The sequence below is a fragment of the Variovorax ureilyticus genome, from assembly GCF_037889935.1.
GTDB classification, from domain to species: Bacteria; Pseudomonadota; Gammaproteobacteria; order Burkholderiales; family Burkholderiaceae_C; genus Variovorax; species Variovorax ureilyticus.
This window is the reverse complement of the sequence record NZ_JBBKZU010000011.1, coordinates 57,672-254,233: the sequence shown is the minus strand read 5'-3', so window position 1 is coordinate 254,233 and position 196,562 is coordinate 57,672. Positions and strand designations below refer to the sequence as shown.

General features: G+C 67.4%; 192 protein-coding genes and 1 pseudogene (1 of these 193 only partly in view). 109 read left to right on the top strand and 84 right to left on the bottom strand.

The window, feature by feature from the left end:
• Positions 1-355 (top strand): NAD(P)(+) transhydrogenase (Re/Si-specific) subunit beta (locus tag WKW77_RS24205; protein ID WP_340359434.1); only part of this gene is annotated, 355 nt, incomplete at its 5' end.
• Positions 356-415: 60 nt separating this feature from the next.
• Here WKW77_RS24205 and WKW77_RS24200 read toward each other — a convergent pair.
• On the bottom strand, positions 416-1,339 hold the full coding sequence (locus WKW77_RS24200) for a LysR family transcriptional regulator (RefSeq protein ID WP_340359433.1): 924 nt from the start codon (positions 1,337-1,339) through the stop codon (positions 416-418).
• An 83-nt stretch (positions 1,340-1,422) separates the two neighbouring features.
• Here WKW77_RS24200 and WKW77_RS24195 point away from each other — a divergent pair, with 83 nt between their 5' ends.
• The 4 genes from WKW77_RS24195 to WKW77_RS24180 are packed head-to-tail and all read left to right on the top strand — an operon-like array spanning position 1,423 to position 6,190.
• Positions 1,423-2,439: a Bug family tripartite tricarboxylate transporter substrate binding protein gene (locus WKW77_RS24195; RefSeq protein ID WP_340359432.1), complete on the top strand. Its 1,017-nt coding sequence runs from the start codon at positions 1,423-1,425 to the stop codon at positions 2,437-2,439.
• Between the two features lie 19 nt (positions 2,440-2,458).
• Positions 2,459-3,691: a Rieske 2Fe-2S domain-containing protein gene (locus WKW77_RS24190; RefSeq protein WP_340359431.1), complete on the top strand. Its 1,233-nt coding sequence runs from the start codon at positions 2,459-2,461 to the stop codon at positions 3,689-3,691.
• 28 nt (positions 3,692-3,719) lie between these two features.
• Positions 3,720-5,561 (top strand): putative nucleotidyltransferase substrate binding domain-containing protein, encoded by a 1,842-nt coding sequence (locus WKW77_RS24185; RefSeq protein ID WP_340359430.1) that lies wholly within the window; start codon positions 3,720-3,722, stop codon positions 5,559-5,561.
• Positions 5,558-6,190 (top strand): 3'-5' exonuclease, encoded by a 633-nt coding sequence (locus WKW77_RS24180; protein WP_340359429.1) that lies wholly within the window; start codon positions 5,558-5,560, stop codon positions 6,188-6,190. The genes WKW77_RS24185 and WKW77_RS24180 overlap by 4 nt, the downstream gene beginning before the upstream one ends.
• Here the strand turns inward: WKW77_RS24180 and WKW77_RS24175 are convergent, their stop codons facing one another.
• Together WKW77_RS24175 and WKW77_RS24170 are read right to left on the bottom strand one after the other, a co-directional pair.
• Positions 6,191-7,924 carry a cation acetate symporter gene (locus WKW77_RS24175; RefSeq protein WP_340359428.1) on the bottom strand — a complete coding sequence of 578 codons (1,734 nt, stop codon included), beginning with the start codon at positions 7,922-7,924 and terminating at the stop codon, positions 6,191-6,193.
• Complete coding sequence (locus WKW77_RS24170) at positions 7,921-8,229, bottom strand: DUF485 domain-containing protein (protein WP_340359427.1); 309 nt, start codon at positions 8,227-8,229, stop codon at positions 7,921-7,923. Before WKW77_RS24170 ends, WKW77_RS24175 begins: the two co-directional genes overlap by 4 nt.
• 147 nt (positions 8,230-8,376) lie before the next feature.
• Here WKW77_RS24170 and WKW77_RS24165 point away from each other — a divergent pair, with 147 nt between their 5' ends.
• Positions 8,377-8,859 carry a Crp/Fnr family transcriptional regulator gene (locus WKW77_RS24165; protein WP_340359426.1) on the top strand — a complete coding sequence of 161 codons (483 nt, stop codon included), beginning with the start codon at positions 8,377-8,379 and terminating at the stop codon, positions 8,857-8,859.
• A 13-nt stretch (positions 8,860-8,872) separates the two neighbouring features.
• On the opposite strand, the gene WKW77_RS24160 is transcribed toward WKW77_RS24165, so the two are convergent.
• The 5 genes from WKW77_RS24160 to WKW77_RS24140 are packed head-to-tail and all read right to left on the bottom strand — an operon-like array spanning position 8,873 to position 14,030.
• The gene (locus WKW77_RS24160) at positions 8,873-9,622 is read right to left on the bottom strand and encodes a metallophosphoesterase family protein (protein ID WP_340359425.1); all 750 of its coding nucleotides are present in this window, start codon (positions 9,620-9,622) and stop codon (positions 8,873-8,875) included.
• Positions 9,623-9,657: 35 nt separating this feature from the next.
• On the bottom strand, positions 9,658-10,899 hold the full coding sequence (locus tag WKW77_RS24155; RefSeq protein ID WP_340359424.1) for a type II toxin-antitoxin system HipA family toxin: 1,242 nt from the start codon (positions 10,897-10,899) through the stop codon (positions 9,658-9,660).
• The gene (locus tag WKW77_RS24150) at positions 10,892-11,224 is read right to left on the bottom strand and encodes a RodZ family helix-turn-helix domain-containing protein (RefSeq protein WP_340359423.1); all 333 of its coding nucleotides are present in this window, start codon (positions 11,222-11,224) and stop codon (positions 10,892-10,894) included. Before WKW77_RS24150 ends, WKW77_RS24155 begins: the two co-directional genes overlap by 8 nt.
• Positions 11,225-11,277: 53 nt before the next feature.
• Positions 11,278-12,048 (bottom strand): response regulator transcription factor, encoded by a 771-nt coding sequence (locus tag WKW77_RS24145; protein ID WP_340359422.1) that lies wholly within the window; start codon positions 12,046-12,048, stop codon positions 11,278-11,280.
• On the bottom strand, positions 12,045-14,030 hold the full coding sequence (locus tag WKW77_RS24140) for a hybrid sensor histidine kinase/response regulator (protein WP_340359421.1): 1,986 nt from the start codon (positions 14,028-14,030) through the stop codon (positions 12,045-12,047). The genes WKW77_RS24145 and WKW77_RS24140 overlap by 4 nt, the downstream gene beginning before the upstream one ends.
• Positions 14,031-14,213: 183 nt before the next feature.
• Between WKW77_RS24140 and acs the strand changes: the two genes are divergently transcribed.
• Positions 14,214-16,205, top strand: coding sequence for an acetate--CoA ligase (acs, locus tag WKW77_RS24135; RefSeq protein WP_340359420.1), 1,992 nt, complete (start codon positions 14,214-14,216; stop codon positions 16,203-16,205).
• Here the strand turns inward: acs and WKW77_RS24130 are convergent.
• Positions 16,141-16,644, bottom strand: a complete 504-nt coding sequence (locus WKW77_RS24130; RefSeq protein WP_340359419.1) for a PPC domain-containing DNA-binding protein — start codon at positions 16,642-16,644, stop codon at positions 16,141-16,143. The two genes, acs and WKW77_RS24130, sit on opposite strands and share 65 nt — an antisense overlap.
• A 125-nt stretch (positions 16,645-16,769) precedes the next feature.
• Here WKW77_RS24130 and WKW77_RS24125 point away from each other — a divergent pair, with 125 nt between their 5' ends.
• From WKW77_RS24125 to dmpG, 9 genes are all read left to right on the top strand, one after another.
• Positions 16,770-17,087: a hypothetical protein gene (locus WKW77_RS24125; protein ID WP_340359418.1), complete on the top strand. Its 318-nt coding sequence runs from the start codon at positions 16,770-16,772 to the stop codon at positions 17,085-17,087.
• Positions 17,088-17,115: 28 nt separating this feature from the next.
• The gene (locus WKW77_RS24120; protein WP_340359417.1) at positions 17,116-17,448 is read left to right on the top strand and encodes a hypothetical protein; all 333 of its coding nucleotides are present in this window, start codon (positions 17,116-17,118) and stop codon (positions 17,446-17,448) included.
• Between the two features lie 38 nt (positions 17,449-17,486).
• The gene (locus WKW77_RS24115; protein WP_340359416.1) at positions 17,487-18,524 is read left to right on the top strand and encodes a TRAP transporter substrate-binding protein; all 1,038 of its coding nucleotides are present in this window, start codon (positions 17,487-17,489) and stop codon (positions 18,522-18,524) included.
• Between the two features lie 90 nt (positions 18,525-18,614).
• On the top strand, positions 18,615-19,133 hold the full coding sequence (locus WKW77_RS24110) for a PPC domain-containing DNA-binding protein (protein ID WP_422823254.1): 519 nt from the start codon (positions 18,615-18,617) through the stop codon (positions 19,131-19,133).
• A 33-nt stretch (positions 19,134-19,166) separates the two neighbouring features.
• Entirely contained in the window at positions 19,167-21,050 is a 1,884-nt protein-coding gene (locus tag WKW77_RS24105; protein WP_340359444.1) for a TRAP transporter large permease, read from the top strand.
• Between the two features lie 7 nt (positions 21,051-21,057).
• On the top strand, positions 21,058-21,351 hold the full coding sequence (locus tag WKW77_RS24100; protein WP_340359415.1) for a YciI family protein: 294 nt from the start codon (positions 21,058-21,060) through the stop codon (positions 21,349-21,351).
• A gap of 7 nt (positions 21,352-21,358) precedes the next feature.
• On the top strand, positions 21,359-22,147 hold the full coding sequence (gene mhpD, locus WKW77_RS24095) for a 2-keto-4-pentenoate hydratase (protein ID WP_340359414.1): 789 nt from the start codon (positions 21,359-21,361) through the stop codon (positions 22,145-22,147).
• Between the two features lie 16 nt (positions 22,148-22,163).
• Entirely contained in the window at positions 22,164-23,111 is a 948-nt protein-coding gene (locus tag WKW77_RS24090) for an acetaldehyde dehydrogenase (acetylating) (RefSeq protein ID WP_340359413.1), read from the top strand.
• A gap of 11 nt (positions 23,112-23,122) precedes the next feature.
• A complete protein-coding gene (gene dmpG, locus WKW77_RS24085; RefSeq protein ID WP_340359412.1) occupies positions 23,123-24,157 on the top strand; it encodes a 4-hydroxy-2-oxovalerate aldolase in 1,035 nt (344 codons plus the stop codon).
• Here dmpG and WKW77_RS24080 read toward each other — a convergent pair.
• Together WKW77_RS24080 and dkgB are read right to left on the bottom strand one after the other, a co-directional pair.
• The gene (locus WKW77_RS24080) at positions 24,120-25,019 is read right to left on the bottom strand and encodes a LysR family transcriptional regulator (RefSeq protein WP_340359411.1); all 900 of its coding nucleotides are present in this window, start codon (positions 25,017-25,019) and stop codon (positions 24,120-24,122) included. The two genes, dmpG and WKW77_RS24080, sit on opposite strands and share 38 nt — an antisense overlap.
• Positions 25,020-25,076: 57 nt before the next feature.
• Positions 25,077-25,880, bottom strand: coding sequence for a 2,5-didehydrogluconate reductase DkgB (gene dkgB, locus WKW77_RS24075; protein WP_340359410.1), 804 nt, complete (start codon positions 25,878-25,880; stop codon positions 25,077-25,079).
• 91 nt (positions 25,881-25,971) lie between these two features.
• Here dkgB and WKW77_RS24070 point away from each other — a divergent pair, with 91 nt between their 5' ends.
• From WKW77_RS24070 to WKW77_RS24060, 3 genes are all read left to right on the top strand, one after another.
• Positions 25,972-26,904 carry a LysR substrate-binding domain-containing protein gene (locus tag WKW77_RS24070; protein ID WP_340359409.1) on the top strand — a complete coding sequence of 311 codons (933 nt, stop codon included), beginning with the start codon at positions 25,972-25,974 and terminating at the stop codon, positions 26,902-26,904.
• Between the two features lie 109 nt (positions 26,905-27,013).
• Positions 27,014-28,537: a DASS family sodium-coupled anion symporter gene (locus WKW77_RS24065; RefSeq protein WP_340359408.1), complete on the top strand. Its 1,524-nt coding sequence runs from the start codon at positions 27,014-27,016 to the stop codon at positions 28,535-28,537.
• A 230-nt stretch (positions 28,538-28,767) separates the two neighbouring features.
• Entirely contained in the window at positions 28,768-29,820 is a 1,053-nt protein-coding gene (locus WKW77_RS24060) for an Ldh family oxidoreductase (protein WP_340359407.1), read from the top strand.
• Positions 29,821-29,825: 5 nt separating this feature from the next.
• On the opposite strand, the gene WKW77_RS24055 is transcribed toward WKW77_RS24060, so the two are convergent.
• From WKW77_RS24055 to WKW77_RS24030, 6 genes are all read right to left on the bottom strand, one after another.
• Positions 29,826-30,803 carry an MBL fold metallo-hydrolase gene (locus WKW77_RS24055; protein WP_340359406.1) on the bottom strand — a complete coding sequence of 326 codons (978 nt, stop codon included), beginning with the start codon at positions 30,801-30,803 and terminating at the stop codon, positions 29,826-29,828.
• 133 nt (positions 30,804-30,936) lie between these two features.
• On the bottom strand, positions 30,937-31,692 hold the full coding sequence (locus WKW77_RS24050) for an ABC transporter substrate-binding protein (RefSeq protein WP_340359443.1): 756 nt from the start codon (positions 31,690-31,692) through the stop codon (positions 30,937-30,939).
• Positions 31,693-31,782: 90 nt separating this feature from the next.
• Positions 31,783-32,760 (bottom strand): zinc-binding dehydrogenase, encoded by a 978-nt coding sequence (locus WKW77_RS24045; RefSeq protein ID WP_340359405.1) that lies wholly within the window; start codon positions 32,758-32,760, stop codon positions 31,783-31,785.
• Between the two features lie 8 nt (positions 32,761-32,768).
• Entirely contained in the window at positions 32,769-33,848 is a 1,080-nt protein-coding gene (locus WKW77_RS24040) for an isocitrate/isopropylmalate dehydrogenase family protein (protein WP_340359404.1), read from the bottom strand.
• A gap of 25 nt (positions 33,849-33,873) precedes the next feature.
• Positions 33,874-35,244 (bottom strand): MmgE/PrpD family protein, encoded by a 1,371-nt coding sequence (locus WKW77_RS24035; RefSeq protein ID WP_340359403.1) that lies wholly within the window; start codon positions 35,242-35,244, stop codon positions 33,874-33,876.
• A 51-nt stretch (positions 35,245-35,295) separates the two neighbouring features.
• On the bottom strand, positions 35,296-36,264 hold the full coding sequence (locus WKW77_RS24030; RefSeq protein ID WP_340359402.1) for a Bug family tripartite tricarboxylate transporter substrate binding protein: 969 nt from the start codon (positions 36,262-36,264) through the stop codon (positions 35,296-35,298).
• Positions 36,265-36,367: 103 nt separating this feature from the next.
• Between WKW77_RS24030 and WKW77_RS24025 the strand changes: the two genes are divergently transcribed.
• The 3 genes from WKW77_RS24025 (at position 36,368) to WKW77_RS24015 (ending at position 39,241) form a co-directional block, all read left to right on the top strand.
• On the top strand, positions 36,368-37,282 hold the full coding sequence (locus WKW77_RS24025; RefSeq protein WP_340359401.1) for a LysR family transcriptional regulator: 915 nt from the start codon (positions 36,368-36,370) through the stop codon (positions 37,280-37,282).
• A gap of 109 nt (positions 37,283-37,391) precedes the next feature.
• Positions 37,392-38,471 (top strand): carboxymuconolactone decarboxylase family protein, encoded by a 1,080-nt coding sequence (locus tag WKW77_RS24020; RefSeq protein ID WP_340359400.1) that lies wholly within the window; start codon positions 37,392-37,394, stop codon positions 38,469-38,471.
• Positions 38,471-39,241: an adenylate/guanylate cyclase domain-containing protein gene (locus WKW77_RS24015; protein WP_340359399.1), complete on the top strand. Its 771-nt coding sequence runs from the start codon at positions 38,471-38,473 to the stop codon at positions 39,239-39,241. The genes WKW77_RS24020 and WKW77_RS24015 overlap by 1 nt, the downstream gene beginning before the upstream one ends.
• Here WKW77_RS24015 and WKW77_RS24010 read toward each other — a convergent pair.
• Positions 39,229-39,972, bottom strand: a complete 744-nt coding sequence (locus WKW77_RS24010) for a DUF899 domain-containing protein (RefSeq protein ID WP_422823256.1) — start codon at positions 39,970-39,972, stop codon at positions 39,229-39,231. The two genes, WKW77_RS24015 and WKW77_RS24010, sit on opposite strands and share 13 nt — an antisense overlap.
• 179 nt (positions 39,973-40,151) lie before the next feature.
• On the opposite strand from WKW77_RS24010, the gene WKW77_RS24005 reads away from it, so the two are divergent.
• The 5 genes from WKW77_RS24005 to WKW77_RS23985 are packed head-to-tail and all read left to right on the top strand — an operon-like array spanning position 40,152 to position 42,966.
• Positions 40,152-40,550 carry a hypothetical protein gene (locus tag WKW77_RS24005; RefSeq protein ID WP_340359397.1) on the top strand — a complete coding sequence of 133 codons (399 nt, stop codon included), beginning with the start codon at positions 40,152-40,154 and terminating at the stop codon, positions 40,548-40,550.
• Complete coding sequence (locus tag WKW77_RS24000; RefSeq protein WP_340359396.1) at positions 40,519-41,115, top strand: cytochrome b; 597 nt, start codon at positions 40,519-40,521, stop codon at positions 41,113-41,115. Before WKW77_RS24005 ends, WKW77_RS24000 begins: the two co-directional genes overlap by 32 nt.
• Complete coding sequence (locus WKW77_RS23995; RefSeq protein WP_340359395.1) at positions 41,112-41,678, top strand: YceI family protein; 567 nt, start codon at positions 41,112-41,114, stop codon at positions 41,676-41,678. The genes WKW77_RS24000 and WKW77_RS23995 overlap by 4 nt, the downstream gene beginning before the upstream one ends.
• A complete protein-coding gene (locus WKW77_RS23990; protein ID WP_340359394.1) occupies positions 41,675-42,406 on the top strand; it encodes a YceI family protein in 732 nt (243 codons plus the stop codon). Before WKW77_RS23995 ends, WKW77_RS23990 begins: the two co-directional genes overlap by 4 nt.
• Positions 42,403-42,966 carry an SRPBCC family protein gene (locus WKW77_RS23985; RefSeq protein ID WP_340359393.1) on the top strand — a complete coding sequence of 188 codons (564 nt, stop codon included), beginning with the start codon at positions 42,403-42,405 and terminating at the stop codon, positions 42,964-42,966. Before WKW77_RS23990 ends, WKW77_RS23985 begins: the two co-directional genes overlap by 4 nt.
• Before the next feature lie 31 nt (positions 42,967-42,997).
• Here WKW77_RS23985 and WKW77_RS23980 read toward each other — a convergent pair whose 3' ends face one another.
• Positions 42,998-44,314, bottom strand: coding sequence for an amidohydrolase (locus WKW77_RS23980; protein WP_340359392.1), 1,317 nt, complete (start codon positions 44,312-44,314; stop codon positions 42,998-43,000).
• A gap of 123 nt (positions 44,315-44,437) precedes the next feature.
• Here WKW77_RS23980 and WKW77_RS23975 point away from each other — a divergent pair, with 123 nt between their 5' ends.
• The gene (locus WKW77_RS23975) at positions 44,438-45,322 is read left to right on the top strand and encodes a LysR family transcriptional regulator (RefSeq protein ID WP_340359391.1); all 885 of its coding nucleotides are present in this window, start codon (positions 44,438-44,440) and stop codon (positions 45,320-45,322) included.
• 15 nt (positions 45,323-45,337) lie between these two features.
• Here WKW77_RS23975 and WKW77_RS23970 read toward each other — a convergent pair whose 3' ends face one another.
• Positions 45,338-46,090 (bottom strand): GntR family transcriptional regulator, encoded by a 753-nt coding sequence (locus tag WKW77_RS23970; protein ID WP_340359390.1) that lies wholly within the window; start codon positions 46,088-46,090, stop codon positions 45,338-45,340.
• Between the two features lie 156 nt (positions 46,091-46,246).
• Here WKW77_RS23970 and WKW77_RS23965 point away from each other — a divergent pair, with 156 nt between their 5' ends.
• The 9 genes from WKW77_RS23965 to WKW77_RS23925 all read left to right on the top strand — a co-directional run bounded on the left by WKW77_RS23965 (position 46,247) and on the right by WKW77_RS23925 (position 56,029).
• The gene (locus tag WKW77_RS23965; protein ID WP_340359389.1) at positions 46,247-47,140 is read left to right on the top strand and encodes a dihydrodipicolinate synthase family protein; all 894 of its coding nucleotides are present in this window, start codon (positions 46,247-46,249) and stop codon (positions 47,138-47,140) included.
• Positions 47,141-47,196: 56 nt separating this feature from the next.
• A complete protein-coding gene (locus WKW77_RS23960) occupies positions 47,197-48,180 on the top strand; it encodes a Bug family tripartite tricarboxylate transporter substrate binding protein (protein ID WP_340359388.1) in 984 nt (327 codons plus the stop codon).
• 130 nt (positions 48,181-48,310) lie between these two features.
• The gene (locus tag WKW77_RS23955) at positions 48,311-49,309 is read left to right on the top strand and encodes a dihydroxyacetone kinase subunit DhaK (protein ID WP_340359387.1); all 999 of its coding nucleotides are present in this window, start codon (positions 48,311-48,313) and stop codon (positions 49,307-49,309) included.
• Positions 49,285-49,905 carry a DAK2 domain-containing protein gene (locus tag WKW77_RS23950; protein WP_340359386.1) on the top strand — a complete coding sequence of 207 codons (621 nt, stop codon included), beginning with the start codon at positions 49,285-49,287 and terminating at the stop codon, positions 49,903-49,905. The genes WKW77_RS23955 and WKW77_RS23950 overlap by 25 nt, the downstream gene beginning before the upstream one ends.
• Before the next feature lie 43 nt (positions 49,906-49,948).
• On the top strand, positions 49,949-50,821 hold the full coding sequence (locus WKW77_RS23945) for a branched-chain amino acid ABC transporter permease (RefSeq protein ID WP_340359385.1): 873 nt from the start codon (positions 49,949-49,951) through the stop codon (positions 50,819-50,821).
• 11 nt (positions 50,822-50,832) lie between these two features.
• Positions 50,833-52,659 (top strand): branched-chain amino acid ABC transporter ATP-binding protein/permease, encoded by a 1,827-nt coding sequence (locus WKW77_RS23940; protein WP_340359384.1) that lies wholly within the window; start codon positions 50,833-50,835, stop codon positions 52,657-52,659.
• A 47-nt stretch (positions 52,660-52,706) separates the two neighbouring features.
• The gene (locus WKW77_RS23935; protein WP_340359383.1) at positions 52,707-53,840 is read left to right on the top strand and encodes an ABC transporter substrate-binding protein; all 1,134 of its coding nucleotides are present in this window, start codon (positions 52,707-52,709) and stop codon (positions 53,838-53,840) included.
• Positions 53,841-53,851: 11 nt separating this feature from the next.
• Positions 53,852-54,604 carry an ABC transporter ATP-binding protein gene (locus tag WKW77_RS23930; RefSeq protein WP_340359382.1) on the top strand — a complete coding sequence of 251 codons (753 nt, stop codon included), beginning with the start codon at positions 53,852-53,854 and terminating at the stop codon, positions 54,602-54,604.
• 18 nt (positions 54,605-54,622) lie between these two features.
• A complete protein-coding gene (locus tag WKW77_RS23925) occupies positions 54,623-56,029 on the top strand; it encodes an FAD-binding oxidoreductase (RefSeq protein WP_340359381.1) in 1,407 nt (468 codons plus the stop codon).
• A 31-nt stretch (positions 56,030-56,060) separates the two neighbouring features.
• Here the strand turns inward: WKW77_RS23925 and WKW77_RS23920 are convergent, their stop codons facing one another.
• The 5 genes from WKW77_RS23920 to WKW77_RS23900 all read right to left on the bottom strand — a co-directional run bounded on the left by WKW77_RS23920 (position 56,061) and on the right by WKW77_RS23900 (position 59,793).
• Positions 56,061-56,345, bottom strand: coding sequence for a hypothetical protein (locus WKW77_RS23920; protein WP_340359380.1), 285 nt, complete (start codon positions 56,343-56,345; stop codon positions 56,061-56,063).
• 67 nt (positions 56,346-56,412) lie between these two features.
• A complete protein-coding gene (locus tag WKW77_RS23915) occupies positions 56,413-56,967 on the bottom strand; it encodes a nucleoside 2-deoxyribosyltransferase (protein ID WP_340359379.1) in 555 nt (184 codons plus the stop codon).
• A 31-nt stretch (positions 56,968-56,998) separates the two neighbouring features.
• Positions 56,999-57,436, bottom strand: a complete 438-nt coding sequence (gene trxC / locus WKW77_RS23910) for a thioredoxin TrxC (RefSeq protein ID WP_340359378.1) — start codon at positions 57,434-57,436, stop codon at positions 56,999-57,001.
• Between the two features lie 79 nt (positions 57,437-57,515).
• Entirely contained in the window at positions 57,516-57,875 is a 360-nt protein-coding gene (locus WKW77_RS23905; RefSeq protein WP_340359377.1) for a putative quinol monooxygenase, read from the bottom strand.
• Between the two features lie 280 nt (positions 57,876-58,155).
• A complete protein-coding gene (locus tag WKW77_RS23900) occupies positions 58,156-59,793 on the bottom strand; it encodes a long-chain-fatty-acid--CoA ligase (protein WP_340359376.1) in 1,638 nt (545 codons plus the stop codon).
• A 187-nt stretch (positions 59,794-59,980) separates the two neighbouring features.
• Between WKW77_RS23900 and WKW77_RS23895 the strand changes: the two genes are divergently transcribed.
• From WKW77_RS23895 to WKW77_RS23870, 6 genes are all read left to right on the top strand, one after another.
• Positions 59,981-61,513, top strand: a complete 1,533-nt coding sequence (locus WKW77_RS23895) for a DUF3300 domain-containing protein (protein WP_340359375.1) — start codon at positions 59,981-59,983, stop codon at positions 61,511-61,513.
• 39 nt (positions 61,514-61,552) lie between these two features.
• Complete coding sequence (locus WKW77_RS23890; protein ID WP_340359374.1) at positions 61,553-62,446, top strand: DUF2950 domain-containing protein; 894 nt, start codon at positions 61,553-61,555, stop codon at positions 62,444-62,446.
• Between the two features lie 23 nt (positions 62,447-62,469).
• On the top strand, positions 62,470-63,342 hold the full coding sequence (ppk2, locus tag WKW77_RS23885) for a polyphosphate kinase 2 (protein WP_422823253.1): 873 nt from the start codon (positions 62,470-62,472) through the stop codon (positions 63,340-63,342).
• 81 nt (positions 63,343-63,423) lie between these two features.
• A complete protein-coding gene (locus tag WKW77_RS23880) occupies positions 63,424-65,124 on the top strand; it encodes a SulP family inorganic anion transporter (RefSeq protein ID WP_340359373.1) in 1,701 nt (566 codons plus the stop codon).
• A 73-nt stretch (positions 65,125-65,197) separates the two neighbouring features.
• Positions 65,198-66,430 (top strand): CaiB/BaiF CoA transferase family protein, encoded by a 1,233-nt coding sequence (locus WKW77_RS23875; RefSeq protein WP_340359372.1) that lies wholly within the window; start codon positions 65,198-65,200, stop codon positions 66,428-66,430.
• Positions 66,427-67,101: a TetR/AcrR family transcriptional regulator gene (locus WKW77_RS23870; protein ID WP_340359371.1), complete on the top strand. Its 675-nt coding sequence runs from the start codon at positions 66,427-66,429 to the stop codon at positions 67,099-67,101. The genes WKW77_RS23875 and WKW77_RS23870 overlap by 4 nt, the downstream gene beginning before the upstream one ends.
• A gap of 114 nt (positions 67,102-67,215) precedes the next feature.
• On the opposite strand, the gene WKW77_RS23865 is transcribed toward WKW77_RS23870, so the two are convergent.
• Positions 67,216-68,373 (bottom strand): acyl-CoA dehydrogenase family protein, encoded by a 1,158-nt coding sequence (locus WKW77_RS23865; RefSeq protein ID WP_340359370.1) that lies wholly within the window; start codon positions 68,371-68,373, stop codon positions 67,216-67,218.
• A gap of 151 nt (positions 68,374-68,524) precedes the next feature.
• Here WKW77_RS23865 and WKW77_RS23860 point away from each other — a divergent pair, with 151 nt between their 5' ends.
• Genes WKW77_RS23860 through WKW77_RS23845 form a run of 4 tightly spaced genes read left to right on the top strand, consistent with a single transcriptional unit; the run spans position 68,525 to position 73,337 of the window.
• A complete protein-coding gene (locus WKW77_RS23860) occupies positions 68,525-69,982 on the top strand; it encodes a benzaldehyde dehydrogenase (protein ID WP_340359369.1) in 1,458 nt (485 codons plus the stop codon).
• Positions 69,983-70,007: 25 nt separating this feature from the next.
• Complete coding sequence (locus tag WKW77_RS23855; protein WP_340359368.1) at positions 70,008-70,985, top strand: tripartite tricarboxylate transporter substrate-binding protein; 978 nt, start codon at positions 70,008-70,010, stop codon at positions 70,983-70,985.
• Positions 70,986-70,991: 6 nt separating this feature from the next.
• The gene (locus WKW77_RS23850) at positions 70,992-72,167 is read left to right on the top strand and encodes a mandelate racemase/muconate lactonizing enzyme family protein (RefSeq protein ID WP_340359367.1); all 1,176 of its coding nucleotides are present in this window, start codon (positions 70,992-70,994) and stop codon (positions 72,165-72,167) included.
• 3 nt (positions 72,168-72,170) lie between these two features.
• Positions 72,171-73,337: a CaiB/BaiF CoA transferase family protein gene (locus WKW77_RS23845; RefSeq protein ID WP_340359366.1), complete on the top strand. Its 1,167-nt coding sequence runs from the start codon at positions 72,171-72,173 to the stop codon at positions 73,335-73,337.
• Here WKW77_RS23845 and WKW77_RS23840 read toward each other — a convergent pair.
• The gene (locus tag WKW77_RS23840; RefSeq protein ID WP_340359365.1) at positions 73,334-76,255 is read right to left on the bottom strand and encodes an autotransporter family protein; all 2,922 of its coding nucleotides are present in this window, start codon (positions 76,253-76,255) and stop codon (positions 73,334-73,336) included. The two genes, WKW77_RS23845 and WKW77_RS23840, sit on opposite strands and share 4 nt — an antisense overlap.
• 192 nt (positions 76,256-76,447) lie before the next feature.
• Between WKW77_RS23840 and serC the strand changes: the two genes are divergently transcribed.
• Both serC and WKW77_RS23830 read left to right on the top strand, forming a co-directional pair.
• Complete coding sequence (gene serC, locus WKW77_RS23835; protein ID WP_340359364.1) at positions 76,448-77,530, top strand: 3-phosphoserine/phosphohydroxythreonine transaminase; 1,083 nt, start codon at positions 76,448-76,450, stop codon at positions 77,528-77,530.
• The gene (locus tag WKW77_RS23830; protein WP_340359363.1) at positions 77,523-78,719 is read left to right on the top strand and encodes a phosphoglycerate dehydrogenase; all 1,197 of its coding nucleotides are present in this window, start codon (positions 77,523-77,525) and stop codon (positions 78,717-78,719) included. Before serC ends, WKW77_RS23830 begins: the two co-directional genes overlap by 8 nt.
• Positions 78,720-78,732: 13 nt before the next feature.
• On the opposite strand, the gene WKW77_RS23825 is transcribed toward WKW77_RS23830, so the two are convergent.
• The gene (locus WKW77_RS23825; protein WP_340359362.1) at positions 78,733-79,944 is read right to left on the bottom strand and encodes an ROK family protein; all 1,212 of its coding nucleotides are present in this window, start codon (positions 79,942-79,944) and stop codon (positions 78,733-78,735) included.
• Positions 79,945-80,195: 251 nt separating this feature from the next.
• On the opposite strand from WKW77_RS23825, the gene WKW77_RS23820 reads away from it, so the two are divergent.
• The 17 genes from WKW77_RS23820 to WKW77_RS23740 all read left to right on the top strand — a co-directional run bounded on the left by WKW77_RS23820 (position 80,196) and on the right by WKW77_RS23740 (position 99,743).
• Positions 80,196-81,476: an ABC transporter substrate-binding protein gene (locus WKW77_RS23820; RefSeq protein WP_340359361.1), complete on the top strand. Its 1,281-nt coding sequence runs from the start codon at positions 80,196-80,198 to the stop codon at positions 81,474-81,476.
• A gap of 42 nt (positions 81,477-81,518) precedes the next feature.
• A complete protein-coding gene (locus tag WKW77_RS23815; protein ID WP_340359360.1) occupies positions 81,519-82,466 on the top strand; it encodes a carbohydrate ABC transporter permease in 948 nt (315 codons plus the stop codon).
• Positions 82,467-82,497: 31 nt separating this feature from the next.
• Complete coding sequence (locus tag WKW77_RS23810; protein WP_340359359.1) at positions 82,498-83,310, top strand: carbohydrate ABC transporter permease; 813 nt, start codon at positions 82,498-82,500, stop codon at positions 83,308-83,310.
• A 9-nt stretch (positions 83,311-83,319) separates the two neighbouring features.
• Positions 83,320-84,381 (top strand): ABC transporter ATP-binding protein, encoded by a 1,062-nt coding sequence (locus WKW77_RS23805; protein WP_340359358.1) that lies wholly within the window; start codon positions 83,320-83,322, stop codon positions 84,379-84,381.
• Between the two features lie 19 nt (positions 84,382-84,400).
• The gene (locus WKW77_RS23800) at positions 84,401-85,879 is read left to right on the top strand and encodes a glycoside hydrolase family 5 protein (RefSeq protein ID WP_340359357.1); all 1,479 of its coding nucleotides are present in this window, start codon (positions 84,401-84,403) and stop codon (positions 85,877-85,879) included.
• Entirely contained in the window at positions 85,879-86,976 is a 1,098-nt protein-coding gene (locus WKW77_RS23795) for a Gfo/Idh/MocA family protein (protein ID WP_340359356.1), read from the top strand. Before WKW77_RS23800 ends, WKW77_RS23795 begins: the two co-directional genes overlap by 1 nt.
• 31 nt (positions 86,977-87,007) lie before the next feature.
• Positions 87,008-87,649 (top strand): ThuA domain-containing protein, encoded by a 642-nt coding sequence (locus tag WKW77_RS23790; RefSeq protein WP_340359355.1) that lies wholly within the window; start codon positions 87,008-87,010, stop codon positions 87,647-87,649.
• 3 nt (positions 87,650-87,652) lie between these two features.
• Positions 87,653-90,067, top strand: coding sequence for a glycoside hydrolase family 3 N-terminal domain-containing protein (locus WKW77_RS23785; protein ID WP_340359354.1), 2,415 nt, complete (start codon positions 87,653-87,655; stop codon positions 90,065-90,067).
• An 8-nt stretch (positions 90,068-90,075) separates the two neighbouring features.
• Entirely contained in the window at positions 90,076-91,260 is a 1,185-nt protein-coding gene (locus WKW77_RS23780) for a fumarylacetoacetate hydrolase family protein (protein WP_340359353.1), read from the top strand.
• Between the two features lie 30 nt (positions 91,261-91,290).
• Complete coding sequence (gene xylB, locus WKW77_RS23775; protein ID WP_340359352.1) at positions 91,291-92,055, top strand: D-xylose 1-dehydrogenase; 765 nt, start codon at positions 91,291-91,293, stop codon at positions 92,053-92,055.
• Complete coding sequence (locus tag WKW77_RS23770) at positions 92,052-93,836, top strand: IlvD/Edd family dehydratase (protein WP_340359351.1); 1,785 nt, start codon at positions 92,052-92,054, stop codon at positions 93,834-93,836. The genes xylB and WKW77_RS23770 overlap by 4 nt, the downstream gene beginning before the upstream one ends.
• Positions 93,837-93,880: 44 nt before the next feature.
• Complete coding sequence (locus tag WKW77_RS23765; protein ID WP_340359350.1) at positions 93,881-95,059, top strand: amylo-alpha-1,6-glucosidase; 1,179 nt, start codon at positions 93,881-93,883, stop codon at positions 95,057-95,059.
• Between the two features lie 72 nt (positions 95,060-95,131).
• Positions 95,132-95,566 carry a hypothetical protein gene (locus WKW77_RS23760; RefSeq protein ID WP_340359349.1) on the top strand — a complete coding sequence of 145 codons (435 nt, stop codon included), beginning with the start codon at positions 95,132-95,134 and terminating at the stop codon, positions 95,564-95,566.
• 93 nt (positions 95,567-95,659) lie between these two features.
• On the top strand, positions 95,660-96,367 hold the full coding sequence (locus tag WKW77_RS23755; protein WP_340359348.1) for a DUF3348 domain-containing protein: 708 nt from the start codon (positions 95,660-95,662) through the stop codon (positions 96,365-96,367).
• Positions 96,368-96,380: 13 nt separating this feature from the next.
• Positions 96,381-98,471 carry a DUF802 domain-containing protein gene (locus tag WKW77_RS23750; protein ID WP_340359347.1) on the top strand — a complete coding sequence of 697 codons (2,091 nt, stop codon included), beginning with the start codon at positions 96,381-96,383 and terminating at the stop codon, positions 98,469-98,471.
• Positions 98,471-99,118: an OmpA family protein gene (locus tag WKW77_RS23745; RefSeq protein ID WP_093165865.1), complete on the top strand. Its 648-nt coding sequence runs from the start codon at positions 98,471-98,473 to the stop codon at positions 99,116-99,118. Before WKW77_RS23750 ends, WKW77_RS23745 begins: the two co-directional genes overlap by 1 nt.
• Complete coding sequence (locus WKW77_RS23740; RefSeq protein WP_340359346.1) at positions 99,111-99,743, top strand: DUF2894 domain-containing protein; 633 nt, start codon at positions 99,111-99,113, stop codon at positions 99,741-99,743. The genes WKW77_RS23745 and WKW77_RS23740 overlap by 8 nt, the downstream gene beginning before the upstream one ends.
• 6 nt (positions 99,744-99,749) lie before the next feature.
• On the opposite strand, the gene WKW77_RS23735 is transcribed toward WKW77_RS23740, so the two are convergent.
• Positions 99,750-101,201 carry a metal-dependent hydrolase family protein gene (locus WKW77_RS23735; RefSeq protein ID WP_340359345.1) on the bottom strand — a complete coding sequence of 484 codons (1,452 nt, stop codon included), beginning with the start codon at positions 101,199-101,201 and terminating at the stop codon, positions 99,750-99,752.
• Between the two features lie 115 nt (positions 101,202-101,316).
• Between WKW77_RS23735 and WKW77_RS23730 the strand changes: the two genes are divergently transcribed.
• The 7 genes from WKW77_RS23730 to WKW77_RS23700 all read left to right on the top strand — a co-directional run bounded on the left by WKW77_RS23730 (position 101,317) and on the right by WKW77_RS23700 (position 107,219).
• A complete protein-coding gene (locus tag WKW77_RS23730) occupies positions 101,317-101,970 on the top strand; it encodes a dihydrofolate reductase family protein (RefSeq protein ID WP_340359344.1) in 654 nt (217 codons plus the stop codon).
• Positions 101,971-102,049: 79 nt separating this feature from the next.
• Positions 102,050-103,657, top strand: a complete 1,608-nt coding sequence (locus tag WKW77_RS23725) for an MFS transporter (RefSeq protein WP_340359343.1) — start codon at positions 102,050-102,052, stop codon at positions 103,655-103,657.
• Positions 103,658-103,757: 100 nt separating this feature from the next.
• Positions 103,758-105,179 carry an aspartate ammonia-lyase gene (aspA, locus tag WKW77_RS23720; RefSeq protein WP_340359342.1) on the top strand — a complete coding sequence of 474 codons (1,422 nt, stop codon included), beginning with the start codon at positions 103,758-103,760 and terminating at the stop codon, positions 105,177-105,179.
• A 7-nt stretch (positions 105,180-105,186) separates the two neighbouring features.
• Positions 105,187-105,465 (top strand): hypothetical protein, encoded by a 279-nt coding sequence (locus WKW77_RS23715; RefSeq protein ID WP_340359341.1) that lies wholly within the window; start codon positions 105,187-105,189, stop codon positions 105,463-105,465.
• Positions 105,462-106,073 (top strand): LysE family translocator, encoded by a 612-nt coding sequence (locus WKW77_RS23710; protein ID WP_340359340.1) that lies wholly within the window; start codon positions 105,462-105,464, stop codon positions 106,071-106,073. The genes WKW77_RS23715 and WKW77_RS23710 overlap by 4 nt, the downstream gene beginning before the upstream one ends.
• Before the next feature lie 107 nt (positions 106,074-106,180).
• Positions 106,181-106,552, top strand: coding sequence for a hypothetical protein (locus tag WKW77_RS23705; RefSeq protein WP_340359339.1), 372 nt, complete (start codon positions 106,181-106,183; stop codon positions 106,550-106,552).
• A 10-nt stretch (positions 106,553-106,562) separates the two neighbouring features.
• Positions 106,563-107,219 carry an ATPase gene (locus WKW77_RS23700; RefSeq protein WP_340359338.1) on the top strand — a complete coding sequence of 219 codons (657 nt, stop codon included), beginning with the start codon at positions 106,563-106,565 and terminating at the stop codon, positions 107,217-107,219.
• A gap of 15 nt (positions 107,220-107,234) precedes the next feature.
• Here the strand turns inward: WKW77_RS23700 and WKW77_RS23695 are convergent, their stop codons facing one another.
• Genes WKW77_RS23695 through WKW77_RS23655 form a run of 9 tightly spaced genes read right to left on the bottom strand, consistent with a single transcriptional unit; the run spans position 107,235 to position 115,402 of the window.
• Positions 107,235-107,996: an SDR family NAD(P)-dependent oxidoreductase gene (locus WKW77_RS23695; RefSeq protein ID WP_340359337.1), complete on the bottom strand. Its 762-nt coding sequence runs from the start codon at positions 107,994-107,996 to the stop codon at positions 107,235-107,237.
• A gap of 49 nt (positions 107,997-108,045) precedes the next feature.
• On the bottom strand, positions 108,046-108,960 hold the full coding sequence (locus tag WKW77_RS23690) for a LysR family transcriptional regulator (protein ID WP_340359336.1): 915 nt from the start codon (positions 108,958-108,960) through the stop codon (positions 108,046-108,048).
• Positions 108,961-108,987: 27 nt separating this feature from the next.
• Positions 108,988-109,326: a 4Fe-4S dicluster domain-containing protein gene (locus WKW77_RS23685; protein WP_340359335.1), complete on the bottom strand. Its 339-nt coding sequence runs from the start codon at positions 109,324-109,326 to the stop codon at positions 108,988-108,990.
• Between the two features lie 25 nt (positions 109,327-109,351).
• Positions 109,352-110,128, bottom strand: a complete 777-nt coding sequence (locus WKW77_RS23680; RefSeq protein WP_340359334.1) for an enoyl-CoA hydratase-related protein — start codon at positions 110,126-110,128, stop codon at positions 109,352-109,354.
• A complete protein-coding gene (locus tag WKW77_RS23675) occupies positions 110,125-111,291 on the bottom strand; it encodes a CaiB/BaiF CoA transferase family protein (protein WP_340359332.1) in 1,167 nt (388 codons plus the stop codon). The genes WKW77_RS23680 and WKW77_RS23675 overlap by 4 nt, the downstream gene beginning before the upstream one ends.
• Positions 111,288-112,667 carry an FAD-dependent oxidoreductase gene (locus tag WKW77_RS23670; protein WP_340359331.1) on the bottom strand — a complete coding sequence of 460 codons (1,380 nt, stop codon included), beginning with the start codon at positions 112,665-112,667 and terminating at the stop codon, positions 111,288-111,290. Before WKW77_RS23670 ends, WKW77_RS23675 begins: the two co-directional genes overlap by 4 nt.
• A gap of 60 nt (positions 112,668-112,727) precedes the next feature.
• Positions 112,728-113,576 carry an ABC transporter permease gene (locus WKW77_RS23665; RefSeq protein ID WP_340359330.1) on the bottom strand — a complete coding sequence of 283 codons (849 nt, stop codon included), beginning with the start codon at positions 113,574-113,576 and terminating at the stop codon, positions 112,728-112,730.
• Positions 113,577-113,587: 11 nt separating this feature from the next.
• Entirely contained in the window at positions 113,588-114,370 is a 783-nt protein-coding gene (locus WKW77_RS23660; RefSeq protein ID WP_340359329.1) for an ABC transporter ATP-binding protein, read from the bottom strand.
• A gap of 3 nt (positions 114,371-114,373) precedes the next feature.
• The gene (locus WKW77_RS23655; RefSeq protein WP_340359328.1) at positions 114,374-115,402 is read right to left on the bottom strand and encodes an ABC transporter substrate-binding protein; all 1,029 of its coding nucleotides are present in this window, start codon (positions 115,400-115,402) and stop codon (positions 114,374-114,376) included.
• Between the two features lie 396 nt (positions 115,403-115,798).
• Here WKW77_RS23655 and WKW77_RS23650 point away from each other — a divergent pair, with 396 nt between their 5' ends.
• Genes WKW77_RS23650 through WKW77_RS23640 form a run of 3 tightly spaced genes read left to right on the top strand, consistent with a single transcriptional unit; the run spans position 115,799 to position 117,334 of the window.
• Complete coding sequence (locus WKW77_RS23650) at positions 115,799-116,281, top strand: Hcp family type VI secretion system effector (protein ID WP_340359327.1); 483 nt, start codon at positions 115,799-115,801, stop codon at positions 116,279-116,281.
• Between the two features lie 10 nt (positions 116,282-116,291).
• Positions 116,292-116,912: a peptidoglycan recognition protein family protein gene (locus WKW77_RS23645; protein ID WP_340359326.1), complete on the top strand. Its 621-nt coding sequence runs from the start codon at positions 116,292-116,294 to the stop codon at positions 116,910-116,912.
• Between the two features lie 5 nt (positions 116,913-116,917).
• Positions 116,918-117,334 (top strand): hypothetical protein, encoded by a 417-nt coding sequence (locus WKW77_RS23640; protein WP_340359325.1) that lies wholly within the window; start codon positions 116,918-116,920, stop codon positions 117,332-117,334.
• A 117-nt stretch (positions 117,335-117,451) separates the two neighbouring features.
• Here the strand turns inward: WKW77_RS23640 and WKW77_RS23635 are convergent, their stop codons facing one another.
• From WKW77_RS23635 to araD, 14 genes are all read right to left on the bottom strand, one after another.
• Entirely contained in the window at positions 117,452-117,889 is a 438-nt protein-coding gene (locus tag WKW77_RS23635; protein WP_340359324.1) for a CBS domain-containing protein, read from the bottom strand.
• Positions 117,890-117,936: 47 nt separating this feature from the next.
• On the bottom strand, positions 117,937-118,992 hold the full coding sequence (locus tag WKW77_RS23630) for a 2-oxoacid:ferredoxin oxidoreductase subunit beta (protein ID WP_340359323.1): 1,056 nt from the start codon (positions 118,990-118,992) through the stop codon (positions 117,937-117,939).
• Positions 118,989-120,836 carry a 2-oxoacid:acceptor oxidoreductase subunit alpha gene (locus tag WKW77_RS23625; RefSeq protein ID WP_340359322.1) on the bottom strand — a complete coding sequence of 616 codons (1,848 nt, stop codon included), beginning with the start codon at positions 120,834-120,836 and terminating at the stop codon, positions 118,989-118,991. The genes WKW77_RS23630 and WKW77_RS23625 overlap by 4 nt, the downstream gene beginning before the upstream one ends.
• On the bottom strand, positions 120,833-122,662 hold the full coding sequence (locus WKW77_RS23620; protein ID WP_340359441.1) for an FAD-dependent oxidoreductase: 1,830 nt from the start codon (positions 122,660-122,662) through the stop codon (positions 120,833-120,835). Before WKW77_RS23620 ends, WKW77_RS23625 begins: the two co-directional genes overlap by 4 nt.
• A gap of 180 nt (positions 122,663-122,842) precedes the next feature.
• Positions 122,843-123,658 carry a class I SAM-dependent methyltransferase gene (locus tag WKW77_RS23615; protein WP_340359321.1) on the bottom strand — a complete coding sequence of 272 codons (816 nt, stop codon included), beginning with the start codon at positions 123,656-123,658 and terminating at the stop codon, positions 122,843-122,845.
• Positions 123,659-123,730: 72 nt separating this feature from the next.
• Positions 123,731-124,498 (bottom strand): META domain-containing protein, encoded by a 768-nt coding sequence (locus tag WKW77_RS23610; RefSeq protein ID WP_340359320.1) that lies wholly within the window; start codon positions 124,496-124,498, stop codon positions 123,731-123,733.
• A gap of 53 nt (positions 124,499-124,551) precedes the next feature.
• Positions 124,552-125,247, bottom strand: a complete 696-nt coding sequence (locus WKW77_RS23605) for a DUF2628 domain-containing protein (RefSeq protein WP_340359319.1) — start codon at positions 125,245-125,247, stop codon at positions 124,552-124,554.
• A gap of 161 nt (positions 125,248-125,408) precedes the next feature.
• Positions 125,409-126,521, bottom strand: a complete 1,113-nt coding sequence (locus WKW77_RS23600) for an S-(hydroxymethyl)glutathione dehydrogenase/class III alcohol dehydrogenase (protein ID WP_340359318.1) — start codon at positions 126,519-126,521, stop codon at positions 125,409-125,411.
• Positions 126,522-126,588: 67 nt separating this feature from the next.
• On the bottom strand, positions 126,589-127,530 hold the full coding sequence (locus WKW77_RS23595; RefSeq protein WP_340359317.1) for a 2-hydroxyacid dehydrogenase: 942 nt from the start codon (positions 127,528-127,530) through the stop codon (positions 126,589-126,591).
• A gap of 26 nt (positions 127,531-127,556) precedes the next feature.
• Positions 127,557-128,540, bottom strand: a complete 984-nt coding sequence (locus tag WKW77_RS23590) for a Bug family tripartite tricarboxylate transporter substrate binding protein (protein ID WP_340359316.1) — start codon at positions 128,538-128,540, stop codon at positions 127,557-127,559.
• A 13-nt stretch (positions 128,541-128,553) separates the two neighbouring features.
• Positions 128,554-129,549 (bottom strand): Bug family tripartite tricarboxylate transporter substrate binding protein, encoded by a 996-nt coding sequence (locus WKW77_RS23585; RefSeq protein WP_340359315.1) that lies wholly within the window; start codon positions 129,547-129,549, stop codon positions 128,554-128,556.
• A 33-nt stretch (positions 129,550-129,582) separates the two neighbouring features.
• Positions 129,583-130,566, bottom strand: coding sequence for a Bug family tripartite tricarboxylate transporter substrate binding protein (locus WKW77_RS23580; RefSeq protein WP_340359314.1), 984 nt, complete (start codon positions 130,564-130,566; stop codon positions 129,583-129,585).
• Between the two features lie 39 nt (positions 130,567-130,605).
• Positions 130,606-131,316 carry a ribonuclease activity regulator RraA gene (locus tag WKW77_RS23575; RefSeq protein WP_340359313.1) on the bottom strand — a complete coding sequence of 237 codons (711 nt, stop codon included), beginning with the start codon at positions 131,314-131,316 and terminating at the stop codon, positions 130,606-130,608.
• A 25-nt stretch (positions 131,317-131,341) separates the two neighbouring features.
• A complete protein-coding gene (gene araD / locus WKW77_RS23570; RefSeq protein WP_340359312.1) occupies positions 131,342-133,069 on the bottom strand; it encodes an L-arabinonate dehydratase in 1,728 nt (575 codons plus the stop codon).
• A gap of 93 nt (positions 133,070-133,162) precedes the next feature.
• On the opposite strand from araD, the gene WKW77_RS23565 reads away from it, so the two are divergent.
• Positions 133,163-133,870, top strand: coding sequence for a GntR family transcriptional regulator (locus tag WKW77_RS23565; RefSeq protein ID WP_340359311.1), 708 nt, complete (start codon positions 133,163-133,165; stop codon positions 133,868-133,870).
• A gap of 21 nt (positions 133,871-133,891) precedes the next feature.
• Here WKW77_RS23565 and WKW77_RS23560 read toward each other — a convergent pair whose 3' ends face one another.
• Positions 133,892-135,304, bottom strand: coding sequence for a short-chain fatty acyl-CoA regulator family protein (locus WKW77_RS23560; RefSeq protein ID WP_340359310.1), 1,413 nt, complete (start codon positions 135,302-135,304; stop codon positions 133,892-133,894).
• A 132-nt stretch (positions 135,305-135,436) separates the two neighbouring features.
• Here WKW77_RS23560 and prpC point away from each other — a divergent pair, with 132 nt between their 5' ends.
• From prpC to WKW77_RS23525, 7 genes are all read left to right on the top strand, one after another.
• Entirely contained in the window at positions 135,437-136,585 is a 1,149-nt protein-coding gene (prpC, locus tag WKW77_RS23555) for a bifunctional 2-methylcitrate synthase/citrate synthase (RefSeq protein ID WP_340359309.1), read from the top strand.
• A gap of 119 nt (positions 136,586-136,704) precedes the next feature.
• Positions 136,705-137,682 carry a tripartite tricarboxylate transporter substrate binding protein gene (locus WKW77_RS23550; RefSeq protein ID WP_340359308.1) on the top strand — a complete coding sequence of 326 codons (978 nt, stop codon included), beginning with the start codon at positions 136,705-136,707 and terminating at the stop codon, positions 137,680-137,682.
• Positions 137,683-137,713: 31 nt separating this feature from the next.
• Positions 137,714-140,347, top strand: a complete 2,634-nt coding sequence (acnD, locus tag WKW77_RS23545; protein WP_340359307.1) for a Fe/S-dependent 2-methylisocitrate dehydratase AcnD — start codon at positions 137,714-137,716, stop codon at positions 140,345-140,347.
• A 15-nt stretch (positions 140,348-140,362) separates the two neighbouring features.
• Positions 140,363-141,541 (top strand): 2-methylaconitate cis-trans isomerase PrpF, encoded by a 1,179-nt coding sequence (gene prpF / locus WKW77_RS23540; protein ID WP_340359306.1) that lies wholly within the window; start codon positions 140,363-140,365, stop codon positions 141,539-141,541.
• Positions 141,542-141,619: 78 nt separating this feature from the next.
• Positions 141,620-142,591, top strand: coding sequence for a Bug family tripartite tricarboxylate transporter substrate binding protein (locus tag WKW77_RS23535; RefSeq protein ID WP_340359305.1), 972 nt, complete (start codon positions 141,620-141,622; stop codon positions 142,589-142,591).
• 320 nt (positions 142,592-142,911) lie between these two features.
• The gene (locus WKW77_RS23530; protein ID WP_422823252.1) at positions 142,912-143,781 is read left to right on the top strand and encodes an isocitrate lyase/PEP mutase family protein; all 870 of its coding nucleotides are present in this window, start codon (positions 142,912-142,914) and stop codon (positions 143,779-143,781) included.
• 8 nt (positions 143,782-143,789) lie between these two features.
• Positions 143,790-144,191, top strand: a complete 402-nt coding sequence (locus WKW77_RS23525) for a hypothetical protein (RefSeq protein WP_340359304.1) — start codon at positions 143,790-143,792, stop codon at positions 144,189-144,191.
• A 13-nt stretch (positions 144,192-144,204) separates the two neighbouring features.
• Here WKW77_RS23525 and WKW77_RS23520 read toward each other — a convergent pair whose 3' ends face one another.
• The gene (locus WKW77_RS23520; RefSeq protein WP_340359303.1) at positions 144,205-145,110 is read right to left on the bottom strand and encodes a LysR family transcriptional regulator; all 906 of its coding nucleotides are present in this window, start codon (positions 145,108-145,110) and stop codon (positions 144,205-144,207) included.
• Between the two features lie 77 nt (positions 145,111-145,187).
• Here WKW77_RS23520 and WKW77_RS23515 point away from each other — a divergent pair, with 77 nt between their 5' ends.
• Both WKW77_RS23515 and WKW77_RS23510 read left to right on the top strand, forming a co-directional pair.
• Positions 145,188-145,529, top strand: a complete 342-nt coding sequence (locus WKW77_RS23515; protein WP_340359302.1) for a protocatechuate 4,5-dioxygenase subunit alpha — start codon at positions 145,188-145,190, stop codon at positions 145,527-145,529.
• Between the two features lie 26 nt (positions 145,530-145,555).
• Positions 145,556-146,404, top strand: coding sequence for a class III extradiol dioxygenase family protein (locus WKW77_RS23510; RefSeq protein ID WP_340359301.1), 849 nt, complete (start codon positions 145,556-145,558; stop codon positions 146,402-146,404).
• Between the two features lie 7 nt (positions 146,405-146,411).
• On the opposite strand, the gene WKW77_RS23505 is transcribed toward WKW77_RS23510, so the two are convergent.
• The 10 genes from WKW77_RS23505 to WKW77_RS23460 form a co-directional block, all read right to left on the bottom strand.
• Positions 146,412-147,122, bottom strand: a complete 711-nt coding sequence (locus tag WKW77_RS23505) for an alpha/beta fold hydrolase (protein WP_340359300.1) — start codon at positions 147,120-147,122, stop codon at positions 146,412-146,414.
• 3 nt (positions 147,123-147,125) lie between these two features.
• The gene (locus WKW77_RS23500) at positions 147,126-148,127 is read right to left on the bottom strand and encodes an aldo/keto reductase (RefSeq protein ID WP_340359299.1); all 1,002 of its coding nucleotides are present in this window, start codon (positions 148,125-148,127) and stop codon (positions 147,126-147,128) included.
• Between the two features lie 5 nt (positions 148,128-148,132).
• Positions 148,133-149,092 carry a Gfo/Idh/MocA family oxidoreductase gene (locus tag WKW77_RS23495; RefSeq protein WP_340359298.1) on the bottom strand — a complete coding sequence of 320 codons (960 nt, stop codon included), beginning with the start codon at positions 149,090-149,092 and terminating at the stop codon, positions 148,133-148,135.
• 1 nt (position 149,093) lies between these two features.
• Positions 149,094-149,960, bottom strand: coding sequence for a class III extradiol dioxygenase subunit beta (locus WKW77_RS23490; RefSeq protein ID WP_340359297.1), 867 nt, complete (start codon positions 149,958-149,960; stop codon positions 149,094-149,096).
• The gene (gene ligA / locus WKW77_RS23485) at positions 149,961-150,407 is read right to left on the bottom strand and encodes a protocatechuate 4,5-dioxygenase subunit alpha (RefSeq protein ID WP_340359296.1); all 447 of its coding nucleotides are present in this window, start codon (positions 150,405-150,407) and stop codon (positions 149,961-149,963) included. It abuts the gene before it with no gap.
• Positions 150,408-150,575: 168 nt separating this feature from the next.
• A complete protein-coding gene (locus WKW77_RS23480) occupies positions 150,576-151,508 on the bottom strand; it encodes an amidohydrolase family protein (RefSeq protein WP_340359295.1) in 933 nt (310 codons plus the stop codon).
• A gap of 11 nt (positions 151,509-151,519) precedes the next feature.
• The gene (ligK, locus tag WKW77_RS23475; RefSeq protein WP_093165801.1) at positions 151,520-152,203 is read right to left on the bottom strand and encodes a 4-carboxy-4-hydroxy-2-oxoadipate aldolase/oxaloacetate decarboxylase; all 684 of its coding nucleotides are present in this window, start codon (positions 152,201-152,203) and stop codon (positions 151,520-151,522) included.
• 23 nt (positions 152,204-152,226) lie between these two features.
• Positions 152,227-153,255: an amidohydrolase family protein gene (locus tag WKW77_RS23470; RefSeq protein ID WP_340359294.1), complete on the bottom strand. Its 1,029-nt coding sequence runs from the start codon at positions 153,253-153,255 to the stop codon at positions 152,227-152,229.
• Between the two features lie 55 nt (positions 153,256-153,310).
• Positions 153,311-154,693 carry an MFS transporter gene (locus WKW77_RS23465; RefSeq protein WP_340359293.1) on the bottom strand — a complete coding sequence of 461 codons (1,383 nt, stop codon included), beginning with the start codon at positions 154,691-154,693 and terminating at the stop codon, positions 153,311-153,313.
• 42 nt (positions 154,694-154,735) lie between these two features.
• The gene (locus WKW77_RS23460; protein WP_340359292.1) at positions 154,736-155,428 is read right to left on the bottom strand and encodes a substrate-binding domain-containing protein; all 693 of its coding nucleotides are present in this window, start codon (positions 155,426-155,428) and stop codon (positions 154,736-154,738) included.
• Between the two features lie 184 nt (positions 155,429-155,612).
• Between WKW77_RS23460 and WKW77_RS23455 the strand changes: the two genes are divergently transcribed.
• The 6 genes and pseudogenes from WKW77_RS23455 to WKW77_RS35005 all read left to right on the top strand — a co-directional run.
• Entirely contained in the window at positions 155,613-156,512 is a 900-nt protein-coding gene (locus WKW77_RS23455; protein ID WP_340359439.1) for a LysR substrate-binding domain-containing protein, read from the top strand.
• Between the two features lie 729 nt (positions 156,513-157,241).
• Positions 157,242-158,642 carry a TolC family protein gene (locus WKW77_RS23450; protein ID WP_340359291.1) on the top strand — a complete coding sequence of 467 codons (1,401 nt, stop codon included), beginning with the start codon at positions 157,242-157,244 and terminating at the stop codon, positions 158,640-158,642.
• Positions 158,643-158,657: 15 nt separating this feature from the next.
• Positions 158,658-160,025: a multicopper oxidase family protein gene (locus WKW77_RS23445; protein ID WP_340359290.1), complete on the top strand. Its 1,368-nt coding sequence runs from the start codon at positions 158,658-158,660 to the stop codon at positions 160,023-160,025.
• 21 nt (positions 160,026-160,046) lie between these two features.
• The gene (locus WKW77_RS23440) at positions 160,047-160,547 is read left to right on the top strand and encodes a cupredoxin domain-containing protein (protein WP_340359289.1); all 501 of its coding nucleotides are present in this window, start codon (positions 160,047-160,049) and stop codon (positions 160,545-160,547) included.
• Positions 160,544-160,906 carry a copper-binding protein gene (locus WKW77_RS23435; protein ID WP_340359288.1) on the top strand — a complete coding sequence of 121 codons (363 nt, stop codon included), beginning with the start codon at positions 160,544-160,546 and terminating at the stop codon, positions 160,904-160,906. Before WKW77_RS23440 ends, WKW77_RS23435 begins: the two co-directional genes overlap by 4 nt.
• Before the next feature lie 118 nt (positions 160,907-161,024).
• Positions 161,025-161,774, top strand: a pseudogene (locus WKW77_RS35005) (methyltransferase, TIGR04325 family); the annotation flags it as partial.
• A gap of 121 nt (positions 161,775-161,895) precedes the next feature.
• Here the strand turns inward: WKW77_RS35005 and WKW77_RS23425 are convergent.
• The 4 genes from WKW77_RS23425 to WKW77_RS23410 form a co-directional block, all read right to left on the bottom strand.
• Positions 161,896-162,837 (bottom strand): 3-hydroxyacyl-CoA dehydrogenase NAD-binding domain-containing protein, encoded by a 942-nt coding sequence (locus tag WKW77_RS23425; RefSeq protein WP_340359286.1) that lies wholly within the window; start codon positions 162,835-162,837, stop codon positions 161,896-161,898.
• Positions 162,838-162,850: 13 nt separating this feature from the next.
• Positions 162,851-163,741, bottom strand: coding sequence for a beta-keto acid cleavage family enzyme (locus WKW77_RS23420; RefSeq protein WP_340359285.1), 891 nt, complete (start codon positions 163,739-163,741; stop codon positions 162,851-162,853).
• A gap of 39 nt (positions 163,742-163,780) precedes the next feature.
• Entirely contained in the window at positions 163,781-165,133 is a 1,353-nt protein-coding gene (locus WKW77_RS23415) for an MFS transporter (RefSeq protein ID WP_340359284.1), read from the bottom strand.
• Between the two features lie 132 nt (positions 165,134-165,265).
• A complete protein-coding gene (locus WKW77_RS23410) occupies positions 165,266-165,970 on the bottom strand; it encodes a Crp/Fnr family transcriptional regulator (protein WP_340359283.1) in 705 nt (234 codons plus the stop codon).
• Between the two features lie 126 nt (positions 165,971-166,096).
• Here WKW77_RS23410 and WKW77_RS23405 point away from each other — a divergent pair, with 126 nt between their 5' ends.
• Both WKW77_RS23405 and WKW77_RS23400 read left to right on the top strand, forming a co-directional pair.
• A complete protein-coding gene (locus WKW77_RS23405; RefSeq protein ID WP_340359282.1) occupies positions 166,097-166,510 on the top strand; it encodes an acyl-CoA thioesterase in 414 nt (137 codons plus the stop codon).
• A gap of 40 nt (positions 166,511-166,550) precedes the next feature.
• Positions 166,551-167,324, top strand: a complete 774-nt coding sequence (locus tag WKW77_RS23400) for an SDR family oxidoreductase (protein ID WP_340359281.1) — start codon at positions 166,551-166,553, stop codon at positions 167,322-167,324.
• 99 nt (positions 167,325-167,423) lie between these two features.
• Here WKW77_RS23400 and WKW77_RS23395 read toward each other — a convergent pair whose 3' ends face one another.
• Positions 167,424-168,314 (bottom strand): helix-turn-helix domain-containing protein, encoded by an 891-nt coding sequence (locus WKW77_RS23395; protein WP_340359280.1) that lies wholly within the window; start codon positions 168,312-168,314, stop codon positions 167,424-167,426.
• A gap of 112 nt (positions 168,315-168,426) precedes the next feature.
• Here WKW77_RS23395 and WKW77_RS23390 point away from each other — a divergent pair, with 112 nt between their 5' ends.
• The 3 genes from WKW77_RS23390 to WKW77_RS23380 are packed head-to-tail and all read left to right on the top strand — an operon-like array spanning position 168,427 to position 171,375.
• Positions 168,427-169,257, top strand: a complete 831-nt coding sequence (locus tag WKW77_RS23390) for an SDR family NAD(P)-dependent oxidoreductase (protein ID WP_340359279.1) — start codon at positions 168,427-168,429, stop codon at positions 169,255-169,257.
• Positions 169,258-169,279: 22 nt separating this feature from the next.
• Entirely contained in the window at positions 169,280-171,028 is a 1,749-nt protein-coding gene (locus tag WKW77_RS23385; protein ID WP_340359278.1) for an FAD-dependent oxidoreductase, read from the top strand.
• Positions 171,025-171,375, top strand: a complete 351-nt coding sequence (locus tag WKW77_RS23380; protein ID WP_340359277.1) for an NIPSNAP family protein — start codon at positions 171,025-171,027, stop codon at positions 171,373-171,375. The genes WKW77_RS23385 and WKW77_RS23380 overlap by 4 nt, the downstream gene beginning before the upstream one ends.
• On the opposite strand, the gene WKW77_RS23375 is transcribed toward WKW77_RS23380, so the two are convergent.
• Genes WKW77_RS23375 through WKW77_RS23345 form a run of 7 tightly spaced genes read right to left on the bottom strand, consistent with a single transcriptional unit; the run spans position 171,359 to position 179,359 of the window.
• The gene (locus WKW77_RS23375; RefSeq protein WP_340359276.1) at positions 171,359-172,951 is read right to left on the bottom strand and encodes an acyl CoA:acetate/3-ketoacid CoA transferase; all 1,593 of its coding nucleotides are present in this window, start codon (positions 172,949-172,951) and stop codon (positions 171,359-171,361) included. The two genes, WKW77_RS23380 and WKW77_RS23375, sit on opposite strands and share 17 nt — an antisense overlap.
• A 10-nt stretch (positions 172,952-172,961) precedes the next feature.
• Positions 172,962-174,122 carry an acyl-CoA dehydrogenase family protein gene (locus WKW77_RS23370; RefSeq protein ID WP_340359275.1) on the bottom strand — a complete coding sequence of 387 codons (1,161 nt, stop codon included), beginning with the start codon at positions 174,120-174,122 and terminating at the stop codon, positions 172,962-172,964.
• Positions 174,123-174,160: 38 nt separating this feature from the next.
• Entirely contained in the window at positions 174,161-174,979 is an 819-nt protein-coding gene (locus tag WKW77_RS23365) for a sugar phosphate isomerase/epimerase family protein (RefSeq protein WP_340359274.1), read from the bottom strand.
• Positions 174,980-174,989: 10 nt separating this feature from the next.
• Entirely contained in the window at positions 174,990-175,616 is a 627-nt protein-coding gene (locus tag WKW77_RS23360) for an NIPSNAP family protein (protein ID WP_340359273.1), read from the bottom strand.
• Positions 175,601-177,436, bottom strand: a complete 1,836-nt coding sequence (locus WKW77_RS23355) for an FAD-dependent oxidoreductase (RefSeq protein ID WP_340359272.1) — start codon at positions 177,434-177,436, stop codon at positions 175,601-175,603. Before WKW77_RS23355 ends, WKW77_RS23360 begins: the two co-directional genes overlap by 16 nt.
• A gap of 16 nt (positions 177,437-177,452) precedes the next feature.
• Positions 177,453-178,283: an IclR family transcriptional regulator gene (locus WKW77_RS23350; protein WP_340359271.1), complete on the bottom strand. Its 831-nt coding sequence runs from the start codon at positions 178,281-178,283 to the stop codon at positions 177,453-177,455.
• Positions 178,280-179,359 carry a Gfo/Idh/MocA family oxidoreductase gene (locus WKW77_RS23345; protein WP_340359270.1) on the bottom strand — a complete coding sequence of 360 codons (1,080 nt, stop codon included), beginning with the start codon at positions 179,357-179,359 and terminating at the stop codon, positions 178,280-178,282. The genes WKW77_RS23350 and WKW77_RS23345 overlap by 4 nt, the downstream gene beginning before the upstream one ends.
• A 135-nt stretch (positions 179,360-179,494) precedes the next feature.
• Between WKW77_RS23345 and WKW77_RS23340 the strand changes: the two genes are divergently transcribed.
• The 10 genes from WKW77_RS23340 (at position 179,495) to WKW77_RS23295 (ending at position 189,805) form a co-directional block, all read left to right on the top strand.
• The gene (locus WKW77_RS23340; protein WP_340359269.1) at positions 179,495-180,295 is read left to right on the top strand and encodes a shikimate dehydrogenase family protein; all 801 of its coding nucleotides are present in this window, start codon (positions 179,495-179,497) and stop codon (positions 180,293-180,295) included.
• Position 180,296: 1 nt separating this feature from the next.
• Positions 180,297-182,069 carry an FAD-dependent oxidoreductase gene (locus WKW77_RS23335; RefSeq protein ID WP_340359268.1) on the top strand — a complete coding sequence of 591 codons (1,773 nt, stop codon included), beginning with the start codon at positions 180,297-180,299 and terminating at the stop codon, positions 182,067-182,069.
• 260 nt (positions 182,070-182,329) lie between these two features.
• Entirely contained in the window at positions 182,330-183,133 is an 804-nt protein-coding gene (locus WKW77_RS23330) for an SDR family NAD(P)-dependent oxidoreductase (RefSeq protein ID WP_340359267.1), read from the top strand.
• 19 nt (positions 183,134-183,152) lie between these two features.
• Positions 183,153-184,004: a branched-chain amino acid ABC transporter permease gene (locus tag WKW77_RS23325; RefSeq protein ID WP_340359266.1), complete on the top strand. Its 852-nt coding sequence runs from the start codon at positions 183,153-183,155 to the stop codon at positions 184,002-184,004.
• Positions 184,005-184,139: 135 nt separating this feature from the next.
• Positions 184,140-185,228: a branched-chain amino acid ABC transporter permease gene (locus WKW77_RS23320; protein ID WP_340359265.1), complete on the top strand. Its 1,089-nt coding sequence runs from the start codon at positions 184,140-184,142 to the stop codon at positions 185,226-185,228.
• Positions 185,229-185,245: 17 nt separating this feature from the next.
• Positions 185,246-185,965 (top strand): ABC transporter ATP-binding protein, encoded by a 720-nt coding sequence (locus WKW77_RS23315; RefSeq protein ID WP_340359264.1) that lies wholly within the window; start codon positions 185,246-185,248, stop codon positions 185,963-185,965.
• On the top strand, positions 185,965-186,669 hold the full coding sequence (locus WKW77_RS23310; protein ID WP_340359263.1) for an ABC transporter ATP-binding protein: 705 nt from the start codon (positions 185,965-185,967) through the stop codon (positions 186,667-186,669). Before WKW77_RS23315 ends, WKW77_RS23310 begins: the two co-directional genes overlap by 1 nt.
• A gap of 190 nt (positions 186,670-186,859) precedes the next feature.
• Positions 186,860-188,062, top strand: coding sequence for an ABC transporter substrate-binding protein (locus tag WKW77_RS23305; RefSeq protein ID WP_340359262.1), 1,203 nt, complete (start codon positions 186,860-186,862; stop codon positions 188,060-188,062).
• 13 nt (positions 188,063-188,075) lie between these two features.
• On the top strand, positions 188,076-188,984 hold the full coding sequence (locus tag WKW77_RS23300; RefSeq protein ID WP_340359261.1) for an NAD-dependent epimerase/dehydratase family protein: 909 nt from the start codon (positions 188,076-188,078) through the stop codon (positions 188,982-188,984).
• Positions 188,981-189,805, top strand: a complete 825-nt coding sequence (locus WKW77_RS23295; protein WP_340359260.1) for an SDR family NAD(P)-dependent oxidoreductase — start codon at positions 188,981-188,983, stop codon at positions 189,803-189,805. Before WKW77_RS23300 ends, WKW77_RS23295 begins: the two co-directional genes overlap by 4 nt.
• A 71-nt stretch (positions 189,806-189,876) precedes the next feature.
• Here the strand turns inward: WKW77_RS23295 and WKW77_RS23290 are convergent, their stop codons facing one another.
• From WKW77_RS23290 to WKW77_RS23280, 3 genes are all read right to left on the bottom strand, one after another.
• On the bottom strand, positions 189,877-190,236 hold the full coding sequence (locus WKW77_RS23290; RefSeq protein ID WP_340359259.1) for a hypothetical protein: 360 nt from the start codon (positions 190,234-190,236) through the stop codon (positions 189,877-189,879).
• A 116-nt stretch (positions 190,237-190,352) separates the two neighbouring features.
• A complete protein-coding gene (locus tag WKW77_RS23285) occupies positions 190,353-191,207 on the bottom strand; it encodes a hypothetical protein (protein ID WP_340359258.1) in 855 nt (284 codons plus the stop codon).
• Positions 191,208-191,468: 261 nt separating this feature from the next.
• Positions 191,469-191,969, bottom strand: coding sequence for a hypothetical protein (locus WKW77_RS23280; protein ID WP_340359257.1), 501 nt, complete (start codon positions 191,967-191,969; stop codon positions 191,469-191,471).
• Between the two features lie 358 nt (positions 191,970-192,327).
• Between WKW77_RS23280 and WKW77_RS23275 the strand changes: the two genes are divergently transcribed.
• The gene (locus WKW77_RS23275; protein ID WP_340359256.1) at positions 192,328-192,951 is read left to right on the top strand and encodes a response regulator transcription factor; all 624 of its coding nucleotides are present in this window, start codon (positions 192,328-192,330) and stop codon (positions 192,949-192,951) included.
• 20 nt (positions 192,952-192,971) lie between these two features.
• On the opposite strand, the gene WKW77_RS23270 is transcribed toward WKW77_RS23275, so the two are convergent.
• The 5 genes from WKW77_RS23270 to WKW77_RS23250 form a co-directional block, all read right to left on the bottom strand.
• Entirely contained in the window at positions 192,972-193,604 is a 633-nt protein-coding gene (locus tag WKW77_RS23270) for a peptidoglycan DD-metalloendopeptidase family protein (RefSeq protein ID WP_340359255.1), read from the bottom strand.
• Between the two features lie 159 nt (positions 193,605-193,763).
• Entirely contained in the window at positions 193,764-193,967 is a 204-nt protein-coding gene (locus WKW77_RS23265) for a hypothetical protein (RefSeq protein WP_340359254.1), read from the bottom strand.
• A 103-nt stretch (positions 193,968-194,070) separates the two neighbouring features.
• The gene (locus WKW77_RS23260; RefSeq protein ID WP_340359253.1) at positions 194,071-194,709 is read right to left on the bottom strand and encodes a hypothetical protein; all 639 of its coding nucleotides are present in this window, start codon (positions 194,707-194,709) and stop codon (positions 194,071-194,073) included.
• Positions 194,710-194,905: 196 nt separating this feature from the next.
• A complete protein-coding gene (locus WKW77_RS23255) occupies positions 194,906-195,142 on the bottom strand; it encodes a hypothetical protein (RefSeq protein WP_340359252.1) in 237 nt (78 codons plus the stop codon).
• A gap of 161 nt (positions 195,143-195,303) precedes the next feature.
• The gene (locus WKW77_RS23250) at positions 195,304-195,750 is read right to left on the bottom strand and encodes a GAF domain-containing protein (protein WP_340359251.1); all 447 of its coding nucleotides are present in this window, start codon (positions 195,748-195,750) and stop codon (positions 195,304-195,306) included.
• Positions 195,751-196,032: 282 nt separating this feature from the next.
• Here WKW77_RS23250 and WKW77_RS23245 point away from each other — a divergent pair, with 282 nt between their 5' ends.
• Positions 196,033-196,562, top strand: the beginning of a protein-coding gene (locus tag WKW77_RS23245) for a site-specific integrase (protein WP_340359250.1). The gene runs 592 nt beyond the window's last position; 530 of the gene's 1,122 nt are visible here — the first part of the coding sequence; it begins with the start codon at positions 196,033-196,035; its stop codon lies beyond the right edge, outside the window.

The window sequence follows — 196,562 nt, the reverse complement described above, 5'->3', positions numbered from 1 at the left end:
CCCGGTGGCCGGGCGCATGCCGGGGCACATGAACGTGCTGCTGGCCGAAGCCGAGGTGCCCTACGACCAGGTCTTCGAGATGGAAGACATCAACGGCGAGTTCGGCCAGGCGGACGTGGCGATCATCCTGGGGGCCAACGACGTGGTGAACCCGGCGGCGCTGCAGAAGGGCACGCCGATCTACGGCATGCCGATCCTGGAGGCCTACAAGGCCAAGACGGTGATCGTGAACAAGCGCAGCATGGCCGCGGGCTATGCGGGGCTGGACAACGAGCTGTTCTACATGGACAAGACCATGATGGTCTTCGGGGATGCCAAGAAGGTCGTGGAGGACATGGCCAAGGCGATCGAATAGTCCCGGGAGTACTCGGCTCGCCGCCGCGATCCAGGCCAGCCCCGAGACGGCCCTTGTCGTTCATTCCGTGAGCCCTTGTGCGCGCCCCATGCGCACCAGTGCCTCCTTGAGCCACATGACCGCCTCGTCCGCATTCGAGCGGGCGTCCCAGCACACATAGAGGCTGTAGCTCGGCAGCTCGAACGGCAGCGGCATCGATTCGAGCTCTGCCGCGTAGCGCTCGGCCACGCGCTTCGGAAAGACGGCCATCGCGTCGGTGCTGGCCAGCAGGTCCGCCATCTGGCCGAAGGTCGTGACCGCGGCCTGCACATGGCGTGCGCGTCCCTGCCGGGCGAGGATCTGGTCCATCGTGTCGTCGAGCACCGAGCGGCTTTGCCCCAGCACCACATGCGGCGCGGCGCAGAAGGCATCGATGCTCATGCCGTCCGCGAAGCCCGGGTGGCCACGCCGCACCACCGCGATATAGGCGTCTTCGTAGAGCAGTTCCGTCTCCACTCCGGCGGCCGGCGCCATCTTCGGCAGCAGGCCGATGTCGATGTCGCCCTTGCGCAGTTGCTCGGGCATGCGGCTGTAGTCGGCCAGTTCCCACGCGAGGCGGATGCGCGAGCCGCGGGCATGCAGGTCGCGGCAGAGCCCGGGCAGCATCGTGTGGCTGCTGTGGTCGCTGCCGCCGATGCGCAGGATGCGGTCCGAGGTCGCCGGGTCGAACGCGCGGTCCGCATGCAGCAGTTGCTGTAGTTCCTGCAGCACCGCTTCGACGCGCGGCGCGAGCGCGAGCGCACGCGGGGTCGGCACCACGCCGTGCGCGGTCCGGGTGAAAAGCGGGTCGTCGAAGGTCTCGCGCAACCGCTTGAGGGATGCGCTCACCGCCGGCTGGCTCAAAAAGAGTCGCGAGGCTGCGCGCGACACGCTGCGCTCCCTCAGCAAGGCATCGAAGGTCCGCAGCATCGCGAGATCGACGCCGCGGATATCAGGGCGGCCCATATCAGTTATCCAAATGTTCGAATTGCTTCTCGTGGCGCGGACTTCTATCGTACGCGGACCTTACAAGAACCCAGGAGACAAGCATGTCCGCTCGCCCCCACGATGGCGGCTTCTGCGCGCGCCGGCGCAACTGCATCACCGGCCTGGCGACGCTCGCCCTCGCCGGCGCGATGCCCGCCGCATTTGCCCAGCAGGCTTCGACGAATTTCCCCAACCGGGTCGTGCGCATCATCCCGTTCGGCACCGCCGGCGGGCCGATCGACGTGATCGCGCGGGTCTACGCCGACAAGCTCCAGCAGCGCTGGGGCCAGAGCGTGATCGTCGAACCCAAGCCCGGCGCGAGCGGCATCATCGCGAGCGATGCGGTCGCGAAAGCGCCGCCGGACGGGCACACCGTGCTCTTCACGCTGCCGCTCACGCACATCAACAACGCGATCCTCCAGCCGAAGCTGCCCTACGACCCGGTGAAGGACTTCGAGCCGATCTCGCAGCTCGCGAGCGGCGGCCCGATGCTGGTGGCGCGCGCCGACGCACCCTATTCCAATCTCAAGGAATTCGTCGCCTATGCCAAGGCGCACCCCGGTCTCACCTACGGCACCTGGGGCAACGGCTCGCAGGCGCACCTGATGGGAGAGTTGCTCAAGCGACAGTCCGGCCTCTCGCTCACGCATGTGGCCTACAAGTCCGAATCCGCGGCGCACAACGACATGATCGGCGGCATGCTCGACTTCGCCTGGGCGAATCCGTCCACCGCGCGCGTGCAGTCGCAGGCCGGGAAGATGAAGGTGATCGGCATCGCGGGCAGCCGCCGCGTCTCGACGCTGCCGAACGTGCCGACCTTCGCCGACCAGGGTTTCGCGGGCTTCGACCTCGACAGCTGGATCGGCGTCTATGCGCCCGCGAAGACCCCGCCGGCAGTCATCGAGCAATGGAACCAGGCGCTGCGCGAAATCACGCGCATGCCCGAGGTGCAGAGCCGCCTCGTCGCCTTCGGCTTCGAGCCGCTGGGCAATACACCGGCGCAGTTCCGGGCCAGCTACCAGGCGGACTTCCCGCGGGTGGCCGAGCTGATCAAGGCTGCCGGCGTCACCGCCGAATGAACCACCAGGAACCCCGATGATGAATCCCTCGACCGCAGAGACCGCCGAAAAGAAGGTCATCCCGATCACCGTCGACACCGGCACCGCCTACGGCCGCAAGCCCGGCGTGCACAACCCGCTGCTGACCGAAGTCGGCGCCGGCACGCCCATGGGCGAACTGCTGCGCCGCTACTGGCACCCGGTCGGCCTCAGCGCCGACGCCGGCGACCCGCCGCGGCAAGTGCGCGTGCTGGGCGAAGACCTGATCCTCTTCCGCGACGGCACCGGGCGCCCGGGCCTCGTGCATCCGAACTGCGCGCACCGCGGTGCGTCGCTCTACTACGGCAAGGTGGAAGAACGCGGCATCCGCTGCTGCTATCACGGCTGGCTTTTCGACGTCGAAGGCCATTGCGTCGAGCAACCCTGCGAAGCCGAGATGGGCAAGTCGCGCGGCCGGGTGCGCCAGCCCTGGTATCCGGTGCAGGAGCTCTATGGCCTCATCTGGGCCTACATGGGCCCGCCCGAGAAGAAACCGGTGCTGCCGCGCTACGACGCGCTGGAGCGGCTCGGCGAAGGCGAGTTCCTCGAAACCAACGACGCGAGCATCGGCGGCGGCGGCCCGCAGATCGTTCCTTGCAACTGGCTGCAGCACTACGAGAACCTGGTCGATCCCTTTCACGTGGTCGTGCTGCACTCCACCTTCAGCGGCACGCAGTTCGTCGAGCAGATGGCGACCATGCCCGAGGTGACCTGGGACACCGTCGAACTCGGCGTGCGCACCACCTCGATCCGCCATCTTCCGGACGGCAAGGTCTTCCGCCGCGTCAGCCAGGCCGGCGTGCCGACCTTGCGCGTGATCCCCAGCCCGCGCGTGGGCAAGTACGGCCGGCTCGAATCGCTCGGCTGGGTGCTGCCGATCGACGATCACAGCTTCCGCATCCACGTGGTCGGCCGCGTGAGTTCGGAAGGCGAACTCACCCGCATGCGCTCGCGCATGAACGGCCGGCTGTGGGAGGAACTCACCGAGGCCGAGCACCAGCGCATGCCCGGCGACTACGAGGCGATGGTGAGCCAGGGCGCGATCGCGAAGCACTCGGAGGAGCACCTCGCGACCTCCGACCGCGGCATCGTCATGCTGCGGCGCTACCTCAAGGCGCAACTGGAGCGCATCGAGCGCGGGGAAGACCCGGCGGGCGTGTCCTTCGATCCGGACGCGCCGCCGGTGGAATTCGACGCGGGCAACTGGCTCGAGGAACCCGCGAAGGGTTCCTGATCCGGGCATCCCGCGCTATCGTGCGCGGATGCCCAACGCCTTCAACTTCCAGGCGTCGCCCTTCGATTGCCTCGCCGCCGAAGAGCAGCAGATCGTCCGCGCCGGGGTCGACATCGCCTACTTCCGCGAGGGCGATGCGATCCTCGATGCGGGCATCCCACCGACGCACCTCTTCGTGGTCATCAAGGGCTTCGTGCGCCAGTACGAACTGGGTGGCGCCGAGCCGGTCGCGGGCTTCGGGCCCAATGACACCTTCGATGGACGCAGCCTGCTGACCGGGCAGGTCGCGGGCCGCTTCGTGGCGGCGGAAGAGGTGCTGGCCTACCAGCTCTCGCGCGAAGTGGTGAACGGGCTGATCGCGCGCAATGCGACCTTCGGCGCGCGGCTTTTCTCCGATCTTTCGAACAAGCTGGCGGCGATCGCGGGCCAGCGCGGCCGGCATGAGCTGCAGTCGCTGGAGCTTGCGCGCGTCGATGCGATCGCGGTTCGCGCGCCTCATTTCGTCGCCGCAGACTGCGACGTGCTCTCGGTCGTGCGGCTCTTCCAGTCGGAGCGTGCGACCAACGTGCTGGTGCGCGACGAGCGTGCCGATCCGCCGCGCCTCGGCATCTTCACCGTGACCGCCTTGCAGCGCGCCGTGCTGCACGGCACGCCGCTCGACCGGCTGCCGGTCGGCGAAGTCGCGAGCTTCGGCCTGGTCAGCGTGCGCGCGGGCGACCCGGTGGGCGACGCGCTCACGGTCATGGTGCGGCACAAGGTGCATCGCGTGGTGGTGATGGCGGACGAGGGCGGCGAGCGGGTGATCGGCGTGCTGGAGGCGATGGACCTCTTCAGCTTCCTCGCGAACCACTCGTACCTCATCAACCGCGAGATCGCCGAGGCGCGCGACCTTGCGGCGCTCGGACAGGCCTGCGAACACATCACGCGGCTCATCGACCTGCTGCACCGGGGCGGCACGCGGGTCGGGCAGATCGCCACGCTGGTGCAGGCACTCAACGCCAAGCTGTTCGAGCGCACGTGGCAACTCGTCGCACCGGCGGAGCTGGTGGCCAACAGCTGCCTCATCGTGATGGGCAGCGAAGGCCGTGGCGAGCAGCTGCTCAAGACCGACCAGGACAACGGCCTGCTGCTGCGCGACGGCTACACACCGCCCGGCGACCTCGATGCGATCTGCGCGCGCATGACGCAGGCGCTGGTGGACTTCGGCTATCCGCCCTGCCCCGGCGGAGTGATGCTGTCGAACCCGCTCTGGCGCGGCAGCGTACGCGAGTTCGCGCAACGCGCGCAAGACTGGCTGCTGCAGCCCGACGGCGACAAGCTCATGTCGCTCGCGATCTTCCTCGATGCGCATGCGGTCTGCGGCGATGCCGCGCTGCTCGCGGGCGTGCGCGAACGCCTGTTCGCGATCGCCACCGACAACCAGCCCATGCTCGCGCGCTTCGCCTCGGCGGTCGATGCCTTCGCGGCCGACACGGGCTGGTGGTCTCGCATCCTCGACTTCGGCGACGACGTGGAGCGCAGTCTCGACATCAAGAAGCAGGGCCTGTTCCCGCTGGTGCACGGGGTGCGAAGCCTCGCGCTGGCGGCGCACCTGCCGGATACGTCGACCGCCGCACGCCTGCAGGCGCTGGCCGCACGCGGGCAGATCGAACGCACGCTGGCCGACGAGGTGCTGCAGAGCCTGCACTTCTTCATGAACCTGCGTCTCGCCGCGGGACTGGAAGAGCTCGAAGCGGGCAAGACGGTGAGCGGCCGGGTCGATCCCGCCAAGCTCAACAGTCTCGACCGCGATCTGCTCAAGGACACGCTGCAGGTCGTCAAGCGCTTCCGCCGCACGCTGCGGCAGCGATTTCACCTGGACGCGGTGTGAGTGGCCCGTTCGCGGAGATCAAGCGCCGGTGGCTGCTCTACCACCTGGGCGACCCGCGCTTCGGCTTCATGTGGGATGCGCCGCCGCCCGATGAATGGGTGGCCCTCGACTGCGAGACCACCGGGCTCGACGTGCGCCGCGACGAGATCGTCGCCATCGCGGCCGTGCGAATCCGCGGCAACCGCGTGCTGTGCAGCGAGCGGCTGGAACTGCTGGTCAGGCCCGAACGCCGCGCCCTGTCGGCCGACAGCGTTCGCGTGCATGGACTGCGCGAGCGCGACGTGGCGAAGGGCATCGCGATGGACGATGCGCTGAAGCAGTTGATGACCTTCATCGGCAGCCGGCCGCTGGTCGGCTACTACCTCGAATTCGACGTCGCGATGATCGACCGCGCCCTCTTCCCGATGCTCGGCATGGGCCTGCCGCAGCCGAAGATCGAGGTCTCGGCCCTCTACTACGAATACAAGAACCGCCAGCGCCCGGTGCACGAGCGTGGCGGTGACATGGACCTGCGCTTCGCGACCATCATGGCCGACCTGGCACTGCCGCAGCGGCCGGCGCACGATGCGCTCAACGATGCGGTGATGGCTGCGCTGGCTTTTCTCAAGCTGCGCAGCCTCGCCGCCTGATCAGTGCGCGGAAGCCGCCGACGCTCCCAGCCCGGTCTCCGATCGCACCTGCTGCGCCGGGAACGCCGCCCTCTCCTTCTGCGCCTGCTTGCTGCGGTCCATCAGCGAGAAGATCCAGATGCCGGCGAAGGCAATGACCATCGAGAAGAGGGCCGGCGATGCGTACGGGAACAGTGCCGAGCCCTTCGGATTGCCCAGCGTCGCTTCCCACACCGAGGGCGACACGATGGTCAGCGCCACCGACGAGATCAGGCCGAGCGATCCGCCGATCACCGCGCCGCGCGTGGTGCAGTCCTTCCAGAGCACCGACATGAACAGCACCGGGAAGTTGGCCGACGCCGCGATCGCGAAAGCCAGCGACACCATGAAGGCGATGTTCTGCTTCTCGAAGGCGATGCCCAGCAGCACCGCGACGACGCCGAGCGCGAGCGTGGTGATGCGCGAGACCTTCAGCTCCGCGCGGCTGTCGGCCTGGCCCTTCTTGATCAACGTGGCGTACACGTCGTGCGACACGGCCGAGGCGCCCGAGAGCGTGAGGCCCGCCACCACCGCGAGGATGGTCGCGAAGGCCACCGCCGAGATGAAGCCGTAGAACACGTTGCCGCCCACCGACTTGGCGACCAGCACCGCCGCCATGTTGGCCGCGCCGGCGCCGCCCTTGATGTTGCCGGTCGCGACATCGGCGAATTCGGGGTTGGTCAGCACCAGCGTGATCGCGCCGAAGCCGATGATGAAGATCAGAAGGTAGAAGTAGCCGATCCAGGTGGTGGCCCAGAACACCGACTTGCGCGCTTCCTTGGCATCGGGCACGGTGAAGAAGCGCATCAGGATGTGCGGCAGGCCGGCGGTGCCGAACATCAGCGCCATGCCGAACGAGATGGCCGAGATCGGGTCCTTCACGAAGCCGCCGGGGCCCATGATCGACAGGCCGATCGCCGACGCCTCCGCCGGGCTCTTGCCGCCGTTGGCCGCGATCTGCGTGCGCACTTCCACCGACTTGGCGAACAGCGCCTCGGGGCTGAAGCCGAAGGCCGCGAGCACCATGATCGCCATGAAGGTCACGCCCGCGAGCAACAACACCGCCTTGATGATCTGCACCCAGGTGGTGGCCGTCATGCCGCCGAAGAGCACGTAGATCATCATCAGCGCGCCGACGATGACGACTGCGACCCAGTAGTCCAGCCCGAAGAGCAGCTTGATGAGCTGCCCCGCGCCCACCATCTGCGCGATGAGGTAGAAGGCCACCACCACCAGCGTGCCCGAGGCGGCGAAGCCGCGGATCGGTCCCTGCTTGAATCGGTAGCCCGCAACGTCCGCGAAGGTGAACTTGCCGAGGTTGCGCAGCCGTTCCGCCATCAGGAAGGTGATGATCGGCCAGCCCACCAGGAAGCCGATCGAATAGATCAGGCCGTCGTAGCCGGTCGCCATCACCGCGGCGGAAATGCCGAGGAAGGACGCCGCCGACATGTAGTCGCCGGCGATCGCGAGACCGTTCTGGAAGCCGGTGATGCCACCGCCCGCCGTGTAGAAATCGGCGGCGGACTTGGTACGCGACGCGGCCCACTTGGTGATCCACAGCGTGAGCAGCACGAAGCCGGAGAACATGCCGATCGCGATCCAGTTGGTCGGCTGCTTGGCGACCTGGCCGACATCGCCGCCCGCGGCGAACGCCAGACCGGCCACACCCGCAAGGGCGACCGCTACCGCTGCGCGTGAAAGTGCGTGGTGTTTCATCGCGTCGCCTCCTGGAGGATCTCGCGCGTCAGCCGATCGAACTCGCCGTTGGCGCGGCGGATGTAGAAGGCCGTGATCGCGATGGTGAAGACGATCACGCCGAGCCCGATCGGAATGCCGATGGTCGTCACGCCGCTGCCCACGGGCTGGGCGAGAAAGGGTTTGTTGAAGGCAATCAGCGCGATGTAGCCGTAGTACACGATCAACATCAGCACGGTCAGCCACACGCCGAAGCGGTTGCGCTTGCTGCGCAGTTCGCGGTACTTGGCGCTGGCCTGGATCTTTTCCACCACGGGTTCGCTCATCGTCGGTCTCCTGATTGGGGTTCGAAACGATTCTGCGAGGCACTCATCCGGCGCGGTGGGCGGTGCAATCATTCGTCACATTGGGTCGCACCGGTGCAGCATTGCGGCGCACTTGCGGGCGGCACGGCCCTTGCCTGTCACTCGCACATGGACGAACTGCTGCACCACACCGCCGGGCTGCCGGAGATCACGCTCACGCCGGGCGACACGGTCGTGCGGGAGGGCGAAGCGGGCGGAGCGCTGTGGGTGCTCGTCTCGGGTGTGCTCGAAGTCAGCAAGGCCGGCACGGCAATCAATTCCATCAGCAAGCCGGGCGCCGCGATCGGCGAGATTTCGCTGTTGCTGGATTCGCCCATCAGCGCCACCGTGGTGGCGGGCACGACGTGCATCCTCCGCCATGCGAGCGATGGCCGCGCCTTTCTCATGAGCGATCCGGCCGTGATGCGCGCGGTCGCACGCGGCCTGGCCGAGCGACTGCACTTCGTCACGACCTATCTCGCGGACCTGAAGAACCAGTACGGGGATTCGCCGGGCCTCGCGATGGTCTCGCACGTGCTCGGCCAGCTCGCGCATCGGCAGGGGCCGGCGGCGCAGCCCGGCTCGGCGCGGGAGCCGCATCCGGACTATTGAACCCCGAGGATCGTCAGAAAACCGACCGTGCCGGTGCGCATTCCGCACCAAGCTGGAGCGCTTCCTCGCCCATCAATGAATGCCACGACGCGGTGCCTTCGTCGAGATCGATCACGATGTGCGCCGGCACCGGCCCGATCTGCCGGCCGGGATTGAAGACCCAGGTGGTGCCGATGCGGTCTGCCCACGCGCCTGTGGGCTTGAACGGCGGCTCGTGCACATGGCCGGTGAGCACAAAGTCGGGCTGATATTGCGCGATCCAGCCAGCCACGTCGGCATCGCCGTAGTGGCGCTTGCCGGTCCAGCAGGTGGGCGAGCCCATGGGCGGCCAGTGATAGATCCACACCCAGCGCGCAGGACGGCGTTGCGCGTCGGCCGCCAGTTGCGCTTCGAGCGTGGCACGGCCGGCAGGGCCGTCCCACCACGGGCAGACGGTGACGAGCGTGTCGCCCAGCATCAGCGAATCGCCGTCGATCGCGATGCCGGCGCGGCGGCTCTCCGGCAGCCAGAGGGCGGCGCGCTCCCCGTGCGGGTCGGCACCGGTGAGGTCGTGATTTCCCGAAGCCACCACCAGCGACCTGCCCGGATTCGCGAGGGAGAAGTACCGCAGGAGCACCAGCGATTGCGTGTCGAGCGACACCGGCGAACTCACATCCATGTGGTCACCCGCGAGCACCACCAGGTCGTAGTCCGGCGCCGCGCTCACCACCCAGTCGAGCTGGCGCAGCGCGTAATGAAGATCTGAGACGAGCAGGATTCGCAAGGCGTTTCAGTGCTGCGGCGGCGGAGTGCGCATTGTCAGCGCTGGAAGCCCATGGCGGTCGATTTCTGCGCGCCGGTCCTCTCGTTGTCGAGATACTGAGAGAGCATGTCCGTGTCGGTCGCAGTGACGCCGCAAGCCTTGAACTCGCGATGCCAGCCGCCGACCACCATGGCGATCTCGCGCGCGATGGCCTTCGCCTCGCGCAACTTGAGCCCGAAAGCGCCGACGTTCGAGAGCGCGTTGTCGAGGGTCGATAAAGTGCCTTCGCGGCCGATCGCCATGGCTTGGTAGCCGAGCCCGCTCATGCTGGGAACGATGTCGAATGCGGGAGACAGCGACCAGCTTCCGTCGGGCTCGCGCAGCAGCGCATGGTTCTTCTCGTGGTCGTCGGTGTTGTCCATGAAGACATTGAAGACCATGCGTCGAAACAACTGCGCCTGCTGGCGCGCGATGTCGTCGGGCCGCGCCATGCGGCGCATCTGCTGCGCCAGTTGCGGATAGCCGTATTCCTCGCCCACGGCGCGCAATACCACGTGGGCCGAGATCGCATGGCGGCGTATGCCAGGGGCGCGATCGAAGCGGCGCACCGCGATCGCATGCCGATCACCCACCCGCAGCGCCCGTGTCGGCGCGACCTCGATGCCGCAGCGGGCGGCCAGCGACATGCAGGCGTGCTCGATGAGTGGCGTGTCTTCGGGCTCGCCCTCTCCAAACTTGACCAGCCAGGGATGTCCATCGATTTCGACAACGGACTTCGGTCGTGCGCCACCGAGCGAGACACCAGGACGCAAGAATCGCTCCTCGATCTTTCCGACGGGTTCATTGGCGATGATCTTGCGAATCACCTCCTGCATCGCCGGAAGGTCGCCAAGCGTGGGCATCGGCGATGCGGGCCAAGGCTCGTAGCTGTGCGCCTGCTGGCTCACCCCGAGCGCGCCATAGCGGTCGTCACCGGCGAACAGCAGGTATTCGAGCAGCGACATCCGCGACGAGCGCTCGAATTTGCGGATGACGCGCTCGCCCCATCGATCCGGGCGGGCGTCATCGACGGCGCCGACGGCCTCCTGCTTCTGCGACGGCATGAAGAGTTCATCGACAAGCGGAAGGTCCTCGCTGAGCGCAAAGCCGCGAGTACGCCACGGCTCCGAATATCTGAGCGCCACGCCTTGCCCGCCAAGGACGAGCGAAATCTCGCCCACGAGAACAGGGTGCCGCGGGTCGGCGAGCATCCAGAGGCTCAGGGCCTCCTTCGGCACATAGGGTGATCGCTCAGACATGGCCCACCTTCCTTGCTCCGCGACGGGACGCCGCCTGAACCTCGTTCTCCAGCGCCGCGAGGTCCTGCCTTGGCTCCGCAAGGGCGGCGAGTGCCTCGTGTCGCTGGATCATCCAGAGTGCTGTCGCATAGACGCCGGCGGAGACGGCGGGGTCGCCTTTTTCGAGCTTGACCAGCGTGGGCACCGAGACGTTCAACCGGAGTGCCCAGTTTCGGAGCGATTGCTTGCGCCGCTTGCGCGCCAGCGCGAGATCCGCGCCGAGGCGGCTCAGGGCGGCCGTCGCGGCCGATGGAAGGTTGTCGAGCGCATCCGAACGTCGTGGCATGAAACTATTTTTTCACACAATCCTCAAATTCAGAAAAAATAGTTTCATCCTTGTCACTCCCAACTCACATCCGCCGCAAACAGGTACCCCGCCCCATACACCGTCTTGATCACCGCCGGATCGTGCGGATCGGCCTCGATCTTCCGCCGCAGCCGCGAAATCCGCACATCGATGCTGCGGTCGGTCGGCGCGAGGTCGCGCGAGCCGGTGAGCTGTTCGCGGGTGAGGATCTGGTGCGGCCGCTCGATGAACGCGCGCAGCACCTGCATCTCGGCCGTTCCGACCTGGTGTTCGGCGCCGTCGGGCGCGCGCAGCAGATTGGCCCCGCAATCGACGCGCCATCCCAGGAAGCTCGCGTAGCGCCGCTTGCCCGGCGGCTGCCCCGGCGCGAGGCCGCGCCGGCGCAGGATGCTGCGCACGCGCGCCACCAGTTCGCGCGCCTCGAAGGGCTTCACCACGTAGTCGTCGCCGCCCATCTCCAGACCCATCACCCGGTCGGCCGGATGGCCGCGCCCGGTGAGAATCAGCACGCCCGAATTCGACGCGGCGGTGATGCGCCGCATGAGGTCGAAGCCATCCATGTCGGGCAGGCCCAGATCGATGATGCACAGGTCGGGCTTCTCGATTTGAAGCCTTCGCAGCGCCGCGGCACCGCTGCCGAAGGTCTCGCAGTTGAAGCCGTATTCCTGCAAGGCCGAGAGCACCAGGCGCGCGACGCCGGTGTCGTCCTCGATGACGAAGACCAGCGCGCGCGTGCCCGCTTCCTCGCCCCCGGCACGATGCACCGTGCCGGTGCCGGCGTGCTGCTGCTCTTTTTCGCTCATGACGGTGTTCCCTCTTCGATGGCGCGGCCGAGTTGTTCCGAGGTGAAGGGCTTGGTCAAGAGTGGAATGCCCGCAAGCCTCGGCAGGTCGCCGGGCGCATTGCCGCTCATGAGGACCACGGCGCCGGCCTTCCCCTGCGTGCGCGCCGCCTGCGCGACCGCGCTTCCGTCGATCTCGCCGCCCAGCACCACGTCCGACAGCAGGAGCGTGATGCCCGGCGTGTTGGCCAGGAGCTTCAGGGCTTCGGCGCCGCTGTCCGCTTCGAGCACCACGTAGCCGAGTTCGAGCAGGCTGCGCCGGATCGCGCGGCGTACCTGCGCGTCGTCGTCCACCAGCAGCGCGAGTCCCCGGTCGGCCGCGCGCGGCACGCCTGTGCCGGCTTCGTCGGGCCCCGCATCGGGCGCAGGCGGCTCCGCGGCGGGCAGCCAGACGGTCACCGTGGTGCCGCGCCCCGGCGCGCTGCGCACGTCGATCGCGCCGCCCGACTGCTTGATGAAGCCGTACACCACGGCCATGCCGAGTCCGGTGCCGCGGCCCGGCGCCTTGGTGGTGAAGAAAGGTTCGAACAGATGCGCGAGCGTGTACTCGTCCATGCCGCTGCCGGTGTCCTCGACTTCGATTCGCACGCAGTCGCCTGCCGACAGTTGCAGGGGCGCAGCCACGGTTGCATCGATGTGCGCTGCGCGCGCACGCAGCGAGATGCGACCGTCCGCGCCGCAGGCATCGCGCGCATTGAGCACCAGGTTGAGCAGCGCCTGTTCGAGCAGGGTGGCGTCGATCCATGTCCAGAGTGCCGCATCGCCCACGTCCACGTCGAGGCGCAGCGTCTCCGGCAGCGACCGGCGCACCAGCCGCGCCACCGTCTCGACCAGCGCGCCGACATGCACCGCCGCCGCCTGCAGCGGCTGCCGCCGCGCGAAGCTCAGGAGGCCGCGCACGAGATCCGCGCCGCGCCGCGCGGCTTCGAGCGCCGGCTCTACGTACTCGGGCAGCGCGGGGTCGGCGGGCCGTTCGTCGGCGAGCGCCGCGAGGTTGCCGATCACCACCGTCAGGATGTTGTTGAAGTCGTGCGCCAGGCCGCCGGTCAGGTGGCCCAGCGATTCGAGCTTGTGCGCGCGCGCCAGCAGCGCCTGCGAGCGCTTCTCCTCGGTGATGTCGAAGGTGAGCTCGAAGCAGCCGGCCACGCTGCCATCGGGCCCGTGATCGGGAACCAGCGAGGTCCGCACCGCGCGCCGCTGGCCTTCGTGCGTGAAGAGCTCGTATTCGAAGCTGCGCGTCTCCCCGGCCAGCGCGCGCAGAACGTGCGGCTTGACGACCGCATACACCGACTCGCCCAAAAAGCGCTTCGCGCTCGCGCATTCGGGCCGCGCGGTGTCGACGAGGAACCAGTCCCGGTAACCCCGGTTGAGGTATTCGTACACGCGCCGGCGGTCGAAGTAGGCCACCAGGGCGGGTATCGAATCCATGATGAGGCGCATCCGCTCCTCGCTGCGCTGGAGCGCGCTGGTCCGCGCCGCGACGCGCGCTTCGAGCTCGGCGGCGTGGTCGCGAATGATCCGCTCGGCGCGGCGCTGCTCGGTCACGTCCAGATACAAGGTGACGAAGCCGTGGCCCGGGACCGGTTCGCCGCGGATGCGCAGCACGCGTCCGTCGGGCCGCACCCGCTCGATCTCGTGCGTGGCGAAGGTGCGCGCGGCGGCGACCCGCTCGGCCACCAGCGCATCGGGATCGCCGGGACCGTATTCGCCGCGGCGGGCGTTGTAGCCGATGAAGCTCTCGAACGGCGCGCCCAGGTAGACCATCTCCTCGGGAAAGTCGAGCAGTCGCACGTAGGCCTTGTTCCAGGCCACCAGACGAAGGTCCCGGTCGAAGATCGACAGGCCCTGGTCGAGCAGGTCGAGACCGGTCTGCAGGGTCAGGTAGCGCTCCAGCGGCGCCGGCGCGGGTGCCGCCGCTGCCCGGCTGCTGCAAACATTCGTCATGTTCTTGTGTGTCTCCTGAAAAGTTCGTGGGCGATCCTTCAGCCACCCATTCTTGAGTACGAGACCCAAGGCAAGCATGACACGCGTCAAACCTCGCGCAAAGAGCCCGGGCGGAAACCCGGCCGGTGCCGGGGCCTGGGCGCGGCTGGCCTGCCAGGGTCGATCACACCTTCAGGAGCCGACATGACGACCGCCACGCCAGCGACAACTTCCGCTTCCACCGCCCTTTACGCGCCCGACGAAGCCCTCGTCCGCAGCGCCCACGTGTCCGGCCGCGAGGCCTACGACCGGCTGGTGGCCGAAGCCGATGCGGACCACGAGGCCTACTGGGCCCGGCTCGCCCGCGAATACCTGGACTGGAAGCAGCCCTTCACCCAGGTGCTCGACAGCAGCCAGGCGCCGTTCTTCCGGTGGTTCGGCGACGGCACGCTGAACGCCTCCTACAACTGCCTGGACCGGAACATCGAGCGCGGCCTCGGCAAGAAGACCGCGCTGATCTTCGAAGCCGACGACGGCCAGGTCACCCACGTGAGCTACAGCGACCTGCTGGAGCGCGTCTGCCGCACCGCCAATGCGCTGAAGTCGCTCGGCGTGAAGAAGGGCGACCGGGTGGTCATCTACATCGCGATGTCGATCGACGGCGTGGTGGCGATGCAGGCCTGCGCGCGCATCGGCGCGATCCATTCGGTGGTGTTCGGCGGCTTCTCGGCGCAGGCTCTGCGCGACCGCATCGCCGACACCGGCGCGGTGCTGGTCATCACCGCCGACCAGCAGGCGCGCGGCGGCAAGCACCTGCCCCTGAAGGCGATCGTCGACGAGGCACTGATGCTCGGCGGCTGCGACAGCGTGCGCAACGTGCTGGTGGCGCGACGCACCGGCGGGGCGGTGCCCTTCCAGGCCCCGCGCGACCTGTGGCTGGCCGACATCGTCGCTGCGCAGAGCGTGAGCTGCGAGCCCGAGTGGGTGGAGGCGGAGCACCCGCTCTTCCTGCTCTACACCTCCGGCTCCACCGGCAAGCCCAAGGGCGTGCAGCACTCGACCGGCGGCTACCTGCTGCACGCGGCGCTGACCTGCCACTGGACCTTCGACCTGCGGCCCGAGGATGTCTTCTGGTGCACCGCCGACATCGGCTGGGTCACCGGCCATAGCTACATCACCTACGGGCCGCTGGCGCTCGGCGCAACGCAGGTCGTGTTCGAGGGCGTGCCCACGTATCCGGACGCCGGCCGCTTCTGGAAGATGATCCAGGACCATCACGTGACGGTTTTCTACACGGCACCGACCGCGATCCGCTCGCTCATCAAGGCCGCCGAAAGCAACCCGGCGGTGCACCCCTCGCGCTACGACCTGTCGAGCCTGCGCATCCTCGGTTCGGTGGGCGAGCCGATCAATCCGGCCGCCTGGGAGTGGTATCACGAGCACGTCGGCGGCCGCCGCTGTCCGATTGTCGATACCTTTTGGCAGACTGAAACGGGTGGCCACATGATCACGCCGCTGCCGGGCGTCACGCCGCTGGTGCCGGGTTCCTGCACCCTGCCCTTCCCCGGCATCGCCGCCGCGGTGGTCGACGAGACCGGACAGGAAATGCCCTGGGGCGAAGGCGGCATGCTGGTCGTCAAGCGCCCGTGGCCCTCGATGATCCGCACCATCTGGAACGATCCCGACCGCTTCAAGAAAAGTTACTTCCCCGATGAATTCCAGGGCCGCTACTACCTCGCGGGCGACGGCGCGATTCGCGACGCGAAGACCGGCTACTTCACGATCACCGGCCGCATCGACGACGTGCTGAACGTCAGCGGCCACCGCATGGGCACGATGGAGATCGAGTCCGCGCTGGTCGGCAAGACCGACCTCGTGGCCGAAGCCGCCGTGGTCGGCCGGCCCGACGACACCACCGGCGAGGCGATCTGCGCCTTCGTGGTGCTCAAGCGCAACCGGCCGCAGGGTGAAGACGCCAAGAAGATCGCGGCAGAACTGCGCGACTGGGTCGCGAAGGAAATCGGCCCGATCGCCAAGCCGAAGGACATCCGCTTCGGCGACAACCTGCCCAAGACCCGCAGCGGCAAGATCATGCGCCGCCTGCTGCGCAGCGTGGCGGCCGGCGAGGCGATCAAGCAGGACATCTCGACGCTGGAGAACCCGGCGATCCTGGAGCAACTCGGCCAGACGTACTGACGCCGCACAGGTCGAGCACGTTCGCACCGGTGCGCCCGTCGGTCCGCCGCTCCAGGCGGTGCGGGTGCAGCGTGATCGTCAGTTCCATCGATCCGGTGCCGACTTCCAGCGCGAGCAGGTGCCCGCCGTAGGCCGCGAAGCTGCTGTCGCAGGCCACCGCGTGCAGGTGGGGCAAGGGCTCGCCGTCCTTCCAGGCAAGGCTTCCGACGAGGCTGCCGATCTCCACGTTCTCGAAGCGGCGCGGGTCGAACCTGCGCTGCTGCGCATCCCAGAAGCCGAAGGTCGCATGCCCGAAGCCGAGGCCGACGAGGCTCGCGCTCGGGATGTCCATCCCCCGCATCAAGCCGGTCAGGTGCGCGAACACATCGTCGCCCTGCCTGAGCACCATGAGATAGCCGCTGTCGGTGCGGATGAAGCGCGTCGCGTCGGTGGCGGTCATTCGATGTCCCCTCGGGCGGAAAGTCTGATATCTCGTTTCGAGTCTATGACGCGAAGGCACGGTTTCCTACTCTTGCGCCATCGCGCCGCAGGGGTTGCGGCACGTAAACCGAACAGGAGACAGCGATGCCTTTGTTTCTCAATGAAGTCTGGCTCGGGGACATCAAGCCCGAGGTGATGGAGGAGGCGGTGGCCTTCTTCGGCAACCTGAGCGTCGGCACCAAGCCCGACAACCTTCCGCCCGACCTGCGCATGGTCGCAGGGCCGTGGCTCTCGGCGGAGGAAGCGAAGGTGATGTTCATCTTCGAGATCGACGACCCCTCGACGATGTTCGACGCCTACGCCGAACGCGTGGTCAGCGGCCTCTTCGCGCGGCGCAAGCTCACCCTGCTCTCGGGCTGGGACCAGATGAAGGCCTACACCGATCGCGTGGCGGCCGCCTGAATTCACGAACCCTCCAGGAGACACCGAGATGCCCAAATTTTTCAATGAAGTGTGGCTGCGCGACATGTCGCCACGGACGATGCAAGGCGTCGTCGATTTCCTCGGCAAGCTGCGCGTCGGCGTGCGGCCGCACAACCTGCCCGGCGACCTGAAGCTGCTGGCGGGCCCATGGCTGTCGAACGAGGAGGCGAAGGTGTACTTCGTCTTCGAGATCGACGACCCGACCGAGACCTTCGAGGCCTTCGCCGAGCGGGTGGCGGACGGGCTCTTCCTCAAGCGGCGGCTGACGCTGATCCAGGACTGGGACGGGGCGAGGAGCTTCTCGAAGTACCTCAGCAACCGCAAGACGGCGACGGCCTGACCCGCAAGAACACAAGACAGACCCACAGGAGACAAATCATGCGTGGATTCGACAGAGGGCGCCGCCAGGTGCTCGGGCGGGGTGTTGCCATCGCGGCGGCCTCGGCGGCCCCGGCCCTGATGCTGTCCACCCCGGCGCGGGCCGCGGGGCAGACCTTCAACTACAAGCTCGGCATCGCGCTGGCGCCGAGCCATCCGACCACCGCGAACCTCACCGCGGCGGCCGCGGAGATCGGGCGCGCATCCAATGGCCGGCTGAACATCCAGGTGTTCCCCAACAGCCAGCTCGGCAGCGACACCGACATGATCTCGCAGGTGCGCTCCGGCGCGATCGACTTCGTGAGCACCGCGGGCCTTATCTGGGGCACGCTGGTGCCAGCGGCCTCGATCAGCGGCGTCGGGTTCGCGTTCCCGAGCTACGACCATGTGTGGAAGGCCATGGACGGCGAGCTCGGCGCGCACATCCGCGCCGCTTTCGCCAAGGTCAACCTGATGCCGCAGTCGAAGATCTGGGACCACGGCTTCCGGCAGGTGACCAGCAGCAGCCGGCAGATCCAGTCGCCGCAGGACCTGAGCGGCTTCAAGATCCGCGTGCCGCTGAGCCCGGCGCTCACCTCGCTGTTCAAGGCATTCGGCGCCGCGCCCGCCGGCATCAACATGGCCGAGACCTACACCGCGCTGCAGACCCGCGTGGTCGACGGCCAGGAGAACCCGCTGACCATCCTCGAGACGCAGCGGCTCTACGAGGTGCAGAAGTACTGCTCGTTGACCTCGCATGTGTGGGACGGCTTCTGGCTGGTCGGCAACCTGCGCACCTGGAACGCGCTGCCCGAGGACCTGCGCCAGATCGCGTCCACCACCTTCGATGCGTACGCGGTCAAGCAGCGCCAGGCGGTGGCCGCGCTCAACACGCGCCTGCGCGACGAGCTCAAGGGCCGCGGCATGGTCTTCAACCAGCCCGAGCTGGACGGCTTCCGCGCCTTCCTGAGCAAGGCCGGCTTCTACAAGGACTGGCAGAAGAAGTTCCCGGCCGAGACCTGGGCGCTGCTCGAGAAGTACGCGGGCACGCTCGCGTAGCCCTCCCCTTTCCCAACCCGTGATCGACGGTCCCCGGCCCCGCGCCGGGGATCGCGGCCGAACTCACCCAACGATTCTTCAGGAGACATCATGAAAACGCTCGCTCGACTCGCCACACTCGGCGCATTGACACTGGCCATGACGGCGTTCTCGCAGGGCACTGCGGCGCAGGACCTCAAGGGCAAGTACATGAAGACGCCCACCGGCTACCTCATGGTCCTTCGCCACGGCGACAACGTGCTGCAGAGCCTGGAGCAGCTCGCGCAGGCCGAGAAGATCCCGAGCGCCAGCTTCGTCGGCATCGGCTTCATGTCCGAGGCGACCTTCGGCTTCTACGACTTCGCCCGCAAGCAGTTCGACCCCAAGACCTTCCGCAATGTCGAGATGGCCAGCATGACGGGCTCCATCGCGTGGAAGGAGGGCAAGCCTTCGATCCATGCGCATGGCACCGTGACGGACGGCACCTTCAACGGCGCGGGCGGGCACCTGCTGGGCCTCACGGTCGGCACGGGCTCCTGCGAGGTCACGATCGTCGTGAACCCCGAGCGGCTGGAGCGCTTCGTCGATCCGGAGATCCAGGCCAACGTCCTCGGCCTGCCGCAGCATTGAAGGAGGTGCGCCATGTCTACGCATGCGGTCGGGATGCATCGACAGCACGTCGATCCGCCTGAAGCGGCCACGCGCGCAAGCGCGCCGCAGCGGGCTCTCCAGTGCGCCGACAAGGCGCTGGGGATGCTCTGCGAAGTGCCGGCGGCCCTGCTGGTCGTCGCGGAAATCGTGGTGCTCTTCAGCGGCGTGGTCAGCCGTTATCTGCTGCACAGCCCGCTGGTGTGGGTCGACGAGCTGGCCTCGCTGCTCTTCATCTGGCTCATCATGTTCGGCGCTGCAGTGGCCTTCCGCCGCGGCAACCACATGCGCATGACCGCGCTGGTGGACAAGGCGGACCCGGGCCTGCGCGGCTTCCTCGAAGCGGTGGCCACGGTCGCCGCGATGACCTGGCTGGCGCTGGTGGCCCATCCGGCCTTCGAGTTCGCGAGCGAAGAGGCGATGGTCACCCTGCCCGCGCTCGACATCTCCAACGCGTGGCGCGCAGCCGCGTTGCCGGTCGGCATCGGGCTCATCCTGCTCACGAGCGTGGTGCGTCTTCTGGGGACGTCGAGCCGGCGCATGGCGCTGGCCGCCGTGATCGCCTGCGGCGCGGTGGTCGCCGGACTGGTGCTGCTGCAACCGGTGCTCCAGGGGCTGGGCAACGCGAACCTGCTGGTGTTCTTCGTGCTGGGCGTCGGGCTGCTGGTCTTCACCGGCGTGCCGATCGCGTTCTCGTTCGGGCTCGCGACCTTCGGCTATCTCGCGCTGACCACCTCGACGCCGACGATGGTGATCGTCGGGCGCATGGACGAGGGCATGTCGCATCTGATCCTGCTGTCGGTGCCGCTCTTCGTGTTCCTCGGGGTGCTGATCGAGATGACCTCGATGGCGCGGGCGATGGTGCAGTTCCTCGCCAACCTGCTGGGACATGTGCGCGGCGGGCTCTCGTACGTGCTGATCGGTGCGATGTACCTCGTGTCGGGGATCTCGGGTTCCAAGGCGGCCGATATGGCGGCGGTGGCGCCGGTGCTCTTCCCCGAGATGAAGGAGCGCGGCGCGGAGGACGGCGAGATGGTCGCGCTGCTGTCGGCCACCGGCGCGCAGACCGAGACCATTCCGCCGAGCCTGGTCCTGATCACGATCGGCTCGGTCATGGGCATCTCGATCGCCGACCTGTTCACCGGCGGACTGCTGCCCGGCGTGGTGCTCGCCGCGATGCTCGGGCTGGTGGTCTGGTGGCGCGCGCGCAAGGCGGGCCGGCCTTCGGGCGCGCGGGTCGACTGGGGTGTCGTCGGCAAGAGTTTCGTCGTGGCGCTGCCTGCGCTGGCGCTGCCCTTCGTGATCCGCGCGGCGGTGGTCGAAGGCGTCGCGACCGCGACCGAGGTCTCGACCATCGGCATCGTCTACACGGTGCTGGCGGGCCTGCTGATCTACCGGAAGCTCGACCTGCGGCGCGTGTGGCCCGCGCTGGTGGAGACCGCGGCCCTCTCCGGCGCGATCCTGCTGATCATCGGCACCGCGACCGGCATGGCCTGGGCGCTCACGCAGTCGGGCTTCTCGAGCGACCTCGCCGCCGCGATGGCGAAGCTGCCCGGCGGCGCGGCAGGCTTCATGGCGGTCTCGATCCTCGCCTTCGTCCTGCTGGGCAGCGTGCTCGAAGGCATCCCGGCGATCGTGCTGTTCGGGCCGCTCCTGTTCCCGATCGCGCGGCAGCTCGGCATCCACGACGTGCACTACGCGATGGTCGTCGTGCTCGCGATGGGCATCGGCCTTTTCGCACCGCCCTTCGGCGTGGGCTACTACGCGGCCTGCGCCATCAGCCGCACCAGCCCGAGCGAGGGCGTGCGCCACATCGGGCTCTACATGGCCTCGCTCTTCATCGGCACGGTGCTGGTGGCGGCGGTGCCGTGGATCTCCATCGGCTTTCTCAACAGGTAACTCCATCATGAAATTCACAGCCTTCGTCGAATACCACCAGGAACCCGAGCGCATCGCCGAGGCGCGTCCCGCGCACCGGGCCTATCTGCAGGACCTGCTGCAACAGGGCCGGCTCGTGCTGGCCGGCCCCTTTGCCGACGGCAGCGGCGCCCTCTTCGTCTACGACGTTCCCAACGAGGACGAGGCCACGAAGCTGGCCGCCAACGATCCGTTCGCCAAGGCTTCGCTGTTCCGCCGGATCGTGATGAAGCCGTGGACACCGGTCTTCGCGAATCCTCTTCACCTGACGCCCGCGCTCTGAGGCTCGCATGGACACGAAAACGATCGAACGACTGGCCGGTGCGCTGCGCACCGCCGACCGGGAAGGCCGGCCGATTCCGCCCCTGCGCGAGGAACTGGCCGCGATGGGCGAAGCCGGCGCGTACGCGGTGCAGGACTTCAACACCGCGTTCCACCTCGAAACGGGGCGGCGGCTCACCGGCCGCAAGATCGGGCTGACCTCGAAGTCGGTGCAGCAGCAACTCGGCGTGGACGCGCCTGACTTCGGCATGCTCTTCGCCGACATGGAGCTCGGTCCCGACGAGGAGATCGCGGCCGGCCGCGTGCTGCAGCCCAAGGTGGAAGCGGAAGTGGCCGTGGTGCTGGAACGCGACCTGAAAGGCGAACGGATCACGCTGTCGCAGCTGATCTCGGCGGTTGCCTACGTGCTTCCGGCGGTGGAGATCGTGGGCAGCCGCATCCACAACTGGGACATCCGGCTGCTGGACACCATCGCGGACAACGCGTCGTCGGGCCTCTACGCGCTGGGCACCCGGCCGGTGAAGCTCGCCGACGTGGACCTGCGCACCTGCGGGATGCTCATGGAGCGCAAGGGCGAGATCGTCTCGCTGGGCGTCGGCGCCGCCTGCCTGGGCCATCCGCTCAACGCCGCACTTTGGCTGGCCCGCAAGATGGCCGAGGTCGGCCGCCCGCTGCAAGCCGGCGACGTGATCATGACCGGGGCGCTCGGCCCGATGGTCGCGATCGCGCCCGGCGACGTCATCGACACCACCATCGCCGGACTGGGCGCCGTGAGAACGGCCTTCGCGCCGGCCTGAACACGAGGAGCATTCAATGTCCAACAGGAAGATCAAGGCCGCGATCATCGGCAGCGGCAACATCGGCACCGATCTCATGATCAAGATCCTGCGGCACGGCCGGCATGTGGAGCTGGCGGCGATGGTCGGGATCGATCCGGCCTCCGAAGGCCTCGCCAGGGCCGAGCGCCTGGGCGTGGCGACCACGCACGAAGGCGTCGAAGGGCTCGCGCGGCTCGCGGCCTTCGAGGAGGTGGAGATCGTGTTCGACGCCACCAGCGCATCTGCGCATGTGCTCAACGACCGGTTCCTGCGCGAGCGCAAGCCCGAACTGCGCATGGTGGACCTGACGCCCGCCGCCATCGGCCCGTACTGCGTGCCGGTGGTCAACGGCGACGATTGCCTCGACGCGCTGAACGTGAACATGGTCACCTGCGGCGGGCAGGCCACGATCCCGATCGTGGCCGCGGTCTCCCGCGTGGCGAGGGTGCGCTATGCGGAAATCGTCGCGAGCATCTCCAGCCGCTCGGCCGGCCCCGGCACGCGGGCCAACATCGACGAATTCACCGAGACCACCTCGAAGGCGATCCAGACCGTGGGCGGCGCCGAATGCGGCAAGGCCATCATCGTGCTCAACCCGGCGGAGCCGCCGCTGATGATGCGCGATACGGTCTACACGCTCAGCGAGACCGCGAGCGAGTCGCGCATCGCCGATTCGGTGAAGGAGATGGTCGCCGCGGTACAGCGCTACGTGCCAGGCTACCGGCTCAAGCAGGACGTGCAGTTCGACCGCGTGCAGGGCCTGAACATTCCCGGCATCGGGCATGTCGACGGCCTCAAGACCACGGTCCTGCTGGAGGTGGAAGGCGCGGCCCACTACCTGCCCTCCTACGCCGGCAACCTCGACATCATGACCAGCGCGGCCCTGTCGACCGCCGAACGCATCGCGCAACGCATGGCCGAGACCACGGCCGCCGCCTACTAGAGGAGCCCGGGATGAGCAAGAAGATCTATGTGTCCGACGTGACGCTGCGCGATGGCAGCCATGCGATCCGCCACCAGTACGGCATCGAACAGGTCCGCACCATCGCGAAGGCGCTGGACGCGGCAGGCGTGGATTCCATCGAGGTCGCGCACGGCGACGGCCTTCGAGGATCGAGCTTCAACTACGGCTTCGGCGCGCACACCGACGTGGCGTGGATCGAGGCCGCCGCCGAAGCCGTGCAGCAGGCGAAGATCACCACGCTGCTGCTCCCCGGCATCGGCACGGTGCACGACCTGAAGGAAGCGCATGCCGCCGGTGCGCGCATCGTGCGGGTCGCCACGCACTGCACCGAGGCCGACGTCGCGCGGCAGCACATCGAGACCGCGCGCCACCTCGGCATGGAAGCGGTGGGCTTTCTCATGATGAGCCACATGACGACACCCCAGAAGCTGGCCGCGCAGGCGAAGCTCATGGAAAGCTACGGCGCGACCTGCTGCTACGTGGTCGATTCCGGGGGCGCGCTCGGCATGGAGGACGTGCGCCTGCGCATCCGCGCGTTCCGCGAGACCCTGCGCGCTGAGACACAGATCGGCATCCACGCGCACCACAACCTCTCGCTGGGCGTGGCGAACTCCATCGTGGCGGTGGAGGAAGGCTGCGATCGCGTCGACGCCAGCCTGGCGGGCATGGGCGCGGGCGCGGGCAATGCGCCGCTGGAAGTGTTCGTCGCGGCCGCCGACCGCCTGGGCTGGCACCACGGCTGCGACCTCTTCGCGCTGATGGACGCAGCCGACGATCTGGTGCGGCCCTTGCAGGACCGCCCGGTGCGCGTCGACCGCGAAACACTGGCGCTGGGCTACGCGGGCGTGTATTCGAGCTTCCTCAGGCACTCGGAAGCGGCAGCCGCGAAGTACGGCATTCCCGCCGTCGAGATCCTCGTCGAGCTCGGCACGCGGCGCATGGTGGGCGGCCAGGAAGACATGATCGTCGACGTGGCGCTCGACCTGCTCAACCAGCGCGGGGTGCGCGCGTCAGCTTGCGGATGAGGTCGATCACCGTCCGGCTCGCCTGCGTGAGCGGGCGCTGCGCGCTGGTGGCCAGCACCAGCGTGCGCGTGAGCACCGGGTCGGTGACGCGGCTGACATCGATGCGGCCCAGCTTCATGTCGACCTCCACCGCCTGCCGCGTGAGGAAGCTGTAGGCGGCGCCGCTCGCGACGATCTCGCGCATGGCGGTGAGCGAATCGACCTCGATCTCGGTGTTCAAGGTCACGCCCGCCTTGCGGGCCGCCTCCAGCAGCATCATGTAGAGACCGTCCGGTGCGCCCGGCAGCACGAGCGGCAGGCGCGAGGCATCGGCGAAGCGGCACTCGGGCTTCGACACTTCGGGATCGCCCGCGCGGCCCACCAGGTACAGCTCGCTGGTGGCCAGCTCCTCGTCGGTCTTGTGGATGTTCTGCCCGTAGCGCGAGAACACGCCGACGTCCGCGCGGCCGGTGGCCAGCGCATCCTCGATGTTGCCCGCGAAGCCTTCCATCAGCCGCAGGTCGATCTTCGGGAAATCGGCACGCACCCGCTGGAACAACGGCCCCACCAGCGCATGCGTGATCGACGCCTGCACCGCGAGCCGAACCGGCCCGCTGGGCACGTCGGAGCGATCGCGGATGTCGCTCTTCAACTGGTCGAACTCGCCGAGCACCGCACGCACGCGAGGCAGGATCGATTGGCCGAACTCGGTCAGCACCACGCCGCGCCCGGTGCGATAGAAAAGCTTGGCGCCGAACTCTTCTTCCAGCGCCGCGATGTGCTTGCTGAGTGCGGACTGGGCCATGCCTCGCGACGCGCAGACCTTGCTGAGGCTACCGGCCTCGACGATCTCCACCAGCAATTGCAGGCGCTTGATATCCATGCCCGGGCGCTCCTTGTGCGATGCGTCGATTGTCCATGCGTGCCGCGCACGCCGCACTCAGTCCCACTGCGGCGCGAGGCCTTCGGGATTGGCGAGCCGCTCGTTGCGGTCCAGCGCGCCGATGGCCGCCATGTCTTCGTCGTCGAGATGCATTTGCATCGCCTTCAGGTTGCCCTGCAGGTTCTCGCGGCGGGTGGACGACGGGATCACCGACCAGCCCTGCCGCAGCGCCCAGGCCAGCGCCACCTGCGCGGGCGTCGCGCCGTGCCGGTCTGCGATGGCCGTGAGCACCGGCTCCTGCAGCACCTTGCCGTAGGCCAGCGTCATGTACGAAGTCAGGTGGATACCCTCTTCGCGTGCGAAGGCGGCGAGCTTGCGGTTCTGGAGGTAGGGGCTGATCTCGACCTGGTTGGTCGCGATCGCTTCGCGGCCGGCCAGCGCGATCGCCTGGCGCAGCAGCGCGATGGTGAAGTTCGACACGCCGATCTGCTTCGTCAGGCCCTCGGCCTTCGCCTCGGCCAGCGCCCGAAGCGTCTCGGCCAAGGGCACCGCACCGCCGGGGGAAGGCCAGTGGATCAGCGTCAGATCCACCTGGTCGGTGCGCAGCTTCGAGAGACTGTCGCGCAGGCTCGGGATCAGCTTCGACGCCGGGAGGTTGTCGGTCCAGATCTTGGTGGTGAGGAAGAGCGACGAACGCGCCACGCCCGATTCCGCGATGGCCTGGCCGATGTCGGCCTCGTTCCCGTAGATCTGCGCAGTGTCGATGGCGCGATAGCCCACATCCAGCGCATTGCGCACGGAATCGATGACGGTCTGGCCCTTGAGGCGGAAGGTGCCGAGGCCGAAGGAAGGAACAGGCATGGGGGAACTCCGGTAAAGCCGGCAGTCTCGCGTCTTTCTCCGTTGAGAAAAAGTCACCTATAAAGCAAACACATTTGATCTGTAATCAACAATGAAGACGACCCTCGACGAGCTGCAGGCGCTGGTGTCGGTGGTGGACACCGGTGCGCTCTCGCGCGCGGCCGACCATCTCGGCATGACCGTCTCGGCGATCAGCCGCACGCTCGGCCGGCTGGAGGAAAAACTGCAGACCACCTTGCTGCGGCGGACCACGCGGCGCCTGGAGCTGACCGAGGAAGGCGCGGCGTTTCTCGCGCGGGCGCGGCAGATCCTCGCCAGCGTGGATGCAGCCGAGGAGGACATGGCCATGCGCCGCGAGCGGCCCGCCGGGCGCTTGCGGGTCGATGCCGCCTCGCCCTTCATGCTGCACGCGGTGGTGCCGATCGTGGCCGGCTACCGGGCACGCTACCCCGAGGTGGTGCTGGAGCTCAACAGCAACGACGGGCTGATCGATCTGCTGGAACACCGCACCGACGTGGCGATCCGCATCGGCCGCCTCAAGGACTCGACCCTGCATGCGCGCCCCATCGGCAGCAGCCGCCTGCGGGTGCTGGCCTCGCCGGCGTACCTCGCGCGCGCGGGCCGCCCGCGCACCATCGCCGACCTGCAGCGCCACACGCTGCTGGGCTTCACGCAGCCCGCGGCGCTGAACGAATGGCCGCTGCCGGGCGAAGACAACCTGCCGCTGCGCATCACGCCCGGCGTGGCGGCATCGAGCGGCGAGACGTTGCGCCAACTGGCGCTCGACGGCGTTGGCATCGCCTGTCTCGCGGACTACATGACGCACCGCGACCGGGCCGGAGGCCGCCTCGTTGCGCTCTTTCCGGCGCGCACGCTGGAGGTGCGCCAGCCGATCAACGCGGTGTACTACCGCAACTCGGCACTGACGGCGCGCATCGCGTCCTTCGTCGACTACCTGGCTGCGCACTGGGATGCCGGCAGCGGCGGATGCAGCCAGGACGGCCGGTGCGCGCCGACGCCTTGAAGCTGCCGCGACCCGCAAGCCGTTGACGCAGCGCATTGGCCTGAGCCGCAGGCACTGCTACGCTTGCGCCCGACGCTTCTGCCAAAGCACCGATGGAAGGAACGCATCCATGAGCATCAGCTCGAACGCGCCCGACCGTGCCTCCGCCCCAGGCACCGAACCGGCCGCGGCGCTGGCGCCGCGCAAACCCGTGCCGTGGGGCCTCTACATCGCGGCCGCCGCGATGCTCGCGATCCTCGCGCTGCCGCAGCCCGAGGGCCTGCCCGTCGCGGGACACCGCATGCTGGCGATCCTCGTCTTCGCCGTGATCGTCTGGATCAGCGAGGCGGTGAGCTACGAGGCCAGCGCGATCATGATCACCTCGCTGATGGCCGCGCTGATCGGGCTCGCACCCAAGGTGGATGCGCCTTCGACGACCTACGGCACCGGTGCGGCGCTGGGCATGGCGCTCGCGGGCTTCTCGAGCACTGCGCTGGCGCTGGTCGGTGCCGCGCTGTGCATCGCGGCCGCGATGACCATCACCGGGCTGGACCGGCGCATCGCGCTGGTCACGCTGTCCACCATCGGCACCACGACGCGGCGCATCCTCATCGGGAGCATCGTGGTCACGGTCGTGCTGTCGCTCGTGGTGCCGAGCGCCACGGCGCGCAGCGCCTGCGTGGTGCCGATCATGATGGGCGTGATCACCGCCTTCGGGGTCGACAAGCGCTCCAACATCGCTGCCGGCATCATGATCATGGTCGCGCAGGCGACCAGCGTGTGGAACGTCGGCATCCAGACCGCCGCCGCGCAGAACCTGCTCACCGTCGGCTTCATGGACAAGCTGCTCGGCGAGCGGGTGAGCTGGATACAGTGGCTGGTCGCCGGCGCGCCGTGGGCGGTGGTGATGTCGATCGTGCTGTACTTCCTCGTGCGCTGGTTGCTGCCGCCCGAATCCGAATCGATCGCCGGCGGCAAGGAGGCGGTGCAGCGCGAGCTGGCCGAACTGGGCCCGATGACCGGGCCGCAGAAGCGGCTCGCAGCGGTGTCGATAGGCCTCCTGCTCTTCTGGGCCACCGAAGGCAAGCTGCATGACATCGACACCGCGTCGATCACCTACGTCGGCCTCGTGATCCTGATGCTGCCGCGCCTCGGCGTGATGGACTGGAAGACGCTGCAGGGCCGCATCCCATGGGGCACGCTGATCGTCTTCGGCGTGGGCATCAGCCTGGGTACGGCGCTGCTGTCAACGCAGGCAGGCCAGTGGCTGGGGCGCTTCGTGGTCGCGCATTCGGGGCTCGCCACGCAGGGGACGGTCATGGTGTTCGCGATCCTCGCCGCCTTCCTGATCCTGATCCACCTCGGCTTCGCGAGCGCCACCGCGCTCACCGCGGCGCTGCTGCCGATCCTGATCTCGGTGCTGCAGACCCTGCCCGGCGACATCCACAAGGTCGGCATGACGATGCTGCTCGGCTTCACGGTGAGCTTCGGCTTCATCCTGCCGATCAATGCGCCGCAGAACATGGTGTGCCTGGGGACCGAGACCTTCAACGGCAAGCAGTTCGCGCGCGTTGGGGTGCCGGTCACTGTGATCGGCTATTTGCTTATGCTGCTCTTTGCTGTCACCTACTGGCGCTGGCTGGGCTGGACCTAGGATGAATGCGAGCTTTTTCGATGGGATGCGAGCTCGGCGGGGGGGGCGGGATCGCGCCGATGGCGTACTCTGCTCCGCGAATGTCCCCCGGCCTTCGGCCTCCTCCTTTATTTCGCTGCGCAGAGCACGCCATCGGCGCGATCCGTCACGGTCGTGGTTGAACGGCCGGCACCACGCCCCCCCGAACGCCTCTCTGCGGTATTCACAACCGCGCGCCACGGAGCACTGAAATGAAGATTTCCCTGAACGACGCCCTGGTACTGGGCACGCGGATCCTCACGGCGCAAGGCGTGCCGGACGACATCGCCTCGGACGTGGCGGAGCACCTCGTCGAATCCGACCGCTGCGGCTACACCAGCCATGGCCTCTCCATCCTGCCCAGTTACCGCAAGTCGATGCAGGGCGACCATCTGCATGGCGATGCGCGCGCCGAATGCATCGCGGACCACGGTGGCCTCCTGATGTACGACGGTCATGGAGGATTCGGCCAGCATGTCGGCAAGGTCGTGATGCAGGCCGGCATCGAGCGCGTGAAGCAGACCGGCCATTGCATCCTGACGATCCGGCATTCGCACCACCTCGGCCGCATGGGTCACTTCGGCGAGATGGCGGCGGCCGCCGGCTATGTGCTCTTGAGCTTCACCAACGTGATCAACCGGCCGCCCATGGTCGCGCCCTACGGCGGCAAGGTCGCGCGCCTGACGACCAACCCGGTGTGCTTCGCCGGCCCCATGCCGAACGGCCGGCCGCCACTCGTGGTCGACATGGCGACCAGCGCCGTGGCCTTCAACAAGACGCGGGTCGCCGCCGAGAAAGGCGAGCCGCTGCCCGAGGGCTGCATCATCGATGCGGACGGCCTGCCCACCACAGACGCCTCGGTGATGTTCGCCGACCCGCCGGGCGCGATCCTGCCCTTCGGCGCGCACAAGGGCTATGCACTGGGCGTGGTGGCAGAACTGCTCGCCGGCGTTCTGTCGGGCGGCGGCACGATCCAGCCCGAGAACCCACGCGACGGCATGGCCGTCAACAACATGTTCGCGGTGCTCATCGATCCAGCGATGGAGTTCGGGCTCGAATGGAAAAGCGCCGAAGTCGAAGGCTTCCTCGACTACCTGCACGACACGCCGCCCGCGCCCGGCTTCGACCGCGTGCAGTACCCCGGCGAGTACGAGGCGCAGAACCGCGAGCGCAACGCCACCCACCTGGAGATGGCGCCGGCCATCTGGCGCTCGCTTTCAGGGCTTGCGGAATCGCTCGGCGTGGCGGTGCCGGCGCAGCCGTAGCCGGGCTACATCTGGGCTTCGCAGCCGACGGCGCACTTGCCGTCGGCGTTGAACTCCATCGTGCGTCCCGACAAGGGAACGAAAGCCGGCACCTTGACCGCCTTGATGAAGGCCTCGGTCTTGCTGCCCGGCCGGATCTTGCCGTTGACCGTGCCGACCTCGTTGGCATGCGAGGCGATCACCGACACCGGCTTCACCAGTTCGTTCATGATGAATGCCGATTCCGCCGGTCCCGTCGTGAAGCCGTCGCCCATGTTCATCACCGCCAGCTTCGCGTGGTAGAAGTCGCGCACCACGCGCTCCTGGTCGGCCACGATGCCGGTATCGCCAGACAGGTAGGCCACCAGGCCATTGCTGAAGCGCAGCACGTAGCCGGTCGCGAGACCCACGTCGCCTGCGATGCCCGCTTCCTTCATCGCCTTGCCGAGCTCGCCGCCGATGTAGTCTGGATCGACGCCGTTGCTGTGCAGCGCAGTGACCGTCGCGATGCGCACTCCGCTCAAGGTCACGCTGCCGCCGAAGCGCGCGAGGATCGAATCCGCCGGATTGCCGCCGTTGGCCTTGAGCTTGGCCGCGAAGAAAGGCGGCATCTCGCTGCCGGTGACGATCTTGGATTTCTTCGCGAGCGCGATCTCGACCGCGAGCGAATTGGGCATCGACGAGACCGACATGTCCGGTGCCTCGCAGCTGCCCGAGTTGGGTGCCTTGTTGTGCGCGTTGCCCAGGTGGTCGCCATGCATGTGGCTCACCAGGATGATGTCGATCTTGCCGAGGCGCGGGTCCGACGCGCCGGCCACCGTGCGGCCCGGGTCGTAGAGGATGCGCGTGCCATTGGGGTCCTCGAAGACCAGCGCCCGGTCCTGCGGGCAGAACTCGCCGTCGATGCCGCCCAGTGGCGTCACCTTCACGTTCTGCGCCACGGCGGGCAGGGCCAGGGCTGCGAGGGTGGCGCCGATGGCGGCCAGTCGTTTCAGTCGCTTCATGGAATCTCCATCAGTGAGTCAGTTTGAAAAAAGTCCAGTTGGCAGCGAAACCAGGGCACCCGCGCAACCGGCTCCGCCGGGCCGCCGGGTGCGCCCACTTGAGGGGGAGCGCCGAAGGCGCATGGGGGTGTTCTCATTTCATCGGAGCGACGGCCGCGCCTTCGATGGCATGGCGCTTCAATGCGGCGGCCACGAAGTCGGTGCGCTTCATCTGCTCGATGAAGTCGCTGAGCCAGCGCTGCGCCGAGGTGCGCCCCTTCGGCACGCCCATGGCCTGCTCGATCACCATGAAGCGACCCGGGAGCAGGCGCACGTTGCCGACACGCTTCGCGTCGGCTTCGAGCTGCTGCTTCACGCCGGCGGCCACTTCCAGGTTCTGCGAGAGGAACATGTCGGTCACCGCAGGCGATGTCGGTGCGCGCACCCGCGTGGCCGCCTTGAGTTCGCGCATGAGGAACAGGTCGTACGCACTGCCGCGGCCGACCACCACCCGCGTGCCTGGGCGGTCGACCTCCTCGTTGCGTTGCAGCGGCGAGCCTTTGCGAACGAGGTACGCGCCTTCGATGATCACGTAGGGCGCGGTGTAATCCATGTCCGCGCCGCGCACCGGATCGACAGCGACGAAGGCGAGATCCACCTTGCCGGCCTTCAATGCCTCGACCACGTTGCCGGCCGAGTCGAACTGCACCAGTTCGAGCGGCACGTCCAGGCGCTTGGCGACTTCGCGCGCGAGATCCACCGACACACCCTGCGGCTCCCCACTCTTGCCGCGCGTGGCGAGGATCGGATTGCCGAAGTTGATCGCCGCGCGCAGCGTCCCCGTGGGCGCAAGCTCGTTGCGCACCGTGCGCAGGTCGGCCGGCGGCTTGGCGCCGCAACCCGCGAGCATCAGGACACCGGCGCCGCACAGGGCGCGCCGCGCGGCGAAGCAGTCGTTGTTCATTCGCTTTGACCCTTGCACTCTGGACCCGATCGCGAATCAGGTCGCGACCGGCAATCTCAGTACGATTTTTCCGACGTGGGCACCGGCCTCCATCAGCGCCTTCGCTTCTGGCAAACGCGCGAAATCCATCACCCGGTCGATGCAGGGCACGATGCGCCCCTCGGCAAAGTACGGAAGCACCTCGGCAATGAAGCGCGGCACTGCCGCGGCTTTCTGTTCCTTGGAGCGCAGCTTGTTGGAGACACCGAACAACGTGAGCCGCCGCGCGTGCAGCGCCTCGAGATCGACGTCGGCATGCACTACGCGGTCGACATAGCCCACGGTCGCAAGCCGGCCTTCGAAGGCGAGCGCGCGGATGTCTTCGGCGAACACCGTGCCGCCGACTGTGTTGACGATCAGGTTCGCGCCCTGCCCTGCGGTCGCCTCCATCACCGCCGCCGCAAAGTCGGGCTGCCGGGTGCACAACGCCAGGTCTAGCCCGAGGGACTGGAGCGATGCCAGCTTGCCGGCCGAACCCGAGGTGCCGATCACCTTCGCACCCAGCGCCTTGCCCAGTTGCAGCGAAGCCACGCCGACGCCCGACGACACGCCGTTGATCAGCAGCCACTCGCCTGCTTTCAGCCGGCCTTGCAACACCAGCATGTCGAAGGCCACCAGGAAGGTCAGCGGGATGCTCGCGGCCTGCTCGAAGCTGAGATTCGCCGGCATCGGGATCGCTTCGGCAGCATCCAGCAACGCGTATTCGGCGAAAGAGCCGGCACATCGTCCCATCACGCGATCGCCCGAATCGAAGCCGCGCACTTGTGCGCCTTTCGAAACCACTTCACCGGCAGCCTCTCCGCCGACCGCCTTCCACACGCCGGGCTTGCCGTGCCCGGGCAGAAACTCGCCGCGGTTCAGCGACGAGGCATGCACACGCACCAGCAACTGATGCGGGCCCGGGAAGGGGATCTCCACGTCGCGCAGGTCGAGCGTTGCATCGGCCCCGTTCGTCTGCATCCAATAGGACTTCATCGCGGACCTCAGACGTGCAGGTTCTTCAACACGGCCCGCGTGAACGATGCCGTGTTGCCCGTGCCCCGGATGTCGCCGGTGCGTGCCTGGCGGTCCGCCAGAGCGGCGGTCGTGGCCTTCGACATCGAGGCGCCCATGCGCACCGCGCCCTCGTTGTCGCGGCTGTGGCCCAGCCACTCGAACATCATCCGGGTCGATTCGATCATCGCGTACGGGTTGGCGATGCCCTGCCCCGCGATGTCCGGCGCCGAGCCATGCGTGGCCTGCGCCATCGCGACATCGCCATCGCCGATGCACAGCCCCGGGGCCATGCCGAGACCGCCGACCAGCCCCGCTGCCTCGTCCGAGAGGATGTCGCCGAACATGTTGGTCGTCACCACCACGTCGAAGCTCTGCGGATCGCGCACCAGGCGCATCGCGAAGGTGTCGACGATCACGTCGTCCACGCGCACGTCCGGGTACTCGGCCGCGAGCTTGCGGCACTCCTCGACGAACATGCCGCAGCTCAGCTTGAAGACGGTGTCCTTGTGCACGTACGTCAGGTGCTTGCGGCGCTGACGTGCAAGCTCGAAGGCCGCGCGCGCCACCCGGCGGCTGCCCGCGCGCGTGATCACGCGCACCGACAGGGTCACGTCGTCCGTCGGCCGGAACTCGCCCGAGCCCGCGACCATGTTGCGGTCCGGCTGGAAGCCCTCGTTGTTCTCGCGCACGATGACGAGGTCGACGCCGTCGTGCAGGCAGCCGATGTCCGGGTACGAGCGCGTCGGCCGCACATTGGCGAACAGATTGAACTGCTTGCGCAGGATCGGATGCGGGTTGATCGCGTCCGGCACCTTGGGATAGGCGCGGTGCCCGATGGGCCCGAGGATCCAGCCGTCGAGCGTCTGGAGCGTGGCCATCGTTTCGGGCGGCAGCGTGTGGCCGTGCGTTTCCAGCGCGCGCGCGCCGATGGGCAGCGGATGCCAGTCGACCTGCACGCCGTGCAGCTCGGCCGCGGCACGTGCGATGTCGACGGAAGCGGGAACGATCTCGTGCCCGATGTCGTCGCCGTTGAGGATGCCGATGCGAAGGGGTGCGGTGGATGTCACGTCAGGTCCTGAAGATGCGGGTTCGTCACGCCGCGCAGAGCGCCGTGAGGGTGCGGATGTCCGGCATCGATGCCAGCGCGCGGCAGTGCTGCGTGATCTCGTCCGCATGACCCTGCCCGATCACGGGCACCACGAGCGAGGCGAACTTGGCCTCGAGCTGCGCATCGGTGAGCGGGTTTTCCAGCGAGCCGATCGCGTGATCCACGCAGACCTCCACGCGGCGGCCATCGGTCAGCACGGCCGCCACGCGCACCGCGGCCTCGTCGATGCTGTCGTCCACCGTGGCCTGGACCTTGTTGCGCAAGGCGACGACGCGAGGGTCGTTCACTACCGCATCGGAGAACTCCTCCTCGCCCGCGCGGCCGAAGAGCAGCCCCGCGGCGCAGCCGTGGTAGACGCTGAACTTGCCCTGCAGTCCGTCCTTGGGTTCCTTCTTGCCGGTGAGCTCGAGCACCAGCGAATGCACGCGCAATTCGATGCGCTCCACCTGCTCGGCGGTGATGCCCTGCTCTCGCAGGCGCACGCAGGCATCGATGCTCGGGTGGATCACGATCCCGCAGGCGAAGGGCTTGTAGGTGTTGAAGGAGATCTCGAAGCGCTCGCCGAGCTCGTCGGTCACCTCGTTCCACGCACGCTTGTCGGAGGCCACCTGGACGAAGCCGCGCGGCGCTTCGAGCGCCCGCTCGCTCGCGGTGAATCCCTGGCTCGCCAGCAGCGCCGACATCAGCCCGGCCCGCGCCGCCCCGCCCGGATGGAAGGGCTTCGTCATGGTGCCGAACTGCTCCCGGAAGCCGACCGGTTGCGATGCGGCGATGCCGAGCGCCATGGCGGTCTTCTTCTCGTCGAGGCCCAGCAGCCGCGCGCAACCGGCCGCAGCGCCGAGCATGCCGGTGGAGCCGGTGATGTGCCAGCCGCGGTCGTAGTGGTCCGGGTACATCGTGTTGCCGACGCGGCACGCCACGTCGATGCCGAGCACCAGCGAATCGATCACCGCGCGCCCGCTCGCCCCGCGGTGTTCCGCAAGCGCCAGAACCGCCGAAGCGACAGGCCCCGCGGGATGAATGATGGTCTTGAGGTGCGTGTCGTCGAAGTCGAAGGTGTGCGAGGTGATGCCGTTGACCAGGGCCGCGCTGGCCATGTCCACCTTCTCCCTGCTGCCGAGCACGGTGGCTTGCGGCGGCGGCTGCAGCAGGCGGACGGCCCCGAGCGCTGCGGTCGCTGCTTCATGATATACCGCGCCAATAGCGCAGCCGAGCCAGTTGTAGAAGGTGCGATGGGCCTCCCGTTCGACCGCATCGCTCCAGCCGCGCGAGGCGTGGCCGGAAACGAAGCGGGCAAGGATGGCGGTGACCGGGGGTGCCGAGGTGTCGGCAGGAACGTGCGTATTGCGTGCCACTGGATCTGAATCGGTTGCGAGGTTGAAGAAAATGGGAAGCCGGGTGCGGCGTCACTCGTCGAGCCGGATGCCGCGCGCCTTGGCCAGTGCGGTCCAGCGCGCGATCTCCGAGGCGATGTATTGGCCGAACTCTTCCGATGTCATGGGCCACGGCTCCACCGCTTCGCCCGAGAGCTTTTCCGCGAGGTCGGGCGCCTTGAGCACCGCGATCTGCGTCTCGTTGAGCCGCCGCACGATGTCCGGCGGAATGCCGGCCGGGCCGACCGAGCCGTACCACTGCATCGCATCGAAGCCCTTGAAGCCGAGTTCTTCCATGGTCGGCACCTCCTTGAGCTGCGCGCTGCGCGCCTTGCCGGTGACGGCCAGCGCCCGCATGCGGCCCGAGCGCAGATGCGGCAGCGCCGCCGCGAGACCGGGAAACATCGCCTGCGTCTGCCCGCCGACCAGATCGGTGATCGCGGGCGCGATGCCGCGGTAAGGAATGTGGACCATGATGGTCCCGGTCTCCTGCTTGAAGAGCTCCATCGTCATGTGCGTGAGCGAGCCCGCGCCGGCCGAGCCGTAGCTCACCTTGCCCGGGTTGGCCTTCACGTACTTGATGAATTCGTCGACCGTGTTCGCGGGCACCGAGGCGTTGACCGCGAGCACGTTGGGCGTGGCGCCGATCATTCCGATCGGCGTGAAATCCTTGATCGCGTCGTAGCTCACCTTGCGCGTCGCGGGTGTGGTGCCGTGGGTGGCGACGTAGCCCTGCATGAGCGTGTAGCCGTCGGGCGCTGCATGCGCGGTGGCCTGGCTCGCGACCACGCCGCCGCCCCCGCTCTGGTTGTCGACCACCATGCTCTGGCCGAGCAGCCGGCCCCAGCGTTCGGCGACCACGCGGGCGATCATGTCGTTGCCCCCGCCGGCCGCCACCGGGACGATGTAGCGGATCGGCCTGGTCGGATAGCTCTGCGCGAAAGCGATGTTCGGCATCGCGACCGCGGCCGCTGCGGCCTGCAATAGATGGCGGCGTTGCATGTCGATGTCTCCTCTTTTGTGGCGCGATCTTCGTCATTCGCGCCCTTGCGGTAAATTGCAAGTTTCTGGTGCTTTATTGCATCGCTTGCATGAATCGATTGCCATGACCAAGCCTTCCCTCGCCGACCTGCGCGCCTTCGTCACCGTCGCCGAGACGCAGAGCTTCGCGGCGGCGGCGCGGGCGCTGTACCTCTCGCAGCCCGCCCTGTCGCGCCGCATTTCGCACCTGGAGAACATGCTGGAGGTGCGCCTTTTCGACCGCACCACGCGCAGCGTCGCGCTCACCTCGCTCGGGCAGCGCTTTCTCGGGCAGGTGCGCGGCTTGATGGAGGACCTCGACCGTTCGGTGCAAAGCCTGCGCGACGCGGCCGAGCTGGAGGCGGGCGACGTCACCATCGGCGTGGTGCTCTCGACCATCCACCACTTCATGCCGCCGGTGATCAACGCCTTCCGCGCGCAGCATCCGCGCGTGCTGGTGCGCATCATCGAAGAGGGCGCGGACGAGGTGCTCGCCGCCGTCAAGCAGGGCGAGGCGGACTTCGCGCTCAACTACATCGGCATGCAGGACCCGGAAGTCGAGTTCACGCCGCTGCTGAAGGAGCCGTACGTGCTGGCCGTCGCCGCGGGCCATGCGCTGGCCAGGCGCCGCTCCGTGGGCTGGGAGGAGCTCGCCGACTACCCCCACGCGCGGGTGTCGCAGGCGAGCCGCAACCGCCTCTTCATCGACCAGGCGCTGGCCGAGCTGCCGCCCCTGCCCCGCCCGGTCTGCGAAGTGCGGCACGTCTCGACCCTGATCGGCCTCGTCGAGCACGGAATGGGCGTCGCGGTGGTGCCGCAGCTCACGCTGCCGCGCAGGCCGGGTTCGGTGGTCGGCGTGCGGCTGGATAAGCCCGCGATCAGCCGGCCCATCGGCATCATCAAGCGCAGCGGGCGCAGCCTGTCGCCGGCGGCCGAGGCCTTTGCGGAGCTGCTCGCGAACGCGAGCCGCGCGGCACTGGATTCCAGGCGGCGCCGGTAACACCGGCCGCAAAGCCTCGGCGGCGGCGCGCCGGGAAGGCAGAATCCGGCTCCAGGCCGGCGAAATGCCGGTGCAGGATGCGTTTCCTCGATTTCCGTTGGAGTGCCCGATGGCGATGTTGCTGAGCGAGATCCAGTGGAGCGATCCGGTGCTGCCGGCGTCGCCCGATGCGAAGTGGGAAGCCGAACTCAAGCGGCGCGGCGCCCAGGTCCTCGAAGTGGACCGGCGCGTTGCCTCCCTCCCCTGGCTGCGCGAGGCGGCCTATCACGCCACCAATTACATGCCCGCCGCCGTGCCCGAGCGGCTGCACCGCATGGGCAGCATGGTGACCGCGCAGGAGAACGCCTGCCGCTACTGCTACGGCGCCAACCGCGCCTTCATGAAGGTGCTGGGCTACCGCGAGTCCTTCATCCAGCAGGTCGAGCGCGATGTGCTGCTGGCCGAGCTCGACGAGAAGCAGCGCGCCTACATCGCCTTCTGCCGCCGCCTCGCACGGTCGAAACCGCGCCCCGCCGCGGCTGATCGCGCCGCGCTGCTGGCCAGCGGCTACACGCCGGCGCAAGTCGGCGAGATCGCGTTCGCGATCTCCTTCGGCTGCTTCTACAACCGGGTGAGCACGCTCATGGCATGCCCGCCAGAACAGAAGTTCGAGCGCATGGCCGCCGGCCCGATGCGCTGGGTGATCGCCATCGCGATGCGCTTGATGAAGAAGCCGGACGCCCCGGCGCAGGCGCTGCCGGATGCGGCAGCGCTGACGGGTGGTCCCTTCGGCGCGGTGCTCGGGCCGCTTGCCGGCCTGCGCGCGGCCGGCATCATGAAGGCGGCGCTCGACGGTGCCTTCGAATCCGGCGAGCTGAGCCGCACCGCCAAGGTGCTGATGTTCGCCGTGGTGGGACGCACGCTCGGCTGTCCGCATTGCCAGGCGGAGGCCATCCGGCTGCTGGAGAGCGAAGGCCTCGGCCGCGACGAGATCGACAACGCCCTCGGCACGCTGCACTCCCCGCGCCTGCCGCAGCGCGAGGATGGGCTTCTCTCGTGGGCCCGCGACACCGTCTACTACGAGCCCTCGTCCATCCAGCAGAAGACCCGCGCGCTTGGCGCCGAACTCGGTCCGGCCGCACTGCTGGAAGCCATCGGCGTCGCGGCCCTCGCGAACGGCACCGTCCGACTCGCGATGCTGCTGGAGTGATGGCGCTGGGCTGGGTGCTCGTCGCGCTCGGGGCCGCCGCCGTGGCGGCATTGGCCGCGCTGGCGCTGCGCATGCGGCAGCAGAACGGCCAGCTCGAAAAGCTCCTGCTGTCCACCGACGACAAGCTGGAGCAGCTCCAGCGCCAGTTCGAGCGCTTCGTGCCTGCCGACGTGGTGGAACGCCTGACCCACGGCGGCGACACCTTCGCGCCCGAGCGCCGGCAGGTGACCATGCTGTTCGCCGACCTGCGGGGCTTCACCGCGCTGTGCGACCGGCTCGACCCCGCCGTGACCGTGAGCATCCTCAACGACTACTTCCGCCACATGACGCTGGCGATCACGCGCCATCACGGCCACGTGACCGAGTTCGTCGGCGATGGCCTGCTGGCGCTGTTCGGCGCGATGGAACCCAATCCCTGGCAGGCGCGCGACGCGGTGCTGGCCGCGCTCGACATGCGCGCCGAACTGGCGCGCTACAACGCCACGCTGCGCGAGAAGGGCCTGCCCGAGTTGCGATTCGGCGTCGGCATCCATGGCGGCGAGGTGGTGGCCGGCGTGATCGGCACCGCGGGGCTGTCGAAGTTCAGCGTGACCGGCGACCCGATCAACGTCGCGTCGCGCGTCGAAGGATTGACCAGCAAGTACGAGGTCGACCTGCTGATCACCGAGGACATCCGCGCCGCGCTCGACGACCGGTTCCGCCTGCGGGCGATGCCACCCGCGATGGTCAAGGGCAAGGCCGAGCCGATCCAGACCTACTACCTGGAATGATCCTTCCGGAACGCGGCCTCGCCCGCGTCCGACACCAGGGCCCACTTCCTGTCGGGCTCGGCGTCGGCGGTGTAGCTGTCGTGCCAGTTCCACCACTTGTAGGGCGGCGTCTGCGGATAGCCCTCGGGCGAGTCCTCCCAGACTTCCTGCCGGCCCAGCGGCGTGATGTCGAGGTAGTTCCAGGTGCCGCCCATCTGCTCGTCGCCGCGGTTGTTGACGAAGTAGGTGCGGAAGATGCGGTCGCCGTCGCGCACGAACACATTGGTGCCGTGCCACTCGCCGACGCCGAAGTCGGCATCGAAGCTGTCGGTGACGGTGAACCACGGAATGTGCGCCCAGCCCATCCGCTGCTGCAGCCCTGCGATGTCTGCCTGCGGCGCGCGCGAGACGAAGACGAGCGTGGTGTCGCGGGCATGGAGATGCGACAGGTGCGCGACCTGGTCCGCCACCATCGAGCAGCCCCGGCAGGCATGCTCGGGCCAGCCGAACACGCCGGGTTCATAGAAGGCGCGGTAGACGATGAGCTGGCGCCGGCCGTCGAACAGCTCCACAAGGCTTCGCTTGCCCGAAGAGCCCTCGAAGACATACGGCTTCTCCACCACCATCCACGGCATTCGTCGTCGCTCGGCGGCCATCGCGTCGCGCGCATGGGTCAGCGCCTTTTCCTTGGCGAGCAATTGCTCGCGGGCCGCTTCCCACGCCTGGGGCGAAACGACCGGCGGGGTGTTCATCCTCTCGATTGATGAGGTCATGGCTTCGATCTCCTGGGCTGCAAAAGGCCAGTCTGTCACCGCCGCGCCGCCGTGGGGAGTAACAAGTTTGGCGGCTTTCCGCTGAAGTCTTGCCCGGGGCCGGCGTTGCCATCGGCACGGGCGCGGCGTATCGTGGGGGCGCGTTGAGGGAGCAACCCATGCCTTCGCCGACCAGCCTTGCCAACGGAGCGACGCATTCCGCGCCAACGATGCCCATGGACTCATGGAGCCCCGACGGCTTGTGCGAGCGCGCGGTGCAAGCCATCTGGCGCAGCCTGGATGAGCATGACCTCGTGGACGAGCAGGTGCGCGACGAACTCGCGACGATCCTCGAACCACTGACGGAACTTCCCCTCGGCAACCGGCCCCAGCGGCTGATCGACGTGCTGAAGCAGCGCAACCCGCTCGACCCCTCCCACCTGTACTGGCTGACCCGCCGGCTGCTGACGCTCGTGCCCGAGTTGCAGGCCATCGCGCACCACGGCCAGGCGCAGGCCGGTGCGCTGCGAAGCGACATGCCGATCGATGAGATCGATGCCTACCAGCCACTGGACTGACCAACCGAATTCGCCCGCGTCTTCCGGCGCAGGCTGGAGCGCCGTCGCCAGGTTCTTGCACTGGACCATTGCCGTGCTCATCCTGGCGCAGTTCGTGGTCGGATGGATGGCGGTGAGCTGGCGGCTGTCCCCGACGAAACTCGATCTCTTCGTGTGGCACAAGTCCACCGGCATGCTCGTGCTCGCGCTCGTGGTGGTGCGCCTGGCGTGGCGTGCGACGCATCGCGCGCCAGCCTTGCCTTCGAGCATGCCCCACTGGGAGCGCATCGCGGCGCACCTCACGCATGGTCTTCTGTACGTGGCGATGATCGCGATTCCACTCACCGGATGGGTGGTCAGCTCGGCCGCCGGCGTGCCGTTCAGCATCTACTGGCGCATTCCGCTGCCCTCCATCGCGAAGACGGACCAACATCTTGCCGAGGTCGTCGCGGATGTCCACGGTGCGCTGGGCATCGCGCTGATCGTGCTGCTGGTGATGCACGTGGCCGCGGCGCTGCGGCACCACTACATCAAGCACGACGATGTGCTGGTCCGCATGCTTCCATGGAGAAGGACGTCCCGATGAGAAATCCCGCCGTCACGGCCGCGCTGCTCGCCGGTCTCGCCTTCCCTTTCGCCGTGGCGCGCGCCGCCGACTGGAAGCTGGAGCCTGCCGACAGCCGTCTCGAATTCGCCGCGAGCTTCGAGAAGAGCCCCGCACCGGGCGTCTTCCGGGAGTTCGACGTCAAGCTCAGCCTCGACCCGGCCAAGGATGACGCGGGCCGGCTCGACGTGACGATCAACGTCGCGAGCGCGGACATGGCGAGCGCCGACATCAACAAGGCGATCGCGGGCGCCGAATGGTTCGACTTCGCGCGCTTCCGGCAGGCGGAGTTCCACGCGACCGAGGTCCGGCGGGTGCAGCCCAACGCCTTCGTCGCGCGCGGCACGCTCACGCTCAAGGGCGCGCAGCAGCCGGTCGAAGTGCCGTTCTCATGGAGCGAATCGGGCAGCACCGCGAGCATGGAAGGCAAGTTCGTCGTCAAGCGCGGCGCCTTCGGCATCGGCACTGGGGAATGGACGGCGACGGACACCATCGGCGCGGATGTCACGGTCACATTCAAGGTGCGACTGCGCAAGGCCGCATGAAGGCGCTGGCGGTCGCCTTTGTTGCGCGCGCAGTGGCGGTTTCGCTCGCGATGGTGCTGGCCGCGTGCGGATCGGGCCCCAAGCAGCAGGCGGCGGCACCGGAGGCAGCGCGCGAACGTGCGCCGCAGGGCTTCCCCTCGGACGTCTACGAGCGCCTGGCGGCCCAGGGCGAGGCGGTCTATCGCGTCGGCCCGAGAGACGCGCTCGTGGTGCTCACGGTGCGGCGTGGCGGATCGCTCGCGCGGCTCGGGCATGACCACGTCATCGCCAGCCGTTCGCTGCAGGGGTTCGTCGCGCCCGCGCAAGGCCGCGCGGACCTGTTCATGCCGCTGGCCGAACTCACCGTCGATGAGCCTGTCCTGCGGACGGAAGCCGGGCTCGACACGCAGCCGACCGCGTCGGATATCGAAGGCACGCGTACCAACATGCAGGACAAGGTGCTGCGGACACGGGATTTTCCGTATGCGCTCGTGCAGGTGCGCGATGTGGACCCGAAGAATCCCTTGTCGGGATCGGTCGCGATCACATTGCTCGGAACGACCCGGACCTCGACCGTGCCGCTGAAAGTCATCGCGACGCAAGACGCCTTGCGCATCATCGGCTCGATGGAACTCCGGCAATCCGATTTCGGCATCGCCCCCGTCTCGCTGCTCGGCGGTGCACTTCAGGTCGAGGACGCGTTCAAGGTCCGCTTCGACATCCGCGCTCGCGCGCCGATGAGTCCATGAGCCGGGCCGGCAAGCTGCTCGTGGTCGGCGCAACCGCGTGGCTGCTCGGCACCCCGCCGCTCGCCCAGCGCGTCGACATCGAAACGCATCGGAAGGACGACACCGTCACCGTCGAGGTCTCCGCCGAGATGCCGGTCGATCCGCGCACCGTGTGGAACGTCATCACCGACTACGACCATCTCCCGCGATTCATCCCCTATATGCGCAGCTCGCGCGTGCTGCAACGCGAGGCCGATCGCGTGATCGTGGAGCAGAGCGGGGAGTTGGCGTTTCTCTTCTTCCGCCAGCCGGTGGAAGTGAAGCTCGCGGTCGTCGAATCACCGCAGACCCATGTGGCGGCCCGCGCCATCGGCGGCAACCTCCGGGCGCTCGACGGCCGCTACACCGTCGAAAGCCTGCCTTCCGGCTACACGCGGCTGTCGTATTCCGGACGACTGGTGCCCGGTTTCGACGTGCCGCCGGTCATCGGAAGGATCGCTCTGCAGACCGTGATGGCACGCCAGTTCGACGCGATGGTCAAGGAGATCGTGCGGCGCGACGCGGACGGGCGCCGGAAATGAACACGCCATCGGTCGCGATCGCCATCGCCTGTCACTTGTTCATCGCGCTCAACACCGCCGTCGTCATCGCCTGAACCCCCATCTTGATCGAAGGCTCCGGCACCGGCGCAAAGAAGGGCGAGTGATTGAACGGCAGCGGCTTGCCGCCGGGCTTCAGTGAATCGGCCACCTGCTTGGGATCGCTCACGCCGACGAAGAAGAACATCGACGGCACACCCGCGTTCACATACTCCGAGAAGTCTTCGCTCGCCGTGATCGGCGGCACCTGCACGACCTGCGCCGCGCCCAGTTGCGACTTGAGCGCGGCGACCGTGCGCTGGACGACCGCCTCGTCGTTGATGACCGCCGCGCCGCCGTCACCGAAGTCGATCGCGGGCTCGGGCGCGCCGGCCATCGCCGCCGACGCCTTGGCAGTGCGACGGACGCCTTCCAGCAGCTTCTCGCGCACTTCGGGCTTGTAGCTGCGGATCGTGCCGCGAAGCACGGTCGAATCGGGAATGATGTTGCCCGCGGTCCCGCCCTGGATCGAACCGATCGTCACCACGCCGAACTCGAAGGGATCCTTCTCGCGGCTGACCACGGTCTGCACGTCGGTGACGAAGTGCGCGGCGATGGTGATCGGGTCGATGGTCTTGTCCGGCGCCGAGCCATGTCCGCCGCGTCCCTTGAACGTGATTTCGAGCGCGTCGGCAGAAGAAGTGATCGGCCCGACCCGATAACCCACGAACCCATAGGGCGACGGGTTCGTGTGCAGGGCGAATGCGAAGTCGGGCTTGGGGAATCGCTTGAACAGGCCGTCGGCCAGCATGGCCTTGGCGCCGCCGCCCGCCTCTTCGGCCGGCTGGCCGATGAACATCAAGGTGCCCTTCCACTGGTCCTTGAGCGCGACGAGCGTCTTCGCGGTCCCGATCCAGCTCGCCATGTGGATGTCATGCCCGCAACTGTGCGCGACGAAGGTTTCGCGGCCGTTCCAGTCGGCCTTGACCTTGCTGGCGTACGGCAGGCCGGTCTTTTCCTCCATGGGAAGCGCGTCGAGTTCCGTGCGCACCAGGATCGTGGGGCCCGCCCCGTTCTTGTAGATCGCGACGACGCCGGTGCCGCCCACCTTCTCGGTGACGTCGAAGCCGATGGCACGCATCTCCGCCGCGAGCTTGGCGGCCGTGCGGGTCTCCTTGAAGCTCAGCTCCGGGTTGGCGTGGATGTCTTTGTAGATCGTCTCGAGTTGCGGATACATGCCGTCGACGAGGGCGTCGATGCGCGGCACGGGTTTCTCCGCGAATGCGGCGGGCGTGGCGGAGAAAGCGACGAGGATGGAAAGGGAAAGCTTGCGCAAGGACGGCAGGTGCATCGGTTGTCTCGTATGGAAATCGTTATGGGGCACCGAAATCTAGAAGGCAAGCTCCCCCAAGTCCAATGCATTGTTCTTGCCCTCGCCATAATTCAGACTCATGGCAATCACTGGGTCTCGGCGATGACGCTCGTACAGCTTCGGCACCTCATCTCGCTCGCCGAGACCGCTTCGTTCACCCGCTCCGCGGAAGCCCTCTTCCTCACGCAGCCTGCGCTGAGCCGCAGCATCCGGATGCTCGAGGACGAACTGGGCCGGAAGCTGTTCGATCGCGTCGGCCGGCGCAGCGAGCTCACCCAGTTCGGGCACGACGTGCTGCAGCGGGCGCGTCAACTGGTGTTCGACGCCGACGAACTGAGCGCATCCGGCGGCCGCAGGCACGGCGGGCGCTCAGGCACGCTGCGTGTCGGCCTCGGCTCGGGCCCCGGCGCGCTCTTGACCCAGCCGCTGCTGATCGGCATGGCGCAGCCGGGCGCGCCGATTCGCGTCGATGTTCTCCACGGCGACGGAGACCGGCTTCTGCAGGCACTTCGCAATCGCGAACTCGATGCGGCGGTGCTGGAGGCGCGCTGGTTCCGGCCGGCGCCGGACCTTCGCGTCGAGCCGCTGGTCGAGATGAGCGGCGGATTCATGTGCCGCCGTGGCCACCCGCTCACACGCAAGCGTGGCGCCATCGGCTTCGATGCGGTGCGCTCCTATCCCATCGCATCGACGAAGCTGGGCGACGAAGTCATGCGCGAGATGGTCGAAGCCTACGGACCGCAGGGACATCCCGACGAGTGCGTGAGCCTGCGCTGCAACGAACTATCGAGCCTGGTCGCGGTGGTGCGCGAGAGCGATGCCGTGCTGTTCGCGATCCGCGCCGTCGCGCCGGACCTGGTTCTACTGCCCGTGAAGCCCGCGATCGCAACGGGCGCGCATTTCGGGCTGGTCACATTGGCGGGGCGCACGGAGCCGCCCGGGTTGTCGATCCTGCGCGAGCTGATTGCCGGGCGGCTTCACGATTGAGCGGCCGCAGGGTGGTCAATCCGCGTCCGGCAATTCGTCGACCTGGAACATGCCCGCGAGCACGCGGCGCTTCGATTTCTCGATGTGCGCCATCATGAATTCGAGCGCGCCGTCGCGATCTCCGGCCGCGAGCGCCTGCAGGAATTCGAGGTGCTCGCGCATCGCGGGCACCACCTGCACCGGGCGCATCGAATCCGCGTCGTAGCGGATCAGCCTCACGTGCAGGCTGTTGACGCGGTAGATCTCCGAAAGGATCTCGTTGCCGATCGAATCGACCATGAGATCGTGCAGGCCCCAGTCGACCGCCTGAGAATCCCTCTCCAGCGCCTCGTCGGGCTGCGGGCGCAGCGCGCGTTCGAGGATCGCCTCGTGCGCGGCGATCTGCTGGGCAATGGTTTCGGCTGATGCGGTGCGCGCGAAATGGATCACCGCCTCGCGCTCGACCATCGTGCGCACTTGCCATGCATTGCGGATCAACTTCATGTCGACGGTGGCGATCTGCAATCCGCGCTTGGGCACGGCCTTGATGAGCCCCGCCGCTTCCAGACGCGGCACCAGTTCGCGCACGGCCGCGAGCGGCATTTCGAGCAGTTGCACGAGTTCGCGCTGGGACACGAACTGCCCCGGACGGATGCGCGCATCGATGATCTGCTGGCGGAAGCCCTGGTAGGCGAGGTTGCGCAAGGTCACGGGCGCCGCATCGGCCGGGGAGGACTTCCCGGGCGCTGGCGCGCGCGGCCTGGCGCGCGGAATCTCGAGGGTGTTCATGGCGGTCATGGTACGTGGGGCGAGCCGGTTTGCGGCACTGACAGGATACTAGGGTTATTACTAGCATCCATCTGACATGTCAGTGAGTGTACAGTGCGATCACAGCGCGACACCAGCGCTTCCTCACCTTCTTCCACCTGCAATTCGGAGCATTCCATGGGTCTCGATCTCACCGGCGTCATTCCGCCGCTCGTCACGCCTTTCACCGCCGACGGCGACATCGACGAAGCAGCCTTCCGCAAGGTCATCCGCTTCAATCTCGACAAGAAGGTGCACGGCGTGTGCCCCGGCGGCAGCACCGGCGAAGGCCACACGCTGACGATCGACGAGTTCAAGCGCATCATGGAAATCACCGCGAGCGAAGTCGCGGGCCAGGTGCCGATCGTGGCCGGGATCATCTCCAACAGCACGCGCGACGCGATCAACCGCGCCAAGGCGATCTCGCACCTGCCGGTGGCGGGCCTGCAGGTCACGCCGGTGCACTACCTCTTCAAGCCCGACGAGGAAGCGACCTTCCGCCACTTCAAGGCACTGACCGAAGCGGTCGACACCCCCGTCATCATCTACAACGTGGTGCCCTGGAACTACCTCAACCCGGCGCAGATGATCCGCCTGATGAAGGAGCTGCCGGGCGTGCAGGGCATCAAGCAGAGCCAGGGCGACCTGAAACTGATGGCCGACCTGCTGCTCGGCGTGCCGAAGGGCTGCAAGGTGTACTCGGCGGTCGACGCGCTGCTTTACTCGTCCTTCGCGCTGGGTGCGCACGGCACCATCGCCGCGACGCCGGCTGCGCTGCCCGGCGTGAGCGTCGCGCTGTGGAACACCGTGCAGGCCGGCGACCATGTGAAGGCGCTGGAGATGCACAAGTCGATGCTCGCCTTCTGGAACGCGATCGTCGCGGACAACCTGCCGGCGAACATCAAGACCTCGATCACGCTGCAGGGCTGCGCCGCCGGCCTGCCCCGCGCACCGATGCCGGCCACGAGCGATGCGCAGCTCGCGAAGATCCGCGCCGCGCTCGACGACGTGCTGCGCTTCGAAGCGGCCTGATCGAGCCGATCCCCAATCCAAGACCCAAGATCCAAGATCCAATGGAGACAAATCCCATGCAGATCCAGCGTCGCAAGTTGCTTCAGCTCAGCGCGCTCGCCGGCCTCGGCGGTGCCGTCGGCACCCAGGCCTGGGCGCAGCAAGGCTTCGCGAGCAAGCCCGTCACGATCGTGGTGCCCTTCGCGCCCGGCGGGAACACCGACATCGTCGCGCGCACCGTGGCGGTCGCGCTCGGCAAGGTGCTCGGCCAGTCGGTGGTGGTGGACAACCGCGCCGGCGCCGGGGGCTCGATCGGCGCCATGCAGGTCGCGCGTGCCGCGCCCGACGGCTACACGCTGCTGCTCTGCGGCGCGGGCGTCGTCGTGACCGTGCCCGAGATGGTCAAGACCAGCTACAGCCGATCGAGCTTCGCGCCCATCGGCCTCGTCAACAAGAGTTCGATGGTGCTGCTGACGCGCAAGAACGACCCGCGCTTCAAGAGCTTCAAGGACCTCGTGGCCTACGCGCGTTCGGGCGAGGGCAAGCTGGTCGCGGCGCATTCGGGGCCGGGCACGCCGAACCACCTCGCGCTGCTGCAGCTCGAAACGCTGCTGGGCGCCAAGTTCACGGCGGTCAGCTACAAGGGCTCGGGCCCGGCGCTGATCGACCTGATCGGCGGGCAGGTCGATGTGCACTTCGACCAGGTGACCAGCTCGCTCCAGCACATCAAGGCCGGCACGCTGGTGCCGCAGGCGATCCTCGGCCCCTCGCAGGACCCGTCGCTGCCCGGCGTGCAGACCGTGGCCGAGCTGGGCTTCGGCCAGATCGACGGCACGACCTACGTCGGCGTTCTCGCGCCGGCCGGCACGCCCAAGGACGTGCAGGAAAAACTCTCCGCCGCGCTCGCGCAGGCGGTGAAGGACCCGCAGACAGTCGCCAGTGCACGCGATCTCGGCAGCGTCGCCTTCTGGGGCTCGCCGCAGGAGTTCACCCGCGCGCTCGACGCCGAATACGCGCTCGCGACGCAGGCCACCAAGGACGGCCGCCTGAAGGCTGACTGACGCCGGCCGAACGCGCCGCAGCGCGCCCCCGCAATCCCGGACGCCGTGCCTCGCGCGCGGTGCGACGACGGCACAGCCATGCGCCGCGGGCGACGCTGCGCGCATCGATCCACATCCCACAGAGAAACCCGTGAAGAAGATCCTCAATGACCCGAACGCCTATGTCGACGAGATGCTCGACGGCTTGTGCATCGCGCATCCCGAACTGCGTCGCACCGGCGAAGACGGCCGCGTGATCGTGCGCAGCCGCGGCGCGGTGGCCGGCAAGGTCGGCATCGTCACCGGCGGCGGCTCGGGCCACCTGCCGGTGTTCCTCGGCTATGTCGGCGAAGGCCTGCTGGATGCGTGCGCGGTGGGCAACGTGTTCGCCGGTCCGCGCATGAGCGACTGCATCGAGGCGATGCGCGCAGCCGATGGCGGCGCGGGCGTGCTGCAGCTCTACGGCAACTACGGCGGCGATCGGATGAACTTCGACATGGCGACCGAGATGCTCGAACTCGAAGGCATGCGCGTCGCCTCGGTGCGCGTGGCCGACGACGTGGCGAGCGCACCGGCTGCCCAGCGCGAGAAGCGCCGCGGCGTCGCCGGGCTGGTGCTGGTCTACAAGGCGGCCGGGGCGAAGGCGGCAAGCGGTGCGTCGCTCGACGAAGTGGCTGCGCTGGCGCGCAGGGCGAACGATGCGTGCCGCTCGATCGGCGTGGCGCTCACGCCCTGCGTGGTGCCGGAATCGGGCAAGGCGTCCTTCGAGATCGGCGAGAACGACGTCGAGTTCGGCATGGGCATCCATGGCGAACCCGGCATCTGGCGCGGTGCCCTCAAGACGGCCGATGCGCTGGCCGACGAGATGCTGGCGCATGTGCTGCCCGAACTGGCGCTGGCGCGCGGCGACCGTGTCGCGGTGCTCGTCAACAGCCTGGGGGCGACGCCGGCGGAGGAGCTTTACATCCTCTACCGCCGCGTCGCGCAGGTCCTCGGCGAGCGCGGCATCGGGATCGTGCGGCCGCTGGTGGGACGCTACGCCACCTCGATGGAAATGGCCGGCGCCTCGCTGAGCGTGATGAAGCTGGACGACGAGCTCGAAGCGCTGCTCGCCGCGCCCGCCGAATGTCCTTTCTGGAGCGTGCGCTGATGCTCGATGCCGTGGCCCTCGCGACCGCCCTGCCCCGCTGGTGCGCGGGCGTGCACGCCGCCGCGCCCGAACTGAACGAACTCGACGGCCGGCTCGGCGACGCGGACCTCGGCGCGACCCTCGACAAATGCGCGACGCTGGTCGAGCAAGCGCTCCCCACCTTGCCCTCGACGCTCGAAGGCATCTTCAGGACCTGCGCGCAGGCCTGTGCCAAGGCGTCGGGATCGAGCTTCGGCACGCTGCTGGCGATCGCGTGCATGACCAGTGCCAAGCGCTGCGCGGGCGTCGATGCGCTGCGTCGCGAAGACCTCGTGGCGCTGATCGGCGATGTGGTGGATGCGCTCGCGTCGCGCGGCGGCGCGAGCCTGGGCGACAAGACGGTGCTGGACGGCCTCCACGCGATCCAGGCCGCGCTGGCCCTCGCCCCGGAAGGCGCCGATGCACGCCGCGTGGCGCGCGACGCCGCGCGTGCGGCACTCGATGCCTTCCGCGACAAGCCGAACCGCATCGGCCGCGCCCGCATGTTCGCGGAAAAGACCATCGGCATGGACGACCCCGGCATGGTCGCGCTCCTGCGGATGGCCGAGAGCCTCTGACGCCCGGCCCATCGATGCGCATCACCACACTGGAGACACCGTCATGCTCGGACAAGTGATCGTCAGCGGCCTCGCGATGGGCTGCATCTACGCCCTCATCGCATTGGGCTACGCCTATGTCTGGAACACGATGGCGATCGTGAACTTCGCCGCCGGCGAGTTCCTCACGTTCTCGGCCTTCGTCTTCGTCGCCACCTTCACGACCAGCCTGCAACTGCCCTTCTGGCTGGCCGCGCTGCTCACGGCGGGCGTGATGGCGTTGCTCGGCGCGCTGTTCTCACGCCTCGTCTTCGCGCGGCTGCAGCGCCAGAAGGCCCTGGTGGCGATCATCGCCACGGTGGGGTTCGGCATCTTCCTCAAGGAGATGGCCCGCATCATCTACGGCCCCGAACCGCTGCTCTACGCGAGCCCCTTCGGCGACGGCGTGCTGACGCTCGGCGACTTGCGCATTCCGGTGCAGCAGGTCGCGATCATGGCGATCGTGGTCGTCGTGATGGTGCTCCAGTACCTCGCGCTGCGCTACACCACCATCGGCAAGGTGATGCGCGCCACCGCCATCGACCGCGAGACCGCGCGCCTCATGGGCATCCCGGTCAACCGCGTGCTGGCCGGCACCTTCGCGTTCTCCTCGGTGCTGGCCGCGCTCGCAGGCATCCTGCTCGCGCCGCTGTTCTACGTGACCACCGAGATGGGCACGCTGGTCGGGCTCAAGGGCTTCGTGGCCATGATCATCGGCGGCTTCGGCAGCGTGCCGGGCGCGATCCTCGGCGGCGTGCTGCTGGGCGTGACCGAGAACGTGGGCGCCTTCGCGATTTCCTCGACCTACAAGGACGCGATCGCCTTCGGCGTGCTGCTCCTGTTCCTGCTCGTGCGTCCGCAGGGCCTGCTGCCCGAGCGCCACGCCGACCGCGCCTGAAGGAGCCGCCCATGACATCGAACTGGATGCGTCCCGCCGCCTGGCTCGCCGTGCTCGCCACGCTCGCGCTGCCGCTGCTGCTGGGCCTCAACAGCTACTACCTGCACGTGCTCAACCTCGCGTGGATCTTCGCGATCGCCGCGCTGGGCCTGCAAGTGGCGACCGGCATCGCCGGGCAGATCGTCCTCGGACAGGCCGCGCTCGTGGGCTTCGGCGCCTACGCCACGGCGCTGTTCATGATGCGGCTTTCGCTGCCCTGGTATGCCGCGCTCGCCGCGGCGATGCTCCTCACCTCCGCGGTCGGCGTGCTGCTGGGCGCCGTGAGCACGCGCATCAAGGGCCACTACCTCGCGATCGTCACGCTGGCGCTCAACGAGATCTTCCGCATGGTCGCGCTCAACGAGGAGTGGCTGACCGGCGGCCCGATGGGCATGCGCGACATCCCCACGCTCGGCATTCCGGCACTCGGCGACAGCATCGACCGCCAGCTCTACTTCCCGCTGCTCGCGGTGTGCTTCGTCGCCTACGGGCTCACGGTGTACTTCCACCGTACCCGCACGGGCCGCAGCATGCGGGCCGTTCGCGATGACGAGATCGCCGCCGAGGCGATGGGGGTGGATTCGCGCCGGGTCAAGACCATCGCCTTCGTGGTGTGCAGCGCGTGGGCGGCACTGGCCGGTGGCCTCTACGTGCTGCTGGTAGGTTTTGCCGCGCCGACCAACTTCACGGTGTTCGAGAGCATCAAGATGATGCTGATGGTCGTGCTCGGCGGCCTGGGATCGATCGCCGGCACCTTCCTGGGCGCCGTGGTCATCACCGTGCTGCCCGAGGCGCTGCGCGGGCTCCAGACCTACTATCTCGCGGCCTTCGGCATCGGGGTGGTCGCCATCCTGCTGCTCGCGCCGCGCGGCCTGGGCGTGATCGGCGACTGGCTGCTGGGCGGCTTCCTGACCGGGCCGCGCGAGCCGGTCGGCGAAGCGCCCGCGACGCCGCTGAACCTCAGCGCCGCAGCGCAAGCGGCCAGTTCCGCGCTCGCCGATCGCGCACCGGTCGACATCGGTGGCGGGGTGCTGTTGACCGTGAGCGGCGTATCGCGAAGCTTCGGCGGCGTGAAGGCGCTCAACGACGTTAGCTTCGAGTTGCGTCGCGGCGAGATCCTCGGCCTGATCGGACCGAACGGATCGGGCAAGTCGACCATGATCAACGCCTGCTCCGGCACCGTCGGCGTCAGCGGCGCCATCGCCCTGGGCACCGACCGCATCGACAACCGCGCACCATGGACCATCCATGGCCACGGCGTGGCGCGGATCTTCCAGAACGTGCGCCTGTGGGAATCGATGACGGTGCTGGAGAACGTCATGGTCGCCCACCGCGCGCCGCTCGGGCAGACGGGCTCGCGCGAGGCGCACAGCCGGGCCGCCGCGCTCGAGGCGCTGTCGAGCATGGGGGTCGCGCACCTGGCCTATCGGCGCGGCGGCGACCTGTCCTTCGGCCAGAGCCGGCTGGTGGAGATGGCGCGCGCCATCGTCAACAAGCCGCGCCTGCTGCTGCTCGACGAACCGGCCGCCGGCCTGCGCGGCGGGCTGATCCTGGAGCTCGCGCAGATCCTGCAGCACCTGCGGGCACAGGGCATGTCGATCCTCGTCGTCGAGCACCGCATCAAGCTGGTCATGAACATGTGCGACCGCGTGGTGGTCCTCAACCTGGGCGACAAGATCGCCGACGGCGCACCGGCCGAGGTCATGAACTCGCCCGCCGTGATCGAGGCCTACCTCGGTGAACGCGTGCCCGAGGAAGCACCCGCACAGATCGTGCACAAGCAGGCCGCCGTTGCCTGACGCCCCTTTCGACACCCAGCGCATTCATTCAAAAGGAGACAAGTACCGTGAAGAAGAACCCTTCGATTCCCTTTCTTCGTGCCGGCTGGATCGGCACCGCCGCGCTGGTGCTTGCCGCGCCCGCGATGGCCGATGCGCTGATCGGCGTTTCGCTGCCCCAGACCGGCCCGAAGGCCCTCGTGGGCCGCAACTTCAAGCAGGGCGTGGAACTGGCCGTGAGCGAGATCAATGCCGCCGGCGGCGTGCTCGGCAAGCCGCTGGAAGTGGTGTTCGAGGACGACCAGGGCGACAACCCCAACGGCGCCATCAATGCGGTGAACAAGCTCATGCAGGTGAGCAAGGTGCCCGTGATGATCGGCCCGCACTACTCGGTCACCCAGATGGCCACGCAGAAGACCTACTGCAATGGCAAGGTGGTCTCGCTGACCGGCGGCACCTCGGTGGCCATCACGCACAGCGGCTGCAACTACGTGATCCGCACCCGCTCGGACGACGACGTGCAGGCCAAGGCGCTCATCGACTATGCGCAGAAGGAGCTCAAGGCCGGCGAGAAGACCGCCGTCTTCTACGCCAACGACGACTTCGGCAAGTCCGGCCAGGCCCGCGTCGTCGCGCAGATGGCCGCGCTCGGCCTGAAGCCCGCGGCGGTGGAAAGCCACAACCCGAGCGACAAGGACTACTCCGCGCAGCTCGCCAAGCTCCAGAAGTCCGGCGCCGAACTCGTGATCCTCTGGGCGCACGACACCGACGCCGCACTGATCCTGCGGCAGGCCAAGCAGTTCGGGCTGCCGTTCAAGTTCGCCGGTGCGGTGCTGTCCGAAGACGCCTTCCTCAAGCTCGCCGGCAATGCCGCCGAGGGCTCGATGAGCGCCTCGTACTTCGTGCCGACCGATCCGAATCCGGCCGTCCAGGCCTTCGTGAAGAAGTACGAGGCCCGCTACAAGATGGCGCCCGATGTCTGGTCGGCCACCTACTACGACGCGACCATCCTCGCAGCCCGCGCGATCAACGAGGCCAAGGGGAACGACCCGGAGAGGATCCGCGCCGCGTTCTCCAACGTGAGCTACAACGGCCTGCTGGCCGACTACAAGTGCGACAAGGCGGGTGACTGCAACAAGCAGGTGAACATCGTCGAGATCAAGGGCGGGCAGCCGGTGGTGCGCTCGGCCGTGCGCTACTGATTGCCGAACCCATGATGCAGGCCGACCTCCCCTCCTCGGTGATTGCCGAACGACCGGAACTGGAGCTCTCGCACGTCGACGTGTTCTACGGCAAGGTGCAGATCCTCTTCGACCTGTCGATCCGCGCGCAGCCCGGCCAGATCGTCGCGGTCATCGGTGCCAACGGCGCGGGCAAGTCGACCACGCTCAACCTGATCGTGGGCCGCGTGAAGCCCAGCGCCGGCCGCGTGGCGTTCCGCGGCGAAGGCATCCACGATCGCTCGGTCGAGCAGATCGTGGCCTCCGGCATCGCCTGCGTGCCCCAGCGCCGCCGGATCTTCGCGACCTTGAGCGTGAAGGAGAACCTGGAGGTCGGCGCCTATGTGCGACGCCACGACAAGGCGGCCATCGCCGACACGCTGGACGAGGTGTACGAGCTCTTCCCGGTGCTCAAGCGCAAATCCGGCGAGATGGGCGGCGTGCTGTCGGGCGGCGAGCAGCAGATGCTCGCCATCGCCCGGGGACTGATGGCGGGCCCGCGGGTGCTGCTGCTCGACGAGCCTTCGATGGGACTGTCGCCCAAACTCACGACGGAGATGTTCGTCGACATCCGGCGCATCGCGCGTGCAGGCCGCACGGTGGTCATCGTCGAGCAGAACGCCTTCGCGGCGCTGAGCGTGGCGGACCACGGCTATGTCCTCGAGGGCGGCCGCATCGCACTGGAAGGCCCCGCCGTCCAGTTGCTGCACGACGACCACGTACGCGACGCCTACCTCGGCGCCTGACCGGATCACCGCAAGACCATGGCCTTCAGCAAGACCCTGCAGCAAACCGCCGAGGCGGTCGAATCGCTGCTGCCCGAGTTCAGGGCGATCTTCGGCGACCGCGCCGTCACTTCACCGGCGGTGCGCGCGCATCACAGCCACGGCGAGGGGCTGCCCGATCCGGGGCAACCCGACCTCGTCGTGTTTCCGCTGACCAACGAGGAAGTCGCCGCGGCCGTCCGGCTTTGCCACCGCGCCACGGTGCCCGTCATCGCCTTCGGCAGCGGCACCTCCATGGAAGGCCACGTGGCCGCGATCCACGGCGGCGTGTGCATCGATCTCTCGCGCATGGACCGGGTCCTGGACGTCTCCACCGACGCCATGGACTGCCGTGTGCAGGCCGGCGTGACGCGCGAGCAGCTCAACGAGCACCTGCGCGCGAGCGGGCTCTTCTTCGCGGTCGATCCGGGGGCGAACGCCTCGCTCGGCGGCATGGCCTCCACGCGCGCCTCGGGCACCGCGGCCGTCCGCTACGGCACCATGCGCGAGACCGTGATGGGCCTCACGGTGGTCACGCCGGATGGACGCATCGTCCGCACCGGGACCCGGGCGCGCAAGTCGGCATCCGGCTTCGACCTCACGCGGCTCTACGTGGGCAGCGAGGGACTCCTTGGCATCATCACCGAGGTGCAGTTGCGCCTCTTCGGGCTTCCCGAGCATGTGATCGCGGCGGTGTGCCAGTTCGACAGCCTGCGCGCCGCCATGGACACCGTCATCGCCACGCTGCAGATCGGGGTGCCGGTCGCGCGGATCGAGCTGCTCAACGACGTGCAGATGGATGCATGCATCCGCTACTCGAAGCTCGACGAGTTCGAGGCCCGCCCGACGCTCTTCGTCGAATTCCACGGCAACGAGTCGGCCGTGGCCGACCAGGTCCGGACGGTGCAGGCGCTGGCCGACGACCACGGCGGCAACGGGTTTCGCTATGCCCATCGGCCCGAGGAGCGCACGCGGCTCTGGAAGGCGCGTCATTCGTGCTATCACGCCAATCTCGCAATGCATCCGGGATGGAGTTCGATGGGCACCGACGCCTGCGTGCCGATCTCGGCACTCGTCGAATGCATCACCGAGACCGAGGCGGACATCCGCGACAGCGGCCTCTACGCGCCCATCGTCGGCCACGTGGGCGACGGCAATTTCCACCTGGGCATCATCTACGACGATGCCGATCCCGAGGCGCGTGCGCGCGCGGAGGCGTTGGCCGAGCGCGTGGCGCTGCGGGCGATCCGGCTGGGCGGCACCTGCACCGGGGAGCACGGCGTGGGCCTCCATCGCATCGGGCAGATCGAGGTCGAGCATGGCGAGGCGATCGAACTGATGCGCGATGTCAAGCGGGCACTCGATCCGCACGGGATCATGAATCCCGGCAAGATGCTGCGCCTGTAAGGATGGCCGGTCGTTCCGACGGCTGGGCGACTCAGTCTTTCTCGCAGACCACGCGCGCCTCGTGCACGAGACGATCGCGCACGAGTGTCAGCCCTTCGTCGTCCCCGCTCGCCTCCCGCAGCGCGCTGACCATGTCGCCGTGGTCGAGCACGAGCAGCATGCGGATCGCATAGCACTCCGACTGGGTGAACTCCCCGGCCGCCGTCAGCGCCTCGAGCTTCCGGATCGCCTCGCCGGGCGCGAGAAGATTGATCTCGACCAGTTCGAGCACATGGTCGATCTGCCGGGCGTTCAGGACTTGGGGTGGGGACGACATCGGGCATTCCTCTCTGAGACGCCCTCGAGTCTCGGCCGCGACGCTTAAGCCGGGCTGAACTCGTCCGTCACGAGGGTGAGCGACCGCCCACCAGCCGGGCCATCAATGCGATCGCCGCCTCGGCGTCCGGCACGAGATGGGTGGACCGCGTGAGCATGAGGTTCAGTCGCTGGCCGAGTCCTTCGACCGTGGTCCCGTTGGCTTTTTCGCGCAACGCGCCCTTGGCGTCCCGCTCGCACGCCAGCACCGCGCCAACGCGCTCCGCATAGGTTCCGGGCGGCACGCCGTACACCACGACCGGCTTGCCGAGCGCCACCGCGAAGCCGACCTCGAAGACCGTGCCCGAATCGGGCTCCAGCCCGCGGAAGGATTGAAGGTTGGCGATGCAACCGTCGGCGTCGCGAATCAGCGCAACGTTGCCGTCGTAGATGGCTTGCGCGAGCCGGTCTTCGCCATCGGCGGCACTGTGCTGGATCGGCGCATCGATCGGTGCGACACCGATCAGCCCTTCCCGCTCGCAACGGCTCTTCAGATCCCTGAAGACGTCGTCGCGATGAGGGAAGAAGACATCGGGGCCGGCGAGATAGATGCGCGGCCGACGGGCGGGTTTCTCTGGGGTCATCCGGCCGATGGTATCGGCCGCCACCTGGCCATCAGCGCGCGTGGGCTTCGGTCCAGCGGACGATGTCGGCCGGACCCATCGCACCGGCCTGCCGCGCGATCTCGCGCCCGCCCTTGAAGAGCGCCAGCGTCGGAATGCTGCGGATGCCGAAGCGCGCCCCCAGCGAGGGCACGGCTTCGGTGTCGACCTTGACGAGCCGCACATGGGGCTCCAGCCGCGCGGCGGCCTGCTCGAAGCCGGGTGCCATCTGGCGGCAAGGGCCGCACCACGGCGCCCAGAAATCGACCAGCACCGGGATCTCGTTGCGCGCGACGTGCCGGTCGAAACCGGCTTCATCGAGCGCCGTCGAGTGTCCGGTGAACAACGCTCGATGGCACTTGCCGCAATCGGGCGCGCTGCCGAGCTGGTCGCGCTTCACGCGGTTGGTGGTGTGGCAGTGCGGACAGACGATGTGCAGCGATTCGGTCATTCCCGGGAACTGGGGCCGGCGTCGGCGATTGCAAGCCCCTGCGTCCCGTCGGCGAGATCGACGAAGGCACGCGGAGGCGTCAGTCCTTGTCGGGCCCCGTCCATTCGGCCGGCAGCGTCGCGACCACGTGCGGATCGGAAAGCGCGTAGTGGCGCACGCTCGGCTCGCGATCGAACAGCTTTCGCACATCGCCCGGATCGATGGTCGGCGCGGTGTGCGGGTCGCCCGTATGGGCGCGAATGCTTTCCATGGAATCCCAGACCGAGACGACCACGACCTCGGTCGTCCCGTCGTTCAGGTCCCGGAAAAGCGCGGCCGCGCGCCGGTTGCCCTTCGCCGCCCGCAGGCGCTTCAGCACGGTGGCATCGAGGTGATCGCTGCACTCCCCGCGCAGTTCCGCTCGAATCCAGAATGTCCACGCACGCAAGATCTTGCCCATCTCGGCTCACTGAAAAAATTGTTGTTGGTGTGGGGCGACGGCGTCTCGGCCGACGAAGCCTTTCATCGTACCTCGTCGGCTTCGGCGACTCGCCGCCGGGCAGGTCGCACTGGCGACGCCCATGCGCCGCGCACGGGTACGCGGCAGGCGCCGGGTTCGCGCCTGCGAGTGTCCGTCAGGAAGGACACCTATACGAAATTTGTCTTGAATAAGACGTGAGAAAGTTCTCTTTATGCAACGCGTCGACCTTCGGGCGCCCGACCGGTTCGCGCCCGCGCCTTCACGCGGTCGGCAGCTCGTAGTCGCGGTATTGCTCGCGCAACTTGGTCTTCAGCAGCTTGCCCGTCGCCGTGTGCGGCAGCTCGGCCACGAACACCACGTCATCCGGCAACCACCACTTGGCGATGCGGCCCGCGAGGTAGTCGAGGACCGCGGACTTGTCCACTTCGGCACCCGGCCGCTTGACCGCGATCAAGAGCGGCCGCTCGCCCCACTTGGGATGCGCCACGCCGATGATCGCGGCCTCGGCGATGCCCGGACAGCCGATGGCGGCGTTCTCCACATCGATGGAGGAGATCCATTCGCCCCCGGACTTGATGACGTCCTTCGCGCGGTCCACCAGCTGCAGGAAGCCGTCGGGGTCGATCGTCGCGACGTCGCCGGTGCTGAAGAAACCTTCCTCGTCGGTCACCACGCCGCCCTCGGCCTTGTAGTAGCCGCTCGCGATCCACGGGCCGCGCACGCGCAGGTGGCCGAAGGCCTTGCCGTCCCAGGGCAGGGGCTTGCCGTCGTCATCGACGATCTTGAGGTCCACGCCCCAGACGCCACGGCCCTGCTTGAGCTTGATCTTCACCAGCTCTTCGGCCGGCAGCGCCGCATGCTTGGGCAGCAGCTTGCTGATCACGCCGATGGGGCTGGTCTCGGTCATGCCCCAGCCTTGCACGACCTCGGCGCCGAACTGCTTCTCGAAGCGCTCCAGCATCGCGCGCGGCACGGCCGCCCCGCCGATGCCCACGCGCTTGAGCGTCAGGGCGCCGACGTCGACATCGGGGTTGGCGTCGAGGTACTGGAACAGCATGAGCCACACCGTCGGCACGCCTTGCGAAAAGCTGACCTTTTCGTCGCGCATCATCTCGTACACGCTCTTGCCGTCGAGGAACTGGCCCGGCAGCACCAACCGGGCGCCCACCATCGCCGCGCCGTAGGGCGCACCCCAGCCGTTGGCGTGGAACATCGGCACGATCAGCATCAGCGTCTCGCCGGAGTTGAGGCCGAAGGTGTCGGGCGCGAGTTCCATCAGCGCATGCAGCACGGTGGAGCGATGCGAATAGAGCACGCCCTTCGGGTTACCGGTGGTGCCCGACGTGTAGCACAGCGACGACGCGGTGCGCTCGTCGAACTCGGGCCATCGGTAGTCGATGCTCTGCGCGGCGACCAGTTCGTCGAAGCACTGCAGACCGGGCACATCGATCGCGGGCATGTGCGCGCGGCCGCACATCGCGATGAAATGACGCACCGACTTGAGCCGGGGCGCGAGTTTCTCGACCAGCGGCGCGAAGGTCACGTCGAAGCACAGCACCGCGTCTTCGGCGTGATTGATGATGTAGTCGATCTGGTCCGGAAAGAGCCGCGGGTTCACCGTGTGCAGCACCGCGCCCGAGCCGGATGCGCCGTAGTACAGCGCAAGGTGGCGGTCCGAGTTCCAGGCCAGCGTGCCCACACGATCGCCCTGGCGCACGCCGAGGTCACGCAGCATGCCCGCCACCTGCCGCGACTGGTCACGGATGCCGCGCCAGTGGGTGCGATGGGTTCCGCCTTCCGGGCGACGGGAGACGATCTCCGTCTCGGGATGAAAAGTGGCCGCATGCTCCACCAGCGATGAAATGAGAAGCGGTCGGTCCTGCATCAGTCCCAGCATGGAATGTCTCCTTTGTCGCCTTGTCGTCAGGGGCCCGGCAACGGGCGTTGCCGCCTGTATCCATCGTAGGCGCCATGCACCAATATCCAATTGCGGGGTTTGCCGGAGGCACGTATGCTGGTACGCGAGTCCGGACCCACTCGGCCCCGGCTTCGGCGAGCTACTACAGGAAAGAGGAGCGAATCACATGCGTTTTCTTCTCAGCCGCTTCACGCGCGTTCTGGTGCTGATGCTGGCAGTGCTTTCGTCCACCGTCATGGGGCAGCAGCCCCAGCCATTCACCCGAGAGCAGCTTGACCAGATGATGGCGCCCATCGCGCTCTATCCGGATTCCCTGCTCTCCCAGGTATTGATGGCAGCGACCTATCCGTCCGACGTGGCCGATGCCGCCAAGTGGTCCAAGGCCAATTCCAACCAGAAGGGCGATGCCGCCGTGAAGGCGGTCCAGGACAAGCCCTGGGACCCGAGCGTGCAATCGCTGGTGGCGTTCCCGCAGGTGCTGCAGATGATGGGCGAGCAGCCCGATTGGGTACAGAACCTCGGCGATGCCTTCCTCGCGTCGTCCAAGGACGTGCTCGACTCCGCGCAGCGGCTGCGGACCAAGGCGCAGCAGCAGGGCAGCCTCAAGAGCAACGAGCAGCAGAAGGTGATCGTCGAGCAGGAGCCGCAGACCCAGCAGACCGTCATCAAGATCGAGCCCGCGAATCCGGAGGTGGTGTATGTGCCGTCGTACAACCCGACGGTCGTCTACGGCTCGTGGCCCTACCCCGCCTACCCGCCCTACGCCTACGCGCCCGCCCCGTACTGGTACCCGGGCGCGGCTCTCGCCACAGGCATCGCGTTCGGCGTCGGCGTGGCGGCCGTGGGCGCGCTCTGGGGAAATGCGAACTGGGGCGGCGGCAACGTCAACATCAATACCAACCGCTACAACAGCATCAACACCAACCGGCAGATCGCGGCGAACCAGAACAACTGGCAGCACAACGCGGCCAACCGGCGCGGCACGCCCTACCGCGACCAGCGCAGCCAGCAGCAGTACGGCCGCAACGTGCCCGGTGCCGAGAACCGCGCCGATTTCCGCGGCCGCGACAACGCCGGACGGGATGCCCAGCGCCAGCAGGCGCAGTCGGCCCTGCAGCAGCGCGGCATGGACCCCGGCCAGGGACGTGAGAACCTGCGCAACGACCCGGGCACGCGCGACCGGGCCCAGCGGGCCGCCGACAACACGGGCCGGGGCGATCGCGGCGGCCAACTCGGTGACCGCGGCGGCGCCGGTGGCGATCGCGGCGGCCAGTTCGGCGACCGTGGTGGCGCCGGTGGCGATCGTGGCGGTCAGTTCGGCGACCGCGGCGGTGCCGGCGGCGACCGCGGCGCTCAGGTCGGTAACCGTGGCGGCGTGGGCACCGGCGACCGTGGCGGCCAGTTGGGCGGCGGCGACCGCGGAGGCGCAGGCGCGGGCGGGCGGGGCAGCCAGGGTTTCGAACAGGTCGGGAACCGGGGCGGCGACAACGCCTTGCGGGGCGCGAACAGCGGCCAGGCCCGTCAGCAGATGGACCGCGGCGCATCGAGCCGGCAGTCCATGGGCGGCGGTGGCGGCGGTGGCGGGGCACGGGCCAGCGGCGGATTCAGCGGCGGAGGCGGCGCCCGGGCTGGTGGTGGTGGCGGCGGCATGCGGGGAGGCGGCGGCGGTGGTGGTCGAGGCGGCGGTGGACGCCGCTGACCCTGCATGAAGCAACCCATCTCCGAACGAGGACACACCATGCCCCAATTCATCCGCATCAAGCATGCTGTCGCGACCGCCGTCGCGGCGCTTGCCCTGGCTTCGACCCCTGTGTTCGCGCAGAAGGCCTACCCCAGCGCCGACGCCGCCGCGCAGGCCTTTTTCAACGCGATCGCGAACTACGACGAGAGCGCGCTGCGCACGGTGCTCGGCAACGACTGGAAGCGCTTCGTGCCCGCCGGCGAAATCGACCGGGAGGACATCTACGACTTTCTCGCGGCCTACGCGAAGCAGCACAAGGTAGTGCCCGACGGGCCGAACCGCGCGCTGCTCGCCGCGGGGGGCGCCGACTGGACACTGCCCGTGCCGATCGTCAAGGGTGCGGCCGGCTGGCACTTCGATCCCGCTGCGGGCGTCGACCAGATGAAGACCCGCCGCATCGGCCGCAACGAGCTCGCGGCGATGAACGCGGTGCTCGCCTACTTCGACGCGCAGAAGGAATACGCCCAGGTCGATCGCGATGGCAACCACGTGCTCGAATACGCGCAGAAGTTCGCCAGTTCCCCAGGCAAGCACGACGGCCTCTACTGGCCCACTGCCGCCGGCGAACCCGAGAGCCCGCTCGGCCCGGTCTACGCGCCGGTGCGTCCCGGCGAGGGCTACCACGGCTACCACTTCAAGATCCTCAAGGCGCAGGGCGCGAACGCGCCGGGCGGCGCCTACGACTACGTCATCGGCAAGCGCATGCGCGGCGGCTTCGCGCTCGTGGCCTGGCCGTCGAAATACGGCGAGACCGGGGTGATGAGCTTCATGGTCAGCCACGACGGCGTGGTGTACGAGAAGAACCTCGGGCCCGGCACCGATGCGACTGCGCGCGCGATGACACGTTTCGATCCCGACACGAGCTGGCAGAAAGTCAACGTGCAGCCATGAATCCACGATACGAGGAGATCGTCATGCAAAGAGAGAAGAAGTCGACCCGAAACGGTGCCGAGCCAGTGGCATCGAAAGGGCCGGAGGAAGTGCAGGACAACGCGACGCCGCACGCGGAACCGGGACCGCTGTCGACCAAGGCCTACGACAAGGCCATGAAGGAGCTGCACGTCGAACTCGTGAAGCTGCAGGAGTGGGTGAAGCACGCCGGCCTCAAGGTCTGCATCGTCTTCGAGGGGCGCGACGGGGCCGGCAAGGGCGGCACCATCAAGGCCATCACCGAGCGCGTCAGCCCGCGCGTGTTCCGCGTGATCGCACTGCCCGCGCCGACCGAGCGGGAGAAGTCGCAGATGTACTTCCAGCGCTATTTCGGCCACATGCCCGCGGCGGGCGAGATCATCATCTTCGACCGCAGCTGGTACAACCGCGCCGGCGTCGAGCGCGTGATGGGCTTCTGCACCGAGGAACAGGCCAAGGGCTTCTTGCAGGGCGTGCCGCTGGTGGAGCGCGCGATCGTCGACTCGGGCGTGATCCTGCTCAAGTACTGGCTGGAAGTGAACCCGGACGAGCAGACCCGCCGCCTGAAGGGCCGCATCGAGGACGGCCGCAAGATCTGGAAGCTGTCGCCGATGGACCTCAAGTCCTACAACCGGTGGGACGACTACACCCGTGCGCGCGACGACATGTTCAAGGCCAGCGATTCCGCATGGGCACCCTGGTTCGTGGTGCGCTCGGACGACAAGAAGCGCGCACGGCTGAACATGATCCGCCACCTCCTCTCGCAGATCCCCTACGAGGAAGCGCCGCGCGAGAAGGTGAAGCTGCCGAAGCGGCACATCAAGAGCGGCTCGCACGAGACGAGCTACCCGGTCAAGTACGTGCCCGAGGTCTACTAGCGACCGCTGCGCCTTCGATGCCTCACCTGCCGCAAGGATCTCGTCATCGGATCCGATGCCGGGCATGAAGGAGGGCGGCCCGTGACCCCCTCCACAGCCCTCACCCGCTGGCTGCCGGGCCTTGGCAGCCTGCGCGATTACAGCGCATCCATGTTGCGCCACGATGTCGTCGCCGGTCTCGTGCTCACGACCATGCTGGTACCCGTAGGGATCGCCTACGCGCAGGCCTCCGGCGTGCCCGGGATCTACGGGCTCTACGCGACCATCGTGCCGCTGCTGGCCTACGCGCTCTTCGGGCCGAGCCGCATCCTCGTGCTCGGTCCCGATTCCGCGCTCGCCGCGGTCATCCTCGCGGTCGTGCTGCCGCTGTCCGCCGGCGACCCGATGCGCGCCATCACGATCGCGAGCGCGATGGCGATCGTCTCGGGGCTGGTGTGCATCGCCGCGGGTTTCGCCAAGCTCGGCTTCGTCACCGAGCTGCTGTCCAAGCCGATCCGCTACGGCTACATGAACGGCATCGCACTCACCGTGCTCCTGAGCCAGTTGCCCAAGCTCTTCGGTTTCTCGGTCGAGGCCGAAGGGCCGCTGCAGCAGACCTGGGAACTGCTGCAAGGCATCGCCGGCGGCAAGACGCATGGCGTCACGCTGCTCGTGGGCGCCGGCACGCTGGTGGCGATCCTGCTGCTGCAGCGGGTGCCGCGCGCGCCCGCCGTGCTGATCGGCGTGGTCGGCGCGACGATCGCCGCCGGCCTGTTCGACCTCGCGACGCGGACCGGCCTCAAGGTGCTTGGCCCGTTGCCGCAGGGGTTGCCCACGCCTTCGGTCCCGCTCATCCAGCTCGACGACATCCGCCCGGTGCTGCTCGGCGGGCTCGCGGTCGCGCTGGTTTCATTCGCCGACACGAGCGTGCTGTCGCGCGTCTATGCCGCGCGCATGCGCAGCCCTGTCGATCCCAACCAGGAGATGGTCGGGCTCGGTGCCGCGAACCTCGCCACGGGGTTCTTCCAGGGCATGCCGATCAGCAGCAGCGCGTCGCGCACGCCGGTGGCCGAGGCGGCCGGCGCACGCACGCAGGTCACCGGCATCGTCGGCGCCATCGCGATCGCGGTGCTGTTGATCGCCGCGCCCAACCTGATGCGGAACCTGCCGACCACGGCCCTTGCCGCGGTGGTCATCGCTTCGGCCATCGGGCTGATCGAGATCACCGATCTGCGCCGCATCTACCGCATCCAGCGCTGGGAGTTCTGGCTTTCGATCATCTGCTTCGTCGGCGTCGCGGTGTTCGGCGCGATCCCGGGCATCGGCATCGCGCTGGTGATCGCGATTGCCGAATTCCTGTGGGATGGCTGGCGGCCGCACTCCGCGGTGCTCGGACAGCCGGACGGGGTGCACGGCTTTCACGACATCACGCGCTACCCGCAGTCGCGGCGCATTCCGGGCCTGGTGATCTTCCGCTGGGACGCGCCGCTGTTCTTCGCCAACGCGGAACTCTTCCGGGACCGCGTGATGGAGGCGGTGAAGGCCTCCCCCACCCCCGTGCGCTGGGTGGTCGTGGCAGCCGAGCCGGTGACCAGCGTCGACGTGACCGCCGCCGACATCGTGGCCGAGCTCGACGACAGCCTGCAGGCCGAAGACATCGAGCTCTGCTTCGCCGAGATGAAGGATCCGGTCAAGGACAAGCTCAAGCGCTTCGGGCTCTTCGCCCGCTTTGGCGCGGAGACCTTCTATGCGACGGTGGATGAAGCCGTCGCGGCCTACGGACAGCAGCAGCGCAAAGCCTGACCCCCGGCCGGGGCATTTACGCAGGCGTTCAAATGCGCCGATAATCAACCAACCGTTTGATTGATTTTTTCATATGACTGCTTCCGGTTCCCTCCAGGGTCTGCGCGTGCTCGACCTCACGCACGCACTGGCCGGCCCCTTCTGCTCTCAGGTGCTCGCCGACCACGGCGCCGATGTCGTGAAGGTCGAGCCGCTCGATGGCGACTTCTTCCGGCGCATGGGCCCGTTCCGCGAAGACGACCGCCGCCGCGTGCTGGGCGGCCTCTTCCAGTCCTGCAATCGCAACAAGCGCTCGATCGCGCTCAACCTCAAGCATCCCGACGGCCAGGCGCTGCTGAAGAAGCTGGTCGGCGGCGCGCATGCGCTGGTCGAGAACTACCGTGCGGGGGTGCTCGACAAGATGGGCCTCGGCTACGACACGCTCAGGGAGATCAACCCCGCGCTGGTCTACACCTCGGTGCGTGGCTTCGGCGACCGCACCGGTGGCGTCAGCCCCTACATGCAATGGCCGGCCTTCGACATCGTCGCCCAGGCGATGGGTGGCTGGATGGGCATCACGGGCCCGGACGCCGAGCACCCGGTCAAGGTGGGCGGCGGCGCGGGCGACACGGTGTCGGGCCTGTTCGCGGCGTTCGGCACCATGGCCGCGCTGTGGCACGCGCGTGGCACCGGCCAAGGGCAGTACGTCGACGTCGCGATGACCGACAGCATCCTCGCGCTGTCCGAACTGGTGGTCAGCCAGTACAGCTACCGCGGCGTATCGCCGGGTCCGGCGGGCAACGGCATCCCGGGCATGGCGCCCTTCGACACCGTGCGCGTGAAGGACGGCGTGATCGCGCTCGCCGCGCCGCACGACCCGCAGTTCCGCGAGCTCGCGAAGCTCATCGAACGGCCTCGACTGCCCGACGATCCGCGCTTTGCGAACGAGGAGTCGCGCTGGACCCACCGGCATGCGCTGATGGAAGAGATCGAGCAGTTCACCACCACCCGGACCAAGGCCGAACTCAAGGATCTGTTCGGCAGTCGCATCCCCTTCAGCCCGATCTACACCGCCGAGGAGATCTTCTCCGACCCGCACTTCGCCGCGCGCAACATGCTGCCCGAGGTCGAGCAACCCGGCAGTGCGCGACCCGTGGCGGTGCCGGGCGTGCCGGTGAAGCTCTCGCGCACGCCGGGCGAGGTGCGTCATCGCGCGCCGCTGCTCGGCGAGCACACGCACGAGGTGCTGCGCGAAGCAGGCCTCGGCGCGGACGAGATCACCCGTCTCGTGGCCGAAGGTGTCGTTCTGGATAATGCCGCCGCATGACTGGGAACCTACGAACAACCGCCGCCACCGGCACCGCCGTCGCCAAACCCGCACGCGGCCGTGCCGGCTCGGCGCGCAAGAACGGGCCGGGCCTGAAGCATGAGGACAAGCGCACCGCCATCCTGCGCACCGCCGCGCAGTTGTTCGCGGAGAAGGGCTACGAGGCCACCTCGCTGGACAACATCGCCGAGCGCCTCGGCATGCACAAGGCCACGCTCTACCACTACGTCGACAACAAGGAGAGCATCCTCTACCAATGCCTGGTGCTCTCCTTCGGCGATCTCGACGAAGTCATCGAAAAGACGAAGGACCGCAGCATCCCGGTGCTCGACCGCCTGCGCCTGTACGTGCGCAGTCTCGCGGTCGCCCAGAACAACGACTTCGGCCGCTGCCTCGTGCTGGTCGGCTCGCGCCCGCTCGAGATGATGCAGGGCGGCGATATCCGCCAGTTCCAGCGGCGGCTCGACGCCACGGTGCGCAACCTCATCACCGAAGGCATCGCGGACGGCAGCATCAAGCCCTGCGATCCGAGCATGTTCTCGGCACTGCTTTTCGGCGCGCTCAACTGGGTGCCGCGCTGGCACAGCGCAGGGGGCAAGCTCTCGATCCAGCAGGTCGCCGACACCTTCATGGACATGGTCATCGAAGGCATTGCCGCCGTGCGGCGATGACACTTGGATCACCCCCAGCCTCGCCCACTTCGTGTGGCTCTGCACCCCCTTCCAGGGGGCGCACCCGACGACCCGGCAAAGCCGGTTCCGTGGGTGCCCTGAGTTGGGCTGCGCCTACATCGAGCGGGCGATGAGGTCCTTCAGGGTCTCGTTCGATCCACCGTAGATGCGGGCCACGCGCGCGTCCATGTAGAGCTGCGCGATGGGGTATTCGGTCATGTAGCCGTAGCCGCCGAAGAGTTGCAGGCAGCGGTCGATGATCTGGCACTGCTTCTCCGAGCCCCACCACTTGGCCATCATCGCGTCGTTGGGGGCCAGCGGCCTGCCTTCCACCAGATCGGCCACCAGCTTGTCGATGAAGATGCGGCCGATGCGCGCTTCGGTCAGGCACTCGGCGAGCGTGAAGCGGCTGTTCTGGAAATCCCACAGCGTCTGGCCGAGCATCTTGCGGTTCTTCGCATGCTCCAGCGTGAGTTCGATGGCACGCTCGGCACAGGTGATGCCCACCACGCCGATCGACAGGCGCTCGCGCACGAACACATCCATCAGCTGCCCGAAGCCACGGCCCTCCGCGCCGCCGATCAGGTTCTCGGCCGGAACATGGACGTTGTCGAGGAAGATCTCGCAGGTGTCCAGGCCGTTCTGGCCGACCTTCTCCAGCACCTTGTTGATACGGAAGCCGTCGGTCTTCTCGCGCTCGACCATGAACAGGGAAATGCCCTTCGCGCCGGAGCCCGCGCCGCCGGTGCGCGCCGCGACCAGCGACAGCTCGGCCTGCTGCCCGTGGGTGATGAAGATCTTGTTGCCGCTCAGCACGTAGCCGTCGCCTTCCTTGCGCGCGGTGGTGCGCATCGCCTTCACGTCGGTGCCGGCATCGGGCTCGGTGATGCAGACCGACAGCATCTTGCGGCCGGAGGCGATGTCCGGCATCCAGCGCCTGCGCTGTTCCTCGTTGGCCGTCTCGAAGAAGAACGCGGGTCCGTTCACCGCGCCGGGAATGAAGCCGAAGGTGGTGTCGCAGATGCGAGCCTGCTCTTCCATCACCACCACCTCGTGCGCAAAGGTCGCTCCCTGTCCGCCGTATTCCTCCGGAATGCTCATGCACAGCAGGCCGAGTTCGCCGGCACGCTGCCAGACATCGCGGTCGATGTGGTGCTGCGCGCGGAACTTCGCGGCGCGCGGAGCGACTTCGTCCTCGAAGAAGCGCCGCGCCGTAGTGCGCAGCATGTCGAGTTCGTCGGTCATCCAGGGGGAACGGTACGGGGCGGTCAATTCAATCTCCGGGTGCGGTGTGTGCGATGGGGGCGATTCTGTCGGCCCTCATCGTAAAAGTCAACCGACTGGTTGGTTGACTTTTGGAATTTGCGGCACCACAATCCGCGCCATCCCCTGGAATCCAACTGAAACGGAGACGAAATTGAATGTGAGCCTCTTAGCCTCTGAAGATTGGAGCCGCCGTGCTCTCGCGGAAGACTGGAAGGTGCTGACCGGCGGCCAGATCGAGGTGACGGAACCTGCAACGGGTCAACCGATTGGTTGGGTTTCCCGTGCCACGGCGCAGGACGTTCGCGCGAGCGCCTCGGCTGCGCGACGCGCACAGAAGGCATGGGCTGCCCTGCCCTACGCCGAGCGTGCGAAGATTTTCCGCACCGCTGCTGCGCTGCTGGAGGCGAACCGCGCCGACTACGCCGAGTGGATCATTCGCGAAACCGGCGGCATCCAGCCCAAGGCCATGTTCGAGATCGACTCGGTGCTGCACCTCTGCCACGAGGCCGCCGCGATGCCGACCCAGGCGCAAGGCTGCGTGCTGCCCAGCGCCGCGGACGTGACGAGCATCGCGCGCCGCGTGCCGCACGGCGTCGTGGGCGTGATCTCGCCGTTCAACTTTCCGTTCCTCCTGTCGAGCCGCGCGGTGCTGCCGGCGCTCGCAACGGGCAACGCGGTGCTGCTCAAGCCGGACCCGCGCACGCCAGTCAGCGGCGGCGTGCTGCTTGCGCTGCTGCTGCAGGCCGCGGGCCTTCCGAGGGGTGTGCTCCATATGCTGCCGGGTGATGCCGAAGCGGGCGAGGCGCTCGTGACCGATCCGGACGTGGCGATGGTGTCGTTCACCGGCTCCACCGCCGTAGGCCGCCGCGTCGGCGAACTTGCGGGCAAGCACCTCAAGAAAGTGGCGCTGGAGCTTGGCGGCAAGAACTCGCTGATCGTGCTCGACGACGCGGACTTCGACCTGGCCGTGAGCGGCGGCGCGTGGGCTTCGTGGCTGCACCAGGGCCAGATCTGCATGAGCGCAGGCCGGCACCTCGTTCACGAGAAGCTCGCGACGAACTACGCGCGGCGCATGGCGGAGAAGGCCCGCGTCCTGCCGGTGGGCGATCCGTTCCGCCAGCAGGTGGCGCTCGGCCCGGTCATCACGCAGCAGCAGTTGCAGCGCGTGGATCGCATCGTGCGCGAATCGGTCGCGATGGGCGCAAGACTGCTGGCCGGGGGGACCTGCCAAGGGCCGTTCTACGCGGCGACGGTGCTCGCCGACGTCACGCCGGCGATGCCGGCCTTCCGCGAGGAACTCTTCGGCCCGGTCGTCTCGATCACCGCCTTCGGCACCGATGCCGAAGCGGCGGCGCTTGCCAACGACACCGAGTACGGCCTCTCGGCCGGCATCTACTCGCGCGACGTGGCGCGCGGGATGGCGCTCGCGAGGCAGCTCGACGTCGGCCTCGTCCACGTCAACGACCAGACGGTGAACGACGACGGCACGATGCCCATGGGCGGTCGCGGCGCATCGGGCAACGGCTCGCGCCATGGCGGTCCCGCCAACTGGGACGAATTCACTCAATGGCAATGGATGACGGTGCGCGGCACGCCGCCGGCCTATCCGCTCTGACAGACACGAACCCTGGAGACATCCCATGAGCCTGAAACGAATCTTCAACCGCGCGATCGGTGCGAGCCTGATTGCCGTGGCCTTCAATGCCGCGCTACCCGCCCATGCCGAAGAAAAGCCGGTGATCCGCGTGCTGGTCGGCTTCCCGGCCGGCGCAGGCACCGACAACCTCGCTCGCATCTATGCCGAGGCGCTGTCGCAGCAGCTCAACGTGACGACCGTGGTCGACAACAAGCCCGGCGCCGGCGGCCAGATCGCCGCGGCCGCGCTCAAGCAGGCCACGCCCGAGAGCAACACCATCATGTTCGCGGTCGACCACCAGGTCATCATGGTGCCGCTGGTGGTCAAGAACCCGGGCTTCGACGTGAAGAAGGATATGGTCCCCGTGGGCCGCATCGTCAACTTCTACACCTGCCTCGCCGTGCCTGCTAACTCGCCGGCGCACACTTTCAACGAGTACCTCGACGCGGTGCGCAAGAACCCCGACCTCGGCAGCTTCGGCATTCCGGCGCCGGGCTCGCAGGCGCAGTTCGTGGGCTACGTGGTGGGCCAGCACTTCAAGGTGCCGATGAACCCGGTCCCCTACAAGGGCGCGGCACCGGCGATCACCGACCTGGTCGGTGCGCAGGTGCCGGCCGCGATCGTGCCGTGCGACGGACTTGTCGAATACCGCAAGGCCGGCAAGGTGCGCGTGCTTGCGATGGCCGCGGACAAGCGCTATTCCGCGATGCCCGACGTGCCCACCTTCAAGGAGATGGGCCTGAAGATGCCCGCCGACGCCTTCCTCGCCGTGTATGCGTCCACCACGCTCAAGCCCGAGCTGCTCAAGCAGATCACCGAGGCCACCCGCAAGATGTTCGACAACCCGCGCACCGTCGAGAAGTTCGCTTCCACCAACATGGAAGCCGCCTACGCCTCGCCGGAAGAACTCCGCGCATTCGTCGACACCGCCACCGCCTTCTGGGCGGAGCAGGTCCGCAAGTCCAACTTCCAGGCTCAGTAATCCAGCATGTCCAAGATCGTCAAGGTGGAGTGCCTTCCGGTATCCACGCCCCTGAAGAAGCCCGTCATCATGCCCAACACGCGGATCACCTCGATCGACAGCGTGGTGCTCAAGCTCACGACCGACGACGGCACGGTCGGCATCTCCGATTCGGGCGACACGTCGTCGTGGTATCGCGGCGAGCTGCAGGAATCGATCATCGCGATGATCGCCAACGTGATCGCGCCGCGCATCCTGCTGGGGGAGGACCCGCGCAACATCGAGAAGATCGTCGCGAAGATGGACCTGCTGGTGCGCGACAACAACCAGGCCAAGGCCACGGTCGACTTCGCGCTGCACGACCTCAAGGGCAAGCTGCTCGGGGTGCCGGTGTACGAGTTGCTCGGCGGGCGTACCCTGGAGGCCGCCCGCCAGGGCTGGGTGCTGTCGGCCGGCAAGCCGGACGATGTCGCCGCCGAGGCCGCGCTCGCGAAGAAGACCGGCTTCGCCCTCTTCAAGATGAAGATCGGCTACGGCACGATGGCCGACGACATCGCGATGGTGCATGCGGTGCGCGACACCGTCGGGCCCGACGCCTATCTCACGATCGATGCGAACGGGTTCTGGAACTACGAGAAAGCGCTGCACATCATCCGCAAGCTCGACCCCTGCGGGCTGGACCTGATCGAGCAGCCGCTGCCGCACTGGGACATCGAAGGCATGGCCCGGCTGCGCGGGCAGGTGAAGACGCCGATCTACGCCGACGAGTCCGCGCAGGAACTCCATCACCTCAAGGAGATCGTGGACCGCCGCGCGGCCGACGGGCTGTTCCTCAAGCTGCAGAAGGCTGGCGGCCTCGTGAAGTCGCAACGCTGGCTCACGATGGCGCGGCTCGCCGGCCTGCCGGTGCATTGCGGCTGCATGATCGGCTCGGGTCTGGAGCACAGCCCGTCCGCGCACCTGTGGACCAGCAACGAGTGGGCGACGCAGGGTCTCAATGAATCGATCGGGCCCCTGATGATCCACGGCACCATGGAAAGCAGGAACATCGAGCCCGGCACCGATATCGCGCTGAACATCCCGCGCTTCGAAGGCGGCTTGTGCTATCCGAACGAAGGCGTGGGCTTCGGCGTCGAGCTCAACGAGGCCTTCCTCGCCTCGCACGCCACGCCCGAAAAACTCGCGCGCACCGTCGCGCTCTGAGCGATGGCATCCGGTGAACGCAAGGGGCCGCTCGCCCATCTGACGGTCGTCGAATTCGCGGGGCTCGGCCCCGCGCCCTTCGCCGGGATGATGCTGGCGGACCAGGGTGCTCGCGTGATCCGCATCGACCGGCCACCGGCACCCGCGAAAGGAGGCGGCATGGCGGCGCTCACCGCGCGCCGCAGCGACGTGCTCTCGCGCGGGCGCGAGTCGATCGCGCTCGACCTGAAGCGCGATGCCGGCCGCGAAGTCGCTCTGCGGCTCATCGCGAAGGCCGACGTACTGATCGAGGGCTTCCGGCCCGGCGTGATGGAGTCGCTCGGACTCGGCCCTGCGGAGTGCCTGCGCCGCCGCCCGGCGCTGGTGTATGGCCGCGTGACCGGCTGGGGGCAGGACGGACCGCTCGCGCAGGCGGCCGGCCATGACATCAACTACGTCGCGCTGTCCGGCGCCCTGCATTCGACATCACGGCAGGGGCAGCCGCCGACGCTCACACCCGGGCTCACCGGCGACTTCGGCGGCGGCGGCATGCTGCTCGCGTTCGGCGTGCTGGCGGCGCTGGCGCATGCGCAGCGGACCGGCGAAGGCCAGGTGGTCGATGCCGCGATCTGCGACGGCTCGGCGCTGCTGGCTTCGCTGGTCTACGGCTGGCGCTCGGCGGGACTGTGGAATGCGGAGGCCGGCACCAACAACGGCGACGGGGGCGCGCACTTCTACGAGACCTACGCGTGCGCCGACGGCAAATACGTGAGCGTCGGCGCGATGGAGCCGCAGTTCTACGCGTTGCTGCGCGAGAAATGCGGCCTGGACGACCCGGCCTTCGATGCCCAGTGGGATGCTGCGGAGTGGCCGCAGCTCAAGGCACGGCTCGCGCAGGTGTTCCGCAGCAGGACGCGCGCCGACTGGTGCGCGCTGCTCGAAGGCAGCGACGTGTGCTTCGCGCCGGTGCTGGATCTGGACGAAGCGCCGACCCATCCGCACAACCGCGCGAGGCGCACCTTCGCGCAGGTGGACGGCATCACGCAGCCCGCGCCCGCGCCGCGCTTCAGCAGCACTCCCGCGGCGGATTGCCGGGCAGTGCGGCCGGTGGCGGCCGACAGCCGGGACCTGCTGGCAGAACTGGGCTACGCCTCGTCAGACATCGAGCAGTTGCTCGCCGGCGCGCCCTAGCTGCCGCCGAACGTGTACCGCAGCCCGCCGCTGAAGGCCCAGTTGCGCCACCCGGCGGTGCCGCTGTTCGTCTGCCATGTCACGTCGGCAAACAGCGAGAGCCGCTTGTTGACCATGCCGCTGACGCCGCCGCCGACCTGCCACGAGTCGCCGAAGCTGCCGAGCTGGAACGTCGTGCCGCCGACATGGATCGATCCCGGGTTGCTCGCGCCGTAGAGGTAGTTCACCTTCAGGTAAGGCGTCAGGCGCGTTCCGTTGCCGGTCTCCATCGGCCGCGTGAGCCGCGCGCCCACGCGCCAGATGCTCTGGCTCTGGTTGCCCATCCGGGTCCGAATCTCGTCCTGGTCGTAGAAGTCGTCGAAGCGCACCTGCTGCCAGACGTATTGCAACTGCGGCTCGATTTCGAAGCCGGTCGAGCCGATCGCGAACGGATACCCCACTTCGGCCGAAGCCGCCAGCGAACGGCCGTCGAAGTTCGCGACTTCGCCGCCGTAGTAGGCCGTCGTCTTCGACGTCGAGCCGAAGGTCCCCCCGGAGAGGATGAAGTCCGCGTACCAGCCGCGACGGTCGAGGTAGGTCGCGATGGCCGCGAGGTTGCGCGTGTCGGTGTCGGTCTGGCTGCTGCCGTCGATCGGCGAGGTGGGTGTGAGTTGGGAGCGCCCGAGGCTGAGCGCCCCACCCACGCGCCAGGTGCCGGCATCGTCACGGCGCACGATGGCGCTGCCGCCGACCTGCAGCGCGGCGTAATCCTGCTTGGCCCCGAAGCCGAACGCGCTGAATCCCAGGTTGGTCCGGTAGTCGTAAGAGCTGCCGTAGACCCGGGCGAAGCCTTCGCGATCGTCTGTCGACCCGATGCGCTCGGTGTCGCGTACTTCGCCGAGCCGGCGATGCAGGCTGTCGATGTCCTGCAGGCCTGCATTGAGCATCGCGCCGGGCAGCGTGAGGTACGAGGGCACCTGCGGCGCCACCAGCGGGCGGCTGTTTCCCGAGGTGTCGGGCTTGGGTGCCGGCGGTATGACGTCCGGTGATGGAGGCGGCGCCGGTGGAGGCGGAGGCGGAGGCGATGGCGGAGGTGGTCCGGGCGGAGGCGGCGGCGGCGGCGGCGGTGGAGGTGGAGGTGGTGGAGGCGGCACCACCTCAGCGATCGGCCGCGTCAGCCGGTAGTCCCAGTAGCTGTCCGCGTTGCCGACCAGGTTCTGCGCCGCGGACGCAGCGCCGTTGGCGGAACCGGGCCCGAAGGCGTAGAGGCGGTACTGGTACGGCGTCCCGCCAGTCACGTAGCCGTGTTCGAGCGTGAAGGTCTGCGCCGTCGCGCTGCCGGCCACCTGGATGATCGACACGCCGGAGTCCGGCGACACCACGTCCGGCCCGACGGGCTGCCCGTCGGCCAGGACCCTCGTGCGCGAAACCTGCGTCCGGCTCGCGGCCGCAGCGATCGCCGCCTGGATCGCCGAGAGCGAGTCGATGCGCGTCACGACGTTGACGTAGGTATGCCCGCTCGCGCCGCCGCCCACGAGCAGCCGGTCGGTCAGTTGCTTGTTGATCGGCCCGAGGTAGTCGTCGTCGAGCAGGGTGCCCAGGAACAGCGTGGAGACCCCGGTGCCCTGGTAGTTGCCCGTGATGCGAAAGGTGTTGCCCCACGGGGCGCCGCCGCTGAGCGCCAGCACCCGCGTGTTGGTCATCGACCCATCCAGCAGCACCGTCGACGCTTGCGTCGCACCCGGATAGGCCAGCCCGGCGCCGATGTACACGAGGCCGTTGTTCGTGAGCTTTCCGCTCAGGACGCTGTCGTAGGCCGCGAGTGCTGCGCCCTGGTTCACCGTGATCGTGTCGGCCACCAGCCTCGCGCCGGGCGAGCCCGGTTCGCCGATCGCGAGCAGGCCGTTCTGCACGGTGCTGGTCTTGGCTTCGGTCCGGCCGAGCAGCGTCCAGCGGTCGCCGGTCATGTCGAGTGCGCCGAAGCTCAGGAAGTCGTTCCGCGCGGTGCCCTCCCCCTGGAACACCACGCGGCTGGTGCCGCCGCCGTGCGCGGGGCCGTTGAGCAAGGCGCCCGTCTGCATCGTCAGCTTGCCGTTGCCGGTCTCGAACTGGACCGAGTAGGTGCCGCCGCTGATCGTGCCCGCGGTGGTGATGTCGGCGCTGCCATTGCGGGTGTGCACGCCGATTTGCGCGCCGCTGATCGAGGCGCCCGCGTTGTTGACCAGCGTGCCGCCCGCGCTGAAGTCGACGCCGATGCCGGCCGACGCGCTCACCGTGCCGCTGTTGGTCATCGACTGCGAGCCGTTGACGAACTGCACGCCATAGGTGGTGCCGCCGACCTTCGCGCCCGCGTTGTTCTGGAAGCCGAGATTGCCGCCTTCGAGCCTCACCGCCACCCCATTGGTGGCCATGATCGTCCCGCTGTTGGTCGCGCTCTCGTTGGCGTTCAGCAGGTAGATGCCGTACGTCCCGCCGGAAATCGTGCCGCCCGCCTCGTTGTTGACGGTGCCGCCCGCGCGGAACATCACGCCCGGCCCCGTGGTCGCGATGATCGAGCCGCTGTTGCTCAGCGATCCCGAGGCATTGACCATCGTGACGCCCCCGCCGTTGCCCTGGATGCGGCCGGTGTTGGTCACCTGGTTCCCGTTCTGCAGGTGCACGACGAAGTTGTTCGGATCGCTGCTCGCAAGAACCCCCAGATTGAAGACCTGGAACGTCTTGTTCTGCCCATACAGCGCCTGCCCGCTCGACACGTTCACGGTAACGCCGGTCGGCACGGTGATCGCATTGGCCTGACCCGTGCTGGGCAGGCTGTCGAGGTTGACCGTCGTGTTGCCGCCCTGGACGATCGCGTCGCCCCACGCATTCAACGAGCACGCGACCATGGCCGCAGCGATGGCGACGGCGCGCTTTTCCCCGACCCGAACGGATTCCCTCATGCCGCCTCCTTGATGCAAGGCCTGTTCCCGTCGCGCCGTTCCCGCGGCGCGCCACCGTGAATCAGCTTAGTGCACCTTGGCGAAACGGTGTGTGCCCGCCGGCGAATGCGCAACAACCGGCACCAAAGGCCACTTGTGGGACTTCCACCGATGCGCTAGGGTGCACGCCCGCACCCAGTGGAGATTTTCACGATGACCCGTGTCTTCAACTTCAGCGCCGGCCCTGCCACGCTGCCCGAATCGGTGTTGCGCCAAGCCGCCGACGAGATGCTCGACTGGCGCGGCAGCGGCATGTCGGTGATGGAGATGAGCCATCGGGGCAAGGAGTTCATCTCCATCCACGCCGAAGCCGAGCGGCGGCTGCGCGAGCTGCTCGCGGTGCCGAAGAACTACAAGGTGCTCTTCCTGCAAGGCGGCGCGATCGCCGAGAACGCGATCGTGCCGATGAACATGCTGCGCGGACGGGAGAGCGCCGACTACATCGACACCGGCGAATGGTCGAAGAAGTCGATCAAGGAAGCGAAGAAGTACGGCAAGGTCAACGTGGCCGCCAGCAGCGAGAAGGACGGCTACACCAGCGTGCCGAAGCAGGAGAGCTGGAAGCTCGACCCCCGGGCCGCCTACGTGCACATCTGCTCGAACGAAACCATCGGCGGCGTCGAATACCACTGGACGCCCGACACCGGCGACGTGCCGCTGGTGGCCGACATGTCGAGCAACTTCATGTCCAGGCCGGTCGACGTGAGCCGCTACGGCCTCATCTACGGCGGCGCGCAGAAGAACATTGGGCCGGCCGGCGTGACGGTGGTGATCGTGCGCGACGACCTCATCGGGCAGGCACTGCCGATCACGCCCTCGGCCTTCGACTACAAGATCCAGGCCGACAACGATTCGATGTTCAACACGCCGCCCACCTACGCGATCTATATCGCGGGACTGGTGTTCAACTGGATCGCGCAGCAGGGCGGCCTGGCGGCGATCGAGGCCAACAACCGCCGCAAGGCCGCGGTGCTCTACGACCATCTGGAAACCACCTCCTTCTTCTACAACCCGGTGGCGCGCGAGGACCGCTCGCTGATGAACGTGCCCTTCAAGCTGCGCGACGAGTCGCTGGACGACGCCTTCCTCAAGGGTGCGGACGCGCGCGGCATGCTGCAGCTCAAGGGCCATCGCTCGGTCGGCGGCATGCGCGCGTCGATCTACAACGCGATGCCCATCGAAGGCGTGCAGGCGCTGGTGGCCTACATGAAGGAGTTCGAGGCGAGCCATGGCTGAGCGCCTCAAGATCCTGGTGCTCAACCAGATTTCGCCCAAGGGCCTGGCCCGGTTGCCGGCCGAACACTACATCGCCGGCCCCGACATCGCCCTGCCCGACGCGGTGCTGGTGCGCTCGGCGGACATGCACAAGATGGAGATTCCCGCCAGCGTGCGCGCCATCGCCCGTGCCGGCGCCGGCACCAACAACATCCCGGTCGAAGCAATGAGTGCGCGCGGCGTGCCGGTGTTCAATGCGCCGGGCGCGAATGCGAATGCGGTCAAGGAACTGGTGATCGCCGGCATGCTGATGGCCGCGCGCCAGCTCTCGGGCGCATTGCGCTTCGTCGACGAACTCGACACCGCGCATGCCGATCTCGACAAGACGGTGGAAAGCGGCAAGAGCGCCTTCGCCGGCTTCGAGCTCGCGGGCCAGACGCTCGGCGTGGTCGGGCTCGGCAAGGTCGGCTGCCTCGTGGCCGACGCGGCCATCAAGCTCGGCATGAACGTGCTCGGCTACGACCCCGAGATCACGGTCGACGCGGCATGGAGCCTGCCCTCGCAGGTGAAGAAGGCCGCAAGCGTCGCCGAGGTGCTGCGCAGCGCGCACTTCGTGACCCTGCACGTGCCGCTGGTGCAGGCCACGCGCCACCTCGTCAAGGCCGACAACATCGGCCTGATGCGCCCCGGCACCGTTCTGCTGAACTTCTCACGCGACGGCGTGGTGGACAACGCGGCGGTGCTGGCCGCGCTGTCGTCCGGGCACCTCGGGCACTACGTGTGCGATTTTCCGAACGCGCAGCTGCATCGCCACGCGCGCGTGATCTGCCTGCCGCACCTCGGCGCCTGCACCCGCGAGGCCGAGGAGAACTGCGCGGTGATGGTGGCCGACCAGCTCAGCGACTTCCTGGAGAACGGCAACATCGTGAACGCGGTGAACTTCCCCGGCGTCACGATGGCGCGCGAGTCGGCCTACCGGGTCGCGATCGCGAATGCCAACGTGCCCAACATGCTCGGGCAGATCTCCACCGCGATGGCGCAGGCCGGACTGAACATCCACAACATGGTGAACAAGTCGCGCGGGGACATGGCCTATACGCTGGTGGATGTCGACAGCGCGGTCACCGGAACGGTCCTGGATGACATCGGAGCGATCGAAGGGGTGCTGTCGGTGCGGTATCTGCCGCATGCGAGCGGCCGATCCAATTAATGCGAGCGTCGAACTAACTCGTCGGCACGTACTGCGAATGAAGCGCCGGCTGGTGCGGATTGAGCATCGCGTGCAAGGCGTATGCGGCGCCGCCGACGGCGGTCGCGAGGTCGGAGTAACGCGCCGTCTTCACCACGGGGGCCGTCAGGCCAGCCCTTTGCGCGTAGCGGGATAGGACCTCGGTGGCGGCATCGAGCAGCGTATCGCCCCCGAGGGTGACCGTCTCTCCGCCCAGCACGATCACTTGCGGGTTGAAGGTCGTCCAGGCGTTCTGGAGCAGCACGCCAAGATAGGAGCCCGCCTTGGCGAAGGCGGCCCGGGTCGCCGGATCGCGGCTGCTCATGCGCGCGCGCAGCGCACGCCGGTCGATCACGTCGTCCTGGAAGCAGCCTGCCGCGGCTGCGATGGCCTTGAGTCCGATGTAGGCCTCTGCGCACCCGAGGCGCCCGCACGAACAGGGCTGCCCTTCGATCACGAGCGTCGTGTGGCCGATCTCGCCTGCTGAACCACTGGCGCCCGTGAACAGCGCGTGGTTGAGGATGATGCCCGCGCCGACGCCGACGCCGCAGCTGACATAGACCAGCGGATCGTCGACCGGTCTTTCGCAAAACTCGGTCTCGCCCACCGCGGCCAGGTCGGCCTCGTTGTGATAGTAGACGGGCACGTCTGCAAGCCCGGCCTGTGCGAGTTCCGCACCGAGCCGGCGGCCGATCTCGACATGGCGCCAGCCGATGTTCGGCGCGAATTCGAGCATGCCCGAGCGCTTGTCGACCGGGCCATGAAGGCCGACGCCGATGCCCAGGAGGCGCAAGCCCCCGCGCGCCATCTTCGCGGAGAGCGCAGTGGCCATCTCCACGAGCTGATGGCATGCCTCGTCCGGATCCTTCGATCGCAGGGCGGCCTGGGTCGCCTCGAGAATTTCCCCGTGGATCGACGTGGCGACGACCTGCACGGCATCGGGCCCGAGATCGACGCCGAGCAGGACCATTTCCTTCCCGGCGAGCCTTAACGGCGTGGGACGGCGTCCGACGCTGCCGGTGACGAACGCGTCCGCCTCGACCAGCCAGCCTTCGTCGATGAGTTCCTTGATGAGCAGGCTCACGGTCGATCGCGTCAGGCCGCTTCGCTCGGACAGCCCGGCGCGCGAGATGCCGGCGTGCTCGCGAAGCAGGCGGAGCAAGCCGATGCGATTGATGCTCTTGACGAGCGCCTGATCCCCCTTCACGGGAGCTGGCGCCGGCGAGGGAATCGCCTCCTTCGGCACCCTCGTGCGCTTTACGACTGCTGGTCGAATCAATGCTCTCTCGTTTCGATTTTTCAGATGGGACATGGTGATCCTAGGCCTTCGTTGGCTCAACGGAAACAGATGCAAGCGTAGCGCCAACCGGGAATTTTGGCACTGTCAGCGTATTCCCTAGTGACCTCGCCATGGCCTGATGGCACATTTGTTTGGCCATCAAACAAATTGGAGACACGATGAGAAACATCAGATTGGCTTCTTCCGCGGCGATCGCGGCGGCAATGTGGTTGTCCTCCGCCGGCGCCCTGGCCGCCGACACGACCGTCCGCCTGATGCACGTGGACCAGAACCCCGAGACCGGCGCCTTCTACAACGACGTTGCACGCCGTTTCGAATCGACGCACCCCGGCGTCAAGGTCGAGATCCAGTACCTCGAGAACGAGTCGTACAAGAAGAAGCTGACCACCCTCCTCCAGTCGCCTGACAAGCCCAACATCCTCTACAGCTGGGGTGGTGGAACGATGCGCGACCAGATCAAGGCCGGCGTGGTCGAGGACCTCTCCGCACCCATGGACGCGAAGTGGCGCGAAAGCTTCATGCCGGCCGCGCTGCAGGCCTTCACGGTCAACGGCAAGGTCTACGGCGTGCCGCTGCAGTTGGGCCAGGTCGGGTTCTTCTACAACAAGGACCTCTTCGCGAAGGCCGGCGTCGATGCAGCCTCGATCAAGACCTGGGACGACCTGCTCGGTGCGGTGAAGAAGATCAAGGATTCGGGAACCACGCCGATCATCGTCGGCGGCGGGGACAAGTGGCCCCTGCACTTCTACTGGTCGCACCTGGCCCTGCGCATCGGCGGCAAGGGCGCGTTCGAATCCGCCATGCAGGGCGAAGGCAAGGGCTTTGCGAGCGACACCTTCGTCCAGGCGGGCACGCTGTTCCAGCAGCTCACCGACCTGAAGCCGTTCCAGCCGGGCTACCTCGGCGCCACGTTTCCCCAATCGTCCGGGCAGTTCGGCGACGGCAAGGGCGCCATGGTCCTTCAGCTGAACTCGATGCTCGGCTCGATGAAGGCGAACTCCGCGAACAAGCTCGGCATTCCCGAAGACAAGCTGGGATGGTTCCCCTTCCCGGCCGTGGCGGGCGGCAAGGGTGACCCGAGCGACACCCTCGGCGGCATGAACGGCTGGCTGGTGACCAAGGGCTCGCCGAAAGAGGCTGCCGAATTCCTGCGCTTCTTCTCGGAGGCCAGCAACCAGCGCATCCCGGCTCAACGCGGCTCCTACATCCCCGTCGTCAACGGGACGCAGGACGCGATCGCCAACCCCATCCTTCGCCAGTTGGCGGAGAACGTCGCGAAGTCGCACTACCACCAGATCTATTACGACCAGATGCTCGGCCCATCGGTCGGTGCGGTCGTCAACGACATTTCGGTCGATCTCGCCACGGGGAAGATGAAGCCGGCGGATGCCGCGGCTGCCGTGCAGGCTGCCTGGCAGCGCGTCAACAGCACCAACTGAGCGATCGCGCCACCACGGCACAGCTGCAGGGAGGACTCAAGCGTGACGACGATCGATCACAGTGCAGGCGCCATGCCCGCCACCCCGACGGGGTGGTCGCGGGCCTGGCGCCGCAAGCCATCCAGGCGGACCGGCGGGACGACGACAGTGGTGCTGTTCTTTCTTCCGCCGGCCATTCTGCTGTTCACCTTGTTCGTTGCCTTTCCGATGGGCGCGGCCGGCTGGTACAGCTTCTTCAACTGGAACGGCTATGGCGTTCCCACGAATTTCGTCGGCCTGCGGAACTTCGTGGACCTCTTCCGCAATCCCGCGTTCCGCATCGCCCTCGGCAACAACCTGCTGATCATCGTGGGGTCGCTGGCGGTGCAGTTGCCATTGGCTCTGGCGATGGCGGTGCTGCTGGCCGACCGGGTCATCGGCACGACCACCTTCAGGCTGATCTTCTTCCTGCCGTACATCCTGGCGGAGATCGCGGCCGGCCTGATCTGGCGCTTCGTCTACGACGGCGACTACGGCCTGCTGGCCAAGATCTGGGAATGGTTCGGAGCGACGGCGCCCTACGTGCTGTCCGAACCCGAGCTCGCCATGTACGCCATCCTGGTCGTCGTGATCTGGAAGTACTTCGGCTTCCACATGATCCTGTACATCGCGGGCTTGCAGCAGATCGATCGCAGCTTGTACGAAGCCGCACGCATCGACGGCGCGTCGCGCTGGCAGATCTTCAGCCGCATCACGGTTCCGTTGCTCGGCTCGACGATCCGGCTGTCGGTGTTCTTCGCGATCCTCGGATCGATCCAGCTCTTCGACCTCATCATGCCGCTGACCAAGGGCGGTCCATCCGACAGCACGCAGACCATGGTGACCTTCCTCTACAACTACGGCGTCACGCGCATGGAGATCGGATTCGGGAGTGCCGTCGGCGTCGTGCTCTTCATCATCTGCGTGGTCTTTGCCTTTGGCTACAAGCGGGTCCTGATGCGCCATGACTAGTCACGTTTCATCCGCGCCGAAGTCCGCGGCCATGTCGCCGGTCGTTCGCTATGCGGCGCTGTTCCTCGTCGCCGGCCTGGTGCTGATCCCGCTGGTCGCCACCGTTCTGGGCGGCTTCAAGACGCTCGGGGACCTGCGGGTCAATCCCTTCGGACTGCCGGCGCAGTGGGAGTGGCGGAACTACTGGGACATCCTCGGCGGAAGCCGCTACTGGCAGCTGATGGGGAACTCCGCCGTGATCGCGGTGCTGACGGTCATCCTGACGGTGATGGTCTCGGCGATGGCGGCCTTCGTGTTCGTGCACATCCAGTTCTTCGGCTCGACCTTCCTCGTCAACTACCTGCTTCTCGGCCTGATGTTCCCCGCGGCGACCGCGATCTTGCCGCTCTTCATCCAGATCCGGGACCTGGGCCTGCTCGACAACTACTGGGGCGTCGTCCTGCCCCAGGTGGCCTTCGGCCTGGCGTCGAGCATCCTGCTGTTCCGCAACTACTTCAAGCAACTGCCGGCGGAACTGTTCGAGGCGGCACTCATCGACGGCTGCGGCTACTTCAGGTTCTTCTGGCACATCGTGCTGCCGCTGTCGCGCCCCATCCTCGCGACGGTGGCGGTGATCGTCTTCGTGCACAGCTGGAACTCGTACCTGCTGCCGCTGGTGGTCTTCAACCGCGAGACGCTCTATACGTGGCCGCTCGGGATCATGGCCTACCAGGGCGAGTTCTCCACCGACTGGAACCTGGTGCTGGCATTCATCACGCTCACGATCCTTCCGGCCGTGATCATGTTCTTTGCCGCCCAGAAGCACATCGTCGCCGGGCTGACCTCCGGCTCTGTCAAAGGATAAGGACCCATCATGTCTTCGGTGAGTATCAGAAAAGTCCAGAAGGACTATGGCGCGGTGCCCATCATTCGCGGCGTCGATGTCGAGATCGATGATGGCGAGTTCGTGATCCTCGTCGGCCCGTCCGGCTGCGGCAAGTCCACGCTGCTGCGGATGATCGCGGGGCTCGAGGACATCTCGGGCGGCGAGATCCGCATCGGCGAGCGCGTGGTCAACGACCTGGAGCCAAAGGAACGCGACATCGCGATGGTGTTCCAGAGCTATGCGCTCTATCCGCACATGACGGTCGAGCAGAACATGGCCTTCTCGCTCAAGATGGGCGGCGCGAAGAAGAGCGAGATCGACCCGAAGGTCGCGCGCGCGGCGAAGATCCTCAGTCTCGAACCGCTGCTCGGTCGCCTGCCGAAGGAGCTCTCGGGCGGCCAGCGCCAGCGCGTCGCGATGGGCCGCGCGATCGTTCGCGACCCCAAGGTGTTCCTGTTCGACGAGCCGCTGTCCAACCTCGACGCCAAGCTGCGGGTGCAGATGCGCACCGAGATCAAGGCGCTGCACCAGCGCCTCGGCACCACCATCGTCTACGTGACGCACGACCAGGTCGAGGCGATGACGATGGCCGACAAGATCGTGGTCCTGCACGACGGCGTCGTCGAGCAGGTGGGCGCGCCACTCGACCTGTACGACCGTCCGGCCAACCTCTTCGTGGCCGGCTTCATCGGCAGCCCCGCGATGAACCTGCTCAAGGGCAAGGTCGAGCGGGAAGGCTTCGTGGTCGACGGATCAGGCGGACTCACCCTGCCCTTCAGGAATGCACCGGCGGCTGCGCCGGGACTGCCGGCGGTCTATGGCATCCGGCCCGAGCACTTCGTGCTCGACGACGCGGGATTCCCGATCACGGTGGAGGTGGTCGAGCCGACCGGCTCCGAGACGCAGGTGATGGCGCAGATCGGTGGACAGGCGATCTGCGCAGTGTTCCGCGAGCGCATCACCGCCGGGCCCGGCGAAATCATCCACATTGCCGCCGAGAGCGAACACGCGCATCTGTTCGATGCGGCGACCGAGCAACGAATCAACTGAATCAACAGGAGCAGCATCCATGGATTTTCTGAGCGTGAAGGCCAACCAGATCGTCGACGCCCAAGGCAAGAGCGTGCGCCTGCGGGGCACCTGCGTCGGCGGGTGGATGAACATGGAGGACTTCATCAATGGGTTCTCCGGCGCAGAGCACACGCTGCGCTTCGAGATGGCCGAGGTCCTGGGCAAGTCGAAGGCCGAGTTCTTCTTCGAGCGGTTCCACGATCACTTCTTCAACGAGTCCGACATCGAATACCTCAAGAGCCTCGGCACCACGGTGGTGAGGCTCCCGCTGAACTTCCGGCACTTCGAGGACGACAGCAAGCCCTTCGTCTACAAGGAGGCCGGCTTCCAGCGGCTGACGCAGGTGCTCCGGTGGTGCGAGAAGCACGGCCTCTACGCCATCCTCGACCTGCACGCCGTGCAGGGATGGCAGAACGTGCATTGGCATTCGGACAATGCCAACCGGCACAGCCTGTTCTGGAACCACACGCACTACCAGGACCGGTTCATCGCGCTGTGGGAGGAGATCGCGAGGCGCTACAAGGACGAGGCCGTCGTCGCGGGTTTCAACCTGATGAACGAGCCCTGCGTGAACAACCAGTTCGGCGACCTGCCCTGGAACATCCACAGGAACTATCGGCCGGACTGGGAACTGATGAATGCCGTCTACCGAAAGGCTGTCGGCGCGGTCAGGGAGATCGATTCCCGGCACATCATCTTTCTCGAAGGGGACCGGTACTCCTACCTGTTCAGTGGCCTGGAAGCGCCGTTCGCGGACAACCTCGTCTACAGCAGCCACAACTACACCATCGCCGGCTTCGGCCCGGGCACATATCCCGGCACGATCGATGCGGGACAGCCCCGAAGCGACGGCCCCGAGCACTGGGACCTGGCAAGGCAGGAGCTGGAGTTCACCAACCACGAAGGCACCGTGTTCACGAAGAAGCACGATGTTCCCCTGTGGGTCGGCGAGTTCGGATCGGTCTACAACGGCGGCGACGCAGAGGTGCCCGACCGCCTGCGTGCGATGGACGACCAGATCGGCATCTTCGAGCGCCATGGCGCGCACTGGACCACCTGGACCTACAAGGACGTCGGCGTGATGGGCCTCGTGACCCTCGACCCCGAGTCGGAGTACCGGCAGCGGGTCGGCGACTTCATCCGGAAGAAGGAACAGCTCGGAGCCGACGACTGGATGGTGTGGATGCCCCAGACGCCGGTCAAGGAAGAAACCGGAAAGCTCGCACAGCACATCTACGACGTCATCGGCGATGACGAGATCACCCGGAACTACAACCGCAAGTGCTTCAGCTCGGCGGTGCTCTGCTTCTACACCAGCGCGCTGATGCAGCAGACCTACGCCCGCCTGTTCAAGGACATGTCCGAATCGCAGATCGATCGCGTCCTCTCGTCGTTCTCGCTGAAGCAGTGCAAGGTGAACAACGACCTTGCCGGCATCGTGAAGAAGTACGCCGCCTTCCCGGTGCAGGACCGCTGATGGACAAGGTCGGCATCGGCTTCATCGGCTGCGGGAACATCAGCGAGGCCTACCTGAAGGCGGCGACGAAGTTCCCGATCCTCGACATCCGGGGCGTCGCGGACCTGAAGCCGGAGGTGGCAGAGGCACGTGCCTCGCAGTTCGGGCTCAAGGCGCTCTCGGTCGATGCGCTCCTGCGCGACCCGGCGGTCGAGATCATCGTCAACCTCACGATCCCGGCGGCGCACGTCGAGGTCGGCCTCATGGCGATCGCGGCCGGCAAGCATGTTCATTCCGAGAAGCCCCTGGGTCTCACGACTTCGCACGCCCGGACCCTGCTCGAAGCCGCCGACAAGCGGGGCCTTCGCGTCGGCTGTGCGCCCGACACCTTCCTGGGTGGCGCGCACCAGACCTGCCGCAAGCTCGTCGACGAAGGCGCCATCGGCAAGCCGGTGGCCGGCACGGCGACCTTCATGTGTCCTGGCCACGAGCGCTGGCATCCGAACCCCGCCTTCTACTACGCCAAGGGCGGCGGGCCGATGCTCGACATGGGGCCGTACTACATCACGGCGCTGGTCAACCTCATCGGACCTGTCGCGCGCGTTTCCGGGTCGACCTCGCGCGTGCGCAGCGAGCGCGTCATCACCAGCGAACCGCTCAAGGGCACGAAGATCGACGTCGAAGTGGCCACCCATGTGGCCGGCACGATGGAGTTCGCCTCGGGCGCCATCGTGTCGATCGCGACCAGCTTCGATGTGCCGAAGCACCGGCATGTGCCCATCGAGCTTTACGGCACCGAGGCCAGCATGATCGTGCCCGATCCGAACCACTTCGGCGGCACCATCCAGCTCGCGCAGGCCGGGCAGGAGTGGGTAGACCAGCCCCTCGGACATGCGTACGGCGACGGCAACTACCGAAGCATCGGCGTCGCCGACATGGCACACGCCATTCGCGCCGACCGTCCGCACCGCGCATCCGGCGAACTGGCCCTTCATGTCCTCGAAGTGATGGAGGCGTTCGAGACCTCGTCGCGACTCGGCCGGCACGTGAGCATCGAGACCCGGCCGGAGCGGCCGCAGGTGTTGCCGACCGCCTTCTCGGCCGGCGGCCTCGGCTGAGCCCCTCCATCCATTGAACAAAGGCAACTCGATGCGTGAAGCCATGATCGTGTGGGGCGGCTGGATGGGACACGAGCCCGACCAGGGCGCCAAGATCGTCTCGGACATGTTGACGGGGCACGGCTTCGAGGTCCGTGTCGAAACCTCGACGAAGGCCTTCGCGGACCCGGCCATCGCGGACCTGAGCCTGATCGTCCCGATCATCACGATGTCGAAGATCGAGAAGGACGAACTCGCCAGCCTGACCGGTGCGGTGCGCGAAGGCGTCGGCCTCGCGGGCTTTCACGGCGGGATGTGCGATGCCTTTCGCGACGCGGTCGACTACCAGTTCATGACGGGCGGCCAGTGGGTCGCGCATCCCGGCAACGTCATCGACTTCCGCGTCGACATCGCCCGGCCTGACGATCCCGTGGTGCAAGGCATTGGCGACTTCGACTATCGCTCGGAGCAGTACTACATGCACGTCGACCCCTCGAACGAGGTGCTGGCGACGACGACATTCACCGGCGAGCACGCACCGTGGATCGATGGCGTGGTGATGCCGGTGGCATGGAAGCGTCGGCATGGAAAAGGCCGGGTGTTCTACAGCGCGCTCGGCCATGTCGCCAGCGAGTTCCAGGTGCCCCAGATGCGCACGATCCTCGAGCGCGGAATGCTCTGGGCGGCACGCTGACCCATGACTTCTTCTTCCACCCCCCTCTACAAGGACCCCGCGCAGCCGCTGGCAGCGCGCGTGGATGACCTGCTCGGTCGCATGACGCTCGAGGAAAAGATCGCCCAGATGCATGCCTTCTGGCTGATCCTCTCCGAGAGCGGCGAACATCGCGTGCGCCCTGGCGAGGCTTTCGTCGTTGCCAGCGACGCCGATTCGGTGCTGCGCCGCCTGGCTCACGGCATCGGACAGATCACCCGCCCGCTGGGCACGCACAGCGTCGAGGCAGGCAGCGGCTTGCGCGCACTCAACAAATTGCAGCGCTATCTGCGCAACGAGACACGCCTGGGCATCCCCGCGATCTCGCACGAGGAGTGCCTCGCAGGCATGATGACCCGCGACGGCACGCTGTTCCCCTCGCCGCTGGCCCTCGGCGCCACCTGGAATCCCGCGCTCGTCGAGGAGGTCGCAGCGAAGATCGGCTTCGAATGCCGGGAGCTGGGATGCCAGCAGGGACTGGCGCCCGTTCTCGATGTCTCGCGCGATGTGCGGTGGGGACGCACCGAAGAAACCTTCGGCGAGGACCCGTATCTTGTCGGCGTCATGGCGACCCGCTATGTTCGCGGCCTCCAGGGCCCGCGGCGCGACGTGCTCGCGACGCTGAAGCACTATGCGGGTCATTCGTTCAGCGAGGGCGCACGCAACCACGCGCCGGTGCACGTCGGCTGGAGGGAGTTGAACGACACCTTCCTGCTTCCCTTCGAGATGGCCGTGAAGCAGGCCAACGCAGGCTCGGTGATGCCGGCCTACCACGACATCGACGGCGAGCCGGCCCACTGCTCGCGCCACCTGCTGACCGAGGTGCTGCGCGAGCAATGGGGCTTCGACGGTCTGGTGGTGGCCGACTACGTCGGGGTGAGCCTGCTCTACCGGCACCACGCGGTGGCAGCGGATGCCGCCGAAGCCGCGGCCCTGGCATTCAATGCGGGACTGGATGTCGAGTTGCCTGCGGACGATTGCGCGCAGCACCTCGCAGAGGCGATCGAGCGCGGCCTGATCTCGATGACGACCGTCGATCGCATCGTCTCGCGGGTCCTCACGGAGAAGTTTCGACTGGGACTGTTCGAGAAGACTTTCGAAGACCCGCCAGCGGCGCCCGCGCTGCGAACGCCCGAAGCCGTCGCGACAGCCCTCGAAGCAGCGCGCCAGGCGATCGTGGTGCTGGACAACCGGGGCCTGCTGCCGCTCAGTCCGGCAGGCACTCCACGCATTGCCGTCATCGGCCCCACGGCCGACGATCCGTTGGCGATGCTCAGCGGCTACAGCTACCCGGCCCACGTCGTGCTGCACGACCAGGTCGAAGACACCCGTCACGTCGTGACGCCGCTGCAGGGCCTGCGGGCGATCCACGGCGCGGAAAACGTGCGCTATGCGAAGGGCTGTTCGATCATCGAAGTCCGGAAGAAAGGCACCCCCGTGTTCCCGGGCGACGTGCGCGCAGAGGGCATCCAGCCCAGCTCGCCCGTTTCCCTTCGCACCGACCAGATTCCCGAGGCCGTCGACGTCGCCCGCGATGCAGATGTCGCCATCGTCTTCGTCGGTGACCTCGCAGGCCTTTTCCAGACCGGCACGGTCGGGGAAGGGTCGGATGCCGATTCGCTCGATCTGCCCGGCGTGCAGCAGCAGTTGCTCGATGCCGTGGTCGATACCGGCACGCCGACCGTGGTCGTGCTGACCAGCGGCCGCCCCTACAACCTCGGCGGACTCGAAGATCGCATCGCAGCCTTCGTGATGGCATTCGCTGGCGGGCAGCAAGGCGGCACCGCGATCGCCGAGGTCCTCTCGGGCCGCGCCGAGGCCACAGGCCGGCTGACGGTCTCGGTGCCCCACAGCGTTGGCGCGATGCCGTACTACTACAACCACAAGTTCAAGAGCGGAGGCACGCCGATCGCCCTGCACTTCGGCAGCCGCTATCCCTTCGGCCATGGCCTCGGCTACACGCGCTTCGAGTACCGCAACCTGGAGGCGCCCGCTTCTCCCATCCCCATCGAAGACGGCGAGATCGTGATCAGCTTCGACGTCGCCAATACGGGATCCCGAAAGGGCGCGGAGATCCCGCAGCTGTACGTGCGCGATCGCCTGGCCAGCGTCGTGCGACCCGTGCGCGAGTTGAAGGCCTTCGGCCGGGTGGTACTGGACGTCGGCGAGGTCCTCCGCGTGACCTTCCGCGTACCCGTGGACATGCTGTCCTTCACCGGCATGGCCGGTGCGCGAATCGTCGAGCCGGGCAGGTTCGAGCTGGGCATCGGTGCATCGAGCGCCGACATCCGGCTGCGTGCGGAGATCGATGTCGCCGGCAGCACGCGCACGCTCGAACAGAACTGGCGCATGGAAAGCAGCTGCGAGATTCGTCCGCTCTCCCCGGCAACCCTCCTCTAGATCGCCCAATGCAAACCAACCTTCATTCATCGTTTCTTCCCGCCGACGCTTCCGGCGCCTTGCTCGTCGGCCGCGTCTGGCGCACGGGCCCGGTCAACGGACCTGGCGTCGTGCTGGTTCGAAAGGGCCAGGTGCTGGACATCACGGCCTCGGCGCCCACGGTGTCCGACCTTCTCGAGCGCGACGACCTGCTGGAATTCGTCCGCAATTGCCCGGGGGAGCCCCTGGGCGAGGTCGCCGGCTGGCTGGAGAGGTCCATGACGGCCTCGGGCGAGGCGGACGCCGACAGGCTCCTGGCTCCGTGCGACCTGCAGGCCATCAAGGCATGCGGCGTCACCTTCGCGGTCAGCCTGCTGGAGCGGGTCATCGAGGAGCAGGCCGGCGGCGATGCGTCCAGGGCCGCACAGATCCGGCACGAGCTCCAGCGCACGATCGGATCGGACCTGTCGGCCATCCGCCCCGGTTCGCCCGAGGCCGAAGCGCTCAAGCGCGAACTCATCCGCCAGGGCACGTGGTCGCAGTACATGGAAGTCGGCATCGGCCCGGATGCCGAAGTGTTCTCCAAGGCACAGCCCATGTCGGCGGTCGGATTCGGCGCGGACGTCGGATTGCACCCGAGCTCGTCATGGAACAACCCCGAGCCCGAGATCGTGCTGGCCGTCAACAGCCGCTCGCAGATCGTCGGCGCCACGCTGGGCAACGATGTCAATCTCCGCGACATCGAAGGCCGCAGCGCCCTGCTGCTCGGCAAGGCCAAGGACAACAACGGCTCCTGCGCGATCGGCCCGTTCGTGCGCCTGTTCGACGATGACTTCACGCTGGACACGATCCGTTCGTCCACCGTGAGCCTGACCATCGAAGGGCAGGAAGACGGCTTCAGGCTCGAAGGATCCAGCCGCATGGCGGAGATCAGCCGCGATCCCGAAGATCTGGTGCGCCAGACCTGCGGCGCGCACCACCAGTATCCGGACGGCTTCTTCCTCTTCCTCGGCACGATGTTCTCCCCGATCCAGAACCGGGGCGCCGAAGGCAAGGGCTTCACGCACCGCCTCGGCGACCGCGTGACGATCAGCACGCCGTCGCTGGGCGCGCTGGTCAATCGCGTGCAACGCTCCGATGCCATCGCGCCCTGGACCTTCGGCGTGCGGGCGCTTTACCGGAATCTCTCCTCCCGCGGCATCGCCGCTTCCTGAGGCCGGCCCGATCAACACAAGGACCCATCAATGTCTGCCATCTATCCGAGCCTTTCCGGCAAGCGCGTCATCGTCACGGGCGGGGCCTCCGGCATCGGCGCTGCCATGGTCGAGGCCTTCGCCCGGCAAGGCGCCAAGGTCTTCTTTCTGGATATTGCCAACGAGGAAGGCCGTGCCCTTCAGGCGAGCCTGCGCGATGCCGCGCACGCGCCCGTCTTCCACCGGTGCGACCTGACGGACATCCAGGCGGTGCAGGCAACCTTCGCCGCCATCGAGGAATCGGGAGGGCCGATCGGCGTCCTCATCAACAACGCGGCCAACGACGATCGACACGAGGTCGACGCCGTCACCGCGGACTACTGGGACCAGCGGATCGCGGTCAACCTGAGGCACCAGTTCTTCTGCGCACAAGCCGTCTCGGGCGGCATGCGGGCAGCGGGCGGCGGCGTGATCCTGAACCTCGGCTCCATTTCCTGGCACCTCGCGCTGCCCAGCCTGTCGATCTACATGACGGCGAAGGCGGGCATCGAAGGCCTGACCAAGGGATTGGCGCGCGACCTGGGCCGGTTCGACATCCGGGTGAACTGCATCGTCCCGGGCGCGGTGCGAACGCCGCGGCAGATGCAACTGTGGCAAACGCCCGAGAGCGAAGCGAAGGTGATCGCCGCGCAATGCCTGCCGCAACGCATCGACCCTGCGCACGTCGCGGCGATGGCCCTCTTTCTCGCATCCGACGATGCGGCCCGTTGCTCCGGCCGCGAATACTTCGTCGACGCAGGCTGGCACGGCGCATGACCGAAGCCACTCGCACCGCCCGGCGGTTCCGCTCGCAGGACTGGTTTGCCAATCCGGATCACATCGACATGACGGCGCTCTATCTGGAGCGCTTCATGAACTACGGCATCACGCCGGCGGAATTGCGATCGGGCAAACCCATCATCGGGATCGCGCAATCCGGAAGCGACCTGAATCCGTGCAACCGCGTCCATCTGGAACTGGCCAGGCGCGTGCGCGACGGCATCCGCGACGCCGGGGGCATCCCGATGGAATTCCCGGTGCATCCGACCTTCGAGAACTGCAGGCGGCCGACGGCGGCCATCGACCGCAACCTGGCCTACATGGCGCTGGTCGAGATCCTGCACGGCTACCCGATCGATGCGGTCGTGCTGACGACCGGTTGCGACAAGTCGACGCCATCGCAGGTGATGGCCGCGGCGACCGTGGACATTCCTACGATCGTTCTGTCCGGCGGCCCCATGCTGGACGGCTGGTTCGAAGGAGAACTCGTGGGCTCCGGGGCCGCCATCTGGAAGAGCCGCAAACTCCTGGCGGCCGGCCAGATCGACGAAGCGAAGTTCATGGACATCGCCACCGCATCGGCGCCTTCGGTGGGGCACTGCAACACCATGGGGACGGCCTCGACCATGAATGCGCTCGCGGAAGCGCTGGGCCTGTCGCTGACCGGCTGCGCCGCGATTCCCGCGCCCTACCGTGAGCGCGGACAGATCGCCTACGAGACCGGTCGCCGCATCGTCGAGCTGGCCTTCGAGGACCGGCGGCCCTCGTCGATCCTCACGCGGGACGCGTTCCTCGATGCGATCGTCGTCAACGCGGCGATCGGCGGGTCCACCAACGCGCAGCCCCATCTCATGGCCATGGCTCGGCATGCCGGCGTGGACCTGCGTCCGAGCGACTGGACCGAGTTCGGGTTCGATGTGCCGCTGCTGCTGAACATGCAGCCGGCCGGCAAGTACCTGGGCGAGGCCTTTCATCGCGCAGGCGGCGTTCCGGCGGTGATGTGGGAACTCCAGCAGGCGGGCTTGCTGCGAAGCAGGCGCCCGACGGTCACCGGCATGACGATGGAACGAAATCTCGAAGGTCGGCAAAGCGTGAACCGGGAGGTGATCCGCGAGTTCGCGCATCCGCTCAAGGAACGCGCCGGGTTTCTCGTTCTCGGCGGCAACCTGTTCGACTTCGCGATCATGAAGACGAGCGTGATCTCCGCCGAGTTCAAGGAGCGCTACCTGAGCCGTCCGGGCGCGGAAGGCCAGTTCGAGTGCCGTGCGATCGTCTTCGAAGATTCGGACGACTATCACGCGCGCATCAACGACCCTGCGCTCGCCATCGACGAGAACTGCATCCTGGTGGTGCGCGGTGCGGGCCCCGTCGGTTGGCCTGGGTCCGCGGAAGTCGTGAACATGCAGCCGCCCGACGCGCTGCTCAAGCGCGGGATCACCAGTCTTCCGACCCTGGGAGACGGGCGGCAGTCGGGGACCTCGGACAGCCCGTCGATCCTCAACGCCTCGCCCGAGAGCGCCATCGGCGGCGGGCTGGCCTGGCTGCGCACGGGCGACGTCATCCGCATCGACCTGAACGCCGGGCAATGCAACATGCTGGTGTCCGATGAAGAAATCGCGCGCCGCAAGGAAGAAGGCGCGCCGTCGATCCGGCCGAGCCAGACGCCGTGGCAGGAGGTCTATCGCGCGACGGTCGGGCAACTCGCGTCGGGAGCCTGCATGGAGTTGGCCGTGAAGTACCGCGGCGTGGCCGGCGACCAACCTCGTCACAATCATTGATGTTGCAGGCGCCATAGGTGTGGTCGTCGGCAACGCGACCGACCATGACCCACCTCGCCCCCGCTGACCTCGCCCTTGTCGATACCTGCTCGCAGGCCTCGCAGGGCCTGCTCGAACGCAACCTCACGCCCCACGGCATCCTCGCCGCCAGTCGCACCGAGGCGGCAATGGCTCGGCGCTACACGCGCATCTTCGGGCGTGATGCGGCCATCTGCGTGATGGCGATGTGCGGCAGCGGCGTCCCTTCGCTCGAGCGCGGCGCCGTCGCGAGCCTGGAAGCACTCGCCGCGCAGCAGGCGCCCAACGGGCAGATTCCGAAGTACGTCGACCCGGAAGGACTCGACGCCGACTTCTGGTATCTCGGCTGCATCGACGCCACGCTGTGGTGGCTGATCGCGGTGGACCATGTGCGCAAGGCCGGCAGCGTCGGTGCCTCGCACTGGCAGGACGGGGTCGATCGCGCGATTGGCTGGCTGCTCGCGCAGGAGCACCAGCATTTCCGGCTGCTGCAGCAGAACGAGGCCAGCGACTGGGCGGACATCATGCCGCGCTCGGGCTACGTGCTCTACACCAATGCGCTGTGGTACGAGGTCAAGCGCCGCTTCGCGCTTGCACAGGCCGAGGAGACGCACTACCACTTCAACCATCTCTTCAACCCCTTCCAGCGCGACCTGCCCGAATACCACCGCGCGCGGCTGCTCGGGCACTACGCGCGGCGCGGGCGGCGCGATCCGGGGATGTACCTGAGCTTCGTCAATCTCTCGGTGGTCGGCGACGAGGGCGACGTGTTCGGCAACTTGCTCGCGATGCACAGCGGCCTCGCCGACGACGCGATGTCGCACCGCATCGTCAATACCATCGCGGCGGCGCAGGCAGGCGAGCCGTGGCCGGTGCGCGTGGTGCTGCATCCGCTCACGCGCCAGCATGCGCTGTGGCGGCCGTACATGGCGCGCCACCAGCAGAACCTCATGCACCAGTACCACAACGGCGGCATCTGGCCCTTCGTGGGCGGCTACTGGGTGCTCGCACTGGCGCGGCTTGGCCTGCGCGAGCAGGCCTGGCACGCGCTCGCCCGGCTCGCGCGTGCGAACGCTCACGGCGACTGGCGCTTCACCGAATGGTTCCACGGGCGAACCCTCGAGCCGATGGGCATGGCCGGACAGAGCTGGAACGCCGCGACCTTCCTGCTCGCCCATCGCGCACTGCGCACGGGCCGCCCGTAGAAGCAGCCCCGCTCCAGGACGGCGAATCGTCCTACGCCGGATACCTTGCGCCTGGGCTCTGATGCGCTCACGATGAGCGCGCGTTCGCACCAACTGGTCCTTCGGCTTCTGCAGGCGCTGGCCTGCTCGCGCATCCAGTTCGGATGCAAACGCCTGTCGCCCAAGCTGTGGCACTACCCCGACCTGTCGTGCGACGAGCTGTGGCTGCGGATGACCCTCTATCAGGAACGCATCGACCAGCTCGTCAAGGCGATGAATGTCGAAGAGCGCGCCCAGGTGCGGCTGGAACGCGCCTTGTTCCTGCGCCTGCTCCTCGAAAGCGCGCCCACGCGCCTGCAGGCCTGGAGCGACGAGGACGAGGTGTCCGACATGCCGCCGTCGCACCTGTTCGAGTGGGTGTCGCACGACGACGAGCGCCTCGAGCTTTCGCAACTGGAGGCCGCCATGACGCCCCAGGAAAGCGCCCGCTACGACATCGCCGTCAACGGGCTGCAATGGCTCGATTGAGCGCGGCGTTGCAGCTGCTTACCGTCGCCCCGCCCTGCCGGAGCGGCTCGGAGGCCCTCATCAGTTAGACTGCTGGGTTTTCCAGCTGGCGGTATGGTGCAGGTGTCAATGCGCAGGAGTTTGACCGGCTCGGCGCTCATTCGCTTGCTCGATCGATTGGCCGGCCCCGATGTTCGCGAATCCGGCGCTTCCACGTCGGACCGGTTGAGCCAATGGTTCAGCTGGACGGACGCCATCTCGCTGTCCGCCGCGCTTGACGGCTTGCCCGTGGCCGGTGCCACCGGTGCCACCGGTGCCACCGGTGCATCCCGTGCATCCCGTGCAAAAGCCCCCTCCGATGCCGAAGAAGGCGAATGCCAGCGTGTGCGATCCGCGCTCGCCAAGGCCATCGCCGAGGACAGCGCCTTCGCGACGCCACAACGAGCGCAAGACGCGGAGGTCGATTTCTCGCCCTACCGGCAGCGCTACCAGGCCCGCCAGCAGGCGATCGAAGCGGGCGTCGGCGCGTTGCGCGGCAAGCTGCGGTCGCGGCTCGCGGCCCGGTCGCCCGCCATGGCGAAGCTCGCCGCGGTGGACGTCGTGATGGAACAGGTGCTGGGCGCGCGCGAACGCACCCTGCTGTCGACCGTGCCCAAGGTGCTCGAAAAGCACTTCGGGCGGCTGCGCCAGGATGCCGATACCGGTGCAAGCGGCGCGTGGCTCGACATCTTTCGCCGGGACGTGCGCGAGGTGCTGCTCGCCGAACTGGACTTCCGATTTCAACCCGTCGAAGGGCTGCTCGATGCCCTTCGCATGAAGTAACACCCCCGCATTCATGAACAGATCTTTTCTTCATGCCGTCCTCGTGGCCGGCCTGGCGGCCGTAGGCTGGGTGGGCCTGGGCTATGTCGGCTCGAACGCGCTGGCGCTGGCGGTCATCGTGCTGATCGCCGCGTTCTACGCCATCGGCGCGCTGGAACTGCATCGCTTCCAGCAGGCGACTTCCTCGCTGGTGCAGGCCACCACGCGCGTCGATGAAGCGCCGCCAAGGCTTGCCGACTGGCTCGACACCCTCCACCCTTCGCTGCGCAGCGCGGTGCGCCTGCGCGTCGAGGGCGAGCGCGTGGGCCTGCCCGGCCCGTCGCTCACGCCCTATCTCGTGGGCCTCCTGGTCCTGCTCGGCATGCTGGGCACCTTCGTGGGCATGGTGGTCACGCTCAAGGGCACCGGCATGGCGCTCGACAGCGCGACCGATCTCGAAGCGGTGCGCGCATCGCTCTCCGCGCCGGTGAAGGGCCTCGGACTGGCCTTCGGCACCTCGGTCGCGGGCGTGGCCGCATCGGCGATGCTGGGACTTGCCTCGGCGCTGTGCCGGCGCGAACGGCTGCGTGCCGGGCAACTCCTCGACACACGCATCGCGACCAGCCTGCGCGTGCACTCGCTGGCGCACCAGCGCGAGGAATCGTTCAGGCTGCTGCAGCAGCAGGCGCAGGTCATGCCCGATCTCGTCCGCCAGTTGCACGCGGTGATGACGACGATGGAGCAGCAGAGCGTCGCGATCAGCGAACGCCTCGCCGCCAGCCAGGATCACTTCCACGCACGCGCCGAATCCGCCTACGCCGGTCTGGCCGCGTCGGTCGGCCAATCGCTCCAGCACAGCCTCACGGAGAGCGCACGCATCGCGGGCGCCACCATCGCGCCCGTGGTCGAAACCACGATGGCCGGCATCGCGCGCGAGACCGCCTCGCTGCACGACAAGGTTGCCAGTGCCGTGCAGTTGCAGCTCGAAGGGCTCTCGGGCCGCTTCGAGACGATGACCGCGCATGTCGCGGACACTTGGCAGAGCGCCCTCGCGACGCAGCAGCGCACGAACGAGGCGCTCTCCACCGACCTGCGCGGCGCGCTCGGCCAGTTCGCCGAGACCTTCGAGCAGCGTTCGGCCTCGCTGGTCGGAGACATCTCCGCGCGCCTGGAAAGCACCGTCGGCAGCGTCTCCGATACCTGGGGCGGCGCACTGGCGCAGCACGAACGCACGAGCGAGAAGCTCGCCGCCGACACGCAGCAGGCGCTCGCCGCGGCCGCCGCCACCTTCGAACAGCACTCGGCAGCCCTGCTCGGCCAGATCGACCAGTCGCACGCGAATCTTCAGGCCGAGCTGACGTCGCGCGATGAGCAGCGCCTGTCGGCATGGAACCATTCCCTCGAATCGATGGCGGCTTCGCTGCAACAGGAATGGCAACAAGCCGGCGAACATGCCGCCACGCAGCAGCAGCATCTCAGCGAAGCCATGGCGCAGACCGCGCGCGACATTGCCGCCCAGTCCGAAGCACATGCGACCCACGCCATCGCCGAAACGGCCCGCCTGCTGCAAGCGGCATCGGAAGCGCCGAAGGCCGCGGCCGAGGTGGTGGCCGAGCTGCGCCAGAAGCTCTCCGACAGCATGGCGCGCGACAACGCCATGCTGGAAGAGCGCAGCCACATCCTCGAAACGCTCAAGACCCTGCTCGACGCGGTGAACCATGCGTCCACCGAACAGCGCGGCGCCATCGATGCGCTGGTGGCTTCCTCGGCCGACCTGCTGGAGCGCGTCGGCAGCCGCTTCACCGAACAGCTCGAAACCGAGACCGGCAAGATGGGCGAGGTCGCCGCGCAGCTCACCGGAAGCGCGGTCGAGGTGGCGAGCCTCGGCGAGGCTTTCGGCCATGCGGTCGGCCTCTTCAGCGAGTCGAACGACAAGCTGGTCGGCCATCTGCAGCGCATCGAGGCCGCGCTCGGCAAGTCCATCGCACGCAGCGACGAGCAGCTCGCCTACTACGTCGCGCAGGCGCGCGAGGTGATCGACCTGAGCATCATGTCGCAGAAGCAGGTGGTCGAGGACCTCCAGCAGATCGCGAACCGCCAGGCCACCGCGGGCAGCGAGGCGTGATGCACGACGAGCTCGACGCCGGCCTCGAGCCGGAGGTGCCGGTCTGGGCGGTCTTCGGCGACCTGATGGCCGGCCTGCTCGGCGCCTTCGTGCTGATCCTGGTGTGCGCGATCGGCATGCAGCTCGATCTCACATCGAAACTGCAGGACGAGGTGCAGAAGCGCCGCATCGAGGCGCAACGCCGCGAAGCGCTCGAGAAAGCCCTCGAAGGCCCGCTCGCCGCCGGCCGCGTGACGCTGAAGAACGGCCGCATCGGCATCAGCGGCAGCGTGCTGTTCGCAGTCAGCTCCGCCGACCTGCAGCCCGAAGGCCGCCAGTTGCTCAGAAGCCTGGCCGGGCCGCTGGCCGCCTACCTGCGCGCGCGCGACGAGATCCTGATGGTCAGCGGCTTCACCGACGACCGCCAGGTGCGCGGCGGCAGCAAGCAGTTCGCGGACAACTGGGAGCTCTCGGCGCAGCGCGCATTGACGGTGACGCGCACGCTCATCGAGGAAGGGCTGCCGTCGTCGTCGGTGTTCGCCGCAGCCTTCGGGTCCGAGCAGGCGGTGGCGTCCAACGCCGATGCGGAAGGTCGCGCACGCAACCGCCGCGTGGAGATGGCGCCCACACCGCGGCCTTCCAACAATATCGCGGGACGTCGTGAGTAACGAGGCAGCGGACCGCATCGACGCCGCCATCGAGGCCTGGCGCCAACGCGGCGACCACCGCTTCGATCCGGTGCGCTTCCACTTCATCGAGGCGCTCGCGCGTCGCGCAGCCGCGTATGAGGGCGCTGCGCGCCGCCTGCTGGACGAACGGCTGCAGACGCACATGGCGGCGTATGCCGAGGCGCTGCAGAAGTCCCGCGAGACACCCGTCACCGCGCCGGACCACGCGCCAGTGCCTGAAAGCAGTGCGCTCGCGCAGCTCGTGGAGCACATCGGCCAACAGGCATTGCCCTCCGCCATCGGTTCCGCACCCTCGCCCGTTCCTTCGGGCGAACTGAAGACACTCAGCTACTTCAAGAGCACCTGGTCGCGCCTGAGCGCCGATCGCCGGCTCCATCAATCGCAGGCCAAGGTGCCGGAGAACGCGGGGCCGCTCAACTCTCATCACCTCGTGCACCGCGCACTCACGCTGATGCGGGACCTGTCGCCGGAATACCTCAACAAGTTCATGTCGTATGTCGACGGGCTCCTGTGGCTAGCCGACGCCGACGCGCGTGGCCCTGCCGGCGCGAGCGCGCAAGGCGCCGACACCGGCAAGAAAAGCGGGCGCGGCAAGTCCCGCTGAGTTCGATCAGCCCTTCAGGGTGTTCTTGTGCACCTTGCCGTCCTTCATGATGACCACGAGGCTCGTCTCCGGCGTGGCGAGCAAGGCAAGGTTGTCCAGCGGATTGCCATCGACGAGCAGCAGGTCCGCATAGGCGCCCTCTTCCAGCACGCCGAGCTTGCCCGGATAGGGATTGCGCGGGCCCGAAAGGGCCATCAATTGCGCATTGGTGGACGTCGCCATCGCGAGAACCTCGCTGTTCGAATACCAACGCGTGAGGTGGTTCAGCATGATGCCCTGCCGCTGCGCCAGCGCGGCTGAGAACAGCATGTCGGAGCCGAAGGCGGTCTTGATCCTGTACTTCTTCGCGAGCTTGTAGAGGCCGTCCGTGGCCCCGAAGACCTGCTGCGCGGAGATGGCGCCTTGGCCGGTCAACCGTCCGGTGTCCTCGTCGGACAGGAAGGGCTGCGTGCTGAGCCAGACGCCCTTGTCGGCCATCAGCCTGGCAGTCGCGTCGTCCATCAGGTGTGCGTGTTCGACACAACCGGCGCCCGCGTTGATCGCACGCTGCACCGTGTTCGACGCGTAGGCGTGCACCGTGATGTAGGTGTTCCAGTCCCTGGCGACTTCGGCGGCTGCGCGCACCTCGGCCTCGCTCAGGGTCGTCAGGTCCAGCGGGGTACGCGGCGACGAGACGCCGCCGCCGCCCACGATCTTGACCTGCGATGCGCCCTGCGTGAGCTGCTCGCGCACACGCAGGCGGATCTCGTCGGGGCCGTCGACGATCGCGGCCGCGCCGGTCCGCTCGGTGAAGCTCGGAACGCCCGGCGTGCGCGGCACGTCCGAGAGCGGACGCAGGTCGCCATGCCCGCCGCTGCCGGTGATCATCGCGCCGCAGGGATAGATGCGCGGCCCGGGGATCAGCCCTTCGTCGATCGCCTGCTTGAACGCGAACACCGGGCCGCCGAGATCGCGCACAGTGGTGAAGCCGCGCAACAGCGTGCGCTCGGCCTCGGCGCTCCCGACGAGGTGGATGTAGCCGATATTGCCCTGTAGCAGCACCGGCAGCGGGATGGCCGCGAACAGGGAGTGCCAGTGCGCGTCGATCATGCCGGGCATCATCACGCGGCCCTTGCAGTCGATGCGCTGTGCGCCCTCGGGCGTCGCGGGCGTGCCGCTCGCGATCGACCTGATGCGGTTGCCTTCGACGAGCACATGCAAGCCGTCGCGCAGGTTGGCGGAGCGGCCGTCGAACAGGCGAACGTTGGTGAACAGGGTCGCCGGTGGCGGCGGCGTCTGCGCCTTCGCTTTCGATGGGAAGCCCAGCGCGGCGACCGACGCGGCCATGCCGGCGACGAAACCGCGGCGGGTGAGTTCCGCGTTGATGCGGCTGGTGAGTGAATGGACCTCCGGCCGATGGCACAGGCACACGGCGCGCCGTATGACCGTGTCGCTCGTGAGCGATGAACATGCGTACAAGTCGGGCCTCTTCCAGATCGTTGACGATCGCGCATGGTGTCGCCGCGCAATGAACCATGTCAACCGGATCGAAGGACCGGTTGCGGCGTGCGCAGGTGCCTGCAAGAATCTCTCGATGTCCAAACTACGTGTCCAAAGCTTCTCCGTCTCGCTCGATGGCTTCGGCGCAGGCCCCGCCCAGGACCTGAAGAACCCGCTGGGCGTTCGCGGGCCGGAGCTGATGGAGTGGGTCTTCCCCACGCGCATGTTCCATGCCATGCACGGCGGCGGCGATGGCGGGGGCGAGACCGGCATCGACAACACGATGGCCGAACAGGGCTTCTCGAACCTCGGCGCATGGATCCTCGGGCGCAACATGTTCGGCCCGGTGCGCGGCCCCTGGCCCGACGACAGCTGGAAAGGCTGGTGGGGCGACGAGCCGCCGTATCACACGCCGGTCTTCGTCCTCACCCACCATCCGAGGCCGCCGCTCGCGATGAAAGGCGGCACCGAGTTCCGCTTCGTCACCGAAGGCATCCATGCCGCGCTCGAACAAGCGAAGGCCGCGGCGGGCGGGCGCGACGTGCGGCTCGGCGGCGGCGTTTCGACCGTCCGGCAGTACCTGCAGGCCGGGCTGATCGACGAGCTGCATCTCGCGGTGCGGCCGGTACTGATGGGCTCGGGCGAGAACCTGTTCCAGGGGCTCGACCTGCATGCGCTCGGCTACGAATGCCATCGCAGCGTGCCGGGCGAGCGCGCGACACACGTGTTCCTGCGCAAGCGGGCCTGATGCGGCTGTCCGCCGGGCGACTCCGGCCGCGGGCCGCGCACGCCGATAATGGCCGACGCCCGCCGATGGATTCCCGCGCTTGAACACACCCGCTGCCACCGCCACGTCCGCGCCATCCATCTGGAGTCCCCTGAAGACCGAGGCCTTTCGCGGGCTCTGGACAGCCGGCAGCCTGTTCTTCGTCGGCAACGCCATGCTGAACATGGCCGCTTCGTGGCTGATGATCGAAATCACGGGCTCGTCGTTTCTCTCGGCGCTGGTGCAGACGGCATCCTTTCTTCCGATGTTCCTGCTGTCGCTGCCGGCGGGCGTGCTGGCCGACACCACGCACCGCCGCAGGCTGATGCTGCGCGTGCAGGGCATCTACGCGGCCGCGGCCCTGCTGCTGACCGCGCTCGCGTTCGCAGGGTGGGCCGGGCCGACGACCTTGCTCTTCTTCACCTTCCTGCTCGGCGTTTGCACCGCACTGCAATCGCCGTCGTGGAACTCGGCGGTCAGCGATGCGGTGGGCCGCAGGCAATTGCCGCAGGCCATCACGCTGATCTCGATGTCCTTCAACGGCGCACGCGCGGTCGGGCCGGCGCTCGCGGGGCTGATCTTCGCGTGGACCGGCGGCGGCGCGGTGTTCGCGATCGCGGTGCTCACCGCCATCGGCATGAGCTACGCCACCCGGCGCTGGCCCCCTGCGCCTCCCACGGTCGGGAAGCTGCCGGCGGAACGGCTCTGGGGCGGCATGCTCAGTGCGCTGCGCTACGCGCGCCATTCGCCGGCGATCTTCGCGCAGCTCGTGCGCACCGCCGCCTACGCAGGCCTCGGCTCGGCCCTGTGGGCGCTGCTGCCCGTGATCGCGCAGCAGCGGCTCGAACTCGGCGCAGCCGGCTTCGGCCTGCTGATGGCGTGCCTGGGCAGCGGCGCGGTCGCGGCAGGCTTCTTCGTCGGGCGCATGCGGTCGCGCTACGGGCTCGACACCCTGGCGACGGGCTGCTGCGTGATCTTCGCCACCGCCATGCTGGTGGGAGCGCTGGTGACGTGGCACCTCCTCGTCTACGTGACCTTCGTGATCGGCGGTGCGGCGTGGATGACGATGATGTCGACCTTCAACGCCGCCACGCAGACCAGCGCGTCGCCCTGGGTGCGCGCAAGGGCGGCGTCGATGCACACGCTGTGCTCGCTCGGCTCCTTCGCGCTCGGCTCGGCGTTGTGGGGTGCGGTCTCCAGCCTGCTGGGACTGACGGCGGCGCTGTGCCTTGCCGCCGCCGGCATGCTCGCGAGCGTGGCGCTCGCCAGGCCCTATCCGCTGCGCATGGGCGCGGACGACGAGGTCACGCAGGTTGCGCAATCCGACGACTTCTCGCTCGCGAGCGAGCCGGAGTTCGAAGCCGGCCCCGTCGCGGTCGAAGTGGTCTATTGCATCCGCGAAGCCGATGCCTCCCGATTCCTCGATGCGGTTCGGCTGCTGGCGGTGCCGCGCCGGCGCGATGGCGCGACCTTCTGGCGCATCTATCGCGACCTCGGCGATCCGACGCGCTACGTCGAGCGCTTCATCGTCACTTCCTGGGCCGACTACCTGCGCCAGCGCTCGCGTGCCACCGTGGCGAGCACGGAACTCGAAGCAGCCGCCCGCGCCTTCCAGGTGGAAGGCGAGGCCGTGGTCACACGGCACTACCTCGCCGAACGCAGCTCCTGAGCGGAAGAAGAGGCATTGGCCAGCGCGCACGCCGCGCGCTACGATGGCTGCGGTCTCGAACGCATTCCGCTTCTTTCCATCCGCGAAACCAGGAGGAGACATGAGCAACGTACGGATCGAACACGACCTGCTCGGCGACCGCGAGGTCCCGGACGACGCCTACTACGGCGTCCACACACTGCGGGCCAAGGAGAACTTCCAGATCACCGGCACCACCATCTCGGCCTATCCCGACTTGATCGGCGCGCTGGCCTCGGTCAAGCAGGCAGCCGCGGAAGCCAACACCGAACTGGGCCTGCTGGAGCCCGCCCTGCGCGATGCGATCGTCGCCGCATGCCGCGAGATCCGGCGTGGCTCGCTGCACGACCAGTTCGTGGTCGACGTGATCCAGGGCGGCGCGGGCACTTCCACCAACATGAACGCGAACGAGGTGATCTGCAACCGCGCGCTCGAGATCCTCGGCCACCAGCGCGGCGAGTACCAGTACCTGCATCCGAACGAGCACGTCAACATGGCGCAGAGCACCAACGACGTGTACCCGACCGCGATCCGCATCGCGACCTGCTTCGCGATCGAGCGGCTGCTCAAGGCCATGGAATACCTGCGCACCGCGTTTGCCGCGAAGGCCGAGGAGTTCGCGGACCTGCTGAAGATCGGCCGCACGCAGTTGCAGGACGCAGTGCCCATGACGCTCGGCCAGGAGTTCTCGACCTACGCGGTGATGATCGAGGAAGACATCGCGCGGCTGACCGAAGCCTCGGCGCTGATCCGCGAGATCAACCTCGGCGCGACCGCGATCGGCACCGGGATCACGGCGCACCCCGACTACGCCGGCAAGGCGCTGGCCGCGCTCTGCGACATCACGGGGCTGGATCTCTCCACGGCACCGAACCTGATCGAAGCCACGCAGGACTGCGGCGCGTTCGTGCAGCTGTCGGGCGTGCTCAAGCGCATCGCGGTGAAGCTGTCGAAGACCTGCAACGACCTGCGCCTGCTGTCGAGCGGCCCGCGCGCCGGCTTCGGCGAGATCAACCTGCCGCCGATGCAGGCCGGCTCGTCGATCATGCCGGGCAAGGTGAATCCGGTGATCCCCGAAGTGGTGAACCAGGTGGCCTTCGAAGTATTCGGCAACGACGTCACCGTGACCTTCGCGGCCGAGGCCGGACAGCTCCAGCTCAACGCCTTCGAGCCGATCATCGCCAACGCGCTGTTCCGCAGCTTCAAGCACGTGACCAATGCGTGCATGACACTGGCCGATCTCTGCGTGAAGGGCATCACCGCCAACCCGGCGAAGCTCGAGGAAAGTATCGAGCGCTCGATCGCACTTGTCACGGCGCTCAATCCGATCATCGGCTACAAGGAAGCGACCGAGGTTGCCGCCGAGGCCTTCGCCAACGGGACGAACGTGCGCGAAGTGGTGCTGGGGCGCAAGCTGATGACCGAAGAGGCGCTCAACGAAGCATTGCGCCACGAGGTGCTGACGCGTCCGCATGTGTACGAGTCCGCACAGCGCAAGGGCTGAGCGCGCGATGAAATGGATGCACTCGAAGTCCCTACGGGTCCGGACGACGCCAGCCACCGCGACCGGTGCGCACGCCATCGGAACCGCTGCACTGGGCTCCATCGCAATCGGCGCCGTGGCCGTCAGTGCCCTGGCGATCGGTGCGCTGGCCATCGGCCGGCTCGCCGTGGGCCGGGCCCGGATCCGGCGGCTGGAGATCGACGAGCTTGTGGTCCGCCGCGTTCGTGTCATCGAAGAGTTCACGCTTGACCCCCGCAGCGGCACGCCCGAGCATCCGGATCCATGAATCTCCACACTTGGCTCATCTACCTGGCAGCAGCGATCGGGCTGTCGCTGTCTCCGGGCCCCAACGGCCTGCTGGCGCTGACGCATGGCGCGCTGCACGGGCGCCGCAAGACGCTCTTCACCATCTCCGGAGGCGCGCTGGGCTTCGTGATAGTGATCGCGCTGTCGATGTTCGGCATCGGCGCGCTGCTCAAGGCGTCGCTCACGTGGCTCACGGTCATGAAGTGGCTGGGCGGGGCCTACCTCGTCTGGCTCGGCATCCAGGTGTGGCGCGCGCCGCCGATCGGCATCGAGGCCAGCGCGCCGGCGCAGTCGCGCTCGGGCCGGTCGATGTTCGGACAGGGTGCGCTGTCGGCGCTGACCAATCCGAAGGGGATCCTCTTCTTCGCGGCCTTCCTGCCGCAGTTCATCGACCCGGCGCGCAGCCTGTGGATGCAGTTCCTCGTCATGGCCGGGACCTTCGCGGCGATCGAGATCGCCACGGAGCTGCTGATCGCCAGCATGGCCCACCGGATCAGCCCGTGGCTGCGCAAGGTCGGGCGGCGCTTCAACCAGGCGTGCGGCGGCGTGTTCGTGGCGATCGGGGTCGCGCTGCCGCTGCGTGCTTGAGGCGGAGCTGTCCTGCCCAAAACGGGCGAAATGGCTAAAATCCCCAAATCGGCCAAAATGACCAAATTTGGCAAAATGGCCGTATTGGAGATCCACCGGAGCCCGCCATGTCCAGTCCCAGCATTTCGCGTCCCGAAGCCATCGACCGATTCACGCGCGGTCTGCCGGCCGTCTCGGCCACCAACCTGGTCGCGGGGATGCAAAAGGTCACCAGCGCCGTCATGACGCACGGCGCCGTGGTCGTCACCCGCCACGACGAGCCGGCCATGGTGCTGATGTCGATCGACCGCTATCTGGCGCTCGAACAGGCGGCCGAACCCGATCTGGATGCGCTCACCCGGCAGTTCGACGACATGTTCGCCCGCATGCAGGGCGACGAGGCCGCCGAGGCAATGGAAGACGCCTTCGCGATGACCCCAGCCGAGTTGGGCAAGGCGGCGGTCCGCGCCGCGGGCGGCAGCAAGTCCGCCAAGAGGTGATCCCCCACTGATGGCCGCGCGCATCTTCGTTCTCGCGGGCGTCAACGGAGCCGGCAAGAGCAGCATCGGCGGCGCAGCGCTCCAGGCACGCAAGGTGACCTACTTCAATCCCGATCTCGCGGCGCGCACGCTGCTGGATTCCAACCCCACGCTCACGCAGGAATCAGCCAACGCGCAGGCCTGGGAAATGGGCCGCGCTGGCCTCGAACGTGCGCTGGCCGACGGCCTCAATTTCGCTTTCGAAACCACGCTGGGCGCGCGGACTCTGCCGGATATGCTGCTCGCCGGCGCGCGCAAGGGCGCGCAGGTCCATGTCTGGTACGCGGGGCTGGAGTCGCCCGAAAAGCACGTCGAACGCGTGAAGGAACGCGTGATCGCCGGCGGCCACGACATCCCCGAAGACAAGATTCGCGCGCGCTACGTGAGCAGCCGCGCGAATCTCATCCGACTGCTGCCACACCTCGCCAGCCTGCGCGTCTACGACAACAGCATCGACGGCGATCCGAAGGCCGGCGTCAAGCCGCAACCCACGCTGGTGCTGCACATGGCAGGCGGGCAGATCGTCTCGCATATCGCGCTCGACCAGGTGCCGCAGTGGGCCAAGCCGGTGGTGGCCGCGGCTTTCGACGCGGCGAAGAAGAAGGCGACGAAGGGGCGGCCGCACTGACCGCCCGCCGCGCGTTCAGGGCATGACCTGCCCGCCGTTGACCTCGATGATCTGCCCGGTGACGTAGCCGCTGGCTTGCGCGCTCGCGAGGAACATGAAGGCGCCGACGCATTCCTCGGCGGTGCCCAGCCGCCCCATCGGGATGGCACTCGCGAAGTTCTTCAGCACTTCGGGGCTGGAATGGCCGTCGTGGAACGGCGTCTCGATCACCCCGGGCGCGACCGCGTTGACGCGGATTCCGTCCTTGACCAGTTCCTTGGCCATGGTGCGCGTGATCGTCGAGACGAAGCCCTTGCAGGCCGCATAGAGCCCCGCGCCCGGCCCGCCGCCGGTGCGCGCCGCCTGCGTGGTCACGTTGATGATCGCCCCGCCGCCGCCCGCCGACATCAGCGGGATCACGCGCCGGCTCACCGCCACGACCGAGCGCGCATTGAGGCGGAACACCGCGTCGATGTAGTCGTCGTCCGCCTCCACGATGGGCGAGCGCTTGACGAAGCCGCCCGCGTTGTTGACGAGGATGTCGATGGGCCCGAACGCCTCGTGCACCGCCTGCACCATCCGGTCGACCGCGTGCGTGTCCATCACGTCGGCCTGCACGAGCAGCGCCTCGCCTCCGGCCGACCGGATGTCGCGCGCCACGGCTTCGGCCTCCGCCCGGCTGCCGCGGTAGTGCACCGCCACGCGGGCACCCGCCCGGCCCATGGCGCGCGCCACCGCCGCGCCGATGCCGGTGCTCGCGCCCGTGATGAGGACGGCCTTGTTCTTCAGATCGTTCATGGTGAGACTCTTTCGAAGGTTGAAGGAATCGCCACCACGGCGGGCATCTTCAGAGCGTCGCGGCGATGGCTTCCAGTTGGGTGAGTCGCCGGGCCATGCGGCCGACGAAGTTCTGCGTGACGTGCGGCAGCACGCGCTGCGTGGGCACCACGATGCCCACCTTCAGTCCGTTGAGCGCCTCCAGTTCGAAGGGCCGCCAAAGCAGTTCCCCGCGCTTGAGTTCCTCGATGAAGGCGATCTTGGAGAAGCAGGAGATGCCCTTGCCGCCCATGATCAGGCGCTTGAGCAAGGGCGTGGAATTGCAGGTGGCGGCCGGTTCCATGTCGTCCCAGAAGCTGGCGAACTCGGGCGACGACGCGGCGCTGATCACCGGATGCGAGCTGGAGCGCAGGAAGGGATACTTCGTGCATTCCTTGAGCGACACGGTGTCGAAGCTCGCCAGCGGATGTCCCGGCGGCATCACGATGCCGATCGGCAGGTGCGCCACGTTCATGGCCCGCACGCCACCGGGCAGCCGCCCCAGGAAGGTCAGTCCGACGTCGGCCTGCCCGGCCATGACCATCTGGGCCACTTCCATGGGCTGGGTGGAGGTGATGGTGTACGTGACGGCGGGAAAGAGCTGCAGGAACTCCTCCACCGCCGAGGGCAGCAATTCCTCGAAGAACGAATCCATGGCCGCCACCTTGACGTGGCCGGTGCGCTCGCCCTTGAGCGCATCGAGTTCGGTGCGCATCACCTGGAACTGGTGCAGCGTTTCCTGCGCGTGCTTGAGCAGCCGCTCGCCGGCCGGGTTCAGCCTGAGGCCGTTGGGCATGCGGTCGAACAGCTCGACGCCCAGCTCGTCCTCCAGCTTGTGGATCTGCCGGTTGACCGCACTGGCCGCCACGTAGAGCCGCTCGGACGCCTTGCGCACCGAACCGCAGGCCGCCACCTCGATGAAGTATTTCAGGACGCTGGCATGCATACGCCGGCCCTCCTGCCCTGCTGAACACTACGCGGCCGCTCCAACGGATGACTGCACCTTGGCGATGCCGGGATGGTCGCAGCCGCTCGCCCGGCCGTCCGCGCCGCCGGGCGAACCCAGGCCGCTGACCGCGTCGCCGAAGTACTCGCGGTTGATGGCCGTGAAATGCGCGAGCCCGGGCGGCAGTCGGGACTCCTCGTAGATGGCCTGCACGGGACAGGCCGACACGCAAACGCCGCAGTCGATGCATTCATCCGGATGAATGTACAGAGTCCGCGCGCCTTCGTAGATGCAATCGACCGGGCAGCAAGGGACGCAGGCGCCGTCCTTGCAGTCGATGCAGGCGGTGGTGATGACGTGGGCCATGACGGAGTCCCTTCGTGCGCGGGCCTCAGCGCCCTTGCCAGCGCGGCTTGCGCTTCTGCTGGAAGGCCAGCACGCCTTCGTTGGCGTCTTCCGACTGCAACGCGGCGACCAGCGCGGGCAGGCGCATGCCGTGGGCCTGCGTGGGCGACAACTGGCCGGTCTGGCGCACCACCTGCTTGATCGCGCGCAGCGACAGCGGCGCGCAGGCCAGCAGCTGCTGCACCCAGCGCTCGACTGCGGTGTCGAGCTCGACGCGCGGCACGACCTCGTTGATGAGGCCCATCTCCAGTGCCTGCCGCGCCTTGACCCGCTGCCCGGTCAGCATCATCCCCATCGCCTGGCGGTACGGGATCTGGCGCTGCAGCAGCAGCATGCCGCCGTCGAGCGGCAGCCGCCCGACCAGCGGCTCGGGCAGGCCGAAGCTGGCTTCCTCGCAGGCCACCACGAGGTCGCAGCCAAGCACCATCTCGAATCCACCACCCAGCGCGAAACCGTTGACCCGCGCGATCACCGGCACGTTCAGAGTCTCGCGCAACGCGATGCCGCCGAAGCCGCCAGGGCGGCTGGCCGCCCAGTACTCGACGCCCTTCAGGTTGCTGGTGTTCTTCAGGTCCGCGCCGGCGCAGAAGGAGCGCTCGCCCGCCCCGGTCAGCACCACCACGCGCACGTCGTCGCGCTGCTCGATGTCGTCCCAGATGCGGATCAGCTCGGCCTCGGTCGGCAGGTCGACCGCGTTGAGCACATCGGGCCGGTCGATGGTGACGCGGGCGACGTGCTCCTTGACTTCGTAGACCACGCTCATTGGGCCACCTCGCTCAATGCACGCGCTTCTTCCAGCACTTCGTCCGTGTGCTCGCCGAGCCGCGGCGGCGCGCGGCGCAGGCCGGTGGCAGCGCCCGACATATGGATGGGGCTCGCAATGAATCGCAGCGGGCGACCACTGGACGAGCCGCCGTCGAGGATCATCTCGTTGTGAAGCGTCTGCGGATCGACCAGCGCCTCGCGCATGTCACGCACCGGCGCCGAGAGCAGGTCCTGCTCCTCGAGCCGAGCCAGCCAGTACTCGCGCGTGTTGGTGGCAAAGCGCTCGCGGAAGATCGCATGCAGCTCGGCCTTGTGCTTGAACTGCGCCTGCAGGTCGGCAAAGCGCGGGTCCTGCGAGAGGTCGTCGATCTCCAGCGCGGTGCAGATATCGCGCAGCGGATTGGCCTTGAAGGCACCCACCAGAACCAGTGCCCCGTTCTGCGCCTGGAAGACGCCCGACAGCGGCATCGCCGCCCAATTCACCTCGGAGCCCTCCATCATGATCATCGCGGCCTCCTGCATCTGCATGGCCAGCATCGAGTTGTAGAGCGACACCGAGACCTTCTGCCCTTCGCCGGTGCGCTCGCGCTGCAGCAGCGCGAAGAGGATGCCCTGCACCATGTGCATGCCGGCGGTGTAGTCGGCCAGCGCGGTGGGATAGATCGACACCGGCACCGAGGCATCGGCGCGGCGCGCCATCACGCCGGTCAGGGCCTGCGCGAGCACGTCCTGGCCGCCCTTGTGCGCGTAGGGGCCGCTCTCGCCGTAGCCGGTGCCCACCGCGTAGATGATGCGCGGGTTCAGGCGCTTGCAGTCCTCGTAGCCGAGGCCCAGGCGCTCCATCACACCGGCGCGGAAGTTGTTGGTGACCACATCCGCATCGGCGATCAGGGCCTTCACCAGTTCCACCTGCGCCGGATCGCGCAGGTCGATCTCGCAGCTTCGCTTGTTGCGATTGAGGCTGCAGAAGATCGGGTTGTCGTGCCCCGCCACCGGCGCGAAGGTGGAGCGGCTCAGGTCTCCCGCGCCCTTGCGCTCGATCTTGATCACGTCCGCGCCATGGTCGGCGAGCATTTGCGTGCACACCGGGCCCATCATCACCTGGGTGAAGTCGATCACCCGGATACCGGCCAGCGGCAGCGTCTTGGTGTTGTGTGTCATGCGGCCTCCGCGAAGGAACGGGCGATCTCGGGCACATCGGCATTCGGGCCCTTCTGGTCGCCGGGGTCGGCGCCCTGTGCGCGCAGCGTGCGCTGCAGCTTGCCGATGTCGACCTTGCGCACGGCCACACCGGCGTCGAGCGCCAGCGCGGCGGCGGTGCCGGCGGCCTCGCCCATCGCCATACACGGCGGGATCTCGCGCGAGATCTTCTGCGCCGCCGAGGTCGACGAGTAGTGGCGGCCCGCCACCAGCAGGTTCTCGACGCTGCGTGGCACCAGCGAGCGATACGGGTAGTAGTAGTCGCGGCCGCGCGCCACGCTGTCCTCGAAGCGCACGCGCTGCGTCACGTCGTCCTTGCTCATGACGTACTCACCTTCGAGCAGACGGGTCTGGCGCACGCCGGTCTGCGGCGCGAGGTCGATCAGGTAGCAGTCCGCAAAGCCGGGCAGCCGGGCACGGATGAACTCGATCACCTTGTGGATGGTCGCGCGGCCCTGTACTTCGGCGCGGGTCAGGTCGGCCACCTTCAGGCCGTCGAGGCCCGCCATGTGCGGGCAGTTGCACCACACCACGCCCGGCAGCGGCGTCTTGAGCCACCAGCTGTCCCAAGCACCGCCCAGGAGGTGCTTGACCTCGCGGTCGATCGCCTGGAAGGCCGCCGGCTCCTCGTGCTCGAAGCGCTCGGCTTCCTCGGTATCGACGCCGCCGAGGCGGAACACCGTGGTCACGATGTAGGCGCCACTGACATGCGGCGCGCCGGCCGAAGCGGCCACGTCGAGGTCGCCGGTGGCATCGATCACCACTTTGCCGAGGATGGCCTCGCGGCCGCTCTTGCTTTCGCAGATGACGCCCTTGACCTGGCCGTCCTCCACCAGCGTGCGCGAGAACCACGAATGCAGGCGCAGGTTGACATTGGCCTGCAGCACCATCTCGAGCGAGGCGCGCTTGAAGGCGTCCGGATCGAAGGCGGCCGCGAAGCAGATGGGGTGCGGCTTCTCCTTGCTGTGGAAGTCGAAGGTGCCCCAGCGCTTCCAGCGGCGGACCGACTCGGGGAGGCTCCCCCAGTCCTTCTGCTTCGGGTACTCGGCGAGGCCGCGCTCGGCCATGCGCTCGATCATTTCGAGGCAGATGCCGCGCACCGAAATCTCCTGCAGGTGGCTGTCCCACATGTCGTCGAGCACCAGCACCATGCCGCCGGAAGCCAGGCCGCCGAGGTGGTTGTAGCGCTCCAGCAGGGTCACGCTCGCGCCATTGCGCGCTGCAGCCAGCGCCGCCGCCTGTCCGGCGGGGCCGCCGCCGACCACCACCACGTCCGATTCGGCTGCGACACGAATGTCGTGCGCGCTCTCATGCATCCAATCGCCAATACGGCTCATCACTATCTCCTTGATTGAGGGGGGATGGAGCGGCGCGCAGCGCGCCGTGCTCCTTGGGGTTCAGTGGCTGCTCTCGGGCTGCCAGCGGATGACGAGGCGCTCGGCCACGGTCACGAGCAGGAAGAAGAGGCCGGACAAGGTCGCACTCATCACGATCGCGGCGTAGAGCAGCGGCGAGTCGAAGTTGAAGGTGGCCTGCAGGATCATGGCGCCGATGCCCACGGTCGCGCCGACCCACTCGCCCACCACCGCACCGATCACGCTCATCGACGCGGCGATGCGCAGGGCCGAGAAGAGGTAGGGCAGCGAATTGAGCAGGCGCAGCCGCAAGAAGATCTCGGTCTTGCTGGCCGACAGCACGCGCATCAGCTCCATGGCCTGCGGGTTCACCGACTCCAGCCCGCGCACCATGTTCACCAGCGTGGGGAAGAAGCACACCAGCGCCGCGATGGTGATCTTGGGCTCCATGCCGTTGCCCATGATGAGCACCAGCACCGGCGCCTTCGCGACCAGCGGAATGGCGTTGAACATCAGCACCACGGGGAAGAAGATGTCCTGCAGCGTCTTGTTGTGCACGAAGACCGTCGCGATCGCGATGGCCGCGAGGTTGCCCAGCAGGAAGCCGCCGGCCGCCTCCAGCGCAGTGGGGATCAGGTTGTCGAGCAGCACCGCGCGCTTGGCGTAGAGCGTCTCGACCACCGCCCACGGCGAAGGCGCGATGAAGGGCTTGACGTCGAAGACGACGATCACCGCCCACCACAGGGCGACGAGCCCGCCGATGCCCAGCGCGGGCAGCACGCGGCGTCGCCAGAGCTTCCTGCGCCGCGCAACGGCCCAGGCGGTGTACTCGGGATCGGCGGCCACGGAAGCACGCACGGTCACGGGAGTTTCGAGGGAACTGGTGGTCATGTCGGCGGCCTTCAGCAGGTTTCCAGCACGCGGCGCAGGTGGCCGGTGAGCTGCACGAATTCGGGGGTCTCGCGGATGTCCAGGGTGCGGTCTTCCGGCAGGTCCACCGGCACGATCTCGCGCACCCGCCCGGGGTTGGCGGCCAGCATCAGCACTCGCTGGCCGAGGAAGGCCGCCTCGTGGATGCTGTGCGTGACGAAGAGGATGGTCACGGCGGTCTCCTTCCACACGCGGCGGATCTCCTCGTTGAGCCGGTCGCGCGTGATCTCGTCGAGCGCGCCGAAGGGCTCGTCCATGAGCAGGATCTTCGGATCGCTCGCCAGCGCCCGCGCGATCGACACGCGCTGGCGCTGACCGCCGGACATCTCGTGCGGCCAGGCGTTGGCGCGGTCCTTCAGCCCGACCAGCTCCAGCAGTTCCTTCGGCGAACGGCGGCCCTTGCGGCTCGCACCGCCACCGACTTGCAGCGGCAGCTCCACGTTCTGCAGCGCGGTGCGCCAGGGCAGCAGCGCCGCGTCCTGGAACACGAAGCCGATGTCGCGGCGTTGACGCGCCTGCTCCGGCGTTGCGCCGAGCACGCTGACGCTGCCGCGGCTCGGCGCCTGCAGGTCAGCCACCACGCGCAGCAGCGTGGACTTGCCGCAGCCCGAGGGGCCGAGCAGCGTCAGGAACTCGCCCTGCGCCACTTCAAGGTCGAGCGACTTGATCGCGGTGACGTCACGTCTCTCGGTGAAGAAGCGCATGCCGACATCGCGGCACGAGATCGCGGGTGCGTCGTTGAACACGGCAGCCATGGCTCAGGCCTTCGCGCGAGCTTCGGCCGTGCCCTTGAGCGCGCCGAGCCAGATGACGTCGTCGACCTTGGGCGTGCGGGCGGTGAACTGGCCCAGGTCGGCGTAGGTCGTGATCTGCGACTGCCAGACCGCCGGGTCCATCGTGCCCCATCCCTGGGTCTGCGCGGCGCCGCCCAGTGCATATTCGAGCATCACGTCGATGGCCGCGCGCTCGTCCTCGCGCTTGAGATTGGGGTATTCCTTGACCAGCAGGTCCACCGCCTGGTCGCGATTCGCCTTGGCGTGCTGCCAGCCGCGCGAAGTCGCGCGCACGAAGGCCTCGATCACCTTGGGCTGGGTCTCGATGGTCTTGGTGGTGGCGTAGTACGGCAGTGCGTAGAGCTGCACGCCGGCATCCCACAGCGTGAGGTCGACGCGATCCGGGCCCAGCGCCTTGAGCGCCGTCGTGCTCGTCAGCCAGCCGGTGACCACATCGACCTGCCCGGTCAGCAGCGGCGCCATGTCCGAGCCGACCGTGACCATGGTCACGTCCTTCTCGGCGATCTTGTTCTTCGCCAGCAGCGCACGCAAAAGGATGGCCGCGGTGGACGGAATGCCGACCTTCTTGCCCACGAGGTCGGCGGGCTTGCGCACTGGGTTCTTGCCCAGCGAGAAGAAGGTGAAGGGATGCTTCTGCGCGCCGACCGCGAAGCACTTGATCGGCAGGCCTTGCGAGACGGCCAGCATCACCGAGGGGCTCGACGACACCTGGCCGACTTCGTAGCGGCCGGAGGCGACGATCGCCACGCCGTCGATGTTGGGGCCGCCCGGCTGGATCGCGAAGTCGATGCCCTCCTGCTCGTAGAAGCCCAGGCGCTTGGCGACCACCTCGCCGACCTGGTTGACGCTGGGGATCCAGCCGAGCTGCATGTTGATGCGCGTCCTGCCCTGGGCCAGCGCATCGATCGAGAGAAAGCCCCCGGCCGCGAAGGCGCCAGCGGCAAGCGAGGTCTTGAGCAGGCGGCGGCGTGCGGGGTCGCAAGAGTGGTTCATGACGGGGTTCCTGGTTTGTGGATTCGGGTCGTCTGCCGTGTGGCGTGACCGAAATTTAGGAGGTCCCGGCGTTCTCGCAAAGCACCGTTTTTAGGGACGGGCGATCTAAAAATTAGCGCCGGTAGAAACCCGAGGAAGGCTGCGGCGAGCGTGTGAAAAAACGTCGGCATTCCGGGCGAAGCAGGGGGCCTTTCCACGGGACCTGCGACGGACTGCGTTGCTTGCCCGCTCCTACCTCGGGCCATGTGTGCACAACACTCGGTATTGGCCACCCTTCCAGGTCGGGCGCGAGAATTTTCTCAAAATTGCTTCACGGATTTGAATGCGGGCCTCTATTGCCATAGGCTCAGGTAACGTGCACTCGCACGTCACGCATCAATTATCAGTGGAGGCCTAATGACACAAGACATATTTTTGAAGCTGACCGCCATTTCGGGCGAATCGCTGGACGCGAACCACAAAGATGAGATCGAGGTCATCAGCTGGGTATGGAAGATCAACCAAGATTCGTCCATGCATGTTGGCAGCGGCGGGGGCGCTGGCAAGGCAACGGTCAGCGATCTGAGCTTCGATCACTACCTGGATCGATCCAGCCCCAATTTGCTCAAGTACTGCTTGACTGGCAAGCACATCGATACGGCGACGCTCGTAGTCCGAAAGGCAGGCGGCAATCCGCTTGAGTACCTCAAGATCACGATGGGTGACGTGATCGTGACAGGCGTCATGCCGGTGCTGACCAACACGATGAGGCAGCCGCGAGAAACGATCAGCCTCGCCTTCGCGCGCGTGAAACAGGAATACGTGATCCAGAACCAGCAAGGCGGCTCCGGCGGCACCGTGTCGGCCTCGTTCGACATCCAGCAGAACCGCGAAGACTAAAGGGGCGCCAATGCTTTACATCACAAGGGAAGGCCACGTTGACGCGGAGCGGATCACGGTCAAGATTTTTCCTCGCATCGAACGAGGGGAAATGAGCGCGGTCAACGGAATCGTGGTTCATCAGACCGGCGGTAGTAAGGCGGCAGGAGCGTTTGCCTCATATTCGGACAAAGAACAAATCCCAAATGGTGCACATTTTTTGATAGACAAAGATGGCTCCATTTATCAAACCGCTTCACTCTATAGAGTGACCAATCACGTAGGCATCATGCAGTCTAGGTGCATGATTAATCAGAAATGCACACCGACCGAGCTTAAGCACGCGCGGTCGTTGCTGGCACAGAAACCATTTTCAAAAGGAGCCAAGGCCCTAAGTAGGCACGAAGAGAAAAAGACGTGGCCCGACCGTTTTCCTTCGAACGCTGATTCAATCGGTATTGAATGCGTTGGAGAATCCCCCGGTGAGAGGGGCAGGGAAGGGTTTGTGCCCCTGACCGACGCTCAACAGAACTCGCTGAAATGGCTGATAAAACAACTTGTGGAGACATTGAATGTCTCGATGAGTGAAATTTATAGGCATCCCGAAATAGCCCGAAAGAATGCCACCGAGGCGAGCACGGCAAAATGGTGAGAGCAATGAGAGTTCTAGCCGTTTTTTTTGCTACCGCCTTTTCTGTTTTGATATCGCACGCAAACGAGCGAGCTTTTTTCAATATCAAAATTATTGAATCTGGGGTGAGCGCAAATGAAGATGCGATCTACGTGAAAGGTTGCAAGAGCTTTAAACCGACTCCGAAGCAGATTCAAAGATACTTTCTAAATGCCTATCCCGCGCCGCACTGGTACGGATTGCATGACAGATACAGCCCATGCTTTGCAAATGGGACGGCCGATGCTCCGATATTCGGAAAAGTAAAGTGGGCGGTTGATTCGGGCGGCTTCGGCTCCATTACTTGGGGTGACGATGTAACCGTCTATGTTTTTCATAAGAAGAACGGTTGGTTTGATCCTGCCGCCTGCACGTATGGCCTAGGACACGAAGGTGAGTGTTAGGCCCGTGCTAGGCCCTATAGGTTTGCTGCGTACAACCCCCGAAGACGATTTATGCGTCAACGGGGTCGCGCTATCAACTGCGGACTCGTGTTCGCAGCCCTGGAGCGGAGCAACCGCCTACCCCAGCACGTCGTTGACCTGCTCGTTGAACTCCGTCTGGCTCAGCGCCGCACCAATCTCGCGCGGCAGGGCGTCGCGCACCGAGAACACGCCGAGCACCTTCTTGCCCGACACCAGCGGCAGGTGGCGGAATCCCCGTTCGAGCATCAGCACGACGGCGTCGGATACCAATGTTTCCGGCGTGACACAGATCGGATTGGGTGTCATGACTGCGCGCACGCTCGTGGCGTCCGGGTCGAGCCCTCGCGCCAGCACGCGCGTCATCAGGTCGCGCTCGGTGAGGATGCCCAGAATGCTGTCGGGCGGCTCCATGACGAGCACGCTACCGCAGTTGGCGCGCGTCATCACGCAGGCGGCATCACGCACCGTGGCCTGCGGCGCCAGGCTGGTCACGTGTTTGCGCGAAATGGACTGGAAGACTGTGCGTTCGGCCATGATCCGCCCCTCCGTCGGAAACGCAGTATGGTGCGACTGCTGCTCGCTTAACGCAAGGTGGCGTTGAGCCGCTCCAGCGCCTTCACGCCGGGGCAGAGTTCGGCCGGGCCGAGCGTGTTGAGCGGCCGGTCGACGGTGTTGAGCGCGGTATGCAGGTCGGTCGCGAGCGGGTCGACATAGAGCAGCCCCGTCACGATCTCGCCCATCTCCTGGTGCCGCTGCATATGTGCCATGGCCGCGTAGCGGTCGCCGGGGTTGTAGTCCGGATGCAGGCTGCGCAGGCGCAGCAGCGTGCCGTCGTGCTGGCGCACCTCCATCACCTCGCCCGGCGCCATGTCGACCTTGATCTCTTCGTGCGCGCCGATGAAGTCGATGCGGCTCACCGCCTCGTTGTGCTCGCGCACGTAGTCGTAGCTCTTGGTGCTGCCCGGATGGTTGTTGAAGGCCACGCACGGGCTGATGACGTCGATGAACGCCGCGCCGCCATGGCTGATCGCGCCCTTGATCAGCGGCACGAGCTGCGCCTTGTTGCCCGAGAAGCCGCGCCCCACGTAGGTCGCGCCGAGCTGCAGCGCCATGCCGACGAGATCCACCGGGCTGTCGGTGTTGACCACGCCCTTCTTGCTCTTCGAACCCTGGTCGGCCGTGGCGGAGAACTGGCCTTTGGTGAGCCCGTAGACCCCGTTGTTCTCGACGATGTAGGCCATGCGCACCCCGCGCCGCATCGCATGCGCGAACTGGCCGAGGCCGATGGAAGCCGAATCGCCGTCGCCCGAGACGCCGAGGTACAGCAGGTCACGGTTGGCAAGGTTCGCGCCGGTCAGCACGCTGGGCATTCGCCCGTGCACCGTGTTGAAGCCGTGGGAGGCCCCAAGGAAGTAGTCCGGCGTCTTCGAGCTGCAGCCGATGCCCGAGAGCTTCGCGACGCGGTGCGGCTCGATGTCCAGCTCCCAGCAGGCCTCGATGATCGATGCCGAGATCGAATCGTGCCCGCAGCCGGCGCACAGCGTGGAGATCTTGCCTTCGTAGTCGCGCCGCGTGTAGCCCACCTTGTTGGTGGCAAGGGTGGGATGGTGCATACGCGGCTTGGCGATGTAGGTCATGCACGCTCCTGGTTCACATGCTGGGAGATGGTGTCGGTGATGAATCGCGCCGTGATCGGCGTGCCGTCGAAATGCAGCACGCGCACCAGCCGCGCGGGATCGACGTCGAGCTCGTTGACCAGCAGGCTGTGCATCTGCGCATCGCGGTTCTGCTCGACCACGAACACCTGCTCGTGCTGCGAGAGGAAGCGCGCGACGCTGTCCGGGAACGGAAATGCACGCAGGCGCATCGCGTCGAGATGGATGCCGCGCTCTTCCCGCAAGGCGTCGAGCGCCTCGTGCATGGCCGGGCTGGTCGAGCCGAAATAGATGACGCCGAGCGGCGTCTTCTCGGCCGCCAGTCGCACCACCGGTTGCGGCACCAGCGAGGCGGCGGTCCTGAACTTCCGCAGCAGCCGCTCCATGTTGTAGATGTAGTCCGGACCGCGCTCGGAGTAGCGCGCGTAGGCATCGCGCGTGGTGCCGCGCGTGAAGTAGCTGCCCTTGGTCGGATGCGTGCCCGGCAGCGTGCGCCAGGGGATGCCGTCGCCGTCCACGTCCTTGTAGCGGCCGAAGTCGCGGCCGGCTTCCAGTTCCTCGGCGGTCATCACCTTGCCGCGGTCGTAGGCGCGGCTGTCGTCCCAGGCGAAGGGCGCGCACAGGCGCTGGTTCATGCCGATGTCGAGATCGGTCATCACGAACACCGGCGTCTGCAGCCGGTCCGCGAGGTCGAGCGCGGCCGCCGCATGCTCGAAGCACTCGTGTGGATCCTCCGGGAACAGCAGCACATGCTTGGTGTCGCCGTGCGATGCGTAGGCGCACGCGAGGATGTCGGCCTGCTGCGTGCGCGTGGGCATGCCGGTCGATGGGCCGCCGCGCTGCACGTTGATGAGCGTGACCGGGATTTCCGCGAAGTACGCAAGGCCGATGAACTCGCTCATCAGCGAGATACCGGGCCCCGAGGTCGCGGTGAAGGCGCGCGCGCCGTTCCAGCCCGCGCCGACCACCATGCCGATGGAAGCGATCTCGTCCTCCGCCTGCACGATCGCGAAGCGCTGCTGGCCGGTCGCGGCATCGACGCGGAACTTCGAGCAGTACTTCTGGAAGGCCTCCGCCACCGAGGACGAAGGCGTGATCGGATACCACGCCGCCACCGTCGCGCCGCCGTACACGCAGCCCAGCGCGGCGGCGCTGTTGCCGTCCACGAAGATGCGATCGCCCACCTTGTCCGCGCGCCGCACCTTCAGGCCGATCGGCTCGCGCAGATGCTCGCGCGCGAAGTCGCATCCCAGGTGCAAGGCCTGCACGTTGGAAGCGAGCAGCCTCTCCTTGCCCTTGTACTGCTCGCCGAAGAGCTTCTCGACCACTTCGGGCTCGATGCCCAGCAGCACCGCGAGCGCGCCCACGTAGACGATGTTCTTGAAGAGCTGCCGCTGGCGCGGGTCCTGGTAGACCGCATTGCAGATCTCGGTCAGCGGCATGCCGATGACGCGGATGTCATCGCGGAACTTCGACGGCGGCAGCGCGCGCGTGCTGTCGTAGAACAGGTAGCCGCCGGGCGCCAACTCGGCCACGTCGGCGTCCCAGGTCTGCGGGTTCATCGCGACCATCATGTCGGTGCCGCCGCGCCGGCCCAGGTGGCCTGCCTCGGTCACGCGCACTTCGTACCAGGTCGGCAGGCCCTGGATGTTGCTCGGGAAGATGTTGCGCGGGCTCACCGGCACGCCCATGCGCAGGATGGCCTTGGCGAACAGCTCGTTGGCCGATGCCGAGCCCGACCCGTTGACGTTGGCGAACTTGATGACGAAGTCGTTGACGGCCTCGATCTGCCGCACGATGCCCTTGGGTGGCAAGGTAGCGCTCATGCCGGCACCCCTTCCGGCGCGGCGCGCTTCTCGCGCGACATGGGGCCGGCGGGCGTGGTCTTCAGCAGGAACTTCTGCATGTCCCAGGCGCCGGTCGGGCAGCGCTCTGCGCACAGGCCGCAATGCAGGCAGACGTCCTCGTCCTTGACCATCACGCGGCCGGTCTTGAGGCCGCCGGACACGTACAGGTCCTGCGCCAGGTTGAGTGCCGGCGCCTTCAGCCGCTCGCGCAGATCGGCCTCGTCGCCGTTGGTGGTGAAGGTGATGCAGTCCATCGGGCAGATGTCCACGCAGGCATCGCACTCGATGCAGGCGGTCTCGGTGAACACGGTCTGCACGTCGCAGTTGAGGCAGCGCTGTGCTTCCTTGAAGGCCGTGGCCGCGTCGAAGCCGAGTTCCACCTCCACGCGGATGCTCGCGAGCGCCTTCTCGGCCTTCTCCCAGGGCACCTTGTAGCGCAGGTCGTTCGAGGTGTCGTTGTCGTAGCTCCACTCGTGGATGCCCATCTTCTGCGAGATCAGGTTGGTCATCGGCGGCGGGCGATTCGTCACCGGCTCGCCATGCAGCAGCTTGTCGATCGACACCGCTGCCTCATGCCCGTGCGCCACCGCCTCGATGATGTTCTTGGGACCGAAGGCCGCATCGCCGCCGAAGAAGACGTTCGGCAGCGTCGACTGGAAGCTGCTCTTCTCGAGCTTGGGCAGGCCCCACTTGTCGAACTCGATGCCGCAGTCGCGCTCGATCCACGGGAATGCGTTCTCTTGCCCCACCGCCACCAGCACTTCGTCGCATTCGAAGAAGGCATCGGGCTGCCCGGTCGGCACCAGCTTGCGGTTGCCCTGATCGTCGTATTCGGCGCGCACGATCTCGAAGCGCATGCCGGTAAGCTTGCCGTTGTCGTGCACGAATTCCTTCGGCACGTGGTAGTTGATGATCGGAATGCCCTCGTGCTGCGCGTCTTCCTTCTCCCACGGCGACGCCTTCATCTCCTCGAAGCCGCTGCGCACGATGACCTTCACGTCGGTGCCGCCGAGCCGGCGAGCGGACCGGCAGCAATCCATCGCGGTGTTGCCGCCGCCGAGAACGATCACGCGCTGGCCGATGCTCGTGACGTGGCCGAACGACACGGAGGCCAGCCAGTCGATGCCGATATGGATGCGCTCGGCCGCTTCCTGGCGCCCGGGCACATCGAGGTCGCGCCCGCGTGGCGCGCCGCAGCCGACGAAGATCGCGTCCCAACCCTGGGCCGCGAGTGCCTTCATCGACTCGATGCGCTCGCCGGCACGGAAGGTCACGCCGAGGTCGAGGATGTAGCCGGTCTCCTCGTCGATCACCGATTCGGGCAGGCGGAAGCGCGGGATCTGCGTGCGGATGAAGCCGCCCGCCTTGAGCTCGCCGTCGAACACCGTGACCTCGTAGCCGAGCGGCGCAAGGTCGCGCGCGACGGTCAGCGAGGCCGGGCCCGCGCCCACGCAGGCGATGCGCCTGCCGTTGCGCGGCTCGACCTTCGGCATGCGCGCGCGCACGTCGTTCTTCATGTCGGCGGTCACGCGTTTGAGCCGGCAGATGGCCACCGGCTCGGGGTCTTTCGAATTGCTTTCCTCCACGCGTCCCCGTCGGCACGCGGGCTCGCAGGGCCTGTCGCAGGTGCGGCCGAGGATGCCGGGGAAGACGTTGGAGGCCCAGTTGATCATGTAGGCGTCGTCATAGCGGCGCTGCGCGATCATCCGGATGTACTCGGGGACGGGGGTGTGCGCGGGACAGGCGTACTGGCAGTCGACGACCTTGTGGAAATAGGCCGGGTTGGCGATGTTGGTTCGCTGCAATGCGGTCTCCTGGATGCCGCCCGTTGCCCCGGGAGAAGGCTTCACGGGTCTGGCGCCAGTATGCGCCGCGTGCGTGCGAGCGCAATCTTGGTGGAATCCCGCAGCGTCCCGTCTCAGGGCGCGCGGCCGCGGAAGAGTGCCAAGGTTCTACATGCAGCCGCCCATGCCCGCAGCCGACTGTCAAGCCACGGCGGACCTGCGGCGGCGCACCCTGCGCTTGGTGGCGCGGATGTGCAGCGACAGCGGCGCCACCCGCGTGTCGTCGACCACCGCGTCCGCGTGTCTCGATCCGGTGCCCGCCGTGGGCTCGGCGATCTTGTCGATGTGCAGCCCGGCGCCGAGCACGATGTCGAACCACTGGGTCAAGGTGCGGTGGAAGATGGGCGTCCTGAAAGGCGCGACCCGCTCGCGCTCCTCGGGCTTCAGCGTGGAGAACCACCAGGTGTCCACCCGGCCTTCGGTCGATTCGAAATAGCCGCCGACCTCGATCGCCCGCGCCCTGCCGCTCGCGTCGCGCACCACTTCGCGATGGGGCGGCGCGAAGCACGGATGAAGGATCGAGAACTGCAAGAAGCCGCCGGGCCGCAGGACGCGGCTCGCCTCGTACAAGGCCTGCACCGGGTCCGGCATGTCCATCAGCGACATGAACGCCGTCACGAAATCGAATGAGCCCGCCGCAAAGGGCAGCGCCATGCCGTCGCCGACGCGGTAGTCGATGCCCAGCGGCTCGGCCGCCTCGGCATCGCGCGCATTGCGCACGAAGGTCGGCGCGATGTCGACCGCGGCCATCCGCGCGCCGAGCCGCGCGAGCTGGCGCGTGTTGCTCCCTTCGCCGCAGCCCACGTCGAGCCCCGCGAGGCCGGCCACCGGCGGCAGCATGCCGAAGAAGGCCGGGCTGTTCAGCATGTCGCGGAACACATCGACGCCCAGTCGCGCGAGGCGCGTCCACGCATCCGCATTGGCCTCCCAGAAATAAGCGACATCGTTTGAATTCATAGGTCGAGCCGCGATTTGGAGACAGGCGCCGCGGTGCGTCATCCACAGTGCGAGGGAGGCCGCGGATCGCCCTCAGCCGGCTTCGCGCGTCCCCATCACCGTGCGCTCGCCGTCGGGGCGATGCATGTCGAGGAGCGCGCCGCTGAAGTCCCAGGTGGTGGTCGACTTGAGCGCAGCGAGGAACTGGCGCTCCTGCTGCATGACCGGGTCGGCGCAGGTCCTGCGCGTGGTCGCGATCGGGCCGACCGCGATGCGGTTGCCGTCCACGCTGTAGCTCGCGCGGAAGGTGTTGCAGCCGCTGAAGCCCTTCACGATGCCGTCGCCGAAGGACATCGAGATCGTCGTGTCGAGCATCGGGCTGACGACCGCCTGCCTGCCGTTGTTGAAGCCGGTCACGTTCGAGCGCAGGCCGAGCAGGCTGGGCTTCGGCTCGGCCTTGAAGGTCATCACCGGCTCATCCCCGCGTACCGGCAGCAGCGTGAGACTCTCGCCGCTCAGCATGGGCCGGAAGGTGCCGGCCATCGCCTTGTGCACCGCGCCCTCCACCTTCATCGCGTTGCCTTCGCAGGCCATCATCGAGCCGGCGAGGCGGCCGATCACGAGGCGATCCGGTTGCTTCAGCGTGTAGGTGCCGAAGAAGCGGTTGCAGCCCGAAAACCCTGACACGCGCCCACCTTCGAATCTGGCCGTGACCGACTGCGGCCCGGTGGGAAGGAGGTTCGCATCCAGCCCCTGGACGCCGGTGAGGCGCCAGGTCGGCCCTTCGATCCCCGCCGCCGCGGCGGACACGGACAGCAGCATCGACCCCAGCACCGGAAAGACAGATCGCTTCGCGTTCACTTCGGCTCCTTCGCCCGGGGGCGCGTCGTTCGAAGCGCGATCTTAGTCAGCGGTCAGGACGCGTCCAGCCGATCGGAGATCCCCGAAATGGCCACCTGCTTCGCCTTCATGCGCGCGGCGTAGTCCTGATAGGCCGGCTGCGCGACGGCGGCCACCGTGCCCACCAGCATCGCGGCCGCGATTACGCCGGCGATGAACGGCACGACGCCGCTCGTGCCGCCCTCGCGCGCCACGAGGACGAGCTGCCCTTCCTGGCTGCGGTTGGCCGCCCGCGCGTGCTCGATCACCCGCTCGCAATGCCGGTAGTAGGTCGCGTCGGCCAGAAGCGGCGGCAGGATGAAGATGCCGAGCAGGTACGCCAGGCCGCCGATCGCGACCGCCAAGGGCATGGTCGCGCCGAACATCACCACGGGCACGAGCACGAAGTACGGGAGCACGAAGTAAAGCGTCGCCTTGCCCCACATCTTCCGGTGGACGAGCCAGGCGAAGGTGAAGAAGAAGGCCGGCCAGCGCCAACCGGCCGATGTCCTGCGCTCATGATCGAAGAGCGCGAACTTCGCAAGGTAGTGATCACGATTCTTCGGCCCGACGGCCGCGGCATAGAGCTCTCGAAGGCCCTCACGCTGCTCGCGCGGGTGGTCGAGCGTGCCCAGCAGGGTGGGCCGCGGCCCGGTGCCGCGCCAGGCAGCGGGTTCTCTTCGGATGCCGATGCCGCAGCCCGAACAGAGCGCAAGCGTGGGTCCATTCAACGTACCGCACTGGGCGCAATGCATGACAGCGTGGGCAGAACCGGAGTTGCGAATGGCCGCGTTTATATCTCAACGACTTCGCCCCGGCCAAGTCGAACTTGCCCGGATGCGCCGGCCAACGCGCGGATCGAGGCGCCCCGAAGGCCGCGAAGCGCCGTCGATCAGTCGAAATGGACCACGCTGCGGATCGACTTGCCTTCGTGCATCAGGTCGAACGCCTCGTTGATCTCCGTGAGCGGCATGGTGTGCGTCACGAACGGCGCGAGCTGGATGCGGCCGGCCATGGCGTCTTCCACCATGCCGGGCAGCTGGCTCCGGCCCTTGACGCCGCCGAAGGCGGTGCCCAGCCAGCGCCGCCCGGTGACGAGCTGGAACGGCCGCGTCGAGATCTCCTGGCCTGCGCCGGCCACGCCGATGACCACCGACTGGCCCCAGCCGCGGTGCGCGCACTCCAGCGCCGCGCGCATCACGTTCACGTTGCCGATGCACTCGAAGCTGTGGTCCACGCCCCAGCCCGTCATCTCGACGATCACCTGCTGGATCGGCTTGTCGTGGTCCTTCGGGTTGACGAAGTCGGTGGCGCCGAAGGTGCGCGCCAGATCGAACTTGGACGGGTTGGTGTCGATGGCGATGATGCGCCCGGCCTTGGCGAGCCTCGCGCCCTGGATCACCGCGAGACCAATGCCGCCGAGCCCGAAGACGGCGACCGAATCGCCTTCCTGCACCTTGGCCGTGTTCTTGACCGCACCCAGCCCCGTGGTCACGCCGCAGCCGAGCAGGCAGACCTGCTCGGGGTTCGCATCGGGGTTGATCTTCGCCAGCGAGACCTCAGCCACCACGGTGTACTCGCTGAAGGTGGAGCAGCCCATGTAGTGGTACACCGGCTGGCCGTTGTAGCTGAAGCGGCTCGTGCCGTCGGGCATCACGCCCTTGCCTTGCGTGGCCCGCACGGAGACGCACAGGTTGGTCTTGCCGCTCTTGCAGAACAGGCATTCGCCGCATTCGGCGGTGTAGAGCGGAATGACGTGGTCGCCGGGCTTGACGCTGGTGACGCCTTCACCGACCTCGACGACGATGCCCGCGCCTTCGTGGCCCAGCACGGCCGGGAAGAGGCCTTCGGGATCGTCGCCGGAGAGGGTGAAGGCATCGGTGTGGCACACGCCGGTATGGGTGATCTTGACGAGCACTTCGCCCTTCCTGGGCGGGGCAACGTCGATCTCGACGATCTGCAGGGGCTTTCCGGCTTCGAAGGCGACGGCGGCTCTGGATTTCATGGGGTCTGGTTCCTCGATTCGATGGTCAATGGACGATGGCCGATTTTCGTCCAAGCGCCGCAGGCCATCAGGGAACCGCGACCTTCACACGGCCGTCGGCGAAAAAGCTGCGCAGGTTCTCGATCACGAGATCGGCCATCGCCTGGCGGGTTTCGCGGGTGGCGCTGGCGACGTGCGGCAGCAGCACCACGTTGTCGAGCTTGAAGAAGGCTTCCGGCACTTGCGGCTCCTTGTCGAACACGTCGAGACCGGCGCCGGCAATGCGTCCTTCGCGCAGCGCGTCGAGCAAGGCGGCCTCATCGACCACCGAGCCGCGCGAGATGTTGATGAGGAAGCCCTCCGGGCCGAGCGCTTCGAGCACGCCGGCATCGACCAGCTTGCGCGTCTCGGGCCCGCCCGCGCTCGCGACCACGAGGAAGTCGGCCCAGCGCGCGAGGCCCATCAGCGTGGGCTCGTAGGCATGCGGGCTGTCCGGCAGTTCGCGGCGATTGTGGTAGCGCACCTCCATGTCGAAGCCGCTCGCGCGCCGTGCGATCACGCGGCCGATGCGGCCCATGCCGAGGATGCCGAGCTTCTTGCCGGAGATGCGGGTGGTCAGCGGGTACTGGCCCGTGAGCCACTCGCCGCGCCGCACGAAACGGTCTGCCGCCGAGAAGCGCCGAGCCACGTCCATCAGCAGCCCGAAGGCGGTGTCGGCCACGCAGTCGTTGAGCACATCCGGCGTGTAGCCGACCGGGATGCCGCGCTCGCGCGCACGGGCGACATCGATGGTCTCGTAGCCGACGCCGAAGCTGGAGATCACGCGCAGGTTGGGCAGCGCGTCGATCAGCGCGCGTTCGGCGCCATAGCGGGCCGAACTGGTGAGCCCGACGAACGCGTGGCCGTGCTCTGCCAGCCAGGCGCTGTTGTCCTTGTCCGGATCGAGCACATGCACGTCGTAGTTCTCGGCGAGTGCGCTTTCGAGTTGCGGCAGCAGGCGGCCTTTCTGGAGGATGCGGGGCTTGGTCATGCGTTGGATGTCTTTCGGGTTCGGGTTCATTCGGGCTGGATGCCGGCTTCCTTCGCGACCTTGGCCCACTTGCCCATCTCCTGCGTGATGAAGGCGGAGAACTGCTCGGGCGTGCCGCCCACCGGTTCCACGCCGGCATCCATCAGCCGTTGCTTCGCATCGGGTAGCGCGAGGATGCGCGTCGTCTCGGCAGCCAGCCTGGCGACCACCGGCTTCGGTGTGCCTGCAGGCGCGAGCAGGCCGCCCCAGGTGCTGGTCTCGTAGCCCGGCAGGCCCGCTTCGGCCATGGTCGGCACGTCGGGCAGCATCGCGACGCGCTTCGACGTCGTGACGGCCAGGGCACGCAACTTGCCGGCCTTCACCTGCGTGCTCACCGCCGCGAGCGTGTCGAACATCAGCGAGATGCGGCCGCTCATCAGGTCGGGATGCGCGAGCGTGCTGCCCTTGTAGGGCACATGCACCATGTCGATACCGGTCATGCTCTTGAACAGCTCGCCGGAGAAATGCGGTGCGCCGCCCGAGCCGCTGGACGCGAAGGAGAGCTTGCCGGGGTTCGCCTTGCCGTAGGCCATCAGCTCCTTGAGGTCCTTCGCCGGGAACGACGGCGAGACCACCAGCACCAGCGGAACGACATGCGTCTGCACAACCGGCTCGAAGCTCTTCTGCGTATCGAAGGGCAGCTTCTTCACCATCAGTGGGTTGATGGCGTGGCTGCTGGCAACCAAGGCGAGCGTGTGTCCGTCCGGCGGGCTCTTGGCGACGAAATCGGTGCCGATGATCCCGGTTGCCCCGGCCCTGTTGTCGATCACCACCGGCTGGCCCCAACTGTCGGACATCTTCTGGCCGATGAGCCGCGCGGCCAGATCGATCGCGCCGCCAGGCGAGGCGGGCACGACGATGGTCATCGGCTTGGTCGGGAAGGTCTGCGCGCGTGCCGGTCCGAGGGCGGCGAGTGTTGCGATTGCCGCGCAGAGGACCGGCGCGATCACGAGCTTTCGGCGTTGGATCATCAGGTCGCTCCGCTCATTCGATACGTACATTGCCCGCCTTGATCACGCGCGCATAGCGTTCCTTGTCGGCATTGATGGTCGCCTGCAGCTCGGCGGGCGTCGTGCCGCGCGGCGTGGCGCCTTGCGCGATGAGCTTTTCTTTCACGTCGGGCAAGGACACCACTTCCTTCACCGCGGCCGAGAGCTTGTCGATGATCGGCTGCGGCGTGCCTGCGGGTGCCAGCAACGCGACCCACGAACCCGAGTCGGCATTGGCGATGCCCTGCTCCGCAAGCGTCGGCACATCGGGCATGCCGGGCGATCGGGTCGGGCTGGTCACCGCGAGCGCGCGCAGCTTGCCGGTCTTCACGTAGCCGGAGGTCTCCAGGATCGAGGCAAACAGCATGTCGACATGCCCGGCCATCAGGTCCGCCATCGCCGGGCCCCCGCCCTTGTACGGCACGTGCCTGAGCTTCGCACCGGTGGCCTGCTGGAAGATCTCCGCGGTCAGATGCGGCGAGCCGCCGTTGCCGGAACTCGCGAAGGTGTACTTGTCCGGCTCGGCCTTGGCGAGCGCAACCAACTCCTTCGGCGTCTTGGCGGGCACCTTCGGATTGACGACCAGCGCGAAAGGCAGGTCGGCAAACAGCGAGATCGGCGCGAAGGCCTTGTCCGCGTCATAGGGCATCTTGGGATAGAGCGACTGGTTGATCGCCTGCGTGCCCACATTGCCTACCAGCAGCGTGTAGCCGTCGGGTTTGGCCCTGGCGACCGCTTCGGCACCGACGAGACCGCCCGCGCCGGTTCGGTTGTCCACCACGAAGGTCTGATTGAGCATCTCGCCCAGCTTGGTGGCGAGGATGCGCGCCGCGATGTCGGTGCCGCCGCCGGGTGCGAAGGGCACGACGACGGTGACCGTGCGTTCGGGGTAGTTGGCCTGCGCGTGCGCGGCCATGGGCGCGAGGGCGGCGCCCAGGGTGCCGAGCGCCAGGGCCACGATCGACCGGCGCGCGAATCTGCTTGTCTGCATGCTTGCCTTTCTGGAGTGTGCGAAAAGACCGGCTCAGTCGGCGGTGGCGCCCGACTTCTTCACGAGCTCGGCCCAGCGCGGGATCTCGCGCGCCATGAAGTCGCGCAGCTCCTCCGGCGAGCTGCCGACGAGTTCCATCGCGAGCTGGTCGTGCAGCTTGGCCTGCACGTCCGGCTGCTTCAGCGCGCTGACGATCTCGGCGTTCAGGCGATTGACGATCGGGCGCGGCGTGCCCTTGGGCACATAGACCGCCTGCCACGACGACATCTCGAAGTTGGGCAGGCCCGACTCGATCATGGTGGGCAGGTTCGGCACCAATGCGATGCGCTTGCTGGTGGTCACCGCGAGCAGTTTCAGCTTGCCGCTCTGGACCAGCGGCATCGCGGCGGTCACCTGGTCGAACATGAAGGGCACGAGGCCGGCGGCCACATCGGTCATCGCGGGCGGCGTGCCCTTGTAGGGCACATGGGTCAGCTTGACGCCGATCTGGTCCGCGAAGAGCTCGCCCGCAAGATGGGTCGAGGTGCCCGCACCCGACGACGCGAACGTGCGCTTCGACTCGTCCTTCTTGAGCAGCGCGATCAGGTCCGCCACGGAGTTCACGCCGAGCTGCGCATTGACGATGAGCACATTGGGCAGCCGGGCGACGAGCGACACCGGCTCGAAGTCCTTCATCGGGTCGTACGGCAGCTTCTTGTAGAGGCTCGGGTTGATCGCGTGCGTGCTGATGGTGCCGCCGAACAGCGTGTAGCCGTCCGGCGCCGCTTTCGCGACATAGGCCGCACCGACGCCGCCGGCCTGTCCGGGCCGGTTGTCGATGACGATCGACTGCTTGAGGTTCTCGGCCATCTTGTTGGCCAGCGTGCGGCCGACGATGTCGGTCGATCCGCCGGCGGTGAACGGCACCACGTAGGTGATCGGCTTGGCGGCGGGCCAGTCGGCGGCCTGCGCGTGCATCGCGGCAAAGGTCGGCAGTGCGCAGGCTGCGGCAAGCAGCGCGCGGCGAAGGAAGGTCATGGTTGTCTCTCTTTGTGGTGATCTTTTCTTGTCGGACGCTCAGCGCCCCTTCGCCTCTCGCCAGGCGGCGAAGTCGATGCGAGACTGCTCTTCGGTCGGCGGGTAGAGGCCAAGGATGGTCCGGCCCTCCATCACCTTCTCCTGCACGAAGTCCTCGAACGCGGTCATCTCGGTGGCCTCCGCCGCGATCTCGTCGGCGATGGCGGCCGGGATCACGATCACGCCTTCGGCGTCGCCCACGATCACGTCGCCGGGCCAGACCGGCGCATCGCCGCAGCCGATCGGCACGTTGATGTCGATGGCCTGATGCAGCGTGAGATTGGTCGGCGCGCTGGGCCGCGTGTGATACGCGGGGAACGGCAGCTTGGCGATGTCGGGGCTGTCGCGAAAGCCGCCGTCGGTCACCACGCCGGCCGCGCCGCGCTTCATGAGGCGGGTGACGAGGATGCCGCCGGCAGAGGCTGCGCGCGCGTCCTTGCGGCTGTCGATCACCATCACGGCGCCCGGCGGGCACTGCTCGACGGCCTGTCGCTGCGGATGCTGGCGGTCGAGGAACACGCTCAGCGGGTTCAGGTCCTCGCGCGCCGGGATGTAGCGCAGCGTGAACGCCTCGCCCACCATGTTCGGCAATCCAGCGTTGAGCGGGCGCACGTCCTGGATGAACTGGTTGCGCAATCCGCGCTTGAACAGCGCGGTGCAAAGGGTGGCGGTGCTGACCTTCATCAGCTGCTCGCGGGTCTTGGGGTTCACTGGCTCGTCTCCGTGACGTGTGGATTCAGAAGATGTCGGGCTCGGGCACCGGCTTGCCGAAGCTGGTTTCGAGGAAATCGAAGTCGCAGCCGGCATCGGCCTGCAGGATGTGGCGGCCGAACATCCAGCCGTAGCCGCGTTCGTAGCGCGGCGGTGGCGGTGTCCATGCGGCGCGTCGGTCGGCGAGTTCGGCGTCGCTGATCTCCAGGTGGATGCGCCGAGCCGGCACGTCGACGGTGATGCGGTCGCCGGTCTTCGCCAGGGCGAGGGGCCCGCCGATGGCGGCTTCGGGCGAGCAGTGCAGCAGGCAGCCACCGTAGCTGGTGCCGCTCATGCGTGCGTCGCTCAGGCGCAGCATGTCCTTCACGCCCTGCTTGAGCAGCTTGGTCGGGATGGGAAGCATGCCCCATTCGGGCATGCCGGCGCCACGCGGGCCGGCATTGCGCAGCACGAGGATGTCGTCGCCGGTCACATCGAGGTCGGGATCGTCCACCGCTTTCTTGAGGCTCGGATAGTCGTCGAAGACGATCGCGCGCCCGGTGTGCTGCAGCAGGTGCGGCGCGCAGGCGCTGGGCTTGATCACCACGCCGTCGGGCGCGAGGTTGCCGCGCAGCACCGCGAGCGCGCCTTCGGCATAGATCGGGTTGTCGAGCGGACGAATGACGTCGTCGTTGTAAACCTCCGCGCCTGCGATGTTCTCGCCGATCGTGCGGCCGTTGACGGTCATCGCATCGGTCTTCAGGTGGCCGCGGATGCGCTCCAGCATCGCGGGCAGGCCGCCGGCGTAGAAGAAGTCCTCCATCAGGTAGGCATCGCCGCTCGGCCGGATGTTGGCGATGACCGGCACGCGGCGGCTCGCGGCGTCGAAGTCGTCGAGGCTCACCGGATGGCCCGCTCGGCGCGACATCGCGATGAGATGAATGATCGCGTTGGTCGAGCAGCCCATCGCCATGGCGCAGGCGATGCCGTTCTCGAAGTTGGCGCGCGTCAGCATCTTCGCGGGCGTCAGGTCGTCCCACACCATCTCGACGACGCGGCGGCCGCATTCGGCGCTCATGCGGATGTGGTTGGCATCCGCCGCCGGAATGCTCGAAGAACCCGGCAGCGCGAAGCCGACCGCTTCGGCAATACCCATCATCGTCGCGGCGGTGCCCATGGTCATGCAGGTGCCGTGGCTGCGCGCGATGCCGGCTTCCATCTCGTGCCAGGCCTGGTCGGAGAGGCGCCCTGCCCTGCGCTCGTCCCAGTACTTGAAGGCGTCCGAGCCGGAGCCGAGCACATGCCCGCGCCAGTTGCCGCGCAGCATCGGGCCGGCCGGCAGGTAGATGAAGGGAATGCCCATGCTGAGCGCACCCATCGTGAGCCCCGGTGTGGTCTTGTCGCAGCCGCCCATGAGTACCGCGCCATCGACCGGGTGGCTGCGCAGCAGCTCTTCCGTCTCCATCGCGAGGAAGTTGCGATAGAGCATCGTGGTGGGCTTGACCATGCTCTCGGACAGCGAGATCGCCGGCAGTTCCAGCGGAAAGCCGCCGGCTTGCAGGATGCCGCGCTTGACGTCGTCGACGCGCTGCTTGAAGTGCGCGTGGCACTGGTTGGCGTCGCTCCAGGTGTTGACGATCGCGATCACCGGTTTGCCGGCCCAGTCGGCGGGCGCATAGCCCATCTGCATCACGCGGGAGCGGTGGCCGAAGGAGCGGAAGTCGTCCGGTGCGAACCACCGTGCGCTGCGCAGGGAATCGTAGGTGCGCTTCATGAGTGGGAAAGCCGTGCGAGGCGGGCCTTGTCTCGTTGTGATGGAGGAATTAAAACACTAATATATTAGTACGTCAATGCGAGAATCCCGGCGATGAGCACCCTTCCGAAAGTCCGACTCGACCGCTCCCGGCACGCCGCGCCGCAGGTGCTTGAAAAGCTGCGCGACGCCATCCTGTCGCTCGAACTCGAGCCGGGCACCGTGCTGGCCCGGCAGGAACTGGCCGAGCATTTCGGCGTCAGCCAGACGCCGGTGCGCGAAGCCCTGCTGCGGTTGAGCGAGGAAGGCCTGGTCGATGTCTTTCCGCAGCATGCGACGCTGGTGAGTCGCATCGATCTCGCTGCGGCGCGGCAGGCGCACTTCCTGCGCCGCTCGATCGAGCTGGAGATCGTCCATCAGCTCGCCGAGGACGCACCGCCCGGCCTGGTGGAAGACCTCGAGGCCCAGATCGCCCGCCAGGCCGCATTGGCCGCCGCGCAACAGTACGGCGACTTCGTCGAAGCCGACCGCAGGTTCCACCAGCTGATGTACGAAGCCGCAGGCGTCGCCGGCCTGTGGGACATGGTGGCCCGCATGTCGGGCCATGTGGACCGCCTGCGCCGCCTGCACCTGCCGACCGCGGGAAAGACCGAGGCCATCCTGCGCGACCATCGCGCGATTGCGCAGGCCATCAAGCGCGGCGACGCGCCGGGCGCGCAGAAGGCATTGCGCAAGCATCTCTCCGGCACGCTCAGCGCCGTCGCGGAAATCTGCGCGCGCTATCCCGACTACATCGAAGCCGAAGAAGCGCAGCCTGCGTAGCGGCCGGTCACGCCGGGCGCATCAGTCCTCGACCCCATAGGGCGTGAAGCGGCTCTGGTTCTCGTCGACATCCAGCGGCCGCCCGACGAAGGGAAAGGCCCGCTGCGGGCAGTCCGCTCGCTCGCAGACCTTGCATCCCATCCCGATCGGCGTCGCCGCTTCCGGATCGCGCAGGTCGAGTCCCTTGGCGTAGACCAGACGCGGCGCGTGCCGGATGTCGCACCCGAGCCCGATCGAGAACATCCTTTGCGGCGCGCCGTACCCGCCCTGGCGGCTGGTCACCGTGCGTGCGATCCAGAGATACGAGCGCCCATCCGGCATGCGCGCCAACTGCGGAAGGATGCGCCCGGGCTGCACGAACGCCTCGTACACATTCCACAGCGGACAGGTGCCCCCGGTGCGGCTGAAATGGAAGTGCGTCGCCGACTGCCGCTTGGAGATGTTGCCCGCCCGATCCACCCGCACGAAGAAGAAGGGCACGCCGGGCGCACCGGGTCGCTGCAGGGTGCTGAGCCGATGGCAGACCGTCTCGAAGCCCACGCCGAACTGCTGTGCGAGCAGGTCGATGTCATGGCGCAGCCTTTCCGCCGCCTGCAGGAACTTCGCGTACGGCAGGAGCAAGGCGCCCGCGAAATAGTTGGCCAGCCCGATGCGCGCCAGGTGGCGCGAGGGCGCATCCTCCGCGAAGGGCGACGCGGCAACCAGCGAATCGATCAGCGCCGAATGCTCGATCAGGGCGAGCTGGGTCGCGAGCTGGAACACCTGCTGGGCCGGGTCCAGCGCGGCCGACAGGCGCAGCGTTCGCGTTGCAGGATCGAAATGACGCTTGCCGCCATGCCCCTCCGCGACGGGGACCACCCGCACCTTGTGCTGCCGCACCAGTCGCTGGATCAGCCAATCCGCCAGCAAGGGACCGGTCGCGCCCGACTCACCAGCCAATCCCTCGGCTCGACGGTCGACGTCGTCGAAGTAGTTCCGGTTGGCAAAGAAGAAGTCCCGCACCGCTTCGAAAGGCATGGTGCGCGGCGCAGCGAGTTCGGATCGATCGTCGCCCATGCGCAGCGCCATGGTCTCCAGCTGCTCCTGCGCCGCGAGGGTTCGTCGGTGCAATGCGATCAGTGCGCGGCCCAGCGCGGGCATCTGCGAGGCCAGCTCCTGCAGTTCGGGAAGCGCGACCGGCTCCGGCGCATCCGCCAGCGCCTCGCGCAGGCCGGCCACGAGGCGCGCCTCCTCGTCTTCGGAGAACTGCTGGATGTCCACGCCCAGCGCGCGATGGATCTTCAACAGCACCGCGACGGTCAGCGGGCGCTGGTTCTGCTCGATCTGGTTCAGGTAGCTGGGCGACAGGCCCAGCGCCTGCGCCAGGGCGACCTGCGACAGGCCGCGTTCGGCACGCAGCTTGCGCAGGCGCACGCCCATGAATGTCTTCTTCATCTTCGGGTCCGTGGTCTTGGGCGCGCCAGTCGCGTCGGATTCGCAATCTTCGCAACTTCGCCGATTCTCATTCGCAAGGATTCACCTTTTCAGTCATTGGAGACGACTGACATTCTGCGTAAATTGCGAAGCATGACAACCCTCTCGACCTTCAAGCCGAAGAAATCCGTGGCCCTCTCCGGCGTCACCGCCGGCAACACCGCGCTGTGCACCGTCGGGCGCAGCGGCAATGACCTGCACTACCGCGGCTACGACATCCTCGACATCGCCGAGGTGTGCGAGTTCGAGGAGATCGCCCATCTGCTGGTGCACGGCAAGCTGCCCACGCGGGCCGAACTGCGCGCCTACAAGAACCGGCTGAGGGCGATGCGCGGCCTGCCGGCGAGCGTCAAGGAAGCGCTCGAGCGCCTGCCGGCCAGCGCGCATCCGATGGATGTGATGCGCACCGGCGTCTCGGCGCTCGGCTGCATCCTGCCCGAGAAGGACGACCACAACATCGCCGGTGCGCGCGACATCGCGGACCGGCTGATGGCCTCGCTCGGCTCCATGCTGCTGTACTGGTACCACTGGAGCACGCAGGGCAAGCGCATCGATGTCGAGACCGACGACGACTCGATCGGCGGCCACTTCCTGCATCTGCTGCACGGGCGCAAGCCTTCTCAGGCGTGGGTCGGCGCGATGCACACCTCGCTCAACCTGTATGCCGAGCACGAGTTCAACGCCAGCACCTTCACGGCGCGCGTGATCGCGGGCACCGGCAGCGACATGTACTCGGCCATCGCGGGTGCGATCGGCGCGCTGCGCGGGCCGAAGCACGGCGGCGCGAACGAGATCGCGTTCGAGATCCAGAAGCGCTACGACAACCCCGACGAGGCCGAGGCCGACATCCGCCGCCGCGTCGAGGCCAGGGAAGTCGTGATCGGCTTCGGCCATCCGGTCTACACGGTGAGCGATCCGCGCAACGTCGTCATCAAGGGCGTGGCGAAGCGGCTCTCGGACGAAGCCGGCTCGACCCGGATGTTCGACATCGCGCAGCGGCTGGAGTCGGTCATGTGGGAAGTCAAGAAGATGTTCCCCAACCTCGACTGGTTCAGCGCGGTGAGCTATCACCTGATGGGCGTGCCGACCGCGATGTTCACGCCGCTCTTCGTCATCGCGCGCACCAGCGGCTGGGCCGCCCACGTGATCGAGCAGCGCATCGACAACAAGATCATCCGCCCGAGCGCCAACTACACCGGCCCCGAGGACCGGACGTTCGTTCCGCTCGACGAGCGCCAGTGACACGCGGGAAGGAACCGGCGGCTCGACGGCTTGGCCCCCGGCGCCGGCAGGCGGCTAGCATGTGGTCGGGACGCACTCGGAGCGGCCCGCCCCACGACGACAACACTGGAGACAGAGTCATGACGCTTAGCCGCCGCACGTTTTCCGCAGCCATCGCAAGCCTCGGCATTCCCCTGCCGCTGATCGCGCGTTCGCAGGACGCATTTCCCACCAAGCCGATTCGCATCGTCTGCCCCTTCGCACCCGGAGGCGGCTCCGACTTCATCGCCCGAGTGGCGTCCAACCTGCTCAGCAAGTCGCTGGGCCAGAGCGCGATCGTCGACAACCGGCCCGGTGCCGGCGGCACGCTCGGAACCGAGTACGCGCTGCACACGCCCGCCGACGGCTACACGCTGCTGCTCATCGCAGGGAGCTACACGGTCAACCCGTCGCTCTACAAGCTGCGCTTCGATCCGGTGGCCGACATGACGCCGGTGATCCAGCTGTCCAGGGGCGCGTATGTGGTCTGCATCAATCCGAACAAGGTGCAGGCGCGCAATCTGCAGGAGCTGCTGGCCTTTGGCCGGCAGAACCCCGGAAAGCTGACTTTCGCGTCAGCCGGCAACGGCAGCCACCTCCACATCGCAACCGAATACATGTTCGGCATGGCCAACGTCAAGGCCACGCACGTGCCCTACAAAGGCACCGGCCCGGCGGTCACCGATCTGGTGGCGGGCAATGTCGACATGCTGGTGGCGGGCACGGAGGCATTGATGCCCCACGTGAAGTCGGGGCGGCTGCGCGCGCTGGCCGTCACCACGGCACAGCGACTGCCCGCCTACCCGGACATTCCCTCGGTGGCCGAGTCCGGGCTGCGCGACTACGACGTCGTCGCCTGGCATGGGCTGATCGCGCCCAAGGGGGTGCCGCCCGCCGTGATTGCCAAGATCAACGGTGCACTCAATACGGGGCTGAAGGCCCCCGAGCTGGTGGCCCAGCTCGATCCCACGGGCGTATCGCCGGCAGGCGGGACGCCCGAACAGTTCGGCGATCTCATCAAGGTCGAGATCCCGCGTTACGCCAAGGTCGCGAAAGACAACAACATCAAGGCCGAGTGAGTTCGGGCGGCAACGGCCGCCCCCCATTTCCATGAATCATCTTCATCGCCAGTCCCTCCCCGCCACCCGGCTCGACTACTACGACGCGCGCGCTGCGGTCGACGCGCTGCGGCCCGGCGCGTGGGCCGCGCTGCCCTACACCGCGCGCGTCCATGCCGAGAACCTCGTGCGCCGCGCCGATCCGGCGCATCTCCCGGACTACCTCGCGCAGTTGATCGAACGCCGCCGCGACATGGACTTTCCGTGGTATCCGGTGCGCGTGGTCTGCCACGACATCCTGGGCCAGACCGCGCTCGTCGATCTGGCCGGCCTGCGCGATGCAATCGCAACGCAGGGCGGCGACCCGGCCGCGGTGAACCCGGTGGTGCCGGTGCAACTGATCGTCGACCACTCGCTGGCGGTGGAGTGCGGCGGCTTCGACCCCGACGCTTTCCGCAAGAACCGCGAGATCGAGGACCGACGCAACGAAGACCGCTTCCACTTCATCGAGTGGACGAAGAAGGCCTTCGACAACGTCGACGTGATCCCGGCGGGGAACGGGATCATGCATCAGATCAACCTCGAGAAGATGTCGCCGGTGGTCTACGTGCAGGACGGCGTGGCCTTCCCCGACACCTGTGTCGGCACGGACAGCCACACGCCGCACGTCGACGCGCTGGGCGTGATCGCGGTCGGCGTCGGCGGGCTGGAGGCCGAGAACGTGATGCTGGGCCGCGCGTCGTGGATGCGCCTGCCCGACATCGTCGGCGTCGAGCTCACCGGCCGCCGCCAGCCGGGCATCACCGCCACCGACATCGTGCTCGCGCTGACCGAATTCCTGCGCAAGGAAAAAGTGGTCGGCGCCTACGTGGAGTTCTTCGGAGAAGGCGCCGAGAGCCTCTCGATCGGCGACCGCGCGACGATCTCCAACATGTGCCCGGAATATGGCGCGACCGCGGCGCTCTTCTACATCGACCGGCAGACGATCGACTACCTCAGGCTCACCGGCCGCGACGAAGCGCAGGTGGCGCTGGTCGAAACCTATGCGAAGGCCGCGGGCTTCTGGGCCGATGACCTGAAGACGGCGCAGTACGAGCGCGTGCTGCACTTCGACCTTTCCACGGTCGTGCGCAACATGGCCGGCCCGTCCAATCCACATCGCAGGCTGCCGGTGTCGGCGCTGGCCGAACGCGGCGTCGCCGACGAGGCCAAGCTGCTCGCGGGCAAGGCGGACGAGTCCCGCGGCCTGATGCCCGATGGCGCGGTGATCATCGCGGCGATCACGAGCTGCACCAACACCAGCAACCCACGCAACGTGATCGCCGCCGCCCTGCTGGCACGCAACGCGAATGCGCGCGGGCTCTCGCGCAAGCCCTGGGTCAAGAGTTCGCTCGCCCCGGGTTCGAAGGCGGTGGAGCTGTATCTGAAGGAAGCGAAGCTGCTCGGCGAACTGGAGCGGTTGGGCTTCGGCATCGTCGCCTTCGCCTGCACCACCTGCAACGGCATGTCAGGCGCGCTCGACCCGGAGATCCAGCAGCAGATCATCGATCGCGACCTCTACGCAACCGCCGTGCTCTCGGGGAATCGCAATTTCGACGGGCGCATCCATCCCTACGCGAAGCAGGCGTTCCTCGCATCGCCGCCGCTGGTGGTGGCTTATGCGATCGCAGGCACAATTCGCTTCGACATCGAGCACGATGTGCTGGGCCTCGATCCGCAAGGCAACGAGGTGAGGCTCAGGGACATCTGGCCCAGCGACGAGGAGATCGACGCCATCGTCGCTGCCAGCGTGAAGCCCGCGCAGTTCCGCGAGGTGTACGAGCCGATGTTCGCCATCCGCGCCGACAGCGGCGAGCGCGTGGCGCCGCAATACGACTGGCGCGCCATGTCCACCTACATCCGTTGTCCGCCCTACTGGGACACCGAGGGTGTGGGCGCGCTGGCAGCCAACCCCCGCACGCTCACCGGCATGCGGCCGCTGGCGCTGCTGCCGGACAACATCACGACCGACCACCTGTCGCCTTCGAATGCGATCCTGCCGGACAGTGCGGCCGGCGAGTACCTGTCGAAGATGGGCCTGCCCGAAGAGGACTTCAACTCCTACGCCACGCATCGAGGCGACCACCTGACGGCCATGCGCGCCACCTTCGCCAATCCGCAACTCGTCAACGAGATGGCCGTGGTCGATGGCGTGGTGAAGAAGGGTTCGCTGGCGCGCGTCGAGCCCGAAGGCAAGATCGTGCGCATGTGGGAAGCCATCGAGACCTACCTGAACCGCCGGCAGCCGCTGATCGTCATCGCCGGCGCCGACTACGGCCAGGGCTCGAGCCGCGACTGGGCCGCCAAGGGCGTTCGTCTGGCGGGCGTCGAGACGGTGGTGGCGGAAGGCTTCGAGCGGATCCACCGCACCAACCTGATCGGCATGGGCGTGCTGCCGCTGGAGTTCCTGCCGGGCACCAGCCGGCTCACGCTCTATCTTGACGGCACGGAAACCTATGACGTGGTCGGCGAACGCACGCCGCGCGCCGCGCTGAACCTGCTCGTCCACCGCCGCAACGGGGAGACCGTGCAGGTGCCGGTGCTGTGCCGGCTCGACACGGCCGAGGAAGCCTCGGTCTACGAGGCCGGCGGCGTGCTGCAGCGTTTCGCGCAGGACTTCCTCGCCGCATCCGCCCAGGCGGCCTGAACGGAAAAACACGACATGGCATTCGCATCGCAGATCAGGATTCCCGCCACCTATATGCGCGGCGGCACCAGCAAGGGGGTGTTCTTCCGCCTCCAGGACCTGCCCGAAGCGGCGCAGCGGCCCGGCCCGGCACGCGACGAGCTGCTGATGCGCGTCATCGGCAGCCCCGATCCCTATGGCAAGCAGATCGACGGCATGGGCGGCGCCACCTCCAGCACCAGCAAGGCGGTGATCCTGTCGAAGAGCACGCGGCCCGGGCACGACGTGGACTATCTCTTCGGGCAGGTCGCGATCGACAAGGCCTTCATCGATTGGTCCGGCAATTGCGGCAACCTGTCCGCCGCAGTCGGCCCCTTCGCGATCTCCAACGGGCTGGTCGATCCGGCGAAGGTGCCGCGCGACGGCCTGTGCACCGTGCGGATCTGGCAGGCCAACATCGGCAAGACCATCGTCGCCCATGTGCCGATGACGCAGGGCGCAGTGCAGGAGACGGGCGACTTCGAACTCGACGGCGTGACCTTCCCCGCGGCTGAAGTGGCGCTGGAGTTCATGGACCCGGCGGACGAAGGAGACGACGGCGGCGCCATGTTCCCGACCGGGAACCTCGTCGATGACCTGGAAGTGCCCGGTGTCGGCAGCTTCAAGGCGACGCTGATCAATGCCGGCATACCGACCATCTTCCTCAACGCGCACGACATCGGCTACACGGGCACCGAACTGCAGGGCGCCATCAATGGCGACAAGGCGGCGCTGGCGCGATTCGAGACGATTCGCGCGTGGGGCGCGGTGAGGATGGGGCTGATCAAGGATGTCGCCGAAGCGGCCACGCGGCAGCACACGCCCAAGATCGCGTTCGTCGCGCCGCCGCAGGACTACGTCGCCTCCAGCGGCAAGGCGGTGCGGGCAGCCGATGTAGACCTGCTCGTGCGGGCCCTCTCCATGGGCCAGTTGCACCACGCGATGATGGGCACGGCCGCGGTCGCGATCGGCACCGCGGCGGCCGTCCCCGGCACGCTGGTCCATCTGGCGGCGGGCGGCGGCGAGCGCCATGCCGTCCGGTTCGGACATCCCTCCGGAACCCTGAGAGTGGGCGCCGAGGCCCGGCAGGAGGGCCGGCAATGGACGGTGACCAAGGCCCTGATGAGTCGCAGCGCGCGCGTCCTGATGGAAGGCTGGGTGCGCGTGCCGGGATGAGCGCCGACACGGAGGCGCGGCGGAACCATGCATCATGGCGCCCCTGAGCCGTTCCATTCACATCCCAGGAGACCCCCCATGAACAAGACCCGCATCGGGCGCCGCGCAGCGGTATTCGTCCTTTCCGCATCGGCGCTCGCCGGCACCGCATCGGCCCAGCAATGGCCGACCAAGCCGATCCATTTCGTCGTGCCTTTCTCGGCCGGCGGTGCCAACGACCTGATGGCGCGCGCCGCGGCAGACGGTGCCTCCAAGGCGCTCGGCCAGCCCATCGTGGTCGACAACAAGCCCGGCGCAGGTGCGATGCTGGGCACCGACGTGGTCGCCAAGAGCGCACCCGATGGCTACACCTTCCTGATCAGCGCGGCCGGCGTGGTGTCGAACAGCATGATCCGCAAGAACGTGCCGTACAAGGACAGCGACCTCGTGCCGGTAGCGATGATCGGCCTCGCACCGTCGGTCATCGTCGCGCCGGCCGAGGCGCCCTACAACGACCTGAAGGACTTCGTCGCCGCTTCGAAGAAGGGCAAGGGATTGCACTTCGCGACCGCAGGCACCGGCAGCACGCCGCATTTCGTGGAAGGGCTGCTGGAGAAGAACCACGGCGCCAAGCTCGATGTCGTGCCCTACAAGAGCGGCTCCGAATCGATCACCGCGGTGCTGGGCAACCAGGTCGATGCGACGTCCGAGGCCAGCATCGTGGTGCTGCCCTACATCAAGAGCGGCAAGCTCAAGCCCCTCGCGACCACGTGGACGCAGCGCATCTCCGCGTATCCGGAGCTGTCGACGGCGGTGGAACAGGGCTTCGACGACATCCGCATCGCGCACTGGGCCGGCGTGCATGCGCCGGCCGGCACGCCGCCCGCCATCCTCGACAAGATGGCCGAGGCGGTCGACAAGGCGATGAAGGACCCCGCCACCGTGCAGCGTCTGAAGGGCATGGGCATCGAGCCCGTCGGCGGCACGCGTGCATCGTTCGTCAAGTTCGTGGATGAGGAACGGACTCGCCTGGGCGCTGTCGTCAAGGCCACGGGCATGAAGGAAGACTGAAGGTGGATTTCAACCCCGGGGACGCGTGCGGGCGGGATCGCGCCGACGGCGTGCTCTGCTCCGCGAATGTCCCCCGCCCTTCGGGCTCCTCCTTTATTTCGCTGCGCAGAGCACGCCATCGGCGCGATCCGTCACTGCCGGGTCGATCGACCGGCACAACGCGGCGGGCCCGGTGGCGAGGACGCCGGGTGGTCCCCGCAGCGAAATAGAGGAGGAGGCCGAAGGCCGGGGGACATTCGCGGAGGGGACCACCCGGCATCCTCGCCACGCGCCCACAACGCATCACAGCATTTCTCAACGTTCCATCAAGGACCTCCCCAATGAGCTCCATCCAAACCCGCAAGAAACTGCGTGCACTGGCCGAGGCACGCCGCGGCGCCTTGGTGCCCGGCGCTTTCAATGCGCTGTCCGCGCGCGTCATCGAAGACCTGGGCTTCGAGGCGATCTACGTCACCGGCGCCGGCGTCACCAACATGTGGTTCGGCATGCCCGACCAGGGCTTCATGGGCCTGGCCGAAATCGCCGATCACACCGCGCGCATCCGCGATGCGGTCAGCCTCCCGCTCATCGTCGATGCCGACACCGGCTTCGGCAACGCGCTGAACGTGCGCCACACCGTGCGCACGCTGGAGCGCGCCGGCGCCGACTGCATCCAGTTCGAAGACCAGGTCGCGCCCAAGCGCTGCGGCCATTTCTCGGGCAAGGAGGTGATCTCCACCGAGGAAGCCGTCAGCAAGATCAAGGCGGCTGTCGATGCGCGCCAGGACGAAGACCTGTTGATCCTCGCCCGCACCGATGCCTGCGCCACGCAGGGCTTCGAGGCGGCGATCGAGAGGGCGCAGAAGTTCGCGGAGGCCGGCGCCGACATCCTTTTCGTCGAAGCCGTGACCGAGGCGGAGGAAGTGCGCGCCCTGCCCCGGCGCCTCGCGAAGCCGCAGCTGATGAACATGGTGATCGGCGGCCGCACGCCAATCTTCAACGCCGACCAGCTCGCGGAACTGGGCTACGGCATCGTCCTCTACGCCAATGCCGCGTTGCAGGGTGCCGTGGCCGGCATGCAGAAAGCGCTGACCGTGCTGCGCGACGAAAAGGAAGTGCAGGAGTCGAGCGGCCTCGTCACGCCCTTCGCCGAGCGCCAGCGGCTCGTCGGCAAGCCGGAATGGGATGCGCTCGAAAAGCGCTACGTCTGACTCCCGTCATGAGCATGACTTCGCAAACGCTCACTGAGAAGGAAGTGCGGGACTTTGCCGCCCGCGCGGCCGCTCGCGCACGCTGCAGTGCGTGCGCCCCGCTCTGGCGGCCCGCATGGGAGTCGCTCTCGGGCGCCACGCAGATCGGCCATCTGTCCAGTGCCGGGTCGCTGCGCACCGAGGACGCGGCCGAACGGCTCGATGAATACCATCCGGCGGGAACCCACCTGTGGTCTCCCGACGCGCCGATCGCGCTGGGCTGGCACCCCTACAACCAGTGCTCGCTGTGGACCTGCAAGACCTGCGACGCGGCCTTCCTGCGGTACACGGAGTACGGCGGCTACTACCAGGACGATCGCATTCGCGCGCTGATCGCCGACCTCGTCGTCGCGCCGGACGCGCGCGCCTAGGGCGAAGGGCGCATCAAGGCTTCGGCCGGGACGGCAGACCGGCCTCGAGCTGGGCGCGCATCCAGCGATGCGCCGCGTCCTCGTGATAGCGCCGGTGCCACACCAGATACATCGGCAGCGGCGGACACGGAACCGGCGGCGCGACGCTCGCGAATTCGCGCAACAGGCCCTGTCCCAGACGCGCCGGCGCGGTAGCCAGCAGCGGGCTGCCGCGCAGGAAGGCCGGCAAGCCGGCGAAACCCGGCACCGTGACGACGAAGCGCCTCTGCACGCCGGCATCCGCCAGCGCCTCGTCCACCGCGAGCATGCGGCGCGGCTCGTAGACCACGGTCACGTGGTCGGCGGCAAGGTAGTCGCGCCGGCCCTGCGGCGCCTCGCGCGCGGCGGGGTCGTAGTAGACGCGCCAGCGATCCTCGAACAATCGCTTCTGCATCACGTCCCCTCCTTCGGGCGGCCGCGGGCTGATCACCAGATGGCAGCCGCCGCTGCGCAGCATCTCCAGCGTCGGCACGTCCGACGGAATGATGCGCAGGGACACGCCGGGCGCCATGTCGCGCAACCGCGCGGCCAGCGCCGGCAGCAGCACGTCGCGCTGGAAGTCGTTGGCGGCGATGGTGAAGGTGGTGCGCCAGAGGGCAGGCTCGAAGCGGTCGCCGCGCGCGAACGCTTCCATGTCGGCCAGCAACTCGCGCGCCTGGTCCGCGAGCTCGCCCGCCCGCGCGGTCGCCACGATGCCGCGGCCCGACTTCACGAACAGCGGATCGCCCGCGATGGCCCGCAGGCGCCCCAGCAGATGGCTCACCGCCGACTGCGTGACACCGAGCTGGGTCGCGGCGCCGGTGATCGAACCGGCCTCCACGACGGCAACCAGCAGGCGAAGCAATCGGGTGTCGAGGTTGTACTCATCGATTTCGCTCATGTGTTTCATGATGAACGATCTGTTTATCTGACGCAATCGAAGTCGGACACTGGCGCCACCCACACATGGAGACAGGCATGGACGCAACAATTCCCGGCACCACGCTCTTCGACGGCGATCAGGCGAAGAAGGGCTACGCACTCAACAAGATGTGCTTTTCGTTCAACGAGGAAGCCAATCGCCAGGCCTTTCTGGCCGACGAGGAGGCATACATGCGCCGCTTCGGCCTCAACGAACAACAGGCCGCGGCCATTCGCGCGCGCAACGTGCTGCAACTCATCGAGGCCGGCGGCAACGCCTACTACCTCGCGAAGTTCGCCGGCATCTTCAAGCTGGACATGCAGGACATCGGCGCACAGCAGACCGGCATGACCAAGGAAGCCTTCCAGGCCATGCTGAACGCAGCCGCCCACCAGTAGCAACAAGCCCACACCGGAGACACATCATGGCCAAGATCATCGGCGGGGTCGGCACCTCGCACATTCCCGCCATCGGCGGCGCGATTCACAAGGGTCTGCAGAACGAGCCCTACTGGAAGCCCTTCTTCGGCGGCTTTCCGCCCATCCACGACTGGCTGGCCACGGCACGGCCCGACGTGGTGGTGATGTTCTACAACGACCACGGGCTGAACTTCTTCCTCGACAAGATGCCGACCTTCGCAGTCGGCGCTGCGGCCCAGTACGTCTCGGCCGACGAGGGCTGGGGCATTCCCACCCAGCCGCCGGTGCAGGGTTGCCCGGACCTTTCGTGGCAGCTGATCAACACGCTCGTGGAGCGCGAGTTCGACATCGTGAGCTGCCAGGAGATGCTGATCGACCATGCCTGCACCCTGCCCCTGAAGCTGCTGTGGCCGCAATCCGGCGACGACTGGCCGGTGCGCATCGTGCCGGTGTGCATCAACACCGTGCAGTTCCCGCTGCCCAAGGCGAGCCGCGTCTACGCGCTCGGCAAGGCCGTCGGCGAGGCGGTGGCGGCGTGGGGCTCGGACCAGCGGGTGCTGATGGTGGCCTCGGGCGGGCTGTCGCACCAGCTCGACGGCACCCGCGCCGGCCACATCAACAAGGGCTTCGACCTGCAGTTCATGGACAGCCTGTTGACCAACCCGGAATGGGCCACGCAGTTCTCGATCCACGAACTGGTCGAGAAGACCGGAACGCAGGGCATCGAGCTGCTGATGTGGCTTGCGATGCGCGGGTCGCTGACGGCGGCCGGCCCCTCGGTGCGCAAGGTGCACAGCAATTACCACATCCCGATCTCGAACACGGCCACCGCCGTGATGGCGCTGGAGGTCTGAACCCGCTTCAGCGGCTCATCCACTCCAGGAGAGCGCGCGAAACTGCTTCGGGCTGCTCCATGGTGCTCATGTGCCCGCTGTGCTCGATCGCGACGAGCTGCGAGCCGGGACACATCTCGTGCATTCGCTCGTGGCGCGCCAGCGGGCTCCACGCATCCTGGCGACCGCACAGGAACATCGTGGGGCAACGCAGGGTGCCGAGCACGGGGGCTGCGTCGGGGCGGTTGAGCAAGGCATGGATCTGCGCCGCAAAGATGTCCGGCGTACGGCGCTCGATCATGTCGAGGATCTCTGCGAATACGGGCGTGTCGATGCGGTCTTCATGCACCATGCCGCGCGCCCATTGCGCGCCCATGCTGCGCATGCCGTGCTCGCGCGCGATCCGGAGCAGCGCCATCCGCTTGTCGCGCTCCTGCGCGCCGGCCTCTCCAGCGGCGATCGGATCGACGCCGGTGTCCAGCAAGGCCAGCCGCTCGACGCGCTCGGGCGCGAGCTTCATGATCTCGAGCGCCACGCGACCGCCCATGGAATGGCCGGCGAGGCTGAATCGCTGCGCCGGCACGCTCGCCAGAACGCCGCGCGCCATGCCGCCCAGGTCGCTGGCGTCCCCAAAGGAGGGAATGAAGCAGTCCGCCGATGCCAGCGCCAGACGCTGGTGCCGCCAGACCGCTTCATCGCAAAGCAGGCCCGGCAGCAGGACGACGCAGGCTCGGCGCATGCGTCAGAACTCCTCGGTGTCGACTTCCTGCGTGGCCTGCGCGGCGTAGCGGTTGCCGATCACGGTGCTCTGGTTGATCAGCTCGCCAGCGCGGGCGATCACGGCGGCGTCGAGCTTCACGTCGGCCGCCGCGAGGTTCTCCCGAAGATGGTCGACGCGGGTCGTTCCCGGGATCGGGACGATGTCCGGTCCCTGGTCCAGCAGCCAACCCAAGGCCAGCTGGGCCGGCGTGCAGCCGGCTTCGCGCGCAAGGGCCTCGAACGGAGGCAGCAGCTTCAGGTTGAGCGTGTAGTTCTCCGGCGAGAAGCGCGGCATCGGACGCCGGATGTCCTTGGCATCGAGCGAACTCACGTCGGTGAGCACGCCGGTCAGGAAGGCGCGGGCGAGCGGACTGAACGCCACGAAGGCAGCGCCGATCTCCCGGCAGGCCGCCAGCACGGCGATCTCGGGGTTGCGCGTCCAGAGCGAATACTCCGTCTGCACCGCGGCGATGGGATACACCGCATGCGCGCGACGCACGGTGGCGGCCGAGACTTCCGACAAGCCCAATGCGCGCACCTTGCCCTCTTCCACCAGCCGGGACATGGCGCCGATCGATTCCTCGATCGGCACCTTCTTGTCCCAGCGATGCAGGTAGTAGAGGTCGATCACGTCCGTCCCGAGACGACGCAGGCTGTCCTCGCAGTTGCTGCGCAGGGTCTCGGGGCGGCCATCGATGACGCGGCGCACCACGCCATCGTCGCCCTTCACGCCGCCCATGCCGCCCTTGCTGCACAGGGTGATGCGCTGGCGGTGCGGCTTGAGCACCCGGCCGACCAGCTGTTCGTTGGCGCCGAAGCCGTACAGCGCGGCGGTGTCGAACAGGGTTTCCCCCGCATCGAGCGCCGCCAGCAGCACGCGCTCGCCCTCTTCGGCCGAGGGAGGAACGCCGTAGGCGTGGCTGAGGTTCATGCACCCCAGCCCGATCGCGCTGACCTCGAAGGGCCCGATCTTTCGCGTCTGCATTCCGCTTACTTCAGCTGCTGTTCCAGTTGGTGCAGCACCTGGTAGCACGGCAGCACCTGGGCCACGCTCGAATTCGGTTCGCGCCCTTCGCGGATGGCGGCGAAGAACTCGCGGTCCTGCAGCTCGATGCCGTTCATCGACACGTCCACCTTGCTCACGTCCACCGGCGTCTCGGCGCCCTTGCTGTGCGATTGCACCAGGTCGTCGTAGCGCGCGATGTAGGTGGCGGTGTCGCCGATGTAGCGGAAGAAGGTGCCGAGCGGGCCGTCGTTGTTGAACGAGAGGCTGAGCGTGCAGATCGCGCCGTTTGCGGCCTGCAGCTGGATGCTCATGTCCATGGCGATCTTCAGGTCCGGATGGATCGGCCCCTGCACCGCGTTGGCCTTCACGATCGGGCTGCCGCACTGGTAGGCGAACAGGTCCACCGTGTGCGCGGCGTGGTGCCACAGCAGGTGGTCGGTCCAGCTGCGCGGCTGGCCCAGCGCGTTCATGTTGGTGCGGCGGAAGAAATAGGTCTGCACATCCATCTGCTGGATGTTGAACTCGCCCGCCTTGATCTTCTTGTGCACGTACTGATGGCTGGGGTTGAAGCGGCGGGTGTGGCCCACCATCGCCACCTTGCCGGTCTTCTTCTGCAGCGCGAGGATTTCTTCACCCTCCTTCAGAACGTCGCACAGCGGGATCTCGACCTGCACGTGCTTGCCGGCCTCCAGGCAGGCCTTGGTCTGCGCGGCATGCATCTGCGTCGGCGTGCAGAGGATGACGGCGTCGACTTCCTTGAGCGCCAGGCTGTCGGACAGATCCGTCGTGACGTGCTTGATGCCGTACTGGTTGGCGACCTCGCGGGTCTTCTCCAGTTCGCGGCTGACGAGCGAGACGACTTCGACGCCCTCGATGTTCTTGATGCCGTCGAGGTGCTTGATGCCGAATGCGCCGGCACCGGCCAGGGCTACTTTGATGGTCATGTCAGTTGTTCTCCAGGATGAGGTGGCCGACGGCCGTGTTGGACGCCGGGACGTGGAAGAAGCGGTGCGCAACCTTCGGCGGCTTGCCGCCGGCCACGTCGGCCATGGCGCCGCGGGCGATGAGCCACATCACGAGCTCGATGCCCTCGCTGCCGGCTTCGCGCACATAGTCGATGTGCGGCACCTTGGCGAGCTCGGCCGGCTCGGCAATGAGGCGGTCGAGGAACTTGTTGTCCCAGTCGGCGTTGATGAGGCCGGCGCGCGCGCCCTGCAGCTGGTGGCTCATGCCGCCGGTGCCCCAGATGTGGACGTTCAGGTCCTCGTCATAGCTCTCGACGGCCTTGCGGATCGCCTGGCCGAGATTGAAGCAGCGCTGGCCCGAAGGGATCGGGTACTGGACCACGTTGACCGCGAACGGGATCACCGGGCAGGGCCAGGCGCCTTCCTTCGGGTCCTTCTCGCCGCACATCAGCGACAGCGGCACCGTGAGGCCGTGGTCCACGTCCATCTTGTTCACGATGGTGAGGTCGAAGTCCTGCTGGATCACGCTTTGCGCGATATGGCTGGCGAGTTCGGGGTGTCCGACGACCTTGGGCACCGGGCGCGGTCCCCAGCCTTCGTCCGCCGGCTGGTACTCGGCGGCGGTGCCGATCGCGAAGGTCGGGATGAAGTCCAGGCTGAACGCGGTCGCGTGGTCGTTGTAGACCAGGAAGATCACGTCCGGCTTGTTGTCCTTCATCCACTGCTTGGAGAAGTCGTAGCCGGCGAACAGCGGCTTCCAGTAGTCTTCCTGGGTCTTGCCCAGGTCCATGGCCGCGCCGATGGCGGGAACGTGCGATGTATAGACGGATGCGGTGATGCGGGCCATTCAGGCCTCCTTTTGCTTGCGGTGGGCGGCGCCTTGCGGCTGGTTCTGCGGCTGCGCGTCGCCGTTCTCGCCCAGGTAGCGGTTGCCTTCGACCGAGCGGCCGCCGTGGACCATCATGTCGCGGTATTCCTGCTCGGTCATGCCGGTCATGGAGCCCGCCATCTGCTGGAAGCTCTTGCCGTCGGTGGCACCGATCTTCGCGAGGAAGTAGATGTTGCCGCCGGTGCGCATGCACCAGTTGAGGTCGCGCGCGAGCACGGCCTGCTTCTGCTCTTCCGTCATCGCCCACTCGTCGAGGTAGGCGCGTTCGTCGGTCTTGAAGCGCTCGCGGTTCTCGGCCTTCATCAGGCTCATGCAGAACTGGTTGAGCCAGTAGCCCTTGCGGCTCTGGTCGGCGTCGAAAATGATCGTGCCGGGCACGTCGAGATAGGGTTTGTCGAGTGACATGGAGAAGTCTCCTTTCTCAGTTATCGATCTAGCCACGCGTCGCGCGCAGTCCCTGAAACCGGCGCAGCCCGGTCCAGGGCACCCGCGGAACCGGCTTTGCCGGGCCGCCGGGTGCGCCCCCTTGAGGGGGGATGCGAGCCACACGAAGTGGGCGAGAGTCGGGGGTGTTCACTTTTCCTCAGGCCAGTAAAGGCGCATGGGGTTGTCGACCAGCAGCTTCTTCTGCAGCTCGGCCGTCGGCGCGATGTGCGGGATGAAGTCCACCAGCAGGCCGTCGTCGGGCATGTGGCCCTTGAGGTTGGGATGCGGCCAGTCGGTGCCCCACAGCACGCGGTCGGGGAAGGTCTCGACCACCTTGCGCGCGAACGGAACCACGTCGCGGTAGGCCGACTGCTCGCCATCGAGCGCGGGCGGGCCGGACACGGAGAGGCGCTCGGGGCAGCTCACCTTGCTCCACACGTTCGGGTGCTCGCGCATGAACTTCAGGAACAGCTCGAACTCCGGGCCGTCGATGGGCTTGCTCACGTCGGGGCGACCCATGTGGTCCACCACCACGGTGGTGGGCAGGGCCGTGAAGAAGTCCCACAGCTCGGGCAGGTCCACCGCCTCGAAGTAGATCACCACGTGCCAGCCCAGCTTGGCGATGCGGCCGGCGATCTCCATCAGCTCGTCCTTGGGCGTGAAATCCACGAGCCGCTTGACGAAGTTGAAGCGCACGCCGCGCACGCCGGCGGCATGCAGTGCGTTCAGCTCGTCGTCCGTGACGCTGCGCTTGACCGTCGCAACGCCGCGAGCCTTGCCGTCGGACGACTGCAGCGCATCGACCAGCGCGCGGTTGTCGGCGCCGTGGCAAGTGGCCTGCACGACCACGTTGCGGGCAAAGCCCAGGTGATCGCGCAGCGCGAACAACTGCGCCTTGCTGGCATCGCAGGGCGTGTACTTGCGCTCGGGTGCATAGGGAAACTCGGCCCCGGGGCCGAACACGTGGCAGTGCGCATCGACGCTGCCGGGCGGAACCTGGAACTTCGGCTTGCTCGGGCCGGCGTACCAGTCCAGCCAGCCGGCGGTCTTCTCGAAGGGGCCTGTCGTGGGCTTGCTCATGTCGATGTCCTTCAGTCGATGTACTTCAGGCCGGCAGCGGCCAATGGTTCACGCATCTTGTACATGTCCAGGCCCAGCACGCCGCTGGCCAGCTTGTCGCGCTTCTCGCCTTCGTTGGCTTCGCGCTTGCGAGCGGCTTCGAGCGTCTTGGCGGCGATGGCGCGCGGCACGCAGACCACGCCGTCGTCGTCGGCCACGATCACGTCGCCCGGCGTCACCAGCATCCCGGCGCACACCACGGGGATGTTGACCGAGCCGATGGTCGCCTTGATGGTGCCTTTGCTGCTGATCGCCTTGCTCCACACCGGGAACTCCATCTCGGTGAGCGTCTTGACGTCGCGCACGCCGGCGTCGATCACGAGCGCCCGTGCGCCGCGCGCCTTGAAGCTGGTGGCCAGCAAGTCGCCGAAGTAGCCGTCGGTGCACTCGGCCGTGATGGCGGCGACGACGATGTCGCCCGGCTGGATCTGCTCGGCCGCCACATGCATCATCCAGTTGTCGCCGGGATGCAGCAGCACGGTCACGGCCGTGCCCGAGACCTGCGCGCCGGCATAGATCGGGCGCATGTAGGGCTTGAGCAGGCCGACGCGGCCCATGGCCTCGTGCACGGTGGCCGAGCCGAGTGCGGCCAGCGCGTCGGCCGTTTCGCGATCGGTGCGCTGGATGTTGCGATAGACAACGCCGAGTTCGTACATGTTCGTTCTCCTGAATTGCTGGATTACTTGCCTTTGGCCTTGAGGGCCGCGTCAAGGCGCGGGAAGACGCGCCGTGCGTTGCCCTCGAACACCATGTAGCGCTGCTCGTCCGTGAGGTTGGCGGTGGCGCTCACATACCGCTTGGTGTCGTCGTAGTAGTTGCCGGTTTCCGGATCGATGCCGCGCACCGCGCCGATCATCTCGCTCGCGAACAGGATGTTCTCGACCGGGATCACCTTGGTCAGCAGGTCGATGCCGGGCTGGTGGTACACGCAGGTGTCGAAGAAGATGTTCTTCAGGATGTGCTCGGAGAGCAGCGGCTTCTTCATCTCCTGCGCCAGGCCGCGGAAGCGGCCCCAGTGGTAGGGCACCGCGCCGCCGCCGTGCGGAATGACGAACTTCAGCGTCGGGAAATCCTTGAACAGGTCGCCCTGGATGCACTGCATGACCGCGGTGGTGTCGGCGTTCAGGTAGTGCGCGCCGGTCGTGTGGAAGCAGGCGTTGCAGCTCGTGCTGACGTGGATCATGGCCGGGATGTCGTACTCGACCATCTTCTCGTAGATGGGATACCAGTGGCGATCGGTCAGCGGCGGGCTGTTCCAGTGGCCGCCCGAGGGGTCCGGATTGAGGTTGATGCCGACGAAGCCGTATTCCTTGATGCATTTCTCCAGCTCGGGAATGCAGGTCTTGGGATCGACACCGGGCGATTGCGGCAGCATGGCCGCGCCGATGAAGTTGTCGGGGAAGAGCTGGCTGACGCGATAGCACAGCTCGTTGCAGATGGCGGCCCAGGTGCTGGACACCTCGAAGTCGCCGATATGGTGCGCCATGAAGCTCGCGCGCGGGCTGAAGATGGTCAGGTCCGAACCGCGTTCCTTCATCAGGCGCAGCTGGTTCGTCTCGATCGACTCGCGCAGTTCGTCATCGCTGATCTTCAGGTCGGCGGGATTCGGCTTGGCCGAGGGATCCTTGATGCCGGCGATCTGGGCGTTGCGCCAGTTCTCGAGCGCCTTGGGCGCCGTCGTGTAGTGGCCGTGGCAGTCGATGATCATGCTTGAGCTCCTGTTCTGTTTTGCAGTAGGTGAATATGTTCGGCCTGTTTGCCGGTCAGTGCGCGACAACCTGCATCGCCGCACCGCCAGCGGGGCCGGTCGCGCGGTTCTTGATCAGCAGCGCCGCCGCCGCGATCAGCCCGGGGATGCCCACGATCAGGAAGACCTGCGACAGTTCCAGGTGACGACGGGAGAGTTCCGCGACCAGGAAGGAGCCGGCGATGCCGCCGAACCGCCCGATGCCGAGCATCCAGGAAACTCCGCTCGCCCGTCCCGATGTCGGATAGAACTCCGCGGCCAGCGCCTGCATCGAGGACTGCGAGGCGTTCATGATGAGGCCGGCCAGGAACACGGCCACCACGAGCGACGCCACGCCGGAGCCGAGCACCTGCCCGATCAGCGCCACCGCGATGGCGGTCAGGAAATAGCCGGCCGCGATGATGAGATTGGCGTTCCACTTGTCCATCAGAAGGCCGAAGAAGATCGCGCCCACGCCGCCCAGCTGGAACAGCGCTGCGACCACCGAAGCCTGCGCCGGGGGGATGCCGGATTCCTTGAACAGCACCGGCATCCAGTTCACCAGTCCGTACACGATGACCAGGCCCATGAAGTAGGCGACCCAGAGCATCAGCGTGCCGACGATGAACTTGCCGGTGAAGATGAGCCGCAGGCCCTGCGGGCCGGCTTCGCCTGCCGCATGTGCCGGCTCGCGCATTTCGTCGAGCGTGAAGCTCTCCGCCTTGGCGGCGCGGGGCGTGATGCGGGACAGCACCTTGCGGATGCGATCGGCCGGATAGCGGCGAGCGACCATGAAGCGAACCGACTCGGGCAGCGCCACCAGCATCAGCACCGCCAGCAGCAGGGGCACGACGCCGCCAAGGATCAGCAGGCTGCGCCAGCCGAAATGGGGAATCAGCCACGCGGCGAAAAAGCCGCCGAAGGCCGAGCCCACGGGAAACCCGCAGAACATGCAGTTGGTGATGAAGGACCGCTTGCTGTCCGGACAGTATTCGTTCATCAGCGTCACCGCGTTGGGCATCGCCGCACCCAGGCCGAGACCGGTGATGAAACGCCAGATGGTGAGCGACGTCAACGAGCCGGAACTGGCCGACACGAGGGAGGCCGCACCCATGATCACGACCGCGACGGTGAGGACGCCCTTGCGCCCGAACCGGTCGGCCAGCGGACCCGCGCTCAGTGCGCCGAACGCCAGCCCGAACAGGGCCGCGCTCAGCACCGGGCCGAGATCGCCCTTGTCGATGCCCCACTCGCTGATGAGCGACGGCGCGATGAAGCCGATGGCCGCCGTGTCGAAGCCGTCGAGCAGCACGATGAGAAAGCACAGCCCGAACACCATCCATTGGTAGGGCGTGAAGGGGGTTTCATTGAGCAGGGTCTGGACATTCGCCTGCGACCCGCGAAGCGTCGTTTCGGTCATTGCGTCTCCGGATGTTGTGTGATCGGTGGAAGGAAGCTGCGCTCAGACCGGGTCCATGCCCTGGCGGCGCTTGGCCTCGGCCGCTTCGGACGAGGCCATGAAAGTCAGCAGCCGGCGCACCGCGTCGGCATTCGGAGAGCCGGCGACGACGCCGCCCGAGAAGGTGGTGGTGATCTGGATGGCCGCCGGCAACGGACCGACCACGTCGATGCCCTCGAGGCTGATCAGCTCGCTCAACTGCTGGAAGCCGAGCGCCACCTGCCCCTGGGCCACCAGCGAGCCGACCGGGACGCCCGGCGGGGCCTGCACCGTGCGCTCGCGTACCTGTTCCGCGATGCCCCAGCGCTCGAAAAGCTTCTGGAGAGCGACGCCGCTGGGGCCGGTCGAATAGCCGATCGTGGGCGCTGCCAGCACGGCCTGCCGGACAGCCTCTTCGGAACTCAGGTCGGGATGCGGCGTGCCCGTGCGCACCGCCACAGCGACGCCGGAATGCGCGAGGTCCACCTTGCTGCCCGGCACCACGCGCCCGCCGGACTGCAGCTTGTCGATGGCGTCGGAAGCCAGGAAAACGACGTCGAAAGGCTCTTCGCCGCCCTGCACGCGACGGGCCGCATCGACGCCGCCGACCGATTCGATGGCGATCGGTTCGCCGCCGCGCGCCGTCCAGCCCTGGACCAGTTCGGCGAGAAGCTGGCGCGTCGCCATGGACGAGATGCCTCGCAAGGGAGTGGTCATGCACTTGTCTCCTGATAGTTGCTGCGCTCGGGCGTGAGCGGCGGGAAGCTGGCCGGATTGTCCGAAGGGCGACGCCTTCTGAACAGCGGTCCCCAGCGCTATCAGTTAGAGCAAATCGGCATATCTTTGGATAAGATCCCCGTTTTCGCGATACCTATTGTCACGATCGACAGCGACGGCGGACGTGGACCTCAAGCAACTTGAATATTTCGTGCGCGTGGCCGAGCTCGGCAGCTTCACGCGGGCCTCGCAGGTCCTGGACGTGGCCCAGCCGGCGCTGTCCCGCCAGGTGCGGTCGCTGGAAGTGGAACTGCGCCAGAACCTCCTGGTGCGCAACGGCCGCGGCGTCACGCTGACCGAGGCCGGGAACCTCCTGCTGGAGCACGGTCGGGGCATCCTGCACCAGGTGGCGCGCGCGCAGGAGGAACTGGCCTTCGAGCGCGGCGGCCTCGCCGGCCGGGTGGCGCTGGGCCTGCCCCCGAGCGTCGCCCGGGCCTACGCGGTGCCGCTGATGCGCGAATTCCGCCAGCGTCTGCCGCAGGCGCAGTTGTCGATCACCGAAGGACTGAGCATCGCCATGCAGGAATCGCTGGCCTCCGGCCGGCTCGATGTGGCGGTGCTCTACAACGCACAACCCACCACCGGCTTCGACATCCTTCCGCTGATGGAAGAGGAACTGGTGCTGGTGCAGCAGCGCCCGCTCGGCTTGGCGGAGGACCCGCCGCTGCCCGTGTCCATACTGCAGCTGGCCGACCTGCCATTGATCATTCCCAGCCGGCCCAACGCCATTCGCATGCAGGTCGAGACGGAGTTGGCCGCGCTCGGCCGGCTGCCGCGCGTGGCGATGGAAATCGACGGCGTTCCCGCGATCCTCGAACTGGTGGCCGAGGGACTGGGCTGCGCCGTCCTGACCCGCCACGCGGTGACGAGCTCGGTGCGGCCTTCCGCCTACATGGTGCGGCCGATCGGCGAGCCGGGATTGCGGGTGCGGGCCTGGCTGGCGACCAGCGCACAACGACCGGTCACCCGCACGCAGCAGGCGGCGATCCAACTGCTGAAGGAACTGCTGGCGGGCGACCGATGACGCTCGGACCGGCCGCCCTCCCATGGCGCGTTGACCTTCCCATGGGGGCAAGGTCTAGGATCTCCCGACCGGGCTGAACGGCTCGGCTTCTTTTCAACCTCTGCGCAGTGAAATCCCTTCGCGTCTGGCTCCTGGTCTTTCTGGCATTCGCACTCCCGATGCGGGGTGCGATGGCTGCCGCCATGCTTTGTGCGACCGGTTCGGGGCACGTTCAGGCGGCGACTGTCTCCGGCAACGTTCACGATCACGCCGACAAGGGCAGCGAGAGCGCGTTCCACTCGCACTCGCAACACGACCACGCGTCCGGTCACGCGCACGATGCGGGCGACAAATGCAGCGTCTGCGCCTCCTGCTGCTCCGCGAGCGCGCCGATTGCCGTGACGTTCGCGCTGCCGCAGGCTCCGCCGGCGACGGCGGAATTCCCCCCGACTCGGGCGCCGACCACGGAATTCCTGTCCGACGGCCAGGATCGTCCCCCTCGAAGCATCTGACCCCTCGAGGCCTCCGCGCGAGGCCTGATGGCGCTCGTGCGCACGCACGGGCATCGGCCGACGACCGTCGGCGGTTCAGATTGCTTCGGATGTGAAAAACAAAACCTTCTGGCTCCTCATAGCCACATTCCTGCCATTCGCGACAGCAGCTCGGGGCGGCCCTTCGAACCCTGGGGCGTCGGCGCCACGAAGCGCCCACCAGGCGCGGCGCCCACCCCATGCACGGAGGCCGGCGACGATGCGGCCTGCTGTCGCCGCTGCAGCAGCGTCCGTTTTGCTCGCGGGCTGCGCTTCGTTTTCCGAGGACGGCGGCTTCAACAAGGTCTCCGAACTCACGAAGGAGCGGACAGGCCAGGCCGTGACCATGCTGCGGACGAACACTGACCGAGAAGCTGCGCAGGACCGGGTCGCAGAACTCCTCGCGCAGCCGCTCACCGCCGACGCTGCTGTCGAAATCGCGCTCGTGAACAACCGAGGGCTGCAAGCGAAGTTCGGCGAGATGGGCATCAGCGAGGCCGACTTCGTCCGGGCCGGCCGACTTCCCAATCCCGTCTTCAGTTTCGGTCGTCTCTCGGGCGGCGGCGATGTCGAAATCGACCGGGCAATGCTGTTCAACGTGCTCGGATTTCTCACGATGCCTGTCGCGTCGGAGGTCGGACAGCGGCGGTTCGAGCAGGCTCAATTCCAGGCGGCCTCGGACGCGGTGGGTTTGGCCGCCGACGTGCGCCGCGCGTACTTCGATGCGGTCTCCGCGCAGGAACTGCTCAGGTACTTCAAGCAGGTCAAGGAGACGGCCGACGTGTCGAATGAACTCGCCAAGCGCATGCTGCAGGCTGGCAACTTCAACAAGCTCTCGCAGATGCGCGAGCAGGCGTTCCATGCCGACGCCACCGTACAGCTCGCTCGCGCCCAGCATCAGGCAACGGCGGACAAGGAGCGACTCACGCGCCTTCTCGGGCTATCCGGCGAGCAAGTGAACTTCCGTCTTCCCGATCGACTGCCGGACCTCCCCAGGCAGCCCACCGAACCCGTCGATGCAGAGCGCATTGCCTTGGAGAAACGCCTGGACGTGCTCATGGCCCGGCGCAACACGGAGGCCACTGCCAGGTCGCTCGGCTTGACCCGCGCGACGCGATTCGTGAACGTGCTCGAAGTCGGCTACCAGAACAAGAGCGAGACCGGTCGCCCCCGCTCGAACGGCTACGAGATCGAGCTCGAGCTGCCTCTCTTCGATTTCGGCTCGACGCGTGCAGCCCGAGCGGAAGCGACCTACATGCAGGCCGTGAATCGCACCGCCGAGGTGGCCGTGAATGCGCGCTCGGAGGTCCGCGCCTCGTACTCGGCCTACCTGACGGCCTACGAGCTGGCCAGGCACTACCGCGATGAGGTGGTACCGCTTCGCAAGCGCATCTCCGAGGAAAACCTGCTGCGCTACAACGGGATGCTGATCAGCGTGTTCGAGCTTCTGGCAGACGCCCGGGAGCAAGTCGCCGGCGTCACGGGATACGTGCAGGCATTGCGCGACTTCTGGGTCGCCGACACCAACCTGCAGACCTCGCTCACCGGTGGCTCGCCGGGCGCTTCGGCCCTTGGCCGACCGTCGGCCGGCGAAGGCGCCCCGGCTTCCGCGGCTCACTGAGAAGGACCCAGACCCATGTCCAATCGACGCAGTTTCTTCAGAGCCGCTGGTGCCGTCGCGCTGGGTGCCACGGCAGTCAGCCGCGCAGGTGCCGCATCTTTGCCGGAAGCAGCCGTTCAGTCGACCGCATCCACCGTGCCGCCTCCGCCGCCACCCAACGGGCGGCCGTTCAATCCTGTCGTCACGCTCAACGGCTGGTCGCTTCCCTGGCGCATGCGCAACGGGGTCAAGGAATTCCATCTCGTGTGCGAGCCGGTGGTCCGCGAGTTCGCGCCCGGCATGAAGGTCAACATGTGGGGCTTCAACGGCTCGAGCCCCGGTCCGACCATCGAGGCGGTCGAAGGAGACCGGGTGCGCATCTTCGTGACCAACAAGCTGCCGGAGCCGACAGCCATTCATTGGCACGGGGTGCTGGTGCCCTCCGGGATGGACGGCGTGTCGGGCCTGACGCAGCCGCCGATTCCCGTCGGCAAGACCTTCGTCTACGAGTTCACGCTGCTGCGTTCGGGGTCCCACTTCTATCACACGCACCTGGACGAGCAACTGCAGCTGGCCCTCGGCATGTACGGCTGCCTCGTGGTGCACCCGAAGGACCCGGATTTCATGAAGGTGGACCGCGACTTCATGTTCATGCTGGCTTCCTACGACGTGGAGCCCGGAGCCATGACGCCCAAGGTGAGCACGATGACCGAATTCAACATGTGGACCTGGAACAACCGCGTGTTCCCGGGCATCGACCCGCTGGTGGCTCGCACGGGCGACCGCGTCCGCATCCGGGTCGGCAACCTCACGATGACCAACCATCCCATCCACATGCACGGTCCGAGCTTCGAGGTCACCGGCACGGACGGTGGCTGGGTCCCGAAGGCCGCGCGCTGGCCGGAGGTGACGACAGACATCGGCGTGGGCCAGCTTCGTGCCTTCGAGTTCGACGCGGTCGCCGGCGACTGGGCCATCCATTGCCACAAGTCGCACCACACGATGAACGCAATGGGGCACGACGTTCCGACGATGGTCGGGGTCGACCAGAAGAACCTCGCCGAGCGCATCACGAAGCTCGTGCCGGACTACATGGTCATGGGCGACAAGGGCATGCACGACATGGCCGAGATGGAGATGCCGCTGCCGGACAACACGTTGCCGATGATGACGGGCACGGGGCCCTTCGGTCCTGTCGCCATGGGCGGCATGTTCAGCGTCGTCAAGGTTCGCGACAACGTTCGACCAGGGGACTACAAGGACCCCGGCAAGTACAGGCACCCGCCCGGGACCGTGGCCCACGAGTGGCGGGGCGAAGTCCCGAACCCCACGCGCGCCAAGGTCGACACGCCGGCCGCAAGCAATCTCCAGGTCCGCCGCCCCGACGGGCACGAGGGCCACTGACTTCCCATTGAAGGTGAAACCATGAAATCCAACATCATCAGATCCGTCCTGTCGGCAACCGCGCTGGGCGTCCTGTCCTCCAGCGCGATGGCTCACGGTGACGAAGAGCACGCCAAGCCGCGCACGTTCGATGCATCGAAAGTGGAGGCCACCGCTTTCGGCCAGGAGGGCAACCCGAAGAAAGTCTCCCGCGTCATCCATGTCGGGATGAGCGACCACATGAGGTTCAGTCCTGCAACCATCTCCGTCAAGCGGGGCGAGACGGTGAAGCTCGTGGTCCGCAACGACGGCCAGATCCTGCACGAGATGGTGCTCGGCACGAAGGAGGCTCTGAAGGAGCACGCCGAGTTGATGAAGAAGTTTCCGGAGATGGAGCACGCGGACTCGAACATGGCCCACGTGAAGCCCGGGAAAGCCGGGGAAATCATCTGGCAGTTCACGAAGGCCGGCGAGTTCGAGTTCGCGTGCCTGCAGCCCGGTCACTTCGAAGCGGGCATGGTCGGAAAGGTGCTGGTGAAATGAAGCTGGGAGCCATCATGAAAGCGAATCGAATCCTGTTGGCGCTCGCCCTCGCGAGCGCGTCCCTGGCTCACGCCCAGTCGAGCGAGCCCGCCGGCCATGACGCCCATCATGCCCAGCCCGCTGCGGGCGAACAGGGACTGCTGTCGGAAGGCGAAGTGCGCAAAGTCGATCGAGAAGCCGGAAAGCTCACCCTGCGGCATGGGCCGCTTGCAAACCTGGGCATGCCCGCCATGACGATGGTGTTTGCCGTCGCCGACCCGAAGCTTCTCGATGGACTCAGCGATGGCGACAAAGTCCGGTTCACGGCTGACAAGAAGGAGGGGAAATTTGTGGTGACATCGATCGAACGGGCGAACTGAACGCGCGCTCGCGACTCATCTGACGGCGATCTCGGCTCTGCGGCTGGGACGCCGTGCAACTGCTGAGCGAAACGGCGAGCGGCAACCGAGGTCCAACGGCTTCTCGAGGAGTTCCGACATGTCCATCTACGGTGTCATTCACTCGGCACGCCGCATCGTCGACAGCCCGCTGGTCCGGCCTTCGAGACTGAACTGGGAGAGGAAGCGGTTTCTCTCCCCAAGAACTTACGCCGCTTACTTCGGCGTCTACGAAAACTTCGCAAATGCACGCTTGGAGCTTCCGGACAATCCGGGCTTCAACCGCAAAGCGCTTGCGCAAGAGTACATCGACGTCCGGACGAAGAGGGTGTTCGAGTACGACTACCCCGTGATGTGGTGGCTCGACAAGGCCTTTCGCCTGGGTGCGAAAAGCGTTCTCGACATCGGTGGCTCCGTCGGCGTGCACTACTACGCCTATGGACCGTACCTGGAGATGCCTGCAGAGCTCTCGTGGGAAATCGTCGAGGTGCCCGAGATCGCATCCCTTGGACGCGATCTCGCGATCGAACGTGAGGCGCGGCCCCTACGATTCACGACCGATTTGAACGAGGCACTTGTCGCCAGAAGGCAGGATGTATGGATCTCGTCCGGCGCCATTCAATACTTCGAAGATGCCCATCCTGCGAAGCTGCTGGGCCTGTGCAAGCGGCGTCCGCCGCACATCCTGTTGAACAAGCTGCCACTTCACGACGGCGATGATTTCGTCACGACGCAGAACCTGGGCGAAGGGTCGTTTTCGCCGGTGCACATCTACAACCGGGCCGACTTCATCCGGTCCATCGAGGCGCTTGGCTACATGCTTCGGGATGCGTGGGATGTCCATGAACGCTCGATGCATATCCCGGGGTATCCAAAGCTCTCGTTCGAGACGTTCACCGGCCTCTACTTCGTTAACCGCACGTTGATGAGCGACCGTCGAGCGGCCGCTCTCCTCCGCTCGCAGGTCCAACCTACGGAATCTGCGCCTTCGACGCCTTCGCCGCAATCAACTGAACCAGCAGTTCGTCCCGCTCACGCAGCATTGCGGCAAAGTCGTGCCCCTCCAACTCATCCTCGACACCCTGCGCAAGCTGCTCGATGTAGTCGTCCGTCTCCGGATACTTCCCGAGATCGCGCGCCCATTCACGCTGGGACGCCCCCAGATGCTGCAGCAGATGAGTGATGCCCCCTGCCCCGCCGGATGCGTGCAGGTTGACGAAGGGGCCGAGCAATGCCCAGCGCAGGCCCGGCCCGTAGGAGATCGCGGTGTCGATGTCTTCCACCGAGGCCACTCCGCGCTGCACCAGCGAGATGGCTTCCTGCCAGAGCGCCACCTGCAGGCGGTTCGCGATGTGGCCCTTGACCTCCTTGTGAATGCGGATGGGCTTCTTGCCGGTCGACGCATAGAACGCCATCGCCCGGGTCACGTTCCCGGCCGACGTCAGTTGGCCGCCTCCGACCTCCACCAGCGGAATGAGGTGCGGCGGATTGAAGGGATGGCCCAGCACGATGCGCTCCGGATGCGTGGCGCGCGCCTGGATCTCGCTGACTGAGAGGCCGGACGACGAGGAGGCGATGATGACATCGGCCCTCGCGGCCGATTCGATGGCCTCGATCAAGGCGTGCTTGACCTGCAGTCTCTCGGGGCCGCTCTCTTGGATGAAGACGGCGTCCCGCACCGCCTGCGCGACATCCGTCGTGAAGGAAAGCCTGTCCTTCGATGCGCCGTCCGCGAGGCCGAGCGCCATGACGGTAGGCCAGGCGGCATCGACCCATTCGCGAAGCCGCGCCTCGGCGCCGGGCGCCGGGTCGGTCGCGGTGACGTCGAATCCCTGCGCCAGGAAGTGCACCGCCCAGCCCGCGCCGATGACGCCGGTGCCGACGACGGCCACCTTGGTATTCGCTCTGTCCATGGTCTCGCGTGTCTCAGCGCAGCGGACGCAGCCCGATGATCTCGCGCGCCTCGGCCGGCGTGGCCGGTTCGTAGCCCATCTCGCGAATCAGCCGGACGAGCCGCTCGACGAGCTGCACGTTGGTGGCCAGCACGCCGTGCTCGTAGTAGAGGTTGTCCTCGAGCCCGACGCGGACATGGCCGCCCAGCAGCAGCGAGTTCATCGCCGCCGGAAGTTGCGCCGCGCCGATGGCGCTGACGTTGAACACCGTCTTCGCCGGCAGGTGGTCCACCATCGTCTGCAGCAGCTTCGGGGTATAGGGCAACGCGCCCTGGAAGGCGTTGGCGCCGATGACGATGTTGATGAAGTGAGGCGCGTCGCCCAGGCCTTCGTTGAGCGAGCGCTGCACGTCCTGCACGATGTCCGCCAGCCCGAACACTTCCCACTCGGGCTTGATGCCGCGCTCCTTCATCATCGTTGCGATCTGGCGGATCCAGGTGGGCGGGGTCGCCACCAGGATCTCCTTGCCGCCGAAGCTCGCGATGACCGTTTGCGCGTCGAGCGTGCACATCTCGACGCCCTCGCCCTGCATGCCCTTCAGGCGCTCCTCCCACTGGATTTCCCACAGGCCGTTGGGCAGTTCGCGCACCATGTCCCCGTTGATGCCGCCACCGGTGGAGTTGTTCAGGATGATGTCGCACTTGTCGCGGATCAGCCGGTTGATGCGGGTGTAGATCGACGGGTCGCAGGTCGCCTCGTCGTCGGGCCGGCGCGCGTGCACGGCCACGAGGCTCGCGCCTGCGTTGTAGCAGCGGTAGGTGTCGTCGGCGATCTCCTGCGGCTGCGTCGGCAGGTTCGGGTTCATCTTCTTGGTGGCCATGCCGCCGGTCGGGGCGATAGTGACGATGACTTTGGGTTTGCTCATGGCGGGGGTCTCGGTAAAGGGATTTGGAGGAAGAAGGAATCAGGCGTCGGTGCCGACGCGCACTGCGCTCTTGGGCAAGGCGACGAGGATCGTGAGCCCGCCGACGATGACCAGCGCAGTCAGGGCACCCAGGCCGATCTGGATGCTGCCGGTGAGGCTCTTGATCCAGCCGATCACCGTCGGGCTGACGAAGCCCCCCAGGATGCCGAGCGAGCTGATCACGGCAATGCCGGCAGCGGCTGCATCGCGGCCGAGGTAGGTGGGCGGGATCGACCAGAACAGCGAGCCGCCGCCGAAGATGAAGAAGGCCGCGAAGCACAACAGGACCATCACCGGCGCGAAGGCCGTGCCGAGGAAGGAGGTCGCGAACAGTGCGGCGGCACCCACGGCAAGCGTTCCGCCGACATGCCAGCGGCGTTCCTTGAAGCGGTCCGAACTGCGGCTGATCACCAGCACACCGAGCGCGCCGAAGACATAGGGAACCGCGGTGATCCAGCCGATCGCACCGACCGAGGAGACGCCCAGGCCCTTGATCATCGTGGGCAGCCAGAAGGTGACGGTGTAGACCGCACACGCACAGCAGAAATAGACGAAGGCCAGCACATAGGTCTTGGGGTCCGACAGCGCGGCCGCCAGCTTGCCGTGGTGGCCGGGCTTCGCGTCGGCCTTATGGTCGGCGTCGAGCACCGATTGCACGTGGGCCTTTTCAGCGACGCTCAGCCATGGCGCCTCCGACGGCTTGTTCGGCAGAAGGCGGTAGAGCAGGAAGCCGATCAGGACGGTCGGCAGGCCCTGCACGATGAACAGCCACTGCCAGCCGTGCATCCCGGCCATGCCTTCCATGCCGCCCATGATCATTCCCGACAGGGGGCCGCCGAGAACGCCGGTGATCGGCATGCCGAACAGGAACAGCCCGGTCACGCGGCCGCGGCGGTGACTCGGATACCAGTAGGTGAGGTACAGGATGATGCCGGGAAAGAAGCCGGCCTCGAACATGCCCAGCAGCAACCGCACGCCGTAGAACTGCCAGGGCTCGGTGACGAAGGCCGTGGCCGAGGAGGCCAGCCCCCACAGCACCATGATGCGCAGGAAGGTCAGGCGGGCGCCGATCTTTTCGAGCAGCAGGTTGCTCGGCACCTCGAACAGCAGGTAGGTGAGGAAGAAGAGGCCGGCGCCCAATCCGTAGATCGCATCGGAGAACGCCAGGTCCTGCTTCATCTGGAGCTGGGCGTAGCCGACGTTGATGCGGTCGAGGAACGCGAAGACGTAGGCGACCAGCACGATCGGCATGACGCGCCAGCTGATCCGCCGATAGATGAGGTCCTCCGCGGATCGGCTCGCGGACGGGTGGATGTCTGCAACCCTGTGGGCCGCCGACGCTGCGTGGTTCATTGCGTGTCTCCTTCGTGATGGCGCCATGCCATGGCACGCATCATTCCGGGCAGCGCGTTTTGCCTCAGTCGATCCTCCGACAGTTCGGATAAGGGTAAACCCGAGGTCGCAGGATGCGCCCCCACGAGGGGCCTACGGCACCAGTCGTTCCAGGCCCGGGAGGTCGAGCACGACGATGCCGCCGTACTCGCTTCGCACCAGACCGGCGCTCTTGAAGCGCATCAGGGCGCTGTTGCAGCTCTGGCGCGAAACGGCGGCGAGATTGGCGAGTTCCTCCTGCGAGAGCTGCAGGTGGCGCTCGCCGCGCGGGTTGGCCAGCGGATGCACCATGCCCAGAAGTGCGCGGGCGACCTGGCCGTCGGTGTCCAGCAGGCCGTGCGCCGCGTAGTTGCCCATGAACCAGTGCAGGCGCTCGTTCACCTGCATGAGGAGGAAGTCGTTGAACGACGGCCGGTGGTGGCGCAGCCAGTCGAAGGTGTCGAATGGAATCAGCGCGACCCTGCTGTGGCGCAGCGCCACGAGGTCCGACTGGCGCGGCGTGTTGCGGATCAGCGTGCCCTCCCCGAACCAGCTGCCCACCGATTGGCCGCCAAGGGAGACCGTCCGCCCGTCATGCGCCGTGATCGCCCACTTGACCAGCCCTTCGAGGACGCCATACCAGGCATGCTGCTGCTCGCCGTGATGACCGAGCGAATCGCCCATCGCCACCGCGCGTTCCGTCGCATCGCGGCGGACCTGCGCCTGCGCAGGCTCGTCGAGCTGGACGAACCACGCGGACTGTTCGAGCAACTCGTCCAGCGTGAGCGATGTGGCGGGCACGCGTTGCTGGCGCGTCATCCTTTCCTCCGGGCGCGCAGCGCGTGGCTATCGGGATAACCCTTATCTCGAGTGTCGTCGCATCGACTGCGCGTTCGGGCGCAGCGAAGAACAATGATCCCAACCGGAGCGAGCAATTTGAAAACCATGAGCAAGACCATCGTCTATGGCGTCGACGTGCAGTTCGGCGACTGCGATCCCGCGGGCATTGTCTTCTTTCCGAACTACTCCCGATGGATGGATGCCGCGTCGCACCACTACTTCGTCGCGTGCGGTCTGCCGCCCTGGCGCGCGATGCCGGAGCTGCCGGGCTGCGTCGGCGCCCCGCTGCTGGAGATCCACACCCGCTTCCACACCGCGGTCACCTATGGCGAGCGCATCGAGATCCACACCAGCGTCGAGGAATGGCGCGGCAAGGTCTTCATCCAGACCCACCGCGTGATGCGGGGCGACACGCTGATCTGCGAAGGACGCGAGACGCGAGCGCTGTGCGTGAAGGACGACAGCGGGAAGCTCAAGGCGGTGGTCGTGCCCGAATTCATTCGCGCCACCTGCGCCTGAAGCCGGTTCGCGACTCGGCTTTCAAATCAAGGAAATTTCCATGACAACTACCAAGGGTCAACGCGTCCTCGTCACCGCGGGCGCGGGCGGCATCGGCCGTTCCATCGCCATGGCGTTCGCCTCCGCGGGCGCGCGCGTCCACGCCTGCGACATCGATGCAGAGGCATTGAACGACCTGCGAGCGCAAGTTCCCGGCATCACGACCAGCGTCTGCGACATCGCCGATCGCGGCGCGGTGCAGCGCATGGTCCAGGAGGCGGCGGATGCGCTGGGAGGACTCGACGTGCTGGTGAACAACGCCGGCATCGCGGGGCCGACAGCCAGCGTCGCGGACATGGACCCGGATGCCTGGGAAGCCGTTCTGCGCATCAACCTCACGGGCACGTTCACGGTGACGCAGGCCGCCATTCCCCATCTCAAGAAATCGGCCGCCGGATCGATCGTGGTGATGTCATCGCTCGCCGGTCGCTTCGGCTACCCGAACCGCAGCCCGTACGCAACGACCAAGTGGGGACTCATCGGCTTCACCAAGACCCTCGCGCGCGAACTCGGCGAGTTCGGCATTCGCGTCAACGCGATCCTGCCCGGCGCGGTGGACGGCCCGCGCCTGCGCCAGGTCTTCGAAGGCCGTGCATCGGTCAGTGGACGCAGCATTGCGCAGGAAGAAGCCGCCGCACTGGCCAACCAGTCCATCAAGCGCTTCGTCGATCCGGCAGACATCGCGGCGCTCGCGGTCTTCCTGGCTTCCGGCGCCGGACGCTCGATCTCGGGACAGATGATCCCGATCGACGGCGATTCGCAGGCCGCGTCCTGAACCCGCACCGCATCGTCAACCAGGCCCGGCGACTTCTTGGGGCAGTTCCTGCTCGCTCGATCGACGCCAGGCTCCGCCTGCAGCGTGCGGACCTTCCGCTCACTGCGTCGATGTACGCGCGCGGGAACGGAACTCGCGCGGCGTGAGCCCGGTGTGCTTGCGGAAGAAGCGGCCGAAGTAGGCTTCGTCGACGAAGCCCAGGTCGCTTGCGAGCCGCTTGATGCTGACGTCGGTGTAGACCAGCTCGCGCTGCGCCTCGTGCACCAGCCGCGCGTGCAGCACCGCGAGGCTGGATGTCCCGAGCACTTCGCGGCACAGCCGCGTGAGCTGCCCCGGCGTGATGCCAAGCTCGGAGGCGTAGTCCTGCAGCGGCACGTGCTGCTTGAAGCGCGCATCGACCAGCGCGCGGAACTTCTGGATCTGCCCATGCTTGCGTGAATCGCGCAGCACCGGCGTGGCCGCATCGACCTGCCGCAGCCGCGCGATCTGCACCAGCAGCGCGGTAATCAGCGACAGCGCCGCCGCGACCTGCCCGATCGAGCTTCGCCGCGATTCGCGTTCGATCGCGAGGAAGATCGGCATCAGCGCATCCATCGCGGCGTCCTGCGACACGAGCGACATCACGAGCGGCTTGCGGATGTTCTCGACCAGCTCGGGCATGACCACCTGCGCCAGCGATTCGAGCGGCCGCTGCGCCGCGGTGACCACCGGTCCGTCGGTGTCGGGCGCGAAGTGGAATCCATGCACGGTTTGTGCAGGAATCAGGATCAGGCACGGCGCGCGTTCGCTGATCCGCGCATGGTCGAGCTGCACATCGGCCGCACCCTGCCGAAGCAGCAGGATCTGCACGAAGGCGTCATGCGTGTGGGGCTGGATCTCCCAGTTGTAGCGCGCGGAACGCACAGGGATCCATTCGAAATCGAAGGTCGACTGCCAGCTCGGCTGCGCCTGATCGCCATAAAGCGAGTAGTTCGGAATGACTCTTGGCATGGGGGCGATGCGCGGGCTGGGAGGCCGGAATTGTCCTGTTGTTGGCATGAATCGTCAAACCGCCGCCCAGGGGTGCGCCGAACAATGACGGCGTGGACCCAAGGAGACATTCATGACGACAACTCATCCTTTCGGCAGCGCGTGGCTGGCGCTCGAAGACCAGGTCGCGGTCGTGACCGGTGCGGCCAGCGGCATCGGTGCCGCAGTGGCGCGATCGCTCGCCGATGCGGGCGCGAAGGTCGCCCTGCTCGACCTCGACGGCCAAGGCGCTGAAACGCTCGCTTCCCAGCTGCGCTCGCAGGGGCGAAGCGCCATCGCCATCGAGTGCGACATCGCCAGCGAAGGCAGCATCGGCAAGGCCGCGAAGCGCGTGGCCGATGAACTCGGTGCCTGCAGCGTGCTGGTCAACAACGCGGGCATGCTGCGCGCGGGCGGCCTCGCGGACGTGAGCCTCGATGCATGGAACCAGGTGCTGGCGGTCAACCTCACCGGCTACCTGCTGTGCGCACGCGCCTTCTCGAAGCCGATGCGCGAGGCGCGGCGCGGCAGCATCGTGAACGTCGCGTCGATCTCGGCGCTGCATCCGCAGACCGGCAGCGGCGCCTACAGCGCGAGCAAGGCCGGCGTGCTGCTGATGTCGCGGCAGATGGCCGTGGAGTGGGGCCCGCTGGGCGTTCGCAGCAATGCGATCTGCCCCGGAATGATCCGCACCGCGCTCTCCGCCACCTTCTACGAGGAGCCCGGCTTCGAGGCGCGGCGCGCCCAGGTGACCGCGAGCCGCCGCATCGGCGAGCCGCAGGACATCGCCGACGCCGCGCTCTTCCTCGCGAGCCCGCGCTCGGCCTACGTGAACGGCGCCGAGCTCGTGGTGGACGGCGGCATGTCCAGCATGTTGATGGACATGGTGCCCCGCCCCGGCTTCAACCGCACGCCGGCCGACTGAGCACATTCAAGGAGATACAGCCATGACCCACGAAACCGAATGCGACCTGCTGGTGGTCGGTTCCGGCGCTGCCGGCCTGGCCTGCGCGATCACCGCGAAGAAGCGCGGCCTCGATGTGAGGGTGATCGAGAAGGAACCGGTCTTCGGCGGCACCACGGCCCTCTCGGGCGGCGTGCTGTGGATTCCATTGGCGCCGCATGGCCGCAAGCAGAATCCCGCGGACACGCGCGAAGCGGTGCGCGAGTACCTCATGCAGGAGACGGGCCGCTACTTCGATGCCGCGACGGTCGACACCTTCCTCGACAACGGCCCGAAGATGGTGGAGTTCTTCGAGCGCGAGACCACGATGCAGTTCGTGCCGACGCTCTACCCCGACTATCACTGCGATGAACCCGGCGGCGCGCAGATCGGCCGCTCGATCCTCGCGGCACCGTACGACATCCGCGGCCTCGGGCGGGACATGCAGCGGCTGAAGCCGCCGCTGAAGACCATCACTTTCATCGGGATGATGTTCAACTCGTCGAACGCGGACCTCAAGCATTTCTTCCGCGCCACGAAATCGCTCACGTCCTTCCTCTATGTCGCACGACGGCTGGCGACGCACATGAAGGAACTGCTTCTCTATCGCCGCGGCATCAACGTCACCAGCGGCAATGCGCTGGCGGCACGGCTGGCCAAGTCGGCGCTCGACCTCGGCATTCCGATCGAGACCTCGACGCCCGCGCGCAAGGTGCTGATCGAGGACGGCCGCGCGGTCGGGCTGCAGGTCGAAGGACCCGACGGCACGCGCACCATTCGCGCGCGGCGCGGCGTGGTGCTCGCCTGCGGCGGCTTTCCGCACGATGTGCAGCGCATCGCCAAGGCCTATCCGCATGTGGCGCGAGGCGGCGAGCATCTTTCGCCCACACCGGTCGGCAACACCGGCGACGGCGTCGCGATGGCGGAGGCCGCCGGCGGCACGGCCGACATCCGCTTCGCCGACAGCGCGGCCTGGATGCCGGTGTCGCGCGTGCCCTATGCGAACGGCGAGTTCGGCGTGTTCCCTCACCTGCTCGACCGCTACAAGCCCGGCGTGATCGGCGTGCTGCGCAATGGCAAGCGCTTCACCAACGAGTCGAACTCCTACCACGACGTGGGCGCCGCGATGATCCGCGCCTGCGCCGACCAGAAGGAAACCGCGATGTGGCTGGTGGTCGACAAGACCGCGCTCGCGAAGTACGGGCTCGGCTACGTGAAGCCCGCGCCGATGCCGCTCGGGCCGCATCTGCGCAGCGGCTACCTGATCAAGGGCCGCACGCTGGCCGAACTCGCGGAGCACGCCGGCATCGATCCGGCGGGGCTCGAAGCCACCGTGCGCGCGTACAACGCGGGCGGCGCCGCGCAAGGCAGGGACCCCGCTTTCGATCGCGGCCGCACCGCGTTCAACCGTTACCTCGCGGACCCCGAACACCAGCCCAACCCCTGCGTGGCGCCGATCGAGACCGGGCCGTTCTATGCGGTGAAGGTGGTGATGGGCGACCTCGGAACCTTCGACGGCATCCGCACGAGCCCCGTCGGCGAAGTGCTCAAGCGCGACGGCTCGCCGATCGCCGGCCTCTACGCCGTCGGCAACGACCGCGCGAGCATGATGGGCGGCAACTATCCGGGGGCGGGCATCACGCACGGGCCGAACATGACCTTCGCGTATGTCACGGCCCATCACGTCGCGGACCTTGCCGCGAAGCCCAAGGCCGCGGCACCGTCCGCCCGTCGACTGGAGGCCACCGTATGAACCCCATTGAACGACCGCTCGTGGACCATCGCATCTACACCATCGCGCTGCGCAAGATGCCGGAGTTCCTCGATGTCTTCGACCGGCTGGCCATGCCGATCCTGCTGCAGACACTCGGCCATCCGCTCGGCTTCTACACGAGCGTCGTCGGCCCCCAGAACCAGTTCGTGCACCTGTGGGCCTACGAGAGCCTCGCCGACTACGAGGCGCGCAGCCGGGCCCGCGACACGCACCCGGACTTCCCGGCGTACCTGCAGGCCTCGGCGCACCTGATCACCGCACAGGAGACGCGGCTCATTCGCGCCGCGGATCTCCCGAGCGTCAGAAGCCTCACCCCGCAGCGTTGAAGAAGCGCGCCGGCATCACGGCGAGGTCCTTCGCGATGCGGGGCGCGAAGCCCATCTCCGCCAGCACGTCGCGATCCAGGTCGACGCCGGGCGCGATCTCGAAGAGCTCCACGCCGCCCTGCATCAGCCGGAAGCTCGCGCGCTCGGTGAGATAGAGCACTTCCTGGCCGCGAACGATCGACTGCGGGCCACTGAAAGTGACCTGATCCACCCGCTGCACCAGCTTCTTCACCGCGCCCTGCTGCGTCACGCGCAGGGTGCCGTCTCCGGTGACGAGCTTCACGCCCTTCGCCGCGAAGGTGCCGCAGAAGACCACCTTGCGTGCGTTCTGCGCGATGTCGATGAAGCCGCCCGGCCCGACCGTGAAGCCGCCGAGGCGCGACACGTTGACGCTGCCCTCTTCGTCGAATTCGCCGAAGCCGAGGAAGGCGATGTCGAGCCCCCCGCCCGCGTAGAAATCGAACTGCGTCGCCGCGTCCAGCATCGCGCTGGCATTGCGCGCATAGCCGAACAGTTCGCCATCCATCAGGAGGCCGCCGTAGGTCCCGTGCTCGATGGTCTGGTAGATGCGGCCGCTGTCGCCGCGCAGCGCCACGAGCCGGGCCACCGCGTCGGGCACGCCGACGCCGTAGTTGACGACCGGACGCGCCTTGCCGGTGTTGAACAGTTCCTCCGCCGCGCGGCGCGCCACGGCCTGGCGCTCGCCGAAGGCCTCGGCCGAAGCAGCCTTCTCCATTGCATGGTCGGTGGCTTCGCTGTCGCGGCGCGCGCCACCGGTGAGTTCGCCCGAGAACGCCGGATCGAACGGGATGGCGTAGCTCGTGGCCTGCGCGGGATCGACCACGATTGCGTCGACCCAGGCCGACGGAATGCGCACCTCGCGCGCCTTGAGCGATCCGTTGGACACCCGCTCCTTCACCTGCACGATCACCTTGCCGCCGCTGTTGCGTGCGGCGAGCGCGAGCGATTGCGCATCGAGGTTCGCGGCCTCGTGCTCGAAGCTGATGTTGCCGTCCTCGTCGGCCGCACTTGCGCGCACCAAGGCCACGTGGATCGGGAACGGCTTGTAGCGCAGGTACTCGCGGCCGTCCATCTGCACGACTTCGGCGAGGTCCTCGCGCGCCGAAGCGTTCATGCGCCCGCCGCCCTGGCGCGGGTCGCACACGGTGCCTAGGCCGACGTGCGTGAAAAGCCCCGGCCTGCCGGCGCCGATCTCGCGCATGAGTTGGCTGGAGACGCCGCCGGGCAGGATGTAGGCCTCGATCTTTTCTTCTTCCGCGAGCCGCTGCATCGCCGGCGACCAGACCCAGTGCCCGCCGATCACGCGCTTCACCAGCCCCTCGTGCGCGAAGCAGTTCATCCCCTTGGTCTTCTTGTCGCCGATGCCGAGCGCGTGCATCACCGTCAATCCGCGCGGCGCCTCTGTTTCGAGAAAGCGGGCCTGCACGGCTTCGAAGAGATGCGTGGCTTCCATGAGGCCGCCACCGCCGCCCATCAGGCCCACCGTGTCGCCATCGCGGATCAGCGCGGCGGCCTCGCGCGCGGTCATGAACTTGCCGCTGTTCGAATGCGTCATCGCGGCGCTCCTAGCGGTGGAGTTCGAAGAGAGAGGCGCCCTTCTTCATCGCGCTCTTGGCAATCACGCCGCGATGGATCTCGCTGGTGCCGTCGAAGATGCGATAGATGCGCGCGTCGCGGTAGTAGCGCTCGATCGGCAGTTCCTTGCAGAAGCCCATGCCGCCGAAGACCTGCACCGCGCGATCGACCACGCGCCCCAGCGTCTCGGCCGCATGCACCTTGACCATGGCGATCTGTTCGCGCGCATCGAAGCCCTGGTCGAGCATCCACGCGGCGTGATAGACCATCCAGCGCGCGGCGTTGATCTCGATCACGCTGTCGGCCAGCATCTGCTGGACCATCTGGAAGTCACCGATGCGCTGGCCGAACTGCTGGCGGTCGTTCGCGTAGGCCGTCATCAATTCGAGCACATGGCTCGCCTTGCCGACGGCGCGCGCGCCCACCTGTGCGAGGCGCACCACGTTGAGCGCCCCCATCGCGAGCTTGAAGCCCTGCCCGCGCTCGCCGAGCAGTGCGGCGTCTTCGAGCTGCACGTTGTCGAAGAAGAGCTCCAGATGCGGCGTGCCTCGGATGCCCATCATCTTCTGGTCCTTGCCGACGCTGAAGCCCGCGAGGCCCTTGTCGACCATGAACATCGAGATCTCTTTCTCGCCGGTCCTGGCCGAGACGAGGAAGAAGTCGCTCCATTCGCCGTCGCTGATGAAGTGCTTGCCGCCGTTGAGCACCCAGCCGGTGTCGGTCTTCTTCGCATGCGTGCGGATGCTGGCCGCGTCCGAACCGGCGCCGGGCTCGGTGATCGCGATCGCGCAGGTGCGCCGGCCGGCGACGGACGGTTCGAGCCAGCGCGCGACCTGCTCGCCACGGCAGTGCAGCAGCGGTTCGTAGACGTTGCCGAAGGCGCGGCGGATCAGGTAGTCGCTGGTGTGGCCGAACTGCTCTTCGCACAGGATGCGGTCGAGGTTCGACAGGCCGCCGCCACCGAGTTCGGCCGGCATGTTGAGCGCGTAGAGGCCGAGCGCCTTCGATTTTTCGTGAATGGTGGTGGCAGTGTCGCGATCGATCTGGCCGTCGTTTTCGAGCCGGTCTTCCAGCGGACGAAGCTCCTCGGCGATGAAGCGCCGGACGGTGTCGATCATCATCTTCTGCTCGTCGTTGAGCGCGAAATCCATTTGTGTCTCTCGATCTGTCTGTAGGGGTTGGGGGAGGCTCAGGCCACGAACCTGCGGCTTGCCGCAAGGCACTGGCGCGCCCATTCGGCCGGGTCCATGGCGCGCATGCGGTCGAGGTGCACCACCTCGACGCTCACGGGGAGGTCGGACGGCAGCGCCGCGAACAGGCCGGCGAGGTCGATGTCGCCTTCGCCGGGCTGCAGGCGGGCGCAGCGCGCCGTATGGATCATTTCTTCCACCGTGAAGTCGCGGCCCTGCCGTGCGCGACCCGGCGCGTCGCAGATCTGCGCGTAGTGCAGCAGTTGCCGCGGCAGCGCGCGGATATCTTCGAGCGTGGTGGCCGAGCGGTCGAAGTGCAGCGCATCGACGAGGATGCCGGCGTTCGAGGGCATGCCCGCGCCCTCGATGACCGAAAGCGCCGCGCGGGCGTGCGGCACAGCCGTCCAGGGCATGAATTCGAGGTCGGCCGTCATGCCGTAGGGCTTCATCAGCTCGCACAGGCGCGCGTAGCCGTCGGCCAGCCGCGTGGCGTTGGTGTCGTCGCCCGCCACGAGCACCGCGCGCGCGCCCAGCGCCGCGCCCGCATCGAGAAGCGGCCGATAGTCCAGTGGCTCGAAGCCCTCGTTGATGCGGATGATCTCCAGATCGAAGACGCCGACACCGGTATCGCGCAGCAGCGCCACGGTTTCGCGCAGCGCCTCTGGGTGGTCGATCAGGTGCTGCTGCGGCGCGCCGGGTGCATTGGGCAGCAGGCGCAGGCCGACATGCGCGTAGCCGAGCCGGGCCGCGATGCGCACCGCCTCTTGCGGCGTGGCGTCGCAGGCGGTGAGATAGGCCATCGAAAGAACACGGGACATCATGGGTTCCTCACTTCAGAGGAGAGACCGACGTGGGCAGCGCGATGGTCGAAACCATGTCGGTGGTCAGCCATGCCGGCCCGCCCTTGGGCGGCCAGATGCCCTGGGCGACCGCATCGGCGCGTGCCTTGCTGCGCGCATCCAGCGAGGGATAGGCCCAGATGTTGGTGAAGCGTGGCGCACCATCGAGCGCCACCATCGCGATGACGCAGGGTGAGAGCCTTTCGCGCGCGGGCAGGTACTCGGCCCACAACTCGCTGGTCTTGCTCACGCCGCCCGGCTTGATGCCGTAAGTGCGGATCTCGTAGACCGGCCCGGCAATGCCGGATTCGGCGCTCGGCCGCACAGGCTTCATCCAGTCGAAGGCGCGGTAGCTCGCGAGTTCGAGCCGCTGATAGAGCTCGCCGCAGCCGAAGGGACTCGGGCTGGCGAGCGTGCGCTGCCGCGCGGCATCGAGCGCCGAGCGGTCTTCGAAACCCCGCAGCACGATCATCTGGTTCAGCACGCCGATGTCGCTGGTCCAGCAGGCCAGCAGTTCGCCGCCGGCGCCGGGCGCGTTCGCGAAGGCTTGCACCTGTTGCGCGGCCTGCGCGGCGGTGCCGAAGGGAAGGGTCAGGGTGGCTATCTCGTAGTACATGCGACGGGTTCCTCGAAAAGTGGTTCGGGCGTGGAGAGGGTGGGAGATGACGCCGGCGCAGACTCCCGGCGGTCGGCGGAAGGCGACGCCGCGCCCGCGGCGTCGTGCGCGGCGATCCAGGCAAAGGTCAAGGCAGGGCCGAGCGTGATGCCGCCGCTCGGGTAGTGGCCGCCCATCACGCTGGCCATGTCGTTGCCGGCCGCATAGAGGCCGGCGATCGGCGCACCGTGCCGATCGAGCACATGTGCACTCGCATCGACGCGCAATCCGGCGAAGGTGCCGAGGCTGCCCGCCACGACTTTCACGGCATGGAAGGGTCCGCGCTCGATCGGCGCCATGCAGGGGTTCGCCAGGCCGGGGCGCGCTTCGCCCTGCACCCTGTTGTAGGGCGTCCCGCCCTTGGAGAAATCCTCGTCGCAGCCCTGCCGGGCCTGCGCGTTGTAGCGTTCGATGGTGCCGACCAAGCCCGCCGCATCGATGCCGCAGGCCGCCGCGAGTTCGGCCAGCGTGCGGCCGCGCTTGAGATAGCCGCTCGCCAGCATTCGGCGATGAGGGATCGGCGCAGGCTTGACGGCGCCGAGGCCGAAGCGGCGGATGAACCGGCTATCGCAAACCAGCCATGCTTCGACGGGTTCGCCGGACGGCGTCGCGGCGAGCAGTCCGCGCATGAAGTCGTGATAGGAATCGGCCTCGTTGACGAAGCGGCGTCCATCGCGACGCACCGCGATCAAACCCGGCTTGGCACGCTCGATCAGGTGCGGGAAGTGCCCGAGCGAGCCATCGGCACGCGGCACGAGCGACACCGGCGCGAGTGCAGCGGCCTGCGCGAGATCGCCGGCGACGTGGCCCCCCACCGACTCCCCGAGGCGCAGGCCGTCTCCCGTATTGCCGCGCGGTGCCGCCGACCAGTGCTCGCGCCCCGTGGGTGCGTGCGGCAGCATCGCCTTCAGGCGTTCGGTGTCGTGCGGAAAGCCGCCGCATGCTAGAACGACGCCGCGCGAAGCCTCGATGCGCACGCGCCCCGCGGGCGACTCGACCACCGCGCCCACCACACGCTCGCCATGGCGCAGCAGCCGGCGCGCCGCATGATCGACGAGAACCTGCACCCCGGCTTCGAAAGCCGATGCCGCGAGCGCACCGGTGAGCGCATTGCCATTGACCAGCCGCAGCCCGCGTCCATGCAGCAGGCGATCGCGCGCATAGGCCGCGAGGCGTTTCGCGACGTACCACGCGGAACGCGGCGACGTGCGCGCATCGAGGAAATGCCGCAGCTCGCGCCCCGAGGCGATGCCCATGCCCCAGAGCGTGGTCTCGGGCAGCGGCGGCTTGATCTGGTGGATGTGCTTGCCGAGCCGCCGCGCATCGAAGGGCGCGGCGCACACCGAGCGCCCGCCGGTCGAGGCATCGGGCGTGTGTCCATGGAAGTCGGGAATCGCATTGCCATCGATGAACCGCAGGGCCGTGCGGCGCTGGAAGAAATCGACCATGCGCGGGCCGTTCTCGAGGAAGGCACGTGCGCGCGCTTCATCGAACTGCGCGCCGAGTTCGTGGCGCAGATAGGCCAGCGGCCGCGCCATGTCTTCCTCGATGCCGGCCGCGCGCGCCAGCGGATTGCGCGGGATCCACATCCAGCCGCCGGACCACGCGGTGGTTCCGCCGAGCTGGGACTCTTTCTCCACGACGATGACCGAGAGGCCCAGGTGCGCGGCAGTGACCGCCGCGGCCAGGCCTCCGGCGCCGGAGCCGACGACAAGCAGATCGCACGCGAGGGTGGCCGAGGAACGGGGCGTGGCATCGTGGGGATCTGCGTCGTCGGGCATGGTCGGAGGTGCCGCTCTACGCGGCGTAGATCGGCAATCGGCCGGACTTGCGTCCGCCGCTGCCGGAGTGGGCGCCCTGGAAGAAGGGCGAGGCGCCGCTCGCAGCGGCCATCTGGTCGCAGATCGAGAGCAGCTCGGGTGCGAGCGCGTGCATGCGCTCCTCGGTGAATCGCACCGTGGGCCCGGCGATCGTGATGACGCCGATCGGCGGCCGGTTGCCGAGGCGCACCGGCGCCGCCATCGCGTTGAGCCCGGCGGTGAAGGTCTCGACGGTCACGCTGTAGCCGCGCTCGCGCGCGGCATGCACCATGACCATCATGTCCTGCATGGTGCGCGGCGCGTTGGGGCCGTATTCGTCGGGCTGGCCGATGCCTTGGCGCGAGGCGAGCGTCATCGCCTCGTCGTCGCTCAACCCGGCCATCCATGCGAGGCCAGACGACGAGCACGACAGGCGCGCATCGCTGCCCATGTCGGGGTCGTAGCGCAAGCCCTGCCGCGCGCCCTGTGCGCGCGCGACCCATGTCAGGCGCTCGCCATCGACGACCGACAGGCGCACGAGTTCGCCCGAGATCTCGGCCAGCCGGTCGAGCAGCGGCTGCGAGAAATCCACGATGCCACTCTGGCTCAGGAACGACAGGCCGACCGACACCAGCTTGGTGGTCAGCATGTAGTCACCGTGATCGCGCAACTGGCGCACGTAGCCGACGCGGATCAGGTCGTTCAGCAGGCGGTGTGCCGCGCTGCGCGGCATGTTGAGCCGGTCGGCGACGGCCGCGAGTTCGAGGCCTTCTCCGTGCTGCGACAGCAGCTCGAGAATGCCCAGGGTTCTTTCCATGACGCCGCTCATGATTGGTTCCTTCCTTCGTTGACGGGAAGGACCAGCGTATCCGAAGCGCGAGGCGCCCTGGCCGCGGCATCGAGCACCGCGCGGGTCGCGGCCAATGTGCGCATGCCGTCGAGCGCACTGCACAGTGAATCGGTTTCGCGGCCATCGACGAGGTCGGCGAAATGCGCGAGCTGCCGCTCGTACGGATCGCCCGGGTGCACCACGCTCTGTTCGCGGGTGAGCTCCTCATGCCAGCCGCGAGCGCCCTTGTAGTGCCACAGCGCGAGGTCGGGCAGCGAAAGCGAGCCGTGCGTGCCGGCGATGAAGTGCGACTGCACCGCCTGCCGCGGATACGCGGCCGATTCGCCGGCGCAGAAGTCCCAGCACCAGGGGGCCGTGGCTGCGTCCGAGACGATCACGGTGCCGATCGCGCCGCTGTCGAATCGCAGCACGGCCGCGGCGCTGTCCTCGACTTCGAAGCCGCGCACCGCATGGCTGTCCGCCGCCTGCACCGATCCGATCTCGCCGACCAGGAAGCGCAACAGGTCGATGTCGTGAATGAGGTTGATCAGCACCGGCCCGCCGCCGGGCTGACGGCGCCATGCCGTCTCGAAGTAGCTGTCGGGTTTCAGGAAGGTCGCAAGCGCATTGACCGCGACGATGCGGCCCAGCCGTCCGCCGGCAACGATCTCTCGCGCGCGCCGGATGACCGGGTTGTGTCGGCGGTGATGGCCGACCAGCACCGGCACGCGGTGCCGCGCTTCAGCCTCGACGAGCCGATTCGCATCGGCCAAGGTGTCGGCCACCGGCTTCTCGACCAGCACGGCGACACCCTCGGCGAGGCAGTCGAGCGCGAGCGACACATGGGTCGCATTCGGCGTCGCCACGATCGCACCGGCTGGTCGCACGGCCTCGAGCAGCGCGCGGTGGTCCGCGAACCAGGGCACACCGGCGGTCTGCGCCGCTGCGCGGCCCGCTTCCGTCGGGTCGGCAATTCCGGCGAGCGCGACGCGATCGCTGCGCTGCAGCCGATCGAGATGCGTGCGGCCGATGGCGCCGGCGCCGAACAAGGCGATGGGGGTCTTGCGATGGTTCATGGTTGTCTTCGGCCGAATTCTAGGTTTTTTCTGAATCTAATTCAATACTTGAATTGCATTCCATTTTTGACTACGATCTCGCCATCGCGCCGCACACGGCACGCGGACAAGCACCCAACCAGGAGACAGAACGGAATGTCGCAACAGCTTTCATTGAACGGCGCAACCCGCGTCCACTACATCGTTGGGGACCCCATCGCGCAGGTGAAATCGCCCGGCGACGTGACCCACGCCTTCGCTGCGCACGGACTCAACGCGATGGTGATGCCCGCCCATGTGGCGCCGGCGGCGCTCGCGCGCTGGCTGGAGGGTGTCTCGCTCGCGCAGAACGTGGACGGCGTCATCGTGACCGTGCCCCACAAGTTCGCCTGCTTCGCGCTCTGCGCCAGTGCTTCCGAGCGGGCGCGCTTCCTCGGCGCGGTGAACACGATGCGCCGCAACCCCGACGGCACCTGGCACGGCGACATGTTCGACGGCCTCGGCTATGTGGCCGCCCTGCGCGATCGAGACTACGACCCGGCCGGCCGCAAGGCGCTGCTCGTCGGTGCCGGCGGCGCGGGCTCCGCGATCGCGCATGCGCTCGTCATGGCCGGCGTCGCCTCGCTCGCCATTCACGACGGCGACACCGCCCGCCGCGATGCGCTCGTCGCGCGCCTCGCGGGTCTGGAGAAGTGCCCGGTGGTCGCCGGCACCGACGACCCGGCGGGCTTCGACCTCGTCATCAATGCCTCGCCGGCCGGCATGAAGGAAGGCGATCCATATCCGGTCGACGTCGCGCGCCTGGATCCGAGGACCTTCGTCGGCTGCGTGATCACCGCGCCCGCCGTCTCGCCGCTGATCGCCGCGGCGCGCGCGAAGGGCTGCCGCACCGCCACCGGCGCCGACATGTTCGCCCGGGTGCGCGACCTGATGGTGGACTTCCTCGTGGAGCAATGACATGCATCGCATCCAGACCCTCGCATCGCTGCCGCAGGACGCATCGTTCGACGTCGTGGTGATCGGCGCCGGCGGTGCCGGCATGGCCTGCGCACTCTTCGCCGCGCTCGAAGGCCGGACGGTGCTGCTCGTCGAGCGCACATCGCATGTCGGCGGAACCACCGCGCTGTCGGCCGGAACGACCTGGGTGCCGGGCACGCGCCTCGGCGCCGGCGTGAATCCGCAGGACACGATCGCGGAGGCAGCCCGCTACCTGGACAACGCGATCGGAACCCGCACACCCGCCGAGCTGCGCCAGGCCTTTCTCGACCACGGCGCCGAAGCCATCGACGCACTCGAAGCGAAGACCGACGTCAGGTTCCGCGCCTGCCCGAAGCACCCCGACTACATCTCCGATCTCGGGGGCTCCACGATCAACGGACGCGCGCTCGAACCAATGCCGTTCGACGGCCGGCTCCTGGGCGAGTTGTTCCCGCTCGTGCGTCCGCCGATCCCCGAATTCACGGTGCTCGGCGGCATGATGGTCGACCGCACCGACATCAACCATCTGCTGGGCATGTCGCGTTCGGTCGCATCGCTGCGCCATTCCGCGAAGATCCTCGGGCGCCATGCCGCCGACCGGTTGCGGCACGCGCGCGGAACACGGCTCGTGATGGGCAACGCACTCGTCGCCCGGCTGCTGTATTCGCTCGCGCAACGCGATGACGTCAGCCTGACGCTCGACACCAGCGTCGAGAGGATCGAGCGCACTGGCAACAGCATCGAATCGATTGTCCTGAAGCAAGGCGACACGCGCCGCACGGTGCGCATCCACGGCGGCGTCGTGCTGGCCAGCGGCGGCTTCAACCGCGATCCCGCGCGGCGCGATGCGATGCTGCCTGGCGTGGACATCCAGTGGTGCCCCGGCGCACCCGGCCATACCGGCGAAGCACACCGGCTGGCAGAGGCGGTCGGCGCACGCTATGCCGAAGGCGCGATGAGCCCCGCCTTCTGGGCGCCCGTTTCCAAGCGCCGTCGCGCCGACGGCAGCACCGGCGTCTTCCCCCATTTCGTGATGGATCGCGCGAAGCCCGGCATGCTCACGGTGAACCAGGACGGCGAGCGCTTCGTCAACGAAAGCACCTCGTATCACCTGTTCGGCCTCGCGATGCAGAAGTTGCAGCAGGGCGGTCGCAACAGCGTGCCGGCCTTCCTCGTCTGCGACGCCGAAGCATTGCGCAAGTACGGCATCGGCATGGTGCGCCCCGGCGGCAAGGGCCTCGCGCCCTATCTCGCCGACGGCTACCTCGTGCGCGGCGACACGATCGAATCACTGGCAAAGGCACTCTCGATCGACCCCGCACGGCTTGCGGAAACCGTGCGGCACTTCAACGCGAACGCAAGCCAGGGCATCGACCCCGACTTCCAGCGAGGCGGCACCGTCTACTCGCAGAACATCGGCGATGCGAACTGGCCCGGTCCCAATCCCTGCCTCGGCCCGCTGACCCAAGGGCCCTTCTACGCGGTACGCCTCTATCCGGGCGACATCGGCGCCGCCACGGGCTTCGCGACCGATTCGAACGGATGCGCGCTTGACCCGAACGGCGCCCCGATCGAGGGGCTCTACGCGGTGGGCAACGACATGCACTCGATCATGGGCGGTGTCTACACCGCGCCCGGCATCACGATCGGACCCGGCATCGTGTTCGCACGGCTCGCCGCGCGCCACGCCGCGACGCGGGCGGCTCGAAACGCATCGCGCGCGGAGCCGGCCGAAGCCCTAGGGAAAACCTGATCGGCCGTGCACGAATTGTCCGGATGTCGGCCTGAATCGTCGACGTACGCGACACCCCCCTCGCAAAGAATTCCGCCATGGATGCGATGCGCGAAAAACACCGCGCAACCCGCATGGCAATTGAGGAAAGAAGGAGACAAGACATGCAGAAGACAGCGGACCCCAAGCGCCCGCCACGCGCCCACCGGCAACTTGCCGCAGCCGCGCGCGATGCCGGATTCGGCCGGACACCCACCACCTGCCGCCCGGCTGCCTGAGCGATGGCCAACGCTTCCTCTCACACACCCACAGCGCTGGTGACCGGCGCCGCCGACGGCATCGGCTGGGCGACCGCGGAGCGGTTTGCGACGGCCGACTGGCGCGTCGCGCTGCTCGACCTGCGCGAAGACGCCGCCGAGGCGCGCGCATCCGCTCTCGGCACCGACCACATCGCCGTCGCCTGTGACGTGACCGACGCCGAGAGCGTGCGTGCAGCCGTGACGCGCGTGGTCGCGCGATTCGGCCGCATCGATGCGCTCGTCAACAACGCCGGCATCAGCGAACAGAACGCGCCGACGCTGGAGCAAACGCCCGAGGGCTTCGACCGCGTGCTGGCGGTCAACCTGAAGGGCACGTTCCTCATGACGCAGGCGGTGCTCGCCACGATGCGCTCGCAGCCGTGCGACGCGCGCGGCCAGCGCGGCGCGATCGTCAACCTCGGATCGATCGCGAGCCTCGCAGGCATCCCCGGCCGCAACGCCTACAGCGCGGCCAAGGCCGGTGTGCTCGGCATGACACGCGCACTCGCGAGCGAATGGGCGCGCGACGGCATCCGCGTCAATGCAGTGGCCCCTGGCTATGTGCGCACCGCGCTCGTGGCCGACCTGGTGCGGCGCGGTGCGATCGATGCGCACGCCATCGCCGCGCGCACGCCGCTGGGCCGCATGGCCGAGCCGGTGGAGATCGCCGAGGCGATCTTCTTCCTTTCATCGCCCGCATCCAGCTACGTGACCGGCGCCGTGCTTTCTGCGGACGGCGGCTGGACCGCATTCGGCGCTCCGACCGGCGCGTTGGCCGACATCTGATTCGCAAGGAGACAAGACGATGCTCACCATCAACCTCTTCAACGGCCTGGTCTACGGCGCGTTGCTGATCATCATGTGCTCGGGCCTCGCGCTCATCTACGGCCTGCGGCGCGTGGTGAACTTCGCGCACGGGTCGCTCTACATGCTGGGCGCGTACCTCGGCTACTCGATCGCGCTGCACAGCAACTTCTGGGTTGCGCTGGTCGCCGCACCCGCGGTGATGGCGCTGCTCGGCGTGGTGCTCGATCGCTATGGCTTCCGTCTGCTGCAGGACCGCGATCCGCTCACGGTGGTGCTGGTCACCTTCGGCCTGCTGCTCGTGATCGAGGACTTCGTGCAGACCGTCTGGGGCAAGAGCAACCTGACGGTCGACGTGCCCGCGGCGCTCGCGATGTCGGTCAACGTCCTCGGCACACCGCTGCCGGCCTACCGCATCGGCGTGATCGTGATCGGCGCGCTCGTCGCGCTGGGTCTCACGCTGTGGCTGCGCCATTCGAAGGTCGGCCTCTTCGTGCGCGCCGCGAGCACCGACCCTACGACCACCGCGATGCAGGGCGTGAACACCGACCTGCTCAGCGCCGGCGTGGTCGGGCTGGGCACCGCGCTCGCGGGACTCGCCGGCGTGGTGGCCGCGCCCTTCCTCTCGCTCTCGCCGTCGATGAGCAGCGACGTGATCATCGATTCCTTCGTCGTCGTGGTCGTCGGCGGGCTCGGCTCGCTGGCCGGCGCCTTCGTCGCGGCGATGGCGCTCGGGATGATCCAGGCGCTCGGCGCGGTCTACGTGCCCGACTTCTCCGCCATCCTGCCCTTCGTGATCATGGTCGCGGTGCTGATCTGGAAGCCCTCTGGCTTCGCAGGTAGCCGGACATGAAGTTCACCCCCAGGCTCCGCGCACTTCGTGTCGCTGCGCCAACCCCCTCTCCGGGGGCGCACCCGGCGGCCCGGCAAAGCCGGTTCCGCGGGTGCCCTGGTCAATAGAAGTCTTCTTTCCTCAAGGAATCTCGCAATGAACATCACTCGGATGGGCTCGAGCGCGGTGGTCGCGCTGGTCGCCGGCGGCCTCGTGGCGGCATTCATCACCTCAGGCACCGTGCTCTCGCTGCTCACGCAGGCCGTGATCTACGCCGTCTTCGCCATGGGCGTGGGCCTGCTGCTGCGGCAGAACGGCATGGTCAGCTTCGGCCATGCGCTCTTCTTCGGCGTGTCGGGCTACTCGATGGGGATCATCCTGGAACTCGGGCTGATGCCGGCAGAACTTGCCATTGCAGTCACGCTGCTCGGTATCACGGTCCTGGCGTTCGTCGTCGGACTGGTGATCGTGCGGGTGCCCGGCGTTGCCTTCAGCATGCTCACGCTGGCGATCGGGCAGATGGCCTTCCTCACTGCATCGCGCGCCCGGGGCCTGACAGGCGGTGCCGACGGCATGAACATCAACTGGCCGCAAAGCCTGCTCGGACTGTCGCAATCGCAGTTGCATCAGCCGGCCGTGCTCTTCATGGTGTGCTGGACCGTGCTGGTGCTCGTCACGCTCGCGCTCGCGCTGCTCCTGCGCAGCCGCTTCGGCAGCGTGACCGAGGCTGTGCGCGACAACGAGGAGCGCGCACGCTTCATCGGCGTTCGCACGCTGCTGCCGCGCGCCGCGATCTATGCGCTGTCGGCGCTCGTCACCAGTCTCGGCGGCGTGCTCTCGGCGCTGAACACCGGCTTCGTCTCGCCCGAGAGCCTGCACTGGAGCGTGTCGGGCGTCGCGCTGATGATGGTCGTCGTCGGCGGCTACAAGGCCCTGTGGGGCCCGGCCCTCGGCGCGATCGTGTACTTCCTGTTCAAGGACGTGCTCGGCGACTACGCGAACCACTGGATGGCGATCTTCGGCGTGGCGCTGATCACCGTGATCGTCTTCTCGCCCACCGGCATCGCGGGCGCGTTGAGCCGGATCTTCAAGCGCACCCCCCGAGCCGCTTCGCGGCTCCCCCCTCTCTCGCCTTCGGCGGTAGGGGGGCGCACCCAACGGCCCGGCGAAGCCGGTTCCGTGGGTGCCCTGGCCTCGCCTGTGCCAGTTTCACCGGTTTTGGGTGGCGCGAAGCGCAACGGATGACTGAAGGGAAATCTGCAATGGTCGACTATGTACTCCAGGCCGACGACGTCGCGATCCACTACGGTGGCGTGAAGGCGGTCGACGGCGTTTCGCTCACGCTCGAACGCGGCCAGATCCGCGGCCTCATCGGGCCCAACGGCGCGGGCAAGTCCACCGTGATCGATGCGATCACCGGGCGCCGCCGCCTCACGCGCGGCAAGGTGATGCTCGGCGGCGAGGACGTCACCGCCTGCGGCGTGGTCGAGCGCCGTGCGCGCGGCCTCTCGCGCAGCTTCCAGCGCACCAGCATCTTCGGACAGATGAAGGTGCGGCGGCAGGTCGAGCTGGCCTCCCACCGCATGAACCCGAAGGACCACGAAGCGGATGCGCAGGCCGTGCTGCGCGAGCTCGACCTTCTGCATCGTGCCGACGATGTCGCGGAAGACCTCGGCTACGGCGAACAACGCCGGCTCGATCTCGCGCTCGCGCTCGTGGGACGGCCGACGGTGCTGCTGCTCGACGAGCCGATGGCCGGCCTGTCCGCGAAGGAATCGCACGACCTCGCCCATCACCTGAAAGCGCTGACCTCCCGCTGGAACGTGTCGGTGCTTCTGGTCGAGCACGACATGGACGTGGTGTTCGGCATCTCGGATGTCGTCACCGTCTTCGAACTCGGACGCGTGATCGCGCAGGGAGAACCGACTGCCGTCCGCGCCGACCCTCGCGTGCGTGAAGCCTATCTCGGGAGTGCCGCCTGATGAACCCCCTTCTCGAACTCGACAAGGTCGACGCCTGCTACGGCTCGGCCCACATCCTCCACAAGCTGAGCCTGAAGGTGAACGCGGGCGAGCGCGTCGCGCTGGTGGGCCGCAACGGCGTCGGCAAGACGACGGTGGTCAACACCATCCTGGGCCTTGCCAGCCTGCGCAGCGGCCGCGTCGCCCTCGGGGGCCAGGTGTTTGCGCGGCCGCGCCCGTACATCGCGGCGCAGCACGGCGTGGTGGTGGTCCCGCAAGGGCGGCGCATCGTCGCCAACCTGAGCGTGGAAGAGAACCTGCTGCTGGGCGCCGCGGTCGGCCGCAAGGGACCGTGGAACGTGCCCGAGATCTACAAGCTGTTCCCGATCCTCGCCGAGCGCGCGCACACGCCGGGAACCGCGCTGTCAGGCGGACAACAGCAGATGCTCGCGGTCGGGCGCGCCCTGATGGCGAATCCGTCGCTGATCCTGCTCGACGAACCGACCGAAGGCCTCGCGCCGGTCATCGTCGACCAGCTTGCCGACATCTTCAATCGCGTGGCGGACCAGGGCACCGCGCTGCTGCTCATCGAACAGAACATGAGCCTCGTGGTGCGCGTTGCGCGCCGCTACTACGCCATGGCGAAGGGATCGGTGATCGCGCAAGGCCAGGTCGAGGCCTCGCGCGAGAGCCTGCACGACCTGGAAGCCCATGTGATGGTGTGAATGAAGCCCACCCCCAGCCTCGCCCACTTCGTGTGGCTCCGCACCCCCTCAAGGGGGCGCACTCGGCGGCCCGGCAAAGCCGGTTCCGCGAGTGCCCGCGAACGGGCCGGCTGCGCGGCCCCGACTCTTTCGGCTGCCGGACCGACACCGGCCCTTGCTCAACTTTGATCACTACCCATAGGAGACCCGCATGTTCAATCGAAAGACTTTCCGCTTTGGCCGCAACGCGATCGCGCTCGGCGCACTCGCAGCCGTGGTTCCGTTCGCCGCGCTCGCGCAGAGCAAGGAGCCGGTCAAGGTCGGCCTCGTGTCGTCCAAGTCCGGCGTGTTCGCGCAGCAAGGCGAAGAAGTCATGCGCGCGGTGAAATTCGCGATCGACGAAGCCAATGCCCAGGGCGGCGTGGACGGCCGCAAGGTCGAATATGCCGAGGCCGACGACGAAGGCACGCCCGATGCGGGCCGGCGCGTGGCCGAAAAGCTCGCGCGCGACGGCAACAACCTGCTGATCGGCGCCATCCCTTCTTCGATCTCGCTGGCGATCGCGCAGAACCTCGATCGCTGGGACGCGGCCTATTTCGTGGTCGCGAGCAAGTCCGACAAGCTCACTGGCGACACCTGCCGGCCGCGCAGCTTCCGCACCAACCATTCGGATGCGATGGACATCGCGATGATCAACGAATGGGCCAAGGACCTGAAGGAGAAGACCTTCGCGGTGCTGGCCGCCGACTATGTGTGGGGGCGCGACTCCGGCGAGTCCTTCAAGAAGGCGGTCGAAGCGACCGGCAAGACGGTTCCGCTGTCGCTCTACGTGCCGCTGGGCACCAAGGACTTCTCGCCCTACATCGCGCAGCTCAAGGCCGCCAACGTCGATGCGGTGTGGGTCGCGGAGACCGGCCGCGATGCGATCGCCTTCGTCAAGCAGGCCGAGGAGTTCGGCCTGATCCCGAAGACGAAGCTGATCGGCCACGCGCTGATCCAGAACTTCATGATCAACGCGACCGGCAAGGCGCTGGACGGCACGCCGGGCAACACCGCCTACACCGCCACCATCGACAACCCGCGCAACAAGGCCTTCGTCACGGCCTGGAAGAGCAAGTTCAATCGCCTGCCGACCGACAACGAAGGCCAGGCCTACAACGGCATGCAGGTGATGTTCGAGGGCGTGAAGAAGTCGGGCAGCGTGAAGCCGGCCGAAGTCAGCAAGGCACTGCGCGGCGCGCAGATCGATTCGATCTATGGCCAGGTGACGATGCGCGCCGCCGACAACCAGCTCCTGCTGCCCAACTACGTGGCGCGCGCGAAGCCTGTCGATGGCGCCATCGTTCCCGTCATCGAGCACACCTTCCCGCCGTCGCTGGTGCCCGCACCGTCGCCGCTTTGCAAGATGAGCTGAGGCCGGCCGACCGATGAAGCAGGTGCTGATCACCGGAGGCGGCGGCTTTCTCGCCGCATGGATCGCGCGCCGCCTCGCGGCGCGCGGCATACGGCTGAGGCTGTTCGACGTGACGGGCGCTCCGAGGACCGCCAACGAGATCATCGGGCCGGCCCACGCATCACTGCTGGAATGGCGCGAAGGCGACATCCGCAATGCGGACGATGTGAATGCCGCGATGGAAGGCTGCGACGGCGTGATCCATCTCGCCGGCGTGCTGACCCCGGCCTGCAGCGCGAACCCGGTGCGCGGCGCGGAGATCAACCTGATCGGCTCGCTTCACGTGTTCGATGCCGCATGCGCGCAAGGTCTCTCGAAAGTCGTCTACGCCAGCTCGGCCGGCGTGTACGGGCCTGCGCATTCGCGTCACCCTGAGCCCGCGACACACTACGGCGCGTTCAAGCTCGCGGTCGAGGGCGCTGCGCGTGCGTACTGGAACGAGCATCGCATTGCCAGCGTGGGCTTCCGGCCCTTCGTGGTGTACGGCCCGGGCCGCGAGACCGGCGTCAGCGCCGGTCCCAGCCTCGCATGCCGCGCGGCAGTGCAAGGCGAGCCCTACGCGATCGGCTTCACGGGCGCATGCGGGCTGATCTACGTCGACGATGTCGCGCAGGCGTTCGAGAACGCGCTCTTCGCACCCGCCGACGGCGCGAGCGTCTTCAATCTCGTGGGGCAGGTCCACACGATCGACGAGGTGATCGCCGAGATCCGTCGACAGGTGCCGGATGCCGATCTCCGCGCAGAGGGTCCCCCGCTGACGATCGCGGCCGACGTGGCCGAGGAAGGCCTGGACGCATTGCTGCCTTCACGCGGAAGAAGCACGTTGGCCGACGGGATTGCCGCGACCCTTTCCTACTACCGTTCGACCCAGGGTGCTGCATGACCACATCCACCGCCAACAGGCGACACGCAGTCGTCACCGGTGCGCCCGGCGGGATCGGCCGCGGCATCTGCTTCGCACTGATCGAGCAGTCGCAGCGCGACGGCGTCGCGATTCACGTGACGGCGGCGGCATCACGGCCGGGTGATCGCCTCGACCGACTCGTGGATGAACTGCGATCGGCCGGTGCGACCGCGACCGGCGTCGCGGGGGACCTGACCGATCCCGCATGCTGCGCGGCCATCGTGCGGCAGGCCATCGACGAGGGCGGCGACCTCACGGCGCTCGTGTGCAATGCAGGAGCCTCGGGGCCGGGACGCCTCGCCGACCTGCCCACGGCCCAATGGGACCGCACCTTCGATCTCAACGTGCGCGCGGTGTGGCTGCTGGCGCAATCGGCACGCCCTTCTCTCGCGCGCACCGGCGGCTCGATCACGGCGATCGCGTCCATGTCGGGCCATCTGCCGCATCCGGGCTACGGCGCGTACTCCGCAGCCAAGGCCGCGCTCGTGATGCTCTGCCGCCAGCTCGCGCAGGAATGGGCAGCCGACGGCATCCGCGTGAACAGCGTCAGCCCGGGCATGATCCGGACCCCGCTGACCGAGGCGGCCTACGAGGATGAGGAAACGCATCGCGGCCGCCGCGTGCTCGTCCCGCTGGGGCGCATCGGCACGGTCGACGACATCGGCGCGACGGTCGCCTTTCTTGCGGGAACGGGAGCGGCCTATATCACCGGCCAGAGCATCGTGGTGGACGGAGGCATCTCCGATCACATGCTCGGTTTGATTCCGGGGCGGCCCGGCAGGCCAGCCGTCGTGGACTGACCTGCGCCGCCCGAAAACGACGCGGCGCCCGGCATCGCGAGCGCCGCGTCAGGAGAGGCTTCGCCCAGGCGTCAGGGCTTCTTCTGCTGCTCGGGCGCGTCGGTGTTGCCACCGCGCGAGAGTTCGCCGGACTTGTTGGCCTGGCCGGTCGCGGCGCGGCGCTTCGAGTTGGCGGCCTTGCGATCTTCACGCGAAACCTTCGGTGCTGCCGTGGGCTGCGTCTGGCCTTCGCCGATCTGCGGGCCGCGTGCGGCAGCGGCACCTGTGGTCTTGCGTTCGCCGCGTGCCTCGGACCGCTCGGCCGGCGTGGTCGGCGCAACAGGGCGCGCCTTTCCTTGCGCAGGATCGACCTCGCCGCTCGATTGCGCAAAGGCAGTGGAGGCAATCATCGGAATCAGGGCAAGACCGGCGGTCAGGAGAATTTTTCGCATGGGGACCTTTTTGGAAGTTGAAAGTACCCACGTCGTGGGCGCATGCAATCTTGCCAAGAGTCCCCTGCCCTGTCCACATCGGGTGTTGCGCCCCGCCATCGGCGGGACTCGGGGTATCAACCCATGAGCACCGGATTGCGCCGACTTTCGTCGATTCGCCGCTGACGATTGGCTTCCCTGCATTCGGCATGCTGTGCGGCCCTGGGATGCGCGCAGCTCTTGTTCACACAGACCGCGCGGGCGATGAAGGAGTAGCCACTGCATGCCGCGACCGGACTGCCTTGCTGCGGATGAAGGGCCTGGTGCGAGGGAGCGGACCTGGGGCGCACTGGCGCGGCCTTCTGGACATCGCGTTCGGTATCGATCTCCGCGATGTTCGCGACATTCGCGCCACCGACGGTCGCGGGAGGCTCGGGAACCACGTCTCTTTCTGCGCTCGGGCGCGTTTCGGCCTTCGCCTGCGCATGCCTTGCATGCTCCTCCTGCGGCATGGCCTGCAGCGTCGCCGAGGCACTCGCGTTCGGCGCAGGGAAGACCGACTCGATGCTCGAGCGCTGGGGCAGCCCGACCGGGCCGGACTCGCTCACGCGCAGCTTGTTCCATGCAAAGAAGGCGAGGAACATCAGGATCGGCGGCAGCAGCACGAGCAGCAGCATGCTGCGCAGCGCCGGGAAGTCCGAGAATTCGGGCCTCTCCACGGACGGCCGGTCTGCCGCCGTCTTCTCCGCCGGCCGCTGTTCGTTGGTTTCGTCCGCGCCCAGTTCCTCGCTCTCGTCCGGCGGCAGGAACGAACCGCCGCATGCGCGACAGCGGGTGGCCCCTCTCCGATTGAGGGTCTGGCACAAGCTGCAGGTGGCATAGACCGCATCCTTCGGGTGGAGCATGATTTCCACCAGGTCGCCGATCTGCGCATAGGCGACGGACGGCGCCGCCGTTGGCCAGATGGAGTTCGCGGGGGTGACGAGTTGCATGCTGGACTCCTTCATGCTTTTGGGCCTCATTTTCGACCCGCGCTTCCCGGGCCGTTGAGGCCATGCACGGTCAAAGCCACTTTTGTCGATTCAAGCACGCAGCGTGGATGTAAGACGGCGCCGGAATCTGCATCGCCAAAACGCTGAAGCACCAATCGCTACCAACGGTCACGCAGGTGTCGAAACGCATCAACGCGGGCGACCCCGTGCGAACTTGCACGGGCCGCTTCGGTGCCGGGCGGAGCGTGTCAGTGCTCGGAATCAGCGGGCCTTGAGCACCGTGAAATCCAAGTAGGCCGTCGGCGCGAAGCTTTCGCCGGCGTCTTGCTCCTTGCCAGCGCGCGACTCGGGCACCGAAGGAACGAATTCCATGAAGTCGGTGGCCGGGAAGCTGACGTCGTGGCGCACGGTCGCGCGCAGCTGAGCCTGCCGCTCGCGAGACTTCTCCCGCAGCCGCGCCAGATCGGCGCGCACCTCGGCAAGCGTTCGCATGGGCTTCTCTTCGGGAACTTGCGCCTTCGCCCCCATCGCGACGACGGGCTGGTCGACCACAGGTGCAACCCGCTGCACCGTCGCGACCGGCGTGGCCTTCTCCATCTGTTCGACCTGGATGGGTGCAGCCACCATCGGAGCCACCACCTTGGCCGCCACCGCGGGCGATGCAACCGCCTGCGCTTGCACTTCGACGGGCCGAGCGCTTCGTCCGGCACGGCGCCGGGCCGGCGCGGGCTTCGCGAACACGGGCCGGTTGAGGAAGGCCATGAGTTCCCTCAAGAGGCGCTGGAACGTTCCGAGAGACTGGGTTGCTTCCATGATGAAGTGCGGTCGGGAGTTTCGGGCGATTGTGCTGTTGCACCGACTGAATGCAAACGAGTTACAGCGCGTCGCTCAGGTCGATCCGCGCAAAAATGCACGGACCGTCGAGACCATTTCCATCGCAGTGAAACCTTAGTTTTCATTTCAAAAATCCCCCTGTCACGGTCCGTTCCATCTTCGTGAAATACGTCGCAGGCACACTCGGCGTGTCGCGAACGGTATGGCGAATGCCCGGCCCGCCGTGCGAGTATCGAAATCCGAAACGAAATTTCCTGCGACGGGCAGCGAACCGAAGAAATCTCCCATGAGCATTTACGTCATCGATGACCACCCTTTGATGCGCGACGCCGTCTCGATGGTGCTGCGCCGCGTGCGTCCGGCCGCCAACATCGTCGAGCTCGATCGCCTGTCGAGGCTCTCGAGCGCCATCGGCAAGCATGGCGCTCCCACCCTGTTCTGTCTCGACCTGAACCTGCCGGATGCCAACGGCTGCTCGGGTGTCGTCTCGTTGCGCGAAGAGTTCTCGGACGTGCCGCTCGCGGTCTACTCGGCCTCGCCGGCCGAAGACATGGAGCAGCTCTGTCTCGCGAGCGGCGCCGACGTCTACATCGACAAGGCCACCGGCTCGTCGAGGCTCGCCGACTCGCTGCGCGCCCTGCTCTCGGAAGACACCGACGCGGACGGCGACGGTGATGAGGCCGACGTCCCCGCGGGCGCCGCACCCGGCAAGCTGACCAAGCGGCAGGTGCAACTCGTCGAGTGCATCGCTCGCGGCTACGGCAATCGGGAGATTGCCGAGCACCTGCAAGTCAGCGAGCACACGATCAAGGTCCACATGTACCGCCTATTCAAGCGCATCGGCGTCACGAGCCGCACGCAGGCGCTCCACTACGCGCGGACCAACGGCCTGCTTCCTTCGAAGCACTGACCGCCCGAGGCCGGACGGTTTCAGGGCGCTGGCGGCTGCGCCTTGAGATAGGGCATCGGATCGACCGCATTGCCCTTTCGCCGAAGCTCGAAGTGAAGCCGGGTGCTGCTCGAATCCGTGCTGCCCATCTCGGCGATCCGCTGGCCCGCCTTCACCTGCTCGTCCTCGCGCACCAGGATCTTGCGGTTGTGCGCGTAGGCGGTGATGAACTCGTCGTTGTGCTTCACCATGACGAGGTTGCCCCAGCCGCGCAGCTTCGAGCCGACATACACCACGCGTCCGCTGGCCGCTGCGACCACCGGATCGCCGGAATTGCCGCCGATGTCGATGCCCTTGTTGGTGCCTCCATTGAATCGGCCGACGATCTGTCCCGAAGCAGGCCACAGGAAGCTGCCCGCAGCCGCGCCGGGTGAGGGCGAAGCGGCGACCTTCGGCGCCTTCGAATCGCCGGATTTGCCTGCCGCAGCGGAACGGGTCGAACTGCCCTTGCGCTTCGGATCGGCCTTCTTCGCGCGTGCCTTCGGCGTCTCGCTGTTGGCCGCGACATCGGACTTCGCGGTCGCCGAGTCAGCGCGCGAGACGGACGACGACGAGGAAGAAGCACGCGAACGCGGCGGTTCATTCGGCGACGTGCCGCACGCCACGACCAGCATGCAGACCAACACGCCGAAAGCGACGCGAAGGCCCGGAACGGTGCTTGAACTCTGGGGGATGTTTGGGAACTGACCCGTGCGGGTCGATGGCAGAACGGCCGGATCTCTCTCTTGCATGTCGCGCTAATGTACCGGGCCGGGCGCAACCCGAAGCGCGCCTCAGCGAATCGTCGAGAGCCGGCCGAAGGCGGTGCCGCATCCCATCGTGCTGGCGCATTCCCTCACCAGTTCCGCCGAGCGCGTGACCTGGTCGTTCATGCGGTCGTTGATGGTCTTTTCACGGCGAAGGAGCGGCGCCAACAGGGCCCATCCAGCGCCGAGCACGCCGATGGTCGCCATCACCCAGATCCAGTACGAGTCCATCTGAAACTCCTTGTTGAACTGGCAGGCAGTCTGCCTGCTGAGCTGGGGTCTTGCCTATACGCCGTTCGGACCGCCCTGTGCACAAGCGCACGGTCGGCACCGGTCAGATTTCACGGTTCGTCGGGGACTCTGTCTTCGAGGCTCTTGCCGCTGCGTCGGCGCGGACCCAATAGAACTCCTTGCGCGCATGCGTCGCACCCACATGCAAGACGCGGCGCGGCGCTTCGGGGGGCTTGGAACCGATCGAGCCTTCTGCCTGGCAATAAAGCGGCAGGGCTGCCGGCGTGCGGCGATGCGCCTCGAGCAGCTCGCGCAGCGGAACCCGGATGCTTTCGATCGAACGCGCCGACGAACGCACCTTCACGAACTCGCGCGTCACGATCAGCTTGCTCTCCGCCTGGAACTCGTCGCGGTCGCCGAGCGTCGTCCACGTGGCCTCGACGGCCAGCGCCATCATCACCGCGTCGGGCGTCGGGTAGCCGCGCAGGTGCGCGCTGTCGGCGGCGGCGAGGCCGGCCAGGAGGTGCGGCGTGAGCTCGATCACGACCCGGCCGGACACCGTCGCGGCGCCCGCGCGGATCTCGATGATCGCCTTCCGTGCCGTGCTGCGCGCCCGCTCGGCGCGCAGGGCGCGCGCCCTGCGTCGCCGTGCCCTGACCTGCGCGAAGGCCGCGAGTCCAGCCATAGGCGTGGCGGCAGCGACGATCTTGATGGCGAGGAGTTCGTTCCCTGAAAGGATCACCAAAGGGCCCCCGCGCGATCGAAGCGGTGGGCAGCAGAAGAAGAGTCGGGCATCGGAAAGTGGCGCGTTCGCAAGTCGTACATGCGGCTCACCGCCGCGCGAGCATATTACCTGTGAACAGTTGTTTCATGGGCGCGGCAAATACGGATGCGCACCCTGCAATTCAGGAAGGCCGCTCCGGCCCGAGCGCGCAGGGTCAGGTGCCGGTGACCCAGCGCTTCCACCAGGGGCGCGGCGGCTCGGGAGGCTTGACGGCCAACTGCTGGAGTTGGCTGGTTCTCTGCCGCCTGCGCAGCTCGACCTCCAGGGCGTGTGCCACGCCGTAGGCCGACTTGTCGCCGCGCGACGCACGCGCACGCCAGCCTTGCGCGTAGGCAATCAGTTCCTCTTCATCGAGGCTCGCAAGTTCTTCATGGGAGGGGACGGCGGACATGGGCTCGACCAGTGGCAGGAAATTTCGCAGCAGTTCCCCGGAATCTACACGAGGCGGCGCGGAACGCCCGAGCGTATGACGAATGCCATACCGCCGGGCGGTATGCGAGCCCCCGGTGTTCCTGCGCCTTCGTGACCGGGGTGATTGCTCGTTGACAGTGGTCAGAGAAACGCCGGGAGTTCCAGCGCCGCTGCCTTGAGCAGCTCGAACTCTTCGTCCTCGAGGTGAATCGCCTCGGTATCGAAGTGCGAGATGGTGCCCCACAGATCGCCATCCGGCGTCATGACAGGGACGCTGTGATACGACACGACGACGCCCCGATAGGGGTGGCCGCGCAGCCGCTCATCCGCTGCAGAGTTGTCGGTGCGGAAGGAACCATCGCGCAGTGCGAAGCGGCAGAAGCTCACCTCGAACGGGACGGCAAGAAGGAAGTCGGGCCGCGCCGCGCCCTTCTTGTCGAACAGGAACTCGTTGCGCAGCAGCGCACCCTCGAACCGGTAGATGGCACTGAACCGATGCGGCACGCCTGAGTTGAGCCACGCGAGAGACTCCTCGACGCCGGAACTTCGCACCACATCCAGAAAGGCATCGACGCTGCGCAGGTTCATTCGAACAGTCTACGACGGCACAGTGACGTGAAGATGGCGCACACACGATCTGAAGCAATCGTCCACCTGCTGCGGGTGATTGCAGTCGACTGCGAGCGACTGCAAGCGACTGCAAGCGACTGCGCACGATTGCAGAAAACTCTTTTGAAATCAACAGGTTAGCACCTCCTTTACGCACTGCTGACTTGCCGCGCCGCGGGCGCCCTCCTACGCTTTTTTTGCCCCCGGCCAGATGACCGGGTGATGTCCGGCTCGCAAGGGCCCTTGTCGAAGGAGATAGCCATGACAGCTGACGACGATCCTCGTGACCACGGTGAGACCTTGCGCCGTTGCCCCGCCGCAGTGCGAGCGCGTTCCGCGCGACACCATCCCTGCGACGGCAACGACGCCGCGCCCGCGATCGACGCGAGCGGCACCGGGCCAGCGGACGACTCGCCTTCGCCCGCACGTCATCACAAGACGGCGGACCGCAAGACGGCGGACCGGCGGCCTTTCAGCAAGCTGAAGTTCAACGAGCTTCGGTGTGCGTACACCGATCGTTCGCAGAAGATCTGGGACAGCGAGACGCCCGGCCTCGGCATCCGGCTGTCCCCCGGCGGTGCCCGCAAGTTCATCGTCCAGGGGCACGTCAGGGGCGCCGTCGTACCTGTCACGCTCACGCTCTCGCGCGCCTGCGACGAGTCGTCGCTCCTGGATGTGAAAGTGGAAGCGCTCAAGAAGCTGCAGGCGATGGAGGCCGGCATCGATCCCCGCGAGGAAAAGCACAAGGCCGCCGAAGACGACGTGGCCAAGAGGATCACCTTGCAGGAGAT

Coding starts and splice junctions, on each gene's coding strand:
- WKW77_RS23390 (WP_340359279.1), top strand. CDS start 168,427: ATGACGACAACTCATCCTTTCGGCAGCGCGTGGCTGGCGCTCGAAGAC.
- WKW77_RS23640 (WP_340359325.1), top strand. CDS start 116,918: ATGAGAGTTCTAGCCGTTTTTTTTGCTACCGCCTTTTCTGTTTTGATA.
- WKW77_RS23525 (WP_340359304.1), top strand. CDS start 143,790: ATGAGCATGACTTCGCAAACGCTCACTGAGAAGGAAGTGCGGGACTTT.
- acs (WP_340359420.1), top strand. CDS start 14,214: ATGACGACCGCCACGCCAGCGACAACTTCCGCTTCCACCGCCCTTTAC.
- prpF (WP_340359306.1), top strand. CDS start 140,363: ATGGCATTCGCATCGCAGATCAGGATTCCCGCCACCTATATGCGCGGC.
- WKW77_RS23850 (WP_340359367.1), top strand. CDS start 70,992: ATGTCCAAGATCGTCAAGGTGGAGTGCCTTCCGGTATCCACGCCCCTG.
- aspA (WP_340359342.1), top strand. CDS start 103,758: ATGAGCAACGTACGGATCGAACACGACCTGCTCGGCGACCGCGAGGTC.
- WKW77_RS23810 (WP_340359359.1), top strand. CDS start 82,498: ATGTCGCCGGTCGTTCGCTATGCGGCGCTGTTCCTCGTCGCCGGCCTG.
- WKW77_RS23805 (WP_340359358.1), top strand. CDS start 83,320: ATGTCTTCGGTGAGTATCAGAAAAGTCCAGAAGGACTATGGCGCGGTG.
- WKW77_RS23745 (WP_093165865.1), top strand. CDS start 98,471: ATGCACGACGAGCTCGACGCCGGCCTCGAGCCGGAGGTGCCGGTCTGG.
- WKW77_RS24000 (WP_340359396.1), top strand. CDS start 40,519: ATGAGATCGATGCCTACCAGCCACTGGACTGACCAACCGAATTCGCCC.
- prpC (WP_340359309.1), top strand. CDS start 135,437: ATGACAACCCTCTCGACCTTCAAGCCGAAGAAATCCGTGGCCCTCTCC.
- WKW77_RS23305 (WP_340359262.1), top strand. CDS start 186,860: ATGTTCAATCGAAAGACTTTCCGCTTTGGCCGCAACGCGATCGCGCTC.
- WKW77_RS23505 (WP_340359300.1), bottom strand. CDS start 147,122: ATGCGCCGAGCCTGCGTCGTCCTGCTGCCGGGCCTGCTTTGCGATGAA.
- WKW77_RS23875 (WP_340359372.1), top strand. CDS start 65,198: ATGACTGCTTCCGGTTCCCTCCAGGGTCTGCGCGTGCTCGACCTCACG.
- WKW77_RS23785 (WP_340359354.1), top strand. CDS start 87,653: ATGACTTCTTCTTCCACCCCCCTCTACAAGGACCCCGCGCAGCCGCTG.
- WKW77_RS23845 (WP_340359366.1), top strand. CDS start 72,171: ATGGCATCCGGTGAACGCAAGGGGCCGCTCGCCCATCTGACGGTCGTC.
- WKW77_RS24200 (WP_340359433.1), bottom strand. CDS start 1,339: ATGGGCCGCCCTGATATCCGCGGCGTCGATCTCGCGATGCTGCGGACC.
- WKW77_RS23965 (WP_340359389.1), top strand. CDS start 46,247: ATGGGTCTCGATCTCACCGGCGTCATTCCGCCGCTCGTCACGCCTTTC.
- WKW77_RS24175 (WP_340359428.1), bottom strand. CDS start 7,924: ATGAAACACCACGCACTTTCACGCGCAGCGGTAGCGGTCGCCCTTGCG.
- WKW77_RS23795 (WP_340359356.1), top strand. CDS start 85,879: ATGGACAAGGTCGGCATCGGCTTCATCGGCTGCGGGAACATCAGCGAG.
- WKW77_RS24165 (WP_340359426.1), top strand. CDS start 8,377: ATGGACGAACTGCTGCACCACACCGCCGGGCTGCCGGAGATCACGCTC.
- WKW77_RS23315 (WP_340359264.1), top strand. CDS start 185,246: ATGGTCGACTATGTACTCCAGGCCGACGACGTCGCGATCCACTACGGT.
- WKW77_RS24145 (WP_340359422.1), bottom strand. CDS start 12,048: ATGAGCGAAAAAGAGCAGCAGCACGCCGGCACCGGCACGGTGCATCGT.
- WKW77_RS24100 (WP_340359415.1), top strand. CDS start 21,058: ATGAAATTCACAGCCTTCGTCGAATACCACCAGGAACCCGAGCGCATC.
- WKW77_RS23890 (WP_340359374.1), top strand. CDS start 61,553: ATGCCCCAATTCATCCGCATCAAGCATGCTGTCGCGACCGCCGTCGCG.
- WKW77_RS23440 (WP_340359289.1), top strand. CDS start 160,047: ATGAAATCCAACATCATCAGATCCGTCCTGTCGGCAACCGCGCTGGGC.
- WKW77_RS23940 (WP_340359384.1), top strand. CDS start 50,833: ATGACATCGAACTGGATGCGTCCCGCCGCCTGGCTCGCCGTGCTCGCC.
- WKW77_RS23515 (WP_340359302.1), top strand. CDS start 145,188: ATGGACGCAACAATTCCCGGCACCACGCTCTTCGACGGCGATCAGGCG.
- dmpG (WP_340359412.1), top strand. CDS start 23,123: ATGAGCAAGAAGATCTATGTGTCCGACGTGACGCTGCGCGATGGCAGC.
- WKW77_RS23595 (WP_340359317.1), bottom strand. CDS start 127,530: ATGACCAAGCCCCGCATCCTCCAGAAAGGCCGCCTGCTGCCGCAACTC.
- WKW77_RS23680 (WP_340359334.1), bottom strand. CDS start 110,128: ATGAGCGTGGTCTACGAAGTCAAGGAGCACGTCGCCCGCGTCACCATC.
- WKW77_RS23770 (WP_340359351.1), top strand. CDS start 92,052: ATGACCGAAGCCACTCGCACCGCCCGGCGGTTCCGCTCGCAGGACTGG.
- WKW77_RS23395 (WP_340359280.1), bottom strand. CDS start 168,314: ATGCCAAGAGTCATTCCGAACTACTCGCTTTATGGCGATCAGGCGCAG.
- mhpD (WP_340359414.1), top strand. CDS start 21,359: ATGGACACGAAAACGATCGAACGACTGGCCGGTGCGCTGCGCACCGCC.
- WKW77_RS23990 (WP_340359394.1), top strand. CDS start 41,675: ATGAAGGCGCTGGCGGTCGCCTTTGTTGCGCGCGCAGTGGCGGTTTCG.
- WKW77_RS23310 (WP_340359263.1), top strand. CDS start 185,965: ATGAACCCCCTTCTCGAACTCGACAAGGTCGACGCCTGCTACGGCTCG.
- WKW77_RS23760 (WP_340359349.1), top strand. CDS start 95,132: ATGAGCGCGCGTTCGCACCAACTGGTCCTTCGGCTTCTGCAGGCGCTG.
- WKW77_RS23675 (WP_340359332.1), bottom strand. CDS start 111,291: ATGACACACAACACCAAGACGCTGCCGCTGGCCGGTATCCGGGTGATC.
- acnD (WP_340359307.1), top strand. CDS start 137,714: ATGAATCATCTTCATCGCCAGTCCCTCCCCGCCACCCGGCTCGACTAC.
- WKW77_RS23645 (WP_340359326.1), top strand. CDS start 116,292: ATGCTTTACATCACAAGGGAAGGCCACGTTGACGCGGAGCGGATCACG.
- WKW77_RS24055 (WP_340359406.1), bottom strand. CDS start 30,803: ATGAAGCGACTGAAACGACTGGCCGCCATCGGCGCCACCCTCGCAGCC.
- WKW77_RS23920 (WP_340359380.1), bottom strand. CDS start 56,345: ATGTCGTCCCCACCCCAAGTCCTGAACGCCCGGCAGATCGACCATGTG.
- WKW77_RS24060 (WP_340359407.1), top strand. CDS start 28,768: ATGAAGATTTCCCTGAACGACGCCCTGGTACTGGGCACGCGGATCCTC.
- WKW77_RS23380 (WP_340359277.1), top strand. CDS start 171,025: ATGAACCCCATTGAACGACCGCTCGTGGACCATCGCATCTACACCATC.
- WKW77_RS24115 (WP_340359416.1), top strand. CDS start 17,487: ATGCGTGGATTCGACAGAGGGCGCCGCCAGGTGCTCGGGCGGGGTGTT.
- dkgB (WP_340359410.1), bottom strand. CDS start 25,880: ATGCCTGTTCCTTCCTTCGGCCTCGGCACCTTCCGCCTCAAGGGCCAG.
- WKW77_RS24155 (WP_340359424.1), bottom strand. CDS start 10,899: ATGTCTGAGCGATCACCCTATGTGCCGAAGGAGGCCCTGAGCCTCTGG.
- WKW77_RS23325 (WP_340359266.1), top strand. CDS start 183,153: ATGCTCACCATCAACCTCTTCAACGGCCTGGTCTACGGCGCGTTGCTG.
- WKW77_RS23285 (WP_340359258.1), bottom strand. CDS start 191,207: ATGCAACTCGTCACCCCCGCGAACTCCATCTGGCCAACGGCGGCGCCG.
- WKW77_RS23690 (WP_340359336.1), bottom strand. CDS start 108,960: ATGCATGCCAGCGTCCTGAAATACTTCATCGAGGTGGCGGCCTGCGGT.
- WKW77_RS23550 (WP_340359308.1), top strand. CDS start 136,705: ATGACGCTTAGCCGCCGCACGTTTTCCGCAGCCATCGCAAGCCTCGGC.
- WKW77_RS24190 (WP_340359431.1), top strand. CDS start 2,459: ATGAATCCCTCGACCGCAGAGACCGCCGAAAAGAAGGTCATCCCGATC.
- WKW77_RS23500 (WP_340359299.1), bottom strand. CDS start 148,127: ATGCAGACGCGAAAGATCGGGCCCTTCGAGGTCAGCGCGATCGGGCTG.
- WKW77_RS24080 (WP_340359411.1), bottom strand. CDS start 25,019: ATGGATATCAAGCGCCTGCAATTGCTGGTGGAGATCGTCGAGGCCGGT.
- WKW77_RS23415 (WP_340359284.1), bottom strand. CDS start 165,133: ATGAACCACGCAGCGTCGGCGGCCCACAGGGTTGCAGACATCCACCCG.
- WKW77_RS23405 (WP_340359282.1), top strand. CDS start 166,097: ATGAGCAAGACCATCGTCTATGGCGTCGACGTGCAGTTCGGCGACTGC.
- WKW77_RS23375 (WP_340359276.1), bottom strand. CDS start 172,951: ATGACGCATTCGAACAGCGGCAAGTTCATGACCGCGCGCGAGGCCGCC.
- WKW77_RS23630 (WP_340359323.1), bottom strand. CDS start 118,992: ATGACCTACATCGCCAAGCCGCGTATGCACCATCCCACCCTTGCCACC.
- WKW77_RS23995 (WP_340359395.1), top strand. CDS start 41,112: ATGAGAAATCCCGCCGTCACGGCCGCGCTGCTCGCCGGTCTCGCCTTC.
- WKW77_RS23755 (WP_340359348.1), top strand. CDS start 95,660: ATGGTGCAGGTGTCAATGCGCAGGAGTTTGACCGGCTCGGCGCTCATT.
- WKW77_RS23800 (WP_340359357.1), top strand. CDS start 84,401: ATGGATTTTCTGAGCGTGAAGGCCAACCAGATCGTCGACGCCCAAGGC.
- ligA (WP_340359296.1), bottom strand. CDS start 150,407: ATGTCACTCGACAAACCCTATCTCGACGTGCCCGGCACGATCATTTTC.
- WKW77_RS24150 (WP_340359423.1), bottom strand. CDS start 11,224: ATGCCACGACGTTCGGATGCGCTCGACAACCTTCCATCGGCCGCGACG.
- WKW77_RS23905 (WP_340359377.1), bottom strand. CDS start 57,875: ATGGGCAAGATCTTGCGTGCGTGGACATTCTGGATTCGAGCGGAACTG.
- WKW77_RS23655 (WP_340359328.1), bottom strand. CDS start 115,402: ATGAACCACTCTTGCGACCCCGCACGCCGCCGCCTGCTCAAGACCTCG.
- WKW77_RS23270 (WP_340359255.1), bottom strand. CDS start 193,604: ATGCTGGTCGTGGCGTGCGGCACGTCGCCGAATGAACCGCCGCGTTCG.
- WKW77_RS23335 (WP_340359268.1), top strand. CDS start 180,297: ATGCATCGCATCCAGACCCTCGCATCGCTGCCGCAGGACGCATCGTTC.
- WKW77_RS23665 (WP_340359330.1), bottom strand. CDS start 113,576: ATGACCACCAGTTCCCTCGAAACTCCCGTGACCGTGCGTGCTTCCGTG.
- WKW77_RS23870 (WP_340359371.1), top strand. CDS start 66,427: ATGACTGGGAACCTACGAACAACCGCCGCCACCGGCACCGCCGTCGCC.
- araD (WP_340359312.1), bottom strand. CDS start 133,069: ATGAAGCGCACCTACGATTCCCTGCGCAGCGCACGGTGGTTCGCACCG.
- WKW77_RS23670 (WP_340359331.1), bottom strand. CDS start 112,667: ATGAGCCGTATTGGCGATTGGATGCATGAGAGCGCGCACGACATTCGT.
- WKW77_RS23410 (WP_340359283.1), bottom strand. CDS start 165,970: ATGACGCGCCAGCAACGCGTGCCCGCCACATCGCTCACGCTGGACGAG.
- WKW77_RS23650 (WP_340359327.1), top strand. CDS start 115,799: ATGACACAAGACATATTTTTGAAGCTGACCGCCATTTCGGGCGAATCG.
- WKW77_RS23350 (WP_340359271.1), bottom strand. CDS start 178,283: ATGAGCGGCGTCATGGAAAGAACCCTGGGCATTCTCGAGCTGCTGTCG.
- WKW77_RS23255 (WP_340359252.1), bottom strand. CDS start 195,142: ATGTCCGCCGTCCCCTCCCATGAAGAACTTGCGAGCCTCGATGAAGAG.
- WKW77_RS23560 (WP_340359310.1), bottom strand. CDS start 135,304: ATGAAGAAGACATTCATGGGCGTGCGCCTGCGCAAGCTGCGTGCCGAA.
- ligK (WP_093165801.1), bottom strand. CDS start 152,203: ATGTACGAACTCGGCGTTGTCTATCGCAACATCCAGCGCACCGATCGC.
- WKW77_RS23385 (WP_340359278.1), top strand. CDS start 169,280: ATGACCCACGAAACCGAATGCGACCTGCTGGTGGTCGGTTCCGGCGCT.
- WKW77_RS24015 (WP_340359399.1), top strand. CDS start 38,471: ATGGCGCTGGGCTGGGTGCTCGTCGCGCTCGGGGCCGCCGCCGTGGCG.
- WKW77_RS23445 (WP_340359290.1), top strand. CDS start 158,658: ATGTCCAATCGACGCAGTTTCTTCAGAGCCGCTGGTGCCGTCGCGCTG.
- WKW77_RS23615 (WP_340359321.1), bottom strand. CDS start 123,658: ATGAATTCAAACGATGTCGCTTATTTCTGGGAGGCCAATGCGGATGCG.
- WKW77_RS24110 (WP_422823254.1), top strand. CDS start 18,615: ATGAAAACGCTCGCTCGACTCGCCACACTCGGCGCATTGACACTGGCC.
- WKW77_RS24120 (WP_340359417.1), top strand. CDS start 17,116: ATGCCCAAATTTTTCAATGAAGTGTGGCTGCGCGACATGTCGCCACGG.
- WKW77_RS24070 (WP_340359409.1), top strand. CDS start 25,972: ATGAAGACGACCCTCGACGAGCTGCAGGCGCTGGTGTCGGTGGTGGAC.
- WKW77_RS23460 (WP_340359292.1), bottom strand. CDS start 155,428: ATGACCACTCCCTTGCGAGGCATCTCGTCCATGGCGACGCGCCAGCTT.
- WKW77_RS23985 (WP_340359393.1), top strand. CDS start 42,403: ATGAGCCGGGCCGGCAAGCTGCTCGTGGTCGGCGCAACCGCGTGGCTG.
- WKW77_RS24020 (WP_340359400.1), top strand. CDS start 37,392: ATGGCGATGTTGCTGAGCGAGATCCAGTGGAGCGATCCGGTGCTGCCG.
- WKW77_RS24025 (WP_340359401.1), top strand. CDS start 36,368: ATGACCAAGCCTTCCCTCGCCGACCTGCGCGCCTTCGTCACCGTCGCC.
- WKW77_RS24065 (WP_340359408.1), top strand. CDS start 27,014: ATGAGCATCAGCTCGAACGCGCCCGACCGTGCCTCCGCCCCAGGCACC.
- WKW77_RS23580 (WP_340359314.1), bottom strand. CDS start 130,566: ATGACCTTCCTTCGCCGCGCGCTGCTTGCCGCAGCCTGCGCACTGCCG.
- WKW77_RS24105 (WP_340359444.1), top strand. CDS start 19,167: ATGCATCGACAGCACGTCGATCCGCCTGAAGCGGCCACGCGCGCAAGC.
- WKW77_RS23780 (WP_340359353.1), top strand. CDS start 90,076: ATGCAAACCAACCTTCATTCATCGTTTCTTCCCGCCGACGCTTCCGGC.
- WKW77_RS23750 (WP_340359347.1), top strand. CDS start 96,381: ATGAACAGATCTTTTCTTCATGCCGTCCTCGTGGCCGGCCTGGCGGCC.
- WKW77_RS24090 (WP_340359413.1), top strand. CDS start 22,164: ATGTCCAACAGGAAGATCAAGGCCGCGATCATCGGCAGCGGCAACATC.
- WKW77_RS23700 (WP_340359338.1), top strand. CDS start 106,563: ATGGCCGCGCGCATCTTCGTTCTCGCGGGCGTCAACGGAGCCGGCAAG.
- WKW77_RS23290 (WP_340359259.1), bottom strand. CDS start 190,236: ATGCGAAAAATTCTCCTGACCGCCGGTCTTGCCCTGATTCCGATGATT.
- WKW77_RS23685 (WP_340359335.1), bottom strand. CDS start 109,326: ATGGCCCACGTCATCACCACCGCCTGCATCGACTGCAAGGACGGCGCC.
- WKW77_RS23250 (WP_340359251.1), bottom strand. CDS start 195,750: ATGAACCTGCGCAGCGTCGATGCCTTTCTGGATGTGGTGCGAAGTTCC.
- WKW77_RS23510 (WP_340359301.1), top strand. CDS start 145,556: ATGGCCAAGATCATCGGCGGGGTCGGCACCTCGCACATTCCCGCCATC.
- WKW77_RS23565 (WP_340359311.1), top strand. CDS start 133,163: ATGAGCACCCTTCCGAAAGTCCGACTCGACCGCTCCCGGCACGCCGCG.
- WKW77_RS23830 (WP_340359363.1), top strand. CDS start 77,523: ATGGCTGAGCGCCTCAAGATCCTGGTGCTCAACCAGATTTCGCCCAAG.
- WKW77_RS23530 (WP_422823252.1), top strand. CDS start 142,912: ATGAGCTCCATCCAAACCCGCAAGAAACTGCGTGCACTGGCCGAGGCA.
- WKW77_RS23400 (WP_340359281.1), top strand. CDS start 166,551: ATGACAACTACCAAGGGTCAACGCGTCCTCGTCACCGCGGGCGCGGGC.
- WKW77_RS23490 (WP_340359297.1), bottom strand. CDS start 149,960: ATGGCCCGCATCACCGCATCCGTCTATACATCGCACGTTCCCGCCATC.
- WKW77_RS24195 (WP_340359432.1), top strand. CDS start 1,423: ATGTCCGCTCGCCCCCACGATGGCGGCTTCTGCGCGCGCCGGCGCAAC.
- WKW77_RS23320 (WP_340359265.1), top strand. CDS start 184,140: ATGAACATCACTCGGATGGGCTCGAGCGCGGTGGTCGCGCTGGTCGCC.
- WKW77_RS23295 (WP_340359260.1), top strand. CDS start 188,981: ATGACCACATCCACCGCCAACAGGCGACACGCAGTCGTCACCGGTGCG.
- WKW77_RS23520 (WP_340359303.1), bottom strand. CDS start 145,110: ATGAGCGAAATCGATGAGTACAACCTCGACACCCGATTGCTTCGCCTG.
- serC (WP_340359364.1), top strand. CDS start 76,448: ATGACCCGTGTCTTCAACTTCAGCGCCGGCCCTGCCACGCTGCCCGAA.
- WKW77_RS23265 (WP_340359254.1), bottom strand. CDS start 193,967: ATGGACTCGTACTGGATCTGGGTGATGGCGACCATCGGCGTGCTCGGC.
- ppk2 (WP_422823253.1), top strand. CDS start 62,470: ATGCAAAGAGAGAAGAAGTCGACCCGAAACGGTGCCGAGCCAGTGGCA.
- WKW77_RS23420 (WP_340359285.1), bottom strand. CDS start 163,741: ATGAGCAAACCCAAAGTCATCGTCACTATCGCCCCGACCGGCGGCATG.
- WKW77_RS23600 (WP_340359318.1), bottom strand. CDS start 126,521: ATGAAATCCAGAGCCGCCGTCGCCTTCGAAGCCGGAAAGCCCCTGCAG.
- WKW77_RS23765 (WP_340359350.1), top strand. CDS start 93,881: ATGACCCACCTCGCCCCCGCTGACCTCGCCCTTGTCGATACCTGCTCG.
- WKW77_RS23705 (WP_340359339.1), top strand. CDS start 106,181: ATGTCCAGTCCCAGCATTTCGCGTCCCGAAGCCATCGACCGATTCACG.
- WKW77_RS23345 (WP_340359270.1), bottom strand. CDS start 179,359: ATGAACCATCGCAAGACCCCCATCGCCTTGTTCGGCGCCGGCGCCATC.
- WKW77_RS23695 (WP_340359337.1), bottom strand. CDS start 107,996: ATGAACGATCTGAAGAACAAGGCCGTCCTCATCACGGGCGCGAGCACC.
- WKW77_RS23855 (WP_340359368.1), top strand. CDS start 70,008: ATGAGCCTGAAACGAATCTTCAACCGCGCGATCGGTGCGAGCCTGATT.
- xylB (WP_340359352.1), top strand. CDS start 91,291: ATGTCTGCCATCTATCCGAGCCTTTCCGGCAAGCGCGTCATCGTCACG.
- trxC (WP_340359378.1), bottom strand. CDS start 57,436: ATGACCGAATCGCTGCACATCGTCTGTCCGCACTGCCACACCACCAAC.
- WKW77_RS24125 (WP_340359418.1), top strand. CDS start 16,770: ATGCCTTTGTTTCTCAATGAAGTCTGGCTCGGGGACATCAAGCCCGAG.
- WKW77_RS24140 (WP_340359421.1), bottom strand. CDS start 14,030: ATGACGAATGTTTGCAGCAGCCGGGCAGCGGCGGCACCCGCGCCGGCG.
- WKW77_RS24005 (WP_340359397.1), top strand. CDS start 40,152: ATGCCTTCGCCGACCAGCCTTGCCAACGGAGCGACGCATTCCGCGCCA.
- WKW77_RS23900 (WP_340359376.1), bottom strand. CDS start 59,793: ATGCTGGGACTGATGCAGGACCGACCGCTTCTCATTTCATCGCTGGTG.
- WKW77_RS24170 (WP_340359427.1), bottom strand. CDS start 8,229: ATGAGCGAACCCGTGGTGGAAAAGATCCAGGCCAGCGCCAAGTACCGC.
- WKW77_RS24050 (WP_340359443.1), bottom strand. CDS start 31,692: ATGCTCGCGGGTTGCGGCGCCAAGCCGCCGGCCGACCTGCGCACGGTG.
- WKW77_RS23945 (WP_340359385.1), top strand. CDS start 49,949: ATGCTCGGACAAGTGATCGTCAGCGGCCTCGCGATGGGCTGCATCTAC.
- WKW77_RS23370 (WP_340359275.1), bottom strand. CDS start 174,122: ATGGATTTCGCGCTCAACGACGAGCAGAAGATGATGATCGACACCGTC.
- WKW77_RS23715 (WP_340359341.1), top strand. CDS start 105,187: ATGAAATGGATGCACTCGAAGTCCCTACGGGTCCGGACGACGCCAGCC.
- WKW77_RS23820 (WP_340359361.1), top strand. CDS start 80,196: ATGAGAAACATCAGATTGGCTTCTTCCGCGGCGATCGCGGCGGCAATG.
- WKW77_RS23925 (WP_340359381.1), top strand. CDS start 54,623: ATGGCCTTCAGCAAGACCCTGCAGCAAACCGCCGAGGCGGTCGAATCG.
- WKW77_RS23275 (WP_340359256.1), top strand. CDS start 192,328: ATGAGCATTTACGTCATCGATGACCACCCTTTGATGCGCGACGCCGTC.
- WKW77_RS23590 (WP_340359316.1), bottom strand. CDS start 128,540: ATGATCCAACGCCGAAAGCTCGTGATCGCGCCGGTCCTCTGCGCGGCA.
- WKW77_RS23495 (WP_340359298.1), bottom strand. CDS start 149,092: ATGACCATCAAAGTAGCCCTGGCCGGTGCCGGCGCATTCGGCATCAAG.
- WKW77_RS23300 (WP_340359261.1), top strand. CDS start 188,076: ATGAAGCAGGTGCTGATCACCGGAGGCGGCGGCTTTCTCGCCGCATGG.
- WKW77_RS24010 (WP_422823256.1), bottom strand. CDS start 39,972: ATGAACACCCCGCCGGTCGTTTCGCCCCAGGCGTGGGAAGCGGCCCGC.
- WKW77_RS23435 (WP_340359288.1), top strand. CDS start 160,544: ATGAAGCTGGGAGCCATCATGAAAGCGAATCGAATCCTGTTGGCGCTC.
- WKW77_RS23425 (WP_340359286.1), bottom strand. CDS start 162,837: ATGGACAGAGCGAATACCAAGGTGGCCGTCGTCGGCACCGGCGTCATC.
- WKW77_RS23330 (WP_340359267.1), top strand. CDS start 182,330: ATGGCCAACGCTTCCTCTCACACACCCACAGCGCTGGTGACCGGCGCC.
- WKW77_RS23840 (WP_340359365.1), bottom strand. CDS start 76,255: ATGAGGGAATCCGTTCGGGTCGGGGAAAAGCGCGCCGTCGCCATCGCT.
- WKW77_RS23465 (WP_340359293.1), bottom strand. CDS start 154,693: ATGACCGAAACGACGCTTCGCGGGTCGCAGGCGAATGTCCAGACCCTG.
- WKW77_RS23730 (WP_340359344.1), top strand. CDS start 101,317: ATGTCCAAACTACGTGTCCAAAGCTTCTCCGTCTCGCTCGATGGCTTC.
- WKW77_RS23470 (WP_340359294.1), bottom strand. CDS start 153,255: ATGATCATCGACTGCCACGGCCACTACACGACGGCGCCCAAGGCGCTC.
- WKW77_RS23450 (WP_340359291.1), top strand. CDS start 157,242: ATGCGGCCTGCTGTCGCCGCTGCAGCAGCGTCCGTTTTGCTCGCGGGC.
- WKW77_RS23660 (WP_340359329.1), bottom strand. CDS start 114,370: ATGGCTGCCGTGTTCAACGACGCACCCGCGATCTCGTGCCGCGATGTC.
- WKW77_RS23895 (WP_340359375.1), top strand. CDS start 59,981: ATGCGTTTTCTTCTCAGCCGCTTCACGCGCGTTCTGGTGCTGATGCTG.
- WKW77_RS23625 (WP_340359322.1), bottom strand. CDS start 120,836: ATGAGCGCTACCTTGCCACCCAAGGGCATCGTGCGGCAGATCGAGGCC.
- WKW77_RS23355 (WP_340359272.1), bottom strand. CDS start 177,436: ATGCCCGACGACGCAGATCCCCACGATGCCACGCCCCGTTCCTCGGCC.
- WKW77_RS23280 (WP_340359257.1), bottom strand. CDS start 191,969: ATGGCCTTCCTCAACCGGCCCGTGTTCGCGAAGCCCGCGCCGGCCCGG.
- WKW77_RS23915 (WP_340359379.1), bottom strand. CDS start 56,967: ATGACCCCAGAGAAACCCGCCCGTCGGCCGCGCATCTATCTCGCCGGC.
- WKW77_RS23340 (WP_340359269.1), top strand. CDS start 179,495: ATGTCGCAACAGCTTTCATTGAACGGCGCAACCCGCGTCCACTACATC.
- WKW77_RS24030 (WP_340359402.1), bottom strand. CDS start 36,264: ATGCAACGCCGCCATCTATTGCAGGCCGCAGCGGCCGCGGTCGCGATG.
- WKW77_RS24045 (WP_340359405.1), bottom strand. CDS start 32,760: ATGAAGTCCTATTGGATGCAGACGAACGGGGCCGATGCAACGCTCGAC.
- WKW77_RS24185 (WP_340359430.1), top strand. CDS start 3,720: ATGCCCAACGCCTTCAACTTCCAGGCGTCGCCCTTCGATTGCCTCGCC.
- WKW77_RS23635 (WP_340359324.1), bottom strand. CDS start 117,889: ATGGCCGAACGCACAGTCTTCCAGTCCATTTCGCGCAAACACGTGACC.
- WKW77_RS23980 (WP_340359392.1), bottom strand. CDS start 44,314: ATGCACCTGCCGTCCTTGCGCAAGCTTTCCCTTTCCATCCTCGTCGCT.
- WKW77_RS23360 (WP_340359273.1), bottom strand. CDS start 175,616: ATGTACTACGAGATAGCCACCCTGACCCTTCCCTTCGGCACCGCCGCG.
- WKW77_RS24130 (WP_340359419.1), bottom strand. CDS start 16,644: ATGACCGCCACCGACGCGACGCGCTTCATCCGCACCGACAGCGGCTAT.
- WKW77_RS23535 (WP_340359305.1), top strand. CDS start 141,620: ATGAACAAGACCCGCATCGGGCGCCGCGCAGCGGTATTCGTCCTTTCC.
- WKW77_RS23930 (WP_340359382.1), top strand. CDS start 53,852: ATGATGCAGGCCGACCTCCCCTCCTCGGTGATTGCCGAACGACCGGAA.
- WKW77_RS23710 (WP_340359340.1), top strand. CDS start 105,462: ATGAATCTCCACACTTGGCTCATCTACCTGGCAGCAGCGATCGGGCTG.
- WKW77_RS23585 (WP_340359315.1), bottom strand. CDS start 129,549: ATGCAGACAAGCAGATTCGCGCGCCGGTCGATCGTGGCCCTGGCGCTC.
- WKW77_RS23480 (WP_340359295.1), bottom strand. CDS start 151,508: ATGAGCAAGCCCACGACAGGCCCCTTCGAGAAGACCGCCGGCTGGCTG.
- WKW77_RS23970 (WP_340359390.1), bottom strand. CDS start 46,090: ATGAACACCCTCGAGATTCCGCGCGCCAGGCCGCGCGCGCCAGCGCCC.
- WKW77_RS23975 (WP_340359391.1), top strand. CDS start 44,438: ATGACGCTCGTACAGCTTCGGCACCTCATCTCGCTCGCCGAGACCGCT.
- WKW77_RS23365 (WP_340359274.1), bottom strand. CDS start 174,979: ATGTCCCGTGTTCTTTCGATGGCCTATCTCACCGCCTGCGACGCCACG.
- WKW77_RS23790 (WP_340359355.1), top strand. CDS start 87,008: ATGCGTGAAGCCATGATCGTGTGGGGCGGCTGGATGGGACACGAGCCC.
- WKW77_RS23950 (WP_340359386.1), top strand. CDS start 49,285: ATGTCCTTTCTGGAGCGTGCGCTGATGCTCGATGCCGTGGCCCTCGCG.
- WKW77_RS23960 (WP_340359388.1), top strand. CDS start 47,197: ATGCAGATCCAGCGTCGCAAGTTGCTTCAGCTCAGCGCGCTCGCCGGC.